Annotated in this window: 226 protein-coding genes, 6 tRNA genes, 1 other RNA gene and 5 pseudogenes (2 of these 238 running past the window's edge); 178 read left to right on the forward strand and 60 right to left on the reverse strand. The window is 70.7% G+C overall.

The window, feature by feature from the left end; all coding sequences use genetic code 11:
• From fabD to IE264_RS16725, 5 genes are all read left to right on the forward strand, one after another.
• Window positions 1-977 carry the 3' portion of an ACP S-malonyltransferase gene (fabD, locus tag IE264_RS16705; protein WP_032754948.1) on the forward strand. The gene continues 268 nt to the left of window position 1, outside the view, so only the last 977 of its 1,245 coding nucleotides appear in the window; its start codon lies off the left edge, out of view; its stop codon occupies window positions 975-977.
• A gap of 391 nt (window positions 978-1,368) precedes the next feature.
• The gene (locus tag IE264_RS16710; RefSeq protein WP_032754446.1) at window positions 1,369-3,936 is read left to right on the forward strand and encodes a hypothetical protein; all 2,568 of its coding nucleotides are present in this window, start codon (window positions 1,369-1,371) and stop codon (window positions 3,934-3,936) included.
• A gap of 33 nt (window positions 3,937-3,969) precedes the next feature.
• A complete protein-coding gene (locus tag IE264_RS16715) occupies window positions 3,970-4,395 on the forward strand; it encodes a helix-turn-helix transcriptional regulator (RefSeq protein ID WP_015606716.1) in 426 nt (141 codons plus the stop codon).
• A 5-nt stretch (window positions 4,396-4,400) separates the two neighbouring features.
• Window positions 4,401-4,817 (forward strand): VOC family protein, encoded by a 417-nt coding sequence (locus IE264_RS16720; protein ID WP_031126608.1) that lies wholly within the window; start codon window positions 4,401-4,403, stop codon window positions 4,815-4,817.
• Window positions 4,818-4,956: 139 nt separating this feature from the next.
• The gene (locus IE264_RS16725) at window positions 4,957-7,350 is read left to right on the forward strand and encodes an ATP-binding cassette domain-containing protein (RefSeq protein WP_032754448.1); all 2,394 of its coding nucleotides are present in this window, start codon (window positions 4,957-4,959) and stop codon (window positions 7,348-7,350) included.
• 144 nt (window positions 7,351-7,494) lie between these two features.
• Here the strand turns inward: IE264_RS16725 and IE264_RS16730 are convergent, their stop codons facing one another.
• Complete coding sequence (locus IE264_RS16730) at window positions 7,495-8,172, reverse strand: TetR/AcrR family transcriptional regulator (protein ID WP_032754449.1); 678 nt, start codon at window positions 8,170-8,172, stop codon at window positions 7,495-7,497.
• 119 nt (window positions 8,173-8,291) lie between these two features.
• Here IE264_RS16730 and IE264_RS16735 point away from each other — a divergent pair, with 119 nt between their 5' ends.
• On the forward strand, window positions 8,292-9,218 hold the full coding sequence (locus IE264_RS16735; RefSeq protein WP_032754451.1) for an SDR family oxidoreductase: 927 nt from the start codon (window positions 8,292-8,294) through the stop codon (window positions 9,216-9,218).
• A 22-nt stretch (window positions 9,219-9,240) separates the two neighbouring features.
• On the opposite strand, the gene IE264_RS16740 is transcribed toward IE264_RS16735, so the two are convergent.
• Entirely contained in the window at window positions 9,241-9,675 is a 435-nt protein-coding gene (locus IE264_RS16740) for a hypothetical protein (protein WP_015606711.1), read from the reverse strand.
• Window positions 9,676-9,878: 203 nt separating this feature from the next.
• On the opposite strand from IE264_RS16740, the gene IE264_RS16745 reads away from it, so the two are divergent.
• The 3 genes from IE264_RS16745 to IE264_RS16755 all read left to right on the forward strand — a co-directional run bounded on the left by IE264_RS16745 (window position 9,879) and on the right by IE264_RS16755 (window position 14,835).
• A complete protein-coding gene (locus IE264_RS16745; protein WP_032754454.1) occupies window positions 9,879-10,766 on the forward strand; it encodes an oxygenase MpaB family protein in 888 nt (295 codons plus the stop codon).
• Between the two features lie 31 nt (window positions 10,767-10,797).
• Window positions 10,798-13,167 (forward strand): serine/threonine-protein kinase, encoded by a 2,370-nt coding sequence (locus tag IE264_RS16750; RefSeq protein ID WP_032754457.1) that lies wholly within the window; start codon window positions 10,798-10,800, stop codon window positions 13,165-13,167.
• Window positions 13,168-13,242: 75 nt separating this feature from the next.
• Window positions 13,243-14,835, forward strand: a complete 1,593-nt coding sequence (locus IE264_RS16755) for a phytoene desaturase family protein (protein WP_032754459.1) — start codon at window positions 13,243-13,245, stop codon at window positions 14,833-14,835.
• A gap of 3 nt (window positions 14,836-14,838) precedes the next feature.
• Here IE264_RS16755 and IE264_RS16760 read toward each other — a convergent pair whose 3' ends face one another.
• Together IE264_RS16760 and IE264_RS16765 are read right to left on the reverse strand one after the other, a co-directional pair.
• Complete coding sequence (locus IE264_RS16760) at window positions 14,839-16,005, reverse strand: SGNH/GDSL hydrolase family protein (RefSeq protein ID WP_032754461.1); 1,167 nt, start codon at window positions 16,003-16,005, stop codon at window positions 14,839-14,841.
• A 233-nt stretch (window positions 16,006-16,238) separates the two neighbouring features.
• Window positions 16,239-18,140 (reverse strand): serine hydrolase domain-containing protein, encoded by a 1,902-nt coding sequence (locus IE264_RS16765; protein ID WP_051821697.1) that lies wholly within the window; start codon window positions 18,138-18,140, stop codon window positions 16,239-16,241.
• A gap of 224 nt (window positions 18,141-18,364) precedes the next feature.
• Between IE264_RS16765 and IE264_RS16770 the strand changes: the two genes are divergently transcribed.
• Both IE264_RS16770 and IE264_RS16775 read left to right on the forward strand, forming a co-directional pair.
• Window positions 18,365-19,474, forward strand: coding sequence for an NAD(P)H-dependent flavin oxidoreductase (locus IE264_RS16770; RefSeq protein ID WP_032754462.1), 1,110 nt, complete (start codon window positions 18,365-18,367; stop codon window positions 19,472-19,474).
• On the forward strand, window positions 19,471-21,021 hold the full coding sequence (locus IE264_RS16775; protein WP_032754463.1) for an acyl-CoA synthetase: 1,551 nt from the start codon (window positions 19,471-19,473) through the stop codon (window positions 21,019-21,021). Before IE264_RS16770 ends, IE264_RS16775 begins: the two co-directional genes overlap by 4 nt.
• A 63-nt stretch (window positions 21,022-21,084) precedes the next feature.
• Here IE264_RS16775 and IE264_RS16780 read toward each other — a convergent pair whose 3' ends face one another.
• Entirely contained in the window at window positions 21,085-23,505 is a 2,421-nt protein-coding gene (locus IE264_RS16780) for a penicillin acylase family protein (RefSeq protein WP_032754465.1), read from the reverse strand.
• Window positions 23,506-23,692: 187 nt separating this feature from the next.
• On the opposite strand from IE264_RS16780, the gene IE264_RS16785 reads away from it, so the two are divergent.
• Window positions 23,693-25,192 carry an acyl-CoA synthetase gene (locus IE264_RS16785; RefSeq protein WP_032754467.1) on the forward strand — a complete coding sequence of 500 codons (1,500 nt, stop codon included), beginning with the start codon at window positions 23,693-23,695 and terminating at the stop codon, window positions 25,190-25,192.
• A 58-nt stretch (window positions 25,193-25,250) separates the two neighbouring features.
• Here the strand turns inward: IE264_RS16785 and IE264_RS16790 are convergent, their stop codons facing one another.
• From IE264_RS16790 to paaK, 4 genes are all read right to left on the reverse strand, one after another.
• A complete protein-coding gene (locus IE264_RS16790) occupies window positions 25,251-26,024 on the reverse strand; it encodes an amino acid ABC transporter ATP-binding protein (RefSeq protein WP_032754469.1) in 774 nt (257 codons plus the stop codon).
• A complete protein-coding gene (locus IE264_RS16795) occupies window positions 26,021-26,899 on the reverse strand; it encodes an amino acid ABC transporter permease (RefSeq protein ID WP_032754470.1) in 879 nt (292 codons plus the stop codon). The genes IE264_RS16790 and IE264_RS16795 overlap by 4 nt, the downstream gene beginning before the upstream one ends.
• Entirely contained in the window at window positions 26,896-27,789 is an 894-nt protein-coding gene (locus tag IE264_RS16800; protein WP_032754472.1) for an ABC transporter substrate-binding protein, read from the reverse strand. The genes IE264_RS16795 and IE264_RS16800 overlap by 4 nt, the downstream gene beginning before the upstream one ends.
• 179 nt (window positions 27,790-27,968) lie before the next feature.
• Window positions 27,969-29,264, reverse strand: coding sequence for a phenylacetate--CoA ligase PaaK (gene paaK, locus IE264_RS16805; protein WP_032754475.1), 1,296 nt, complete (start codon window positions 29,262-29,264; stop codon window positions 27,969-27,971).
• A 170-nt stretch (window positions 29,265-29,434) separates the two neighbouring features.
• On the opposite strand from paaK, the gene IE264_RS16810 reads away from it, so the two are divergent.
• Window positions 29,435-30,958, forward strand: coding sequence for an alpha/beta fold hydrolase (locus IE264_RS16810; protein ID WP_032754953.1), 1,524 nt, complete (start codon window positions 29,435-29,437; stop codon window positions 30,956-30,958).
• Between the two features lie 54 nt (window positions 30,959-31,012).
• Here the strand turns inward: IE264_RS16810 and IE264_RS16815 are convergent, their stop codons facing one another.
• Window positions 31,013-32,644, reverse strand: a complete 1,632-nt coding sequence (locus IE264_RS16815; RefSeq protein WP_032754477.1) for an acyl-CoA synthetase — start codon at window positions 32,642-32,644, stop codon at window positions 31,013-31,015.
• Window positions 32,645-32,810: 166 nt separating this feature from the next.
• On the opposite strand from IE264_RS16815, the gene IE264_RS16820 reads away from it, so the two are divergent.
• The 4 genes from IE264_RS16820 to IE264_RS16835 are packed head-to-tail and all read left to right on the forward strand — an operon-like array spanning window position 32,811 to window position 36,818.
• Window positions 32,811-33,626: a crotonase/enoyl-CoA hydratase family protein gene (locus IE264_RS16820; protein ID WP_032754956.1), complete on the forward strand. Its 816-nt coding sequence runs from the start codon at window positions 32,811-32,813 to the stop codon at window positions 33,624-33,626.
• 23 nt (window positions 33,627-33,649) lie between these two features.
• Window positions 33,650-34,606: a Zn-ribbon domain-containing OB-fold protein gene (locus IE264_RS16825; RefSeq protein WP_032754478.1), complete on the forward strand. Its 957-nt coding sequence runs from the start codon at window positions 33,650-33,652 to the stop codon at window positions 34,604-34,606.
• Entirely contained in the window at window positions 34,607-35,659 is a 1,053-nt protein-coding gene (locus IE264_RS16830) for a thiolase family protein (protein WP_032754480.1), read from the forward strand.
• Window positions 35,652-36,818, forward strand: a complete 1,167-nt coding sequence (locus tag IE264_RS16835; RefSeq protein WP_032754481.1) for a thiolase family protein — start codon at window positions 35,652-35,654, stop codon at window positions 36,816-36,818. Before IE264_RS16830 ends, IE264_RS16835 begins: the two co-directional genes overlap by 8 nt.
• A gap of 49 nt (window positions 36,819-36,867) precedes the next feature.
• Here IE264_RS16835 and IE264_RS16840 read toward each other — a convergent pair whose 3' ends face one another.
• Complete coding sequence (locus IE264_RS16840; protein WP_032754483.1) at window positions 36,868-38,445, reverse strand: hypothetical protein; 1,578 nt, start codon at window positions 38,443-38,445, stop codon at window positions 36,868-36,870.
• 271 nt (window positions 38,446-38,716) lie between these two features.
• On the opposite strand from IE264_RS16840, the gene IE264_RS16845 reads away from it, so the two are divergent.
• Entirely contained in the window at window positions 38,717-39,217 is a 501-nt protein-coding gene (locus IE264_RS16845) for a hypothetical protein (protein ID WP_015606690.1), read from the forward strand.
• A gap of 179 nt (window positions 39,218-39,396) precedes the next feature.
• Here IE264_RS16845 and IE264_RS16850 read toward each other — a convergent pair whose 3' ends face one another.
• The 3 genes from IE264_RS16850 to IE264_RS16860 all read right to left on the reverse strand — a co-directional run bounded on the left by IE264_RS16850 (window position 39,397) and on the right by IE264_RS16860 (window position 44,205).
• Window positions 39,397-41,610: a terpene synthase family protein gene (locus IE264_RS16850; RefSeq protein WP_015606689.1), complete on the reverse strand. Its 2,214-nt coding sequence runs from the start codon at window positions 41,608-41,610 to the stop codon at window positions 39,397-39,399.
• A gap of 145 nt (window positions 41,611-41,755) precedes the next feature.
• Entirely contained in the window at window positions 41,756-42,472 is a 717-nt protein-coding gene (locus tag IE264_RS16855) for a transglycosylase SLT domain-containing protein (RefSeq protein ID WP_032754486.1), read from the reverse strand.
• Between the two features lie 596 nt (window positions 42,473-43,068).
• A complete protein-coding gene (locus IE264_RS16860) occupies window positions 43,069-44,205 on the reverse strand; it encodes an aminoglycoside phosphotransferase family protein (protein WP_015606687.1) in 1,137 nt (378 codons plus the stop codon).
• A gap of 231 nt (window positions 44,206-44,436) precedes the next feature.
• Between IE264_RS16860 and IE264_RS16865 the strand changes: the two genes are divergently transcribed.
• A complete protein-coding gene (locus tag IE264_RS16865) occupies window positions 44,437-45,933 on the forward strand; it encodes a DNA-binding protein NsdB (protein WP_015606686.1) in 1,497 nt (498 codons plus the stop codon).
• A gap of 103 nt (window positions 45,934-46,036) precedes the next feature.
• Here the strand turns inward: IE264_RS16865 and IE264_RS16870 are convergent, their stop codons facing one another.
• A complete protein-coding gene (locus IE264_RS16870; protein ID WP_015606685.1) occupies window positions 46,037-47,458 on the reverse strand; it encodes a PP2C family protein-serine/threonine phosphatase in 1,422 nt (473 codons plus the stop codon).
• 273 nt (window positions 47,459-47,731) lie between these two features.
• Between IE264_RS16870 and IE264_RS16875 the strand changes: the two genes are divergently transcribed.
• The 3 genes from IE264_RS16875 (at window position 47,732) to IE264_RS16885 (ending at window position 49,210) form a co-directional block, all read left to right on the forward strand.
• Complete coding sequence (locus IE264_RS16875) at window positions 47,732-48,580, forward strand: phosphotransferase (protein ID WP_032754488.1); 849 nt, start codon at window positions 47,732-47,734, stop codon at window positions 48,578-48,580.
• 127 nt (window positions 48,581-48,707) lie between these two features.
• Window positions 48,708-48,872: a 50S ribosomal protein L33 gene (rpmG, locus tag IE264_RS16880; protein ID WP_015606683.1), complete on the forward strand. Its 165-nt coding sequence runs from the start codon at window positions 48,708-48,710 to the stop codon at window positions 48,870-48,872.
• A 77-nt stretch (window positions 48,873-48,949) separates the two neighbouring features.
• Window positions 48,950-49,210, forward strand: coding sequence for a type B 50S ribosomal protein L31 (locus tag IE264_RS16885; protein WP_015606682.1), 261 nt, complete (start codon window positions 48,950-48,952; stop codon window positions 49,208-49,210).
• Between the two features lie 222 nt (window positions 49,211-49,432).
• Here IE264_RS16885 and IE264_RS16890 read toward each other — a convergent pair whose 3' ends face one another.
• Complete coding sequence (locus IE264_RS16890) at window positions 49,433-50,083, reverse strand: YoaK family protein (RefSeq protein WP_032754959.1); 651 nt, start codon at window positions 50,081-50,083, stop codon at window positions 49,433-49,435.
• 235 nt (window positions 50,084-50,318) lie between these two features.
• Window positions 50,319-50,819 carry a tetratricopeptide repeat protein gene (locus IE264_RS16895; protein ID WP_015606680.1) on the reverse strand — a complete coding sequence of 167 codons (501 nt, stop codon included), beginning with the start codon at window positions 50,817-50,819 and terminating at the stop codon, window positions 50,319-50,321.
• Between the two features lie 145 nt (window positions 50,820-50,964).
• On the opposite strand from IE264_RS16895, the gene IE264_RS16900 reads away from it, so the two are divergent.
• The 7 genes from IE264_RS16900 to IE264_RS16930 all read left to right on the forward strand — a co-directional run bounded on the left by IE264_RS16900 (window position 50,965) and on the right by IE264_RS16930 (window position 56,428).
• On the forward strand, window positions 50,965-51,666 hold the full coding sequence (locus IE264_RS16900) for a VanZ family protein (RefSeq protein WP_032754491.1): 702 nt from the start codon (window positions 50,965-50,967) through the stop codon (window positions 51,664-51,666).
• A 132-nt stretch (window positions 51,667-51,798) separates the two neighbouring features.
• Complete coding sequence (locus tag IE264_RS16905) at window positions 51,799-52,587, forward strand: DUF4389 domain-containing protein (protein ID WP_032754493.1); 789 nt, start codon at window positions 51,799-51,801, stop codon at window positions 52,585-52,587.
• A gap of 87 nt (window positions 52,588-52,674) precedes the next feature.
• The gene (locus IE264_RS16910) at window positions 52,675-53,379 is read left to right on the forward strand and encodes a DUF4230 domain-containing protein (RefSeq protein ID WP_031126561.1); all 705 of its coding nucleotides are present in this window, start codon (window positions 52,675-52,677) and stop codon (window positions 53,377-53,379) included.
• A gap of 276 nt (window positions 53,380-53,655) precedes the next feature.
• On the forward strand, window positions 53,656-54,171 hold the full coding sequence (locus IE264_RS16915) for a lytic polysaccharide monooxygenase auxiliary activity family 9 protein (protein WP_015606676.1): 516 nt from the start codon (window positions 53,656-53,658) through the stop codon (window positions 54,169-54,171).
• A gap of 194 nt (window positions 54,172-54,365) precedes the next feature.
• Window positions 54,366-55,037 carry a TNT domain-containing protein gene (locus IE264_RS16920; RefSeq protein WP_015606675.1) on the forward strand — a complete coding sequence of 224 codons (672 nt, stop codon included), beginning with the start codon at window positions 54,366-54,368 and terminating at the stop codon, window positions 55,035-55,037.
• A 6-nt stretch (window positions 55,038-55,043) separates the two neighbouring features.
• Window positions 55,044-55,277: a hypothetical protein gene (locus IE264_RS16925; protein ID WP_015606674.1), complete on the forward strand. Its 234-nt coding sequence runs from the start codon at window positions 55,044-55,046 to the stop codon at window positions 55,275-55,277.
• Between the two features lie 143 nt (window positions 55,278-55,420).
• Window positions 55,421-56,428: an alpha/beta fold hydrolase gene (locus IE264_RS16930; protein ID WP_032754495.1), complete on the forward strand. Its 1,008-nt coding sequence runs from the start codon at window positions 55,421-55,423 to the stop codon at window positions 56,426-56,428.
• A 6-nt stretch (window positions 56,429-56,434) separates the two neighbouring features.
• Here IE264_RS16930 and IE264_RS16935 read toward each other — a convergent pair whose 3' ends face one another.
• The gene (locus IE264_RS16935) at window positions 56,435-56,800 is read right to left on the reverse strand and encodes an iron chaperone (RefSeq protein WP_015606672.1); all 366 of its coding nucleotides are present in this window, start codon (window positions 56,798-56,800) and stop codon (window positions 56,435-56,437) included.
• A 73-nt stretch (window positions 56,801-56,873) separates the two neighbouring features.
• Here IE264_RS16935 and IE264_RS16940 point away from each other — a divergent pair, with 73 nt between their 5' ends.
• The 3 genes from IE264_RS16940 to lepB all read left to right on the forward strand — a co-directional run bounded on the left by IE264_RS16940 (window position 56,874) and on the right by lepB (window position 58,706).
• The gene (locus IE264_RS16940; protein WP_032754497.1) at window positions 56,874-57,383 is read left to right on the forward strand and encodes a mycothiol transferase; all 510 of its coding nucleotides are present in this window, start codon (window positions 56,874-56,876) and stop codon (window positions 57,381-57,383) included.
• 112 nt (window positions 57,384-57,495) lie between these two features.
• Window positions 57,496-57,810, forward strand: coding sequence for a hypothetical protein (locus IE264_RS16945; RefSeq protein WP_015606670.1), 315 nt, complete (start codon window positions 57,496-57,498; stop codon window positions 57,808-57,810).
• Window positions 57,811-57,911: 101 nt separating this feature from the next.
• Window positions 57,912-58,706, forward strand: coding sequence for a signal peptidase I (gene lepB, locus IE264_RS16950; RefSeq protein WP_032754499.1), 795 nt, complete (start codon window positions 57,912-57,914; stop codon window positions 58,704-58,706).
• On the opposite strand, the gene IE264_RS16955 is transcribed toward lepB, so the two are convergent.
• The 4 genes from IE264_RS16955 to IE264_RS16970 form a co-directional block, all read right to left on the reverse strand.
• Window positions 58,683-60,683, reverse strand: a complete 2,001-nt coding sequence (locus tag IE264_RS16955) for a PTS fructose transporter subunit IIABC (protein ID WP_032754501.1) — start codon at window positions 60,681-60,683, stop codon at window positions 58,683-58,685. The genes lepB and IE264_RS16955 overlap by 24 nt on opposite strands.
• Window positions 60,684-60,813: 130 nt before the next feature.
• Complete coding sequence (gene pfkB, locus IE264_RS16960; RefSeq protein WP_032754503.1) at window positions 60,814-61,761, reverse strand: 1-phosphofructokinase; 948 nt, start codon at window positions 61,759-61,761, stop codon at window positions 60,814-60,816.
• Entirely contained in the window at window positions 61,758-62,519 is a 762-nt protein-coding gene (locus IE264_RS16965; RefSeq protein ID WP_015606666.1) for a DeoR/GlpR family DNA-binding transcription regulator, read from the reverse strand. Before IE264_RS16965 ends, pfkB begins: the two co-directional genes overlap by 4 nt.
• A 180-nt stretch (window positions 62,520-62,699) precedes the next feature.
• Window positions 62,700-62,948, reverse strand: a complete 249-nt coding sequence (locus IE264_RS16970) for a DUF6296 family protein (RefSeq protein WP_099128232.1) — start codon at window positions 62,946-62,948, stop codon at window positions 62,700-62,702.
• Between the two features lie 192 nt (window positions 62,949-63,140).
• On the opposite strand from IE264_RS16970, the gene IE264_RS16975 reads away from it, so the two are divergent.
• On the forward strand, window positions 63,141-63,968 hold the full coding sequence (locus tag IE264_RS16975) for a PepSY domain-containing protein (RefSeq protein ID WP_032754963.1): 828 nt from the start codon (window positions 63,141-63,143) through the stop codon (window positions 63,966-63,968).
• A 107-nt stretch (window positions 63,969-64,075) separates the two neighbouring features.
• Here the strand turns inward: IE264_RS16975 and IE264_RS16980 are convergent, their stop codons facing one another.
• The 4 genes from IE264_RS16980 to IE264_RS16995 all read right to left on the reverse strand — a co-directional run bounded on the left by IE264_RS16980 (window position 64,076) and on the right by IE264_RS16995 (window position 69,120).
• On the reverse strand, window positions 64,076-65,212 hold the full coding sequence (locus tag IE264_RS16980) for a serine hydrolase domain-containing protein (protein ID WP_373301920.1): 1,137 nt from the start codon (window positions 65,210-65,212) through the stop codon (window positions 64,076-64,078).
• Between the two features lie 251 nt (window positions 65,213-65,463).
• A complete protein-coding gene (locus IE264_RS16985) occupies window positions 65,464-65,967 on the reverse strand; it encodes a GNAT family N-acetyltransferase (protein ID WP_032754967.1) in 504 nt (167 codons plus the stop codon).
• 23 nt (window positions 65,968-65,990) lie between these two features.
• Window positions 65,991-68,024, reverse strand: coding sequence for an ATP-binding protein (locus IE264_RS16990; protein ID WP_032754508.1), 2,034 nt, complete (start codon window positions 68,022-68,024; stop codon window positions 65,991-65,993).
• A gap of 127 nt (window positions 68,025-68,151) precedes the next feature.
• Window positions 68,152-69,120, reverse strand: a complete 969-nt coding sequence (locus tag IE264_RS16995) for an LLM class flavin-dependent oxidoreductase (RefSeq protein WP_032754511.1) — start codon at window positions 69,118-69,120, stop codon at window positions 68,152-68,154.
• A 101-nt stretch (window positions 69,121-69,221) separates the two neighbouring features.
• Here IE264_RS16995 and IE264_RS17000 point away from each other — a divergent pair, with 101 nt between their 5' ends.
• The 8 genes from IE264_RS17000 to IE264_RS17035 all read left to right on the forward strand — a co-directional run bounded on the left by IE264_RS17000 (window position 69,222) and on the right by IE264_RS17035 (window position 76,826).
• Complete coding sequence (locus tag IE264_RS17000) at window positions 69,222-69,926, forward strand: alpha/beta fold hydrolase (RefSeq protein WP_032754513.1); 705 nt, start codon at window positions 69,222-69,224, stop codon at window positions 69,924-69,926.
• 2 nt (window positions 69,927-69,928) lie between these two features.
• Window positions 69,929-70,198 carry a hypothetical protein gene (locus tag IE264_RS17005; RefSeq protein ID WP_373301921.1) on the forward strand — a complete coding sequence of 90 codons (270 nt, stop codon included), beginning with the start codon at window positions 69,929-69,931 and terminating at the stop codon, window positions 70,196-70,198.
• A gap of 74 nt (window positions 70,199-70,272) precedes the next feature.
• Entirely contained in the window at window positions 70,273-70,812 is a 540-nt protein-coding gene (locus tag IE264_RS17010; protein WP_032754516.1) for a DUF6630 family protein, read from the forward strand.
• Between the two features lie 172 nt (window positions 70,813-70,984).
• The gene (locus IE264_RS17015) at window positions 70,985-71,146 is read left to right on the forward strand and encodes a hypothetical protein (RefSeq protein WP_164711256.1); all 162 of its coding nucleotides are present in this window, start codon (window positions 70,985-70,987) and stop codon (window positions 71,144-71,146) included.
• A 603-nt stretch (window positions 71,147-71,749) separates the two neighbouring features.
• Window positions 71,750-73,102, forward strand: a complete 1,353-nt coding sequence (locus IE264_RS17020) for an ABC transporter substrate-binding protein (RefSeq protein WP_015606655.1) — start codon at window positions 71,750-71,752, stop codon at window positions 73,100-73,102.
• Window positions 73,103-73,104: 2 nt separating this feature from the next.
• Window positions 73,105-74,073 carry a carbohydrate ABC transporter permease gene (locus IE264_RS17025; RefSeq protein ID WP_032754518.1) on the forward strand — a complete coding sequence of 323 codons (969 nt, stop codon included), beginning with the start codon at window positions 73,105-73,107 and terminating at the stop codon, window positions 74,071-74,073.
• Between the two features lie 18 nt (window positions 74,074-74,091).
• Window positions 74,092-75,045 (forward strand): carbohydrate ABC transporter permease, encoded by a 954-nt coding sequence (locus tag IE264_RS17030; protein ID WP_190167655.1) that lies wholly within the window; start codon window positions 74,092-74,094, stop codon window positions 75,043-75,045.
• Between the two features lie 179 nt (window positions 75,046-75,224).
• Window positions 75,225-76,826 (forward strand): glycoside hydrolase family 13 protein, encoded by a 1,602-nt coding sequence (locus tag IE264_RS17035; protein WP_015606652.1) that lies wholly within the window; start codon window positions 75,225-75,227, stop codon window positions 76,824-76,826.
• 64 nt (window positions 76,827-76,890) lie between these two features.
• Here IE264_RS17035 and tsaD read toward each other — a convergent pair whose 3' ends face one another.
• Window positions 76,891-77,961, reverse strand: coding sequence for a tRNA (adenosine(37)-N6)-threonylcarbamoyltransferase complex transferase subunit TsaD (gene tsaD / locus IE264_RS17040; RefSeq protein WP_032754521.1), 1,071 nt, complete (start codon window positions 77,959-77,961; stop codon window positions 76,891-76,893).
• Window positions 77,962-78,061: 100 nt separating this feature from the next.
• A complete protein-coding gene (locus IE264_RS17045) occupies window positions 78,062-78,994 on the reverse strand; it encodes an aminoglycoside phosphotransferase family protein (RefSeq protein ID WP_032754523.1) in 933 nt (310 codons plus the stop codon).
• A gap of 242 nt (window positions 78,995-79,236) precedes the next feature.
• Here IE264_RS17045 and IE264_RS17050 point away from each other — a divergent pair, with 242 nt between their 5' ends.
• Both IE264_RS17050 and IE264_RS17055 read left to right on the forward strand, forming a co-directional pair.
• Window positions 79,237-79,905: a lysophospholipid acyltransferase family protein gene (locus tag IE264_RS17050; protein ID WP_032754525.1), complete on the forward strand. Its 669-nt coding sequence runs from the start codon at window positions 79,237-79,239 to the stop codon at window positions 79,903-79,905.
• Window positions 79,906-80,002: 97 nt separating this feature from the next.
• Window positions 80,003-80,806: a VOC family protein gene (locus IE264_RS17055; protein WP_015606648.1), complete on the forward strand. Its 804-nt coding sequence runs from the start codon at window positions 80,003-80,005 to the stop codon at window positions 80,804-80,806.
• A 15-nt stretch (window positions 80,807-80,821) separates the two neighbouring features.
• On the opposite strand, the gene IE264_RS17060 is transcribed toward IE264_RS17055, so the two are convergent.
• From IE264_RS17060 to IE264_RS17075, 4 genes are all read right to left on the reverse strand, one after another.
• Window positions 80,822-81,670 carry an endo alpha-1,4 polygalactosaminidase gene (locus IE264_RS17060; RefSeq protein WP_032754528.1) on the reverse strand — a complete coding sequence of 283 codons (849 nt, stop codon included), beginning with the start codon at window positions 81,668-81,670 and terminating at the stop codon, window positions 80,822-80,824.
• A 111-nt stretch (window positions 81,671-81,781) separates the two neighbouring features.
• Window positions 81,782-83,086: a sensor histidine kinase gene (locus IE264_RS17065; protein ID WP_032754531.1), complete on the reverse strand. Its 1,305-nt coding sequence runs from the start codon at window positions 83,084-83,086 to the stop codon at window positions 81,782-81,784.
• Window positions 83,086-83,760: a response regulator transcription factor gene (locus tag IE264_RS17070; RefSeq protein WP_032754533.1), complete on the reverse strand. Its 675-nt coding sequence runs from the start codon at window positions 83,758-83,760 to the stop codon at window positions 83,086-83,088. The genes IE264_RS17065 and IE264_RS17070 overlap by 1 nt, the downstream gene beginning before the upstream one ends.
• An 87-nt stretch (window positions 83,761-83,847) precedes the next feature.
• The gene (locus tag IE264_RS17075) at window positions 83,848-84,762 is read right to left on the reverse strand and encodes a LysR family transcriptional regulator ArgP (RefSeq protein WP_015606644.1); all 915 of its coding nucleotides are present in this window, start codon (window positions 84,760-84,762) and stop codon (window positions 83,848-83,850) included.
• Between the two features lie 66 nt (window positions 84,763-84,828).
• Between IE264_RS17075 and IE264_RS17080 the strand changes: the two genes are divergently transcribed.
• Window positions 84,829-85,440: a LysE/ArgO family amino acid transporter gene (locus tag IE264_RS17080; protein ID WP_032754535.1), complete on the forward strand. Its 612-nt coding sequence runs from the start codon at window positions 84,829-84,831 to the stop codon at window positions 85,438-85,440.
• A gap of 23 nt (window positions 85,441-85,463) precedes the next feature.
• Here IE264_RS17080 and IE264_RS17085 read toward each other — a convergent pair whose 3' ends face one another.
• Window positions 85,464-86,102, reverse strand: a complete 639-nt coding sequence (locus IE264_RS17085) for a ScbR family autoregulator-binding transcription factor (RefSeq protein WP_032754537.1) — start codon at window positions 86,100-86,102, stop codon at window positions 85,464-85,466.
• 145 nt (window positions 86,103-86,247) lie between these two features.
• On the opposite strand from IE264_RS17085, the gene afsA reads away from it, so the two are divergent.
• From afsA to IE264_RS17100, 3 genes are all read left to right on the forward strand, one after another.
• A complete protein-coding gene (gene afsA / locus IE264_RS17090; RefSeq protein ID WP_032754539.1) occupies window positions 86,248-87,198 on the forward strand; it encodes a 2-oxo-3-(phosphooxy)propyl 3-oxoalkanoate synthase in 951 nt (316 codons plus the stop codon).
• A 76-nt stretch (window positions 87,199-87,274) separates the two neighbouring features.
• On the forward strand, window positions 87,275-88,135 hold the full coding sequence (locus tag IE264_RS17095) for an NAD(P)H-binding protein (RefSeq protein ID WP_032754541.1): 861 nt from the start codon (window positions 87,275-87,277) through the stop codon (window positions 88,133-88,135).
• A gap of 196 nt (window positions 88,136-88,331) precedes the next feature.
• Entirely contained in the window at window positions 88,332-89,018 is a 687-nt protein-coding gene (locus IE264_RS17100; RefSeq protein ID WP_015606639.1) for a ScbR family autoregulator-binding transcription factor, read from the forward strand.
• Window positions 89,019-89,073: 55 nt separating this feature from the next.
• Here IE264_RS17100 and IE264_RS17105 read toward each other — a convergent pair whose 3' ends face one another.
• Window positions 89,074-89,976: a helix-turn-helix domain-containing protein gene (locus IE264_RS17105; protein WP_032754543.1), complete on the reverse strand. Its 903-nt coding sequence runs from the start codon at window positions 89,974-89,976 to the stop codon at window positions 89,074-89,076.
• Window positions 89,977-90,129: 153 nt separating this feature from the next.
• Between IE264_RS17105 and IE264_RS17110 the strand changes: the two genes are divergently transcribed.
• Window positions 90,130-91,170, forward strand: coding sequence for an NAD(P)-dependent alcohol dehydrogenase (locus IE264_RS17110; protein ID WP_015606637.1), 1,041 nt, complete (start codon window positions 90,130-90,132; stop codon window positions 91,168-91,170).
• Between the two features lie 73 nt (window positions 91,171-91,243).
• On the opposite strand, the gene IE264_RS17115 is transcribed toward IE264_RS17110, so the two are convergent.
• Complete coding sequence (locus tag IE264_RS17115; protein WP_032754545.1) at window positions 91,244-91,615, reverse strand: ArsR/SmtB family transcription factor; 372 nt, start codon at window positions 91,613-91,615, stop codon at window positions 91,244-91,246.
• 157 nt (window positions 91,616-91,772) lie between these two features.
• On the opposite strand from IE264_RS17115, the pseudogene IE264_RS17120 reads away from it, so the two are divergent.
• From IE264_RS17120 to IE264_RS17160, 9 genes and pseudogenes are all read left to right on the forward strand, one after another.
• Window positions 91,773-92,099 (forward strand): annotated as a pseudogene (locus IE264_RS17120) (oxidoreductase); the annotation flags it as partial.
• 22 nt (window positions 92,100-92,121) lie between these two features.
• Entirely contained in the window at window positions 92,122-93,729 is a 1,608-nt protein-coding gene (locus IE264_RS17125; RefSeq protein ID WP_078657352.1) for a recombinase family protein, read from the forward strand.
• A gap of 589 nt (window positions 93,730-94,318) precedes the next feature.
• Window positions 94,319-94,792 (forward strand): HNH endonuclease signature motif containing protein, encoded by a 474-nt coding sequence (locus tag IE264_RS38660; RefSeq protein ID WP_190167656.1) that lies wholly within the window; start codon window positions 94,319-94,321, stop codon window positions 94,790-94,792.
• A gap of 344 nt (window positions 94,793-95,136) precedes the next feature.
• Window positions 95,137-95,207: transfer RNA gene (locus tag IE264_RS17135), tRNA-His, on the forward strand.
• 90 nt (window positions 95,208-95,297) lie between these two features.
• Window positions 95,298-95,372 (forward strand) — tRNA-Arg (locus IE264_RS17140).
• A gap of 91 nt (window positions 95,373-95,463) precedes the next feature.
• A tRNA-Met gene (locus IE264_RS17145) sits at window positions 95,464-95,536 on the forward strand.
• A 158-nt stretch (window positions 95,537-95,694) separates the two neighbouring features.
• Window positions 95,695-95,767: transfer RNA gene (locus tag IE264_RS17150), tRNA-Trp, on the forward strand.
• A gap of 231 nt (window positions 95,768-95,998) precedes the next feature.
• Window positions 95,999-96,071 (forward strand) — tRNA-Thr (locus IE264_RS17155).
• 114 nt (window positions 96,072-96,185) lie between these two features.
• Window positions 96,186-96,260, forward strand: a tRNA-Pro gene (locus tag IE264_RS17160).
• Window positions 96,261-96,629: 369 nt separating this feature from the next.
• On the opposite strand, the gene IE264_RS17165 is transcribed toward IE264_RS17160, so the two are convergent.
• On the reverse strand, window positions 96,630-97,091 hold the full coding sequence (locus IE264_RS17165) for a DUF4352 domain-containing protein (RefSeq protein ID WP_032754553.1): 462 nt from the start codon (window positions 97,089-97,091) through the stop codon (window positions 96,630-96,632).
• Between the two features lie 745 nt (window positions 97,092-97,836).
• Here IE264_RS17165 and IE264_RS17170 point away from each other — a divergent pair.
• From IE264_RS17170 to IE264_RS17575, 85 genes are all read left to right on the forward strand, one after another.
• On the forward strand, window positions 97,837-98,094 hold the full coding sequence (locus IE264_RS17170; RefSeq protein WP_032754558.1) for a hypothetical protein: 258 nt from the start codon (window positions 97,837-97,839) through the stop codon (window positions 98,092-98,094).
• Window positions 98,095-98,559: 465 nt separating this feature from the next.
• The gene (locus tag IE264_RS17175; protein ID WP_229887567.1) at window positions 98,560-98,964 is read left to right on the forward strand and encodes a hypothetical protein; all 405 of its coding nucleotides are present in this window, start codon (window positions 98,560-98,562) and stop codon (window positions 98,962-98,964) included.
• 50 nt (window positions 98,965-99,014) lie between these two features.
• Window positions 99,015-99,170 (forward strand): hypothetical protein, encoded by a 156-nt coding sequence (locus IE264_RS17180; protein ID WP_158706490.1) that lies wholly within the window; start codon window positions 99,015-99,017, stop codon window positions 99,168-99,170.
• Window positions 99,170-99,637: a phage terminase small subunit gene (locus tag IE264_RS17185; RefSeq protein WP_032754562.1), complete on the forward strand. Its 468-nt coding sequence runs from the start codon at window positions 99,170-99,172 to the stop codon at window positions 99,635-99,637. The genes IE264_RS17180 and IE264_RS17185 overlap by 1 nt, the downstream gene beginning before the upstream one ends.
• 76 nt (window positions 99,638-99,713) lie before the next feature.
• Entirely contained in the window at window positions 99,714-101,372 is a 1,659-nt protein-coding gene (locus IE264_RS17190) for a terminase large subunit domain-containing protein (RefSeq protein ID WP_229887569.1), read from the forward strand.
• Between the two features lie 216 nt (window positions 101,373-101,588).
• The gene (locus IE264_RS17195) at window positions 101,589-102,890 is read left to right on the forward strand and encodes a phage portal protein (RefSeq protein ID WP_229887571.1); all 1,302 of its coding nucleotides are present in this window, start codon (window positions 101,589-101,591) and stop codon (window positions 102,888-102,890) included.
• Window positions 102,871-103,680 (forward strand): hypothetical protein, encoded by an 810-nt coding sequence (locus IE264_RS17200; RefSeq protein WP_032754978.1) that lies wholly within the window; start codon window positions 102,871-102,873, stop codon window positions 103,678-103,680. Before IE264_RS17195 ends, IE264_RS17200 begins: the two co-directional genes overlap by 20 nt.
• A gap of 41 nt (window positions 103,681-103,721) precedes the next feature.
• The gene (locus tag IE264_RS17205; protein WP_229887574.1) at window positions 103,722-104,354 is read left to right on the forward strand and encodes a hypothetical protein; all 633 of its coding nucleotides are present in this window, start codon (window positions 103,722-103,724) and stop codon (window positions 104,352-104,354) included.
• 29 nt (window positions 104,355-104,383) lie between these two features.
• Window positions 104,384-104,782 (forward strand): head decoration protein, encoded by a 399-nt coding sequence (locus IE264_RS17210; protein ID WP_032754570.1) that lies wholly within the window; start codon window positions 104,384-104,386, stop codon window positions 104,780-104,782.
• 18 nt (window positions 104,783-104,800) lie between these two features.
• On the forward strand, window positions 104,801-105,817 hold the full coding sequence (locus IE264_RS17215; protein ID WP_032754571.1) for a major capsid protein: 1,017 nt from the start codon (window positions 104,801-104,803) through the stop codon (window positions 105,815-105,817).
• Between the two features lie 23 nt (window positions 105,818-105,840).
• Window positions 105,841-106,092, forward strand: a complete 252-nt coding sequence (locus IE264_RS17220) for a hypothetical protein (RefSeq protein WP_032754574.1) — start codon at window positions 105,841-105,843, stop codon at window positions 106,090-106,092.
• A complete protein-coding gene (locus IE264_RS17225; RefSeq protein ID WP_032754981.1) occupies window positions 106,070-106,450 on the forward strand; it encodes a hypothetical protein in 381 nt (126 codons plus the stop codon). Before IE264_RS17220 ends, IE264_RS17225 begins: the two co-directional genes overlap by 23 nt.
• Entirely contained in the window at window positions 106,447-106,806 is a 360-nt protein-coding gene (locus IE264_RS17230; RefSeq protein WP_032754576.1) for a hypothetical protein, read from the forward strand. Before IE264_RS17225 ends, IE264_RS17230 begins: the two co-directional genes overlap by 4 nt.
• Window positions 106,806-107,165 (forward strand): hypothetical protein, encoded by a 360-nt coding sequence (locus tag IE264_RS17235; RefSeq protein ID WP_032754577.1) that lies wholly within the window; start codon window positions 106,806-106,808, stop codon window positions 107,163-107,165. The genes IE264_RS17230 and IE264_RS17235 overlap by 1 nt, the downstream gene beginning before the upstream one ends.
• Window position 107,166: 1 nt before the next feature.
• On the forward strand, window positions 107,167-107,523 hold the full coding sequence (locus tag IE264_RS17240) for a hypothetical protein (RefSeq protein WP_229887576.1): 357 nt from the start codon (window positions 107,167-107,169) through the stop codon (window positions 107,521-107,523).
• A gap of 62 nt (window positions 107,524-107,585) precedes the next feature.
• Window positions 107,586-108,176, forward strand: a complete 591-nt coding sequence (locus IE264_RS17245; protein ID WP_032754580.1) for a phage tail tube protein — start codon at window positions 107,586-107,588, stop codon at window positions 108,174-108,176.
• A 107-nt stretch (window positions 108,177-108,283) separates the two neighbouring features.
• Window positions 108,284-108,604, forward strand: coding sequence for a hypothetical protein (locus tag IE264_RS17250; RefSeq protein ID WP_032754583.1), 321 nt, complete (start codon window positions 108,284-108,286; stop codon window positions 108,602-108,604).
• A gap of 74 nt (window positions 108,605-108,678) precedes the next feature.
• The gene (locus IE264_RS17255) at window positions 108,679-109,005 is read left to right on the forward strand and encodes a hypothetical protein (RefSeq protein WP_229887578.1); all 327 of its coding nucleotides are present in this window, start codon (window positions 108,679-108,681) and stop codon (window positions 109,003-109,005) included.
• Entirely contained in the window at window positions 109,005-113,828 is a 4,824-nt protein-coding gene (locus tag IE264_RS17260; RefSeq protein WP_032754585.1) for a peptidoglycan DD-metalloendopeptidase family protein, read from the forward strand. The genes IE264_RS17255 and IE264_RS17260 overlap by 1 nt, the downstream gene beginning before the upstream one ends.
• Window positions 113,828-114,013, forward strand: coding sequence for a hypothetical protein (locus IE264_RS17265; protein ID WP_158706491.1), 186 nt, complete (start codon window positions 113,828-113,830; stop codon window positions 114,011-114,013). Before IE264_RS17260 ends, IE264_RS17265 begins: the two co-directional genes overlap by 1 nt.
• 17 nt (window positions 114,014-114,030) lie before the next feature.
• Window positions 114,031-116,247: a hypothetical protein gene (locus tag IE264_RS17270; RefSeq protein ID WP_229887579.1), complete on the forward strand. Its 2,217-nt coding sequence runs from the start codon at window positions 114,031-114,033 to the stop codon at window positions 116,245-116,247.
• A 71-nt stretch (window positions 116,248-116,318) separates the two neighbouring features.
• Window positions 116,319-117,356 (forward strand): DUF5047 domain-containing protein, encoded by a 1,038-nt coding sequence (locus IE264_RS17275; protein ID WP_229887616.1) that lies wholly within the window; start codon window positions 116,319-116,321, stop codon window positions 117,354-117,356.
• Complete coding sequence (locus tag IE264_RS17280) at window positions 117,353-117,610, forward strand: hypothetical protein (protein ID WP_229887580.1); 258 nt, start codon at window positions 117,353-117,355, stop codon at window positions 117,608-117,610. Before IE264_RS17275 ends, IE264_RS17280 begins: the two co-directional genes overlap by 4 nt.
• Window positions 117,611-117,621: 11 nt before the next feature.
• Entirely contained in the window at window positions 117,622-118,203 is a 582-nt protein-coding gene (locus IE264_RS17285) for a hypothetical protein (RefSeq protein WP_032754588.1), read from the forward strand.
• A 63-nt stretch (window positions 118,204-118,266) separates the two neighbouring features.
• On the forward strand, window positions 118,267-119,250 hold the full coding sequence (locus tag IE264_RS17290) for an N-acetylmuramoyl-L-alanine amidase (protein WP_032754590.1): 984 nt from the start codon (window positions 118,267-118,269) through the stop codon (window positions 119,248-119,250).
• A 3-nt stretch (window positions 119,251-119,253) separates the two neighbouring features.
• On the forward strand, window positions 119,254-119,610 hold the full coding sequence (locus IE264_RS17295) for a hypothetical protein (protein ID WP_032754591.1): 357 nt from the start codon (window positions 119,254-119,256) through the stop codon (window positions 119,608-119,610).
• Window positions 119,607-121,565 carry a glycerophosphodiester phosphodiesterase gene (locus IE264_RS17300; RefSeq protein ID WP_032754593.1) on the forward strand — a complete coding sequence of 653 codons (1,959 nt, stop codon included), beginning with the start codon at window positions 119,607-119,609 and terminating at the stop codon, window positions 121,563-121,565. Before IE264_RS17295 ends, IE264_RS17300 begins: the two co-directional genes overlap by 4 nt.
• A gap of 84 nt (window positions 121,566-121,649) precedes the next feature.
• Entirely contained in the window at window positions 121,650-122,258 is a 609-nt protein-coding gene (locus IE264_RS17305; protein WP_032754595.1) for a deoxynucleotide monophosphate kinase family protein, read from the forward strand.
• Window positions 122,259-122,271: 13 nt separating this feature from the next.
• Complete coding sequence (locus IE264_RS17310; RefSeq protein WP_032754598.1) at window positions 122,272-122,526, forward strand: hypothetical protein; 255 nt, start codon at window positions 122,272-122,274, stop codon at window positions 122,524-122,526.
• Window positions 122,527-122,577: 51 nt separating this feature from the next.
• Window positions 122,578-123,300 carry an HNH endonuclease gene (locus IE264_RS17315; RefSeq protein ID WP_078657356.1) on the forward strand — a complete coding sequence of 241 codons (723 nt, stop codon included), beginning with the start codon at window positions 122,578-122,580 and terminating at the stop codon, window positions 123,298-123,300.
• A 264-nt stretch (window positions 123,301-123,564) separates the two neighbouring features.
• Window positions 123,565-124,101, forward strand: coding sequence for a SprT family zinc-dependent metalloprotease (locus tag IE264_RS17320; protein WP_032754605.1), 537 nt, complete (start codon window positions 123,565-123,567; stop codon window positions 124,099-124,101).
• A 118-nt stretch (window positions 124,102-124,219) separates the two neighbouring features.
• Entirely contained in the window at window positions 124,220-124,909 is a 690-nt protein-coding gene (locus IE264_RS17325) for a hypothetical protein (protein WP_229887582.1), read from the forward strand.
• Between the two features lie 288 nt (window positions 124,910-125,197).
• Window positions 125,198-125,704, forward strand: a complete 507-nt coding sequence (locus IE264_RS38665; RefSeq protein ID WP_199814995.1) for an endonuclease domain-containing protein — start codon at window positions 125,198-125,200, stop codon at window positions 125,702-125,704.
• Window positions 125,701-126,504 (forward strand): PD-(D/E)XK nuclease family protein, encoded by an 804-nt coding sequence (locus tag IE264_RS17335; RefSeq protein WP_032754611.1) that lies wholly within the window; start codon window positions 125,701-125,703, stop codon window positions 126,502-126,504. Before IE264_RS38665 ends, IE264_RS17335 begins: the two co-directional genes overlap by 4 nt.
• A complete protein-coding gene (locus tag IE264_RS17340) occupies window positions 126,501-127,490 on the forward strand; it encodes a hypothetical protein (RefSeq protein WP_032754614.1) in 990 nt (329 codons plus the stop codon). Before IE264_RS17335 ends, IE264_RS17340 begins: the two co-directional genes overlap by 4 nt.
• Window positions 127,487-127,735 carry a hypothetical protein gene (locus IE264_RS17345; protein WP_032754617.1) on the forward strand — a complete coding sequence of 83 codons (249 nt, stop codon included), beginning with the start codon at window positions 127,487-127,489 and terminating at the stop codon, window positions 127,733-127,735. The genes IE264_RS17340 and IE264_RS17345 overlap by 4 nt, the downstream gene beginning before the upstream one ends.
• A gap of 65 nt (window positions 127,736-127,800) precedes the next feature.
• Window positions 127,801-128,112 carry a hypothetical protein gene (locus IE264_RS37940; protein ID WP_032754620.1) on the forward strand — a complete coding sequence of 104 codons (312 nt, stop codon included), beginning with the start codon at window positions 127,801-127,803 and terminating at the stop codon, window positions 128,110-128,112.
• Window positions 128,109-128,642, forward strand: coding sequence for an RNA ligase family protein (locus IE264_RS37945; RefSeq protein WP_032754623.1), 534 nt, complete (start codon window positions 128,109-128,111; stop codon window positions 128,640-128,642). Before IE264_RS37940 ends, IE264_RS37945 begins: the two co-directional genes overlap by 4 nt.
• 285 nt (window positions 128,643-128,927) lie before the next feature.
• A complete protein-coding gene (locus IE264_RS17355) occupies window positions 128,928-129,119 on the forward strand; it encodes a hypothetical protein (protein ID WP_032754625.1) in 192 nt (63 codons plus the stop codon).
• Entirely contained in the window at window positions 129,116-129,349 is a 234-nt protein-coding gene (locus tag IE264_RS17360) for a hypothetical protein (protein WP_032754629.1), read from the forward strand. Before IE264_RS17355 ends, IE264_RS17360 begins: the two co-directional genes overlap by 4 nt.
• Entirely contained in the window at window positions 129,349-129,789 is a 441-nt protein-coding gene (locus IE264_RS17365) for a hypothetical protein (RefSeq protein ID WP_032754632.1), read from the forward strand. The genes IE264_RS17360 and IE264_RS17365 overlap by 1 nt, the downstream gene beginning before the upstream one ends.
• Complete coding sequence (locus tag IE264_RS17370; RefSeq protein WP_032754635.1) at window positions 129,786-129,998, forward strand: hypothetical protein; 213 nt, start codon at window positions 129,786-129,788, stop codon at window positions 129,996-129,998. The genes IE264_RS17365 and IE264_RS17370 overlap by 4 nt, the downstream gene beginning before the upstream one ends.
• A complete protein-coding gene (locus IE264_RS17375) occupies window positions 129,995-130,288 on the forward strand; it encodes a hypothetical protein (protein ID WP_032754637.1) in 294 nt (97 codons plus the stop codon). The genes IE264_RS17370 and IE264_RS17375 overlap by 4 nt, the downstream gene beginning before the upstream one ends.
• Complete coding sequence (locus IE264_RS17380) at window positions 130,285-130,467, forward strand: hypothetical protein (RefSeq protein WP_032754641.1); 183 nt, start codon at window positions 130,285-130,287, stop codon at window positions 130,465-130,467. Before IE264_RS17375 ends, IE264_RS17380 begins: the two co-directional genes overlap by 4 nt.
• Window positions 130,467-130,964 carry a hypothetical protein gene (locus tag IE264_RS17385; RefSeq protein WP_158706492.1) on the forward strand — a complete coding sequence of 166 codons (498 nt, stop codon included), beginning with the start codon at window positions 130,467-130,469 and terminating at the stop codon, window positions 130,962-130,964. Before IE264_RS17380 ends, IE264_RS17385 begins: the two co-directional genes overlap by 1 nt.
• Complete coding sequence (locus IE264_RS17390; protein WP_032754644.1) at window positions 130,964-131,176, forward strand: hypothetical protein; 213 nt, start codon at window positions 130,964-130,966, stop codon at window positions 131,174-131,176. Before IE264_RS17385 ends, IE264_RS17390 begins: the two co-directional genes overlap by 1 nt.
• Window positions 131,173-131,475, forward strand: coding sequence for a hypothetical protein (locus IE264_RS17395; RefSeq protein ID WP_158706493.1), 303 nt, complete (start codon window positions 131,173-131,175; stop codon window positions 131,473-131,475). The genes IE264_RS17390 and IE264_RS17395 overlap by 4 nt, the downstream gene beginning before the upstream one ends.
• A complete protein-coding gene (locus tag IE264_RS17400; protein ID WP_158706494.1) occupies window positions 131,447-131,965 on the forward strand; it encodes a hypothetical protein in 519 nt (172 codons plus the stop codon). The genes IE264_RS17395 and IE264_RS17400 overlap by 29 nt, the downstream gene beginning before the upstream one ends.
• On the forward strand, window positions 131,944-132,171 hold the full coding sequence (locus IE264_RS17405) for a hypothetical protein (protein WP_032754652.1): 228 nt from the start codon (window positions 131,944-131,946) through the stop codon (window positions 132,169-132,171). The genes IE264_RS17400 and IE264_RS17405 overlap by 22 nt, the downstream gene beginning before the upstream one ends.
• Window positions 132,168-132,710: a C40 family peptidase gene (locus tag IE264_RS17410; protein WP_063605720.1), complete on the forward strand. Its 543-nt coding sequence runs from the start codon at window positions 132,168-132,170 to the stop codon at window positions 132,708-132,710. Before IE264_RS17405 ends, IE264_RS17410 begins: the two co-directional genes overlap by 4 nt.
• Complete coding sequence (locus tag IE264_RS17415) at window positions 132,703-133,233, forward strand: hypothetical protein (protein ID WP_032754655.1); 531 nt, start codon at window positions 132,703-132,705, stop codon at window positions 133,231-133,233. The genes IE264_RS17410 and IE264_RS17415 overlap by 8 nt, the downstream gene beginning before the upstream one ends.
• Before the next feature lie 90 nt (window positions 133,234-133,323).
• Entirely contained in the window at window positions 133,324-134,091 is a 768-nt protein-coding gene (locus IE264_RS17420; protein WP_032754656.1) for a recombination directionality factor, read from the forward strand.
• 90 nt (window positions 134,092-134,181) lie between these two features.
• Complete coding sequence (locus IE264_RS17425; RefSeq protein ID WP_032754659.1) at window positions 134,182-134,451, forward strand: hypothetical protein; 270 nt, start codon at window positions 134,182-134,184, stop codon at window positions 134,449-134,451.
• Window positions 134,452-134,523: 72 nt separating this feature from the next.
• On the forward strand, window positions 134,524-135,285 hold the full coding sequence (locus tag IE264_RS17430) for a phiSA1p31-related protein (RefSeq protein ID WP_032754662.1): 762 nt from the start codon (window positions 134,524-134,526) through the stop codon (window positions 135,283-135,285).
• Window positions 135,286-135,357: 72 nt separating this feature from the next.
• Entirely contained in the window at window positions 135,358-135,744 is a 387-nt protein-coding gene (locus tag IE264_RS17435) for a phiSA1p31-related protein (RefSeq protein ID WP_032754665.1), read from the forward strand.
• A complete protein-coding gene (locus IE264_RS17440) occupies window positions 135,741-135,935 on the forward strand; it encodes a hypothetical protein (protein ID WP_032754668.1) in 195 nt (64 codons plus the stop codon). The genes IE264_RS17435 and IE264_RS17440 overlap by 4 nt, the downstream gene beginning before the upstream one ends.
• Window positions 135,935-136,174 (forward strand): hypothetical protein, encoded by a 240-nt coding sequence (locus tag IE264_RS17445; RefSeq protein WP_032754670.1) that lies wholly within the window; start codon window positions 135,935-135,937, stop codon window positions 136,172-136,174. Before IE264_RS17440 ends, IE264_RS17445 begins: the two co-directional genes overlap by 1 nt.
• Entirely contained in the window at window positions 136,174-136,533 is a 360-nt protein-coding gene (locus IE264_RS17450; RefSeq protein WP_032754672.1) for a hypothetical protein, read from the forward strand. Before IE264_RS17445 ends, IE264_RS17450 begins: the two co-directional genes overlap by 1 nt.
• Window positions 136,530-136,667: a hypothetical protein gene (locus IE264_RS17455; RefSeq protein WP_190167664.1), complete on the forward strand. Its 138-nt coding sequence runs from the start codon at window positions 136,530-136,532 to the stop codon at window positions 136,665-136,667. The genes IE264_RS17450 and IE264_RS17455 overlap by 4 nt, the downstream gene beginning before the upstream one ends.
• A gap of 65 nt (window positions 136,668-136,732) precedes the next feature.
• On the forward strand, window positions 136,733-137,071 hold the full coding sequence (locus IE264_RS17460) for a hypothetical protein (RefSeq protein WP_190167657.1): 339 nt from the start codon (window positions 136,733-136,735) through the stop codon (window positions 137,069-137,071).
• The gene (locus IE264_RS17465) at window positions 137,068-137,331 is read left to right on the forward strand and encodes a hypothetical protein (protein ID WP_158706496.1); all 264 of its coding nucleotides are present in this window, start codon (window positions 137,068-137,070) and stop codon (window positions 137,329-137,331) included. The genes IE264_RS17460 and IE264_RS17465 overlap by 4 nt, the downstream gene beginning before the upstream one ends.
• A complete protein-coding gene (locus tag IE264_RS17470) occupies window positions 137,328-137,573 on the forward strand; it encodes a hypothetical protein (RefSeq protein WP_032754678.1) in 246 nt (81 codons plus the stop codon). The genes IE264_RS17465 and IE264_RS17470 overlap by 4 nt, the downstream gene beginning before the upstream one ends.
• A complete protein-coding gene (locus IE264_RS17475) occupies window positions 137,551-137,958 on the forward strand; it encodes a hypothetical protein (protein WP_032754680.1) in 408 nt (135 codons plus the stop codon). Before IE264_RS17470 ends, IE264_RS17475 begins: the two co-directional genes overlap by 23 nt.
• The gene (locus tag IE264_RS17480) at window positions 137,955-138,281 is read left to right on the forward strand and encodes a hypothetical protein (protein ID WP_032754681.1); all 327 of its coding nucleotides are present in this window, start codon (window positions 137,955-137,957) and stop codon (window positions 138,279-138,281) included. The genes IE264_RS17475 and IE264_RS17480 overlap by 4 nt, the downstream gene beginning before the upstream one ends.
• Window positions 138,282-138,379: 98 nt before the next feature.
• Window positions 138,380-138,694, forward strand: coding sequence for a hypothetical protein (locus tag IE264_RS17485; RefSeq protein ID WP_032754684.1), 315 nt, complete (start codon window positions 138,380-138,382; stop codon window positions 138,692-138,694).
• Window positions 138,685-141,168 carry a phage/plasmid primase, P4 family gene (locus IE264_RS17490; protein ID WP_032754686.1) on the forward strand — a complete coding sequence of 828 codons (2,484 nt, stop codon included), beginning with the start codon at window positions 138,685-138,687 and terminating at the stop codon, window positions 141,166-141,168. Before IE264_RS17485 ends, IE264_RS17490 begins: the two co-directional genes overlap by 10 nt.
• Window positions 141,165-141,656, forward strand: coding sequence for an HNH endonuclease (locus IE264_RS17495; protein WP_078657358.1), 492 nt, complete (start codon window positions 141,165-141,167; stop codon window positions 141,654-141,656). Before IE264_RS17490 ends, IE264_RS17495 begins: the two co-directional genes overlap by 4 nt.
• Window positions 141,653-143,584 carry a DNA polymerase gene (locus IE264_RS17500; protein ID WP_032754689.1) on the forward strand — a complete coding sequence of 644 codons (1,932 nt, stop codon included), beginning with the start codon at window positions 141,653-141,655 and terminating at the stop codon, window positions 143,582-143,584. Before IE264_RS17495 ends, IE264_RS17500 begins: the two co-directional genes overlap by 4 nt.
• Window positions 143,585-143,703: 119 nt before the next feature.
• Entirely contained in the window at window positions 143,704-144,024 is a 321-nt protein-coding gene (locus IE264_RS38670; protein ID WP_352396383.1) for an HNH endonuclease, read from the forward strand.
• 165 nt (window positions 144,025-144,189) lie between these two features.
• A complete protein-coding gene (locus IE264_RS38800) occupies window positions 144,190-144,627 on the forward strand; it encodes a DUF7169 domain-containing protein (RefSeq protein ID WP_418952697.1) in 438 nt (145 codons plus the stop codon).
• On the forward strand, window positions 144,576-144,794 hold the full coding sequence (locus tag IE264_RS17510; RefSeq protein WP_032754692.1) for a hypothetical protein: 219 nt from the start codon (window positions 144,576-144,578) through the stop codon (window positions 144,792-144,794). Before IE264_RS38800 ends, IE264_RS17510 begins: the two co-directional genes overlap by 52 nt.
• Window positions 144,795-144,961: 167 nt before the next feature.
• Entirely contained in the window at window positions 144,962-145,729 is a 768-nt protein-coding gene (locus IE264_RS17515) for a sigma factor (protein WP_032754695.1), read from the forward strand.
• A gap of 26 nt (window positions 145,730-145,755) precedes the next feature.
• The gene (locus IE264_RS38415) at window positions 145,756-145,890 is read left to right on the forward strand and encodes a hypothetical protein (protein ID WP_267884099.1); all 135 of its coding nucleotides are present in this window, start codon (window positions 145,756-145,758) and stop codon (window positions 145,888-145,890) included.
• A 49-nt stretch (window positions 145,891-145,939) separates the two neighbouring features.
• Window positions 145,940-146,644 carry a hypothetical protein gene (locus tag IE264_RS17520; protein WP_032754698.1) on the forward strand — a complete coding sequence of 235 codons (705 nt, stop codon included), beginning with the start codon at window positions 145,940-145,942 and terminating at the stop codon, window positions 146,642-146,644.
• Window positions 146,641-146,952, forward strand: coding sequence for an SH3 domain-containing protein (locus IE264_RS17525; protein WP_032754700.1), 312 nt, complete (start codon window positions 146,641-146,643; stop codon window positions 146,950-146,952). Before IE264_RS17520 ends, IE264_RS17525 begins: the two co-directional genes overlap by 4 nt.
• Before the next feature lie 262 nt (window positions 146,953-147,214).
• Window positions 147,215-147,278: hammerhead ribozyme type II (locus tag IE264_RS17530), an RNA gene on the forward strand.
• 12 nt (window positions 147,279-147,290) lie between these two features.
• Complete coding sequence (locus tag IE264_RS17535; protein WP_158706498.1) at window positions 147,291-147,458, forward strand: hypothetical protein; 168 nt, start codon at window positions 147,291-147,293, stop codon at window positions 147,456-147,458.
• A 75-nt stretch (window positions 147,459-147,533) separates the two neighbouring features.
• Complete coding sequence (locus tag IE264_RS17540; protein WP_032754703.1) at window positions 147,534-147,764, forward strand: hypothetical protein; 231 nt, start codon at window positions 147,534-147,536, stop codon at window positions 147,762-147,764.
• Between the two features lie 31 nt (window positions 147,765-147,795).
• Window positions 147,796-148,014, forward strand: coding sequence for a hypothetical protein (locus IE264_RS17545; protein WP_032754706.1), 219 nt, complete (start codon window positions 147,796-147,798; stop codon window positions 148,012-148,014).
• The gene (locus IE264_RS17550) at window positions 148,011-148,229 is read left to right on the forward strand and encodes a hypothetical protein (protein ID WP_032754709.1); all 219 of its coding nucleotides are present in this window, start codon (window positions 148,011-148,013) and stop codon (window positions 148,227-148,229) included. Before IE264_RS17545 ends, IE264_RS17550 begins: the two co-directional genes overlap by 4 nt.
• A gap of 246 nt (window positions 148,230-148,475) precedes the next feature.
• Window positions 148,476-148,805 carry a hypothetical protein gene (locus tag IE264_RS17555; protein ID WP_032754711.1) on the forward strand — a complete coding sequence of 110 codons (330 nt, stop codon included), beginning with the start codon at window positions 148,476-148,478 and terminating at the stop codon, window positions 148,803-148,805.
• A 77-nt stretch (window positions 148,806-148,882) separates the two neighbouring features.
• Entirely contained in the window at window positions 148,883-149,635 is a 753-nt protein-coding gene (locus IE264_RS17560; RefSeq protein WP_229887585.1) for a hypothetical protein, read from the forward strand.
• A gap of 9 nt (window positions 149,636-149,644) precedes the next feature.
• The gene (locus tag IE264_RS17565) at window positions 149,645-150,004 is read left to right on the forward strand and encodes a hypothetical protein (RefSeq protein ID WP_032754714.1); all 360 of its coding nucleotides are present in this window, start codon (window positions 149,645-149,647) and stop codon (window positions 150,002-150,004) included.
• Window positions 150,005-150,153: 149 nt separating this feature from the next.
• A complete protein-coding gene (locus IE264_RS17570) occupies window positions 150,154-150,516 on the forward strand; it encodes an MBT domain-containing protein (protein WP_158706499.1) in 363 nt (120 codons plus the stop codon).
• Complete coding sequence (locus IE264_RS17575) at window positions 150,513-150,800, forward strand: hypothetical protein (protein WP_032754720.1); 288 nt, start codon at window positions 150,513-150,515, stop codon at window positions 150,798-150,800. The genes IE264_RS17570 and IE264_RS17575 overlap by 4 nt, the downstream gene beginning before the upstream one ends.
• Window positions 150,801-151,012: 212 nt before the next feature.
• On the opposite strand, the gene IE264_RS17580 is transcribed toward IE264_RS17575, so the two are convergent.
• Together IE264_RS17580 and IE264_RS17585 are read right to left on the reverse strand one after the other, a co-directional pair.
• Window positions 151,013-151,576 carry a DUF5919 domain-containing protein gene (locus IE264_RS17580; RefSeq protein WP_051821701.1) on the reverse strand — a complete coding sequence of 188 codons (564 nt, stop codon included), beginning with the start codon at window positions 151,574-151,576 and terminating at the stop codon, window positions 151,013-151,015.
• Window positions 151,577-151,859: 283 nt separating this feature from the next.
• Window positions 151,860-152,114 (reverse strand): GntR family transcriptional regulator, encoded by a 255-nt coding sequence (locus tag IE264_RS17585; RefSeq protein WP_032754725.1) that lies wholly within the window; start codon window positions 152,112-152,114, stop codon window positions 151,860-151,862.
• 142 nt (window positions 152,115-152,256) lie between these two features.
• On the opposite strand from IE264_RS17585, the gene IE264_RS17590 reads away from it, so the two are divergent.
• From IE264_RS17590 to IE264_RS17605, 4 genes and pseudogenes are all read left to right on the forward strand, one after another.
• On the forward strand, window positions 152,257-152,457 hold the full coding sequence (locus tag IE264_RS17590; RefSeq protein ID WP_032754727.1) for a hypothetical protein: 201 nt from the start codon (window positions 152,257-152,259) through the stop codon (window positions 152,455-152,457).
• On the forward strand, window positions 152,454-152,702 hold the full coding sequence (locus IE264_RS17595; protein ID WP_032754729.1) for a DUF7848 domain-containing protein: 249 nt from the start codon (window positions 152,454-152,456) through the stop codon (window positions 152,700-152,702). Before IE264_RS17590 ends, IE264_RS17595 begins: the two co-directional genes overlap by 4 nt.
• A gap of 154 nt (window positions 152,703-152,856) precedes the next feature.
• Window positions 152,857-153,669: pseudogene (locus IE264_RS17600) on the forward strand (oxidoreductase); the annotation flags it as partial.
• 31 nt (window positions 153,670-153,700) lie between these two features.
• Window positions 153,701-155,814 (forward strand): annotated as a pseudogene (locus IE264_RS17605) (FUSC family protein).
• On the opposite strand, the gene IE264_RS17610 reads toward IE264_RS17605, so the two are convergent.
• Window positions 155,777-157,396 (reverse strand): FAD-binding oxidoreductase, encoded by a 1,620-nt coding sequence (locus IE264_RS17610; RefSeq protein WP_032754730.1) that lies wholly within the window; start codon window positions 157,394-157,396, stop codon window positions 155,777-155,779. The pseudogene IE264_RS17605 and the gene IE264_RS17610 overlap by 38 nt on opposite strands.
• Before the next feature lie 61 nt (window positions 157,397-157,457).
• Here IE264_RS17610 and IE264_RS17615 point away from each other — a divergent pair, with 61 nt between their 5' ends.
• The gene (locus tag IE264_RS17615) at window positions 157,458-158,102 is read left to right on the forward strand and encodes a TetR/AcrR family transcriptional regulator (RefSeq protein WP_032754732.1); all 645 of its coding nucleotides are present in this window, start codon (window positions 157,458-157,460) and stop codon (window positions 158,100-158,102) included.
• Between the two features lie 58 nt (window positions 158,103-158,160).
• Here the strand turns inward: IE264_RS17615 and IE264_RS17620 are convergent, their stop codons facing one another.
• The gene (locus IE264_RS17620; protein WP_032754734.1) at window positions 158,161-160,059 is read right to left on the reverse strand and encodes an RICIN domain-containing protein; all 1,899 of its coding nucleotides are present in this window, start codon (window positions 160,057-160,059) and stop codon (window positions 158,161-158,163) included.
• 306 nt (window positions 160,060-160,365) lie between these two features.
• Here IE264_RS17620 and IE264_RS17625 point away from each other — a divergent pair, with 306 nt between their 5' ends.
• On the forward strand, window positions 160,366-160,923 hold the full coding sequence (locus IE264_RS17625; protein ID WP_032754736.1) for a TetR/AcrR family transcriptional regulator: 558 nt from the start codon (window positions 160,366-160,368) through the stop codon (window positions 160,921-160,923).
• Window positions 160,924-161,283: 360 nt separating this feature from the next.
• Window positions 161,284-161,772, forward strand: a complete 489-nt coding sequence (locus IE264_RS17630) for a DUF4430 domain-containing protein (protein WP_015606629.1) — start codon at window positions 161,284-161,286, stop codon at window positions 161,770-161,772.
• Window positions 161,773-161,805: 33 nt separating this feature from the next.
• Here the strand turns inward: IE264_RS17630 and IE264_RS17635 are convergent, their stop codons facing one another.
• Window positions 161,806-162,420, reverse strand: coding sequence for a TetR/AcrR family transcriptional regulator (locus IE264_RS17635; protein ID WP_032754737.1), 615 nt, complete (start codon window positions 162,418-162,420; stop codon window positions 161,806-161,808).
• A gap of 196 nt (window positions 162,421-162,616) precedes the next feature.
• Here IE264_RS17635 and IE264_RS17640 point away from each other — a divergent pair, with 196 nt between their 5' ends.
• Complete coding sequence (locus tag IE264_RS17640) at window positions 162,617-163,384, forward strand: SDR family NAD(P)-dependent oxidoreductase (protein WP_015606627.1); 768 nt, start codon at window positions 162,617-162,619, stop codon at window positions 163,382-163,384.
• A 24-nt stretch (window positions 163,385-163,408) separates the two neighbouring features.
• On the opposite strand, the pseudogene IE264_RS17645 reads toward IE264_RS17640, so the two are convergent.
• Window positions 163,409-164,359 (reverse strand): annotated as a pseudogene (locus IE264_RS17645) (MerR family transcriptional regulator); the annotation flags it as partial.
• A 91-nt stretch (window positions 164,360-164,450) separates the two neighbouring features.
• Here IE264_RS17645 and IE264_RS17650 point away from each other — a divergent pair.
• Window positions 164,451-165,965: an alpha/beta hydrolase gene (locus IE264_RS17650; RefSeq protein ID WP_032754739.1), complete on the forward strand. Its 1,515-nt coding sequence runs from the start codon at window positions 164,451-164,453 to the stop codon at window positions 165,963-165,965.
• 87 nt (window positions 165,966-166,052) lie between these two features.
• Here the strand turns inward: IE264_RS17650 and IE264_RS17655 are convergent, their stop codons facing one another.
• A complete protein-coding gene (locus IE264_RS17655) occupies window positions 166,053-166,463 on the reverse strand; it encodes an Ohr family peroxiredoxin (RefSeq protein ID WP_015606625.1) in 411 nt (136 codons plus the stop codon).
• 115 nt (window positions 166,464-166,578) lie between these two features.
• On the opposite strand from IE264_RS17655, the gene IE264_RS17660 reads away from it, so the two are divergent.
• From IE264_RS17660 to IE264_RS17670, 3 genes are all read left to right on the forward strand, one after another.
• Window positions 166,579-167,067: a MarR family winged helix-turn-helix transcriptional regulator gene (locus IE264_RS17660; protein WP_032754741.1), complete on the forward strand. Its 489-nt coding sequence runs from the start codon at window positions 166,579-166,581 to the stop codon at window positions 167,065-167,067.
• Window positions 167,068-167,156: 89 nt separating this feature from the next.
• Window positions 167,157-167,783: a hypothetical protein gene (locus tag IE264_RS17665; RefSeq protein WP_032754743.1), complete on the forward strand. Its 627-nt coding sequence runs from the start codon at window positions 167,157-167,159 to the stop codon at window positions 167,781-167,783.
• Window positions 167,780-168,616 (forward strand): class I SAM-dependent methyltransferase, encoded by an 837-nt coding sequence (locus tag IE264_RS17670; protein WP_032754745.1) that lies wholly within the window; start codon window positions 167,780-167,782, stop codon window positions 168,614-168,616. Before IE264_RS17665 ends, IE264_RS17670 begins: the two co-directional genes overlap by 4 nt.
• On the opposite strand, the gene IE264_RS17675 is transcribed toward IE264_RS17670, so the two are convergent.
• The 4 genes from IE264_RS17675 to IE264_RS17695 all read right to left on the reverse strand — a co-directional run bounded on the left by IE264_RS17675 (window position 168,585) and on the right by IE264_RS17695 (window position 172,046).
• A complete protein-coding gene (locus IE264_RS17675) occupies window positions 168,585-169,511 on the reverse strand; it encodes an isocitrate lyase/PEP mutase family protein (RefSeq protein ID WP_015606621.1) in 927 nt (308 codons plus the stop codon). The two genes, IE264_RS17670 and IE264_RS17675, sit on opposite strands and share 32 nt — an antisense overlap.
• A 224-nt stretch (window positions 169,512-169,735) precedes the next feature.
• Window positions 169,736-170,356 (reverse strand): RNA 2',3'-cyclic phosphodiesterase, encoded by a 621-nt coding sequence (thpR, locus tag IE264_RS17680; RefSeq protein WP_032754747.1) that lies wholly within the window; start codon window positions 170,354-170,356, stop codon window positions 169,736-169,738.
• Window positions 170,357-170,441: 85 nt separating this feature from the next.
• The gene (locus IE264_RS37950) at window positions 170,442-171,461 is read right to left on the reverse strand and encodes a hypothetical protein (RefSeq protein ID WP_229887587.1); all 1,020 of its coding nucleotides are present in this window, start codon (window positions 171,459-171,461) and stop codon (window positions 170,442-170,444) included.
• A 108-nt stretch (window positions 171,462-171,569) separates the two neighbouring features.
• A complete protein-coding gene (locus IE264_RS17695; RefSeq protein WP_015606617.1) occupies window positions 171,570-172,046 on the reverse strand; it encodes an RrF2 family transcriptional regulator in 477 nt (158 codons plus the stop codon).
• 152 nt (window positions 172,047-172,198) lie between these two features.
• Here IE264_RS17695 and IE264_RS17700 point away from each other — a divergent pair, with 152 nt between their 5' ends.
• The 4 genes from IE264_RS17700 to IE264_RS17715 all read left to right on the forward strand — a co-directional run bounded on the left by IE264_RS17700 (window position 172,199) and on the right by IE264_RS17715 (window position 175,468).
• Complete coding sequence (locus IE264_RS17700) at window positions 172,199-172,939, forward strand: SDR family oxidoreductase (protein WP_032754749.1); 741 nt, start codon at window positions 172,199-172,201, stop codon at window positions 172,937-172,939.
• 370 nt (window positions 172,940-173,309) lie between these two features.
• Complete coding sequence (locus IE264_RS17705) at window positions 173,310-174,560, forward strand: cytochrome P450 (RefSeq protein ID WP_015606615.1); 1,251 nt, start codon at window positions 173,310-173,312, stop codon at window positions 174,558-174,560.
• Window positions 174,557-174,763, forward strand: a complete 207-nt coding sequence (locus IE264_RS17710; RefSeq protein ID WP_180288919.1) for a ferredoxin — start codon at window positions 174,557-174,559, stop codon at window positions 174,761-174,763. Before IE264_RS17705 ends, IE264_RS17710 begins: the two co-directional genes overlap by 4 nt.
• Before the next feature lie 93 nt (window positions 174,764-174,856).
• The gene (locus IE264_RS17715) at window positions 174,857-175,468 is read left to right on the forward strand and encodes a DUF998 domain-containing protein (protein WP_032754751.1); all 612 of its coding nucleotides are present in this window, start codon (window positions 174,857-174,859) and stop codon (window positions 175,466-175,468) included.
• A gap of 22 nt (window positions 175,469-175,490) precedes the next feature.
• Here IE264_RS17715 and IE264_RS17720 read toward each other — a convergent pair whose 3' ends face one another.
• Both IE264_RS17720 and IE264_RS17725 read right to left on the reverse strand, forming a co-directional pair.
• Window positions 175,491-176,675 (reverse strand): GDSL-type esterase/lipase family protein, encoded by a 1,185-nt coding sequence (locus tag IE264_RS17720; RefSeq protein ID WP_032754753.1) that lies wholly within the window; start codon window positions 176,673-176,675, stop codon window positions 175,491-175,493.
• A 49-nt stretch (window positions 176,676-176,724) separates the two neighbouring features.
• Window positions 176,725-177,297: a TetR/AcrR family transcriptional regulator gene (locus IE264_RS17725; protein WP_032754755.1), complete on the reverse strand. Its 573-nt coding sequence runs from the start codon at window positions 177,295-177,297 to the stop codon at window positions 176,725-176,727.
• 82 nt (window positions 177,298-177,379) lie between these two features.
• On the opposite strand from IE264_RS17725, the gene IE264_RS17730 reads away from it, so the two are divergent.
• Window positions 177,380-177,871 carry an FBP domain-containing protein gene (locus tag IE264_RS17730; RefSeq protein ID WP_032754757.1) on the forward strand — a complete coding sequence of 164 codons (492 nt, stop codon included), beginning with the start codon at window positions 177,380-177,382 and terminating at the stop codon, window positions 177,869-177,871.
• 51 nt (window positions 177,872-177,922) lie between these two features.
• On the opposite strand, the gene IE264_RS17735 is transcribed toward IE264_RS17730, so the two are convergent.
• Window positions 177,923-178,492, reverse strand: coding sequence for a DoxX family protein (locus IE264_RS17735; protein ID WP_032755006.1), 570 nt, complete (start codon window positions 178,490-178,492; stop codon window positions 177,923-177,925).
• 364 nt (window positions 178,493-178,856) lie between these two features.
• Here IE264_RS17735 and IE264_RS17740 point away from each other — a divergent pair, with 364 nt between their 5' ends.
• From IE264_RS17740 to IE264_RS17770, 7 genes are all read left to right on the forward strand, one after another.
• Window positions 178,857-179,390, forward strand: coding sequence for a toxin-antitoxin system HicB family antitoxin (locus tag IE264_RS17740; RefSeq protein ID WP_032754758.1), 534 nt, complete (start codon window positions 178,857-178,859; stop codon window positions 179,388-179,390).
• 82 nt (window positions 179,391-179,472) lie between these two features.
• Complete coding sequence (locus IE264_RS17745; RefSeq protein WP_015606607.1) at window positions 179,473-180,315, forward strand: DUF4097 family beta strand repeat-containing protein; 843 nt, start codon at window positions 179,473-179,475, stop codon at window positions 180,313-180,315.
• Between the two features lie 116 nt (window positions 180,316-180,431).
• Window positions 180,432-181,415 carry a daunorubicin resistance protein DrrA family ABC transporter ATP-binding protein gene (locus IE264_RS17750; protein ID WP_032754761.1) on the forward strand — a complete coding sequence of 328 codons (984 nt, stop codon included), beginning with the start codon at window positions 180,432-180,434 and terminating at the stop codon, window positions 181,413-181,415.
• Window positions 181,412-182,203: an ABC transporter permease gene (locus IE264_RS17755; protein ID WP_015606605.1), complete on the forward strand. Its 792-nt coding sequence runs from the start codon at window positions 181,412-181,414 to the stop codon at window positions 182,201-182,203. Before IE264_RS17750 ends, IE264_RS17755 begins: the two co-directional genes overlap by 4 nt.
• A gap of 324 nt (window positions 182,204-182,527) precedes the next feature.
• On the forward strand, window positions 182,528-183,211 hold the full coding sequence (locus IE264_RS17760; RefSeq protein ID WP_032754763.1) for a response regulator: 684 nt from the start codon (window positions 182,528-182,530) through the stop codon (window positions 183,209-183,211).
• A 2-nt stretch (window positions 183,212-183,213) separates the two neighbouring features.
• Window positions 183,214-184,731 carry an ATP-binding protein gene (locus IE264_RS17765; RefSeq protein WP_032754765.1) on the forward strand — a complete coding sequence of 506 codons (1,518 nt, stop codon included), beginning with the start codon at window positions 183,214-183,216 and terminating at the stop codon, window positions 184,729-184,731.
• Window positions 184,728-185,378, forward strand: a complete 651-nt coding sequence (locus IE264_RS17770) for a hypothetical protein (protein ID WP_032754767.1) — start codon at window positions 184,728-184,730, stop codon at window positions 185,376-185,378. Before IE264_RS17765 ends, IE264_RS17770 begins: the two co-directional genes overlap by 4 nt.
• Before the next feature lie 161 nt (window positions 185,379-185,539).
• Here the strand turns inward: IE264_RS17770 and IE264_RS17775 are convergent, their stop codons facing one another.
• Together IE264_RS17775 and IE264_RS17780 are read right to left on the reverse strand one after the other, a co-directional pair.
• Window positions 185,540-188,884 carry a S8 family peptidase gene (locus IE264_RS17775; RefSeq protein ID WP_032754769.1) on the reverse strand — a complete coding sequence of 1,115 codons (3,345 nt, stop codon included), beginning with the start codon at window positions 188,882-188,884 and terminating at the stop codon, window positions 185,540-185,542.
• Window positions 188,885-189,181: 297 nt separating this feature from the next.
• Window positions 189,182-190,450 (reverse strand): RICIN domain-containing protein, encoded by a 1,269-nt coding sequence (locus IE264_RS17780; RefSeq protein WP_015606600.1) that lies wholly within the window; start codon window positions 190,448-190,450, stop codon window positions 189,182-189,184.
• Between the two features lie 554 nt (window positions 190,451-191,004).
• Between IE264_RS17780 and IE264_RS17785 the strand changes: the two genes are divergently transcribed.
• Together IE264_RS17785 and IE264_RS17790 are read left to right on the forward strand one after the other, a co-directional pair.
• Complete coding sequence (locus tag IE264_RS17785; protein ID WP_032754771.1) at window positions 191,005-193,842, forward strand: PQQ-dependent sugar dehydrogenase; 2,838 nt, start codon at window positions 191,005-191,007, stop codon at window positions 193,840-193,842.
• A complete protein-coding gene (locus IE264_RS17790; RefSeq protein ID WP_015606598.1) occupies window positions 193,839-195,596 on the forward strand; it encodes a ThuA domain-containing protein in 1,758 nt (585 codons plus the stop codon). Before IE264_RS17785 ends, IE264_RS17790 begins: the two co-directional genes overlap by 4 nt.
• 152 nt (window positions 195,597-195,748) lie before the next feature.
• Here the strand turns inward: IE264_RS17790 and IE264_RS17795 are convergent, their stop codons facing one another.
• Entirely contained in the window at window positions 195,749-196,144 is a 396-nt protein-coding gene (locus IE264_RS17795) for a hypothetical protein (RefSeq protein ID WP_032754773.1), read from the reverse strand.
• Between the two features lie 195 nt (window positions 196,145-196,339).
• Here IE264_RS17795 and IE264_RS17800 point away from each other — a divergent pair, with 195 nt between their 5' ends.
• Together IE264_RS17800 and IE264_RS17805 are read left to right on the forward strand one after the other, a co-directional pair.
• Complete coding sequence (locus IE264_RS17800) at window positions 196,340-197,536, forward strand: glycoside hydrolase family 64 protein (RefSeq protein ID WP_015606596.1); 1,197 nt, start codon at window positions 196,340-196,342, stop codon at window positions 197,534-197,536.
• Between the two features lie 240 nt (window positions 197,537-197,776).
• Window positions 197,777-198,514 (forward strand): carbonic anhydrase, encoded by a 738-nt coding sequence (locus IE264_RS17805; RefSeq protein WP_015606595.1) that lies wholly within the window; start codon window positions 197,777-197,779, stop codon window positions 198,512-198,514.
• 115 nt (window positions 198,515-198,629) lie between these two features.
• Here the strand turns inward: IE264_RS17805 and IE264_RS17810 are convergent.
• From IE264_RS17810 to IE264_RS17820, 3 genes and pseudogenes are all read right to left on the reverse strand, one after another.
• A pseudogene (locus IE264_RS17810) lies at window positions 198,630-200,767 on the reverse strand (MMPL family transporter).
• 38 nt (window positions 200,768-200,805) lie between these two features.
• The gene (locus IE264_RS17815; RefSeq protein WP_015606593.1) at window positions 200,806-201,354 is read right to left on the reverse strand and encodes a TetR/AcrR family transcriptional regulator; all 549 of its coding nucleotides are present in this window, start codon (window positions 201,352-201,354) and stop codon (window positions 200,806-200,808) included.
• Between the two features lie 24 nt (window positions 201,355-201,378).
• Window positions 201,379-202,173: a M48 family metalloprotease gene (locus IE264_RS17820; RefSeq protein ID WP_158706500.1), complete on the reverse strand. Its 795-nt coding sequence runs from the start codon at window positions 202,171-202,173 to the stop codon at window positions 201,379-201,381.
• 285 nt (window positions 202,174-202,458) lie between these two features.
• Between IE264_RS17820 and IE264_RS17825 the strand changes: the two genes are divergently transcribed.
• Complete coding sequence (locus IE264_RS17825; protein WP_190167659.1) at window positions 202,459-203,922, forward strand: alpha/beta hydrolase family protein; 1,464 nt, start codon at window positions 202,459-202,461, stop codon at window positions 203,920-203,922.
• 75 nt (window positions 203,923-203,997) lie between these two features.
• Here IE264_RS17825 and IE264_RS17830 read toward each other — a convergent pair whose 3' ends face one another.
• Entirely contained in the window at window positions 203,998-204,855 is an 858-nt protein-coding gene (locus IE264_RS17830; protein ID WP_308428518.1) for a glycoside hydrolase family 19 protein, read from the reverse strand.
• 294 nt (window positions 204,856-205,149) lie between these two features.
• On the opposite strand from IE264_RS17830, the gene IE264_RS17835 reads away from it, so the two are divergent.
• Window positions 205,150-206,490, forward strand: coding sequence for a phytase (locus IE264_RS17835; RefSeq protein ID WP_032754783.1), 1,341 nt, complete (start codon window positions 205,150-205,152; stop codon window positions 206,488-206,490).
• 49 nt (window positions 206,491-206,539) lie between these two features.
• On the opposite strand, the gene IE264_RS17840 is transcribed toward IE264_RS17835, so the two are convergent.
• The 3 genes from IE264_RS17840 to IE264_RS17850 all read right to left on the reverse strand — a co-directional run bounded on the left by IE264_RS17840 (window position 206,540) and on the right by IE264_RS17850 (window position 210,929).
• A complete protein-coding gene (locus tag IE264_RS17840; protein WP_032754785.1) occupies window positions 206,540-207,763 on the reverse strand; it encodes an McrC family protein in 1,224 nt (407 codons plus the stop codon).
• Window positions 207,760-209,982 carry an AAA family ATPase gene (locus tag IE264_RS17845; protein WP_032754787.1) on the reverse strand — a complete coding sequence of 741 codons (2,223 nt, stop codon included), beginning with the start codon at window positions 209,980-209,982 and terminating at the stop codon, window positions 207,760-207,762. Before IE264_RS17845 ends, IE264_RS17840 begins: the two co-directional genes overlap by 4 nt.
• Window positions 209,983-210,095: 113 nt before the next feature.
• Window positions 210,096-210,929 (reverse strand): helix-turn-helix domain-containing protein, encoded by an 834-nt coding sequence (locus IE264_RS17850; protein WP_032754789.1) that lies wholly within the window; start codon window positions 210,927-210,929, stop codon window positions 210,096-210,098.
• A gap of 112 nt (window positions 210,930-211,041) precedes the next feature.
• Here IE264_RS17850 and IE264_RS17855 point away from each other — a divergent pair, with 112 nt between their 5' ends.
• From IE264_RS17855 to IE264_RS17880, 6 genes are all read left to right on the forward strand, one after another.
• Window positions 211,042-211,635 (forward strand): NADPH-dependent FMN reductase, encoded by a 594-nt coding sequence (locus IE264_RS17855; RefSeq protein WP_032754790.1) that lies wholly within the window; start codon window positions 211,042-211,044, stop codon window positions 211,633-211,635.
• Between the two features lie 203 nt (window positions 211,636-211,838).
• Complete coding sequence (locus IE264_RS17860; RefSeq protein WP_015606584.1) at window positions 211,839-212,600, forward strand: isocitrate lyase/PEP mutase family protein; 762 nt, start codon at window positions 211,839-211,841, stop codon at window positions 212,598-212,600.
• A 294-nt stretch (window positions 212,601-212,894) separates the two neighbouring features.
• Window positions 212,895-213,755, forward strand: coding sequence for a DUF4132 domain-containing protein (locus tag IE264_RS17865; protein ID WP_015606583.1), 861 nt, complete (start codon window positions 212,895-212,897; stop codon window positions 213,753-213,755).
• A complete protein-coding gene (locus IE264_RS17870) occupies window positions 213,752-218,944 on the forward strand; it encodes a hypothetical protein (RefSeq protein WP_032754792.1) in 5,193 nt (1,730 codons plus the stop codon). The genes IE264_RS17865 and IE264_RS17870 overlap by 4 nt, the downstream gene beginning before the upstream one ends.
• On the forward strand, window positions 218,941-220,164 hold the full coding sequence (locus IE264_RS17875; RefSeq protein ID WP_032754793.1) for an ATP-binding protein: 1,224 nt from the start codon (window positions 218,941-218,943) through the stop codon (window positions 220,162-220,164). The genes IE264_RS17870 and IE264_RS17875 overlap by 4 nt, the downstream gene beginning before the upstream one ends.
• Before the next feature lie 3 nt (window positions 220,165-220,167).
• On the forward strand, window positions 220,168-223,351 hold the 5' portion of the coding sequence (locus tag IE264_RS17880) for a vWA domain-containing protein (RefSeq protein WP_032754795.1). 617 nt of this gene lie beyond the right edge of the window; the window shows 3,184 of its 3,801 coding nt (coding positions 1-3,184); its start codon is at window positions 220,168-220,170; its stop codon lies beyond the right edge, outside the window.

The following is a 223,351-nucleotide window of genomic DNA, read 5'->3' on the forward strand; positions in this document are numbered from 1 at the left end:
ACAGCGCACTGTTCGCGGCCGGCGCCTTCGACTTCGAAACCGGCCTGACGCTGGTGCAACGCCGTGCGGAACTGATGGGCCAGGTCAGCGGCGGTGCGATGGCCGCGGTCATCGGTCTCTCCGAGCAGATCGTCGAGGAGACCCTGAAGCAGCACGATGCCACGGGCGTCGTCATCGCCAACTACAACGCGCCCGAACAGTTCGTACTCTCGGGCAGCCACGAGGAACTGGCCCGGATCAAGTCGGTCTTCGAGAAGGTGGAGGGTGTCCGAGGCTTCGTCCCGGTCAGAGTCAGCGGACCCTTCCACGCGCCGGCGATGGCCCCGGCCGCCGCGCGCTTCCGCACCCTGCTGGCCTCTGTCGACCTGGGCGAACTGCGGACACCGGTCATCTCCAACGTGACCGGCCGGCCGTTCGGCCCCGATGTGCAGGAAGTCCGCGCATTGCTCGCCGAGCAGATCGCCAAGCCCGTCCGCTGGACCGACTGCATCCGGTATCTGCGGGATGCGGGCGTGTCGGCCTTCACGGAACTGGGCGAATCGAAGGTGCTCACCTCGCTCATCGACCGGATCACCACGCAGGAGCCCGCGCCCGACCTACGCCGAGACCTGATCGAGCGCATCAAGCGCGAGATCCTCCAGCCGGAGATCGGCGACGAGGCGCTGGGCTTCGACGAGGACGCGTCGTTCCGGCAGCTCGGCCTGAACTCCATCATCTACGTGCGCCTGGCCCGCCGGGCCGGGACGGTCCTCGGCGTTCCGATCAAGCCGGACGTCATCTTCCAGCACCGTTCCTGCGCCGCCCTGGCGGACTACCTCCTGACCCGCGACGACGTCGCCGGGGCCGCAGCGCCCGAGGCCCGGCCCGCGCCTCTGCGTGAATACCAGGACGAACGGGTGACGGCCCTGCTGCGCGATTGCGCGAACGGGACCCTCGGCGTGGACCGGACCATCGAGGCGATCCGCGCCCTCGCTTGACGAGCGCCGAATGCGCCACCACTTCGTCCTGCCGTAGAGGAAGCGCACGAACCCGGCCTCGCCGCCCCGCCGTCCAACCTCGGTATCCAGCCGGCGGAGGCGGGCCGACGGGACGACGGGTGGAAGATCCGAACGATGGGACTGGGCCACCCCTGTGGTCTGGCTGTGGACCTGTCGCAGGTCGGCAATCTCCTTGCACCGCGAACTGATGGCCATGCGGCAGTCCGCAGACCTCCCACCGGGCTCGGGCACCCCTCGGGCCGGGTCGGTTTGCCGGGAGGTCAGAATGTAGAACACTTGGTGGTGAAGGCGATCGCGATCAGAGGCAGCCATGTTCTCTCGTTCCGAGCACCAGTCCCCTGCGGATGCGGCCTCGCTACGAGCGCCTCATGTGACGCGTTCGGCCGCGCTGACACTCGCCGTCCTCGCCGCCCTGGTCGCCGTGGTCCGCGCTGTCGGCGGCCAAGGGGAACCCTGGCAGGCGGAGGGTTGGACAACCGTCTTCGAGGGCCCCGCCGAGTGGTTCATGCAGTTCATCGAGGGCGCTTCTCGCCTGGTGAAGGGGGGCAGCGACGGCGCCTCGTTCAGCGCGAGGCTCGGTTGTCTGCTGCTTCTCATCCTCCTGTTCGTGGCGCTCCGGCGCTGGATGCTCATGTACTACGCCCACAAGCCGGGGGCCGTGGACGTGAAGAAGCTCGTCTCCTCCGCCCCGGGGATGGAGCAGCAACTGGAGGGGCTGAGCGCGCAGTTGCGCAAGCAGCTGTCGGAGACGAACCTCTACCCCCCGACCGCGCTGCCCGCGGAGGCACCGGCCGACAACTTCCTCGATCTGCTCGGGGACGTCGACCTCGAACCCAAGAAGCTGGGCACCAGCCTGCTCCGCCTCTTCAGCCGCCTGCGACCGAAGATCGCCTACACGGTTCGCGGAGTCCTCCGGCTCCGGGAGCAGGAGCCCGGTTTCGGCATCACCGTCACCGTCACCTCCTACGCGATCCGGGGCAGCCGCACGGAATCGATCTGGAGTCGGTCATGGGAGGACGCGATACAGGAGGCGGGATACTGGGTGATGGCAACGCTGGTGCCGGTCACCCGGGCCGGCCGGCGTCCCCCTTGGCAGGAGTGGTGCGGCCGGGACCTGCCGCCCGAGCTGTTCGCCGCCTGCCAGCAGGCCCGGGAGCTCAGCGGGCAGCGGAAGTTCGACGACGCGCTGGAGAGCTACTACGAGGCGTTGCGGTTCGACCCGACCAACCTCTACCTCCGCACGCAGATCGCCGGGATACAGGAGCAGCTCTGGCTCCACCTCGACGCCCTGGAGACCTACTACGGAGCCCTCCGCCTGGACGGCCGGAACAGCGCGCAGCGCAACGCGCGGACAGGGATGCGCTCCTGGGACCCGCGCCGGACCCTGCGTCATCGCTACGGCTGGTGGCGGGGCGGTGTCCTGGAAGCGCGCTTCCGCTACGCCGTCGTCCTCGGGGTGGCGGAGCGGACCGCCGATCAGTGGTGCAAGGGCGACGATCCGCCGTGCCCGCGGCGGACGCACGCCCGGAAGCAGATCCGGCAGGCCCTCGCCCCCGCCCTCGCCGCACGGCACTGGCGTGCCTTCACGGGGCTCAAGCCGCCCGGCCGGGCCGAGCCCTTCGGGCCGGACCAGGAAGGACCCGTCAGGGAGTGGCTGGAGACGGAACTCGGAGAGCGGCGACGGCGGTATCCGACCGTCCGTGAGATCTTTCAGCTCGCCTGCAAGGAGGAGATGCAGCAACTCGCCGCGGACTATCCCCGCATGATCCGCCTCCGGCACCCGTTCGTCCGGGCTCACGGAACACTCACCCGGACCTCCCTGCGGCTCAACCGGGATGTATGGGCGCCCCTGCGGCTGGCCTGGGCCCACGAGGACGCGGGGAGCGACCGCATGGAGCTTCTGGAGAACCCCCTGTCCTGGCCCTCCTCCGCGGACACGCTCGCGCGCGGGATCAGGAGCGCCAGGGGCGGCCTCCGCGGGGTGCACCGATGGCTGTCCCCGGGCTGGCGCCTGTGGCAGGACAACTACAACGCCGCGTGTGTGTACGCGGTGGCGATGAACGGAACCCGGGGGCAGTCGGGAAGCCAGGAACGCCGAGCCCTCGCCGACCTGGCAGTGGACGAACTCGAGGGCGTGGGGCACGCCGATGTGAGCGGCTTCCATCCGGTCACCCGGTCGTGGCTGCTCATCGAGGACCCGGACATGGAGAAACTGCGCCAGGAGAGCCGCTTCATCCGTTTCGAACGGGAGACCTACCCGCACGCCGCGCCGGACCGTCATCGGCCCGAACGCCCTCTGAGGCCGGAGATGAAGGCCTACGGCAGGCAGCTGCTGAGCGGATGCGCGGCGGTCATGGAACACACCTGGCGCCTGCGTCGCGGGCAGCTTCCCGCCGAGCCGTACGTGCTGAGCGAGTGGTTCGTCGGCGAGGCCGAGCTCTGGCGGTGCGTCGAACGCATCGCCTCGAACCAGGGACGCAACTGGCGCGACCGCGAGCGACTCCTGCAACGCGTCAGGGAGGTCGCCGACAGGAGGCTGCTGGTCAGGTGCGGGCTTCCGTCGAGGCTGCCCGAGATGGACGACCTGCTGGACGAAGCGGCCTGGGACACGGTCGACGGCGTGCAGGAGAGGATCAGAAGTTTCGAGGAGACTTTCGAGAAGCGCCTCTCGGCGTTGAGCCTTGCCGTGGCGGTGGGCGCGAACGGCTCGGCCAACCGCCTCTCCCCGATCCGCCTGAGCACCCAGTGGCTGGCCGCCGTGCGGCAGAACGGCGCTTCTGCGGCCGTCGTCAAGCAGGCCGCTGCCCAGCAGGCATGCTCGGACTACGAGACCGCCTGGCGGGCCGTACGCGATCTTCTCGACCCCGATCAGAGCGCCACGGCACTCTCCGACGCACTCCAGCGCTTCCACGTGCCACAGGGCATGTACTCGCTCTGAGACCGGAACGGGTACGCATGGGAGAATGACCCCGTGACGCTGGAGGACCTCGTCCGGCTGCGCCGGGCCCGTGACCGGATGGACCGCGACTACGCGGAGCCGCTGGACGTTCCGGCGCTGGCGCGCGGCGCTCTCATGTCGCCCGGCCACTTCTCCCGCAGCTTCCGTGCCGCGTACGGCGAGACACCGTACAGCTACCTCATGACCCGCCGCATCGAACGGGCCAAGGCGTTGCTGCGCCGCGGGGACCTGTCGGTGACGGAGGTCTGCTTCGCGGTCGGGTGTACGTCGCTGGGGTCGTTCAGCTCCCGCTTCACCGAGCTGGTCGGCGAGAGCCCCAGCGCCTACCGGGCGCGACCGCACGAGGAGGGCGCCGCCATCCCGGCCTGTGTCGCCAAGATCCACACGCGACCGGTCAGGAATGGAGAAGCAAAAGGGGCACCCCCGCCCGTAGCGTGAAGCACATGGAAATCAAGCTCGCACAGACCTTCATCGCCGTCGACGACCACGACAAGGCGCTCACCTTCTACCGGGACGTTCTCGGCCTGGAGGTACGCAACGACGTCGGGTTCGAGGGGATGCGCTGGGTGACGGTCGGCTCCCCGGCGCAGCCGGACGTGGAGATCGTCCTCGAACCGCCGCTCGCCGACCCGAACGCCCCGGCCGCCGACCGGCAGGCCATGGCCGAGCTGCTGGCCAAGGGCCTGCTGCGCGGCGTGATCTTCTCCACCGACGACGTCGACGCGACCTTCGAGCGCATCCGCGCCGCGGGCGGCGAGGTGCTCCAGGAGCCGATCGACCAGCCGTACGGCGTCCGTGACTGCGCCTTCCGCGACCCGGCCGGCAACATGCTGCGCTTCAACCAGCCGCGTAAGCACTGACCTCGCCGAAGGACCGGTTCCGCTGCCGGGCGGGACCGGGGCCACGAGAATGAGACCTGCTGTCCGAAGCCGGCGAGACCGAGCCGGGGCCGCCGCGGACGTGCGTGAGCGGCGGCCCCGCGCAACAGATGGAGAGACGATGAGCAAGGCCGAGAGAACCGGATCGCGGACGCCTGCGCCGCCGATCGCCGACAGCCACGAAGTCATCCGAGTGCACGGGGCGCGCGAGAACAACCTCAAGGATGTCGACATCGAGATCCCGAAGCGCCGGCTGACGGTGTTCACCGGGGTCTCCGGCTCGGGCAAGAGTTCTCTGGTGTTCAACACGATCGCCGCGGAGTCGCAGCGGCTGATCAACGAGACCTACAGCGCCTTCGTGCAGGGCTTCATGCCGACGCAGGCCCGGCCCGAGGTCGACGTACTCGAAGGGCTGACGACGGCGATCATCGTCGACCAGCAGCGGCTGGGCGCCGACCCCCGCTCCACGGTCGGCACCGCCACCGACGCCAACGCCATGCTGCGCATCCTCTTCAGCCGGCTCGGCAAGCCCCACATCGGCTCTCCGAACGCCTTCTCCTTCAACGTCGCCTCCATCAAGGCCAGCGGCGCGATCACCGTCGAGCGGGGCGCCGGGACGAAGACGGAGAAGCAGACCTACACCCGTACCGGCGGCATGTGCGTCCGCTGCGAAGGCCGGGGCACGGTCTCCGACATCGACCTCACCCAGCTGTACGACGACACCAAGTCGATCGCCGAGGGCGCGTTCACCATCCCCGGCTGGAAGTCGGACAGCTGGTGGACGGTACGGACCTACGCCGAGTCGGGCTTCCTCGACCCGGACAAGCCGATCCGCAAGTACACCAAGAAGGAGATGCAGGACTTCCTCTACCGGGAACCGACCAAGGTGAAGGTCGAGGGCGTCAACCTCACCTTCGAGGGGCTGATCCCCAAGATCCAGAAGTCGTTCCTCTCCAAGGACAAGGAGGCGATGCAGCCGCACATCCGCGCCTTCGTGGAGCGCGCGGTCACCTTCACCACCTGTCCCGAGTGCGAGGGCACCCGCCTCAGCGAGGGCGCCCGGTCCTCGAAGATCAAGAAGATCTCCATCGCCGACGCCTGCGCCATGCAGATCAGCGACCTGGCCGACTGGGTCCGCGAGCTGGACGAGCCCTCGGTGGCGCCCCTGCTCGGCGCACTGCTGGGCACCCTCGAATCGTTCGTGGAGATCGGCCTCGGCTACCTCTCCCTCGACCGGCCCTCGGGCACGCTGTCGGGCGGTGAGGCGCAGCGCGTCAAGATGATCCGCCACCTCGGGTCCAGCCTGACGGATGTGACGTACGTCTTCGACGAGCCCACCATCGGACTGCACCCGCACGACATCCAGCGGATGAACGACCTGCTCCTGCGGCTGCGGGACAAGGGCAACACCGTGCTCGTCGTCGAGCACAAGCCGGAGGCGATCGCCATCGCCGACCATGTCGTCGACCTCGGCCCCGGCGCCGGAAGCGCGGGCGGCACCGTCTGCTTCGAGGGCACGGTGGAAGGGCTGCGGGCCGGCGGCACCCTCACCGGCCGTCACCTGGATGACCGGGCCGTCCTGAAGGAGAAGGTCCGTACGCCCTCCGGCGCGCTGGAGATCCGCGGCGCGTCCGCGCACAACCTGAGGGACGTCGACGTCGACATCCCGCTCGGGGTGCTCTGTGTGGTCACCGGGGTCGCCGGCTCCGGCAAGAGCTCGCTCATCCACGGGTCGATCCCGGCGGGTGAGGACGTGGTCTCGATCGACCAGACCGCGATCCGCGGTTCGCGGCGCAGCAACCCGGCGACGTACACCGGGCTGCTCGAACCGATCCGCAAGGCGTTCGCCAAGGTCAACGGTGTGAAGCCGGCCCTGTTCAGCGCCAACTCCGAGGGCGCCTGCCCCACCTGCAAGGGCGCCGGTGTCATCTACACCGACCTGGCGATGATGGCGGGCATCGCCACCGTCTGCGAGGAGTGCGAGGGCAAGCGGTTCGAGGCCTCGGTGCTCGACCACCACCTCGGCGGCCGAGACATCAGCGAGGTGCTCGCGATGTCGGTGGACGAGGCCGAGAAGTTCTTCGCCGAGGGGGAGGCCCGCGTCCCCGCCGCGCACAGGATCCTCACCCGCCTCTCCGACGTCGGGCTCGGCTACCTCAGCCTCGGCCAGCCGCTCACCACGCTCTCCGGCGGCGAGCGGCAGCGGCTGAAGCTGGCCACCCACATGGGCGAGAAGGGCGGGGTGTACGTCCTCGACGAGCCGACCACCGGTCTGCACCTGGCCGACGTGCAGCAACTCCTCGGGCTGCTCGACCGGCTCGTCGAGTCCGGAAAGTCGGTGATCGTCATCGAGCACCACCAGGCGGTCATGGCGCACGCCGACTGGATCATCGACCTCGGCCCCGGCGCAGGTCACGACGGCGGCCGGATCGTCTTCGAGGGCACCCCGGCCGACCTGGTCGCCGACCGCACCACCCTCACGGGCGAGCACCTCGCGGCGTACGTCGGGGGCTGACGCGGGGGAGCAGCGTACGGGGCCGGGGGAGAGGTCTTCCCCCGGCCCCGGCTTCGTCGTGCTGCTGTCCGGTGTGCCCGCCCGAGGACCAGCCGCGCAGCCCCCGGCCCCGGTGCGTCGTCGGCGAGCCCTCGGCAGCCCGGGTCACCCCCGCGCCAGTGCCCCCGCCAGCAGCACCTGCAGCATCTCGCGCAGGGTGGCGGTGAAGTCCAGCCGCAGGGCCGCCAGTTGCGGGTCGGCCTCATAGGCGGCGAGCATTGCCGCCGACGGCTGCGCATGGGTCCAGATCGCCCCCGTCACCAGCAGGGTTCCAGCAGCCACACGACCCGCCCGGTGGGCGTCCAGCTCGGGTACGCGCTCCCCGATGAGGCGCCCCAGCTCCATCACGTTCGCGATGGCCGCGCGCTTGTACTCGGCCGCCACCTCCGCCGACACGTTCCGCTCCAGCACCGCGGCCTGGGCGCTGATCAGATCGCAGAGCACCGGCCGGGCGGCGAGGGAGTCGGCCAGTACGGCGGCGACCCGGTCGGCCCGTTCGGCGACCGGTGCCGCGTCGTCCACCGCCGCCGCGAACTCCTCCGCCAGGCCCGCCAGCCACTCGCGCTGCGCGCTGCCCAGCAGCTCCAGCAGGACGGCCTCGCGCGATTCGAAGTAGCGCAGCACGTTCGACTTCGCCAGCCCCACGCGGCGGCTCAGTTCGTTCAGGCTCACCTGTGCCACGGGCAGCTCGGTGAGCATCGCCGCCGCGGTGTCGAGGATCGCCTGTCGGCGTACGGCGCGCTGCTCCTCGCTGCGGGCGCGACGGAAAGGCGTCTCTGTCATGACACCACCCTACAGACCCTCGGTCTGTTGTTATCGGACCGGTGGTCTGCTAGCTTCGGAGGAGCAACAGACCGCCGGTCCTTTACGGGGGGTCCGGCCCGCCACCGAAGGAGCCCGCCATGTACGCCGTGCCCGACCTGACCGGAAAACTCGCCGTCGTCACCGGCGCCAACAGCGGCACCGGCAAGGAAGCCGCCCGCCGCCTCGCCGAGGCCGGTGCCCAGGTCGTCCTGGCCGTCCGCACCCCCGCCAAGGGCGAGCAGGCCCGCACCGAGATCCTGGCCGAGCACCCCGGGGCCCGGATCGAGGTCCGCCGCATCGACCTCGCGGACCTGGCCTCCGTCGAGGCGTTTGCGGACGGGCTCATCGCCGACGGCACCCCGCTCGACCTGCTGCTCAACAACGCGGGCGTGATGGCCCCGCCCGCCCGGATGACCACCACCGACGGCTTCGAGCTCCAGTTCGGCAGCAACTTCCTCGGGCCGTTCGCCCTCACCGTCCGTCTGCTCCCGCTGCTCCTGGCCGCCCCCGCACCCCGGGTCGCCACGATGAGCAGCGGAACCGCCACCTACGGCCGGATCCACTTCGACGACCTCCAGTGGGAGCGCCGCCGCTACAGCCCCAACCTGAGCTACGCGCAGTCCAAGCTCGCCGACCTCATGCTGACCCGGCAGCTGGCCGACATCGCCGCCGAGCGCGGCTGGAACCTGCTGAGCACCGGCGCCCACCCCGGCTACACCCGCACCAACCTGCAGACGGCGGGCGCGAGCCTGGGGCGGGACAAGCCCAAGCGCTCCCTGCTCAACTCGTTCACCGTGCTGCCCTCGCAACTCCCCGAGCAGGGCGCGGAACCGCTGCTGTACGCGGCGGCCGACCCCGGGGCCGTCCCCGGCGGCTACTACGGCCCCGGCGGCCGCTTCGGGCTCGTCGGCCCGACCGCCCCGGCGCGCATCACCCGCCGGGCTCTCGACCCCGCCGCCAACGCCCGGCTCTGGGCCACCGCCGAACAGCTGACGGGGGTCTCCCTGCCCGCCGCGGTGTCCTGATCACCGGCCCCGCATGCCCCCATCAGGACGGCCGGTCGCGGTCCAGCCACGACGGGACCTCGGGAACATCCGCGTCCCACGCCCGCGGCGGCTCCGGCGGTACCACCGGGCGGCGCCGCACCGGCGGAGGCGGCTGCACCGGTTCCGGTTCCGGGAGGGCCGGCGGCTCGGGCTCCGGCGCGGCGCTGTCGTAGAGCTGCTCGATCACCGTGAACCTGCAGTGGAAGCTCTGCCAGGCCCCGTCCAGGACCAGCACGAACCCGTCGCTCTCCCGGTAGAGCCTCCGGCGCTTCGGGCTCGTCGGATGCACCGGCCGGTACGTCTCGGCCCGCTGCCGCAGGACCTCCAGGGCCTCCTCGCGCGTGCCGTCCACATGCTCCATGACGCCGGCCGACCAGACCCGGCGCTGCCCGCCGAACCCGAGGTTCTGCTCCACGAGCAGTCCCCATCTGGGCATGATCCCCCCACTTGTCGCTCGTCACCCGAGGCGCTGTCCCGCCCGCGCCCCTGCCCGGCAGGAGCCCGGCGCCGTACCATTGTTCCTGATCTTGTTACGCGTCCTGGCACCGCCCGAGTGCACCGCCCCGGAATTGCACGCCCCCGAGTACACCGCCCGAGTGCACCGCCCCGAGTACACCGCCGAGCCGGAGGTACACGCGGATGAACGACGCCGACCCCGGCCTCTTCGGCCCCCGATCGGTCACCTGGCAGATGCACGGCGACCCGATGATGTGGATCGCGGGCATCCGCGCCCTCTACCTCCAGGCCCTGCACCCGCGCGCCGTGCGCGGCGTGACGCAGAACTCCGACTTCCGCCGCGACGCCTGGGGCCGGCTCCTGCGCACCGCCTCCTTCGTCGGCACCATCACCTACGGCACCACCGCCGCCGCCGAACAGGCGGGCGCCCGGGTCCGGAAGATCCACCGCACCCTCAAGGCCACCGACCCGGCGACCGGGGAGACGTACGGCATCGACGAACCGGCGCTCCTCCTCTGGGTGCACTGCGCCGAGGTCGACTCCTACCTCCAGGTCCAGCGCCGCTCCGGTTTCCCCCTCACCGACGCCCAGGCCGACCGTTACGTCGACGAACACCGCGCCGGAGCCCGTCTCGTCGGCCTCGACCCGGCGCAGGTGCCCGCCACGGCCGCCGCGCTCGCCGCCTACTTCGAGCGGGTGCGCCCCGAACTCGCCCTGGGGCCCGAGGCGGCCGACGTCGACGACTTCCTCCGCAACCCGCCCGTCCACCCCCTGCTCCGCCCGGCGCGCGCCCTCGTCTGGCGGCGCGTGGCAGCACTCGCCTACCAGTCACTGCCCCCGTACGCCCACGCGTTGTACGGCAGACCCGCACCGCCACCGGCCACCGTCGACCGGCGGCTGCGCGCCACCGGGGCCGTACTGCGCGCGATCCCGGACCGGCTGCGCTGGCAGCTGCCACCCGGGCACATTCTCAAGGCCATGGCCCGCCTCGGCCCCGGCAGCCGCCCCGCCGCGTACCGGCTCCGCCGGGAGGCCGCCATACTGGACGGGCCGGGGAGGGCGCAGCGGTAGCAGCGGGGACGACGGGGGCGGGAAGCGGCAGATGGCGGACACCAGGCTGATCCAGAGCCGGTACCGGCTGCTCGATCTGATCGGGCGCGGCGGCATGGGCGAGGTGTGGCGGGCCCGCGACGAGTCGCTGGGCCGCCTGGTCGCCGTCAAATGCCTCAAGCCCATGGGCCCCCAGCACGACCGGGCGTTCACCCGCGTCCTGCGCGAACGCTTCCGCCGCGAGGCCCGGGTCGCCGCCTCCCTCCAGCACCGGGGCATCACCGTCGTCCACGACTTCGGCGAGCACGAGGGCGTCCTCTACCTCGTCATGGAGCTGCTGGACGGGCACAACCTCAGCCAGCTGCTTGAGGGGAACCAGCAGCGTCCGCTCCCCGTCGAACAGGTCGTCGACATCGCCGAGCAGGTCGCCGACGCGCTCGGCTACACCCATCGGCAGGGCATCGTCCACCGGGATCTGAAGCCCGCCAACATCATGCGGCTCACCGACGGCACGGTGAAGATCTGTGACTTCGGCATAGCGCGCCTCGGCCACGACATCGGCGTCACCTCCCGCCTCACCACCACCGGCATCGCCATGGGCACCCCGCACTACATGTCGCCCGAGCAGATCGGCGGGAAGGAGGTCGACCACCGCAGCGACCTCTACTCGCTGGGCTGTGTGCTGTACGAGATCGCCACCGGCGTACCGCCGTTCGACCTGGACGACGCCTGGGCCGTACTCGTGGGACACCGCGACACCCAGCCCGAACCGCTGCGCACCCACCGCGCCGAACTCCCCGGCTTCTTCGACCGGGTCGTCCTGGACCTGCTGGCCAAGGCCCCCGACGAGCGGCCCGCCGACGCGGGCGATCTGCGCCGCCGCATCGTCCTCGGCCGCACCGGCGAGCAGCCGGTGACCGGCCTCGCGTACCCGTCGGCGGCCCTGACCGGCGGGCACCTCGCCCCTCCGCCCGCCGTCCTGCGCCCAACCCCTGAACGCCCGGCCCCTGAACGCCCAACCCCTGAACGCCAGGAGCCCGACCGCCGGGACCGCGAACGCCCGGCCCCCGACCGCCCGGACCCCGAACTGCCCGCCTGGGCAGGGAACATGACCACCGGGCACAAGGCGACCGGCTCCCTGAACCGGGGGATCCACCTCCCCGACCCCGCCGCAGGACTGACCGGCCGGTGGACCACCGCGACGAGCACCGCCACCGCCCCGCAGACCGGCGCCGACGGCTCCACCGGCCTCCCGCACGCCCGGCCCGCCGCCACGCCCGGCCTCCTCGCCGAGCTGGCCGGTCGCCACAGTTCGGGCATCGACCTGGGGCGGCTGGGCCGCTGGGAGGAAGCGGGCGACGTACACCGCGCGGTCGCCGCCCGGCGCGAGAGCGTCCTCGGCCCCGACCACCCCGACACCCTCGCCAGCCGCTACGAGGTCGGCTTCACCCTCAGCCGCACCGGCCGGGCCGCCGACGCGCTGCGCGAATTCGGCCAGGTCGCCGCGGGCCGCGAACGCACCCTGGGCCCCGACCACCCGCAGACACTCGCCGCTCGGCAGGAGACCGCCTACGTCCTCGGGCAGCTCGGCCGCCACTTCGAGGCGCACCAGGTGTACGCGGCGGTCCTCGCCGCCCGGGAACGTTCCATGGGCCCCGACCACCCGGACACCCTGCGCTGCCGCCACAACCTCGCGTTCAACCTCAGCCGGCTCGGGCGGCCCGAGGAGTCGTGGCAGCTGGCCCGCCAGGTCGCCGACGACCGGTCCCGGCTGCTCGGTGCGACCCACCCCGACACCCTCGCCACCCGGTACGAGGTCGCCTACACCCTGGGCCGGCTGGGGCGCTGGGCGGAAGCCCTGGAGACCTACCAGGACGTCGCCCGGGCCCGTGCCGCCACCCTCGGCGCCGACCACCCCGACACCCTCGCCGCCCGCTACGAGGCCGGCATCAGCCTCGGCCGGCTCGGCCGCAGCGCGGAGGCCCTGGAGCTGTACCGGGGCCTGGTCGCCGACCGTACGCGGGTGGGCGGCCCGTCCGACGCCGAGACCTTGCGCGCCCGCCACGGCCTGGGCGTCAACCTGGGGCGGATGGGCCACTGGGAGGAGGCGCTCATCGAGGCGCGCGAGGTGTGCGTGATCCGGGAGGGCACCCTCGGCCCCGACCACCCGGACACCGTGATCAGCCGCCGCGAGGTCGCGGTCGCCCTCGGCTGGCTCGGCCGGTGGCCCGACGCCCTCACCGCCTACCGGCAGGTCGCCGAGGCGCGCGGCCGGGTGCTGGGCCCCGACCACCCGGAGACCCTGGCCGCCCGCCACGACGAGGCGCACTGCCTGGACCGGCTCGGCCGCACCGAGGAGGCCGCCGGGCTGTACCGCACGCTCGCCGCCCACCGCGCTCAGAACGCGCTGCCGCCGCACTGACCACGGTCCCGGCCTGCGGTTACGGGCCCGGGGCCACCTCTGGCCGGGACGCGGCCCCGCATGTTACGAAGGTGCATGCCCGCACCCGAGCCGTCCGCAGCCCAGTCGCCCGCCCACCAGCCGCACGCCCCCACCCGGGGCCGCTACGACGCCGTGATCGTGGGCGGCGGCCACAACGGTCTGGTCGCCGCCGCCTACCTCGCCCGCGCCGGACAGTCCGTCCTCGTCCTGGAACGCCTGGACACCACCGGGGGAGCGGCGGTCTCGACCAGGCCCTTCGCCGGCGTCGACGCCCGCCTCTCGCGCTACTCCTATCTGGTCTCCCTGCTGCCGCGGAAGATCGTCCGCGATCTCGGGCTGGACTTCGCCGTCCGCAAGCGGACCGTCTCCTCCTACACCCCGGTCGTCCGCGAGGGGCGCCCCACCGGGCTGCTCGTCGGCGGCGACCGGACCCGGGAGTCCTTCGCCGCGCTGACCGGCGGAGAGGGGGAGTACGCGGCCTGGCAGCGCTTCTACGCCATGACGCAGCGGGTCGCCGAACGGGTCTTCCCGACCCTGACCGAGCCGCTCCCCGCCCGGGACGCGCTGCGGGCCCGGATCGACGACGCCGAGGCCTGGCGGACCCTGTTCGAGGAGCCCATCGGGGTGGCCGTCGAGCGGAACTTCACCGATGACCTGGTACGCGGCGTGGTGCTGACCGACGCCCTGATCGGCACCTTCGCCGACGCCCACGACACCTCGCTGCTCCAGAACCGGTGCTTCCTCTACCACGTGATCGGCGGCGGAACCGGTGACTGGGACGTCCCCATCGGCGGCATGGGCGCCCTCACCGACGCCCTCGCCCAGGCCGCCCGGTCGGCGGGCGCCGAGATCCGCGTACGGCACGAGGCGACCCGGATCGAGACCGACGGCACCCATGCCGAGGTCACCGTGCGCACACCGGACGGCGAACACGTCGTGGCCGCCCGCCGCGTGCTCGTCAACGCCTCCCCGCAGGCGCTCGCCACCCTCCTGGGTGACACCCCACCGCCGCCCGCCGAGGGCGCCCAGCTCAAGGTGAACATGCTGCTCACCCGGCTCCCTCGCCTCCGGGACCGGTCCGTCGACCCCCGGCAGGCCTTCGCCGGTACGTTCCACATCGCCGAGGGGTACGGGCAGCTGGCCGACGCCTACCGGGACGCGGCGGCCGGCCGGCTCCCCGCCGCCCCGCCGTCCGAGATCTACTGCCACTCGCTGACCGACCCCTCGATCCTCGGCCCCGACCTCGCCGCGCGCGGCTACCAGACCCTGACCCTCTTCGGCCTGCACACCCCGGCCCGGCTCTTCGCCGCCGACAACGACGCCACCCGCGCCGCCCTGCTCAAGGCCACCCTCGCCGAACTCGACGCCCACCTGGAGGAGCCGGTCACCGACTGCCTGGCCCTCGACGAGAACGGCGAACCCTGCATCGAGGCCAAGACCCCGCTCGACCTCGAACGCGATCTGCGCCTGCCCGGCGGCCACATCTTCCACCGCGACCTCTCCTTCCCGTACGAGAGCGACACCACCGGGCGGTGGGGCGTGGAGACCGCCCACGCCAACGTCCTGCTCTGCGGGGCGGGTGCGGTACGTGGCGGCGGGGTCAGCGGGGTGCCCGGCCACAACGCGGCGATGGCGGTTCTGGGTTAGCCATTACCGCAGGTACCGGCGTTCGACGGTGGCGGCGATGGCCGTGTGGCCCGCGGGCCCCGGGTGCAGCCCGTCGCCGCTGTCGTACGCGGGCAGCAGCCGGGAGGGACGGTCCGGGTCGCGCAGCGCCGCGTCGAAGTCGGCGACGGCATCGAAGATCCGCCCGGTGCGCACGGCCTCGTTGACCTGCCGGCGTACCGCGTCCTGCTCCGGTGTCCAGCGCGTCCACCCCTCGAAGGGCCCGATGGTGGCACCCACCACCCGCAGCCCGGCGGACCGGGCGCGCAGGGCGAGTTGGCGGTACGCGGCCACCATCCGCGACGGGTCGCGCTCGACCGGCACATGGTGCAGGTCATTGACGCCCAGGTGCACCAGGACCGTCCGCAGCCCCGGCAGCGACAGCACGTCCCGGTCGAAGCGGGCCTGCGCGCCCGGCCCGTTGCGGTCGCTGTCGAGCAGCAGCCGGTTGCCGCTGATGCCGAGGTTGGCGACGGCGGCCCCGGGCAGTCTGCGGGCCAGCTGGTCGGGCCAGCGGAGGTCCGCGTCGTCGGGCGTGCCGGTGCCCTCGGCGATGGAGTCGCCCAGCACGGCGAGGACCGGGCCGCGCGCCCCGGTCGTCTCGACCCCGGTGAGGAGGAGGACGGACCGGGTCCGGACCCCGTCGACCGTGTGCCAGGCATGGGTGTTGCGGTGGAAGGACAGCGGGCCGGTGGGGCCCGGCAGCCGCGTCTCGACGGTCAGCAGGGACCCGTCCTCCACCCGCAGCCCCTCCACCGGGTCGCTGGTCAGGGAGGCGCCCGCCGCCAGCCACTCCTGCGGCCGGCCGTCGAAGGTGACCGGGTGGCCGTCGGCGGTCACCGGACCCACCAGCACCGGCGCGGTCCCGAAGGCGTGCCCGTACCGCACTCTGACCTGCCCGCCCGCCGAGAGCCGCAGCCGCGCGGTGCAGAGCCCGCCGGTGAGACCGGCGGCCGCGACCGGGTCGGCCGCCGTGGGCGCGGTCTGCGCGGTGGCCCAGGAGGTGGCCCAGGGAGTGTCCGGGCGTGGGCGGTCCGGCGCGGTGTGCGGGGCCGCCGACGCGTCCGGGGCGGCGGTGAGGGCCGCCGTGATCCCGGCCGCCGCCGCGTACAGCAGACCTCGCCTCGCCGTTACGGGGACCCGGCCGGTCACCGGGAGAGCGCCGGGGCGGAGGGGGCGGTGCGCCGAACGCTGCTCATGGTGTGTGCCTCCTGGAATCGGCCACGGGGAACGGGCGGGCCGAGCGGCTCGCGTACGGCCCGTGCCATCCAACGGCCCCCGGATGAACCGGTGGTGACGTCGTCCCGCACCGGGCGCGACGCCATTGTGGAGGCAGCGTCCGGCGGGAGCCGGCCCACCACGCGCGGCGCCGCCCGCCCCGCCGCTCAGTCGGCCGACAGGACCCAGCCCGTCGCCCCGATCCGTCCCGCGTCCCGGGGCCTGGCGGAGTCGAAGACCGTGACCCCGCCGTCCCGCACCCGGAGGGAGTCCACGTACGCGCCACGCCCCACGTACAGCTGGTCCGTGGTGTACCGCCACCGCAGCTGGACGTTCCTGCCGCGCCAGGCCGACAGGTCCGCCTCCAGCCGGTGCCACACCCGCCCCGACCAGCCGGAGACCCAGCCCTCCGGGTGAGGTCGCGGGTCCGGGCGGTGGTGGCCCGAGTCGGCGCCCACGGTGGTGAAGGGCACCGGCTGCCACTCCTGGCCCGCCGACGCCTCCAGCACTAGCCGGTCGGAGCCGGGTTCGGTGTCCCACCACAGGGCGCACTCCAGCCGGGAGCGGTCGGACTTCAGGCGCAGGGCGGGCAGGGCCAGCGTGGCGCTCGACGCGCTCGCCATCCCGGAGAACCAGGCCGTACGGCCCCGCTCCGGCCGGACCGGGACGGCCCGGGCCAGCTGGTTGGCGGTCGCCACCCGGGGCGCGCTGCCCGAGCGCCAGCTCCGTACGGGATGGACGGAGTTGCCCAGCACGACGAGGAAGGTGTCGGTCGACGGGTCGAGCACCAGGCTGGTCCCGGTGAATCCGGTGTGGCCCGCCGTGCGCGGGGTGGCCATCGCGCCCATGTACCAGTGCTGGTAGAGCTCGAAGCCGAGGCCGTGCTCATCGCCCGGGAACGCGGTGTTGAAGTCCGTGAAGAGGAGGTCGACGGAGTCCTCGGAGAGGATGCGGGAGCGGCCGTAGACGCCCCCGTTGAGGAGGGTGCGGGCGAGGACCGCCAGGTCCCAGGCGCAGGAGAACACCCCGGCGTGGCCCGCCACCCCGTCGAAGCTGTAGGCGTTCTCGTCGTGCACCTCGCCCCGGACCAGGCCGCGTTCGAGTCCGGACCACGGCAGCCGGGCGTCCTCGGTGGCCGCGATCTTCGGTTTCCAGGAGGCCGGTGGGTTGTAGCGGGTGCGGTGCATCCCGAGCGGAGCAGTGATCTCGTCCCGGAGCAGGGCATCCAAGGTGCGACCGGTGATCCGTTCCAGGATCAGTTGCAGCGAGATCAGGTTGAGGTCGGAGTAGAGGTAGGCGCTGCCCGGGGTGGACGCCGGGACCTCGTTCCAGAGCATCCGGAGCTTCCCCTCCCGGGTCGGCTCCTTGTAGAGCGGGATCCAGGACCGGAAGCCGGAGGTGTGCGTGAGCAGCTGACGGACCGTGATGTCCTGCTTCCCGCCACCTGCGAAGTCCGGGAGGTACGAGGCCACGGCCGCCTCCAGCTCCAGCGCGCCGCGCTCGATCTGCTGGACCGCCAGGATCGAGGTGAACAGCTTGGAGATCGAGGCCAGGTCGAAGACGGTGTCCTCGGCCATCGCGATCTGCCGGTCCGCCGGGAGCTCCACCCCGGTGTCCGTCGTCTCGTCGTACGCCGAGTAGCGCACCGCCTTGCCGATCGCCCGGTGCAGCGCCACCGTCCCGCCCCGCCCGGCGAGCAGCACCGCGCCCGCGTACCAGGGGTGCTTGGGCGAGTCGGCGAGGTAGCCCTCCGCCTCCCGGACCAGCTGGTCCAGCGGCCCCTGGAGCAGCCCCGCGCGCACCGCACTGCCGCGCCGCAGCGTGGGCCGGTGCGTGGGCGGGTGGGCTCCTGATGCCATGCTCGCTCCCGTCTCCGCCGTCACCGGGCCCCTGCCCGGCCGGCCTTGTTCGGCGGCCCCGGCCAGGGGGATCGGCGCCAGGGCCAGTGCGCCGCCCAGCGCCAGTATCCCGCCGCCCAGCCTCCGGCGGCCGATGCCGCTCCCGGTGGCGTCGCCCTGAGTGGCCCCGCCCACTGCCGCGTCCTCGTTCTCCGCCGCGTACCCGGTCATCCGCAACTCCTTCCCGTGCCCGGAGCCGGCCCACCGGGACGGCCCCGCGTGAGCACCCCGGCGCGAAAGTAACTTCCGAAATATCGCCGAGCAGTGAAAGTTCCTGCCGCCGCCGAGGTTACTGTCGCCCCCGCCGTCCCGGATGCCTCCGGGGCCGCAAAGAATCTGACACTGCATCAGAAAATCTCTTCCCTCGGCTGTCCGGCTGCGGCATCCTGCCGCCCATGGAGACGGAGCTGAGCAGAGAACTGGGCATCGAGCACGCCATCTTCGGCTTCACGCCGTTCCCCGCCGTCGCGGCCGCCATCAGCAGAGCCGGTGGACTGGGGGTGCTCGGCGCGGTCCGCTACACCGACCCGCAGGAGCTGGCCCGCGACCTCGACCTGCTGGACGGGCTCGCCGACGGCAAGCCCTACGGCCTCGATGTCGTCATGCCGGCCAAGAAGGTCGAAGGGGTCACCGAGGCGGACGTCGAGGCGATGATCCCGGACGGCCACCGAGCCTTCGTCCAGGAGCTCCTCACCCGCCACGGCGTGCCCGAACTCGCCGAGGGGGAGGCGTCCGGCTGGCGCATCACCGGCTGGATGGAGGAGGTCGCCCGCAACCAGCTCGACGTCGCCTTCGACTACCCGATCAAGCTCCTCGCCAACGCCCTCGGCTCCCCGCCCGCCGACGTCATCGAGCGCGCCCACGCCCACGGGGTCCTCGTCGCCGCCCTCGCCGGAAGCGCCGAACACGCCCGCCGGCACGCTGCGGCGGGCATCGACGTCGTCGTCGCCCAGGGGTACGAGGCAGGAGGCCACACCGGCGAGATCGGCTCCATGGTGCTCGTCCCCGAAGTCGTCGAAGCCGTCGCCCCGCTGCCCGTGCTGGCCGCCGGAGGCATCGGCAGCGGCGAACAGGCCGCCGCCGGACTCGCCCTCGGCGCCCAGGGCGTCTGGCTCGGCTCCCTCTGGCTCACCACCGAGGAGGCCGACCTCCACTCCGAGGCCCTCACCCGCAAACTCCTCGCCGCAGGATCCGGCGACACCGTGCGCTCCCGCGCCCTCACCGGGAAACCCGCACGCCAGCTCCGTACCGCATGGACGGACGCGTGGGACGACCAGGCGGGGCCCGGCACCCTGCCCATGCCGCTCCAGGGCCTGCTGGTCGCCGAGGCGGTTTCCCGGATCCAGAAGTACGAGGTCGGGGAGCTGCTCGGCACCCCCGTCGGGCAGATCGTCGGCCGGATGACCAGCGAACGCAGCGTGCAGGCGGTCGTCGACGACCTGACGCGCGGCTTCGAACGGGCCGTCACCCGCATCAACCGCATCGCCGGAAGGAGCGCCACGTGAACCAGCCGCCCAACGGCTTCTGGGCCCAGGCCGCCGCCGACCCCGACCGCACTGTCCTCATCGCACCCGACGGCGAGGAGTGGAGCGCGGGCCGCCTGCACGCCGACGTCAACCGCATGGTCCACGGGCTGCGCGCGGCCGGGATGCGGGAGGGCGACGCGTTCGCCGTCGTCCTGCCCAACGGTACCGAGCTGCTCACCGCCCACCTCGCCGCCTCCCAGGCCGGCTTCTACCTCGTACCGGTCAACCACCACCTCGTCGGCCCCGAGATCGCCTGGATAGTCTCCGACTCGGGCGCACGGGTCCTCATCACCCACGAACGCTTCGCGGCCGCCGCGACCACGGCGGCCGACGAGGCCGGCCTCCCGGAGAGCCACCGCTACGCCGTGGGCACCGTCCCCGGCTGCCGCCCCTACGCCGACCTGCTCGACGGCCACCCCGCCGCCCCGCCCGGGAACCGCACCCTCGGCTGGGTCATGAACTACACCTCGGGCACCACCGGCCGCCCGCGCGGCATCCGCCGCCCCCTGCCCGGCAAGCTCCCGGAGGAGACGTACCTCGGCGGCTTCCTCGGCATCTTCGGCATCCGCCCGTTCGACGACAACGTCCACCTGGTCTGTTCACCGCTCTACCACACGGCCGTGCTCCAGTTCGCGAGCGCCGCCCTGCACATCGGCCACCCGCTCGTCCTGATGGACGGCTGGGCCCCCGAGGAGATGCTCCGGCTGATCGACACCCACCGCTGCACCCACACGCACATGGTCCCCACCCAGTTCCACCGGCTCCTCGCGCTGCCCGACGACGTGAAGGGCCGTTACGACGTCTCCTCCATGCGCCACGCCATCCACGGGGCCGCGCCCTGCCCCGACCATGTGAAACGCGCCATGATCGACTGGTGGGGGAGCTGCGTCGAGGAGTACTACGCGGCCAGCGAGGGCGGCGGCGCGTTCGCCACCGCCGAGGAGTGGCTGAAGAAGCCCGGCACCGTCGGCAAGGCCTGGCCGATCAGCGAACTCGCCGTCTTCGACGACGACGGAAACCGGCTGGCGGCAGGCCAACTCGGCACGGTCTACATGAAGATGAGCACCGGCGGCTTCAGCTACCACAAGGACGAGACCAAGACCCGCAAGAACCGCATCGGCGACTTCTTCACCGTCGGCGACCTCGGAGTCCTGGACGCGGACGGCTATCTCTTCCTCCGTGACCGCAAGATTGACATGATCATCGCGGGTGGCGTGAACATCTACCCCGCCGAGATCGAGTCCGCCCTGCTCACCCACCCCGCCGTCGCGGACGCCGCCGCCTTCGGCATCCCGCACGCCGACCGGGGCGAGGAGGTCAAGGCCGTCGTCGAACCGGCCGAGGGGCACGAGCCCGGCGACGAGCTCGCCGCCGCGATCCTCGCCCACTGCGAGGAGCGGCTCGCCGGCTACAAACGGCCCCGCTCCATCGACTTCATAGCCGCGATGCCCCGCGACCCCAACGGAAAGCTCTACAAGCGGCGGCTCCGCGAACCGTACTGGGAGGGGCACCGACGCCCCCTGTAGAAACGGACAAGGGTCCGGGAGAGGAGCTGCCCCCTCTCCCGGACCCTTGTCCGCCGGTCGGGGCTACCGCCGCTCGTGCACCCGCACCACCCGCAGGTGCGGCGAGCGGGCGATGTCCTTCTCGCAGAACCGGGACGTCACCCAGCGCTCACCCGAGAACAGCCGCGTCTGGTCGCTGTAGTGCGGCGAGTTCGGGTTCGACGACTGGGAGTACGTGAGCAGCGTCCGGGCCACCGGGCACCGGCTGCCGTCCCAGCCGACCGCCTGGATGTAGCTGGAACCGGCCGACACCTCGGCGTACCCGCCCGCCGCCGGGTTCCACACCGGCTCGATCTTGTTCCAGATGCCGAGCGACTCCGTACCGCCGCCGACGGGGATGCGCTTCCCGTTCCGTACGACGAACTGGTGCTGGTCCAACGGTGCGTCCAGCGCGATGCCTGCCGCCTTCAGCTCCGTCAGTGTGTCGGCCAGCGCCTTGCCCACACCGGGCGCGGCGGTGTTGAGGCCACGCGGTGTACGCACCGGATCGGCCGGGTCGAACGGCACCTTCCACAGCTCCGCCGCGGGCACCGCTGCCGCCCTGCGCCAGAACCGGTCGAAGAGCAGCGCGCCCCGGCTGTCGCTGTCCACGCTCCGGTCCCACCGCCGCAGCACCGGGCAGGCCGCCGACACGTCGACCGCCGTACCGCTGCTGCCCACGGCCGTCCCGCCCGGCAGAGCCGCACACCACTTCGCCACGTCGGCCGCGACCAGGTCCCCGGTCGGCGCCCGGTTCGCAAGCTGCTGGCGCTCCAGGTCCGAGACGCGCAGCCGCCCCCGCTCCGCCATCGCCGCGACATCCTCGATCGCACCCCGGGTCCGGATCGACCGCTGGGTGGCGGTCGTGCCGAAGACCCGCTCGTAGCCGGTCAGCGGCCGCTCGGCGTTGGTCAGCCAGGCGCTGTCGTTGGAGTTCTCGGCGTACGGGGCGTTCTTCAGCGTCGGCATCCGGCCCGGCCCGAAGATCCCGGGCTGCACCGCGTCCCGGTCCCTCCCCAGCGCGCACGCTGACTGCGACCCGTCGAGCACCGCGAGACCCGCCGAAGGGTAGGTTGCCCGGCCCAGCGGGGTCGAGCAGCGTGCCGCCAGCTCGTCCGTGATCCTCGGCAGCACCTGCGACTGGGAGAAGAAGGAATTGCCCGACCGGTCGGCGGCGATCGTGTTCACCCAGGGCAGCCCCTGGGAGCGGTGGAGCGCCCGCTCGATCCCGGCGGTGGAGCGCGCCCTGCTGAAGCCGAGCGAGGTGTCGGCGCTGCGCAGGTTCACCGCGTTCGGGTCGTTCAGCGCGTACGCGGTGGTCGCCGTCCAGGGCAGCGGCAGCGCCGCACCCAGCGAGGTGACCACCGGTCCGTACCGGGTCCACCACTGCGTCCGGGTCACCGGGGCGGCGCCCTTCACCAGCACGGTGACGGTGCGCTGCGTCATTCGCTGAGGCTTCCCGTCGACCAGATAGACCGTGGGATCGGCCGGATCCAGGGTCAGCTGATGCAGATTCAGCGTGACGCCGGTCGCCACCGTGTGGCTCCACGCCACGTCCGCGTTGTGCCCGATCGAGACCGTCGTCGAGCCGAGCAGGGAACCGCCCGCCACGTTCAGCTCGCCGGGGATCGTCTGCTGCGACTGCCAGAACCTGCGGCCGCCGTCCCACGGGTAGTGCGGGTTGCCCAGGAGCAGCCCGCGCCCGTTCGCCGTCGTGGAACCCCGGAAGGCGACCGCGTTGGAGCCCATGTCGGCGTTCTGCGTCGACAGGAGCCGCTGGGCCGCCGCTGCCGCCTCCTTCGGGGTGACCCCGGCGGCGGGCGGTGCGGCCGTCGGGGGCTGCGCGGCCGTGATGCCGTCGATGCCGCGCCCCTGGCCGCCGAGCACCGCGAGGGCGAAGCCCCGTACCGCCACGTCCAGGGTGGTGACCGGCCGCACCCAGGAGGCGCCCCGGCAGGCGGGGTCGGTGATGCGGTCGCGGTTCTTCCTGAGCCAGGCGTTGTACCCGGCGGCGAACCCGCGCATCGACTCCTTGGCGTCGCGGCTCGGACCCGCCGGAGCCGGGACCTTCAGCAGCTTCTCCACGGTGCCGCTGTCCCGGACGCCCCGGAAGTACAGATCGCTGGAGAGGTTCTTGGCCGCCGAGGAGAGGGAGAAGTCCGGGGCCGCGTCCGGGCCGAAGAACTTCGACCGCTCGCCGCGCACCGTGACGAACCCGTCCGCCAGCGTGCACACCTGGTCGGCGGCCTGCGCCCAGCCGGTGCCGAAGCCCAGGTTCGCGTAGTCCTTCGCCACGATGTGCGGAATGCCGTACTCCGTGTACCGGATGGTGGCGGACAGCCCGCCGCCCGACGGATGCCGGGCCTCCGAAGCTCCGGAAGCCGCGGCCGGCGGCAGCGAGGCCGACACGGTGAACAGGGCGAGACCGGAGACCGCGAACAGTCTGAGACGGTTACGGAAGGTCAAGGGTGTTCCTCCCAACAAGGCGGATGGCCAAGACGGTTCGCCCGGTCACCCCGGGCGGCCACGCGCCACTCAGCCAGGGCGCCACGCCCTCTGTCAACCGTCCGGTCGGTATCCGGCCGCCCGGCGGCTCCCCGACACTCCCCGCATGCCCCTTGACCCGCCGGGCCCGGCCGCACAGGATCACGCCATGACCGGTGTACGCAGCAGCACAGTCGACGGCGTCCTCACCCGCAGCGCCCGCCGCACCCCGGAACGGACCGCCGTACGGTACGGAGACCGGGCCTGGACCTACCGTTCGCTCGACGCCGCCGTTTCCACCGCGGCCGCCGTCCTGACCGGCGAACACGCGCTGCACCCCGGCGACCGGGTGGCCTCGTACGCCCACAACTCCGACGTCTATCTGATCGCCTTCCTCGCCTGTGCCCGGGCCGGGCTCGTCCACGTCCCCGTCAACCAGAACCTCACCGGCGACGACCTGGCCTACCTCCTGGACCAGTCCGGCTCCGCCCTCGTCCTGACCGACCCGGACCTCGCCGCACGGGTCCCCGCAGGCCGTCCCGTACGCGCCCTGCGCGACGCACCGGGCTCGCTCCTCGACGCCCTGCACACCGAGCGGCCCTTCACCCCGGAGCGCGCCCCCGGCTCCGGCGACCTGGTGCAACTGCTCTACACCTCCGGCACCACGGCCCTCCCCAAGGGCGCGATGATGACGCACGGGGCGCTGGTCCACGAGTACGTCAGCGCGATCACGGCCCTCGGCCTGGCCGCCGGCGACCGGCCCGTCCACTCGCTGCCGCTCTACCACTCCGCCCAGATGCATGTGTTCCTGCTGCCGTACCTGGCGGTCGGCGCGGAGAACACGATCCTGGACGCCCCCGACGCCGGCCGGATCTTCGACCTGGTCGAAGCGGGCCTGGCCGACAGCCTGTTCGCTCCGCCCACCGTCTGGATCGGCCTCTCCAACCACCCGGACTTCGCCACCCGCGACCTCACCGGCCTGCGCAAGGCGTACTACGGGGCGTCGATCATGCCCGTACCCGTCCTTGAACGGCTGCGCGCCCGCCTGCCTGACCTCGCCTTCTACAACTGCTTCGGCCAGAGCGAGATCGGCCCGCTCGCCACCGTCCTCGGCCCCGACGAGCACGAGGGCCGGATGGAGTCCTGCGGCCGCCCCGTCCTCTTCGTGGAGGCACGCGTGGTCGACGAGGAGGGCCGCGAGGTCCCGGACGGCACCCCGGGCGAGGTGGTCTACCGCTCACCCCAACTCTGCACCGGCTACTGGGACAAGCCCGAGGAGACGGCGGACGCCTTCCGCGACGGCTGGTTCCGCTCCGGCGACCTCGCGGTCCGCGACTCCGAGGGCTTCTTCACCGTGGTCGACCGGGTGAAGGACGTCATCAACTCCGGCGGCGTCCTGGTCGCCTCCCGGCAGGTGGAGGACGCCCTCTACACCCACCCCGCCGTCGCCGAGACAGCGGTCATCGGCTTGCCCGACGACCGCTGGATCGAAGCCGTCACCGCAGTCGTCGTCCTGCGCGGCGAGGTGAGCGACACCGAACTGATCGACCATGCCCGCGAGAAGCTCGCCCACTTCAAGGCGCCCAAGCGGGTCGTCTTCGTGGACGAACTCCCACGCAACGCGAGCGGGAAGATCCTCAAACGGGAGCTGCGGGACCGGCTGGCCTGAAGCCCAACTCCCGTGCAGCCGCCCGGCCCGTACGCCTACAGCCGCCCAGCCCGCCGGCCTACAGCCGCCCCGCCTCCACGATCCGCCGCAGGAACCTCTGCGTACGTTCCTCCCGGGGCGCGCCGAACACCTCGTCCGGAGTGCCGCGCTCCAGCACCACCCCCGCGTCCAGGAAGCAGACCTGGTCGGCGACCTCGCGGGCGAAAGCCATCTCGTGGGTGGCGATCACCATCGTCATGCCCTCGTCCTTCACCTCGCGGACCAGGCTCAGCACCTCGCCCACCAGCTCCGGGTCGAGGGCGGCGGTGATCTCGTCCAGGAGCAGCAGCCGCGGGCGTACCGCCAACGCCCTCACGATCGCGGTGCGTTGCTGCTGGCCGCCGCTGAGCCGGTCCGGGTACTCATCGGCCTTCCCGCCGAGCCCCAGCCGCTCCAGCAGCTCGCGCGCCTGCGATTCGGCGTCGGCGCGCGAAAGGCCGTGGACGCGCTGCGGGGCGAGAGTGATGTTCTGCAGGACGGTCAGATGCGGGAAGAGGTTGTACGCCTGGAACACCACCCCGATCCGGCGGCGCACCGCGTCCGCGTCGGTCCGGGGGTCGGTGATCTCCTCGCCCTCCAGCCAGATCGCCCCGTCGTCGATCTCCTCCAGCAGGTTGGCGCAGCGCAGCAGGGTCGACTTCCCGGACCCCGAGGCGCCGATCAGCGCGGTCACGGTGTGCGGGGCGACCTCCAGGTCCACGTCCCGCAGCACCAGCGACGTACCGAACGACTTGCGGACGGCCTCCATCCGCAGCACCGGGGATTCCGTGGCCGTCACCGGTGCTGTGCTCATACGAGTCCTCCCTGGGCCCGGCGCCGGTCCATCCGGGCCGTCACCCAGTCGGTGAGCCGGGTCATCGGGATGGTCAGCGCGACGAAGACCAGCCCCGCCACGACGTACGGGGTGTAGTTGAAGTCCTTGCTGGCGATGATCTGCGCCGCGTACACGGCGTCCACGGCCCCGGCGATCGAGACGAGACCGGTGTCCTTCTGGAGGGAGACCAGGTCGTTGAGGAGCGGCGGCACCACCCGGCGCACCGCCTGGGGCAGCACGACGAAACGCAGCGTCTTGCCGCTGCTGAGCCCCAGCGACCGGGCGGCGGCCCGCTGAGAGGGGTGCACGGACTCGATGCCCGCCCGGAAGACCTCCGCGACGTACGCCGAGTACGTCAGCACGAGCGCGGCGCCGCCCAGCAGCACCGGATCGTTGGTGACGCCCTCCAGGCGCAGCGCGGGCACCCCGAAGACCACCATCAACAGGCAGATGATGAGTGGCAGTCCGCGGAAGAAGTCCGTGTACGCGATGGCCAGCGCCCGGACCGGGAAGAAGACGGGCCCACGCAGGGTGCGGGCCACGGCCAGCAGCAGACCGAACGCGAGCACGGCAGTGCCGCACACCGCCAGCAGCCGCAGATTCAGCCACAGGCCCTCCAGGACCTGCGGCAGCGCCACGCGCGCGTAGTGCGGGCTGAAGAACGTCTCCTGCGTACGCTCCCAGCCGGGCGAGCCCGTGATCAGCAGGAACAACACCACACCCGTCACCAGCGTGCTGGTCGCGGCGATCGCCGTCGCCCGCCGGGTGCGGGCCCGCCGGTGGCGTTCGCGGGCGATCCGGCGCTCGGAGGGGACGTAGGTGTCCTCCCCGGGGAGGGACTTGTGCAGCGTCACTTGAGCACCGGCGCGTCGACGGCGTCGGAGAGCCACTCCTTCTCCAGGGCGGCGAGCGTGCCGTCCTTCCGCAGCGCGTCCACCGCACCGCTCACGCAGGAGGTGAGCGTGGACTCCTTGTCCAGGACCAGGCCGAACTGCTCCGGCTTCTCCGCGGAGTTCGGGAACTGGCCGACGACCTCAGCCTCCGGCACCTCGGCCCCGGTGATGTAGAAGGCGGTGGGCAGGTCCACCACGATCGCGTCCACCTGGCCCGTCTTGAGGGCCGACTTGGCGAAGTCGTTGCGCTGGTAGACGGCGGGCTTCGTATCGGGCTTCACCAGGTCGTTGATGAAGTCCAGGCTGGTGGTGCCCACTTGGGCCCCCAGCTTCACCTTCTTGAGGTCGGCCACGCTCTTCGCACCCGCCGCCTTCGACGACTTGAGCGCGACGACCGCCTGACGTACGTCGTAGTAGCCGGAGGAGAACGCCACGGCCTTCTTGCGGGACTCACTGATGGAGACCTGGTTGATGTCGAAGTCGAACTTCTTGGCGCCCGGCGCGAACGCGCTGTTGAACGGCGTGTGCTGCCAGACCACCGCATCGCGGCCGTAACCGAGCTGCTTCGCCACCGCGTACGCCACCGCCGACTCGAACCCCTTGCCGTTGGACGGCTCGTCGTCGGAGAACCAGGGGGCGTACGCGGGCTTGTCCGTGCCGACGGTCAGCTTCCCCTCGACCTCGGTGGCGAGCCCGCCCGGCGCGCACGCCCCGGTCTCCGCTCCGGCCTGGCCCGAGGCCTTCGTCTTCTCCTCCGATTGAGGGGCGCAGCCGGTCAGGGCGGCGCAGAGGGCGACGGTGGAGCAGACGGCGGTGACCGCGGTGACCAGGGAACGGTTGGCGAGATGCATAGCGGGAGACTGGCAGTGCCCGGGCCTCTCTGTCGAGATTTTCGAGCAGGTGTCCGCATAGTGGGAACGGGTGTTGCGGTGGTGTGAACACGCCGGTCACCGGGGCTGTTCACCTCGCCGTGAACACACCGGTCACCGGGGCCGGCCATCCCACGCGAACACCCGGTCACCGGGGCCGGTCACCCCGTACCGGACTCCCGCAGGTCCACGATCCGCCGGATCTTGCCCACCGAGCGCTCCAGCGACTCCGGGTCCACGATCTCGACCCCCACCGACACCCCGACCCCGTCCTTCACGGCCGCCGCGATCGCGAGGGCCGCCTTCTCCCGGTCGGCCGCCGTCGCGTCGGCCCGCGCCTCCGCCCGTACCGTCAGTGCGTCCAGGCGCCCCTGCCGGGTCAGCCGGAGCTGGAAGTGCGGGGCGACAGCGGGCGTACGCAGCACGATCTCCTCGATCTGGGTGGGGAACAGGTTCACCCCGCGCAGGATCACCATGTCGTCGCTGCGCCCGGTGACCTTCTCCATCCGGCGGAAGTTCCGGGCCGTCCCCGGCAGCAGCCGCGTCAGGTCCCGGGTGCGGTAGCGGATCACCGGCATCGCCTCCTTGGTGAGCGAGGTGAAGACCAGCTCGCCCTCCTCACCTTCGGGCAGCACCTCACCGGTGAACGGGTCCACGACCTCCGGATAGAAGTGGTCCTCCCAGATGTGCAGCCCGTCCTTCGTCTCCACGCACTCCTGCGCCACCCCGGGGCCCATCACCTCGGAGAGCCCGTATATGTCGACCGCGTCGATGGCGAACCGGTCCTCGATCTCCCGCCGCATCGCCTCGGTCCACGGCTCCGCGCCGAAGATCCCCACCTTGAGCGAGGTCGTGCGCGGGTCGACGCCCTGCCGTTCGAACTCGTCCAGCAGCGTCAGCATGTACGACGGCGTGATCATGATGATCTCGGGCCGGAAGTCCTGGATCAGCTGCACCTGGCGCGCGGTCATCCCGCCGGACGCGGGGATCACCGTGCAGCCGAGCCGCTCGGCCCCGTAGTGGGCGCCGAGTCCGCCGGTGAACAGCCCGTACCCGTAGGCCACATGCACCTTTTGGCCGGGCCTGCCGCCCGCCGCGCGGATCGACCGGGCGACCACGTCCGCCCAGGTGTCCAGGTCCCGTTCGGTGTAGCCCACGACGGTCGGACGCCCGGTCGTGCCGCTGGAGGCGTGGATGCGCCGGACGTCCCGCTCCGGCACGGCGAACATCCCGAAGGGGTAGTTGTCGCGCAGGTCGGCCTTGGCGGTGAACGGGAAGCGGGAGAGGTCGGCGAGCGTACGGCAGTCCTCGGGCCGGAGCCCGGCCCCGTCGAACGCCGCCCGGTAGAACGGCACGTTCTCGTAGGCGTGGCGCAGGGTCGTGCGGAGCCGTTCGAGCTGGAGGGTCTCCAGATCGGCGCGGCTCAGCTGTTCCGCCGCGTCCAGCATGGCTGTCATAAGGGCCCTTCCTCTCCCGAACCGGGCGACCGATCATTCGGTCGATCTTCCTGGGAGCAGTAATTCAGGAGGCCGGGGGTGCTGGCAAGAGGGGCGCACGGACCCGTTCCGGATCGGCTCGCAGCGAAGCCCGGTGCGTCCCTCCACCCGTTCCTGTTTGGATGGACGGCATGCCGACCTTCACCGCGTACGACACCACCCCGCTCGCCTACCACCTGGTGGGGGAGGGCGAGCCGCTGATCTGCCTGCCCGGCGGACCGATGCGGGCGAGCGCGTACCTCGGCGACCTCGGCGGGCTCTCCGCCGTACGGCAGCTGGTCCTCCTCGACCTGCGGGGTACGGGCGGTTCCGCCGTGCCGGACGACCCGTCGACCTACCGCTGCGACCGGCTCGTGGACGACGTGGAGGCGCTGCGCGAGCACCTCGGCCTGGACCGGATCGACCTGCTGGCCCACTCCGCCGGCGCGAACCTGGCCCAGCTGTACGCCGCCCGGTACCCGGAGCGGCTGCGCACCCTCACCCTGATCACCCCCTCCACCCGGGCCGCCGGCATCGAGGTGACCGACCAGGACCTCCGCGTGGCCGCCGCCCTGCGCAGCGGCGAACCCTGGTACGCCGAGGCCCGGGCCGCCCAGGAGGCGCTGCTCGCCGGAGGGCCCTTCGCCGAGCTGTGGCCCGCCGTCCGGCCGCTCACCTACGGCCGCTGGGACGCGGCCGCGCAGGCCCATGCCGCCGCCTCCGCCGGGCAGACCAACCCCGAGGCGCGCGGCCGCTACGAAGGCGACGGTGCGTACGACCCCGCCACCACCGTCCCCGCCCTCCGTGAGCTGGCGGCGCCGGTGCTCGTCCTCGCCGGGGAGTACGACGGGCATCCGAGCCCGGACCGGGCGACGGAGCTCGCCGCGCTCTTCCCGCACGGCGAGTTCACGGTCCAGCGGGGCGCGGGGCACTTCCCGTGGCTCGACGACCCGGGCGCCTTCTCCCGTACCGTGGCGGCCTTCCTCGATCCGGACGTCCTCACCGTGCAGGCGGGCGGTGTCCGGCTCGCGTACCGGGTGTGGGGCGAGCCCTCCGCGCCGCCCGTCGTCCTCCTCCACGGCCGGGCCGGATCCTCCCTCACCTGGAGCCGGATCGCCGAGGAGCTCGCCGCCGAACACCGCGTGTACGCACCCGACTTCCGGGGCCACGGGCTCAGCGACTGGCCCGGCCGCTACTCCTTCGAGCTGTTCCGCGACGACCTGCACGCGTTCCTGGAGGCGCGGAACCTGGCCGGCGCCACCGTCGTCGGGCACTCCATGGGCGGGGTGGCGGCCTATCTCCTGGCCCAGCGCGAGCCCGGCCTCATCGGGCGGCTGGTCATCGAGGACGCCCCGCCGCTCCTCCCGCTCGACCCGCCCCGCCCGACCGGCGTGCGCCCCGAAGGCGAGCCGGACTTCGACTGGGCCGTCGTACCGGACACCGACGCCCAGCTGAACGACCCGGATCCGACGGCCCGCGAACGGCTGGCGGAGATCACCGCCCCGACCCTGGTCATCGGCGGCGGCCCCACCAGCCACATCGACCAGAAGCAGCTCACCCACATGGCGGACACCATCCCCGGAGCCACGTTCGTCACCATCGAGGCGGGCCACCTCGTCCACACCACCCGGCCGGACGCGTTCCTCGCGGCGATCAGCGCGTTCGGCCTGGGATGACCTGCCGGTGGTCAGCCGTCAGCGAGCAGCGGTGAACCGCAAGGCCGTCGGCCGTCAGCCGCCGGCCCCGGTTCCGGCAGCCTTCGCCGCCACCGCCTTCGCCCAGCGGTAGTCCGCCTTGCCGCTCGGCGAACGCTGGATTCGCTCGGTGATGACCAGGGCGCGGGGGATCTTGTACCCGGCGAGCCGGGTCCGGCAGTGGGCCTGCACGACGTCGAGGTCCAACGCATCAGCCCCCTCCCGCAGTTCGAGGACGGCCGCGACCCTGCTTCCCCAGCGCTCGTCGGGGACGCCTGCGACGAGCGCGTCGTACACGTCCGGGTGGGACTTCAGCGCCTGCTCCACCTCCTCCGGATAGACCTTCTCCCCACCGGTGTTGATGCACTGCGAGCCCCGGCCGAGCACGGTGACGATGCCCTCCGCGTCCACGGTCGCCATGTCGCCCAGCAGCACCCACCGCTCCTCGCCCTTGCGGAAGAAGGTGTCGGCGGTCTTGGCCGGGTCGTTGTAGTAGCCGAGCGGCACATGGCCACGCTGGGCGATCCGGCCCACCTCGCCAGGGACCACCGGCTCGTACGTCGCCGGATCGACCACGGCCGTACGGGCGTTGACCTGGACCCGGAACCCCCGCTCGGGGCCCGAGTCGGCGGTGGCCGTGCCGTTGAAGCCGGATTCGGACGAGCCGAAGTTGTTGAGCAGCATCACGGTCGGCACGAGTGACTGGAACTCGGCCCGCACCGAATCCGACATGATCGCCCCCGAGCTGGAGACGGAGAACAGCGACGAGCAGTCGGTCCCGCGGAGCGGCCCGTTGAGAGCGTCGATCAGCGGACGCAGCATCGCGTCGCCCACCAGCGACACGCTGGTGACCTTCTCCTTCTCGATCGTCCGGAGAACTTCGTACGGGACGAACTTGCGGTGTATCACGACCCGTTGGCCGAAGTTGAACCCGATGAACGCGGTGAGCGTGGAGGTGCCGTGCATCAGCGGGGGAGTGGGGAAGAAGGTGATGCCCCCGCCGCCCGCCGCCACCCGCTCCGCCAGCTCCTGCGGACTCTTCACCGGATCGCCGGTCGGTGCGCCGCCGCCCAGACCGGAGAAGAACAGGTCCTCCTGACGCCACATCACCCCCTTCGGCATCCCGGTCGTGCCGCCGGTGTAGATGATGAACTGGTCGTCCGCGGAACGTGGTGCGAAGCCGCGCAGGGGCGAGCCGGAGGCCTCGGCCTCGGTGAAGGGGACGGCCCCCGGGCCCGGAGACACGGCGGCGGGTCCCACGCGGACCAGGTGGCGCAGGGCCGGCGCCTGTGCGGACGCCGCCGCCACCCGCTCGTCGAACTCGCCGTCGAAGACCAGCGCCGCCAGGTCCGCGTCCCGGTAGAGGTAGACCAGCTCCTCCTTCACGTACCGGTAGTTGACGTTGACCGGCACCAGCCGGGCCTTGAGCGCTCCCAGGACCGTCTGGAGGTACTCGATGCCGTTGTAGAGGTGCAGACCCAGGTGCTCGCCCGGGCGGAGGCCCGCGTCGACGAAGTGATGGGCGATCCGGTTGGCGGCGGCGTCCAGCTGGGCGTAGGTGAGGCGTCGCTCGGCTCCCGTACCGGGATGGTCGACGTACAGGAGCGCCTCGCGGTCGGGGACCACGTCGACGACCGACTCGAACAGGTCGGCAAGGTTGTACTCCACCGTTCCTCCTGACCCCGGGTGACTGGCGACTCGGCCGTCATTAGAGCGCCGGGCGGCACAAGTGGGAAGGGGTGGCGTCGAAAGAATCTGACGAGCTGTCAGAAAACTATTGAACTGCGACCCCGCCTACTGCAACCTGTTCCAGGTCTGGAGACGGGAGTTCGTCATGGGCGGTACGGAACACCTCGGTACGGAACACCTCACCGTGGAGCGCCAGGGCGCCACGATGGTGCTCACCTTGAACAGACCACAGGCCAGGAACGCGCTGTCGCTGCCGATGCTCGTCGGCCTGTACGACGGGTGGCTCGCGGCCGACGCGGACGACGGGGTCCGCTCCGTCGTCCTGACCGGGGCGGGCGGCGCGTTCTGCTCCGGCATGGACCTCAAGGCGCTGGCGGGCGACGGGATGGAGGGCGAGGAGTACCGGGAGCGGATGACCGCCGACCCGGACCTGCACTGGAAGGCGATGCTGCGCCACCACCGCCCGCGCAAACCGGTGATCGCCGCCGTGGAAGGCCCGTGCGTCGCCGGCGGCACCGAGATCCTCCAGGGAACGGACATCCGGATCGCCGGGGCGGGCGCCACCTTCGGCCTCTTCGAGGTCCGCCGCGGCCTCTTCCCGATCGGCGGCTCCACCGTCCGGCTGCCCCGCCAGATCCCCCGCACCCACGCCCTCGAAATGCTCCTCACCGGCCGCCCCTACACCGCCGGGGAGGCTTCCGCCATCGGGCTCATCGGCAGGGTCGTGCCCGACGGTACCGCCCTGGAGGAGGCCCTCGCCGTCGCCGAGCGGATCAACGCCTGCGGGCCGCTCGCCGTCGAGGCGGTCAAGGCCTCGGTCTACGAGGGCGCCGAGCTGACCGAGAGCGAGGCGCTGGCCGCCGAACTCAAGCGCGGCTGGCCGGTGTTCGCGACCGAGGACGCCAAGGAGGGCGCCCGCGCCTTCGCCGAGAAGCGCCCGCCCGTCTACCGGCGCGCCTGAGCCCCGAGCCCATGGAGAGAGCCATGCCCGAAGTCCTCAGCGCCCCGCTGGTGGTCGAATTCCCCTTCACCCGATCTCTCGGCCCCGTCCAGAGCGCCTTCCTCACCGGACTGCGCGAACGCACCGTCCTCGGGGTCCGCACGGACGACGGCACCGTGCTCGTACCACCCGTCGAGTACGACCCCGTCAACGCGAACGAACTCCGCGAGCTCGTCGAGGTCGCCGCCACCGGCACCGTCACCACCTGGGCCTGGAACCCGGCCCCGCGCCGCAACCAGCCGCTGGGAACCCCGTTCGCCTGGGTGCTCGTCCGCCTCGACGGCGCCGCCACCGCGCTGCTGCACGCCCTGGACGCCCCCGGACCCGACGCCGTGCACACCGGGATGCGGGTCCGGATCCGCTGGGCCGCCGAGCGCACCGGCGCCATCACCGACATCGCCTGCTTCGAGCCGTACGAGGGTGAGCCGGGCCCGGGCGAACCCGCGCCGCACAACGGGGAGTTCACCGACCCCGTCACCGGCATCGTCGCCCCCGCCCGCCTCGACTACGTCCACACCCCCGGCCGCGCCCAGACCGCCTACCTCAAGGCCCTCGAAGGGCACCGCACCGTCGGTGAACGCTGCCCCGCCTGCCGCAAGGTCTACGTACCGCCGCGCGGAGCATGCCCCACCTGCGGCATCGCCACCGAGGAAGAGGTCGAGGTCGGCCCGCGCGGCACGGTCACCACGTTCTGCATCGTCAACATCAAGGCGAAGAACCTCGACATCGAAGTCCCGTACGTCTACGCCCACATCGCCCTAGACGGCGCCGACCTCGCCCTCCACGGCCGCATCGCCGGCATCCCGTACGACCAGGTCCGCATGGGCCTGCGCGTCGAACCCGTCTGGGCCGGTGCCGGCCGGGGGTCCCACCACCCCGACCACTACCGGCCCACCGGCGAGCCCGATGCCGACTACGACACGTACAAGGAGCTGGTGTAGATGCGAGACGTGGCGATCGTCGCCTTCGCCCAGACCGCACACCGGCGGCGTACCGACGAACTCTCCGAGGTCGACCTGCTGATGCCCGTCCTCCACGAGGTCCTCGGGGTAACGGGGTTGAAGGCCAACGAGATCGGGTTCACCTGCTCAGGCTCCGCCGACTACCTCGCCGGACGCGCCTTCTCCTTCACCATGGCCCTCGACGGCGTCGGCGCCCACCCGCCCATCTCCGAGTCCCACGTCGAGATGGACGGGGCCTGGGCGCTGTACGAGGCCTGGGTGAAGATCATGACCGGCGAGGCGGACACCGCGCTCGTCTACTCCTACGGCAAGTCCTCGCCCGGCGAGGTCCGCGACGTCCTCACCCGCCAGCTCGACCCGTACTACCTCGCCCCGCTCTGGCCGGACTCCGTCGCGCTCGCCGCCCTCCAGGCCCAGGCCCTCATCGACGCGGGCGACACCGACGAGGCGGCCCTCGCGGACATCGCCGCCCGCAGCCGCACCGACGCCACCGCCAACCCGCACGCCCAGCTCACCGGGGACACCCCCGCCGGCGAATACCTCGTGCGCCCACTGCGCACCGGCGACTGCCCGCCCATCGGGGACGGCGCCGCCGCCGTCATCCTCGCCGCCGGGGACACTGCCCGCGCTCTTTGCGCACGGCCCGCCTGGATCCGGGGCATCGACCACCGCATCGAGGCCCACAGCCTCGGCGTCCGCGACCTGACCGACTCACCCTCCACCCGGCTCGCCGCCCAGCACGCCGGAGCCTTCGAACGGCCCGTCGACACCGTCGAGTTGCACGCCCCGTTCACCTCGCAGGAGGTCGTCCTGCGCAAGGCCCTCGGGCTCGGCGAAGACACCCGTATCAACCCGTCCGGTGGCGCGCTCGCCGCCAACCCGATCATGGCGGCGGGCCTCATCCGGCTCGGCGAGGCCGCCGCCCGCATCCACCGCGGCGAGTCCGACCGGGCCCTCGCCCACGCCACCTCCGGGCCCTGCCTGCAGCAGAACCTGGTCGCCGTCCTGGAAGGGGAGAGCGCGCATGCCTAAGGAGCCCGTCGCCGTCGTCGGCATCGGCCAGACCAAGCACGTCGCCGCCCGGCACGACGTCTCCATCGCCGGACTGGTCCGCGAGGCGGCGGTCCGTGCCCTGGAGGACGCCGGACTGACCTGGAGCGACATCGACGCCGTCGTCATCGGCAAGGCGCCCGACTTCTTCGAGGGCGTCATGATGCCGGAGCTGTATCTCGCGGACGCCCTCGGAGCCGTCGGCAAGCCGATGCTCCGCGTCCACACGGCGGGCTCGGTCGGCGGCTCGACCGCACTCGTCGCCGCCAACCTCGTCGCCGCCCGCGTCCACCGGACCGTCCTGACCCTCGCCTTCGAGAAACAGTCCGAGTCCAACGCCATGTGGGGGCTCTCCCTGCCCGTCCCCTTCCAGCAGCCCCTGCTGGCCGGAGCCGGCGGCTTCTTCGCCCCGCACGTGCGCGCGTACATGCGCCGTACGGGAGCCCCCGACACGGTCGGCTCCCTCGTCGCGTACAAGGACCGCCGCAACGCGCTCAAGAACCCCTACGCGCACATCCACGACCCCGGCATCACCCTGGAGAAGGTCCAGGCCGCCCCCATGCTCTGGGACCCGATCCGCTACTCCGAGACCTGCCCCTCGTCCGACGGGGCCTGCGCGATGATCCTCACCGACCGGGAGGGCGCCGCCCGGGCACCGCACCCGCCGGCCTGGGTGCACGGGGGCGCGATGCGCAGCGAGCCGACGCTCTTCGCGGGCAAGGACTTCGTCTCCCCGCAGGCGGGCAAGGACTGCGCCGCCGACGTCTACCGGCAGGCCGGGATCACCGACCCGCGCCGGGAGATCGACGCCGTCGAGATGTACGTCCCCTTCTCCTGGTACGAGCCGATGTGGCTGGAGAACCTCGGCTTCGCCGGTGAGGGCGAGGGCTGGAAGCTCACCGAGGCGGGCGTCACCGAACTCGACGGCGACCTCCCGGTCAACCCCTCGGGCGGTGTGCTGTCCACCAACCCCATCGGCGCGTCCGGCATGATCCGCTTCGCCGAGGCGGCCCTCCAGGTACGGGGGAGGGCCGGCGAGCACCAGATCGACGGGGCCACCAGGGCGGTCGGCCACGCCTACGGCGGCGGGGCGCAGTTCTTCGCCATGTGGCTCGTCGGATCGGAGCCCCCGCCGGGGTGAGACCCCGGGCCGCTGCCCGCTGCCCGCTGCCCGCTGCCCGCTGCCCGCCTCAGGGCAGGGGGCAGCTGACCTGCAGCACCCGTTCGGCCAGCCGGCCCGTGAGGCGGCCGTCGGTGACGGCGGCCTCGGCGAGCCAGTCCGCCGCGGTCAACTGCTCCACCAGAGGCTCCAGTTCGTCGGGCTCGACGGCACACCAGGAGGTGAGGGCCGCCACGTCGATGCCCTCGCCGTCGGCACCCAGCCGTCCGTCGGTACTGGTCCGGACCGCCAGGGCCAGGGCGAGGAGCCGGGTGGCGGCACCGGTCTTCTTCTTGCGCAGCTTCTTGTCACCGACGACCCGCTGGGCCCACCCGCTGAGCTTGGGACGCGTCTTCCGGCCGAAGTCGAACGGGCCCTGTCCGTCGTCGTCGGGCATCAGGGACGGGATGGTGATCGGGGTGGGGCTCTCGGGCCGGGACTCGAGCAGATCGTCGGCGGTGCCGGGGATGGACAGCCACCCGGAGTCGACGAGCCGCCCGATCAGCTCCTCGGGCTCCGTCAGGGGCAGCCCCCTGACGTCCTGCCCCACCAGGTTGCCGGTGCCGGTGAGCGCCGAGCGCAGGGTCAGCATCACCGCCATCAGACGGGCCTCCGGGCCGGGCAGCGGGGTGTGCTCGGCGACATGGGCGAGGACCGTGCGTGCGTGCTCCCACTGGGTGAGACCGGGCAGCAGACGGTTGGTGACCTCGCCCTCGCCGACCGGGCTCTGGCCGGTGCGCTGCTGGTGCTGGAGGAGAGCGGCGTCGGCCGCCTGCTCGGCGCGCCGGGCCTCCAGCACCAGCTCGGTCACCCCGGAGACCTCCGCCCAGATGCGGAAGGCCTTCGCCTTACGGGAGTGGAGATCGGCGAGCTCCGCCAGATCGGGTTCGGGGCGCTGCTGGTAGGCACGGAAGAGGTCGCCCAGCTCGATCAGTTCGTCACGCAGGGCGACCGGGTGCAGATCGTGCGGCACGATCCGCTGCGCGATCTTCCCGTACCGACGGCTGAGCCGGGGCTTCGGGGTGCGGGGGGCGGGCACCCCCTGCGTGGTGGGGGCCGCGGAGGACGGGGCGTGGGAGAAGTGCGGGCCGATCGCACCGGCCGGACGGTCGGCGCCGGCCCGGGCTCCTGCCGCGGGGTGCGGTCCGGTGACGGCCGGCCCGGCGGCGGCCGGGGCCGTGGCCGGGGCGGTGGCGACGATCTTCGCGGACGAGTGGGCGGCCGCGCAGCGCGCGCAGCACTCCAGCGCCCGCCACCAGCGGCCCTGCCGGTCGTTGATGACGGCCATGACGACCGGGCCCCCGCACCGCGACGGCACGGCACGCTCGCGCGGGCCCGCGTCCCGGACGTGCGTGTGGCACTCCTCGGCCCGGCAGGCGCAGTACGCCTCGGGACGGGGTCCCGAGGCGGCTCGCAGATGTGTCGCGAGGTGCGCGACGGCCGCCGTGCGGCCGGCGGCTGCGGTGGGAAGGACCTGGGGGGTGCAGGCCGGACGGCTGCACGAGACGCGCACTGTCGCACCGCCCCGGTCGGCCGCGTCCAGGCGCACCGTCCACGCGCGTCCCGCCACCCGTTCTTCCAGCCCGCTCACTGTGCCCTCCACCGTCATCCTGTCCTCTCTTCCGGCGCACCGCCGTTCCCGCACGCACCGCTGCCGCGACGGACGGGGCACGGCGGTGGATCCAACGCTATGCGGCACGGGGCCCCGAAGTGGGCGAACTTGCTCCGATTCCACGCGGAAGAGTCTCTGCCGGGCGCCCTGTGATGCCTGCGGACCTCCCCCGCGATGCCCGCCGGTGGGCGCGGGGCCGGTGTCGCAGGGCGGTGATCCGCCCCGGGCCCGGCTCCGCAACGTGAGCCGGGCCACGTAACATGTCAGCATGTCCTTCCTCCGCCGCCGTAGCGCCGCAACACCCGCGGGCCCGGACTTCGATGTCCTGGCCATGGACCCGGGGGACTGGCCCGGCAACCTCGGCGCCGGTCTGCTCCCCGCGCCCGACGGCAGCTGCCAGGGCGTCTTTCTCCGTTACGACCTGTACGGCGGCCGCGGCCCGGCCATGGTCATCGGCAATCTCCCGGCCGGTTCGCCCGCCCGCGAGACCGAGGACGGCCAGGTTCCGTTCGAGGTGGCGCAGCTGCTGCTGGCCCTGGAGAACGACGAGCCGATCGAGGTCGTCAGCAGCGAGGACGTCCCTGTGATGCAGGGCGACAACCTGCTGATCGTCCGCCGGGTGAAGCTCTCGGAGAGCCGTATCGCCTGCGTCCAGTTCGATCGCAGCGACGGGGTGCTCGTGACCATCGCCAGCTGGGACCGGCCCATCACCGACGATCTGTACACCCTCCTCAAGCCCCTTCCCGCAGAGCTGTTCCAGCAGGGCTGAAACGTCTCTGCATAGGCCGCCCGAATATGCCGGGCGGCCTATTTTCATGCTTGCGTGGGACTTCTTACGCCTGCCTGGGGCTCTTCATGCCTGCCTGGGGCCCGCCGGATGCCGACGGCCCGCCGTGAGGTGCTCACGGCGGGCCGTCGGCCGGGATCCGCAGGGACGCCGGACCAGGACTAACCCCTGCTGCCCGCCAGTTCTGCCATCAGCCGGGTCACCTGTGCCGCCGAGGTGCCGAGCCCCGTGGGGCCGCTGAGGTGCCAGGGGGCGGCGTGCCCGCCCCGCAGGTCCTCCTCGCGGTACCGGCGGCAGCCCCGGTGCCAGATCAGGATGCCCGCGATCCAGTGCTTGAGCTCCAGCACATAGCCCGCCAGCACTTCCCGCGCCCCGGCGTCCAGATCGAAGTCGTCGTACAGCACCGGGAGTTCGACTTCCGCCACATGGAGGAACTGACGCAGCCGGGAGTTCATCAGGTCGTGCACGATCGCCACGCCCGTCGGATAGTCGACCCCGAAGAAGTTCTGCACGACCAGGACGCCGTTGTGCACCTCACCCTCGTACTCGATCTCCTTCTGGTACGAGAACAGGTCGTTCATCAGGCACGCGTAGTCCGCCGCGGCGTTCTCCAGCGACCGCATCGGGCCGCTGCGGTAGACCGCTTCGGGAACCGTCTTGCCGTGTCCGAGCCGGCACAGGCTCATCGTCAGGTCCGAACCGAAGGTCGCCCGCCGCATCTCGACGTAGTCGACCGGATCGGGGATACGGTTCTGCGCCTGGTTGGCCAGCTCCCACAGCCAGCTCGCGGTCATCGACTCGATCGCGTCCCGGAAGGTGCGCCGCCCGCCCAGGTCCATCGGCGCCGCGGTCCGCTGCCACAGATCGCCCAGCGAGCGCTCCAGCGCGTTCACCGGCTCCGGGGTGGATTCGCCGTCCAGCGGCATGAAGAGCGAGAGCCGCTCATTGGCCAGCCGTGCCCCCGCCAGGTCCCTGGCCCGCCCGTGCACCACGGGGAACCAGTCGTCGCCGTACGTCCCCCAGGCCAGCCACCCCGAGGAGAGGTCCAGCTCGTCCGGGGTCGCGTCCGGGTGCAGCCCCGCCGCGCACAGGGGCAGGTCGATCGCGATGATCCGGTCCTCGTCCCAGATGTGCGAGCCCGGAACCCCCGGCTGCGCCTCCAGGATGCCCATCCGGCGCGCCCAGTCGACGAGCCGGAGCCGGGCACCCTCCAGGTGCGGGCTCAGCGTCGTCCCGAACGGCAGGTCGAGGTCGGGGATCAGGGAGGGGCCCACGTGCTGGTACGGCAGATGGCTGTGGCTGCGGGCCCGCGCCGTCTCCGAACGCGGTGTGAACTTGATCGAGGCGGCGGACATGCCGAAGCCCGCCACCGCCTCGCCGGCCCCGCCGCCGTTCATGTACCGGCTGGAGCGCATGTGCCATTCGTGGCCGCCGGACTGCCAGTCCTGGAGCCCCTTGACGTACGCGAGGACGGACGCGGTACGCGCCGGATCGAGGCCCCTCTCCGCGCAGAGCGGGCCCAGCTCGGTGAGGGCGGTGTTCTCGAACTGCTGGAGCCGTGAGGTGAGCAGGTCGTTGACGGCCTCGGCGGCCTCCTGAGTGGAGCAGCCGAGGAACTTCTCCAGGACCAGGACCCCGTTGCTGTTCTCGCCCTCGTCCTCGACCTCGCGCTGGTACGAGAACAGGTCGTTGCGCAGGTGCACCCCGTCGGAGAAGGCGTCGCGCAGGACCCGCAGCGGGCGGGAGTCGGCCACTTCGGCGGGTACCTCGGCGTCGGCCGCGTACTCCACGAGCCCGGCGGACCAGGGGGCGCCGCCGACCTTGCGGCGCATCTCGATGTACTCGACGGGGTTCGCGATGCGCCCCTCGTTGATGTTGGAGAGCTCCCACATCGACTCGTTGAGCAGGTTCTCCGTGGCCTCCGCGAACCGGGCCCGCCAGGCGTCCGACATCGCGGGGACCGTGCGCGTCCACAGATCGGCGAGGCCCGCCTCGACGGGGTTCTCCGGCTCAGGTGTCGCGGCCCCGCGCTCCATGGGCATGAAGGCGGGCAGCCGGTCCAGATACCGCTTGGCGCCCGCACGGTCGGGCGTGCGCTTGAACAGTTCCAGGAAGTGGTCGTCGAAGAAGAAGACCCACACGTACCAGTCGGTGACCAGGGACAGTGCCTCGGCCGAGCAGTCGGGGTGGGTGTAGGCGCAGAGCAGGGCGTAGTCGTGCGCCTCCAGGTCCTTCTCCTCCCAGATGCCGGATCCCTCCAGCATCCCCATGGAGCGTGCCCACTGACGGGTGTGCGCCCGTGCCGCCTCCACATGAGGGTTGAGCCGTGCCGGATACGGAACATAGAAGTCCGGCAGTGAGAAGGGCTGTGCCATGTGCGTCAGGCCTTTCCAGAAGCCTCCGCGCGGAGTGCGCGCGGACCAGTGGTGTCCGCGCCAGCACTACCCTTCGGCCATCCGGGGCACGCATAACAGCGATTAGTCACATAATCGCGGGGGCCCGCTCGGTGGCGGAGTCGACTCAGTAGGCGGAGTCGACGTTGTCGATCGAGCCGTACCGGTCCGCGGCGTAGTTCGCGGCGGCGGTGATGTTGGCGACCGGGTCGGTGAGCTTCTTCGGGGTGCCCTTGACGTGGTACGTGTCGAAGGTGGGCTGGATCACCTGGAGCAGGCCCTTGGAGGGAATGCCGTTCTGCGCGTTGATGTCCCAGTCGTTGACGGCGTTCGGGTTGCCGCTGGACTCGCGCATGATGTTGCGGTGCAGCCCCTCGTAGGAGCCGGGGATGTTCTTCTTCTTCATGATGTCGAGCGACTCGCGTATCCAGCCGTCGAGGTTGTTCTTGTACTGCTTGGGCGCGGCGACGGCCTTGCGCTCGGTGGAGCGGTTGGCGGCCTGCTTCTCGGAGCGCTCCTTCTCGGCGGTCTTCTTCGCCGCCGCCTTGCGCTCCGCCACAGCCTTCTCCGTGGCGGCCTTGCGGTCGGCCACGGCCTTCTTCGCCGCTGCCTCGTTCGCGGCCGCCCTCTTCGCGGCGGTCTCCGTGGCGGCCTTCTTTGCCGCGATCTCCTTCGCCGTGGGGACGCCTTCGGCGATCTTCTCGGCGGCGATGGAGGACTTGGCCGCGGTGGGCTGTGCCTCGCTCTGCCCGCCGGTCGCGGCGATGGCCGTGACGGAACCGGCCGCGACGAGCACGGCGGTGGCGAGCTTGTGGGAGCGGGTGATGCGGATGGTGCGGGGCATGCGTGAGCTCTTCCTGTTGGGGACGGGATCTGCGGCCCGTGGCCGCGTGAGCAGAGACCGAGGGGGATCGGCTGCCGACCGCCGGTGGGCGCTCGTCGCAGGCTCGGTCTCGGTGCTTGCCGGGATCCATGGTTAACGGCCACCGACACAGGAAGCAATGACCCCATTTACTACTACTGGTAGTAGATGGGGCGGAATACCGTTTTCGGGCGTTTCGTCGCGCCGCAGGGGAGGGGCCGCAGCCACTACCGGACGTCGTAGGTGACGTGGGTCTCGTGGCGCGCCTCACCCGGCGAGGGCTCCGGGATGCCGCTGAGTCAGCGCCCGGTCACACGGGGCCGCGCCTCACGCCGGGCGTCCGGGCCGCCGGAACGAGCCGTCGAGCGGCTGCCGGAAGCTCCCCTCGGCCGAAGTGACAGACGCAGAACAGCGCGCTGCGGGACCGGTGTGTCGGCACCGGCCCCGCAACGCGCTTCCTCTACACAGTGGCTTCTCAGTCGTGGGCCCTGGTCGTGGGTCTTAGGGGGAAGGCGGGCGTGCCGCCCTCCCCCTAAGACCCACGCGGCCGCGCCGTCGGCGCGGCGTCGCGCGCGGCCTCAGCGCGTCCCGACCGCCGCCCGCACCGCCCGCCGCGCCATCGCGCAGTCGTCGTGCAGCCTGCGCAGCAGCAGCCGCTGCTCCTCGCCCGAGGAGAGCGCACCGGGCCGGTCCTGGCCCGCGCCCGCCGCGGGCGCCTCGCGCATGGTGCGCTGCACAGCCGTCTCGTAATTACGGATCTCGCGGGTCAGGACGAGCATCAGGTTCACCAGGAACGCGTCCCGCGCGGCCGGCCCCCTGGCCTGGGCGAGCTGGCTGATCTGGCGCCGCGCCACCGGGGCGTCACCGAGCACCGCCCACAGGGTCGCCAGGTCGTAGCCCGGCAGGTACCAGCCCGCGTGCTCCCAGTCGACCAGCACAGGACCGGTCGGTGACAGCAGGATGTTGGAGAGCAGTGCGTCACCGTGGCAGAACTGCCCCATGCCCTGGCGCCCGCCCGCCTGGGCCAGACCGTGCAGCAGCTTCTGCAGATCGCCCAGGTCGCGATCGGTGAACAGCCCGAGCTCGTGATAGCGCGCGATCCGTGACGCGTAGTCGAGCGGCGCCTCGAACAGCCCGGGCGGCGGCCGCCAGGCGTTCACCCGGGCGATCGCACCGAGCGCGGCACGGATGTCGGCCCGTGGGGGCGCCTCCGCGGGGTGGCGGGTCAGCGCGGCCACCCGGCCGGGCATCCGCTCGATCACCAGCGTGCAGTTCTCCGGGTCCGCCGCGATCAGCCGGGGCACCCGAACCGGGGGGCGGTGCCGGACGAACGCGCGGTACGCCGCTATTTCGTGCTGGAACCGCTCCGTCCAGGCGGGGGAGTGGTCCAGTAAACACTTCGCCACGGCGGTGGCCCGCCCGGTCGTACCCACGATCAGGACCGAACGGCCGCTGCGCCGCAGGACCTGGACCGGGTTGAACTCGGGGCAGATGCGCTGCACGGAGGCGATGGCCATCCGCACCTGGGCGCCCTGCGGCCCGGAGAGGTCGATTCTTCCGCTGAGGGGTCCGGCACCCGGTCCCGCCGCCCGCCGGGTCCGGCCCAGACCCTGCGCCGGTGCGCCGGCGTGGGGGGCGAGATACGGCCCGCCGCCCGTCCCCATGGGACGGAGCGGCCGGGGCGGGGCGGACACGGAGGACGATGCTGTGTACATGGGCGAGACAGGTCCCTTCGTGCGCCGACAAGTTACGTGCGCCAACCCGGCCGACGGCCGTTCGGCACCCTGGGGAGTACCTAGGGCTGCCGGGCGGGGTGGCGCTTTCCTACCTGACACCGGGGCGCGGGTGGCAGACCATCTGGCGGACCCTGGCGAACCCTGGCGAATAGTCCCGGCGCATCTGACAGGGGGTTAGTGTCAAGTCAGCCGAGAACCTGGGGGCTTGACGTGACCGGAGAACCCAACACCCGCCTTTCTGACCTGTTCGGCCTGGCCGGCTGGTCCAAGGGCGAACTCGCGAGAATGGTGAACCGGCAGGCGGCGGCCATGGGCCACCCGCAGCTGGCCACCGACACCTCGCGGGTCAGGCGCTGGATCGACAGGGGGGAGTCCCCCCGTGATCCCGTGCCCGAAGTGCTGGCAGCCCTGTTCACCGAGCGGCTCGGCCGTGTCGTGACCATCGAGGACCTCGGGTTCGGCCGGCGCGGGCGTGTGGGGAAACGGCGTGACTCAGGGACGGAACACGATCCCGATCAACTGCCGTGGGCGCCCGAACGGACGGCAGCGGTCCTCACCGAATTCACGGGAATGGACCTCATGCTCAACCGACGCGGCTTGGTGGGTGCGGGCGCCGCGCTCGCCGCCGGCTCCACCATCGCCGGCCCCATGTACGAATGGCTGCACAGCAACCCCGCTCCGGCGGCCGATGCTCCACGCGCCAACGACCCCCAGCACGCCGACCCCGCCGGTTTCGACCGGTACGAGGCCGCGCCCGTGGGATCCGAGGAGATCGAGGCACTGGAGCACTCGGTCGAGGTGTTCCGCGCCTGGGACGCCTCCCGCGGCGGCGGACTCCAGCGCAAGGCCGTCGTGGGCCAGCTCAACGAGGTGGGCGGCATGCTCGCCTACCGCCACCCCGACCATCTCCAGCGCCGCCTCTGGGGCGTCGCCGCCAACCTCGCCGTACTCGCGGGCTGGATGTCCCACGACGTCGGCCTCGAACCCACCGCCCAGAAGTACTTCATCATCGCCGCCCACGCGGCCCGGGAAGGCGGCGACCGGCCGCGCGCCGGTGAGGCGCTCTCCCGCGCCGCCCGCCAGATGGTCCACCTGAACCGCCCCGACGACGCCCTCGACCTGATGAAGCTGGCCAAGTCCGGCTCGGGGGACGAGACCCTGCCCCGTACGCAGGCGATGCTGCGCACCATCGAGGCCTGGGCACAGGCGGCGATGGGCCGGGGCCAGGCCATGCGGCGCACCCTCGGTGAGGCGGAGGAGCTCTTCGTCTCGGACAGGGGAGACGTACCGCCGCCGAGCTGGATGCAGATGTTCGACGAGGCCGACATGCACGGCATGCAGGCCCTGGCGTTCCGCACCCTGGCCGAGCACGACCCGGCGGCCGCGCCCATCGCCCAGCGCCACGCCAAGCTGGCCCTGGAGCTGCGGGTCAACGGACGTCAGCGGTCCAAGCTCTTCGACCACATCTCGCTCGCCTCGGCCTGCTTCATCGCCAACGACCCCGAACAGGGCGACCGTTACGCCCGGCTCGCCCTGGTGTCGATGGGGGAGACCTCCTCGCACCGCACCTGGGACCGGCTGCGCGAAATGTACCGGCTCACCGGCCAGTTCGCGGGTTACGCCAAGATCCAGGACCTCCGCGAGCAGATCGAGCGCTCACTGCCGCAGAGCCCGGTCGCCAAGAAAGCCAGGGGTGCGCAGGCCTGACCTCCGTACGCGTCCGCCGACGGAGGCCGTAACCGCCGCGCGTACCCGACGTCATGACGCCCCGGCAGCACTCACCACCGGTCCTGCGCGCGCACGCGCCCCCTCACGCCCCGATCCGGGCGACCAGCACACACGCGTCGTCCAGGCGCTCGGTCCCGCCGAACTCCTCGACCACGCCCCGCACGCACTCCTGTGCCGTACGGGCCTGTGCGAACCGGGGGGCGAGGGCGAGCAGCTCCTCCGGGCCCGCACCCCGGTCGCTGCGCCGCGTCAGGCCGTCCGTGTGCAGCACCAGCACATCGCCGGGGAGCAGGCGCACCTCGTCCTGCTCGTAGGCGACCCGGGACGCGGCACCGAGCAGCACTCCGTCCGGGGGCGGCAGCTGCCGCCCCGTTCCGTCGCGGAAGAGCAGCGGCGCGGGGTGTCCCGCCTGCGCCCAGGAGAGGAGGCCGGTCGCCGGGTCGAAGCGGCAGCACAGGGCGCTGCCCAGGGCGGGCTGTACCGACGTTTCGAGGAGGTGGTTGAGGTGACCCATCAGGGCGCCGGGCTCGATACCGGCGACGGCCATACCGCGCAGCGCACCGAGCATCATGGCCATCGCCGACGTGGCGGGGATCCCGTGCCCGGTCAGATCGCCGACGGTCAGCAGGGTCCGGCCGTCCGGCAGCTCCATCGCGTCGTACCAGTCGCCGCCGATGAGGCCGCTGGACGCGGAAGGGAGGTAGTGGGCGGCGATGTCCAGGGCGCCGGGGCCCTGCTGCGGGAGGCGTAACGAACCGCGCCACGGCGGCAGGACGGTCTCCTGGAGCTCCACCGCCATCCGGTGCTCCGTGCGCTCGATGCGCTCGTCGGTCTGCGCCGAGTCCCGGGTCCGGCTGACGGTCTCCTCGCTGCGGCGCAGCTCGCTGACGTCCCGCAGCACGGCCCACATGGAGGCGGTGCAGCCCTCGGAGTCGAGGACCGGTTCGCCCGTCATGTGGAGCGTGCGCACCCGGCTGTCGGGGAGCACGATGCGGAACTCCCCGTCCATCGGCCGCCCGTCCACGAGGCAGCCCGTGACCATGGAGGTCAGCTTGGGCTGGTCGTCGGGGAGCAGTACGGACGGCAGGTCGTCCAGGGAGAGCGGTGGCGAACCGGGCGGCCGGCCGAAGATCTCGTACAACTCCTCCGACCAGCTGACCTCGTCGGTGAGGAGGTTCCACTCGGCGCTGCCCACCCGGTTCGGCGGGGAACCGGCCGGCGGGCCGTCCACCCGTGCGTCGCCGTCCCGGGGGGCGGAGCGCTGGGCCGGCAGACCGGCCTTGAGCTGACCGAGCTGTTCGCCGAGGTTGTCCAGGTGCTGGACGGCCAGGTCGCACAGGGCGCGCTGCCAGCGGGCCTGGGGGCCGTCCTCGTCGGTCACCGCGTTCCGTCCCACGGCGTCCACGTCTCCGCGCAGCCGGCGCGTGCGGTGGATCAAGGCGTCGACGGCATCGTGCGCGGGGGGCTGTGGTGCGGGGCGGTCCGCGAACAGATGGGACGGCATCTCGTACTCCGATACAGGCGCGGTGCGGCCGGGTCTCAGGGGTCGACCGCTATCGACTGTCGCACAGGCTGCGGCGGCCCGTAAGGGATTCTGCAACACTCGATGCGTTGTTGCTTCTGGCATATGCCACAGGCTGACCGGGCGGGGAGAACCTCCGAACGGGCGTACGGATAGGGGGTGTTGGCCTGCCCCAGTGGCATAGGCGCCCGCCGGTACAGCCGCTGGTCGCAAATGCGTGTGCGCATGGCGGAGCCGCCCGGCAGGATGCCTCGCATGTCCGAAGAGCCGAGTGTCATCCTTCCCCCGCGGTCCGTTCTCGACGCCTTCGGTGTCGGCGGCACCCCCGAGCCGCTGGCCGGCGGTCAGGGGCGCAGCGTGCGGGTCGGCGGGGCCGTCCTGAAGCCCGCCGAGGGGGCCGAGGAGGAGTGGGAGTGGGCCGCTTCCGTGTTCGAGCGGCTGCCCCGGGGCGCCGGCTTCCGCGTGCCGCGGCCGCTGCGGTCGGCGGACGGGCGCGGGGTCGTCGAGGGCTGGACGGCCGCCGAGTTCGTGGAGGGCCGCCCCGGCCCCCGGGGGCAGTGGCCCGGGGTCGTCGCCACCGGCCGCGCCCTTCACGCCGCCCTGCGGACGCAGCCCCGCCCCGGCTTCCTCGACCGCCGTACGCATCCCTGGGCGGTGGCCGACCGGGTCGCCTGGGGTGAGCAGAAGGCCGACGTGGTCGCGGAGCTCGCCGAGCCGCTGTCGGCCCTGCTGGCCCTGCGCAGGCCCGTGGAGGCGGCGGCGCAGCTCATCCACGGCGACCTGACCGGCAATGTGCTCTTCGCGCCCGGCCGGGACCCCGCCGTCATCGACTTCTCCCCCTACTGGCGGCCGTCCCTCTATGCGGAGGCCGTGGTGATCGGGGACGGCCTGCTCTGGTACACCCCCGCCCCCGCTCTCCAGGCCGGCGGGGGAGGCGATCCCCGCTGGCGCCAGATGCTGATCCGGGCCCTGATCTTCCGGCTGGTCGCGCTGAGCGGGCTGGTCGGCCCGTCCTGGCGCGCCGGAGAGAGGGAGGCCGCCCGGTTCCGGGCGGCGACGGAGGCCGTGGAGCGCGGACCCGACGGGGGCTGGGCGCATCCCTGACGGCTGCCGGACGGGGGCGATCCGGTCCGGGAATGCCGACGCGGTGCGCCGCGTTATGCCATCGGAACGAAAACGAATCCCATTCCCGTTACGGGGGTGGAGTCGTCGAGCACCACGGGAGGCGCCCATGGCGCGCAGCGAACTCAGGCCCGTCGTGACCCTCCGGTCCACCGCCGGAACGGGCAGCAGCTATGTGACCCGCAAGAACCGCCGCAACACCCCCGACCGGCTGGAACTGCGCAAGTTCGACTCGGCCGCCGGGCAGCACGTGCTTTTCCGCGAAGCCCGCTGACCGCAGCCTTCGGCAGCCCGGAAGAGGCCCGTCGCTCTGTACGTCACCGCCATCGGCGGTGAGGAAGGAACGCATCGATGAAGTCCCGTATCCATCCCGTCTCCCGCCCCGTGGTCTTCCGTGACCGCGCCGCGGACGTCGCCTTCCTGACCCGCTCGACCGCCGACTCGGGCGAGCGCGTGACATGGGAGGACGGCAACACCTACCCCGTCATCGACGTGGAGACCTCGTCGGCGAGCCACCCCTTCTACACCGGGGGCCGTCAGGTGCTCGACACGGCAGGCCGCGTCGAGCGGTTCCGCCGCCGCTACGGCACCGAGGACGCGTCCCGTAGCTGACGGGACCGGCTCCGTCGAAGGTGGAACCGGGAATTCCGTGCCATGGATCACATCCATGGGGGCGGGTTCCCGGGAACAGCCGTAGATGGTTTATCGTTCATCTATACGTGGGTGTGAGGGGGACAGTGTCCCCGGGCCTCACCAACAGCACATGGGGAAGATCGCACAGCCGAAGCCCCATGGAGCTCCTCGCCGAGAGGCGACCGCCCTTCATACCCGCACTCAAGCCGCCCCGGCTGGATTCCCCCGATCCGGCCGGGGCTTCCCCGTACCCGGCCGCCGCCCTCGGCCCGGCGCGGTTTCCAGGACCAGCGCTCCCACCGCCAGCACCACCGCCCCCAGCGCGGCCCCGGGGCTCCACCACCGCTCCGCCACGGCCGCGAGCGCCGCCCCGGCCACCACCGCCCCCAGCCGGCCCAGCACCCAGACGTCCGCCGGCTCCAGCTCCCGTACCGCCGCGCGGCCGGCCAGCGAGGTGAGGGTCCCGGTGAAATAGTTCGTCGGCGTCACCCGGATGCGCCCCTGGATCCCCATCGCCAGCGACACGAGGGCCAGCAGCCCGAGCCGGTCACCGTACGACGCCACCAGATCCAGCCCCCACAACGCGGCCGCCGCCCCGAGCAGAACGGTCTCGGCCAGCAGCATCACCCGGAGCCGCAGCCCCAGCCGCCCGGCCATCAGAGCGCCGGACGCGGCCCCGCAGGCGTACGCCGCCAAGGCGGTGACGACCCGCAGCGCCACACCGTCCTCGCCCGCTCCGGCGGCCGAGGCCCCGAGCAGGACCAGATTCCCGGTCATCACCCCCGCGAAGACCTGTCCCACACAGAGGAAGACGAACGCGTCGGCCGCCCCGGAAGCCGCGGACAGGAACAGCAGCGCCCACGCATCCCGTCGCGCAGGACCGTCGGCAAGCGGCGCGGCGGAGGAGGAGGACGCGGAGGGCGAGGGAGGCGAGGGCGGGGGAGCGGAGTGCACGCGAGCATTCTCGGTACGCGCGCGCTCCGGAACCGCTCCCGGCGCCAGGCGCGGCGCGCCGCGTGCCGGTGCCCGGGGCTACTGGATCCCGTACCCGGGGCGCGGGGTCCGGGTCACCGGGCCCGGAGCCCGGTCACATCGTCTCGTGGAGATCCTTCGCGTAGTGCTCGATGGCCGGCCGGTACGTCTGGACATGCCGGTCGTCACTGGTCGACGCCACCAGCCGCAGCAGCAGCTGCATCGCCTCGTGGTGCTCCTCCGTGTTGAACAGGGCCATCGCCAGGAAGGTCTGCAGCGCCCCGTCGTCCGGGAACTCCTCGACGCCCCGGCGGAGCGTCTCCACGGCCTGCCCGTACCGCCCGAGCACCCGGTAGGTACTGCCGAGCCCGAGCAGCGCCCCCCGCCGGTCCTCCGCCCCGAGCCCCGTCCCCGCCAGGCTGCGTTCGTAGTACGCCACCGCCTCGGTCTCCAGGCCCAGGACGTCGTGGACCCAGGCGGTCCGGTAGGCCACCTCCGCGTCGTCGGGGAACCGCGTGGTCAGCGCGAGCAGCCGCTCGCGCGCCTCCCCGGCCCGGCCCTCCTCGCGCAGCCGGTCGGTCTCGGCCAGCAGGTCCTTCTTCTCACGTGCGCTCATCCGCCCATCGTCGCAGGCGGCACCGGACAGCCGGGCGTTTTTCAGGCCCGGATGCCCGCCCGCGTGTTTTCCGCCCCGGCGGGGGCACCTGTCCGCCATGACTGCAGAGACGAAACCCCGTACGCGACAGGGGACATGGCTACGCGTGTTGCTGAGGGTGACCGTCCTGACGGTGGTGCTGCTGGGGCTGGTGGCGTTCTCCCTGTTCCTGGCCAAGGTGACGCTCACCCCGTCACCGGCCTCCGAGGACATCGTCACATCGAATCTGCAGCCGGGCCGGTCGCTGCGCCAGTACGCCGAGGACTACACCTTCCTCGCCGCGTGCAAGCAGGCGGGCGGAAACCTGCTGCTCGGTGTGCCCTTCGGGCTGCTGCTCCCGTTCATCGTGCCGCGCCGCCTGCGGATGATCAGCATGACGCTGCTGACCGGGGCCGTCATGGTCCTCGTGGAGCTGATCCAGGGTGCCCTGGTCGCCGGCCGCGCCTTCGACATCGACGACGTCATCCTCAACACGGCGGGGGCCCTGCTCGCCTACCTGCTGGTGGGCCGCCGGATCAGCCACCACTACCACGCGCACGCGCACACCCCCCTGGCCGAGCCGGAGAAGCCCGCCCCGCAGCCGAAGGGCGCGGCGAAGGCGACGGCCTCCCGGACCGGGACGAAGGCCCCGGCGAAGACCGGGACGAAGACCCGGGCCACGGCCAAGGCGAAGGAACCGTCCAAGGCCGGGGCGGGGACCGGTGGCACACGCCTGGGGAAGGCCAGGGGTTCGGGCGGGCGCCACAACGGCGACGGCGACCGGCCCGGCTCCGGCCGCGCCCTGCTGGACCGGCTCCGCAGGCGCTGACCACAGGGGCCGACACACGCTCCTCCCACCCGTTCGGGCCGCGGCCGTTTGCGGGCCGTCCCGGGCGGCCGCAGCGTGGGGGCACGTCCTGCGCGCGGATGCCGTACGGACCCCCTGCCGAGGAGGAGCGTCATGGCCGACGGCCGATGGAGCCCGGGCCGCAAGGAGGCCGACGCCGACGAGTTCAGGCCCGTCCTCGACATCGTCGAGCCCGGCCACCAGCGCCGGCTGACGGTCCTGCTGCGCCTGCTCCTGCTGATCCCCCACTTCGTCGTGCTCTTCGTCCTGCACATCGCGGCCTTCTTCACCGTCATCGTGGGCTGGTTCGCCGCCCTGGTGCTGGGGCGGCTGCCCGACCCCGTCTTCCGGTTCCTCGCCCGGTTCCTCGGGTACGACATGCGCGTGTCGGCGAGCCAGATGCTGCTGATCGACCGCTACCCGCCCTTCGCCCTGACGCCGCCGCCGGACTACCCGGTCCAGATCGACGTACGCCCCACCGCCCTCAACCGGCTCGCGGTCCTCTTCCGGATCTTCCTGATGATCCCGGCGGCGATCGTGCAGAGCCTCGCGGTCTACGGGTGGTGGGCGCTGTCCTTCGTCTGGTGGCTCATCACGCTCGTCCTCGGCCGGATGCCGCGCCCCCTGTTCGAAGCGACGGCTGCCACTCTGCGCTACCGGATGCGGTTCACCGCGTACGCCATGATGCTCACCCCGGCCTACCCCAAGGGCCTCTTCGGCGACGACGACCTCGCCGTATCGCAGGGGCACTCCCGCTCCGCCACCCGGCCGCTGGTGATGAGCAGCGCAGGCAAGTGGCTCGTGGTGCTCTTCCTGGTGCTCGGTATCGCGGGCAACGTCACCACATCGGTGACCACCTCCACCACCTCCGACGACACCACGGAGCTGTCTGGCCGCCCGTGAGGCCCCTCGTCTGCATCCGTCTACCCGAACTGGCCCATTTCGCAGGGGAGATGGGTTGAAAACGCGTCGGCGGGTCACATGCAGTCCATGACGTCCAGCGACGCAACCACGGATCCCGCCCCGCAGAGCGGGAAGAAGCGCACGCCCCGACCCGGGCGGGGAGTGCTGAAGATCGTCGGCATCGGCGCGGCGGTCCTGGCCCTGCTGTTCGCCGGCGGCAGGCTCAGTCTGCTGCCGAGCCTCGACGGCCTCTTCGGGGAGGAGACCCACGACCGGTCGGGCCCCGCGGTCCTCAAGTCGATCCAGGACATGAGCGCGTACGAGGCGGCCTCGGGCAACTTCCAGGTCGTCGTCGACCTGGAGAAGGACGCGAAGTTCCTGCCCGACGCGGTACGCGGCACCCGCACCCTGTTCGTCGGCGCGGGCACCGTCGACGCCTCCGTCGACCTGGGCAAGGTCGGCGAGGACGGCGTGGTCATCAACGAGGACCGCACCACCGCCGAGATCCGCCTGCCGCGCGCGGTGCTGGGCAAGCCGGCCCTGGACCCGGACCGCTCCTACGCCGTCTCCAAACAGCGCGGCCTCTTCGACCGGCTCGGCGACCTCTTCTCCGACAATCCGAGCAGTGAACAGGCGGTCAACCAGCTGGCCGTCCGGCACATCGGTGAGGCGGCGAAGGAGAGCGGGCTGACCGCCCGCGCCGAGAAGAACACCGCCGACATGCTGAAGGGGCTGCTCGGCTCCCTCGGCTTCGAGCGCGTCACGGTCCGCTACGGCGACGACCAGGGCTGATGGTGCCCCCACGGCCCGGCGCGGTGACCGTCCGTCGCGGACCGCGCCCGGCCGGCGTCCCTCCCGCCCCAGGCGCCCCACCCTTGACGCGTACGCGACGGTGAGTATGGTCTAGGCCAAGTGCAAGGCCTTTCCGGTACCGGTCATCAGGCCTGTCCGGCAAGGGACTTGCAGCCCTTCGCGCCTCGTTGGCCCCACACTCGCGAGGCCTCGCCGCCTAAGCCGGGCCCCCCACGGCCCGCCACCGCGCGGTGCGGTCTCATGTGAAGGAGAAGCATGCACGCGAAAAGGAAGACCGCACTCGCCGTCGGTGCCGTTCTCGCCCCGGTCCTCGCCCTGAGCCTCCCGGCGGGCTCCGCCAGCGCCCACGGCTACATCTCCAACCCGCCCAGCAGGCAGGCGCAGTGCGCCGCCGGCACGGTCAGCTGCGGCTCGATCAGCTACGAACCGCAGAGTGTCGAGGGCCCGAAGGGGCTCACCAGCTGCAGCGGCGGCAACAGCGGGTTCGCCGAACTCGACGACGACTCCAAGGGCTGGGCGGTCACCCCGGTGAACCGCTCGCAGCAGTTCGAGTGGAAGCTCACCGCCCGGCACTCGACCAGCACCTGGCAGTACTTCGTCGGCGGCGAGAAGATCGCCGAGTTCGACGACGGCGGCGCGCAGCCCGGCGCGACCGTCACCCATCAGGTCGACTTCGGCAACAAGACCGGTCAGCAGAAGGTCCTCGCGGTCTGGAACATCGCGGACACCGTCAACGCCTTCTACGCCTGCATCGACGTCAACGTCAGCTGACCGCAGGCCCTGTTCCATCCGTCGCGCCCCGGCCGGGCCCCAGCTCCACCCGGCCGGGGCGCGGTGCTGTTCCCCCAAGGACCGGCACGGTCCGTCATGGCCGGAAAGCGGCATGGCGCGGCTGCTCCAGGTAGCCGAGCGGTTACCCTTCGTCAGCTGTCTGATTGATCATCAGTGCTTGAGGGGATTCCTGAATGAACCGCATGCGTACCGTACTTGCCGCGCTCGGCATCACCGCCGGACTGATCACCGCCCCCGCCGCGAACGCCGCCCCGCAGCCCGACGCCCCGGTGGCCGCCGAGCGGCACGAACCCTGCACCGGCGAATACCGCGGCGACGCCCGGCTCGGCCCGAAGTGGCTGCCGAACAAGCGCCTGGCCCCGGTCGGCCCGCTCCTGAAGGGCTACCAGCGCACCGGAGAGCTGTCCCCGCAGGCCTTCCTCAAGAAGTACTGGGAGGGGCCCGCGGACACCGGAAGCTGGAAGTACCCGCCCAACGACGGCTTCGCCGAGGTCAACGGCGAGATCGACAAGGAGCCCTCCAAGCTCCGCCCAGGCCAGCGCCTGGACCGCTTCGGCTCCGAGTACGGCGGCTACCTGGCCCCGGCCGGCGACGCCTACGCCGAGCGCGCCCTGCCCCCGCAGAACCTCAACACCCGTGAAGCGGCGACCCCCTGCGACTACCGCGTCTACAAGGTGGCGAAGCCCTTCTGGGTCTGGCAGGGCAGCATCGCCCCGTGGTTCGAGCAGCCCGGCGGCGGCCAGCAGATCAAGCTCGACGCCGTCTTCCTGAACCCGGGCGAGGGCGAGCGGCTGAACGTGAAGTGGCTGCTGGACCACGGCTACCTCACGTCCGCGGGCGCGTAACCCCCGATGGACCGTCACGCGTTGCACGCCGCACTCGTGGAGGCCGGGATCCCCGGCGGCTACTACCGGATCGAAGGCGTCCACGAGCCGGTCCCCACCCCGCCCGACTTCCTCTTCGTGCGACGGGCGGCGGACGGCGGATGGGAGACCGGCGCGTACGAACGCGGCCGGGACGAAGTCCTCGCACACCACCCGGACGAGGCAGCCGCCTGCGCACACCTGCTGCGGCTGCTCGTCTGACCCCTTTGCCGGTCCGGCAAAGATCCTTGTGCGGGCGGCGGAGACCCCCGAATGATCGTGACCGGGCGGCCGGGCTCCGGCCCGGCCGCCCGACCGCACCCGTCACGACCGCCCCGCCCGCCCGGGGCGCCCGAGGAGGACCCATGCCGCAGCCCGCCCCCGTGCCCCCGGCGGACTCCACCACCCCGCCCGGCGCGGTCCACCGCCTGGTGAACACCCCCGGCGGCCGCATCCACCTGGTCGAGCAGGGCACCGGCCCCCTCGTCCTCCTCGTCCACGGCTTCCCCGAGTCCTGGTACTCCTGGCGTCACCAGCTCCCCGCGCTCGCCGCCGCCGGATACCGGGCCGTCGCCATCGACGTACGCGGCTACGGGCGTTCCGCCAAGCCCGCCGCCGCCGACGCGTACCGGATGCTCGCCCACGTCGCCGACAACACCGCCGTCGTCCACGCCCTGGGCGAGGAGACGGCCACCGTCATCGGCCACGACTGGGGCTCGCCCATCGCGGCCGACAGCGCCCTGCTCCGGCCGGACGTCTTCACCGCCGTCGGCCTCCTCAGCGTCCCGTACTCCCCGCGCGGGGAGCACCGCCCCACCGACGGCTTCGCCCGGATCGGCGGGGACGAGGAGTTCTACGTCAGCTACTTCCAGGCCCCCGGCAGGGCCGAGGCGGAGATCGAAGGGGACGTACGCGGCTGGCTCGCCGGCTTCTACACCGGGCTGACCGGCTCCACGCTCACCCCCGAGGAGCACGGCAGGCTCTTCTTCGTACCCCCGGGCGCGCGGCTCGCCGACCGCTTCCCCCTCGGCCCGCTGCCCGCCTGGCTCACCGAAACCGACCTCGACGTCTACAGCGGGGAGTTCGAACGCTCCGGCCTCACCGGCGCCCTCAACCGCTACCGCAACGTCGACCGGGACTGGGAGGACCTCGCCGCCTGGCACGGAGCGCCCATCACCCAGCCCTCCCTCTTCATCGGCGGCGCGCTCGACGCCTCCACCACATGGATGGCGGACGCCATCGACGCCTACCCGACCACTCTCCCCGGCCTGTCCGCCGCCCACATCCTCGAAGGCTGCGGCCACTGGATCCAGCAGGAACGCCCCGACGAGGTCAACCGGCTGCTGACCCGGTGGCTGAGCGGGCTGCGGTAGACCTGCTCAGCAGGCGGGGCCGCGGGTCGCCGCCGTCGCCCGCAGCAGATCCCGTACAAGCGTGAAGTCGATCTTCTCCGGGGTGCGGAAGCGAAGACACCCCTTGCCCATGTCGTGGCCGGCCAGCCGGTCCGCGAACGCGTCCCGGACATCCGTGCGCAGGAGATAGAGCGAGATGTACTGCTTCTGGCTCGCGAAGGCGACCTCGCCGGTCCCGTCCCGCTCGTAGGCGGGCATGCCGTACGCCATCACCTCCCGGAACCCCGTCAGCTCCGCGCGGCACAGCGCGCGCAGCTCGGTGAGCGCACCCCGGCGGGCGTCCGGCAGCTCGGCCAGGTACTGATCGACGTCTTCCGCACGGCTCTGGACCATGCGCCGATCCTAAGCGGGCGGCGCGCGTGTGTCGGAGCGCGGTTCGCACGGGCCAGGAGGCGAAGGTGAGCGGATGAACAGTGCGAACATGCTGGCCGAGGCGTTCGACCGGGTCGGGGAAGCGGTGCACGCGGCGGCCGAAGGGCTCTCGGCGGACGACCTCAACGCCCGGCTCGACGACGGGGCGAACTCGATCTCCTGGCTGATCTGGCACCTCACCCGGATCCAGGACGACCACATCGCCGGCGTCGCCGGCACCGGCCAGGTCTGGCTCACCAAGGGCTGGGCCGACCGCTTCGGGCTCCCGTTCGACGAGGCGGCGACCGGATACGGGCACAGCACCGACGAGGTCGCCGCCGTCCGCGTCGACTCCGCCGACCTGCTCCTCGGCTACTACGACGCGGTCCACGAGCAGACCCTCGACTTCGTCCGCGGACTCGACGGCCGCGCCCTCGACCGCATCGTCGACGAGGCGTGGTCACCCCCGGTGACCCTGGGCGTCCGGCTGATCAGCGTCATCGCCGAAGACCTCCAGCACGCGGGTCAGGCGGCATTCGTCCGGGGCGTACGGGAGCGCGCGTGAGACCGGCCCGCGGACGAACTGCCTCCGCACCCCGTGCACCCTCCCAACAGCGGTGCCATACTCGGAAGCAGTCCGCCGCAGAGGCTTGTCATCGTCCGAAAGGCGACACGTCATGAGCTGGGCATCGTGGACGACCAGCGGTGTCTTCGCGGGAACAGGCGGAGTCCGCACCGAAGAAGCCGGCATCCTGAGCGGAGACCTCACGGTGCACACGACCTGGTCCGACGGCCAGGCGTCGGTGGCCGTGCAGTACAGCGGCTCGTCGGACTGGTTCACCCTGGCGGGCAGCCCCGTGCCGTGCGCCTCCGAGGAGGAGAGCCGCGCTTTCCACCAGAGCGTGGTCGAGGCCGTACGCCGGGGCGACGGAGCCACGCTCCCGCCGGACGGCGCCGCCCCCGCCGCACCGCCCCCGGCGTCCGCGACCTGAGCGGCGACCCGCCGCGTCCGCCGCGCCCCATAGAGTGACCCGACAAGATCCGTTCCCCACCGGGGGCGGGTGCGCGGGGACACGGGGCGAGGAGCGGCGTAATGGTGCGTGCGGGTGCACGGCGGGCGGGAAAGGGCAGGCACCGGCCGTTCTGGGTGGAGCTTCCGCTCCTCATCGGGGTCGCCCTGGTGCTGGCCCTGCTCATCAAGACCTTCCTGGTGCAGGCCTTCTCCATCCCGTCGGAATCCATGCAGAACACCCTGCAGAAAGGCGACCGGGTCCTTGTCGACAAGCTGACCCCGTGGTTCGGATCCGAGCCGGAACGGGGCGAGGTGGTCGTCTTCCACGACCCGGACGACTGGCTGGACGGCGTGGCCGTCGACCCGCCCAACACCGTGCAGAAGGTGCTCAGTTTCATCGGCGTGATGCCGTCGGCCGAGGAGAAGGACCTCATCAAGCGGGTGATCGGCGTGGGCGGTGACACCGTGGAGTGCGACGGCGACGGACCGGTGAAGGTCAACGGGAAGGCGCTGGACGAGCCCTATGTGTTCCCCGGCAACACCCCGTGCAGCAACGACGGCAGGGGCACCTTCAAGGTCACCGTCCCGCAGGGCGAGCTGTGGGTGATGGGCGACCACCGCCAGGCGTCCGCGGACTCCCGCTACCACCGCGACGACCGCAACGACGGCATGGTCCCGGAGGACGAGGTCGTCGGCCGCGCCGTCGTCGTCGCCTGGCCGGTCGGCCGCTGGAGCACCCTGCCCGTCCCCGCCACCTTCTCCACCGCGGCCGGCGCTGCCCTGCTCCCCGGACCGGCGGCGGCCGTGGCCGCCGCCGTCCCGCTCGTCCTGCTGCGCCGCCGCCGGGCGACGTCAGGCGCTGACGCCCACCCGTGAGCCGATGACCTCGGCCCCCGCCTCCGGGGCCGCCACCGTCCGGCGGGCGCCCTTGAGCAGGACGACCAGTGCGGTCGCCACGAGGGTGCCGGCGGCGATCGCCAGCAGGTAGAGGAACGGTTCACCGATCAGCGGCACGACGAAGATGCCGCCGTGCGGAGCGCGCAGGGTGCACTCGAAGGCCATCGACAGCGCACCGGTGACCGCGCCGCCCGCCATCACCGACGGGATCACCCGCAGCGGGTCGGCGGCGGCGAACGGAATCGCGCCCTCGGTGATGAACGAGGCGCCCAGCACCCAGGCCGCCCGGCCGTTCTCCCGCTCGGTCTTCGTGAACAGCTTCTTGCGTACGGTGGTGGCCAGGGCCATCGCCAGCGGCGGGACCATACCGGCCGCCATGACCGCCGCCATCACCTTGAGGCTGCCGTCGGTCGGATCGGCGAGACCGCCGACCGCGAAGGCGTACGCCACCTTGTTCAGCGGGCCGCCCATGTCGAAGCACATCATCAGGCCGAGGACCACACCGAGGATGACCGCGTTGGAGCCCGACAGGCCGTTCAGCCAGTCCGTGAGGGCGCTCTGCAGCGCGGCGATCGGCTTGCCGACGACGATGAACATCAGGAACCCGACGACCGCCGAGGCGATCAGCGGGATCACCAGCACCGGCATGATCCCGCGCAGCGTCGCATGGACCGGGACCCGCTGGATGGCCATCACCACCGCACCGGCCAGCAGACCGGCGACGAGACCGCCGAGGAACCCCGCGTCGACGGTGAGCGCGATCGCTCCGCCGACGAAACCGGGCACCAGCGCGGGACGGTCCGCCATCCCGTACGCGATGTACCCGGCGAGCACCGGCACCAGGAAGCCGAAGGCGGCGGAACCGATCTGGTTGAGCAGCGCGGCCCAGCTGTCCAGCTGCCCCCAGACGAAGTGGTCGGCGACCGACTTGGCGTCCACGATCTCGTAGCCGCCGATGGCGAACGACAGGGCGATCAGCAGCCCGCCCGCCGCGACGAACGGCACCATGTAGCTCACGCCGGACATCAGATACGTACGCAGCCGGACCCCGAAGTGCGCACCTTCCGCACCGGACCCGCCGTCCGCACCGCTCTCCGGCCCGTCCCCGCCCTGCGGTACGGCGGCGATCTCACCGCGCTCCGCCTTGCGGCGGGCCTCGGCGATCAGCTCGGCGGGCCGGTTGATGCCCGCCTTCACCCCGACGTCCACGAGCGGCTTGCCCCCGAAGCGCGCCTTCTCCCGCACCTCGACGTCGTGCGCCCAGATGACCGCGTCGGCCCGGGCGATGACCGCGGGGTCCAGCTTGCTGAAACCGGCCGACCCCTGGGTCTCCACCGTCACTTCGACGCCCTCGGCGAGCCCTGCCGCCGTCAGCGACTCGGCGGCCATGTAGGTGTGCGCGATACCGGTGGGGCAGGAGGTGACGGCGACGATCCGGAAGGGGGCGTCGTCCCCGGCGGGGGCGGCCTCTCCGGCTGCCGGTATCGGCGTCGTGGCTTCGGGCTCCGGCACCGGCTCCTCGCCCCGGATCAGCGCGGCGACCGTGCCCGGGTCGTTCCCGGCGCGCAGGGCGGCGGTGAACTCCGGGTCCATCAGCCTGCGGGCCAGCCCCGACAGGATGGTCAGGTGGTCGTCGTCCGCCCCGGCCGGTGCCGCGATCAGGAAGATCAGGTCCGCGGGACCGTCGGCCGCGCCGAAGTCGATGCCCGAGGCGCTGCGCCCGAACGCCAGCGTCGGGGCGCTCACATGCTCGCTCCGGCAGTGCGGGATGCCGATCCCGCCGTCGAGGCCCGTCGGCATCTGCGCCTCGCGGGCGGCGACATCGGACAGGAAGCCGTCGAGATCGGTGACGCGGTGTGCGGCCACCATCCGCTCGGCGAGCGACCTCGCGGCGGCGTCCTTCGTTGCTGCGGACAGATCGAGGTCGACCAGTTCCGCGGTGATCAGCTCACTCATCGCGGTGCTCCTTGCTCGGGGACCGCCCTGCGGCGGTTGGGGGGACGGAAGGCGGTGGGCTCGTGCGGGGGGTGGGGATCGAGGTGGGGGACGCGCCGGTCATCGGGCGTGCACGGGTGTTCACGAGGGCTCATGGGGCGGGCTCCGTCAGCGGGCGGTCCAGGGGGACATCGGCGCTCACCACGACCGCCGACCGGTCGAGATCGGCCGGGGTGGGCATGAGGCTCCCCGCCAGCTGCACCGCCGCCGCCCCATGGGCGACGGCCGAGGCGAGCGCCTCGGGGCCCTGCCCGCCCGCCGTCAGGAAGCCGGCCAGGGACGCGTCCCCGGCGCCGACATTGCTGCGTACGGTCTCCACCCGGGCGGTCGCGAAGTACGCGCCCGACGCCTCCACCAGCAGCTGCCCGTCGGCCCCCAGGCTGGCCAGCACCGACCGGGCCCCCCGCGCACGCAGCTCCTCGGCGGCCTCCAGCGCGTCGCCGACCGTGGCGAGCGGGCGGCCGACGGCCTCGGCGAGCTCCTGGGAGTTGGGCTTGATCACATCGGGCCCCTCCCGCAGGGCCGCCGTCAGGGCCGGACCGGAGGTGTCCAGCGCGATCCGCGTACCGGCCCGGTGGCTCCGCGCGACCAGCTCCGCGTACCACTGCGGCGGCAGCCCGCGCGGCAGGCTCCCGCAGCACGCGATCCAGTCGGCGGCGGCGGCGCGGGTCCGCACCGCCTCCAGGACGTCCTCCGCCTCGGCGGCGCTGAGCTCGGGCCCGGCGGCGTTGATCTTGGTGAGGGTGGAGTCGGGTTCGACGAGCGTGATGTTGATCCGGGTGCTGCCGGTGACCGGCACCCCGGCGGCCTCGATGCCGTGCTCGCCGAGCAGCCGGGCGAGCAGTGCGCCCTCCGGGCCGCCCATCGGGGCGACGGCGACCGTGCGGTGGCCGGCCGCCGCGACCGCGCGGGAGACGTTGACGCCCTTGCCGCCCGGATCGACGCGGTCCGCCGTGGCCCGCAGGACGGTGCCGCGGACCAGCTCCGGCAGCTCATAGGTCCGGTCCAGGCTGGGGTTGGGGGTGACGGTGAGGATCATGCGCGTACTACTTCCGTGCCCCGGCTCTCGATGGAGCGGGCGTCGTCGGGGCTGAGGCCCGTGTCGGTGATGAGGAGATCCACATCGGTGAGGTCACCGAAGCGGGCGAAGTGCCGCTGCCCGAACTTGCCCGAGTCGGCGAGCAGGACGACCCGGCGGGCGGCCTTGATCACGGCCCGCTTCACGGCGGCCTCGGCGAGGTCGGGTGTGGTGAGGCCGCTGTCGGGCGCGAAGCCGTTGGTGGCGAGGAGGACGACGTCGGCGCTGATCTCTCCGTACGAGCTGAGCGCCCAGGCGTCGACCGCCGCCCGCGTCCGGTGCCGGACCCGGCCGCCGACCAGATGCAGCGCGATGCCCGGGTGGTCGGCGAGGCGCGCGGCCACCGGCAGCGCGTGCGTCACCACGGTCAGCGTGGCGTCGACGGGGACGGCCGCGGCGAGCCGGGCCGTCGTGGTCCCGGCGTCGATGATCACGTTCCCGTCCGCGGGGAGCTCGGCCAGCGCCGCCTGCGCGATGCGGTCCTTCTCGTCGGCGGCCACGGCGTCGCGCTCGGCGAGATCGGGCTCGAAGTCGAGCCGCCCGACCGGGATGGCGCCGCCGTGCACCCGGCGCAGCAGCCCGGCCCGGTCGAGCGCCTTGAGATCCCGCCGGACGGTCTCGGCGGTCACCTGGAACTCCTCGGCCAGGGAGAGCACATCGACCCGGCCGCTCTCCTGGGCGAGGCGGAGGATCTCCTGCTGACGCTCCGGTGCGTACATGTGGTTTCGTATCCGTTTCATGCCCGAGTCTGTGGTTTCGCGCTCAGGTTACGTCCGAGGTTCGGGAAAGTAAACACATTCGGGCGAGAAGTGGGCATGAGCGGGTGCGGACGAGTCTGGGGGCGCGCATACGCCGGCGGGGCGCACCGTCCACCGGTGCGCCCCGCCGTGTCCGTCTGCTCAGCGCCTCCCCGGAACGCCCTCGCCCAGCGGCCGGGCGAGCAGCGGGGTGCCGGGGACCTGATGTCCTCCGCTGGCGAGCATCCGCACCTCGCCCCGGTCGCTGATCTCGGCGCGGACGATCCCCGTCTCGTCCTCGTACACCGGAGATCCGCCCGCCCCGGTCCGGTCGGTCAGCCGGACGGCGACCACGTCGTCCTCGGCGCCGGACATCTGGAAGATGAGTTCGTAACGCTCCGTGTGCTCCATGAGGGCCTCCCGGCCGGGCCATGACGACATCCGGCCCTGACCCCATTGTTTCCCACCCGCGCGCGAGTCGCCCGGGGAGCGGAGGGGTGAGGGCCGTTCGCGACGGCCAACGGGCGGAGCCGTCCGGTCGATCGGGTGACTCCGGCCGGTAGGACAACATGACTGGTCCCGGCAAGGGCTAGGCATGTGTACATGAGACTTGAGCCCCGACGAAACAACCGTCTTTCCCTACGCTCCCGCAACCTCAGGGCGACCGGTGCCGCTGCCTGCCTGGCGGCCGCCGCTCTCCTGCTGACGGCCTGTGGTCAGAGCTCGGACAGTGCGACGTCCGCGGCCACCGAAGCCGCGAAGGTCCTTCCGCAGAAGACGACGGCCTCCCCGTCGGCCACCGCGGAGCTGACCGAGGACCAGCAGGAACGCAAGAGGGTGCTGGACGCCACCAAGGTCACCTTCGACGACGCGGCGACGACCGCGGTCGGCGAAGTGGCCAATGGCAAGCTCGTCGATCTGGATCTTGAGGGTGTGGACGACGACGACCGCGACGAGAGCCCGAGCCCGAGCCCGAGCGGCAGCGGGAGTCCGACCGGCAGCGCCAGCCCCACCGGCAGTGCCAGCCCGACGGGCAGCCCGGCCGCGACCGGTTCGCCGAGTGCCAGCCCCGGCGCCGACGGCCCCGTCTGGGTCGCGGAGGTCGCCGAGAAGGACGGCACGGTCCACACCGTGCGGATCAACGCGGTCGACGGCAAGGTGATCGAGGCCCGCGTCGACGCGGACCAGGACGCCGAGGACAAGAAGCAGACGGCCGACCGGCTCGCCCAGGCCACGCAGACGCCCGAGCAGGCGGCCAAGGTCGCCACGGAGAAGAAGAAGGGGACCGTCACCTCCGTCGGCCTCGACGACAACGACGGCAACGGTGTGGTCTGGTCGGTCGACGTGGTCGGCTCCGACTGGAAGAAGACCACGTTCGACGTGGACGCCAAGAACGACACCATCGTCCGCGAGGAGACCGACAACGACTGACCGTTCCCGGACGGTGCTGATCTCGGTGGTGTGCCCGCGCGGGCACACCACCGAGGTGCGTGAAGGGGTACGCCGCACACCCGGCGTACCCCTTCTCCTGTTCCCCGCTACGCCTTGTGCGCCTTGCGCGGCTCCAGCAGCCGGCAGACGAAGTCCTCCTGGAGGCCGCGCAGGGTGGCCAGCAGCCTCGGGTTCGTCGTGCTGTTGACCTGCGAGGTGAGCGAGACGGTCAGCGACCGCTTGCCGTCCTTGGTGGCCGCCGCCAGCTGGGTGTAGCCGGGGAAGTTGCCGGTGTGGCCGTACACGGTTCCGCACCGCGTCCTGTACGTGAAGAGGGCGAGCCCGGCCTCGTTGCGCCCGGGCCCGGCCGGTTCGGAAGCGCCCGCGACGAACGTGAGCTGCCGACGGCGGACCGCCGGACCCAGGTCACGGCCGCCGGCCCAGGCGCGGATGAAGGTGCCGAGGTTCTCGGGGGTGGAGACGATGCCGCCCGACGCCCACACCCCGGAGGCGCTGATCGCGGTGGAGAGGTCCTCCGGGGGATTCGGCGGGTCCACGTCATAGCCGTGCAGGTACGGCTCGGGGAGCCGGTAGCCCTGGGGGAGCGAGGTGGCGCGCAGCCCCAGCGGCCGGTACACGATCTCGGCCAGCAGCCGCTCGTAGGGGGTACCCGTCGCGGCCTCGGCGATCAGGGCCACGGCGATGTTGTCGGAGTTGGAGTAGCGGTACGCCGAACCCGGCCGGAACCGCAGCGGTTCCCCGGCGACGTACCGCAGCAGCTTGCGCGAGTCGAAGTGCCGGCGCGGATCGGCCGCGAACTCGGCGATGAACGTGGGGGACTCGGTGTAGTCCGGCAGCCCGCTGGTGTGGTTCAGGAGCTGGGCGACCGTCACCCGGTGCCAGGCGGCGGGGAGCCGGGGCAGCCACCGGCCGAGGGTGTCGTCGAGCGAGAGGCGGCCCCGGTCGGCCAGCTGCAGCGCGACCGCGCCGCTGAAGGCCTTCGCCACACTGGCGATCCGCATGTGGTCGGTGGGCTGCGGCGGCCGCCCGGTGCCGACCTCGGACGTACCGGCCCGGTACACCTCACTACGGCCGCCTGCCGTCAGCACGGCGATGGCCCCGGGCGGCCCGCCGGGGGTGTCGACGAGCGCCCGGAGCCTGCGCTGCAACTCCCGGTCGACCGGTCCGTGCGACCCGTGGGGGCCGTCGCCCCCGTCACCGCCCGCCCGGGCGGGACCGGTCATCAGCCCGGCGATCGAGGCGGCAGCCAGGGCGGCCACGACGGCTGTTCGCCGCAGCGGCCGGGACGGGGCGCGCAGAAGGGGACGTGTGGGCACGGGTGTACCTCCTGAAGGTGTGGGTCGGGCGGGCCGCCCCCCTGCCTCCGGCTGCCGCGAGCTCAGCATCGGGCGGCCGGCCCGAGCCCGCTCCCGAGGTGGACCATCCGGCCGATCACCGCCACCCGCCCGTCTCCCGTCTCCTTCGGAAGCGCCCCTCACGGGGCCGGGACGGTACCCCCGTGCAGATCGAGGACGTAGCGCCGCCCCGGGCGGTCGCCGAACATGACCTCCTCCACCGGCCGGAACCCGGTGCGGGCCAGCACCGCGCGGGAACCCGCGTTGTCGAGCGTCGTCTCCGCCCGCAGCACGGTCAGTCCGTACTCCTGGACCGCCGTGACACAGAGCCGCCGGACCGCCCAGGTCGCCAGCCCGCGCCCCGCGGCCTTCTCGCCGATCCGGTAGCCGAGCTCGGCCGAACCGTCCTGCACCCCGACGAGGTTGATCCGGCCAAGGAGCGTCCCGTCGGCGTCCTCGACGACATGGAAGTGGTGCAGCCCCGCCTCCTGCTCGGCGAGCAGCTCACTGTGGCGTGCGGCGAAGCCGGTGAAGTAGCCGTCGCCCCGGTCGGGCACCGAGGCGGAGAAGTACGCGCGGTTCTCCCGCTCGAACGCGAGCAGCGCCTCGGCATGGCCGACCGTGAGCCGGCTGATGATCGTCACACCGGGATGCTGGTAGGGCCTGTTCACGAGGGGAGTTGACTCTCCAGGGCATGGGCCAGGCCGCGCTCGGCGTCGTCGGCCGAGGCCCGGCGGTAGGCCCGTTCGTACGCCGTGTTCCCGGCCGCCTGCCGTGCCTGGAGCTCCCACTGCTCCCGGATCGCCCCGAGCTCGGGGGTGCCGCGGTGGGGGTGGCCGATGATCCGCCAGTACGTGTGTCCCGTGCCGGAGGTACGGGCCGCCGCGACCCCGTCCCCCCGGGCGGCGATGGCACCGGCGAGCAGGTCGAGGCCGAGGGCGATGCCGAGGCTGTCGTGGAGCTCGTGCTTGCTCGCGAGCATCGCGCGGGCGTGGCTCTCGGCGTGGCGGGGGCGGCCCTGCAGCAGATGGATGAGGGCGAGCTGGTGATCGGCGTAGGCCCGCCCCCAGTGCTCGCCGAAGCGCAGGCTTATCCGCTGGAGCCGGGTCGCCTCCTCGTACGCCTCGTCCAGCCGGCCGAGCGCCGACAGGGCGAAGAGGCGTATCACCCGGCAGCGCATCTGGGAGGGGGCGTCGGCGGGGTCCCCCGGGTGCAGCCGCAGGGCGTGGTCGCTGACCAGGTGCGCGGTCTGCGGCCTCCCCATCATCAGATAGGTGAAGCTCATGGAGTGGGCCGCCGAGAGGGCCGCCTCGGCGTCCTGGCCGAGGCGGGCCGCCTCCTCGCACTCCTTGCCGACCCGGCGGGCCGCCTCGTGGTCGCCCTGGAGGGTCAGAGTGATGCCGAGGGCCCAGAGCGCGCGGGTGCGGTGCGGGCCCGCCGAGAGGGGCAGGGCCAGCACCCGCTCCAGATAGGTCCGGGCCTGGTGCAGATGGCCGCAGCAGCTCCAGAACAGACCGGCGCACCCGGCCATCTCCATCGCCTTCTCGGGGTCCTCGGCCAGCAGGTGCTCCAGGGCGGCGCAGAGATCCGGGTGGGTGGAGGCGACCCTGCGGTACCACTCGACCTGTTGGGGGCCCAGCCAGCCCGCGTGCGCCTGCACGGCTGTCTGCGCGAAGTGGCGCGCGTGCCGGTCCGTGAAGAGCGCGTCCTCCGCCAGCTCGGCGAGCCACATCGCCCCGTACTCGCGCAGTGTGTCCAGCATCCGGTAGCCGTCACCGGTCCGCCGGAGCACGGACTGCTCGGCGAGGCTCTCCAGGGCGGGGGCGATGGCCTCGCCACCGAGGGGCCCGCCGGCGCACACCGCCTCGGCGTCTGCCGTCATGATGACGCCCCGGAAGACGGAGAGCCGGGCCCACAGGAGCCGTTCGAGCGGGGCGCAGAGCTCGTGGCTCCAGCCGATCGTGGTGCGCAGGGCACGGTGGCGGCGGGGCCAGAGCGTGTTGTCGCTGAGGGCGTCGAGCCGGGAGGCCAGCCGCCCGGTGATCTCCTGCGCGGTGCTGTCGCGGAGCTGGGCGCAGGCCAGTTCGACGGCGAGCGGTATCCCTTCGAGGCGGCGGCAGATCTCGGCCACGGCGGCCGTGTCGCCGGGGGAGTCGAACGCCAGGCCGGGGACGACGGCGGCGGCGCGGTCGTGGAAGAGCCGGACGGCCTCGTCGCCGTCCTCGCCCGCGGAGAGCGGGGAGACCTCCATGGCGTGCTCGCCCTCCGCTCCGAGCGGCTGTCTGCTGGTGGCCAGGACCGTCAGCCCCGGCGCGGCGGAGAGCAGTTCGGTGACGAGCTGCCGGCAGGAGTCGACGACCCGCTCGCAGCAGTCGAGGACGAGCAGCAGACGGCGGTCGGAGAGCCATTCGCAGAGCGCGGCCACCGGCCGGCGGGGGCTGTGGTCCAGCAGCCCGACACCGTCGCAGACCGTCGTGGTGAGCAATTGGTCGTCATCCAGGTGGGAGAGGTCGGCCCACCACACGCCGTCCGCGTACCGGTCCCGGACGCGCTCGGCGGTCTGCAGGGCCAGCCGGCTCTTGCCGACCCCGCCGCTCCCGCTGAGAGTGACCAGCCGGTGATCCTGAAGTGCCCGGTCGATGCGGTCCAGTTCGCTGTCGCGGCCGACGAAACTGGTCGTCACGACGGGGAGGTTGCCCATCACGCAGGCCATCCTGCCTCGCCTGGGCCCGCAGCCTCCGTCCATAGCGAAAAGCAGTCAAAAACGGCTGACAATGTCTCCTGTTCGATCGGAAGTCGACACAAACGAAAGGCGGGTTCGCCCGTCGTCAGACCACTCCGGCCAGCGCCTCCAGGGCCCCGAGCGGATCCGGTCCGACCGGGGCGAGGACGGCGTCCGTGACGCCCGCCGCACCGAGTCCGGCCAGCCGGGCGCGGGCCGCCTCCGGCGTGCCCGTCACGGCGAGCCGCGCGACCCAGGCATCGGGCAGCCGACGGACGAACTCCTCCCGGGTCGGGCACTCCGCCCGCAGCTCCACCAACTCCGCGGCGAACGGGAGCGGGGCGATGTGGGCGTGCCAGTCCGGCTCGCCGATCCACTCGAGACCGGGGCGCGCGGCGGCCAGAGCCGCCTCCGGATCGGCGCCCACCGAGCCGATGTTGTACGTGACCAGGCGGTGCGGGCGGGTGGCTCCGATGTGTCCGAGCGCCGCCCGGGCGTACTCGGGGGTGACGGGCTCGGCGAGGATCGTTCCGTCGGCCACCCGGCCGGAGACCGCGAGGGACTTGGGGCCCCGGACGCCCGCCAGGATGTCGGGCACCACGTCGGGCAGTGCGCTCTTCTCGAGCCGGACGCCGTCGAGGTGGACGTACCGCCCCCGGACCTCCGGTCCCTCGCCCCGCAGCAGCGCGCGCAGGGAGTCGATGTACTCCTCCAGGAAGGTGAGCGGGCTCCTGGGCCACTGCCCGACGCTCCGCATCCAGCCGGGCATGCCGTGCCCCACACCGACGTCGGTCCGGCCGGGGAAGAGCTGGGCGAGGGTCGCGATCTCCAGCGCCGCGAACGCCACGTTGCGGGCACCGGCGGGCAGCAGCCCGATGCCCACCCGGATCCGGGACGTGGAGGCCAGCACGCTGGCCGCCTGGGCGACCCCGCCGCGGAACCCGAGATCCTCCACCACCCACACCGACCCGAAGCCCAGCTCCTCGGCCCGGCGGGCGAACGGCAGGATCAGGTGCGTGGGCAGATCGCGCGGCAGCAGGACGCCCACGGCGGGGGAAAGGGTGGGGGAGGGCACAGGTGTTCTCCTCTGAGTCTCGGTACGGAGAACCTAGCGAACGCGGCCCTGGGGGCCCGGAGGCCGGGGGCACTGTCAGACCCCTGCGTTACGTTGCTGCCATGACGAACTTCGTACTGGTGGCAGGCGCCTGGCTCGGCTCGTGGGCATGGAACGACGTGCTGCCCGACCTCCGCGCCGACGGGCACGCGGTCCATCCGCTGACGCTCTCGGGCCTCGCCGACAAGCAGGGCGTGGCGGCCGGACAGCAGACCCATGTCGACGACATCGTCGATTACGTCGAGCGCCTCGATCTGCACGATGTCGTCCTGGTCGGGCACAGCTACTCGGGCATTCCGGCCGGTCAGGCGGCGGAACGCATCGGTGACCGGCTCGCCCGGGCGGTCTTCGTCGACTCCAACGTCCCGGCCGACGGCGAATCGTTCGTGTCGGGCTGGCCGGAGGGCCGGCCGCAGATCGAGGCGGCGATCGCCGCGAACGACGGCTTCTGGCCCCCGCTGACGGCGGCCGACTTCGACGGTCAGGGACTCGGCGACGAGGAGATCGCCCGGATCGTGGCGGGGGCGACCTCGCACCCGGGCGCCACGCTCACCGAGCCGGCCGTCCTGCGAGGACCGCTCGGCTCGCTGCCCGCGACGTACATCAAGTGCCTGCTCGACGGAGCCGAGCCGGGCGGTGACGTGGCCGCGCTCCTGAAGGGCGATCGGTGGGAGCTGGTCACGATGGAGACGGGCCACTGGCCGATGTTCTCCAGGCCGCGCGAGCTCGCCCGGGTCCTCCTGGACGCCGCCGGAACCGGGCGATGACGATGGGCACCACCCCGGACCCCGGCAAGCGGACCCGCACCGAACCCCGGTCCCGCACCGAACCGCGGTCGGCCCGTGCCGAACCGGTGGCCGAGCACCCGGAGATCACGTACATCGGATGCGCCCGGTGCGGTACCCAGATCGCCGGACTCGACGGCCGCTACGCCTGCTCGGGCTGCGGCTGGGTGAACGAGTGGACCGAGGGCCACCGTCCCCTGCCCGCTGCCGGGCGGCGGCGCCCGCAGGCCGCCCCGCGCCCGCAGCAGCCCTGAACAGGCAGAAACCGGACCCGACCCACCCGGCCGCCGGCCCATCCAGCCATCGGCCGCAGAAGGAGAGCACCGCCATGCCCGAACCACAGGCCCCCGACGACACCCGCGAGGCCCTCGCTGCGATCGCCTCGCTCCTCGCCCCGGCCCACCCCGACGTCGCCGAGCAGGTCCTGCACGCCCACGACCGTCCTCACGACTACGTGAGCGCCTTCGGGGACCGGCTGGCGGACCGGGGGATCGACGAGCCGGTCGGCAACCTCGCCTGGATCGCCCTCGTCGACGCGCTCGACGCCCACGGACTGCTCGCGGAGTTCGACTGGAAGGAGGACGCGCAGGAGATCCGGTCACAGCTGAGGAAGCTGGGGTCGCGGCCGTCCGTGGACCCCTGGGTGCTCCTCGGGGATGCGGAGATGCTCCTGCCGACGGAGAAGTTCCTGCACGCCTGCGGCCGCCGCTACCGGGAGATCGGCGCCGCCCTGGCCGTCCTCGACATCGAGTCCGACTGCTACCCGGTGGTGGGCCTGCGGGCGGCCCGGACGGAAGAGCTGACCGCCCTGGCCGCCCGTGCGGGCTTCCCCCTCCGGCACCTCGGCGCGGGCCGCTCCAGGCGGTGAGCGAGCCGCCGCCCGCAGCCGCCGGGGCGCGGCCCGGCCGCTGTTCCGGCAGGTCCGGGGGCGTCTCGGTCCCCGGACCGGGAATCGCGGGGTCCGCCACCCACCACGTACACTCGCCCCCGCTCCGCCGACCGGCGGGGCTTTTCGCACCAGACCTGACGGGAAAATGCGCATGAGTTCCGCAGACAGCACCGAAGCACCGATCTACGCCGGCCTCGTGGAGGAGCAGGGAGACGTGCTCGCCGAGGTACGACGCGTGGCCGAGGAGGTCCTGCGCGACGCGGACCGCGCGATCGACTTCGGCGGCGTACGGTCGTCCGCCGCGTACCGCTAGGACAGGCCGCCGAGGGCGGGCATGTCCATCACAAGACAATAAACGTCTTGCAACTATTGCCATATTCTTGCGTATCCGAGGCGACGGCTTACTGAAGAACCGTCGTCGGCGAGAGTGGGTGGGGCCGCGGTTCGGCCGAGTGCTCGACCGGGCACCGGTGCCACCGCGGCCACCCGGCGAACGGTCATGGAACATTCGCCTCCGCCCCGGTGAGCGGCCCGCGCGTCGGCGCGGAGAGCGCTCCCAGAGTGTCGCGGGCGAAGGGCGGGCGGCCGTGCCGACCCAGCCCCTCCGGTCGCCGCAACCTCGCCGCACCTTCATTTCCCCCGCGTTTCCCGAAGTGGCCCCTGGCGCGCCGTGGCTGCCGCCGCTTGCGGACGTTGCGGGGGTGGCGTGCCCGTAATAGCCGGATCCACCCCTCCGTGTACAGCCTTTCGCCCGTACTTCTGCGGGCGCTTGTCGCGCACGACGGGCAAGAGCTGTCAATGATTTACGAAATCAACGTGACATCTTGCGGACATTCGTCGGCGGTGGTTGAGTGTGGTCCGCCGCACAGCTCGTGGCTGTGGGCTTCCCGCACTCCTGCCCTAGAGGGGTCCACCGATGAGAAGTTCTGTTCTTCGTCGTACCTGTGCCACCGCCGTCGCCACCGCACTGGCCGTCACCGGCCTGGCCGCCTGCAACTCCGAGGGCGAGAGCGCCGCGGACGGCAAGACGCGCATCACCGTCAACTGCTGGCCCCAGCCGAGTGCGAAGATCGACCACAAGCGGTTCGACGAGGACGTCAAGACGTTCGAGAAGCAGAACCCGGACATCGACATCACCGCGCACGACGCCTTCCCGTGCCAGGACCCCAAGACGTTCGACGCGAAGCTGGCCGGAGGCCAGATGGAGGACGTGTTCTACACGTACTTCACCGACACCGAACGCGTCGTCTCCATCAACCAGGCCGCGGACATCACCGAGTACGTCAAGGACCTCAAGGCGTACAAGGACATAGCCCAGCCCCTGCGTGACGCCTACACGGTCGACGGGAAGATCTACGGCGTTCCGCGCACCAACTACTCCATGGGCCTGCTCTACAGCAAGGCGCTGTTCACCAAGGCCGGCCTCGACCCGGAGAAGCCCCCGGCCACCTGGCCGGAGGTCCAGGCCGCCGCCAAGAAGATCGCGGGCCTCGGCAACGGAACCGTCGGCTTCGCCGAGTACAGCGCCCAGAACCAGGGCGGCTGGCACTTCACCGCCTCGATCTACTCGCAGGGCGGCTCGGTCGTCAGCGAGGACGGCAAGAAGGCCGCGGTCGACACCCCCGAGGGCAAGGCGGTCCTGCAGAACCTCAAGGACATGCGCTGGCGCGACAACTCCATGGGCGCCAAGCAGCTCCTCATCATCAACGACACCCTCCAGATGATGGGCTCCGGCAAGCTCGGCATGTACCTCGCCGCCCCCGACAACGTGCCGCGCATCGTCAAGGAGGCCGGCGGGAAGTACGAGGACCTCGCGTTCGCCCCGATGCCCGGCGGCAAGGGCACCCTGATGGGCGGCGACGGCTACATGTTCAACAAGAAGGCCACCCCGGCCCAGATCAAGGCCGGGCTCAAGTGGCTGGAGTGGACCTTCCTCACCCCGGGCCAGGGCTACATGAACAACTACGCCCGCGCCGCCGAGGACCAGTCGCCGGTCGGCCTGCCCGAGCCGCGCCTGTTCACCGGCGCCACCGACGCCAAGGACCAGGAGCTGAAGAAGGCGTCCGCCAACGTGCCGGTGGAGAACTACCAGGCGTTCATCGACGGCGGCCAGAACCTGGACATGAAGCTGGAGCCCAAGCACGGCCAGCAGATCTACGCCGTCCTCGACGGCGCCGTCTCCGCGGTGCTCACCAAGAAGGACGCCGACATCGACCAGCTCCTCAAGGACGCCCAGTCGAAGATCGACGGAATCCTGACCCGGGGCTGAGCATGAAGACCACGTCCCAGCAGGCTCCACCCGCGGTGACGCGGCCCGCCGGCGCGACGCCCCCTTCGGGGGGCGCCCGCCCGGCGGGCCGCGGGCCCCTCTCCCCGCTCCGCCGGAAGATCGCCGACCAGGCCACCGCCTACGCGTTCCTGACCGGCGGTCTGCTCTGCTTCATCCTCTTCTCCTGGTACCCGGCCATCCGGTCGGTGATCATCGCGTTCCAGAAGTACACGCCCGGCTCCGACCCCCAGTGGGTGGGCACCGCCAACTTCACCCGGGTCTTCCAGGACCCCGAATTCGCGGCGGCCTGGCGCAACACGCTCACCTTCACCGTGCTCGCCCTGGTCATCGGGTTCGCGATCCCGTTCGTCATGGCCCTCGTCCTCAACGAACTCCGCCACGCCAAGGCGTTCTTCCGGGTCGTCGTCTACCTCCCGGTGATGATCCCGCCGGTGGTCAGCGCCCTGCTGTGGAAGTGGTTCTACGATCCGGGCGCGGGCCTCGCCAACGAGGTGCTCGGCTTTCTCCACCTGCCGACGTCGAACTGGACCAACGGCGCCGACACCGCCCTCGTCTCCCTCGTCATCGTCGCCACCTGGGCCAACATGGGCGGCACCGTCCTCATCTACCTCGCCGCGCTCCAGGGCATCCCCGGCGAGCTCTACGAGGCGGCCGAGCTGGACGGCGCGTCCGTCTGGCAGCGCATCCGGCACGTCACCATCCCGCAGACCCGCTTCATCATCCTGATGCTGATGCTCCTCCAGGTCATCGCGACGATGCAGGTGTTCACCGAACCCTTCGTCATCACCGGGGGCGGGCCGGAGAACTCCACCGTCACCGTGCTCTACCTGATCTACAAGTACGCCTTCCTCTACAACGACTTCGGCGGCGCGTCCGCCCTCAGCGTGATGCTCCTGCTGGTGCTGAGCGCCTTCTCCGCCCTGTACCTGCGACTCACCCGCACCGACTGAGAGGAGCGGCCGCCCACCATGACCCAGACAGCTCCGCCCCCGGTACAGCAGCCACCCGCCGCCCTCACCAAGCGGCCCGCGGACCCGCCCGCCGAGCGGTCCGTACGCACCATCGTCTCCCCGCTCGCGCTCGCCGGACGGCGCGGCAAGGTCACGTACTGGTCGGTGTTCGCCCTCGTCGTCCTCCTCTTCGCCTTCGCGTTCCTCTTCCCCGTCTACTGGATGGTCACGGGCGCGATGAAACCGCCCGAGGAAGTGGTGCGCACCCCGCCCACCCTCGTCCCCGACCGGTGGCAGGTGACCGGCTACACCGACGCCTGGGACCTGATGCGGCTGCCCACCCACCTGTGGAACACGGTGGTCCAGGCGACCGGGGCGTGGGTGCTGCAGATCATCTTCTGCACGGCCGCCGCCTACGCCCTGTCCAAACTCAAGCCCGCCTTCGGCAAGGTGATCCTCGGCGGCATCCTCGCCACCCTGATGGTCCCGGTCCAGGCCCTCGTCGTACCGAAGTACCTGACCATCGTGGACATGCCGCTGATCCACGTCAACCTGCTCAACGACCCGCTGGCCATCTGGCTGCCGGCCGTCGCGAACGCCTTCAACCTCTACCTGCTCAAACGGTTCTTCGACCAGATACCGCGCGATGTGCTGGAGGCGGCCGAGATCGACGGCGCGGGCAAGCTCCGTACGCTCTGGTCCATCGTGCTGCCCCTGTCGCGGCCGGTGCTCGGCGTCGTCTCGATCTTCGCGCTCGTCGCCGTGTGGCAGGACTTCCTCTGGCCCCTGATGGTCTTCTCCGACACCGACAAGCAGCCGATCAGCGTCGCCCTGGTCCAGCTCTCCCAGAACGTGCCCCTGACCGTGCTGATCGGCGCCATGGTCATCGCGAGCATTCCCATGGTCCTGATGTTCCTGGTCTTCCAGCGGCACATCATCGCCGGAATCAGCGCGGGGAGCACGAAGGGCTGACCGGCCGTCAGCACCGGGCGGGACCTCGGGCCGACCCGTACCGCCCACCCCGGACCCGTCGCCGCCCCCGGCATCCCGCCCCGCTCCGGGGCGGCGGCGCCAGAACCTCCAGCTCCTCCCTGTTGCGCGGACCGGCCCACCCCGTCGGCGACCGCGCCCGTCCGAAAGGAACCCGCCTTATGGAAGGCAGCCAGCTTGCCGCCGACGACTGGTGGCGCTCGGCCGTCATTTACCAGGTCTACGTCCGCAGCTTCGCCGACGGCGACGGCGACGGCACCGGCGATCTGACGGGTGTGCGGTCCCGGCTGCCCTACCTGGCCGAACTCGGGGTCGACGCCCTGTGGTTCACGCCCTGGTACCTCTCGCCGATGGCGGACGGCGGCTACGACGTCGCGGACTACCGGGTCATCGACCCCTCCTTCGGCAACCTCGCGGAGGCCGAGAAGCTCATCGCCGAGGCCCGGCAGGCAGGTATCCGGACCATCATCGACATCGTGCCCAACCACGTCTCCGACCAGCACGTCTGGTTCAAGGCGGCGCTCGCCGCGGGCCCCGGCAGCCCGGAGCGGGAACTCTTCCACTTCCGCCCCGGCCGCGGCGTCCACGGCGAACTGCCGCCCAACGACTGGGAGAGCGAGTTCGGGGGAGTGCCCTGGACCCGCGTCGAGGACGGCCAGTGGTACCTGCACCTCTTCGCCACCGAACAGCCCGACCTCAACTGGGCGCACCCGGCCGTACGCCAGGAGCACGAGGACGTCCTGCGATTCTGGTTCGAGCGGGGCGTCGCCGGTGTCCGCATCGACTCCGCCGCCCTCGTCGCCAAGGACCCCGCACTGCCGGACGTCGCCGGACACCCGGGACCGCACCCCTACGTCGACCGGGACGAGCTCCACGACATCTACCGCGGCTGGCGGGCCATCGCCGACGAGTTCGACGGCATCTTCGTCGGCGAGGTCTGGCTCCCCGACTCCGAGCGCTTCGCCCGCTACCTGCGCCCCGACGAACTGCACACCGCCTTCAACTTCAGCTTCCTCAGCTGCCCCTGGGACGGCGAGCGGCTGCGCCGGTCCATCGACGAGACCCTCGCCGAACACGCCCCGGTCGGCGCCCCCGCCACCTGGGTCCTCTGCAACCACGACATCACCCGGACCGTCACCCGCTACGGCCGCGAGGACACCAGCTTCGCCTTCACCAGCAAGGCGTTCGGCGTCCCCAGCGACCTGGAACTCGGCACCCGCCGCGCCCGCGCCGCCGCCCTGCTCTCCCTCGCCCTGCCCGGCTCCGTCTACCTCTACCAGGGCGAGGAACTGGGCCTCCCGGAGGCCGACGTACCGCTGGACCGCATCCAGGACCCGATGTACTTCCGGTCCCAGGGCCGGGCCCCCGGCCGCGACGGCTGCCGCACCCCGCTGCCCTGGGCGGCGGACGAACCGTACGCCGGCTTCGGCTCCACGGTGGAGCCCTGGCTGCCGCTCCCGGACGACTGGGCGGCCCACGCCGCCGACCTCCAGGCCACCGACCCCGCCTCCATGCTGGCCCTCTACCGGGAGGCCCTGCGGCAGCGGCGCAACCTGCCCGAGCTGCACACCGGGCAGCTGCGCTGGCTGAGCGAGGAGCGGGACGTCCTCGTCTTCGCGCGCGGCGCCACCCTGGTCTGCGTGGTCAACCTGGCCGAAGCCCCCGCGGAGCTCCCGGACCACACCGGCGTCCTGCTCGCCAGCAACCCCCTGGACGACCGGGGCCGGCTGCCGAAGGACACGGCGGTGTGGCTGGCGGTCTGATCCCCGTACGGCGAACCGTGCCGGCCCCGGACACCGCGACGGCGTCCGGGGCCGCGCGCACGGCTCAGGCGGCCCGGACCGCGCCCCGCGCCACCGGGTGCAGCGCCGCGTACTCCAGCGGCGCCGACGGATCGATCGACACGTCCATCGGAGCGGGCTCCGCCCCGGCCCGCACCAGCAGGTCACCGACCGCCGCGATCATCGCCCCGTTGTCCGTGCACAGCCGCAGCGGCGGCACCCGCAGCGTGATCCCGGCCGCCCGGCACCGCTCCTCCGCCAGCTCCCGCACCCGCGAGTTGGCGGCCACCCCGCCGACCACGACCAGCGTGGACACCCCGTGGTCGCGGCAGGCCGCCACCGCCTTGCGGGTCAGCACATCGGCCACGGCCTCCTGGAGCGACGCGGCACCGTCGGCCAGGGGCAGCTCCCCGCCCTCCACGCGCCGCTGCTCGGCCCACCGGGCGGCAGCGGTCTTCAGCCCGGAGAACGAGAAGGCGTACGGGGCGTCCCGCGCCCCGGTCATCGGGCGCGGGAACGCCACCGCGCGCGGATCGCCCTCCCGCGCCGCCCGGTCGATCGCCGGACCGCCCGGATAGGGCAGCCCGAACACCCGGGCCACCTTGTCGAAGCACTCACCGGCCGCGTCGTCCACGGTGTCCCCGAGATGGACGATCGGGTCACGGGCCAGATCCCGCACGAGCAGCAGCGAGGTGTGGCCGCCGGAGACGATCAGCACCACGCACGGATCGGGCAGCGGACCGTGCTCCAGGGTGTCCGCGGCCACGTGCCCCGCCAGGTGATGGACCCCGTACAGCGGCACGTCCAGCGCGTACGCCAGTCCCTTGGCCCCGGCCAGCCCCACCTGGAGCGCCCCGGAGAGGCCGGGCCCGGTGGTGACGGCGACCGCGCCGATGTCCGAAATCCGCAGTCCCGCGCTCTCCAGCGCCTGGCGCACGACGGGGCCGAAGGAGTGCACATGCGCCCGCGCGGCGATCTCGGGCACGACACCGCCGAAGCGGGCGTGCTCGTCCATGCTCGACGCCAGTGCGTGACCGAGCAGGCGTCCGTCCCGGACCAGACCGGCCCCGGTCTCGTCGCACGACGACTCGATCCCGAGCACCACGGGAGAGCCCACGGCCGCCTCCTTGCCGTAAATCGGTAATTGCAACCTATGTGCAACAAGGTAGCCGACGGTCCGCGCGGCCCGCGTACCGGATCGGCCGCGTACCGGATCATCAGGACCGGTGCTCCAGCAGGGTCGCGGCGAGGGCGACCTGAGCGGGTTCCAGCGCGGTCCTCCCGTCCTCGATGTCCCACAGCGCGTTCTGCAGCACCCGGCCCAGCGTCCAGCCGGCGGCCCGCCGCCGGTCCAGGCCGAGCGCCTCGGTGAGCAGGTCGAACCGGTACAGCACCGGGCCCGTCACCCCGCCCGCCACCACGTACTCCCACCGGATGTCCAGGGCGGGCCACAGCTCGAACCCGGGGTCACCGGCCAGCGGCTCCGGATCGATGGCGAGCCATGGCTCCCGCTCACCGGCCAGCACGTTGCCGTCGTGCAGATCCCAGTGGAGCAGCCGGTCACCCGCCTCACCGGTCAGTTCGGCCACGGCCGCCGCACAGGTCCGTACGAGCTCCCGCTCCGCCGGATCACCCAGCAGCAACAGCGCCTCGGGCGCCTGCTCGGTCATCGCCTCCGCGATGTCGGCGAGCCTCCGCATCCCCTGCGGCGCCGGCACCGCCGACAGCCGCGCCATCAGCCCGGCCAGCACGCCCACCGCCACCGTGCCGTCCGGCTCCGCCGACAGCGGACGCCCCGCGTCCAGCCGCTCCAGCAACTGCGCGCCCGCCACCGGATCACTGTCGAGGAGTCGCACCACCCCGTCGCCGTCCCAGGCCCGGAGCCCCGCGGCCACCCCGGAGTTCTCCGCACTCGGCGGCTGGAGCTTGAGCACGGCCGGCGTACCGTCCGTGCGGACCACCGGCAGCACCAGCCCGGCCATGCCGCTCCCGGCCGGCCCGTCCCGCCGAAGCCCCCAGCGGTCCAGGAAATCCGCGGCCTGCCGGGGCAGCGCGGCCAGCCACGCCCGGCCCCGGGGGTCACCGGGTGCGCCGTACGACGCGACCAGGGCGTCGGGGACAACGAAAGCGGGGGAGGGGACAGGACTCATCCGGGGCAGCTCCTCAAGGACGCCTTCAGCCGGGGAGGCGTCGTCGGCGATGCCCGTAGTCTGCGGCCGATCCGGTGCCGCACGCTCGCCCTTTACGCGCGCAAGCGCACCAGGAGCCGTACCCGCCCGAGCACCGCACCCCACCCCCGGCTGAGTATCCGAACTCAGGTCCGAAGGGCCGGCCGCCGCGACGATGAACACGACCGCGAAGGTCACCCGACCGACAGGACCCCAGGAGAGCCGTGCTCAGCAGCGTCGCAGCCGCCGTCATCCCTTGCCTCGGCCGTCTGACGGTCACGTCCGACGACGGCGGAGCCCCGGCCCCCGGCTCCATCATCGTCGCCAACCACACCTCCCTCGCCGACCCCGGCGTCGTCCTCGCCGCACTCCTGCGCCTCGATGTCGAACCGGTCGTCCTGGCCACCGCCTGCCTCTGGCGCATCCCGGTCCTCGGCCGGCTCCTGGAGCGCGGCGGCCATGTGCCCGTCCACCGCGCCACCCACCGGGCGGCCGACGCCCTCGGCACGGCCGCCGCCGCGATCGGGGCGGGGCGTCACGTCCTCATCTACGGGGAGGGCCGGCTGCCCCTGCGCACGGACGCCGCCGAGGCGCCGCCGGAGAGCTTCCGCAGCGGCATCGCCCGCCTGGCCCACGCATCGGGCGCGCCCGTCGTCCCGCTCGGCCAGGCCGGCGCCCGCCGGGTGACCTCCGGCTCGGGCGCCAAGCAGATCGCGGGGTTCCTCACCGCACCGGCCCGCCGCCCCCGGCTCCACGTCCACCTGGGCTCGCCCGTCCATCTGCCCCCCGGCGTCGAGGCCGCGACCGCCGCCGCCCGCGAAGCCGTCACCACCGCCTGGCGCACGGCGGCCCGGCACCTGGGCGAACCCGCGGCGGCGCTCGCCGCACGGTGAGAGTCACGGCGGTCGCGGGTACGCGCCCGGGTGGCGCCGCCGACCCGGGCAGCGTAGGTATGTAAGGCATGTTGTCCCGGCGAGGAGACGGATCCCGATGACGGCGGCAGAGCTGAGCACCCCGGCGCACGGCGTTCCCTGCTGGGTCAGTCTCATGGCCCGGGACCTGCACGCCGCACAGGACTTCTACACGGCCGTTCTCGGGTGGACGTTCCGCTCCGGCACCCTGGGCGAGGGTTTCACCATCGCGCACGCCGACGGCCTGCCGGTCGCCGGGATCGGCCGGATCGGGCCCGGCCTGCCCACCGCCACCTCCTGGACCCCGTACTTCGCCGTCGCCGACGTCGACGCCACCGCCGCCCGGGTACGGGAACGCGGCGGCACCATCGCAGTCGGGCCGATCCGGCTCGGCCCCGGCCGGGGAGCCGTGGCCGCGGACCGTGAAGGAGCCGGGTTCGGCTTCTGGGAGGGCCGCACCCCGCCCTGGTCGATCGGGCGGGGCAGCGCACCCGCCGCCCTCGAACTGCGCACGAGCCACGCCTTCGACGCCGCGATCTTCTACTCCGCGGTCTTCGGCTGGGACCCCCTCGAACCCGGCGGCTGCGAGGTCGGCTACGCGTACGAGCAGGACACCGTCGTCGTCCGCCAGGGCGGCCACACCGTGGCCACCCTGCGCGGCGGCGGCGACGGGGCGTCCCCCGACCCCCGGCTGCGCCCCCGGTGGCACGTCCGCTTCCAGGTCGACGACCTGGAAGCGGCCACCGAGGCCGCACGGAAGGCGGGCGGCGAGGTCTCCCCGCCGACGGGCTCCCCGGACGACGGGGCCGAATCGGTGATCGGCGACCCCGAAGGCGCCCTCTTCACGCTCTGTGCGCACCGGGCGCCGGCCTCCCCGGAGTGACGGCGCCGGGGCGCATCAGCAGGTGCGGAACACATACCCCGATCGCCCGGCGGGCCGGACATCGAGGTCCCGCTGCACCACGGAAAGCTTCGCGCCCACCGAGGAACAGGCCTTGGAGAAGTCGCGGGCGGTGTACTCGATGACGAAGACCCGGTTGCCGTACGCGGTGGCGTAGTCGGCGCACTCGTCGTAGCGGCCGCACTCCTCCGCGACCGCGAAGTCGAAGCCGATGCTCTTGCGCTGCCCCAGCAGATCGGTCGTGTTCTTCTGGCCGATCGCCAGGCCCGCCGCGTGCGCCCGGGTGGCCAGCAGCTTGGCGAACGCGGCGTTGTGCGCCTTGGTGAGCCGGCCCCCGGAGCGCTCGTACGAGTCGAGGTTGTCCGGCTCCACCGCCTGGAACCCGGACTTCGCGCAGCCGTCGACCCAGCCGCCGACGATGTTCGCGAGCCGGGTGCGCTTGGCGGCCGTCGAGGTGTCGAGCAGCGCCTCGCCCCAGGCCTCGTCGTTGACCGGCTCGCCGCTGCTGTCGCGCAGCAGCAGGTCCGGGTTCTTCTTCTGCCACCAGTCCATCGCGTCCGGCTGGGTCTGGAAGGCGTTGACGTAGCAGACGTTGTACAGGCCGCGTACGGGCTGGGCGCCCCGGTCGCGCGAGAGGGCCTTGACCCCGGCGGGCGGGGTGTAGGCCCCGCCGATCTGGTAGTCGAAGGTGGCGTTGGCCTGGGGGAGGACGACCTTCGGCGCAGCCTTGGCCGCGAAGGCGCTGGAGAACATGACCCCGGCGCCGGCCGCCACGGCGACCCCGCCGGCCAGGGCGGCGAGGGTGGACCTGCGGCGGAGGAAGGGGGTGACGGCGTGCTTGGACATGGGGACTCCCGTGCGTGGTCTTCGTACCTGCCCCCGCAGCATGACCGGCCGATCATGAGCGAATCGTGAGCGTCACCCTCACAACGCTCACCAAGCCCGCAGACGGCGGCCTCACCGTGCCCGGCGCCGTCGCGACCGGGCGGGCGCGAGCCGCAGCACGAACACCGCACCGCCGCCCGTCCGGGTCCGCACGGTCAGGCTGCCCCGATGGGCGAGGGCCACCCGGTGCACGAGCGAGAGGCCGATGCCCGTACCGCCGCCCGGCGAGCGGAAGCGCTCCATCAGCTCCGGCAGCCGCGCGGGCTCCACCCCCGGACCCCGGTCGGCGACCGTAACCTCAGGTCCGTGCACGGCCACGAGGAGGACGGCCGGGCCCTCCTCCCCGGGCGGACGACCGTGGCGTACGGCGTTGTCGAGCAGGTTCCGTACGGCGACCCGCACCAGCGCCGCGTCCGCTTCGACCACCGACTCCTCCAGCCGCAGCTCCAGGCGGTGCCCGCCCTCCGGCAGATCGGCGCAGACCTCCTCCACGAGCTGGTCCAGCCGCAGCGGCTCTGCCCGTACCGACTCCACGGCGGCCTCCAACCGCCCCCGGGTCAGCAGGTTCTCCACCACATGACCCATCCGGTCCGCCGCCCGGCGGATCCTCGGCAGATGGGCCTGCAGCCCGCCCGGACCGCGCTCGGCCACCTCCACCGAACCGCGCATCACCGCCACCGGGGTCCGCAGCTCGTGCGCCGCGTCGGCGAGCAGCCGCTCCTGCTGCTCCAGCGCCTGCCAGGCGGGCCGCATGGACCGCCCGGAGAGGACATGGCCGGTGAGCGCGGCCAGCGCGGTGAGGGCGGCGCACCCGATGACGAGGGAGAGGACCAGGCTGCGGTGCTCGGCCGCCCCGTACTCCGGATCCCCCACCGCGACGGCCGCGCCCGCCACCTCGTCGGTGGCGTCGTGGTAGAAGGGCACGGCCAGCAGCCGGACCGGCCCGCCCGAACGGTCGCGTGCCTCCTGCCGCACCGTTTCCTCCATGCGCATCGCCGAACGTGCCGCCCGCGCGACCGTCGCACCCGGCACGTCGAACTGCTGGGTGCGGCCCCGGAACACCACGGCGGGCCCGGAGCCCGGCCGGTCCTCCAGCACCAGGATCTGGGGGGTGCCCGCCGTCGCCTCGTCGTCGCTCAGGCCGTCGAGCCGGATCCGGTCGTCCTCGTAGTAGACGAGCGAGGCCGCGACGGAGGCCCGGCGGCGCATCTCGTCGTACTCGGCGGTCTGCCGGGACCGGTCGTCGGTGCGGATCACCAGCCAGGACAGACAGCTCAGCCCGACGACGGTGATCAGGGTGTACGCGACGGTCAGGCGCAGCTGCAGCAGGCGCAGCCGGCTCCGGGCGGGGGTGCGGCGCCGCGCGGACCTCGCCATCAGCAGGGCCCCGGGCCCGCACTCATCAGGAACCCCTGGCCGCGCACGGTGTGCACCAGGCCCGGCGCGCCCAGCTTGCGCCGTACGCCGGCGATGACGGCGTCCACCACGTTGGAGACCGGGTCGGCCATCTCGTCCCAGCAGTGCTCCAGCAGCGCCGTACGCGTCACGACGCTGTCCTGGTGGACCAGGAGCTGCTGGAGCACGGCGTACTCCTTCGGGCTCAACGAGAGCAGCACCCCGCCCCGCCGCACCTCGCGCCGCGCCAGGTCCATCACCACGTCCGCGCAGCTCAGGAAGGCGGGCAGCCGCTCGGCGGCCCGGCGGGTCAGGCTCCGCACCCGCAGGACGAGCTCGCGCATCGCGAACGGCTTGGCCAGGTAGTCGTCCGCCCCGCTCTCCAGCCCGTGCAGGCGGTCGTGGAGGGTGTCCAGGGCGGTGAGACAGAGCACGGGCGCCGACCAGCCCGCCCGGCGCCTGTACTCCAGCCGCGTGAGGGAGTCCCCGGAGGGCAGCATCCGGTCGAGGACCACACAGTCGTACGCCGTGACGTGCAGCATCACGTCCGCCTCCGGCCAGTCGCCCGCCCCGTCGACGGCGAAGCCCGCCTCGCGCAGCCCCGCCGCGATCACCGCCCGCAGGTCGTCGTCGTCCTCCACCAGCAGCACACGCAAGGAGACGCCTCCGGGTCTCTCGGGGATGGCCCCCGGCCGCTTCCCGGACCGAACCGGGAGCCTGACCTGGGGGAGAGACCCGTCATCCTAAGGGGCCCCGTCGAGCGCCTCGGCGGCCTCCGCCGCCACGGCCTCCGCCACGGTCGCCAGGGCCGGCGAGTCGAGCTTCCACTGCTGCCAGTACAGGGGGACATCGACGTGACGGTCCGGGGCGAGGGCGACCAGGCGGCCGGCGACCAGCAGCGGGCGTGCCTGGACGTCGGGCAGCATGCCCCAGCCCATCCCCGCCACCACGGCGTCCACGAACCCCTCCGACGTGGGCACGAAGTGGCGCCGCGCGCCCGCCCGCCGGCCGCAGCCGAGGGCACGGACGAAGGAGTCCTGGAGGTCGTCGCGCCGGTCGAAGTCCACCACCGGCGCGTCCGCGATCAGCTCACGCAACGCTGTTCCGGTCCCCCGCCCGAGCCACCGCCCGGCGAACGCGGCGGTCGCCACCGGCAGATAGCGCATCCGCCCCAGACTCCGCACCGAACACCCCGACACGGCCTCCGGCGACGAGGTCACCGCCGCCATCACCAGCCCCTCACGGAGCAGCGCGGCGGTATGGTCCTGGTCCTCCCGGCGCAGCTCGTAACAGATGCCCAGCTCCTCCGGGACGCGGCCGAGGGCGGGCAGGAACCAGGTCGCCAGGGAGTCGGAGTTCACCGCGACCGTCAGCCGCGTCGGCTCGCCCGGTCCGGACATCCCGAGGGCGGACTGCGCGTCCTGCTCCAGCCGGGCCAGCTGCCGGGCGAAGCGCACCACGACCTCCCCGGACTCGGTGGGCCGCACCGGCTTCGTCCGCATCAGCAGCACCCGCCCCGTCCGCTGCTCCAGGGCCTTCACGCGCTGGCTGACCGCCGACGGCGTCACGTGCAGGGCGTTCGCCGCGGCGTCGAAGGTGCCCTCGTCGACGACGGCCAGCAGGGTCCGTACCTGATCGAGGGGAAGCTCAGACATCACAGCGGCTAATGATACGTAAGAATCATTAGCTGTACATGCATGACGGGCCTCCCTAGCGTCGGCACCATGACCAACGCTCTGACCACCGCGGCCGCCGGGTTCGGTACCGGCCTCTCCCTCATCGTCGCCATCGGCGCCCAGAACGCCCTCGTCCTGCGCCAGGGCGTCCGCCGGGAGGCGGTGCTCGCCGTGGTCGTCATCTGTGCCCTGTCCGACGCGGTCCTCATCGCCCTCGGCGTCGCCGGTGTCGGGGCCGTCGTCGTGGCCTGGCCGTCCGCCCTGACCGCGGTCTCGCTGCTGGGCGGGGTGTTCCTGATCGGCTACGGCGTCCTGGCCGCGCGCCGGGTCTTCCGCCCGGCGGCCCTCCACGCGCAGGACGCGCCCGCCGGGGCGAAGCGGGGCGTCGTCCTCGCGTGCCTCGCGATGACCTGGCTCAACCCGCACGTCTACCTGGACACCGTGTTCCTGCTCGGCTCCGTCGCCGCCGACCGCGGCCCGCTGCGCTGGACCTTCGGGCTCGGCGCGATCCTCGCCAGCGTGTGCTGGTTCACCGCTCTCGGCTTCGGCGCCCGGCTGCTCAGCGGGGTCCTCGCCCGCCCGTCGTCGTGGCGCGTCCTGGACGGTCTCGTCGCCGCGATGATGATCGGCCTCGGCGCCCGGCTGGCCCTGGCCGCCTGACCGTCGGCCGGTGTCCGGCGGGCTCAGTACGCGGGGATGAGACGGGCGAGGCGGGTGGTGCGCTGGGGGGTGAGGTCCAGGGCGGTGAGGATCGAGGGGGTGGCGATGCTCGGGAGGACGTGGCGCTGGAGCGAGATGTAACGCTGTTCCAGATCGCGGTAGTTGCTGAGGGTCTGGGAGACCGCCTGGATGCCGGTGAAGGCCGCGACGTAGAGGTCGGCGGTCTCGGTGGGGTTGACGTGCGGCAGGAGTTCCCCGTTCTGTTTGGCTTGGGCCAGGAGGTCGTGGGTGGTCTGCTGCCACCGGAGGAAGGGGCCGGTGCGGTCCAAGCCCTGGGCCTGCTGGTCCATGGAGAGGCGGACGCCGGCACGGGCGAGGAGACTGGTGTGGAGGCGATGGCTGAACAGCATCCCCATGTCCACGAGCTCCTGGAGCTTGAGGGGCTGGTCGGGGGTGGGTGGCGGGGGCTCCTGGGCCTCCAGCACGCCGAGCGCGAGTTCTTCCTTGGAAGGGAAGTGGAAGTAGAGCGCACCTTTCGTGACCCCGGCGATCTTGAGTATTTCGGTAATGGTGGCCGCTTGGTAGCCATGCTTCTCGAAAGTCTCGGCCGCTGCCATCAGGATTGCCTGGCGGGTACGGATCGCCCGGTCCTGCTTGGCCATCCCTGTCTCCTTCGTCGGGCTGCGCCGGTCGTGCGGCCGTGTGGGGGGTGTGTGGGGATAGAAAAAAAACCGCTTAGTCTGTATCTTATCAGCGCGTGCGCACCGCAGGAACGGCTCGCCCATCACATGACCCCTGGGGGGAGTTATGCCCGAAGCAGCAGTGTTGACCGATCCTGTAGCGGCGTCGACCGTGGGTTCGGAGGCCCGAGTGGTGCATCCGGTGGGAATGGAACTGGTTCACAGGAGCAGGGCGGAGGACGCTTTTCCGCGCAGCTGGGAACGGCTGGGCCCGGACCGGTTCCATGTCGAGGCGGTGCTTCCGCACGATCATCCGTTCTTCGCCCCGGTGGGAGCGGACCGTCACGACCCGCTGCTGGTGACGGAGGCGATGCGGCAGGCGGCGATGCTGGCCTTCCACGCCGGTTACGGAGTCCCCGTCGGCTACCACTTCCTGATGGCGGATCTGGACTACGCGACCCACCCCGACCACCTCGTCGTGGGCGGCCTGCCCACCGTGATCGACGTGGAGGTGACCTGCTCCGAGCTCAAGTGGCGCGCCGGGCTGCCGGTTCAGGGCCGGGTGGACTGGGTGGTGCACCGCGCGGGGCAGTTGGTCGCGACCGGCATGGGCGCGACGAGGTTCACCAGCCCGCGGGTCTACGAGCGGATGCGCGGCGGATCGGCGGAGCCGGGCGTGGCGATACCGCGGACCGCACCGGTCGCCGCCGCCCGGGCCGGCCGTGGCCGGGCGGAGGACGTGGTGCTGTCGGAGAGTTCGCGCGAGGGCGTCTGGGAGCTGCGGGTGGACACCCGTCACCCGACGCTCTTCCAGCGGCCCAACGACCATGTGCCGGGGATGCTGTTGCTGGAGGCGGCACGGCAGGCCGCGTGCCTGGCCGCCGGGGACGGCGGGTTCGTCCCCGCCGAGGGGCGTACGCACTTCCACCGGTACGCGGAGTTCGGCAGCCCGTGCTCGATCGGCGCCGAGGTCCTGCCCTGCGCGGTGCCGGGCGAGGCGAGGGTCCGGGTGACCGGCCACCAGGACGGCGAGCCGGTCTTCGACACGGTCCTGTCGGGCCCACTGAGTACGGTCTGAACCGGGCCGCGGACCCGGCGAGCGGTGTATCGCGGGCGCATGGCAGGCTGATGACGGTGTGTGAGGAGTGCGTGGCGTGATTCTGGTGACGGGAGCGACCGGGGCGGTGGGCCGCGAGGTCGCCGGTCTGCTGGCGGCCCGGGGTCCGGTACGGATCCTGGCGCGACGCCCGGAGCGCGTGACGGTGCGGGGACCCGAAGTCGACGTCGTAGTGGGGGAGTACGGGGACCGGCGCTCGCTCGACAGGGCGCTGCGGGGGGTCGACGCGGTCTTCCTCGTGACGAACAGCCCCACGGAGCCCGATGACGAGAGGGTCGCTGCGGCGGCAGCTGCGGCGGACGTGCGCCACCTCGTGAAGCTCTCGATGATGGCGGTGGAGGAGCCGGGCGCCGACGACTTCATCACCCGGCTCCAGCGCGGCAACGAGCAGGCCGTCCGGGAGTCCGGAGTTCCCTGGACGTTCGTCCGCCCCAGGACGTTCATGTCCAACACGCTCTCCTGGGCCAGGGGCATCGCGTCGGACGGTGTGGTGCGCGCCCTGTACGGGGATTCGCCGGTCGCGTGCGTCGATCCGCGGGATGTCGCCGCGGTGGCTGTCGCCGCGCTCACCGGCAAGGGCCACGAGGGGCAGGCGTACGCGGTATCGGGCCCGGAGGCGATCACCGCGCGGGAGCAGACCGCTCAGCTCTCCGAACTGCTGGGCCGGCCGCTGCGCTTCGAGGAACTGCCCCTGGACCGGGCGCGCGAGGCGCTGCTCGCCAAGTATCCGCTCCCCGTCGCCGAGGCGTTCCTGGAGAGTGCGGAGCGCCAGCGCGCGGGAGCCAAGGCGGCCGTGGTGCCCACGGTCGAGGAGCTGACGGGCCGTCCCGCCAGGACGTTCCGTACCTGGGCCGCGGGCCACGCCGAGTCCTTCGGCGGGACCGGCCGCGCCGGATAGCGGCCGGCGCGCCGACGCGGAGGCCGACCGCGCATACGTTCCCCTGGAAATCAAACCGGTAAGTTGGTTTGATATTCCCCATGACGCTGCTTCACCGCTCCGGCGGAGAGCCTCCGGCCCTCGCCGCTCGCGGCCCCGGGCCCCTTCCCACCCCCCACTCCCACTCCCACTCCCTCATTCCCCGGCGGAGGCCCAGGTGACCAAGCAGGTGCGCGCCGCGCGCACCCGTCAGGCCCTGATCCGCTCCGCGGCCATCGTGTTCGAGCAGCACGGGTACGGACAGGCGCGCCTGGCGCTGATCAGCTCCGGCGCGGGTGTCAGCACGGGCGCGCTGCACTTCCACTTCGAGAACAAGGCCGCGGTCGCCCAGGCCGTGGTCGCGGAGGCCTCGCACGGTCTGCTGGAGGTGTCCGGCGCCATCCGCCGCCGGACGGACACGGCCCTGCAGACCCTGGTCGACACCTCGCACGCGCTGGTGGACCTGCTCGGCCGCGACCCGGTGACCCGGGCCGGATTCCGCCTCAGCTGCGACGGGGAGCGGGTCGGCGAACAGGGGCTGCCCGGACAGTGGCGGCGCTGCGTAAGGGAGTTGCTGGACGAGGCGGCCGGCGCGGGAACCCTCGCCGAGGGCGTTTCCCATGAGGACGCCACGGCGGCGACGGTGGCCGTGACCACCGGGTTCGAGGTGCTCGGACGGTACGACTCCGAGTGGCTCTCCGCGCGGACGCTCACCGGCTTCTGGCGGCTGCTGCTGCCCCGGCTCGCCACCCAGGAGACCCTGGCCCTCCTGGATCCGTCGGGGACCGCCGCAGCGACGGAGGTCGTCGCCGCGGGCCGGGCCGAACGTGGGACGTACGAGGTGGGGGTGGCCGCCCCGGGCTGACCGCCGGGCTGCCGCACGCCGTCCGGTCCGGTCGGCCGTAGGAGCGGTGCCGCTCCTACGCGCCGCCCACGTCCGCCCGGACCGCGTCCGCTCCCCAGCTCGCCAGCAGGTGCAGGGCCTGGGCCGACTCGGAGTCCGGTTCCGCGTGGTAGACGACCAGGCACTGCTCCTCGTCGTCCGGCAGATGCAGGGTCTCGTACGACAGGGCCATGTCCCCGACGAGCGGATGCCGGATCCGCTTGATGCCGTGCCCCTTCTCCTTCACGTTGTGCGTGGCCCACAGCCGCCGGAACTCGTCGTTCTTGACGGAGAGTTCACCCACCAGCGCGGAGAGCTGGGGGTCGTCCGGGTGGCAGCCCGCGTACAGCCGCAGATAGCTCACCATGTCCGAGGCCTTGGAGTCCCACTCCACGAACAGGTCCCGGTAGGCGGGGGAGAGGAACACCAGCCGCGCCCAGTTCCGCTCCTCGGGCGGCAGCGCGCCCCAGTCGCCGAAGACCGCCGCCGCCATCGGGTTCCAGGCGAGGATGTCGGAGCGGGCCCCGGAGACGTACGCGGGGATGCCGTCCAGGCTGTCGAGGAGGTGCAGCAGCCCGGTCCGCACCCGCTGCACCCGGGCGGGGCGGCGCTTCTTCTTGTGCTGGGCGGGCTTCGCCATATGCGTCAGATGCGCGTGCTCGGCGTCGCTGAGCCGCAGCGCGCGGGCGATCGCGTCGAGCACCTCGGCCGACACGTTGCGCCCGTTGCCCTGTTCCAGACGGGTGTAGTACGCCACGGAGACCCCGGCCAGCTGCGCCAGCTCCTCCCGCCGCAGCCCCGGCACCCGGCGGGCCCGGCCGAACTCCGGCAGCCCCACGTCCTGCGGCTGGAGGCGGGCCCGCCGGGTGCGCAGGAACTCGCTGAGTTCGGCGCGCCGGTCGAGCGGCTCGGGGGCGGAGGGGTCGGGCGAAACGTCCATGGCTCCCATTATTCCTGGTCGTACGCTCCGGAGCCTGTCCCCGCCAGTGGTAGGACCGCTGGTCGTAGGCAAAGCGGTGACCTGGGTAAACACAGTCGGACCCCTGATGCTGGATGACGTACTTACCGCATCACCCAGAGGAGAACCTCCGGCATGACCACCGTTGCCGCTTACGCCGCTCCCCGTGCCAAGGCCCCGCTGGAGCGCACCACGATCGAGCGCCGCCCGGTGGGCGAGTTCGACGTCCTGATCGACATCAAGTTCGCGGGCATCTGCCACTCCGACATCCACCAGGCCCGCGACGGCTGGGGCGAGGGCATCTTCCCGATGGTGCCCGGCCACGAGATCGCCGGCATCGTCACCGAGACCGGGCCCGGCGTCACCAGGTTCAAGGCCGGCGACCGCGTCGGCGTCGGCTGCATGGTCGACTCCTGCGGAAAGTGCGACGCCTGCCTGATGGGCCGCGAGCAGCACTGCGCCGAGGGGAACACCCAGACGTACAACGCCCTCGACCGCGGTGGCGAGCCCACGTACGGCGGCTACTCGACGCACATCGTCGTGACCGAGGGGTTCGTCGTCTCCATCCCCGAGGGCATCGCCCTCGACGAGGCCGCGCCCCTGCTGTGCGCGGGCATCACCACCTACTCCCCGCTCCGCCGCTGGGGCGCCGGCCCCGGCAAGAAGGTCGCGGTCATCGGTCTCGGCGGTCTCGGCCACATGGCCGTCAAGATCGCGCACACCCTCGGCGCCGAGGTCACGGTCCTCTCCCAGTCCCTGCGCAAGAAGGACGACGGGCTCAAGCTGGGCGCCGACCACTACTACGCGACCAGTGACCCGAAGACCTTCGAGGAGCTGGCCGGAACCTTCGACATCATCCTCTCCACGGTCTCGGCCCCGCTGGACTTCGGCTCCTACCTCGCCCTGCTGAGGACGGACGGCACGCTGGTCAACGTGGGCGCGCCCGAGGAGCCGGTCTCCCTGAACCTCTTCTCCCTGATCAGCGGCAACAAGGCGATCGCGGGCTCCGCGATCGGCGGGATCGCCGAGACCCAGGAGATGCTGGACTTCTGCGCCGTGCACGGTCTCGGTTCCGAGATCGAGGTGATCGGGGCGGATCGGATCAACGAGGCGTACGAGCGGGTCCTCGCGAGCGATGTCCGCTACCGCTTCGTGATCGACACCGCGACGATCTGAGCGGGCCGGTCAGCAGCTGTACGCCGTCCGCCCCGGGCCCTTTCACGGGCCCGGGGCGGACGGCGTACACGGTTCAGGCCGCAGGCTCGGGGGAGCGGGCCGAGCGCCGCGCCCCCTCCAGGACGGCCGCCAGGAGCCCGGGGAAGCGCGCCTCCAGGTCGTCCTCACGCAGCCTGCTCATCCGTGAGGTCCCCTCGTAGTGCTGGCGGATGACGCCCGCCTCGCGCAGCACCTTGAAGTGGTGGGTGGTGGTGGACTTGCTCACCGGAAGGTCGAACGCGATGCAGGCCATGTCGGCGTGCCCGTCCGCCAGCTCGCGCACGATGGTCAGCCGGACGGGGTCGGCCAGTGCGTGGAGCACGGTCTCCAGGCGGATCTCCGCCGCGGACGGGTGGGCGAGCCGGCGCCCGGACGTGACGGCGACGGTCTGCTCGGTCGTGGGCATGGGCGGCCTCCTTCAGGTCTCGCGCCTCTAAAGTACGAAGAACCTCGTAGTTTGACAACCGCCGTACTACGAGGTCTATCGTACTGGCCATGGCGCCGCTGCCCTTCCAGCCCGGCAGGACGCCCAGGCCGTGCCCCGATCCTGAGGAGACATACCGGTGAGTGCTCTGTTCACGCCCCTGAACCTGCGGTCCCTGGAGATCCCCAACCGTGTGTGGATGTCCCCGATGTGCATGTACTCCGCGGCCCCCCACGGGCCCGGGGCGGGCGTGCCGACGGACTTCCACCTCACCCACCTCGCGGGCCGCGCCGCCGGCGGCGCCGGGCTCGTGATGGCCGAGGCCACCGGCGTACGCCCGGACGGCCGGATCAGCCCGTGGGACCTGGGCCTGTGGAACGACCGCCAGCAGGAGGCCTTCACCCGGATCGCCGCGGCGATCGCCTCGCACGGATCGGTCCCGGGGATCCAGCTCGCCCACGCCGGGTGAAGTGACTATCGTGTAACGCATGACAGCCACAGGGCTCCGCATCGTAGGAGCCGTACGCATCAGCCGGTACACCGACGCATCGACGTCGCCAGAGGTGCAGGAGGAGACGGTCACCGCCACCGGGGCACGGGTGGGCGGTGAGTTCGTCGGGTGGGCGAGGGACCTGGACATCTCCGCACTCAAGACGACGCCATGGGAGCGCGAGGAGCTGCGCCACTGGCTGGACCGTCCCGACGAGTGGGACGTCATGATCTGGCAGCGGATGGACCGCGCTGTGCGGTCCATGGCCGACATGGCGGACCTGGGGCGGTACGCCAAGAAGCACGGGAAGCGATTGATCTTCGCCAGTGGGCCGGGCGGCGACAAGCTGGAGCTGGACTTCAGCTCGCCCATGTCGGAGCTGATCATGCTGATCCTCGCCTTCGCCGCTCAGCTCGAAGGCCAGACCATCATGGAGCGGAACCAGGGGGCAGCGGCACACCTCCAGTCTATGGGGCGCTGGGCCGGCGGAATGATCCCGTACGGGTACGCCCCGGGCCGGTACGTCTTCCCTGACGGCAACGAGGGATGGTGGCTGTTCGAGCACACGAGCAAGGAGCCCACACACTCCACGGCGAATATCCGACGCGCCATGGCCGCGCGCGCAATTGCCGGACGGAACTACAGCGAGATCCTCCGGTGGCTGGAGGAAATGGACGCCATCACGCCTGAAAACCATCGGGCCCTTCTCGCCACTCCGCCCCGCAAAATCGACCCTGACAGTAAATGGGGCCTTACCAGCGTCAGGGACATGCTCCTCTCGCCGGTCATGCGGGGGCACATCGTGAAGAAGGATGGCACGACCGTTCGCGACGCGGAGGGGGCTCCCGTTCTTCAGGGAGAGCCGCTTATCGACGACAACACCTGGCACTCGCTGCAAGAGGCTCTCAAGGTGTTGTCGACGGGACCCAAGGGCCCACGCCGAAAGGACGGACACCCGCTCCTCGGAATCCTCGTGTGCGGCGTATGTGACCAGAACATGTACGTCAACTGGTACTCGGAGCGACGAGGTGGGCGCGGGGCGAAGGGGCGTCCGACAGGCGTGAAGAAGGAGGTCTTCCGCTGCAGCGGGAAGGCGCACGCCAAGGGGACACCGTCGCTCAGCATCCAGTGCAAGGAGGTGCTGGAGTACGTCGAGGAGCAGTTCCTCGCGCACATGGGGCCCTTCAAGCGTACGCAGGTGATCCGCGTTGGAGGCGTCGACCATCGCGCGGAGATCGCAGACCTGACGGCCGACGTGGACGAGCTGTCAGTGCGGCTGGGGCAGTTGCGGGGGCCTGCCGCGGACGCCGTCATGACGCAGCTCCAGGCGCGCTCAGACCGGCTTGAGGCGCTTCGGGCCGAGCCTGTCCGGCCTCCCCGGGAGGATGTCGTCACGCTGGACAACACATGGGCCGACGACTGGGCCGCAGCGGACGACGCCCACGCCCGTCGACGGATGCTGGAAGAGGCCGGCGTCCGCGTCACCGTCCACCCTCCGGCCCGCTGGAGGCCACCGGCTGCGGAGCGGCTGACGTTCGAGGTGGGCACCCACGTGGATCCGGAGCAGGATGCGCTCGACGACATCGCGTATCAGGAGTCTCTCTAGGTAACGAGATGGTAAAGGATTTCAGCGGCCCCGGACGTCGATGAGCCTCCGCCTTTTCGTCGCCCACCGCCTCCGCCGTCCACAGGTGCCGGTGGATAACTGCGTAGCGTAGGCGTCATGGGTGAAATTGTCACGCATCGTGGATGCGGGCGGGTCAATCTGGCCAAAAAGACAAGATGGACCCCTATTTTCCTTTCTCCTTAACGCGCGTTAGAGAGAAGGAAAATAGGGGTCTAGTTTGCCTTTTTGTCCTCGGTTTGACCGGAGGGCGAGGACGGAGGAGTTCAAGATCAACAAAACCGTCACAGCGTCGACATACATAATGTAGGAAGAGTTTTACGGAGACCCTGACGAGTGGCGCGGGTCCTGTATCACCCTTCCCCCAAGCCGGTCGGCAGCGCTCCCCGCTCCGTGGAACTCTCCTCCCATGTTGCAGCGGGTTGAGCGCTGCCGACCGCTCACACCTTCGACGTCCCACACGCTAGGGCAGGGCGGCGGACAACTTCACAGACGGACTCGGGTAGCTCCCGGGCCCAGAGAGCCCCCGGCGTCCCTAGCGCTGGGGGCTCTCGTACATCTAGGGGTTGCGATGGAACAGGTTCCGACACTGAGCCGATCTCAGAAGGCGAGATTCTGGAGCAAAGTGAGCCGCGACGTAGACGTCTGCTGGCTGTGGGCTGGGACCGTGAACAACACGGGGTATGGGCGCTTCTGGCTGACTGGCAGGTACTGGCAAGCGCACCGGGTGGCATACACGCTTGCGTGCGGCCCGATTGCGGACGGCTTGATGGTGGATCACATCTGCCGTAACCGTCAGTGTGTCAAGCCCGCTCATCTAGAGGCCGTATCTCCGCGAACTAACACACTCCGGGGAGACTCACCGACTGCGCTGAACGCCCGCAAGGGTGTGTGTGTCAATGGGCACGTTCTCGCAGAAGAGAATCTTGTGCAGCCTGTGAGCGACACCCGACGATGCCTGGCCTGCCATCGCGCGCGAAGCCGAGAGGGGAACCGCCGATACCGCGCCCGCCGCAAGGCAGCGCGAGGCAGTGCGGGGCTGTAGGCGACGACTTTTAGACTTCAGGGTGGAGGCGACGATACCGGCGAGTGGCGCGGTATCTCCTCCGCCCTGATGAACCACCCTCTCGCCGGCAACGGGGACAGGGCGACGTCATGCACTCCGGGACCTCCCGGAGCCAGCCTCTGGCGTCAAGCTTGGCCGTGCGGTCTCCGCGCGGTGGGATTCGTCAGGGCCGCGCTATGGCGCCCTGGCTGACCGTGGGTTGGCGGGGACGCCACGGCGAAGGTAAGGGGCTGCTTCGGCAGGAAAATCCACCTCCCCGGATCGTCGGTGCCTTAAGCGGCTGGCCTAGAGCCAGAGGGGCGGAGGAGTGGCTCGACGACACACCTTTCGTAGCTCAATGGCAGAGCCCCGCGTTGTGGTCGCGGTGATTCCGGTTCAACTCCGGGCGGAGGGACGACGCACGGCAGGGCTCCGGCCGGAGTCTCCAGCGTGCTTAACCCGGGCAGTTGAGACGTGCTAGCCACACGCCGGCTTCCGGGGGATTGGTCTCGTAGCTCAGTCTGGATAGAGCACCGGATTACGGATCCGGGTGTCGGAGGTTCGAATCCTTCCGGGACCACGCAGCGCGCCTACAGGGCTTCCTGGGGCTACGGCGCGCTCTCCCTCGTCTAGGGCGGCTTCACACCCGTCCCTGCGATGACGAGGGGCTTGCCTAGCTAGCTCAGTTGGTAGAGCGCCGGTCTCATACGCCGGAGGTCGGTGGTTCGAGTCCATCGCTTGGCACTGACGACCCTGCACCGCCGCGGAGTGTGCTCCTCGCAGCCCTGGTACGCCAGGTGGGTCGTCACCGAGGTAGCTTCTCGGTACCCCGTCGTTCACGGACGGCGGGGAGGCGGACGGTCGTCTTCCTGGAGGCATCCAGCACAGCCGGTCGACGCCGAATGGGCGTAGCTCAACTGGAAGAGCAGCGGTCTCCAAAGCCGCGTGTTGGAGGTTCGAGTCCTCCCGCCTGTGCAAGGGCCGTCCCGTGCTGCGACTAGCTAGCGCGCGGCCGAACGTGGTGAGAGCCGGCAGGCTCGGAAGCCGCGAGTAGTGCACTGGCAGCGACACAGCGAGCGTGCACATGCTGTCCGACGGCGGGACCCGGACAGTACCCGTAGCGTGCCAGACGCATTGAAAGCCGGGACGCCTGAGCGTGGGCAGGTATGTAGTTGACGCCGCTGGCAGGCCGAGACACCCATGCACGCCCCTGTAGCTCAGTCGGTAGAGCGCCTCTCTCGTAAAGAGGATGTCGCGGGTTCGACTCCTGCCAGGGGCTCTTGCTCCACGTGCCACGGGACGTGGAGATGTGCGCGACCCGTAGGCGGTGGAACGCCGACGACGAGCGACGCCGGAGACCTGACGAGGGAGTTCGTCAGCGTGCGGACGGCCACGGGACATGGCGCAGCTTGGTCAGCGCATCCGCTTTGGGAGCGGAGGGCCGTCAGTTCGAATCTGACTGTCCCGACTCGGTTTCACCCGCTGCTACGGCTTCCCGGATCCGCGCTGCCACCTCCGGTGGCACCTGAGCGACGAGGGCCCGTGCCCCTGGCGTGCGCAGGGAGGACCGGTTGAGCAGTTCCTCGAAGTCTTCATCTGCGGACATGCACGCCATCCTACGGCGACAGCACAGGGTACGAGAAGACGCAGCCCCGCCACGGAGGATTGATCCCGTGAGCGGGGCTGAGCTATTTCAGGAGGACGCCTTGGCGCGCATGTTGAACGCCCACGCGGCCCGCTGGCAGCGTGAGACGGCCACCTACGGATACGAGGTCAAGGGCAACCTGCGAGCCCGCGAGGAGCGATCCTGGCGACGCGAGTGGGCGGAGGAGAACGCTTACGACTTCGGCAGCTCCACAGTGAACGCCGGCGTCTCGTCCATCAGCCCGCCCCAGTAGCTGACTGTCCCACCCTTGGCACCGACGTCCAGCACGAGCGACCCCGTGACGGCCTGCCCCGGCTTGTACGTCGCATCCAGATCCTGGCCCTCGCCGACCTCCTCCAGTGTGGCGGCGTCCTGAGCGGCGGTGTCGGCGTTCTCCCACTTCATCATCCCGTACGTGGCGATCTCGCCCGGCTTCTGCCCGACGTTCTTGATCGTCAGGGTGAGCCGGACGTACTGCCCGTTCTCGGGCTCGTTCGTCGTATCCACGTCGGCCGACGTCACGTACTCCGCACTCTTCGCGGTCACCTCGAACGTGGTGGCGACCTTCGCGTTCTCCCCGTACTCGTCCGCCTCCAGGAAGTCCCACGTGGCCGTCTGACCGACCTTCACGGGAGGGGCGGAGGAGGGCGCCACGGACGGCTCCGCAGGCTCCTCAGCGGCCTCCTGGGCGGCAGGAGCGGACACCTTGGCGGGCGCTGGTTCGTCAGCCGACGAGCACCCCGTGACAAGCGAAAGAACCACTGCACTCGCTGCTGCTGAGAACGCGGCATGCCGAATGAACGCCTTCACGGCGACCCCCGAATTTAGAGCGGCCTCCCCTGGCCGCGGATGTCCCGAGTGTAGGCACAAGTCCCGGACGGAGGTGGGCGAATGGCGTGGGATGGAAGCACCCGCAGAGCGCGCCTTCCGAAGAACTGGCCCGCCATTCGACGTCGCATCATCCGGCGTGATGGGGGGCAGTGTGTGGCCCTGTACAGCACAGGCGCGCGGTGCGAGCTACCCGGCACAGACGTGGACCATATAGAGCCAGGAGATGACCACAGAGAGAGCAACCTGCAGCTCCTGTGCACGTGGCACCACGCACACAAGTCCTCATCTGAGGGAGGCACAGCAGCCGCCCTCACGAGGGTGAGCGTGCACAGGCACCCTTCTACACACCCCGCCCTGGAGGACTGATGGTGGAGCGCATACGTACGCGCCTGCGTGGGTGGGCAAAGGGTGGAGGCAGCGTGCCACCACTGCCGCCTACCACGGTGGGTGCGGCGCTGAGCCCCGCACGAGTAGCCCTGTGGTGCGCATGCGCTGACGTACATAGCAGCGTGTGTGACATGCGTGCCACCACATACGCCCGCCTGCTGGCCCACCCACAGGACCGCCCATGAGCGGCGCCCATGTGGTGCTGGAGGAGGCAGAGGACACAGGCGAGGATGGCCTGAGCATCACACGCGTGATCGTCAACGGTGTTGATGTTGGTCGACTCGCGAAGCCGCCGAAGATCGCAGTCGGAACGAAGGATGAGAGATCGCTGACGACAGTGACGATCACGCTCGTGCCGTCTCGCCTGGAGATCAAGGGCGAGCGTGCTGACGGTGATCGTCGGGAGCCGCGGGCCGGCTTCACGGCGAAGATCAACTAGCCCGACCCCAGGGGGGTGATCCCCTCCGGGGGATTATGACGACCGTAAGAGTGCTGGTTCTCTCTGTCTGTACGGGTCTGGGGCTTCGGAATCGGCGCCCGCTGAACCGAACCGGCCGGGAGGCTGTCAGGCGTCCGCACAGGGCCTTGAAGGGGTATTCCTGATGGGCGGGAGGCGTTAAGCGTTACTCGCCGGCCTGCTGACGTCGTGCGGTTCTCGCAGGTCAGAAGCCTGTAAGTGTTACACGCCCCCTGCTACACTGGAGCCATGATGCGGACCGAGCGAACGTGCACCTGGTGCGAGGGCGACATGCCTTTGACTGCCCGTGCCGGCGCGAAGACGTGCTCCACGCGCTGCCGCGTAGCCCTTCACCGGGCGTCGAAGAACGTGCTCCCCATCGAGCTGACGACCCGCGACAGGTGGGTTCGACGCTCATTCACGAAGGTCCCGCTGACGATTGGCGACATGCCGGCCAGCAGCACGGACCCGCGGACGTGGAGCAGCTACAAGGGTGCCTCCGCCTCGTCGGCCGGCGTCGGTCTGGGCTTCGTGCTGAGCGACGTCGACGACATCGTGTGCATCGACCTAGACCACTGTCTCAACCCGCTCACGGGCCGTCTGGCGCCGTGGGCCGCAGCCATCGTGCGAGACGCGGGCACCACCTACGTAGAGGTGTCCCCGTCCGGCGATGGACTGCACATCTGGGGCCGCGCGGACGTCCGACAGGGGCGCCGCATCCGACGCCCCGACGGCACGGCTGTAGAGGTCTACGGAACCGGCCGGTACATCGCAATGACGGGCCGCCGACATGGCTCCTGCCCGTCGATCCTCGCGGACCTCTCCGCGGTGGTTTCGAAGTTCACGGCTTAGCCACTTCCCGGCATGGGACGGCACCGCCGTTCACTGACCGGGAGGTTCCCATGACGCATGATCCCGTGGATGAGCTGAGTCACTTCAACGATGATGAGCTGGTCACCGTCGACGAGGTGCACATCCTTACTGGGGCTGAGCTTGCGGAGATGGTGGCAGTCATGCTCCGTCGCGAGCCGTTGACATTCCTTGCCGGAGAAAACTGATGGCCGGCCGAGGACCCGCCCCCAAGGACCCCTCCAAGCGCCGCCGGCGCAACGCCGCGGACCCGGAGACGGTCATCACCCCTGACGACGAACTTCGCGGCCCGGAGCTGCCGGAGGGCGTCCTAGGCGTCAACACCAAGACCGGTGAACTCACCGAATGGCACCCCATGACGCTTGCGTGGTGGAACGAGTGGCGTACCTCCCCGCAGGCGCAGACTTTCACCGGAACTGACTGGTCATTCCTCGTCGACACGGCCCTGATGCACCACTCGATGTGGGACAAGGGTCAGTGGACGCTTGCCGCTGAAGTGCGCCTCAGAGCAGCCAAGTTCGGCGCTACGCCGGAGGACAGGGCCCGTCTCAAGCTCAAGGTCGACGAGCCCACCGCAGCCCCGCAGAGGCCCACTCAGGCCCCCGCCGGCAACGTCACTGACATCACTTCCCGCAAGGCGAGGCTGACCGGCTAACTACAGAGAGGGGGCGCCGATGCCGCATGAAATCGTACGCGCCCCCGGCCACGATCGGTCCCGCTCTCTTGGGTGGATGGCCGTGGCGTGGATGGAATACTTTGTGGTTCATGGCCCCGGTGATGTTCAGGGCGACCCCGTCCGCCACGGCGACGAGTACACCGGATTTGTTGTCGACTGCTACGCCGTCGATGACAACGAGGGGCGTCTCCTCTACGACTCCGCCTTCTTCTCCCGCCCGAAGGGCTGCGACAAGAGCGGACTGGGCGCCCGCATCGGCCTCTTCGAGGCTCTGGGACCCGCACGCTTCGCCGGATGGGCGGAGGGCGGCGAGGTTTACCGCGACCCGTGGGGGCTGGGCTTTGAGTACACCTACGAGCCGGGCGAGCCCATGGGGCAGCCGGTCAAGGTGCCAGTTATCCGGATCATGGCCACAGAGGAAGGCCAGACCGGGAACGTCTACGACACCATCCATTTCAATTGCACCGACGATGCGTCGCTGATTTCCGCAATTCCGGGACTTGACGCAGGCCTGACGAAGGTGAACCTTCCCTTCGGCGGCGAGATCGCAGCCTCCACGGCGTCTGCCGCCTCCAAGGACGGTGGCCGCGAAACGTGGGTCTGCTTCGACGAGACTCACCTCTACATCACGCCTGAACTTCGGCGGATGTACAAGACGATGACGCGAAACCTGAAAAAGCGAATGCTTATCAGTCAGACGTGGTATCTGGAAACGACCACGATGTTCGCGCCCGGTCAAGATTCTGTTGCTGAGCGGACCTACGAAGAGGCCAAGGCCATTCAAGAGGGACGCAAAAAACGCGGTCGCGCTCGCCTCATATACGACCACCGGTACGGCGTGTGTGCGGACTTGAAGAACGAAGAAGCGCTCCGGGCCGCCTTGATCGACGCCTACGGCGACGCGATGGCGTGGATGAATCTCGATGCACTGATCGACGACTTCTACGACTTGCGCAACGATTCCGCAGACGGAAAACGCTACTTCCTCAACTCGCAGACATCCTCCTCCGACGCGTGGATGGACGTCGACGCCTGGCAGCTATGTAGGCGCGACGAGGCACTAGCTGACGGCGAGTTGATTACCCTCGGATTCGACGGCTCGATTCGCGACGACGCAACCGCCCTTACCGCCTGCCGAGTTACAGACGGGCATATCCAGCTCCTCGGAGTCTGGGAGAAGCCGGAAGGGCCGGAGGGCGATGACTGGCAGGTTGACCGCGAGTCCGTGAACGCCGCCGTTGCTGACGCATTCGCCCGCTACGAGGTCTGCGGCTTCTACTGCGACCCGCCGCACTGGCAGGACTACGTGGACGCCTGGACCCGGGACTACGCGGAGGGGCTCCAGCTCAAAGCCGTTCTTTCCCGCCCTCTGGAGTGGTGGACGAAACGCCCGACGGCGATGGAACAGGCGCTCAACCGATTTGTTGAAGCCGTCGATGATCAGGGCCTCACGTGGGCTGGCGTCGACAAGGCGGACGACGTGGATACGCCGTTCGCCCGCAAGGGCCTCGCTCTCTCTCGCCACGTGCTGAACGCAAAGCGCCGGCCGATGGGCGGCAACCGCCACATCGGCATCGGCAAGGAACACCCCAAGTCCCCCAAGAAGATCGACGCTGCCATGTCCGCCACCCTCGCCTACGAGGCCCGCGCCGACGCCGTCGCAGCAGGAATCACCAAGCGCAAGAAGCGCTCTGGACGTCTCGTAGCCTTCTGAGGAGGTTCGTGAATGCCTATTGATGCTACGAGGGTTGAGTCTCCCGGATGGTGGCTTCAGCGGCTCGGGAAGAAGATGCTGGACGAGCGTGAGGACTCCCGCCCAGACGCTGACGGAGAGATCACCCCTGGCCTGAACACCTTGCGGCGATACGCCGAAGGGAAGGCCCCGCTACCTCACGTCCCTGGTGTCGACCCGCGGGAGGTCGCGGAGTGGATGAAGGACGCCCGGACCAACTGGACGTCGCTCGTCATCGACTCCCCGACCGAGCGCATGGGTGTCGACGGCTTTCGCTTCGGAGCCGCGAAGGGCAGCAAATCGGCGAAGGCTGCCGACGAGGACGCCAACCGCATCTGGCAGGAAAACCAGATGGACGCGGACAGCGATCTCGTCCACTACGGCGCCATGTCCCAGCGACGCTCCTTCGTCCTCGTAGAGAAGGGCGAGGATGGCCGACCGGTGCTCACCCACGAGACGCCCTACCAGGTGGCCGTGGAGTACGAGCCGGGCAACCGCCGCAAGATCCGCGCCGGCCTGAAGATGCGCCGTGACGACTGGACCGGCGGCACGTTGGCTACGCTCTGGACACCCGAGACGGTCTATGCCTTCTCCGCGAAGACTTCGGTCCCGAACTTCTCGGGCCGCGCGGCTGCGCTGAGGCAGTGGGATGCGCTGAACCTCCCCAACGTCACCGACGGGCAGTGGACGAACGAGCTGGGCTTGGTGCCTTTCGTACCGTTCGTGAACCGCCGGAACCGCAGCCTGGACGGCTTTGCGGAGCACGAGGACGTTCTCTCGATCCAGAACCGGATCAACCTCTCGCTGATCAACCTGATCGCCGCGATGAAGTACGGAGCCTTCCGCCAGCGGTACGCCGCCGGCCTGGAGATCGCAGAGGATCCGATCACTGGGAAGGCCCTGGAGCCATTCCAGCTCGACATTCGAAAGCTCTGGACCACCGACGACCCCGAAGTCCGCTTCGGAGAGTTCTCTGCCACCGACCTCATGCCGTACGTGCGGGCCGTGGAGGCCGCCGTGCAGGATCTGGCCGCCATCTCGCGGACGCCGCCTCACTACCTCATCGGCGCCGTGGTCAACGTCTCCGGCGACGCGCTGAAGGCCGCAGAGACCGGACTGATCTCCAAGGTCCGTGACCGTCAGCGCACCTTCGGCGACTCCTGGGAGTCCGTCATGCGCCTAGCTTTCAAGGTGCTGGGCGACGAGGAGAAGGCCGGCGCGTTCGACGCCGAGACCCTCTGGCGCGACCCGGAGTCCCGTTCCATCTCGGAGATGGCCGACGCAGCCGTGAAGAAGGCCAGCGCCGGCGTTCCGTGGCGTCAGCGCATGGAGGACATGGGCTACACGCCCGCGCAGATCGACCGCATGGAGATCGACCGCGCGGCCGATGCACTGAACGACGCTCCTGTGGAAGACCCGCAGCCCGCCTCGCTTCAGGCGAAGCGCGACTCCCGCACGCTTATCACGCGGAAGCCGGAAGATGTCCCTGACGCGGCTTGACCGGCAGTACGGCGCCGCTATCGCAACTGTGTGGCGGACGACCCTCGGGCGGACCTCGCACACCTGGGCAGGGCTTGGATCCTGGAGGGATCGGGACGTACGGCGCTTCGAGCGCACGGCACTTCCGGTCATTCTCGGAGGACAGCGCCAGGTAGCTGCCCTGACAGCGTCGTACCTGGAGCGTCTCTATCGGGACATCGACGGCCCGAGCCGTCGCGTAGACCTGGACCTCGACACAGTGACCGGACGTGCGCTTCGCGACGTCGACCCCGACGAGGTCTACCGGAGACCTTTCAAAGAGGTATGGGCCGCTCTCGGCAACGACGTCCCGTTCGACGAGGCGTTGAGCCGCGGAGCCCACCGCCTGGAGACGATCGCCAAGACCGATCTGCAGCTAGCCCGGACGCACACAGTGCGCGAGGTTGGTGACGACATGCCGCGATTCGAGTACACCGTTCGCGAGCTGCAGGGTGAGTACGACTGCGCCCTGTGCATGATCGCCTCCACCCAGCGCTACCGCAAAAGGGACTTGGCGCCGATCCACCCCGGCTGTGACTGCCTCGTCAAGCTGGTCACCGCCGACGAGGACCCCGGCCAGGTCATCGACGAAGAGAAGCTGGAGCGCATCCACGAACTCGTGGAGGAGGCGCTCGGCAAGAGCGACCGCGGAGGACGAGCGGTCGACTACCGAAAGATCGTCATCGCGAACGAGCACGGCGAAATCGGCCCGGTCCTGGGCTACGCCGGTCAGCGGTTCACAGGCCCTGACGACATCAACCTTCCGACCTGACGCCCGACACGGGCTGACGACTCCCGACAGGGGAAACCACCATGCCTCGTCGTACTCTCGCGCGACGCAACCTCCTCACCTTCTCCGCGCAGCCCTGGACCCTCATGGAGGGCGAACCGGGCGCCGGCGGTGCAGGTGTCACGCCGCCCGCCGTCAACGAGCACGGCTACCCGGACGACACTCCGACGGCCGACATGACACCTGAGCATCAGGCCGCGTACTGGAAGCACTACGCCCGCAAGCATGAGCAGCGAGCAAACGCGGCTCCCGACTCTGCGGAGCTGGAGCGCCTGCGGGCTGCGGAAGCTGAACTCGCCACCCGCAAGGCTGCCGAACTCACCGACGCTGAGCGCCTCCAGGCCGAGAAGGACGCCGCGGAGACTGCCCGCCTGACCGCTGAGCGCGAGCGGGACGAGGCACGCGCGGAGGCCCTCCGCATCACCGTGGCAGCGACGAAGGGGCTCACCCCCAAGCAGGCCGCGCGGCTCAAGGGCTCCACCAAGGAGGAGCTGGAGGCCGACGCGGACGAGCTGCTCAAGGACTTTGCTCCCTCGACCCTCGGCACTACGACACCTCCGCCGCAGGGCGGTAACCGTGGCGGCGACGTGGGCGGCAGCACCCGCACCACCGCTACCGGCGCGGAGCTGTACCGCGAGCGCCACGGCAAGAAGTAACCCCCGACCCCCTCACAGGAGGATCGTTCATGAACCTCGGACTCGTTACCGAGAGCTTCTCTCAGGACAAGCGCGACTGGCTCCAGGGCGCGCACGGCACGGACATCGTCCCGTCGGTGACGCTGGATGTCAGCAAGTTCACCGCCGGAACCCACTACCCGGACGGCTACGTCAAGTCGGGCATTCCGCTCGGCCGGATCACGACCGGGCAGAAGGTGGGCCCCTACGACGACACCGCCACCGACGGTCGTCAGACCTGCATCGGCTTCCTGTACACGGGCGTGGAGGTCGTGACGAAGCGCGGCGCGGTCCTGTCGTCCGCCGTCGGCTCGATGCTCGTGCACTGCGCGATCAAGGAGTCCAAGCTCCCCGTCACCATCGACGCCGCCGGCAAGACCGACCTTGGCGCTCGCGTCATTTTCGTCTGAGAGAGGTAACCCCCAACTATGCAGCTCATTGACGAGTTCGCGACCCCCGCGGAGCTGACCGGCTACGCGCGAGCGGCTCTCGCGGACCGGCCGGAGAACGACTTCGGTCTGGACCGGTGGCTCCCGAACCGCACCATCAACGATCTCTCCTACCGCTTCACCCGAGGAGGGGGCGGCCTCACGGAGGCGGCGACCTTCCGTGCGTACGACGCCAGCTCTGACGTCGGCGTCCGGCCCGGTGGCGCGCGAGTGTCCGGCGAACTGCCGCCCATCTCCCGCAAGATCCCCGTCGGCGAGTACGAGCGCATCAAGCGCCGGAACATCGACACGCAGAACGCGGAGATCCGCGACGCCATGCTGGACGACGGCGTGCGCCTGGCCCGCCAGATCGAGGCCCGCATGGAGCTGGCGCGTGGTGAGGCGATCTTCAACGCATCCGTCGTGCTGAACGAAAACGGTGTCCAGGCGTCGGTCGACTTCGGTCGCGCCGCAGGCCACACCGTGACCGCTGGTACCGTCTGGTCCAACGTGTCGGCCGACATCATCGGCGACTTCCAGACGTGGCTGGAGGTCTACAACGACGCTAACGGCGGTGACCCGGACTCGGTGCTCATCTCCCGCGCCATCTGGACCGCTCTGAAGCGGAACACGCAGCTTCGCGGACTCTCCACCACGGGCGCGACCGCCCCAACCGTCCTGACCGACAGTCTCCTGGCTGCGATCCTCGCGGACCACGGCATCCCGCCGCTGGTCCGATACGACGCCAAGGTGAACGTGGGCGGCGTTTCCACCCGCATCACCCCGAACGACAAGCTGGCCTTCCTGCCGGCACAGGGCGACGCCCTGGGTCAGACCCTGTGGGGCGTCCCCGTGGAAGCGGACGACGCGCGCTACGGACTGGCCGGTGACGAGGCAGGCATCGCGGTTGGCGCGTACAAAACTGAGGACCCGCAGACCGTGTGGACCCGTGCTACCGCCATCGCCCTGCCGGTCGTTGCGGCTCCGGACCTGTCCTTCGTCGCTGACGTCCTCTGACCTGAAACGCGAGGCACTCACACATGGCCAAGCTGAAAACGCACGTCCACGTGACGGACGACAACGGGGCGGTCCACGTGTTCGGCCCCGCGGACGAGGTCCCGGAGTGGGCACAGGCGCTCATTACCAACCCGAAGGCGTGGCTGGAGCCGCCCTCCGCGAGTCGACTCACGGAGCCCGCTCCCGAGCCGACAGTGAAGAAGGCGGCTCCCGCCAAGCGTGTGGCCCCACGCCGGAAGGCGGGCGGTGGCGATGCTCCTGTTTCTGGCGACTGAGCTGCGCGCTCTCCTCGGCACCGCCATCAGCGACGAGCGGGCCCAGCTCGCTCACGACCTGGCGGAGGACGCGATCATGGGGGAGGTGGGGGCTCGCGTCTCCACCCCGCCTCAGCGCGGCATCAAGACGGTGGCACTGAGCGTGGCCGCTCGCATCCTGACGAACCCGCAAGGGCTTCGCTCGGAGCAGGCGGGCGGCATGCTTCAGTCCTACGTCGACTCACAGACCGGCGTGGTCCTCTCTGACGACGAACTCCGGCGGCTCAAGCGTGCCGTCGGGATGGCGTCCGGGGCCGGCATGTTGAACATCGCCCCGGCAGAGACCCGGATTACGACGTACCCCTGGCGGCAGGCATGAGCCTGATCGCCAACGTCATGTCGCAGTCCTGGTTCATCGAGCGCCCCGGCGCGCGGGTCCGTGACTCGACAGGCTCATGGGTGGCAGGACCCCCGGTCCGCACGCGCGTCGACTACTGCGCCGTGATGAGCCCGTACGGCGTGACCGTTGGGTCCTCTACTGAGCAGCATGACGCCAGCGAGACCGTGACGACCCGACGCGTCTTCGCGGCCCCGCTCGGCACTGACGTCCGGCCCTCCGACCGCATCGTCAGCCTGGACGGCTCGGAGACGTGGGAGGTCGTCGGCCGACCGCTGATTCTTCCGCTGACGTCGCTGGCCCGCGTCGAAGCCGCCCTGAAGGAGGTGACCGGCTGATGGCCTACCGCTCGAAGTATGTCGGTAAGTACAGCGGACTCGGCCGGATGATCTCGCGGCCCATGTTCGCCAAGCCCTGCCGCAAAGCGGCTGTGGAGATCATGCACGCCGCACAAGGCTTCTCTCCGACGGGTGACCCGGCGGAGGACAGGCACCCGGGGCTCTACAAGAAGTCCTTCGACGTCGTACCGGCCTACAAGAACATCCCCTTCCGAGGGAAGCCCCGCATGCGTCACGGCGCAATGGTGGTCAACTCCGCCTGGCACGCCAAGGCCGTGGAGTACGGCGACTGGGACATCCCGCGGTACGCGCCCCTCACGAAGGCCTTCTTTGCCGTGAAGGCGGCGAACGGTGGCTGACGTGGAGGCTGTCATCGCCCCGTGGCTGGAGAACCGCTTCGAGGTGTCCGCAGCCGCTGAGACTCCTGTGGACCTGGAAAACAAGCTGCCGCTGATCCGGGTGCAGCGTATTGCGGGCGCCGATGACCGGTTCAGTCAGCACCCTGCGGTCGCCGTCGACGTGTTCGCCGCAACGGCTGACGAGGCCCGCACCCTATCCAACAGCGTGCGAGATGCCCTCGTCTTCCTGCGCGGCCCCGTTCCCGGCGCCGTGATCCGCGGAGTCCGCTGCATCTCCGGCCCGAGCCGGCAGCCCTGGGCGAACGAGGCGATCCACCGACGTGGCGCGACGTACACCGTGAGCCTCCGGCCCGCGTAACCCCGAACTTCCTAGCTCCGTGAGTCGACTCGCGGGGCCCCTACGTATGCCCTGGAGGCATCATGGCGGACACCCGCAATGCCGATCTCACGTTCGGCGCCAGTGACTTTCTCGTCCACGTCGCACCCCTGAACACCGCGTCTCCCCTCGCCTTTGCCGACCCCGCCACTCCGTGGGCGTGCATGGGCTGGGTGACGACCGAGGGCGGGACGTTCGGCATCGAGGACGAGTCCACCGACGTCCAGGCGGCCGGCTCCCTGGAGCCCATCCGCACCCTGATGACCCGGTCGACGAAGACGATGCAGGCGACTTTCCAGGAGGCCATCAACCCTCTGGTCCGCAGCCTGTACGACAACGTTCCGGTCATTTCGCTGGAGCCGACCGCGGGAGTCGTGACCTACGGCCTCCCCGACAAGCCCAACGACCTCAGGTACGCCTTCGTCTTCGACTCCGTCGACGGTGACAAGCGGAACCGGCTGTACATGCCGAACGGCAAGGTCACCGCGAGGGGCGAAGAGCAGGCGCAGACGACCGACGTGTGGCCGGTCCAGATGACCTTCACCTTCTACAAGGGCCTCACGCTCCCCGCCGTCACGCGCTCCATCGACTACGGCGAGGTCGACGTCTCGGGCTTCTTCCCCGAGGGCCCGTAACAGCCAGCGGGGCCCTGTACCGCGCGGGTCCGGGGCCCCGCTTCATCCCCAGCAGATCCACAAGACCCGCGCCAGAGCCACAAACCTGACTTAGGAGACCCGCGCCCATGACTGACATCACCCCCGCTGAGGCCCAGGAGATCGAGGCCACCGAGGAGTACGGCACGGCGACGCTGAGCGGCGTTGACCTGCGCGTCAAGCCCGTGACGGAGTGGCGCCCCAGCTACCTGCGAGCCCTCCGCCTGGCCGACTACGACGCGTGGGCGACCGGCGTGCTTCACGAGGACGACGTTCAGACCTTCATCGACCTGGACGCCACGATTGCGGAGATCACCGACTTCACCGCAGCCGCCATGGAGTCCGTCGGGGAGACCCCGGGAAAGTCCTCTGGACGTGCGAAGTCCTCGACTCGCACGCGGAAGCGCTAGAAGCCGACCTGGCGTTCCGCGGTATCGATGTCCTTGACGTCTACCGCGGACGCCTCTCCCTCCGCCGGCTGCGGGTGCTCATCGAGCATCTCCCGCAGGAGTCAGCGACGAAGACGGCGCTGAGGAACAGCATCCCTGACGACGTTATGGCGCAGGCCAGTGCCGACTACCGGCCTGACAAGGCGGCGTGGAGCCGTCTGGAGACGCAGATGGCGGAGCTGAAGGACGAGGTCATCCGCAGCCGGAACGCCGCGATTGCCATAGCCGGTGGCACTCCTCCGGAGTTCGTTCCCACGTCACGACCGGGGATCCCCCCGACGGCGGCATCCCGACAGGGCATGACCGACGAGCAGCGCCGCGCCATTGACCCGCGGCTGAGAAACCAGCCGAAGGAGGCGTAATGGCGGACCTTGACATCGTCGGCGGTGCGGCGGTTGACGTCGTCCCGATCATCCCGCAGTTCCACGCAAAGCTGAAGGCACTTGTCCTCCCCATTGCCGACCGTGTCGGCAGGGAGGCGGGGGAGCGTATGGGGGAGGCGATCAGCAACAACATTGTGATCGCCATCCCTAACGCGATAACGCGCGGTGGGCGGGCGGGTGTCCGCGCCGCTGGCCGCCAGGGTGACGATGCAGGTGGAGCGTTCGCTCGGTCCATCCGGCGCAAGCTGGAGGCGGCCTTCAAGGCGATGCCCAAGCTGCAAGTAGGGCTGGCGGACACAGGTGTCGACGCTGAGCTAGCTCGCATTCGCGCCCGCATGGAGACCCTCCGCAACAAGACGATCGGCGTCGACGTTTCAACCGCTGACGCGGAGCGCGAGATCGTCCGCATCGATGCAGAGCTGCGGCGACTCGGAGCCTCCCACGCTGACGTAGAGGTACGCGCCGACACGGCTACGGCTCGTGCGGCACTGGCGGAGATCCGCGCTGAGATTGCTGCGGTGGATGCCACCGACGTCGATCTGGACGTCCACGTCAACACTGCCGGAGCAACCGGCGCTCTCATGGCGCTGAGTATCCAGGCAGCCGCTCTTATGGCGATCCCCCTCGGCCCCGTCCTCGCGGCGGGCCTTGGCGCAGTGGTCTCCATGGCGAGCGCCGCCGCAATCGGCGTAGGCGCCGTGGGCCTGGCCGCCGTCCCCGCCATCAAGGGCGTCACGGAGGCCATCCAGGCGAAGACAGCGGCGGAGAAGGAGGCAGCCTCCGCCACCGACGACAGTGCGAAGAAGACTACCCAAGCCGCTCAGCGTGCCCTTCAGCTAGCCGGCGCACAGTCATCCCTCGCCTCCGCCCACCGCAACGCCGCGCGCTCCATCGCGCAGGCTGCCCGCGGAGTGGAGGACGCAGAGCGCTCCGTGGCTGACGCCATCCAGCGAGCTGCTGATCAGCGTCAGGCCTCCGCCGATGCCATCCGTCGCGCGCAGGAGGGCCTCTCCGACTCTCACCGTCGCCTCCGCGACGCTCAGGAGTCACTCACCGACGCCAACCGCACCGCCCAGAGCGCGCAGGAGGACCTCAGTCGAGCTCGCGTCGACGCCGCTCAGAAGCTCCGGGACCTCAACGACGAGTTGAGGAGCGGCGCCCTGGACCAGCGCGAGGCCACCCTCCGCGTCCAGCAGGCGCAGGAGGATCTCAACCGGACCAAGGCTGACGCTGCCGTCGGCAAGGCGACTCAGCTCGACCTGGACCAGGCACAGTTGGCCTACGACCGGGCCACTGAGCGCGCCAAGCAGCAGAAGCAGGACTACAAGGCTCTCCAGCGGTCCGCCGAAGAGCAGAAGAAGGCGGGGGTCGCCGGCAGTGAGGCCGTCCAGGACGCTACCGAGCGCCTTGCTGACGCTCAGCGAGCCGTAGCCGACCGCACGGAGGCGATCACCGACGCCCAGAAGGGCGTTCGCGATGCGGCCGTAGCCGTGGCCGACGCTCAGTCGAAGGCGGCCCGCGACCAGGTCGACGCTGCCCGCACGGTGGCCGACGCCCAGCGCGGTGTCTCCGACGCCGTCCAGGCCTCGGCCGAGGCTCAGGTGTCGGCCGCGGATCAGATCGCCTCTGCGGAGCGTGGGCTCGAATCGGCCCGCCTCTCCGGCATCGACACCACGACGAAGGCGGTCACGAAGGCTGACGAGTACCGCAAGGCATTGGCGAAGCTGACGCCTGAGGGACGCACCCTCTTCAAGGCCATTGCCGGCCCCGGCGGGCTGGTCGAAGGCTTCAAGGCGTGGTCCAAGGAACTCAGCCCGGACGTCGTGCCGCTGTTCACTCGTGCGGTTAACGGCTTGAAGAACTCCTTGCCCGGTCTGACGCCGCTGACCAAGGGTGCCGCGGACGGCATCGACACGCTGATGGATAAGGCATCGGCCCAGATGAAGACGCCCTTCTGGGAGTCCTTCAAGGCCGACCTTGCGGAGAATGTGAAGCCAGCCGTTGTCGGTTTCGGCGTCGCGTTCGGCAACGTCATCGTCGGCATCGTCGGCATCATCGACGCCTTCCTCCCGAAGATGGACGGCATCGCCGCTCACTCCGACCGCATCACCGAGCGATTCGCGAAGTGGGGGACGAGCCTCAAGGGCAGCCCTGACTTCGAGAAGTTCCTGACGTACGTCAAGGACACGAGCCCCGGACTCGCTGAATTCATCGGCGAGATCCTGTCGACGATCGTCGATCTCAGCAAGGCGCTGGCGCCGCTCTCGGAGCTGATGTTCGAGACCATCAAGCCACTGTTGGATGCTATCCAGTGGCTAGCTACGAACGTCCCCGAGTTGGTAATCACGCTCTGGCTGCTCTTCGCGGCACAGAAGGCGATCACCCTCGGAATGGCCGCTTTCGCAGGCGCCATGATCCTGTACCAGTCCGTGATGATCATCGCGACCATCGCGACGGCCGGATGGGCGGTGGCGCTGAATGCGACGGGTATCGTCCCGATAATCCGGGCCATCGTGCTCGTGGTCGGACTCCTTGTCGCAGCAGTGATCTACGCCTACAAGAACTGGGACTGGTTCCGTGTGACGGTCGATACCGTCGCACGAGCCATCAAGACCGCAGCTTTGTGGATCTGGGACAACGGCCTGAAGCCAGCGTTCAACGGCATCTGGACGGCCATGAAGGCCGTGGGTGCGGCTGCTGTCTGGCTGTGGGACGTCGTCCTAGAGCCTGTCTTCGGATTCATCTTCAAGTGGGGAAAGATCCTGGTCACGGCCCTCGTGGTCGCGTTCCTCCTGCCTGCATACCTGGCGTTCAAGGCGCTGGGAGCTATCGGGATGTGGCTCTGGGAGAAGGCGATCGGACCGGCGTTCGCGAAGATCGCTCGTGACGCGACGTGGTTGTGGGAAAAGGTACTCAGCCCTGTATTCGGATGGATCAGCTCCAAGGCCGTCTGGATCTACGAAAAGGGCATCAAGCCCGCTTTCAAATCGATTTGGGATCGCTTCAAGCTCGTCGGTGAAGGAGCCCAGTGGCTCTGGCGAGAAGTACTCCGGCCTGTCTTCGGATGGATCGGCGACAAGGCGTCCTGGCTCTACGAAAAGGGCATCAAGCCGCACTTCGACAACATCAAGTCCGCAATGTCTCTCGTCGCCGAGTCCTTCGATAAGGGCAAGGATGACATCAAGACTGCGTGGGACAAGATTTCGGGCATCGCCAAGAAGCCCGTCAAGTTCATCATCGACAAGGTCTACAACGAGGGCATCGTCCCGCTCTGGGACCGAGTTGCTGCTGTAACCGGCGCCGACAAGCTGAAGCCTTTCAAGGGCTTCCACACAGGCGGCGTGATGGACGGCTATTCGCCCGGTCGTGACGACCGCCTCATAGCCGTTTCGGGTGGTGAGGCGATCATGCGACCCGAGTGGACTCGCGCTATCGGCGAGGATCGCATCAACCAGTGGAATGCGGCTGCCCGTTCCGGTGGGATCAGCGGCGTTCAGCGAGCGATCTCCGCGGGCATGCCCGCGTACAAGGACGGCGGAATCGTCGGATGGCTGAAGGACAAGTCCGGCGACGCCGCGAAGTTCCTTTCGGGCATCACCGATTACACCGATCCCGCGAAGCTGTTCGCCAAGGCGGCAGGCTCCATCACCAACCAGATGAAGCCGCTCATGACCAACCGCTGGGCGAAGTCCGTCGGTCAGCTCCCCATCAAAATGATGGAGGGCCTGAAGGACACCGCCCTAGGCGTTTTCGGCATAGGCGACGGAGGGGGCGGTCAGTGGACCAAGCCCGTCGGCGCCCCGATGAGCACGCCCTTCGGCAAGAAGGGCCCCATGTGGTCGTCCGGGCAGCACACCGGTCTGGACTTCGCCGCAGCTCTCGGCACTGCAGTCAAGGCGGTTGCCGGCGGCAAGGTGGCCATGGCCAAGTCCGGCGGCCCGTACGGCAACCACATCATGCTGAACCACGGTGGTGGCCTGACGTCGCTGTACGCCCACCTCTCCAAGATGCTGACGTCCGTCGGCGACACGGTGAAGCAGGGCCAGAAGATCGGCGAGGTCGGCTCGACCGGCAACTCCAGCGGCCCTCACCTCCACCTGGAGGCCCGGGTCAACGGCAAGGCGGTCGACCCCATGCGCTACCTGACCGGTGGCGGTGGCAAGGGCGGCACGGGTGTCGAGCGCTGGCGCCACGTCGTAAAGGCGGCCCTGGCGGCGACGAACAACCCGTCCTCATACGCTGACCTGACGCTACGGCGCATGCAGCAGGAGTCAGGCGGCAACCCCGAGGCCGTCAACAACTGGGATGTCAACGCCAAGAACGGCACCCCGTCGGTTGGATTGATGCAAGTCATAAAGCCGACATTCGAGGCCTACGCGGGCATGCTCCGCAAGCAGGGTCCGTTCCGGCACGGGGTCTCGATTGACCCCATGGCGAACATCTTCGCCTCAATGCGCTACGCCAAGTCCGCGTACGGATCGCTCCCGACGGCCTACAACCGACCGGGCGGCTACGCCGAAGGCGGCTTCCCGCAGATCGGCGAAATGGCGTGGGTCGGCGAGAAGGGGCCGGAGCTGCTGGAGTTCCTCACCCCGACGCGGGTGCGCAGCAACAGCGACTCCATGGCGATGGCTCGTGCGACGCAGAGCATCCCCGGGCGAGGCTCCGGCTCGATCCCGGCCATCACGGCCGACGTCCATGTCTACGTCGGAGACCGCGAGATCACCGACATCGTGCGCGTGGAGGTCGACGCGCGGCAGGACGAAACCGCTATGGCACTAGGAACAGGACGGTACCTCTGATGAGCGAGACCCCACCTGAGGTCGGCCCGTACCCGGAGCCCGACCCTGACCCCGGACCACCTCCGGTCTACCCGGCACCCCCGCCGCTGGACGCTCCTCCTCGGGATCCCTCCGAGGAGTACAGCCCCGGCAGCAACGACGGTGCCAACGGCGGTGTCGGCGACGGCGGGGGTGACGGCGGATGAGCGTAGCGTCCAACCTGTTGCCCGCGAACACTAGCGGCATCGAGACGGACACCAGCGGGTGGACGACGGGAGCGAACACCACGCTCTCGAAGTCCACCCGCTTCTACGCGGGCGCCTCGTCGCTCGGCATGACCGCCACGGCAGCCGGATCCGTCACGGCCACCATCTCCGCTCGCGTGGCGGTGGTGGCCGGCCAGGAGTACACCGCGTACAGCTACTGGGCCAACGTGGTGGCTGCCGCGGGACGCTCTGCGACGGTCCGTGTCGACTGGTACGCCGCAGTGTCCGGCGGATCGGCACTTAGCTCCGTCACATCCGCCACCAGTGCGCTCCCCACCGCCACCACCTGGCAGACCCCGCCGCCCATCCTGATCGCCACGGCTCCCGTCGGCGCACAGTACGCGTCGGTGACCGTCTCGTGCACCGGCCTGAGCGCGGGGGCGACGGTCGTGACGGACGTCGTTAGCTTCGGACTTCCGTTCACTGTGCCTGGCAGCCTTTTCCCGTATGACAAGGCCTCTGCGGAGGTCAGCATCGCCGAATGGGGCGGATGGGCGAATGCCACGATCAGTCGGACGTCCACGGTGGCGTGGGAGGGCTGGTACAGCCTCCAGGCCGAGTCCCTGGCGTCAGGGGTCATGGAGGTCGGAGCCACTCGGCACGCTGTAGGTGCGGGCACAGAGTACGTGGCGCAGGCTCGCGTGCGCCCTGCCGTGGTCAGCAGCACGGTTCGCATAGAGATTCGCTGGTACGACGCGGACATCGTGTACTTGTCCCGGAGCGTCGTCGACCACCCGGCATTCGCAGGTCAGTGGACTGCGTGTGCGGTAACCGGAGTAGCACCTCCGGGGGCGGCCCACGCCCGCATGGTTCTAGTGCCGACAGCGATGTCCGCTGCGGAAATATGGGCGTTCGACCACATGGCTCTGCGTGCGTCTCCGATCCCCGCCGGCTCGCTGATCGGCTACAACACGCAGTCGATGGAGGTAGACGCCTCCGGATGGACAGCGGTCTCCGGCTGCACTATCGGCCGCACCACCGAGACGGCATGGGAAGGCGCCGCCTCCCTGCGTATCAACGAGACCGGCTCGACAGGCATGAATGCCACCGTGGCCCTGTCGACGCCCGTCCCCGTCACTCCCCGGCAGGCGTATCAGGTCACCCCCCGGCTCAAGCTGGGCGCAGGACCCGCGGGACGCCAGCTCGTCACGACGTACGCCTGGCTCAACTCGTCTGACGAGCTGATTCGATCGGCGACCGTCACGTGGTCACTGGGATCGTCGGCCGGCACGGGCTGGTACGCCCCTCCCACGAGTGCCGTCGCTCCGTCAGGCGCAGCCTCGCTTGTCGTGAGCTTCCACATCGTGTCGTCGATCGTCGGGCAGCCCGCCTTCCTCGACGACGTCCAGATCACCCCCGGGGGCCTGGCAGCCGTCGCTGACGCCGTCCCGGATAGCTACAGCGCGTCCGTCGCCCTACAGGGACTGACGAGCGGCGGCTACACCTACTGGGGTCTGTGGCGGCAGGGTGGAGACGGTGCACTCGTCCCCATACGCGGCCCGCTAGCGGACCTCACGCAGGTGACCATTGTCGGCGACACGGCGGTGGTGGAGGACTACGAGGCCCCGTTGGGCGTGGAGGTCCGCTACTACCTCAAGGTGTGGACCGGCAGCAGCTACCGGGCAGTGCTCTCTGACCCCGTCATGATCCCGGAGCCGGTTTCCACGGAGATCGTCCTCAAGGATCCGGGACTGCCCGCCAGGCAGACTACGGCCGTCGTCTCCAAGGGTGGCCAGCCGACGTGGACGAGGCGGGCCCGGCAGGGTGTTAACGCCGTCCGTGGCAGGTCCCGTCCGATCGTCATCTCCGACATGCGCACGTCGCGCGAGGGGACGATGACGCTGGTCACGGAGACCGCGGAGGATCTCGCCTCGATGTGGTGGCTTCTGGAGAGCGGCAACATCCTGCTCATTCAGTGGCCGTCCCTATGGGGCGAGCGCGACGTCTACGTGGCCGTGGGCGATGTGGCTGAGGCCCCGGTCGTGGAGTACGCGGAGTACACGGACCGCACGTGGACCGTGCCTCTGACGGAGGTGGACCGCCCCATCGGCGGAGCCACCGGGTCATCTGGCCGCACGTGGGCCACGGTCCTGTCGGACCACATCGACGGCATGGACCTGCTCACCTCGTACGCCTCATGGCTGGGCGTCTACACCGGACTGGAAGGGACTTGATGCAGACAGTCAGTAGTCAGTTCCTCACGGCCCTGACGACGTCCCACTCCATGACGGTCAGCGTGAGCGCCATGCTCGGCTCCCTCGTCACCATCCCCGCCGTGCCTGTCACGGACGGGGCGGTGACGGTGGACCGCGGGAGCAAGGTCCGGCGAACGCTCTCCCTGACGGTGGCGGACCCGGAGCTTCTCCCGTGGGGGGAGGCGGACCCGCTCGCCGTTTACGGCCAGAAGCTCATTGTCACCCGGGGAATCCGATTCGCCGGCGGGCAGATCGAGAGCGTTCCGCTGGGTACCTTTCGAATCAACGAGCCGGCGGGCGACACCCTTTACGGTCCCGTCACCCTGACCGGCCAGTCGTCGGAGTGCTACATCATCGACGACAAGTTTATGGCGCCCGCATCGACGCGCGGTTATGCGACGTGTGTCGACGCTATGGAATACCTCATCCGGCAAACGCTACCTGACGCCGTGATCGTCAACACCACCGCCGGATCACGCAATCCAGCCTGCGCCATCGCGACGTGGGATGCCGGTGCCGACCGATGGGACGCCGTTCAGCAGATCGCCCTTTCGATGCAGGCGGAGATATTCGTCGATGCCCTGGACCGATTCGTGATCGCTGATATTCCGGACGTCTCAACGGCAGCCGTTGTCTGGGACATCGCGGAGGGCGAGGGCGGAACGCTCATGTCCGCCGCCCGTGCGATGTCGCGAACGGCCGTTTTCAACGCCGTTGTGGCGAGCGGGGAAAACACGGCGACTGGAGGAGCGCCCGTCAGCGCCGTTGCGTATGACACGAACCCCTCCAGCCCGACACGATGGAGCGGCCCATTCGGACACGTGCCGCGATACATCTCGTCGGCGCTCTGGACAACTACCGGAGCGTGCCAGGCCGCCGCGGACTACGCCCTGTTCGACGCCGTGGCCCGGAATGTGCAGCTATCCATTGCCGCCATTCCGAACCCCGCACTGGAGGCCGGCGACTGCCTCCGCATCTCGCACACCGGCCGCAAGGAGCTGGCCATCGCCCAGTCCTTCAGCATCCCCCTGACGGCGGAGGGCTCGTCCTCGCTGACGCTCCGAGGCGGGAAGGAGGAGACGCCGTGACCCCACGTCAGAGCCTCTCAGAGGCCATCCAGCGGGCTGCCAGCCGTGCCGTGCAGCAGGAAGCCGGAGGCTGGCTCATCGCCACCGTGACAGCCGTCAACGCAGGCGGAACCGTCGACATCACCACTGCCCGCGGACCCGTCGCAGCAGTGCGCCGACTGAAGTCGTATTCCGCCCCAGTGGTGGGCGACAAGGTGAAGGTGGATTTCAAGCCCGACGGGAATTGGCTAGTGATTGACGCACTCGCGTCGTGAGGAGTAACTGAATGCCGACCACTGATGGGTATGGGCAGAAGGTCCCGTATCCGGTAATGAGCGACGCCCCGAACATCGAGCTGGCGTTCCAGGGTGCGGTAAACGCGCTCACCAAGCAGACGGTGCTGCGGTTCGCCAACGCCAACGAGCGTTCGGCGACGCTAATGGGCGCATTCGCCGCCGTTCCGGGGATGCTCAGCTACCTCATCGCTGAGGACCGCTGGGATCAGTTCGACGGTGACGGTGTTTGGCGGCCGTTGACCCCGGGAGCATGGAAGCCCATCACGTTCGCATCGGGTTACACCGCATTCGGCGGCAGCCCCGGATACCGCATTGTGAACGGGTGCGTTGAGATGCGGGGCGCGTTCCAGCGAACGAGCGGTGCCACCTTCACAACGAACACGGAGATCACGGCGTTCACGCTCCCAACGGAGGCCCGACCAGGAACCGCAAGGTCGTTTATCGCCGCCGCCACGTTCAACGTCGGCTTTTCTGCGCGACTGGTCACCCGAGTCGACGGAACGGTGACCTACAGCATCGCTCACGCCGCCACGTTCATTTACCTGGACAACGTTCGGTACTCGCTCGCCTGAGAGCCGCTGCACATCACTCGCCCCGCATCGACGGGGCTTTTTCTATGCCCGGGAGGGGATCTCATGGCTACACCGATGACCGCCGATCAGTTCGTCAAGGCGCTGGAGGACGAAGGCGTCGACGTCAAGGAGTACAAGAGCTGGCGGACGCACAACCGGAACCACAAGGGGGCGTGGGGCCCGGTGCACGGCGTCGTCATCCACCACACCGCCGGCTCGAACAGCCTCGCCCTCTGCTACGGCGGCATGATGGGGCTGCCCGGCCCGCTCTGCCACACGCACCTCGCGAAGAGCGGCGTTGCGTCCATGCTCAGCGCGGGTCGCGCGAACCACGCGGGCACCTTCGCTCAGAACGCGTACAGCGCGATGCTGAATGAGTCGTCCACCCACCCTCGTCCGTCCTCCTCGGAGCCTGTCGACGGCAACCGCTACACGTACGGCATCGAGATCGAGAACCTCGGCAACGGCAAGGACTTCTACACCAAGAAGCAGTACGACGCCGCTGTCCGCTGGGCTGCGGCCATCTGTCGTTTCCACGGCTGGGGCGCCGACTCCGTGATCGGACACAAGGAGGGGACGACTCGGAAGATCGACCCCAAGGGTCCGATTGGGAGCGCCGACGGTCCGCAGTTCGACATGGGTCAGTTCCGCAAGGACGTCACGGCCCGGCTGGCGGAGAAGGGCGAGAAGCCCAAGCCTCCGGCGCCCACGAAGCCTGCGACCCCGACCAAGCCGGCTCCGGCCAAGCCCGCCGTGCCGACGGTCGACCTCTCCAACCTGATCGCCGCAGCTCGTCGCGATCCGTCCCTCAAGCAGGGCGGCACCACGCACCCGGCTGACGTCAAGATCGTGGAGGCCGCACTCCAGAAGGAGGGCCTCCTCGGAGCCTCGTACGCGAAGGACGGCAGCTTCGGCAGCCTGACCAAGGCCGCGTACGCCGCCTGGCAGCGGAAGTTGGGCTACACCGGCTCCGCGGCCGACGGCATCCCGGGCAGGGCGTCGCTGGAGAAGCTGGGCGTCAAGCGCGGCTTCAAGGTCAAGGCGTGACCCATGGCGCCTGAGATCATCATCGCCGTCATCTCCTCCGTGGCCATTCTGGCTGCGGCGGTGGTGGCGGCCCTCCCGGCTCTTCTGACGGCCCTGCGCCGGACCAGGAGCGCCGTGGACGACGTAGAGACATCCGTCCAGGCCCAGGGTGCCGAGACCCGCGCGGCCACCGTGGACGCCATGACCTGCATAACCGCCCAGATCGAGGCGATGGGGTCCCGTCTGGACTCCCGCATCGACGACGTGCGCGACGACATCGACGACGTACGCGAGGACATCACGCGCGTCCGCGAGTGGCAGGCAGGCCACGACGCGGAGCACATCATCAGCCGCCCCCGTACTGGAGGAGACGCCGCATGAGCATGCCCGCAGGCATCGCTACCGTCACACTCACCGGCCGCTACCTCCGTCCCGACGGCACACCCCTGAAGGGGACGGTCACGATCGCCGCCCCATCGCTCGTCACGCTCCCCGGAGCCGACACCATCAGCGCCGGCGCTGCGACGGTCACCCTGGACACGACCGGCGCCTTCTCCGTCCTCCTGATCTCCACCGACCAGATGGACATGCAGCCGACGGACTGGGCGTACGTCGTCAGCGAGAAGTTCGCGGACATCGCAGCCCGGACGTACGCAATCCGGCTCCCTGCTGACGTCCCCGTGGTCTCCATCGCCGACATTGCGCCGTCCGATCCGAGCACGGGTCAGTACGTGCTCGTCCCTGGACCGACAGGGCCCGCGGGTGCGTCGATCCTGACGGGCACGGGCACCCCGAGCCCCATGCTGGGCGGCGACGGGGACATGTTCGTCGACAAGACCGTCGGCGCCGTCAAGCTGTACGGCCCGAAGGCATCCGGCGCCTGGCCCGCGGAAGGTGTGGCGCTGGGTGGCGGAGGCCTGATCGCCTCCGTCAACGGCCAGACCGGCACGGTCTCCCTGACCGCCTCTGACGTCGGCGCTCTGCCGCGAGCGATCAAGACCGTGTCAGCGCTGACGGCCCAGAGCCTCTTCTATATCGCTCACCGAGGATCCGGCGCGGAGCTGGGGGCGGAGCACACCCTCGATGCGTACGAAGCGGCGGTTGCTGCCGGCGCTCAGGCGATCGAGGTGTCCGTCCGCATGACTGCTGACGGCGTGCTCGTCTGCGGCCACGACGAGAGCCTGGAGCGGACGACGTACAGCACGGGGAACTTCGCCGACTGGAACTACACCGCCCTGAGGGCCAAGGTCCGCACGAACGGCAAGCTCCTCCTCGGCCAGGGCACCGTCGACGTACCGCCCCCGACGCTGCGAGAAGTGCTTGACAGGTTCCTGGGCAGAGTCGTGATCTTCCTGGAGCCTAAGAGCAACCCGAGTGTGCCCGCCGTTCAGCAGCTCCTGACGGACTTCTACCCGCACGCCAAGGACAGCGTCGTGTGGAAAAACTACTTTACGAACAACAGCTTCCCGTGGGCTAAGGCGAACGGCTTCACCACGTGGGGTTACGTCGACGCCGGGACGACGGATGAGCAGATGAACGCCGTCGCTTCGAACATCGACATGTGGGGCGTACCTGTCGGCATGAGCGACGCCCGGATCACAGCAGTCGTCGCCCGTGGCCTGCCCGTCATCTCCTGGGAGGTGCACAGACGCAGCGAGCGGAACCGCCTCGCAGCCCTGGGCGTGCGGGGCATGATGTGCGCCCAGATCGTCTACGTCCGCCGCACAGGTGCCTCCCGCACGTCCGACGACTGGGCGACGCAGGTCCGGGCCCCGGGCGACATGGGGACGATCAACTACGACCATGCGTCGGCGCTGAAGTTCGATGACGCAGGCGGCAGCGTCTTCATCAACGCTCTGCCGAACCGGTCTATCCTCCTCGGCTCGCTGAGCAACCCCACGCCGCCCACGACGTACACGATCCACTTCAGCATGATGTACGAGGGCGCTCCAGGATCGACGGAACACGCGGGCATCGCGTTCGGCAAGGACAGCGACGATTCGTATCGGTTCAACCAGGTCAACGCCTCCGGCGGCTACCACGTGGCGGTCCGCGGCAACGGTGATCTCCAGCTCTACACGCACGCCGCAGGAGTCACGTCCGGAACGCAGCTCGGCACCACGCCGTCAGCAGCTCCGACGGCCGGCGGCTGGATGACGTTCACGGTCCAGGTCACCCCGACGCAGATCATCCTGACGCGGACCGACCTGGAGACCCCGGTGGTGCTCACCGTGACGAACTCAACCCACCGTGGCGGGTACATGCACCTGTCCAACGGGTCCATCTCGTCGCTCGCGACCAAGCCGCACTGGAAGGCGTTCTCCGTCACCGCTTAAAAATCATGAAGCACTGGCGTCACATCTCCTCGTTCCGTCGACATACCTCATGTGTAAGGGCGGGATGAGGAGAGAGGGACGCACATGGGCAACGTGGGCATCATCGGACGGGCGCGCGTCGGCAAGGACACCGCCGGCCAGTGGCTCGTCGACAACCGCGGGTACCGGCGGATCGGGTTTGCCGACCCGCTCAAGGAAGCGGCGCTGAAGCTGGACCCGCTCATTGAGCAGATCGACATGGCGTACCTGGCCGTGGACGAGCGTCCTGACGTGCGCCTGTCCGATCTCGTCGGCTCGTACGGCTGGGAGGAGGCAAAGGAGGCTCCGGAAGTCCGCCGCATCCTCCAGGAACTCGGCGCCGCTGTCCGCGCCATCGACGAGGACTTCTGGCTCCGGGCCGCCATGGCGCGCGTCCAGGAGGCCAACGAGGCGGGCGTACCGGCCGTCATCACCGACGTCCGCTACCCCAACGAGGCGGCGTCCCTGCGGCGCGCCGGCTTCCACCTGGTCTACATCGAGCGGCCCGACGTGGAACAGCTCGTCCACGAGAGCGAAGGGGCGCTGGGGGCGGAGGACGCGGACGTCACGATTCATAACGGGGCCAGCCTGGACGCCTTCCTTTACGCCGTTGAGGGCTTCGCACGTCACGTCGAACGAGTCGAGTCCCGCCGTCACTACGCCCGCTCCCACTGACCGAAAGGCACTCATGAAGCGACTCCTGGACTACCTCAACACCCTCACCCTCCGCGCCTATGTCAAGCTCCAGATCCTCGCGGCCACCGAGCCCGTACGGCTCCGGTCCGTCCTCACGTCCGCCGCCCTGGCGCTCGCCTTCTTCGTCCCTTCGCTCGCCCAGCCCGACATCACGGATCACCTCGTGACCTTCGGAGCCGTCGCCCTGCCGATCCTGGTGGGGGAGAGCGCACGGAAGAAGGTCGCGCCGGTCGACGACGAGGAGTAGCACCCGCTGTACCCGCCCCCTGGTTCTCCGGAGCCAGGGGGCTTTCGGCGTATGGAGACCAAGGAGAGTCCGCTCGCGGACAAGAAGGCGCGCATGCGCTTCAACAAGGCCATGCGGGAGAAGGGCATCCCGGCGAAGGCATGCGGGAAGTGCTTCGTGGTGAAGGGGTACGATGCTTTCAACGTAGACAGGAGAAAGAAGGCGCACCCGGAGGTGCCTTCCTGCAAAGCTTGCAGTGCAGCCGCCATGCGCACACGTCGGAATGTCAGGATGGAAGACCCCACCGCCCGAGAAGCGGAAAGAATACGCAGTCTCGCCAAAGCCGCACGAGATCGGGAGGCGGTTAACGTACGTTCACGCACCTGGTACCGGGCCAACCGAGAACGACGCATGGAAGCCGACCGACGATGGAAGGCGGCGAACCCTGAAGCGTGGAGATCTATTACGCTGCACGCCCGCCAGCTTAGGCGTGCCCGCCAGAAGGACGCCACTGTCGTCCCCTTCACTCACGCCGAGATGCTCGCCGACTGGGAGGAGCGCGATCTCTACGGCTGCGCCTTCTGCGGCGGTCCTTACGACGACATCGAGCACCTCGTTCCGCTCTCCAAGGGCGGAGAGCACAGCCTCGACAACATCGTTCCGTCGTGCCGGGACTGCAACCGGGGCGTAGGCGGTAAGCACAGTCGCCTCCCGTGGGAATGGCTTGCCGAGCGCTTCCCGAACCTGGCCCCGATCCTCGTCCCGAGCGTCCTGCCCGACGTCGACACGCCTTAACCAACCCTTAGCTCTAGGTAAAGCTTTCTTAACGGCACTCAGCCCCGTACTTTGGGTAACTCCCAGGGTGCGGGGCTTTTGTCGTTTCAGTGGTCTATACATTCTCCGCGAGTCGACTCGCGCAAGGGGATCCCGACGTTGTGTCGGCCGACACATGGCTATACCGTTTCCGGTATGTCGACCTCACCCGGACCGCTCCTTCAGGCACTGGATGGCCTGTGGGACCAGCTACGGTCTGAGCATCCAGAGCTACCACCGGTACGGATGGCCGTCGTACCGACACCACCCCCCAGCAAGCACCTGGCCGAGCGCTGGCACAGGGATGGCGACGTCGTGACGGGACTCGTCATCAGTGCGGACACCATGCGAGAGGGCGCTGACGACGTCCTGGAAGTGGTACTCCACGAAGCAGCGCACATCCTGAACTGGATCCGCGGCAAGCCCGACACCAGCCGGCGGGGGACGTACCACAACAGGGAGTACCTGGCGGCTGCGGAGGAAGTGGGTCTCGAATGGCCCGCGGACCTCGTCGCCAATCCGAATGGGCGGGGGTACGAGCCGCCCATCGGGGACGCTGCCCGGACTCGCTACGCCGATCACATCGACGCTCTGTCGACGGCCATCCCGCACGTCCTCCCGCATCTGACGATCCCCGGCGCGTCGAAGAAGGTACGGACACCGAACCGCCTCATCCTGGAGTGCGGCTGCTCCACGCCGCGAAAGATCCAGGTGGCCCGCACCACGTCGGAGCTGGGAACCATCACGTGCGGCTTGTGCGGAAAGGATTTCGCAACCCCATGATCGACTGAGTGGGCAGCGTCGGGGTACGGTCTACCTAACCGCAGTGACTTGCGGTACGGTGTGCCCGCCCCCACGCTGCTGCTGAGAGGTACTGATGAGCCGAGAAGTCGCCGTCCCTGTGGACGCTGATACCCTCCCCGTTCTTGAGCTGGACGACCTGGCGCAGGAGGGGGAGGCGGCTCTCGTCGCCCGTGGAGCGGCGTACGCCAAGGAGTACGGTCGCATCCAGGGTGTCTCCACGACGCTGGCCAAGAACCTTGCGGTCGTCGTGGTCGCTCTCCGCGTCCAGCACGACGACATGCGGGGCTCCAGCCACGAGTACCGCCAGACCGTGTCGGACATGTACCGCCAAGCAGGCCTGCCAGCCGACAGTCAGGGCGCGCTACAGAACACCGTCAGGTGGCATGTCGGCAACCTGCTCCGTCGCACCATGACGCCACGGCAGCTTGAGGCGAACAACCTCCAGCCGACGTCGCCGCTGGAGCGGCTCCAGGACAGCCGTAAGACGAACAGCGCGATCATCAAGGCTGCCAAGGTTTCGCAGGCCGTCACGGAGTCGAAGCCCACACCCTCCCGTCGCAAGGCCGACGCCGATGAGCCGTCGACCGGCACGGAGATCAAGGCGACGGCCGACCACCTCCGCCTGGCGTCCGTGGTAGTGGACATCCTGGGGCAACTCGACAAGAACGTCATCAAGCGGCACATGACCGCCGGGCAGCGTGCTGCGCTCGACGCGGACCTGGCCAAGATGGAGCGGAAGATCGCCAGCCTGCGGACGGTCACGAAGAAGCCCAGGTCAGGGGCCTGATCGTCGCCCTACGTCGACCGGCGCCTCCTCGTCCCCAGGTCAATCTGGCCAAAAAGACAAGATGGACCCCTATTTTCCTTTCTCCTTAACGCGCGTTAGAGAGAAGGAAAATAGGGGTCCATCTTGTCAAATTGGCCGGAGTCTGTCCGGGGGAGGACGAGCCAAAAGAATCTTGGACCCGACCGTCACATCTCGCCTCGCCGTCGACATACCTAATGCGTAAGGGAGAACGCAGCGACGACGAGGAGGCCACATGGCCGGGGTCAGTACGGTCAAGCGCGGCGGGACGTGACTGTCAGCGCGGGAGGGTCCGCGTTCAAGCGGTGCACCAAGTGCGGAGAGACGAAGCTGACTGAGGGCTTCTATCGAAACCGGGCGCAGAAGGACGGCCTGACTGGCTGGTGCCGGTTATGTGTTCGGGCGTACCAGAAAGCCCATTACGCCGCGAATCCCGAACATCGCATACGTCAGGCTGCGGAGTGGAAGGCCGCCAACTCCGAGAGGGCACTAGACGCCGACTTGAAGCGGTTGTTCGGCATCACGCTGGGTGACTTCAACCGGATGGTCGCCGAGCAAGGCAACGTGTGTGCCATATGTGACAAGCCTCAAGCGGGCGACCGGAGGCTGTCCATCGACCACGACCGAGCATGCTGCCCAGGCTCACGAAGTTGCGGGATGTGTGTGCGGCAGTTGCTGTGCAACCTCTGCAACACGGGCCTCGGACTTTTCCGCGAGTCGCCCGATCTGATGGACCGGGCGAAGGCGTACATACTACGACACGAGGAGAGCAAGTGACTGGGGTATCCACAGTTCGCAGGGGTGGCTCACGCTTCTACATCAACCCCGACGACGCGCACATCAAGGTCCCGGGCGTGACGTCCGTCGTGGGGATGCTCCCCAAGGACTTCCTGACGTACTGGGCGGCGAAGCAGAGCGCGGAGGCGGCAGTCAACAACTGGGACATCGTCTCCCAGCTCTGCGAGCGTGACCCTGCCGGCGCCATCGACTACCTGAAGTCGGCACACCGCCGCACCTCGAAGGCAGCGAGCGACCTCGGGTCCGCGGCTCACGATCTGTTCGAGCGCATGGCGCGGGGCGACGAGGTCAGCCTCCGGCACGTCCACGCGGACATCAAGCCGCACGTCACGTACTTCAAGCAGTTCCTGGACGAGGTGCAGCCCGAGTTCCTCCACCTGGAGGAGACCGTCTGGTCGGACGAGCACCTCTACGCCGGCAGCTTCGACGCCATCGCCCGCATCGACGGGGAGGTGGTCGTCCTGGACTGGAAGACCTCCAAGGCCGTCTACGACTCGGTCGCTCTCCAGCTCGCCGCCTACCGCTACGCCAACCGCATCATCCTGGCGGAGAACGGGGAGTCGGTCGACGTTCCGCTAATGACTGGCGGGGCTGTCCTGCACGTCCGGCCGGAGGGCTGGCAGTTCGTTCCCGTGGAGTGCGGGGAGGACGTCTTCAAGGCCTTCCTGGCGCTGCGCAAGGTCTTCGACTGGGAGCGTGACGGCAAGAAGGGCGTCGTCGGCCGGCCGATCGCCAAGGGCGGCGAGGTCGCCACGGGCACGCAGAGGCGGGCGGCATGAGCGAGCGAGGAGCGGGGCCGCTGGAGTGGCGGACCGTGGGCGGCTATACGCCTGAGAGTGTGCGCCGTGCGAGCATCGTGCACGTCTTTCCCGCTGCTGCTGTGGCGGACATGCTGAAGGCCGCTGACGAGGCGCACATCAAGCGTCTCAACGAGGAGAACGAGCGTGGGGGTGAGGCTCGCGGGGTCGTCGCTGATGTTGCGTCGGTCCTTGACGTGGATATCGACCACGGTCCGGGGACTCGCTGGGATGCCGATCACATGCATCGCGTGGTGGTCGGTGCTCAGGCATTGCGCGACGATTTGGAGTCGATGAACTCCTACTCTGCGCGCATCGAGCGTGAGCGCGACGAGCTGAAAGCGAAGCAGGCCACCACGGCCGATCTACTGCGCGCAGAGTACGAGCGAGCCAACGCCGCCATCGAGCGGGAGGAGGCTGCGGACGAGGCAGCCGCGGAGATCGGGCAGTACGCCCGACGGATGGAGCGAGAGCGCGACGAGCATCGTAAGGCCGCGGAGGAGGCCGAGGCCAAGCTCCGTAAGCAGGAGCACGGCTGTGAGACTCCCGAGTCACACGCCTACGGATGCCCGTGCGACGAGCCGATCAAGTTCCGGGGCGGGAGCATCACGTTGCATCAGGACCCGGTGACCGCGGAGATCCGCTTCGAGGCGGGGCCGTGGGACCGGACGATGTGGTTCATCGAGGAGACCGATCCTGAGGTCTCCAGCCACGGAACGCTGAGCGTCCAGCGGGCGCACCGCACGGTCGGCGTCCGCATCGACGGCCGGGTGTGGATGGAGTTCCTTCGGGCCGCCTCCACGGTCGACCCGGGCAGCAAGGCGCTGCGCGAGCGCCTCGCAGAGTTGGATACATCCGCCGAATACTGGGGCGCCAATGCTCCCGGTGGATCGCTGATCGACGACCTGAAGAACACCATCGTCAGCCAGGCGCGGGAGATCGCGCGACTCAAGGGGGAGAGCGCATGACCAGTTTCATCAAGACGCCGGCACAGCGAGCAGAGGAAGCCCGCGAGGCGAAGGCAGGGGCGGCACTGGCAGCGTTCGCGACGGCGCTGCTTCTCCTGCCACTCCTGGCGTTCATCCTGATGCTCGTCTTCGGAGCCATCCACGGAGCGTTCACGGTATGGCCGGCCATCGGGTACGGGACTTCGGTGCTGTACATCCTGGGCATCGACCTCGTGGCCTTCCTGAGCAAGCGGTTCCGCAAGTAGCGCAAGGCACACACGGGGGCGTCCACACCGGACGCCCCCGCTTCGGCATGGGATGAGGAGAGAGCATGGTTCTGGAAAACCTGATCGAGATGCTGGAAGCCGCCGACCCCGACACCGTGGTCAAGCACGGCTTTACCAATCCGCATTCCTACCGGGGCTACTACCACGATCTGGCCTTCGAGCCGGCGAGCAACGTACGTGTCGGCGACATGCTGGCCGACGCTCGGGGCGCTCTCGGGGAGACCTTCGAGGGCTGGAAGGGCGGCGACTTCGAAATGGGCCGTTACACCGACTGCTGGCTGTCCTTCGAGGGGCAGTCCGGCGGGGAGACCATCGGCCGCCTGCTCGTGACGTACATGCTGGGGGACGTGGCATGAGTGACTTCACCCCCGACTTCCGCGAGTGGCCCAAGACGCCGCGCCTCTTCCGGGAGATCGTGATCACGGAGAAGCTCGACGGCACGAACGCCGGCCTTCACATCAGCGAGGACGGCCAGGTCGTCGCGCAGTCCCGGAAGCGGATCATCACGCCGGACAGTGACAACTACGGCTTCGCCCGGTGGGGGCAGGGGATCCAGCGGCGGTACGGGATGGACCGGAAGATGTTCAGCATCTTCAACGTGGTCCGCTGGGGAACGCAGGCGGACGAGGACGGCACGACGATGAAGTCCCGGGCGGGACAGTCCGACTTGATCGACCAGGTCGACGCCGTTCCGATCCTGTACCGGGGCGTCTTCGATCAGGACGTGATCGACGACCTGATGAAGGAGCTGCGGGAGCACGGCTCCTACGCCGCCCCTGGCTTCATGAACCCCGAAGGCATCTGCGTGTACCACTCGCAGACCCGCAGCGCCTTCAAGGTGACGCTGGACGCGAACGACGCCGGCAAGTGGGAGGTAACTGCCTGATGCCCACAGAAGAGGAGATGCGCAGCCCGGATTTCTGCTGGACGCACGGGTGCCATCGATCCGCCTGCCCGACCCCGCACTAGGGGCTGACATCTAGCTCCGCGAGTCGACTCGCGGAGGGGGTGAACCATGCTCGAACTGCTTCTGATCTGCGTCGTTGGATTCCTCGTCGGCTACGCACTAGGGACGATCTTCTTCGGATAGCCACTCACGCACTATCCAGCCCCCGGTTGCTTCGGCGCCGGGGGCTTTCGGCGTGTAACCACCGAGCAGAGGAGAGCGCAAGTGATCAACACGCCTACCACCATCCACACCGCCGACGGCTCGTCGGTGACCATCACCCGGCGCGGGCTGGAGTTCGATCTCGAAACCCGCAACGCCCGGGGCGAGACGATCAGCACCGTCGTGATGAACGAGGCGGACGTGAGGGCGCTGCTGGACAGCGCGGACGACGAGCTGTACGGGAGGGCCGCGTGAACGCCCTGGAGAAGCTCAAGGCGTACGTCCTGGCCCACTACGAGGACTTCCCTCCGGCCTACATGGCGGCTCTCATGCCGCAGATCGAGGCGGAGGTGAAGGAGCTGTACGACGTGGTAGCTCACGAACTGGCGGAACGCGTCCGCGCGGACGTCGGGCACATCAGCTACGGATCCGCCACGGACTACGCCAACCGGCACGCCGACCTCATCGACCCGGAGGTGCCCTGATGGGAACCCACATCGGCCGCTCCTGGGAGGGCCCGAGCGACATCGAAGCCCTCTGCCCATGCCCCAAGGCGCCCTGCGGTCTCGTCGACATGGGCAACATGAGTGACGAGTGCAAGCAGCACCCGCCGGAGAACACGAAGACGATCCGAACGAGTCACCGACCGGAGGACTGCCCGGAGATCGGACGGGACGTGGTCGTTGCGATGGGCCGGACCATCAAGGCGCGGGAGGCGGTCGTCAAGGCGGCCGACGAGTGGGATGGCGTCTACTTCTCCTTCGAGCTGGACGACGCCATCGACGACTACCGGGCCGCCGTGGAGCACGAGGCCGCGGAACGGATCCGCAACTCGGAGCGCCTTCGAGACTTCACCGACGACCATATGGGCGACTGCAACGCGGCTGCCGACGAGATCGATCCCGACGTGGAGGAGACCACATGAGCGCATGGGCTGAACTGATCAACGCCGACGGCTCCGACGAGTGGCTGGAGCTGTGTGGCCGTGCGCTGAAAGAGGTGCAGGAGGAGACGCTCCGCCGGGCAGCATGGAAGATCCGCGGCATGGAGGACGGCGTGATCCGCATGGCCGGTCGACGAGTGTCGGACATCGACGTCGTGGCCGACCTGATCGACCCGGAGGCGACGCGATGACCTTCCCCACCATCACCATCTACTCCCGAGACGTGCGCAAGCTCCGGGAGTTCATCAAGCGCCCCAACGGCTCCATGATCGGCGAAGACCTGACCGTCGACGCCGTGGAGGGCGACGGCTTGATGTTCAAGCTGCGTCCCCGGTGGATGTGCGAGCCGGCGCGAGTGAAGGAGGCGGAGCGCATGCGGTACCTCGTGCTGAGCAGGGCGTACCGGGCCCTTCGCGACCTGGGCGACGACGAGGGTGCCGCGCTGCTGAACGAGATCGCGAACAAGGAGTGGACGGTATGAGCACCATCGACGCCGGCGAGCCGTCGCCCGAACTGGCGGCCGTCGAAGCCGACATGCAGCGCGTGGACCTGTTCCGACGGGCCCACGCGCTCGTGAACGACCTGGAGTGGGGCGACACCGTGGGCGTCTACGACGTGCTCCAGGTGGCGCGGTTTCTTGAGGAGAAGGAGGAGAGCTGATGAAGGACGCACTTTGGGATGGAGTGCTGAGCGTCGTCGACGGGCTGACGAAGAACGAGCCTGGCCACTTCAGCTCGCGTGACGTCGCCAACTACAGCGACGACGAACAGGCCGTCACCTGCCAGATGAAGATGGGCCAGGACGACGGGACGTCGCAGGTGTACGACATCACGGTGTCCGTCAAGGTTCGCGAGGACAGCGCCGATTGGTACTGGGCCGGGAACGGAGCTGCGCTCCCGGGCAGCGTCGAAGAGTCGCGACGGGTCGTCGTCGAGGGGAACCACTACGTCATCGGGAGCGGTGGCAACGGCGGGTTCGGTGGGCGCCGGTTCGACATCGAGTTTTTCGACGGGCGCCGGGTCACGACCCACGATCTGTGGTCACAGGGCACCATCCCGCCGAAGCACCGCGAGCGGTACCCGGACAACGCGCGATTTGCCCCGCAGCCGGAGCGGTCGCGGTTCACGGCGTTCGATCTGCTGATGGAGGAGGACTGATGTGCAGCAACCGTGACTCACGAACTGGCGGCTGGGCCGTCACTTCGGACTACGCGAACCCCGGGACGCTTTGCCTGGAGGTTGACGAGGGCGGCTACATCGTCGTCCACAACGAGAGCCCGCTTACCGTGGCGCAGCTCCGTGCGCTGTCGAACGTGCTGGACGAGGCAGCCGCCAACCTGGCTGCGGAGATGCTGGAGGAGACCCCATGAGTATGGCCGAACTCGTAGCCGCCGGCGCCCCTGAGCTGCCGGAGGGCTACTTCTACCGGATCCGCGAGACGTCGATTTCCAACCTGAAGGTGGAGATTCGACAGCAGAAGGGCCGCTGGCGGTCGAAGCTCATCGCCGACACCTACGTCGTCCACAAGCCCGACGTGCCGGCGGAGGAGTCCGTCGTCAGGGCTTGCGAGCGAGTGTTCGAGACGTGGCAAGGCGCCGCCGCGGAGCGAGCCGCGTACCGCTCGTCGCTGCCATTCCTCGGTGACCACGACCCGCGGGGAGGCCGCTGACATGGGTTACACCCTCGCCGATGCCATCCGCGCTGGCTTCGAGCGCGACCACCCGAACGGTAAGAACACCCTGCTCTGCGTTGGCCTGTGCCGGCGCCGCAAGGACCGGGAGGAGTTCCGCAAGCTGCCGACCCACGGCCGTGCCGCTGCCTGCCTGGACTGCGAGGGCTACGGCATCGGCATCGGCGGCAACCGGCTGTGGGACCGGACCTACGCCGACCGGATGGCGTGGAACCTGGAACAGGCCCGGGAGAAGCTCCGCATGTACCAGCGGTACGCCGCCAAGCTCCGGGCGGAGCGGTACGACGGCCACTGGGTCAAGGCTCTCGCCGTCAGTGGCGTCGTGGCGCAGATGGCTGAAGCCCGTGAGAAGCACCTCTGGCGCGCCGTGGAGGCCCGTCGGCAGAAGTGGGCGCCGCTCATCACAGAGGCCCTCAGCAAGGCACACACGCTCAAAGAGGAGGAAGCGTGGCAGACCCCGACGACCTGACGGCAGATGTTCAGGACTACGCCCTGGGAACCCTGGCGGAGTGGATCAAGGGCTACACCGTTCCGGAGGAGGGACCGCAGCAGAAGTGCACCCTCCTGGCTGCGGCGGAGGACGGACGCTCGATCGACGTTCAGATGGAGACCTGCGACCCCTTCCCGTCCGATCCAAAGGTCTTCCGCATCTGGCTGGAGGTGGAGGCGCTGTGACCACCCCTCTTCCGGGAGATTTCGCCCTGACCCGCATCGAAGGCATCACCGGCCGCTTCGTCGCTGCCGGCCAGGCCCTCGTCGGCGACGCTGCACCGGTCCAGCACGCGTTTCTGTACGTCGGCAACGGCATGGTCGTCCAGGCGATGCCCTCCGGAGCGGAGCTGATCCCGATCGAGGAGGCAAGCTCCGTGGTCCAGTGGTCGACGGGACACTTCGACCTCACCGAGGAGCAGCGCGACGCCATGGTGGTGGAGGCCGTCGCTCTCGTCGGTACTCCGTACAGCTTCCTGGATTACGGCTCGATCGCCCTCGCCCACTACCGCATTCGCCCGGCGTGGGTGAGGGACTACGTGGCGTCGACGGGCCATCTGATCTGCTCCCAGCTCGTCGACGAGGTCTACCTCCGCGCCGGCGTGCATCTCTTCGACGACGGACGGTTGCCCGGGGACGTGACGCCGGGGGATCTCTGGAAGCTGCTGCATCCGCGGCGTGTGACATCGACGGACCGAGACTTGAGGAGGCTGGCCCATGGGTGAGCGATGCGGGACCGAACCGACCGTCGAAGAGCTGGAGGCGGAGTACGAGCACAGCCAAGACGAACGCATCGAGCGCTACTACCAGGTCTGGGATGCTCGCGAGATGGCCGGGCGCATCGTCGACCTGGAGGACGAACTCGGTGGAGTCACCGAGGAGGGCCTCTGCACCGGTATGCACGCCGATGTGGCGGAGGCTCAGGCGGAGATCGAGCGACTGAACGGTGAGGTCGCGCAGCTCCGCAGTGCGTGGAAGGTGTCGACCGCAACACGAGAGTCGTACCGGCGGATCACCCGGGACCTGAACGGGGCGGTTCGGGAGCTTCTCAGCGCGTGTGCGGAACGCATGCACGAGCGCGACCGTTACCGCCTCGCCTGGCTCTCCGCCCGTCGACGTGCCGCGGACGAGGCCAACCTCGGCATGGAGGCCGTGGAGCATCTCCAGGCGGAGGTGACCCGGCTTCGCGCGCGGCTCGACTTCCGCGAGTCGACTCGCGGAGCATCGGAGTCCACCGAAAGTTCCTGACCTTCGACCGTCACATCCGGCGCTTCCGTCGACATACCTAATACAGCGGGAAACGCCGCTCACCACGCCACTGACGAGAGGCACTCACACATGGCCAACAACCTCGTGTCCATCTTCCAGACCGACCCCGACGCCAAGCCCCGCCCGAAGCAGAACTTCTCCAACGACACTGTCGGCCGCTTCCGCGCCGGCCGCCTCGTCGGGAAGACGCCGGAGAGCCTGAACGAATGGCGGGTGACGACCGGTGACCCGGAGGTCGCCGACGTGATCGCCGGCCTCATGGGCGGCGAAGTCGAGGAGTGGGACACCGAGAAGGAAGACAACCTCCAGATCCTCACCATGTCGAAGTCGGTGGAGATCATCATCGACAACTCCGACGCGATCGACGCCTCCATGAAGAAGTTCGGCTTCTCCGGCCTGGAGCACCACTGCGACGGGGTCAAGTTCCTGTCCGACGACGACCCGACGCTGGTCGGCACCGCCTGCGGCTGCCCCCCGATGCTGGAGGACCGCAAGGCACGCGCGAAGAGCGGCAAGGGGCCGAAGCCGTCGATCGACCTGACGTTCGCCCTGGCCGCCCACCCGGAGGTCGGCCGCTTCCGCTTCAACAGCGGCGGCTGGAGCCTCGTCAACGTCCTCCACGAGGTCATCGAGTCGATCGACACCGTCGGCGGGCGCAAGGAGGACGCGGACGGCAAGGTCACCGACATCGGCCAGCCGGTCCGGGCGACGCTGACCATCGAGCACGTGGCCTACACGACGAAAAGCGGGCGCGACGTCTCATACAACATGCCCGTCATCAAGGTGCTGGGTGTCGCTGAGGTCGCCCAGCCAGCGGACCTGGCGAAGGCTGCCTGACCTACCGCACACCACGTACGGCGCCCCTTCCGAATAGAGGTTGGAGGGGGCGCCGTGGTCACGAGAATACACAGCGAAGAGGAGAGAGACATGGCACGCACACCCCTGACCGACTTCACGGGCGCGGAGATTCGCCCCGGGCTGCTCGTCGTCTACGCCACCCGACGAGGCAACCGAGTCCGGCAGACTGAAGCAACCGTCGTCGAGACCAAGACGAACCGCGCAGCCGGCCGAGTCGTCCCGGTCCTCACCGTCCGCCCCACGGGCCGCGAGTCCGGCATTAGCGCCCGCAAGACGCTCGACCTGCGCACCATCGGCGCGGAACACGTGGTCGTCATCGGCGACGCCCCGACCGCCTGACCGACGCACCACCTGGCCCCCGCGCAGCGACGATGCGGGGGCCTTCCGCTTGGCATTCATGGAGGAGAGAGCATGACGGAGCAGACGTTCAAGGTCGGCGACAAGGCCACGCACCGATACCACGGGACGGTGGAGGTCACGTACGGCCCGTACAAGGACTCGATGGGCGAGACCCTCTACATGATGCGCTTCTCCGGCGAGGCGGAGCAGGCGGTGTCTCCGAGCATGCTGACGCCGCTCCCTGCCTTCGCCGTCGGAGACGTTGTCACCCTGTCGACCACCGGGAGCCGCGCCACGGTGGAGTACGGCCCGTTCGATGACAGGGACGTCTACCTCGTCAAGCTCGTGGAGCCGCCGGCCGACGTCGACGGTGCGTGGACGTTCACCGCCCTGGCGCACATCATGACGAAGGTGGTGGAGCCGGAGCCCGTCAAGGTCGGCGACCGAGTGAAGGTGCTAGTCGCGGACCCGGGAAATTCTCTGTCGGTTCGCTTCGTGGACCGAGTCGGCGTCCTGGACCGTGTGGGGGCCGGCCGCACGAGTACCCCGTATCTCGTCAAGTTCGGCGACGGTCCGCACGGAGCGGCAGACGGCACGTGGTACTGCGATTCGGTGGAAAAGGTCGGCGATGAGACGTCGGCCGACACGTTCGAGTACGACGGCGTGACGTACGAGTACGGCGTCCGCTACACCGACAACGACGGCGACCCGTGGACGTTCAAGCGCTCCACTGTTCACGGTCAGCCCGTGTCCGACAACAGTTCGTGCTTCATCGGTGACTCGATCGCCTCCGCCGTCCGCGACTACGGCCCCCTGACCAAGCACACCGCCTGACCTCTCGCCCCCTGCGCCCACGTGGCCAGGGGGCTGAGTGCGTAGGAGCACGGCCGAGACGAGGAGAAGAACATGGCATCGGCACAGTACGAGACCCGCACGGAGACGGTGGAGAAGACGGTCGTCGTCCTCACGCTGACGGAGGGCGAGGCAGACGCACTCCGGGACATCGTCGGGGCCTCCGACGGTACCCGGACGATGGCCCGCATCTACGAGGCGCTGTCAAATCCGACATCGCCCGCGCAGCCCGCTCCGGCGGCCGAGACGTTCGAGTACGACGGCGTGACGTACGACCTGAACGCGAAGTACAGGGACCGAGACGGGGACGTCTGGTCCTTCACAGGGAAGCTCAGCGGCAGCGGTGTTCCGCGCGTGACGCACACCGGCTACGCCGACAACTACGACACCATCGCAGAGATCGCCGACAACTACGGCCCCCTCACCAAGGTCACCCCGTGACCGCCATCCACACCGTCGACGCCGCCAACGCCCCGGCCCTGGGCGACATCAGGGCCGCCGGCGATGAGGCCGTGATCCGGGTGCGGAGGAACGCGACGGAGCGCGAGGACTTCGTGAAGTACTGGGAGGCCGTCGGGGTCGCGTTCATGCGCGGGGCCGTGGTCGAAGTGATCAACAGAGGGGAGAACTGATGGAAGACAGCTTCGGAACGCCGATCGAAGAAGGGGACTACGTCCTCTCCGCCGCATCGTCGTCCAGCTACTTCAAGCTAGGCGTCGTCTACTTCGCGGCATCCGGCCGCCCGATGATGGAGGTCACGCGCTCCAACTGGTACCGCGGAGCGAAGCGCAGTGAGGTCGGGTCCAACGTCCTCGTGCTCCGCAAGGCGGACGGCACCGTGCCGGCGTACGTGACGGGTGAGGCGGGCTGATGGCGACGAACGGAAGCCTCAGCGACATGGAGCAGTGGAGATCCGTCGTGGAGTACCGGACTCGGAAGTCGAACCCGGAGAGCACCTTCCAGAACCGATTCGACGTCCCTGCGTACCTCGAAGAGTGGGACGAGGAGATCCACATTGACACCCGCGGGCCGTACCAGTCGGCGGGTAACGCGCGGAGCCAGGCGTCCCGAGATGCTGCGAGCCGACCCAAGCAGGTGCACGGCGGTTGGGGGCCGAACCCGCGCATGAGCACAGCGCGCGTGGTCCGTGTGTACGTCGAACGAGCCGCACTTGCGTGGGAGCCGTTCGACGAGCGCGACCCGGAGACGAAAAAGTGGGGCGGCCGATGAACCACGACCCCACCCTCCGCATCGTCCGGGCCGTACCCGACGAGGGGCCTGTCACCTTCAGCCAACCGCGCAGCGTGTATGCCTCGTGGCCGTGGCTGACCGAGGAGTTCATGAGGGAGATGGAGAGCCAGTGAGCGAGCGACCAGTAACCCCCGGCGGCCCGTGGGTGAACGCCGGAGCCTTCGAGGTGCGCACCTTGATGGCCGACCCGATCGGAACCATCCGCGTCCGGCCGGTGTCGTCGGACGTACCGCGCCGATTCAAGGACTGCGACGGCGACACGTGGTCGGAGTACGAGCCGGGCATGTTGCGGCTGACGGAGTGCGCGGGCGACAGGAACCAGTACACCGGGATCGAAGACTCGATTGAGGACGTACAGGCCGACCACGGCCCCCTCACCGAGATCCGCCCCGACGTCGACGTCCGTGCGCTCCTGGCCGACGTGCTGGAGGAGCTGGCAGAGAAGTCGTGGGACGCGCGAAGCCTGTACGACCTATTCCGCGACAAGGCGCGGGAGCTGCGGGAGGAAAGCGCATGAGCATGAACGACCAGTGCGCCCCGTACCGCGCCAAGCTCAAGGCCGAGCCCTTCGCCTCCATCGTTCCGGACCGTCGGCCGGTGGTGAAGGTCCACGCCGGCATCGGACTGGCGAAGCTGGCCGTCGGCTACGAGGAGTTCAAGGGCGCGCGCGGGGGCGAGATTTACGGCCGGACCGCTGACGGCTGGGAGCTGCTGTACCGCGTGGAGTCGGGAACGCAGTTCGAAGACCTGCCGTGGAGAAAGGAAGAGACCACATGAACGATCGCGAGATCACCGACCTGTGGGTGGAGATCGTTCGGGACATCGGACCGTCCTCCGCCACCGCCGTGCAGCGCCTCATGACCGGCATGGCAGAGCGGCAGGAGACCCGCATCCGGGCGCAGGTAGCCGACGACCTCCGCACCAAGGCCGCCCGCGACTGGCCAGCAATCGGCCGACTCCTGGAGCGCATCATCGCCGTGGTGGAGAGGGGGCCGAATGGCGAACCCGTCGAAGGCTAAGGGCACCGCGTGGGAGTCCGCCTGGACCGCCTACATCCGGGAGCACCACACTCCGACCGCCCATCGCAACGTGCAGATGGGCGCGAAGGACATCGGCGACGTCTCGGGCTACTTCCTCCACGCCGCGGAACTGAAGGCGGAGAAGACCATCACCCTCTCCTCCTACATCGCGCAGGCCAACAAGGAGGCCGTCAATGCCGGCCAGCCCTATGGCTGCGCAGTGATCAAGAGGCGCATGAAGGGAACCGCCGACGGCTACGTGGTGCGCGATGTGGCGACGGATGTTCGGCTGATGAACCGCATGCAGGAGATGGAGGGCGCGCTCCAGGACGTCGCCTTCGACCGCTGGTACGCACTCGACAAGCAGCACAGGGAGGCGGCGTGAGCGACGCACCGCCGTTCGTCGGGAAGAACGGCGACACGAGTTACGACGGTGTTCCGGAGTTCCACTTCGTGGGCGGCGTGCTTCACCTCTGCCATGAGGACGATCACTACTGCCCGACGGGCGCTTCCGAGGGAGGAGGCATCGTGAAGACCCGCATCGAGTTCACGGCGTTCGTGGACGTCGACACCGACGAACCCATGACGGACACCCTGGTGCGTACGTGGGTGCGGTCCGCTCTACACCTGGGCGACAAGCAGGCTGACCGATTCACATCCACGCTGGACGACGTCACGCGCGTCTCGCTCGTCAGCGACAACGAGTAGCCCGCGCAAGTCGACTCACGCAAGGCCCTAGCCCCCGGCGACTTCGGTCCCGGGGGCTGAGTGCGTAGCGAGACCGCCCACCACGAGAGGAGAGGCCGATGGCGAGCAGGTTCGACCCGTACAACGACGAGCTGTGGAACTGCTGGTGCCCGCTCTGCATGGACCTTGCCAGCGCTCACGCACGGCACACCCCTAGCGCCCTGGACGCCGCTTCCGAGGAGCTATTCGAGGCACTGGAGGCGGGGATCCACGCACACCAGAAGCCGCGCGTATCTCTGACGAAGTGGGAGCCGCTGAAGTACCGCGATGACGGCTGGAAGATGCGCGAAGGAGTCGGGATGGGCGTCACGCCGGGTGGAGTGACTGGTAGTGGGCGGCGAGCGAACGCACGGAGGGAGAAGCAGTGCGACTGACCGAGATCCTGGGGCGCCTGAGCGGCGTAGAGGAGGACCACGACGGATACCTGGCCTTCTGCCCCGCACACAACGACCGTCGCCACCCGTCGCTCAAGTTCACGCTCAAAAACGACGGCATGCTTCTCATGGTCTGCCGGACAGGCTGCGAGAAGGCAGACATCCTGAAGGCGGCCAACCTCACGGCCGCGGACCTGTACAACGTCGATGGCCAGGGAGCCCGCACCATCTCCGCCAAGCTGCCGGAGACCGTCGGCCCCGGAGAGACCGCCGGACTCCGCATGTTCGTCGACGAGACGTCGGCCGCACTGGCAACGTCGGACGAAGCGATGACCTACCTGGCCGACCGCTTTGGCCTCACCGTGGACCAGGCGGAAGACCTGGGCGTCGGTTACGCGGTACCCGGTGACCGCCCGCAGCCGTGGCTCTCCCGTGGCTTCACGAGGCATCCTCGCATCACTGTCCCACTGTACGGCTTCGACGGCGTCGCTCGTGGACTCCAAGGCCGCGACATCGGCGGCAAGTGCCCCGCGCGCTGGGTGTCGCTGACGAACCCCGACGGGCGGACGTGGGCAAAGTGGGGGCTGCTCCGTGGCGGCGCCGGCTTCGACACGGTCCTCATCACCGAGGGCCCCGGCGACGCACTGACAGCTGTCGGGGCGGGCTATGACGCCGTGGCTGTCCGCGGTGCCGGGCTCGCTCGGAACGCCGCCCTGGTATCCGAACTGGCCGCAGGGCTGCGGGACCTGGACGTCATCATCTGCGGCGACCGGGACCGGGCGGGAGCGGGCTTCACCGACTCCTTGGCGGAGGCCCTCATCAAGGCGGGCGTCATGGTACGGCGACTGGAGATCCCGCACGAGGGCGACGACCTGACCGACTGGCGGAAGCGGGACGCGGAGGCGTTCCCCGCTGCGCTGCACACCGCTGTCCGCTCCGCCCCGGTCGTCGACCTGACACCGGAGCCCACTCCCGAACCGCCGAAGAAGGAGGTAGACATGCCCGCGACCGACGCCGCCCTGGCGGAGATGGACCTCAGCTCCCGCCAGCTCTTCGACAACTCCGACGTCGGTGTGGCCGTCCGCCTCCGCGACTTCATGGCGCGCGACGGGGGAGGAGTGCGGTACGCCGGCGGTCTCGGTTTCCTCGTCTGGGATGGAACGGTCTGGGTGCCGGGGGCTGAGCGGGTGCGTAGCTCCCTTCACCTCCTGGGCGCGGAGCTGCTGGCATCGGGCGAGGACGCTGACCGTCGCCTGGCGCTCAAGGCGCTGACCAACCGCAGCATCGACGCCGTTATGAAGGAGCTGCCCTCCGTGCCGGGCGTGCCGGTGGAGGCGAGCGACTTCGACGCCCGTCACGATCTGCTCTCGGTAGCGAACGGCACCATCGATCTCCGCACAGGCAAGCTCCACCCGCACACTCCTGACGACATGATCACGAAGCGTCTCGCCGTCGCATACCGTCCCGACGCCCCGACGGAGAGGTGGAACCAGTTCCTGACGGAGGTGTTCCCCGGCCACCCGGACCTGCCGGCGTACATGCAACGCCTCGTTGGCTACGGCTGCACCGGGTCGACGTCGGAGCATTGCTTCGCCTTCATGCACGGGCAGGGGAGCAACGGGAAGAGCGTCTTTCTGGACGCCCTGATCTACGTCTTCAAGGGGGTCACGCAGGCGACGCAGTTCTCTACCTTCGAGAAGTCGGTGAGCGTCGGCCAGGCGTCACCGGAGCTGGCCTCTCTCCGCGGTGCGCGGCTCGTGACGGCGTCGGAGACCGAGAAGTACAGCCGCCTGGCGGAGGCTCTCGTGAAGCAGTTGACCGGCGGCGACCCGATCACGTGCCGCTTCCTGAACCAGAACCCGTTCACCTACGTGCCGTCGTTCCTGCTCATGGTCGCCGGGAACTTCAAGCCGGCCATCCTGAGCCAGGACGAAGGGACGTGGCGCCGGGTCAAGCTGATCCCGTTCGATGCCACGTTCTCCTACGCGCTGGGCAACAAGGACACCACGCTCCCCGCCAAACTCCGCGAGGAGGCGGAGGGCATCCTCGCGTGGGCTGTGGCCGGCGCCGTGGAGTGGTACGCGAACGGGCTCGGTGAGCCCTCCTCCGTCGCCACGGCCACGCAGGCGTACCGGGAGTCGGAGGACCGGCTCCAGGAGTTCCTGAATGCATGCTGCGTCCGTGGGGACGGCGCGCGAGTGGCTCCCATGGCGATCCGACGCACCTACGCGGAGTGGGCTGAGGACGCCGGGCTTGACCGGAAGGAGCGGCTGAGCGGCTGGGCTCTCGCGGTCGAGCTTGAGTCCCGCGGATTCACCAAGGACAAGCGCAAGGGTTCCTGGGGCTTCAACGGGCTGCGGCTCATGACGGACGAAGAGCGCAGCATCGCGAGTCGACTCGCGGAGGACGTCGAAGAGACGCCCGAGGACACCGGTTCGACCGACATCTTCAACCAGCCGAAGGAGGCAGCGTGACCGAGGAATGGCGGTCTGCTCCTGGGTGGCCGAAGTATCGGGTGAGCGACGGCGGGAGGGTGATTGGGCCGGCGGGCCGTGTCTTGAAGCCCGACACCATCAAAGGCGGCTACCAGCGTGTATCCCTGTGCGCCACGCCGCGCGTGTGGCGAATCTCGGTGCACCGCCTGGTGCTGCTCACATTCCGCGGCCCCGCCCCGAGTAGCACCTGTGTGGCCCGCCACCTAGACGACAACAGCCAGAACAACGCGCTCGTCAATCTCCGGTGGGGGTCGCGCAGCGAGAACGAGGGCGACAAGGTGCAGCACGGTACATCGAACCGTGGCGCTGGCAACGGTCGGGCAAAGCTGAGCGACGACGATGTGCGGGAGATCCGACGACGCATTGGAGCCGGCGCGACACAGGTTGCCGTGGCCCACGCCCCGGGCATTCCCGCAGTCACGGTCAACCACATCCATACCGGACGGACTTGGGGGCACGTCGCATGAAGTACTTCCCGTACACCATTGCCGGCGACGAGACCATGACCCGCGTCCCGGAGACGGCCGCAGACTTGGACGAGTTCCGTCGCTGGGTGGAGCGTAAGGCCCGCGCGGGGGAGATGGTCGGGGCGGACACAGAGACGACCGGACTCGACACCTTCAGCCCGACGTACCGCCTTCGCACGGTACAACTGGGCGACGCCCGAGACGCGTTCGTACTTCAGGTGGAGGACCGCCCGCTGATGCAGGAGGCCGCCCGTTGGGCGCTCCTGGCGCTTCCGCGGCTGGTGTTCCATAACGCCACCTTCGACCTGCTGGTCCTGGACCGGCACCTTGGCACTCCACTGGAGGTGCTGGGGCCGAAGGCGACGGACTCCAAGATCGTCGCCCACCTGTACGACTCGCGCCCGTCCCACGAAGGCGGGTACGGCCTACGGCTGAAGGAACTGTGCGCCAAGGACGTCGATCCGTCGGCGCCGGATACACAAGAAGACCTGACGAAGGTGTTCCACTCCATCGGCGAGACGAAGGCCAGCGGATGGGCCGCAATCGACATCAACCACCCGACATACCTGGCGTACGCGGGACTGGACGCGATCCTCGTCTCTCGCCTCCTGCCGGTCCTGGAGGAGCGTCTCCGCTCAGTCGGCGTGGCACAGCGCCTCGTAGACTTCGAGCACCGCGTGATGCTCGTCTGCGCCAAAATGGAGCGGCGCGGGATGCTCGTGGACCAGCCGTACGTAGCCGACCTCGTGGGCCGGCTGGAGGAGGAGGCCAAGCTCCACGCGGGCAAGGCGACGAAGTACGGCGTGACGTCGGTGAACTCTCCGAAGCAGGTGGCGACGGCTCTTGTCGGCATGGGGGAGACGCTAACGGAGACCACTGACAGCGGCGCTCTGAAGGTGGATAAGTCCATCCTGCTGGACCTGGCGGACCTGGACGAGCAGTGGCAGCCGCGCGGGGCCCGGAAGGCGAACCCGCTAGCTGACGCCGTGCTCCGCAGCAAGCGCGCGGGTAAGTGGTCGACGTCGTACGGCATCGCCATGCGCGACGGCCTGGACGTCAACGGGCGCATCCACCCGAAGATCAACAGCCTCCAGGCCCGAACCGCCCGCATGTCCATCTCCGGTCCCCCGCTGCAACAGCTGCCGTCAGGGGACTGGACGATTCGCCGCGCACTCCTGGCCGACCCGGGGATGCGGATATTCAGCATCGACTACAGCGCCGTGGAGATGCGCGTTCTGGCTGCCCTGGCCAACGAGACCACCATGAAGCGCGCGATCACGGAGGGGAGAGACCTCCACGACTTCACCGCGGAACTCATCTGGGGCCCGAACTTCACCAAGCGGCACCGCAAGATGGGCAAGGGCGTGGGGTTCGGCAAGGTCTACGGGGGAGGCGCGACGACCCTCAGTAGGCAGACCGGCGCCCCGCTGGCGGAAGTGAAGACCGCCGTCGCCGCGTACGACCGGGTGTACCCCGGCGTCAAGCGCTACTCGCAGAAGCTCCAGCGCGAGGCACGCCGAGACGGCTACATCGTCTGGACTCCCGTCGGCCGGCGACTCCCGCTGGACCGGGACCGTGTGTACGCGGCCACCAACTACGCGGTGCAGTCGACCGCGCGGGACGTCCTGTGCCAGGCGGTGTTGGACATGGACGACAAGGGCCTGACGGACTACCTCCTCCTGTTGGTGCACGACGAGGCTCTTGGGTGTGCTCCCGAGGACATCGCTCAGGACGTCGCCCGCGAGGTGGCGGAGACAATGACGATGGACTTCTTCGGGGTTCCGCTGGACGCGGATCTGAACGACGCCGTATGGGGCCGCTCGTGGGGCGGCGGTTACATGAAGAAGGCCTCCACCATGATCGCCAATGACTCCTGGTACGCGGCCAACCCTGACGAGGCTCGGGCGGCAGAACGGGCCCGGAAGTGACGCCCCGTCGACTACCTGCCCCAACCGCACGGCGCATGAACGCAGTTGACCGACGGGTGGCGGAAATGCGTCCCTCCGCCATCCGGCTTACGCGACGACACTGTCCCATTACGCCCCCTATGCGCAGTGTGGAGCCCTCTCCGGCCCTCTCCCGTCGTGACGTACTGCGACGGTGGGAGGAGCTGGAGTGGTGGGCCTGTGTCTACTGTGACGCCTCATTCGACCGGATGGTTGTAGCAGAGGTGGACCACGTTGTTCCGCTTGCGAAGGGCGGCGTGCACGAGTGGGCCAACCTCGCGCCGGCGTGCGCTACTTGCAACCGGTTGAAGTCCGATCGGGACATGTCCGACTGGCTGGCACTAAGTGCAGGTCAGCCGTGCACGGAGGGCCATGTGGCGATCACGCGCAGTGCCCAGGACGCGGACACAGAAACTCCATGAGATTACGAAATGGTCACGAAGACGTGGAGGCCCGTGTCTTGTGTCGGCCGACAAAGCCGCAGGTCGGATGGGTCGGCCGACACAAGTATGACTAACTCTGCGTACCGGATGACCCGTCAAACCGGTACATACCCCTAGTAACACCCGTCGGTAACCGGCCGCATGATGATTGCCCGTGGAGGGTCAGTGACCTACAGTCTCGAACACGTCAAGGAAGTACAGCATTTGACCACCTTGGTCGACGCGATCAGTCGTGATCTGACCGAGATCCGCCACTTGCTGAACGTCTACGACGACGCAGTGACCATGCCGGGACGGACGCCCGACGTGGACGCGGACGGCACTGGCCGGAAAGCAGATTCCGGTCCCTCTCGCCCGACGGAGCGCACGGCGCTAGATGAGGCCCGTGTAGCTCTACAGCAAGAACTGGATACCGGTGTCGCGCACCTCACCCGAGCGAGGGCCTACGTGCTCGGCACCACCGCAGCTATGGACCGGGCCCTTGCCCTCTGGGAGGGGGAGGAGCCGGACCTCAGTACGGGGGAGAGCCCATGCTCGTCATCACTGGACCGCAGCGTACGCCCGACGAACGGGGCGACCTGATCGAGATGTCCGCCTTCCTGGGGGCGGCCCTCATGACGGACCGCCCCACCTTCGCCGACGTCACTGGCCTTCTCCGGATGGCCGGCTGGGACTGCTGCGCGCAGGCCCTGGCCGACGTCGGCATGGCCTCCGCTTTCGGATGGCCGATCAAGGATCTGCCGGCCTGACCTCCGCGAGTCGACTCACGGATCTACCCATCTGACGAACCCCGCACAAGGGGCCGGCTCGGTGCGCCCTGATGCCCGGCCCCTTGTGTGGCGCAGGTCACAAAAGTCGACCGTCACATTCTCGGCCTCCGTCGACATACCTAATGCACACGACCCAAGGAGCACTCATGGCAACGCCCGTCGACACCTCCACCATCCTCGCCGCTCAGGCCGGCGACTCGGACGCCATGTGGACCGTCCTGGAAGCGCACGAGCCCCTCCTCAAGAGCCTCGTCCGTACCGTGGCGCCGACCGCGAACGCGGAGGACGCGGAGGATCTGCTCCAGGAGGCCCGTGTGGCACTCATGGAAAAGCTGCGCGACTACTCCACGGATGCGACGGCCTCCCTGGCGACGTACGCCCGCAGCGCCGTACAGCGGGCGGTGTCGGCCTACCACCTGAAGTCGTCGCACCCGCTCTCCATTGAGCCGTCGACGGCCATCACCGTGAAGCATGCGTTGTGGTTGGCGGAGGGCAACGTTGACCGCGCCTGGACCATCGTAGAGGCAACGGGCGAGATGCCGCGTGAGCGCTTCGTGAGCATGTGTGAAGCCTTCATGGAGAGCGTGGGCTTTGACCAGCCCTCTTACCGGGGCGTGCCGGGCACCAACCAGGAGCTGACGGTGGGCGACGTCCTTGTGGATACCTCGCTGGACCCCCTGGAGCCCTCGCAGCGTCGCGACACGGCCCGTCGCCTTCTCTCCGTCATCAACCCCCGCCAGTCATTCGCGCTACGCGCCTTCTACGGCATCAACATGCTGACGTTGACGGACGAGCAGACGAGCGACGAGCTGGGGCTGTCCGGCCGCGGAAAGTGCGCGGCCCTGCGCCAGCTCCGCAAGCGGGGCGTCGAAAGCGCCCGCACGCAGGCAGAGCGCTTCGGCATCGTTGCATGAAGCACTAACTCACCTAGGAGACCGACATGTACCCATCCCTTGACGACTACGACCTCCAGGGCGTCCGCCCCGAGGAAGCCGCCCTCTGGGGCGGAGACATCCTCCTGGCCGTCGAAGCCCGATCCGACGGAGAACCGCTGGACGGCCTGACCTTCGACTGACCTCCGTGAGTCGACTCGCGGAGCTAGCTGAACCGACAGAGGAGAGAGCATGACCGAGTACAAGATCAGGTGCGAAAACTACACGGGCGACACCCTCATCGTTCGCCGGCGAGGCGAAGAGATCGAGTTCGTGGCCCGTACGGGCAGCAACGACGTGCACAGCGTCTACCCCTCGCCCGACGCCGCCCGTACCTTCGCCCGCAGCATCCTGGCCCTTGCCGACGAGGTGGACGGGGGAGAGGTGAAGGCGGAGCCGGCGTCTGACAGCCGTCCGAAGATGGGCGACCGTGTCATCGTGATCGAGGACGACCCGTACACGCCCTACCTCGTGAAGTTCGGGGAGGAGGGGCACGGGGACGTCGGCGGCACCTGGTATTGCCAGCGTGTCGAGAAGTTGGCCGACGAGCCCGAGCCGCTCGCGTACTGGGAGAAGGATCTCCTGGAGTCCAAGCCGAAGGTCGGTGACCGAGTTCGCATCCTTCGTCCGGAAGACTGCTACCGCCCCGGGAAGACGGGCAGTCTCGGACTGTTGACGGAGATCGACTCCACTAGCTGCCCCTACAGGGTGCGCACCGACGACAGGGAGATCGTCTGGGCATACGAGGTCGAGACCGTCTCCCCGTCGGCCGTCGCCATTACCACTCCCACCCGCGAGGCATACCTCCACCGGGCCGCCGAACTTCTGGGCGCCAACCCGTACTCCGCACATGACCTGATGCGGCTGGCCGACTACCTGGCGGGAGAGAGCGCATGAGCGACATCAAGGTGGGCGACCGGGTTCGCGTGGTTTCCGAATACACAGACGGCACCGGCAGCATCAACGGCAGGGTAGGGGCGATCACTCGAATTGACTCTGGCGATGTCGTCTTCCCATACAGGGTGCTCCTTGACGGAGACTCCGAGTACGACGCCACATGGGTGTACGAGGTGCGGCCCCTGGAGCACACTCCGGCACATGCTGACCGTGAGTCCCTCGTGACCCTCGCCAAGACCCTCCTGGCCGGCACCCCGCACACCGTCGCCGACATCATCGCGATGGCCAACTTCCTGGCCGGCGAGTAGCAGCCCATCAAGGGCCCGGGGCTTCGGCTCCGGGCCTTTTCGCGTAGCTCCGTGAGTCGACTCACGGAGGAGCTTGTGTCGGCCGACACAAGTGTGTCATAGTGAGGTCACGCCAGGGACTCACGGAGGGTCCGGCGGGAGGAGAGCGCTATGGACACGCTTGTGTGCAAGTGCGGAGCGCGCACCCATGAAGAGCACCTGAATGCCGCTGGCGCGGGTCATGTCTATAAGCCCAATAAGGCAGCGAGTCAGGTCCGGAAGTAGCCGAAACGCCCTCCGGGGCGTCCGCGGGGACTGGCCTACCCGCGCTGATGAGGCAGGCCGTAGGAGGAGAAACCATGAACTCAGAAACGCGCCGTACCTTCCGCATGGCCGCCGTGGTGTTCGCACTGTGTGGGGTGTCCATGCTGCTGACCTCGTCCGCCATCGCTGCCGGAGCGCTGTGGCTCTCCGCAGCCATCATCTTCATCGTGACGTGCGTGAGTAGCCGGACGGCTCCGAAGTAGCACCTCCGCCCCGGATAGGTAGTCAGGCGAGTGCGAGTCTCGCCCGGGGCACTCACCGAATCACCGGAGGAACCCATGCCCAACATCGTCACGACCATCGACGTCACCCCCGCCCGCTCCATCGATCAGATCGTGAACGACTCGCGCTTCGCCACGGAGATCACGACCCTCCACGTCGCCCCGGACAGCGACAGCACCGTGCTGGTCTACGCCTCCAACGGCGTCGGCGTCCAGAAGGTCTACAGCGCCGCCAACCTGGACCGCTGGCCGGCGTGGCTGAAGGGCTTGGTCCCCGCGGGTGTCTGAGGGCACCTCGGCTTCGACGTCAGGAGAACCGATGTTCAAGGCACGCAAGATCAGAAGAGCAGCCGCCCACCTCACCGCCACCTTCCCGGAGATCACCGCGGAGCAGGCCCACGACCGGGCCCGCCGGATGGCCTCGCAGTACCCGCGAGCCCGCGCCGCCGTGATCGGTGACTACCTCGTCCACGGTGAGCGCGTGGGCCGCGTGCTTGACGGTCTCATTCGCCCCTGGATTCCGGAGGGACTTCGATGACACACACCGCCATTCTCATCCCCGCCCGCGACATCCGCCGTGGCGACGAGTTTGACCTCCACCGCCACACCCGGACGGCCTTCCGCGACGCCGTAAAGACCACCCACGGCAGCATCCGTGTGGCCCTCACGAACGGCGGCGAGGCGTACCTCCCCGCGGACCGCGAGATCCGCGTCAGTCGGCCGGTGACGGAGGCACTGTACGCTACCGGGTGACGCTGGAGTCCGGCCCGTCGGCCATCGTCGACGACGTGGCGCAACGCCACTTCCTCCGCCAGGCTGCACGGCGGGGCGACGAGCGGACCCGGGTATGCGGCGGATGGGTCGTCACGCTGCCCGGGGGAGCGCTGGTTGCGGTGCTCCGCGAGTCGACTCGCGGAGGTGCGCCGCTGGGGGTTGTGTCGGCCGACACAAGTGTGCCATGATGGTGGAACACCGCAAGGGACTCACGAAGGAGACAGCATGAGCCTGAACCAGTTCGAGACGGTCACCCCTGAAGGCTTCTCCCTCCCCAAGGCTGCGGTGAAGCTGGTCAACACTGCGGCTCTGGCCGGCTGGTCCACCGGGTGGCAGTGGGACGAGGACAGCGGCGGTAGCCCCTTCGTCACGGTGCACGTCGCGGACCGCGACACCCGCGAATACTTCAAGTACACGTGGCACTCGCGGGACACGGGGACTCTCCGTCTTCGGTCGAAGCTCCACCAGGCTCAGGCCGGAGCGCCGTGGACGGACGGGCCGAGCGTGCAGGCGGCGATGTTCCGCACGCGGGAGGTTGCTGACCAGCGCAGTTAGCCGCCCACCCCCGGAGCCACTGCCAGTAGAGACGGCAGTGGCTCCACCCGTATCACGAACCATTCACGAGCGAGGACATGATGACCTTCACCCCCGTCCCCTGGCACGTCAGAGCCGCCCGAAAGTACGGTCAGACCGCCGTTCTCTACGCCGCCCTGGCGCTCTCCGCCCCCGGGGAGTACAAGCTCGCCCTCATGGCGGGCTGGGACCCGTCCGTTGCCTGGCTCATGCCGGCCGTTCTCTCGCTCTACGCGGCGATCAGCGCAAGCATCGCGAAGGCGTACAAGACAACGGCACGCGAGGCCGCAGGTACGCCGCACGAGGCAGAGGCCAAACGCCGTTCCAAGAACGCAACGGTCGGTGCCCTCCTCGCTCTCCTCATGGCAACGGCTGCTCAGATCACGGAACACGTGATCACCGCGACGGTCTTCGGCCCAACGCTCTGGGTCATCGTCGTTGTCTCCGCCGTTCCGCCGTTGGTCGCCGCGCATGTGCTTCACATCGACCCGCCGTTGGAGCTGAACGGGTCGGAGGGTGTCAACGAGGAGCACGAGACACCCGCGGAGGAGCCGCAGGAGGCCGCTGAGGAGCCTGAGGCGGACCCGGAGGCCCAACTCCCCGACCCGCCCGCGGAAGTGCCTTACGAGCCCGTTCTCGTGACGTACGCGGAGGCTGCGGAGGCGGTCGGGCTGAGTGAGATCAGCGTCCGCGGCGCCGCCAACGACGGACGGCTGACAAAGTACGAAGGCGACGTTCCCCGCCGGGTGTACGTCGACATGCGTGAGTGCCACACTGTGTTCGCCAAGAGCCGGCAGCGCGCCGGGGTTTGAGGAGAGATCATGCGAGCGGTTTTCAACGCAGACCAGACGCCGGAGCGGGAGCCGTACGCCTGGACCATCGAGGTGTCAACGGAGAGTGGGGAGGTCTACGTCTCCACCGATCGCAACGACGAAGGTCCCGGTTCGAGCGCGCACATGCCGCCCGCTCAGGCCCGCAAGCTGGCCGCTGCGCTGCACCGGGCGGCGGACGAGGCGGAGGGCGTGAAGCCCGTCGACGTGGAGCAGGCTGTCCGTGACAAGGTCGCCGCGGAGCTGGAGTCGCTGCCCCGCTACAACGACATCGCCGACTGGTGTGCGCACATCGGATACCGACAGGCCATCAGCACCGCACGCAACGGACTGCGGAAGGGGCAGCGATGAGACTCCGTCGCTACGTTGTGAAGCCGGCGAACATGCCCCTCTCCAGGTTCGAACTGCGCCGCACGGGGAGTCCGTTCGTCGCTGCTGCTGACATGGGGGACGGCCACGGTCGCCGGTACCTGTTCTTCGCAACCGAAGAGGTAGCCCTCATGGCCGCCCGCAAGCTGAACGGTGACCCGCCTCCGCGTGAGGAGCGTCTTCTCCAGCTCTCCCGCGACATCGAAGCCCTGGAAGCCTGGCACCACGCCTGGCGCCTGGAGCACGACGTGGACTACCGGGAGCTGCACCCGGGGGAGTGGTGCGAGCGTCACGGAAAGCTGCTGAAGTCGTGCTACTGCCGCAGCAACTACCGTCGGTTTACGGAGCTGCTCTACACCGAGCCCTACGAGATCCGCACGGGCGACGGGACCATCATCCGCAGGCGTCCCGCTCAGCGCGCGGCCCCGGAGCTGACGCTCGAAGTCCGTCGCGCGGCAACCCGGACGATGGCGAAGTGGGGGAGCGGCCGATGAAGCGCATGCAGTGCAAGGACATCCCGGACCAGACATTCATCGATGCCGTCCGCCGAACCACGCCCGTCGGAACGAGCTGGCGCATGCGCTGGGACGTCGCCACGGAACTGGAGAGCGTCTTCGGCCCCGTTCCGGAGAACCTCTTCATGGCGAAGGCCCGGCGCCTCGTCGACCGGGGCCTGATCGGTGGTTGCCCGTGCGGGTGCCGCGGAGACTTCCACCCGGTGGACGAGTGCCTCTCGCCCGGGTACTGCTGCCGGCCCAAGACGGAGGAGCGCAAGTGAGCACCCGTACAGCGTGGTTCGTCATCGCCCCTGGCGTAAGTGCTGAGTACGAATTCGATGACTTCGAGTTTCGCGAGGCGTCGGAGACGCAAGGCCGAGTGACGGGGAAGGCCACAGGCCGGGTGCGCGTTGACCTGGAGCATGCAGAGCGAGACTGGTAGAGCACCACCCGAGAGCCCTCGTCGCACGCCGGCGGGGGCTCTCTTGCGTTGTCAGCCCACCGGACGCCCCTCCGCCCATAGCGCCGTCACGTGCCCCGCGAACCGGTCGAACAGCCCGTCGTCCCCGAGCCGGCGCAGGTGCAACATCGGCGACTCGTGACCGAGGAGCGAAGAGAGGTGCGGGGTCACCAGCATCTCGTCGTCGAAGGAGAAGACGCTCAGCGCGATGTGGTCGTCACTGAACCGCGCCTCCAGGCCCTCCACGGCGCCCATGCGCCGGAGGGCGTCCAGAGTGATCCGGATGCGCGTACCGACCGTCAGGGGGACGCCTTCGATCTCCTCCCGGCGCCGCGTGACGTCGCTCGCGGGGTCGCCGATGAGGAAGCGGACCTTGCAGCCGGCCGACGCCTTGGCCCGCAGCCGATCGGACAGGCGGCTCTGCTCCTGCCACAGGAAGTAGTTGGTGTAGCCGGCGAAGGTGATCTCCCGCTCCGCGCCGTCGATCAGCCTGGACCACACGCTCGTCGGACACGCGTTCCGGTAGGGGTAGGCGTCGACGATCTCCCGCTCCGGGCCCGTCTTGATAACGTCCCGCACGGCTCGCGGCCACAACATGTCGGCTCCCACTCCCAGGGCGGCTGATACGTCCTCCCGCGTGCCCGGATGAGGAGCGCGGGATGCGTCCGCCACCCATCTTTCCACCGTCTTGGGCGTAACGCCGACGGTACGGGCGAGCGCGGATTGACTCATCTTCGCGGCTGACAATGCATCACGGAGCGCTGTATTCAAGGGGACCCCCGGGGACGGTTAGGACGCTTAGGACGGTAACAGCGTCCGTCCAAGGTGTCCCCGGAATGTCTGCAACCTCGTCCCCGCGGGTGGTGGACGATATCCGTACTCAGTCCGACGAGGCGCGAGGAGGGCGGCCCGTGACGTACGAACCCATACCGACCTCGGTCCGGATGAGTCCTTCCTCGCGGAGTGCCCGATTCACTTTCTGGGCCGTCGCAAGGGCGATACCGAATTCCTCCGTGAGCGCTACGACGGCGGGCATCCGGGATCCGATCGGGTAGCTTCCGTCGGCAATCCGGGCGCGCAGAATGGCGGCCACCTGCCGCCACTTGGGCCGCGTCTCATCCAGCTCGATGCTCACACGCTGGACCGTAGATGATCATGGTACGTCAGTGCGAGCGATAGACTGCCATAGTGTTCTATAGCATGCTAGGGGCAGGAAAAACCCCGGCGACCGCGTGAACGGCCCCGGGCTTGGGACAACGCTTTCGAGGAGCGTCGACATGACAGAGCTTACCGAAGCTGTGCATCTCAGCGACCCGCTCGGTGCCTTAGAGCCGGTCCCCAACTACGCCTGCGACGTCTGTGCGTCGCTCGGCCGGCAGCGAGAAGAGGCGCGTGCACGCCGGGACATGACCGTGGTCTCCGACTGCAACGTGGAGATCCGGCGCCACCCGCACACGGGGCGGGGGCGGTCCGTATGAGCCCCCGGACGATACTCCGCAGCCTGGTCCACAAGATCGTCACCCACCCCGACGTCCCGTCGACCTATACGGCCCGCTGCGTCTCCTGCGGCTGGACCGCGGAGGCGTCGACCGACGGAGAGGCCGTCGATGTGGAGTGCTTGACGCACACCGGCCGCAGCAACCACCGTCAGTTCGCCCGCACAGTAGTGGGCCGAGCGTTCGTCGTCCGTGAGGGCGAGGAGGGCAAGCCGCCCACCCCCTAGACCGTGCGTCCGCTGCTCGTCACAGCCGGCGCGCGAGGAGCGGCGGGGGCCCGGTCGACATACCGCCCCTGCCGCTCCGACCGAGCCCCGTCTCCCGCCCCCAAGGGAGGCGGGGCTTTGTGCTGCTCAGGCGCCTTCTGTTACCTGACACTTGCTGCGACTTGCCCACGCCGGCCGCAAGGCCTCCACCGAGCGGCCCTGGATGGGCGGCGGTCCCGTCCCCGAGGGCGAGGGCGGCTGGCAGCCCGTGGCCCCCAGCCCCGTCGCGTTCGACGGCCTGCCCGTCCCGCACGAGCTGACCGAGGACGAGATCCAGCAGCTGGTGCGCGACTTCGCCGCGGCGGCCGAGCGGGCCCTGGCCGCCGGATTCCGGGTCGTCGAGATCCACGGCGCCCACGGCTACCTCATCAACTCCTTCCTCTCCCCGGCCGCCAACCACCGCACCGACTCCTACGGCGGCAGCTGGGAGAACCGCCTGCGCTTCCCGCTCCAGGTGGTCGACGCCGTCCGCGCGGTCTGGCCCGACGACCTGCCCGTCCTCTTCCGCACCTCGGCCACCGACTGGCTGACCGAGAACCCCGAGGACCCGCGCGAGGGCTGGACCGGCGACGACACCGTCCGCCTCGCCAAGGAGCTCACCGCCCACGGAGTCGACCTGCTCGACGTCTCCACCGGCGGCCTGGTCCGCGACGCCCGGATCTCCGTCGGCCCCGGCTACCAGGTGCCCTTCGCCGAACAGGTCCGCCGGGCCACCGGCATACCCACCTCCGCGGTCGGCCTGATCCTGGAGCCCGCCCAGGCCGAGGAGATCGTCGCCTCCGGACAGGCCGACGCCGTCATGCTCGGCCGGGAGCTGCTGCGCGACCCGCACTGGGCCCACCACGCCGCCGAGGCCCTCGGCGCGGAGCCCCGCTGGCCCGACCCGTACGGATACGCCGTGGTGCGCCGCCGCACCGCCAAGGCCTGACGACGGGCGGGCGGCCCGGCACGGGCCGACAATGGCGGATGTGATCCCCACCGGACAGGAGAGGGCGAACATCGTCCGCCGGGCCGTCCGGGTCACCGTCGCGGTGAGCGCCGGGTTCTACCCGCTGCTGTACGGTGCCGGGCTCCCGGTCATGGCGCTGTACGCCCTCTTCGCCCCCATCGCCGTCGGCCTGCTCTCGCCCGTCCCCGGCTCCGGCCCCCAGCGCGCCTCCGTCATGCTGCGGGCGCTGCCCCCGGCCCTGGTCCTGGCGACCCTGGGCACCCTGCTCGCGGTGGAGACCTGGGCGGCCGTCGCCGGCATGCTCGTCGTCGGCTTCCTGCTGGCGTTCGCAGCCGTGGGCGGCCCGCGCCCCATGGGCGTCGCGCCGGGCCTCCAGCTCTTCTACATCCTCGCCTGCTTCCCGCCGTACGCCCCCGGGACGCTCGGCGAGCGGCTGGCGGGGCTGACCATCGGCGTGCTCCTCCTGGCCGCCTGCGAGCTCCTGCTGCCCGATCCGCCGGCCGCGTCCTACCGGGAACGCCTCGCCCGAACCCTCGCAGAAGCGGCCCGAGGGGCCGCCCCCGGCGGCGTACCGCCCGAGAGGCTGCGCGAGGCCGGGGCGCGCCTGCGGCTGGCGTCCGTACCGTCGGCGGAACGCCCGGCCGGTGCGGGGCGGACCGACCGGGCGCTGGAACAGGGGGGCCGCGCGGTACGCAGACTGCTGGACCAGCTGGCCACGCTCGCCGAGGCGCCACCGGTGGCCGCCGACCCCGCGTCGGCCGCCCTTCTGGAGCGTGTCGCCGGACTCTGCACCACCTGCTCCCGGTTCCTGCGCACCGGAAACGGTCCGCCGGCGGCCGGGGCCCTGGAAGCGGCGATGCGGGACTTCCAGGCGGAGCGCGTACGGCTGGCGTCACTGCCGCCCGGCGAGCGGCCGCCGGTCGAGGTGGAGCGACGGCAGTCCCGGGTTCTGGCGCTGGCCGAATCGGCGCGCATGGTGGAGATCACCGCCGACATCGCCACCCACGGCAGACCCACGGAGCCCGCCGCCCCGCGCGAGCTGTTCTGGTACGCGGACCTGTCCACACCGAGGCTCTGGGCCCGGCGCGTCGTCGGCAACGTGACGTTCCGGTCGGTGCTGTTCCAGAACGCCCTGCGGACCGCGCTCGGACTTGCGGCGGCCCGCGCGGTGGCCGGCTCCCTCGACCTGGCCCACGGCTTCTGGGTGCTGCTGGCCGTCCTGACCCTCGGCCGCACGACGGCGGGCGCGACCTGGCAGGCGGTCCGCCGGGCGGTGGCCGGCAACGCGGCCGGGGCGCTCGTGGCGGGGCCCTCCTGATCGGCCTGGGCACGCACACCGACGTGTACGCGGCCCTGCTCGCCCCGGTGATGCTGGCGGCGTTCGCCCTGGGACCGCTGCTGGGCGTCGCGTACGCGCAGGGGCTGTTCACACTCGTCGTCGCCACCGCGTTCGCCCAGATCGAACCGGTCACCTGGCGGCTCTCCGAGGCGCGGATGATCGATGTCGTCACCGGCAGTCTGATCGGTCTGCTGTGCGGCCTCCTGGCCTGGCCGGCCGGCGCGCGCCGCGAGGTCCACCGGGCCATGGCGGGGCTGCTGCGCACGTGCGCCGAGCTGGTGCCGGTGACGGCCGAGGCGCTGCTGGCACCGACGGGCGGTTCGCGGGCCTCGCCGCACACCCTCCCGGGCGTCCACCGGCTGCGCCTCGCCGAGGCGGCGTACGCGCAGTACCGCACCGAGGCCCCCGGGGAGGACACCCGTGCCGACTGGCACGCGATGCTCATCGCCGCGAACCACATCCTCCTCGGCGCCCACTGGCTGCCCCGCTTCGGCCTCCGCCCCGAGTCCGGCGCGACGGCCCCCTCCGCCGCCCGGGCCCGGACCACGGCCCGGGAGCTGGTCGCGGAGACGGACCGGATCGCCTCCCTGCTCACCGGTGACCGCCCGGGGCCCGCACGGCGACGGACCGCACCGGACAGCGACCCGCCGACGCCGCTCTCGGTCGACCTGGAGGTGTGGATGACGAGCCTCGCCCATCAGCTCACCCGGATCGAGGCCTCGCTGACGCCGCCGCCCGGCCCGCCGGTCATGTCGTCGCAGCGTCGAACAGCACCCCCGGGTTGAGGATCCCGGCGGGGTCGAGGGCCCGCTTGGCGGCCCGCAGCGCCAGCGCGAACGGCTCCGGGCGCTGCCGGTCGTACCCGGGCCGGTGATCGCGGCCGACGGCGTGGTGATGGGTGACGGTGGCCCCGTGCTCACCGAGGGTCTCCATGGCCGCCGCCTTGATCTCGTCCCACATCGCCACCTCCGACCCGCGCCGGCCGGGGGCGATCACCGTGAAATAGGGCGCGGGGCCGTCCGGGTAGACGTGCGTGAAACGGCAGTTGACCAGGGCGGAGGCGCCGGTCACTTTCTGTACGGCCGCTCCGACATCCCGGTGCACCGCCTCGTACAGCTCCGGGAACCGGTCCCAGGTGCAGGCCGTCTCGAACGTCTCGCTGATCACGCCCATCCGGGCCAGCCCGTCGCGGAGGTACGGCATGCGCAGGAACGCCGAACGCCAGGCGCCCACGGCGGATCCGCCCGCCGCCGGTGGCTCCTCCGCCGGGGAGCCGCCGTGATCCCGGGCCAGGGCGACGAGTTCGGCGAGCCGGCTCTCCACCGGGCCGTGCGCCGACTCCACCCCCAGCACCAGCACGCTCCCGCCCCCTGCGGCCACGCCCGAGAGCGCCGCCTCACCCGGGTCGAGCAGACGGCAGTTGGCCGGGTGCAGACCCGACTGCGCGATGGTGCGGACGGCCTCCACCGCGTCGGGGAAGCGCTCGAACACCACCGACGCCGACGCCCTGTGCGCGGGGCGGTCCTGGAGCCGCATCCACGCCTCCGTGATGATCCCGAGGGTGCCCTCCGAACCGAGGAACAACCGGTCGGGGGAGGGCCCCGCCCCCGAACCCGGCACCCTCAGCGACTGGCTCACCCCCGAGGGCGTGACGACGCGCAGGGATTCGACCAGGTCGTCGATGTGCGTGTGGAGGGTGGCGTAGTGCCCGCCGGCGCGGGTGGCGAGCCAGCCGCCGAGGGTCGAGAACGCGAAGCTCTGCGGGAAGTGGCGCAGCGTCAGCCCGTGCGGCCGCAGCTGCGACTCCAGGCCCGGGCCCAGGGCACCCGCCTGGATCCGCGCGGCGCGGCTGACCCGGTCGGTCTCCAGGACCCGGTCCAGCCCCGACAGGTCCAGCGAGAGGACACCGGAGTGGACCCCGGCGCGGTACTCGACCCCGCCGACGACCGAACTGCCCGCCCCGTACGGGACCACGGCGACATCCGCCCCGGCGGCCCAGTCGAGGAGGTCCACCACGTCCCGCTCGTCCCTGGGGAAGCCCACCAGGTCCGGAGCGGCCGCCATATCGCCGTACAGCGCGCGGACCACGTCCCGGAAGGCCTTGCCGTAGGTGTGGGACGCGCGGTCGGCCGGGGCGGAGGACAGGAGGTGGGCGAGGGGAGCGGGCGCGCCCACCCGGACCCGTGGCAGGTCCAGCGAGGCGATGGACGGCACGGGGAGCGGCGTTCCGGCCGCGCCCGGGACCAGTGCGGCGAGCGAGGCGCACTCCGCGTCGGACAGGGCCTGGTCGAGGGCGCCCCAGCCCCACCAGGAGCGGGCGGGGGAGCTGTCGGGCCGGGGAGGGAGTGAGGAGGTACGGTCCGCCATGAACGTATGACCTTCCGGTAATTTACCTCTGGGTAATTTACTGCAACGTATAGTCCCAGGCATGAACACGGCAAGAGGTTCGTCGTCCGCCACCCCGCCCGCGAACGGGCTCCGGGGCGCCGGGACCAAGGGGATCCCCCGTGCGCGGCGTGAGGAGCAGATCCTCGCCGCCGCCATGGACGAGTTCGGCCGCCACGGCCACGCCTCGGCGTCGATGGCGGCGATCGCCGGCCGGGTCGGGGTGACCAAGCCGATGCTCTACACGTACTTCGGCTCCAAGGACGGGCTCTACCTCGCCTGTCTGGAACGCGTCGCTGCCCGGCTCGTCACCGCGATCGAGGAGGCGATGACGTACGAGGGGCCTGCGGCGGAGACGCCCCACCGCGTTCTGAGCGCCGTCTTCGGCGTCCTGGAGGAGCAGCGAGGTGCCTGGTTCGTGCTGTACGACAGGACGCTGAGGCCCGGAACCGACCTGCATGCCGCCGCACAACGGCACCGGCGGACCATCGACGACCTCGCCGCGTCCGGGACGGCGGACCTCCTGCGCGGGCACGGCAACGAGGACCCGCTGGACGCCGACGCGCTCAAGCACGTGTGGACCGGCACGGTCGGCGCGCTGGTCGGCTGGTGGACCTCGCACCCGGACCAGTCGGCGCAGGACATGGCGGCGCGCTGCGCCAGGCTGCTGACGGCGATCCGGGGCTGAGCCGATACGCAGTCGGGCCCCGCCGTGTACGGCGGGGCCCGACGTGAGCGATGCGCGGTCAGCCGGTCAGAGCGAACGACTGGGCGGGGGAGTTGTTGCACGGCTGCTGGGACAGCTTCGCCCCGTTCGCCGTGGAGGAGCCGTCGACGGTGAGGCACTTGCCGCTGTGGCGGGCGACGAAGCGGTACCGGCCGCCGGCGGCCAGGGGCTCGGGCCGCCACTGCTGGTTGGTGGAGCCCACGGAGGACCAGAGGTGGACCTTGGTGCCGTCGGCGGTCGCCCCGGCGCCGCCGTCCACGTCCCAGACCTTCGCGTTGTGCCGGTTCACCACCTGGTAGTGGCCACCGTCGGCCGGCCGGAACTGCCAGCCCTGGTTGGCCCCGGTCCCGCAGGCCCACTGCTGGAGCGCGGTGCCGTCACCGGTGCCCCAGTCGGCGGCGTCCAGGCAGGCCCCGCTGTTGGTGTTCTGCACCCGGTACCAGGCGGCGGGGTCGATCGAACCCACGGGAGGCTCGGTCGTCCCACCGCTCCCGTCCCAGGTGAACGTGGCGACCGCACCGGCCGGCAGGGTGAAGGCGAGGGACTTCCCGTTGTCGGTCAGCGAGAACCGCTGGGAGTTCGATGCGGTGTTGACGACGACGGCGGCCCGGCTGCCGTCGGTGTTCTGGAAGGCGACGTTCTGCACGCCCCCGGCGCCCTGGCTCGTGGAGCCGATACGGGTCGCGCCGGGCCTGATGAACTTGGTGACGTGCCCGAGGACGTAGTACTCCGCGTTCCGGGTGACCTGGCCGCCGTCGATCTCGACGATGCCGTTGCAGCGGTTGGTGCAGTGCCCCTGGTGAGGGCCGCCGTTCCGGTCCAGGGCCAGGTTCCAGTTGACGACCGTCTCGCCGCCGTTGCGCATGTTCTGCACGACGAGGTTCTCGGTGTGCCACTTGAGGGTGTCGCCGAACGTCGTGGCGGGGTTCGTGCTGTCGGTGCCGGAGCACTCGGTGAAGAAGACCCGCTTCCCGGCGTTGACGATCTGCTGCTGCGCCCCCACGGCTCCGCCGTAGCAGTGGAAGGCCGCGCCGATGATCCGCTGGATGCCACCCGTCCTGGCGAAGACGTCCAGCGGGTAGTTGGGGTGGTCCCAGTTGTGGTCGTAGGCCAGGAGGTTGGTGGGCAGGTTCGCGGCGGTCAGCGTGCGGTCGAGGACCTGGAAGAAGTCCGCCTGCTGGGCCGCGGTCATGCTCATGGAGGGGTAACTGGTGGCGAACTCGGGCTCGTTCTGCGCGGTGAGGTCCGTGAGGGTGATGCCCTCCTGCCCGTACGCCCTGATCGCCTTGACCAGATAGTCGGCGTACGCCTGGTAGTGCTCGGTCCTGAGGCTGCCCCCGTTGAGGGAGTTGTTGGTCTTCATCCAGGCCGGGGGAGACCACGGGGAGCCCATGAAGCGGATCGCGGGGTTGATCGCGGTGGCCTGCTTCAGGACCGGGATGATCTGGCCCCGGTCCCGGTCGATGGAGAAGGAGCCCCGGGTGTCCTCGTAGGTGTACGCGTTCGCGTTGGCGTCGAAGTCGGTGCTGCCCAGGGGCTGGCGCAGGTAGTTGAGCCCGATGCCGTCCCCCTCCGCGGAGAACAGCGACCTCAGCAGCGAGGTGCGCCGGTCCTGGGGGAGGCCCTGGACGAGTTGGGCGGAGGCGCCGGTGACGGAGGCGCCCGCACCGGTGAACTTCTGGCCCTTGCTGTTGGCGTCGATACGGATGTCGACGCCCTGCGGGGCGCCGGTGAACGGGACGCTTCCCTCGGCGGTGAGCTTCTTGCTGCCGTCGGCGGTGGTGACCCAGACCTGGGCGACCGGGTCGGCGGCCCGGGCGGTGGTGACGGTGGCGTTGACGCCGAGTCCGGCGACGGTCACGACGAGCGCGGCGCCTGCCGCGCGTGCTCTGAGACGCAGGGGACGGGTGTGGGGCATGCGGCTCTCCTCGGTCGGTACGTGAAGGCATCGGGGGGGGGCAACGACATGAATCGGAGGGGCAACGGCATGAAACCACACCCACTAAGTGGTTAGTAAGTACTCTGCTCCGGTGTTCTGCCGCTCCCCGGAGGTCTCCGAAGATCCCTGCCGGAGCGCCGTGCCGGGCAGGCTTAAGCTGGGCCGGTGAGCAACCAGTCAGTGGGCAATCAGCCGGTGGGCAGGCCGGCGCGCCGTCCGGCGAAGCCCCGTACGCCGCGCAGTCCGGAAGCCCAGCAGCGACAGCAGGACATCCTGTCCATCGCCATGGACACCTTCGCCGCCCGCGGCTACAACAACGCCTCGCTCGCGGAGATCGCCGACCGGGTCGGCCTCACACAGGCGGGCGTCCTGCACTACTTCCGCTCCAAGGCGCTGCTCCTCACCAGCGTTCTGGAACTGCGCGACCGGGCCGACATCGAACAGCTCGGCCCGGACCGCCCCCAGGGGCTGGACTTCCTCCGCCACCTGGTGAACACCGCGCTCCGCAACGCCGAGCGCGAAGGGATCGTCAGGCTCTACGCGGTCCTCTCGGCCGAGTCCGTCACCGACGACCACCCGGCCCAGGAGTACTTCCGCGACCGCTACGACGGACTGCGGGTCTTCGTCGCCGACGCCCTGCGGGAGGCGTGCGAACTCCCCGCCGACCGCGCGGACATCACGGAGAACGCGGCCAACGCCATCATCGCGGTCATGGACGGCCTCCAGGTCCAGTGGCTGCTGGCGCCGGACTCCGTGGACATGGCCGCCTCGACGGACCTCGTGGTCACCTCCCTGCTCGCCACCCTGGCGCCCGACCGCTTCGGCCCGTCCGCCCGCCACTGACCGCCGCGTACGGAAAGGCCTCCGCCCGCAGGCGTGTTGGCCCGTTCCCCGGCCGTGCGCGACCGACCGGCCTTACCATGCGAGGGCTCCGGTGGATCCGGAGCGACAACTGAATGCGTGCGCGACTGGGGGAAGCCGGTGGGAATCCGGCGCTGACCTGCAACCGTGTGCGGCCGCTTCGGCCGCGAGTCGGACAGCCCGGCGCGTGACGTGTACCGCTTCCCCTGTCATGGTCTGCAGTGCGAAGCCCCGCAGTCGCGATCCGCTGCGCGTACGCCGCGAGATGTGCGGCCGGACGCGGGGCGGGCGGTCGGCTCCGGTGCGGCACGGCAGGCCGCCCCGCACCGGAAAGGCACGCTCGTGCATCTGACATCCGCCCGCCGCACCCTCGTCGTCACGGCCGCCCTCGGCCTCGCTCTCGCCTCCGCCCCCGCCGTGGCCCAGCCGCAGGCCACGGCCTCCACCAACGCCCCGGTAAAGGTCTCCCTCACCGTGAAGGGGCCGGACGGGCGCCTCTTCAAGGGAAAGATCAAGACCAAGGGGCACGACGTGACCACTGCCACCGGCGGTACGCACCGCTGCGACGGCACCAACGCAGGAGCGAACCCGAGCGCCGTTCCCACCCCGACCGCGGCCCTCGACGACGCCGCCCGGAAGAGACACTTCACCTGGGACGGGACCTGGTACGCGTCGTTCGACGACTTCTCGGTCGACACGATAAAGAACGTCAGCGGCGGTGGTGTCGCCTACTGGAACATCGCCGTCAACGGCACCTCGATTCCGGTCGGAGGCTGCCAGTTCAAGCTGAGCGCCGGGGACAAGGTCGCCTTCACCTGGACCGCGTTCTAGCGGTACCGGGCGTCAGCTCACCTGCACGTGAACTCAGCTCCGCTCCGCGACGGCCTTCGCGGAGCGGAGCTGCTCGATCCCGGTGTCGAGCGCGGCCTTGAGGTGGGCCGAGCTGCCGGTGGACATCATGATCGACACTCCGCCCTGGACCCCGGCCAGCAGGGCGGCGGCGCTCCGGTCGACGTCCACGGACGCCGGGATCAGCTCGCGGGCCCGGAGCGTACGGATGCCGTCGGCGATGCGCTCCTGCCACTGGCGCATCAGCTCGGCCACGATCGCCCGCGCCCCCGGCTCCGACCGGCCCACCTGGAGGAAGAGGGAGCCCAGCGGGCACTGGTCGTTCTGCAGCTCGTACCGCTCCACCACGGCGTCCCGCCACCGGTACCAGGACTCCCAGGAGTCCAGGCAGTCCAGGTGCGGCTGCTGGTCCTCCAGCACCCGGCCCGCCTCGAACTCGGCCACCGCCAGGAGCAGTTCGTCCTTGCCGCCCGGGAAGTAGTGGAACAGCTGGCTCTTGCTCGTACGGGTGCGGTCGCGGATGTCGTCGAGCGTGGTGAAGGCGACGCCCTGCTCCCGGAGCACCTCGGCGGCGCCCTCGACGATGCGGGCCCGCGTGGCGCGCCCCTTCGCTGTCGACGCCTCGGGCATCCGGCGCTCCCCTCGAAGACTGGACCGACGGGTCCAGTGTACGTGCGCTCCGGGCGACCGCCAGGACTGGACTTGCCGGTCCACTTTCATCGGAGCACAGTCGGCCGCACGGCCCGGAGAGCCGGGCCGCCCGCAGAACCGGACGGGTGAATTCCCCGGTCGCGGGCGTGCGTACGAGGAGAAGAGGAGACGCGCCATGGGCGGACGACTTCAGGGAAAGACCGCGCTCGTCACGGGCTCGACGAGCAACATCGGGCGGGCCATCGCCACCGCGTTCGCCGCCGAAGGGGCGCACGTGGTCGTGTCGGGCCGCAACGGGGAACGAGGGAGTGCGGTCGTGGGGGAGATCCGCGCGGCCAACGGGCGCGCCGACTTCGTGGAGGCGGACCTCGACGGCACCACCGCCGCGTCGGACCGGCTCGCCGAGGAGGCCTCCCGGGTCCTGGGCGGCCGCATCGACATCCTGGTCAACAACGCCGGGATCTTCCCGGGCTCCACCACCACCGACACGGACGAGGAGACCTTCGACCGCGTCTACGCCGTGAACGTCAAGGCCCCCTACTTCCTGACCGCCGCCGTCGCCCCGGCCATGGTGCGGGCGGGCGGCGGGGCCATCATCAACCTCGGCTCCTGGGTCGCCCGCCTCGGCATCCCGGTCGGCACCCTCTACAGCTCGACCAAAGGTGCGGTGGAGACCCTGACGCGGGCCTGGGCCGCGGAGTTCGGCCCGCGGGGGGTGCGGGTGAACGCCATTTCACCCGGCGTGATCGTCCCGCCCGTCGCCGAAGGGGCGGCCCACCCCGGCGAGATCATGATGAAGGGCACCCCCGCCGGTGGCATCGGCACCCCGGACGCCATCGCCCACGCCGCCGTCTGGCTGGCGAGCGACGAGGCCGCTTTCGTGCACGGGACGGTGGTCGACGTCGACGGAGGCCGTGTGGGGGCCGCCGTCATCGCCGCCTGAGACCCTGCGGCCGCTCTCCTCGGGGCCCGCACCCGTCGACAGGTCCGCGTCGAGCGCCTCCAGGAGCCAGTCGTGGGCCGTCCCGGGCGTCGGTTCCGGGGCGCTGCCGGGAGCGCCGAGCACCTGGGCCGTCAGCTCCCAGTACCGGTCGATACGGGGATCGGCGGCGAGCCGGCCCGCGAGCAGGCGGCGGAATCCGGGAGTGTCACGGGTGCCGTACGTGTTCGCGTACGCGTCCACGAACCCGTCCAGGGCCTCCCCGGGGCGGGGCTCCCTGCCCCGCCGCATCTCGCGGCCCGCCAGGTCGTACGCCGTCGCCAGCCCCGCGTACAGCACAGCCGATTCACGGGCCCCCGCGGCGTCGTGCGCGCCCGGCTGACACGGGCCGCTCCCGGTGCACGGCCGGGTCACGAAGGCGTACAGCCGGGCGAAGGCGAGCACCTGGGACGGCCGGGGGTTCTCGGGCGGCTGCGCCACCGCCACCTCCAGGAACGCGCCGACGGACCGCGCGGGCATCCGGGCCGGCAGCCAGCCGCGCCAGAACCGGACCAGGGCGGCGGTGCTCGGCGGAGCGGACACCGCACCGAGCAGGCGCAGCCGGTCCGGGCGCTCGTCCGGCGGGCAGTCGAGCACCAGTTGGAGCGCCGCCTCCCGCCAGCGCAGGGCCCTGAGCTCGGATCCGAGTGTGCTCAGGCGGCCCTCGACGGCCGCCTCCAGCGCATCGGCCGTGTCCCCGGCGTCCTGCTCGTCGAGGATGCGGCGCACTTCGGGCACGGGCAGGTCGAGACCGCGCAGCGAGCGGATCAGGTTCAGCCGCTCCACGGCGTCCGGGCCGTACCTGCGGTGCCCGCCCGCACTGCGGGACGCCTCCGGCAGCAGCCCCCGGTCCGAGTAGAAGCGGACGGCCTTGACGCTGACGCCCGCCCGCTCGGCCAGCTCACCGATGGTGCACAGACCGTCGTGCGACGAGAACACTTGAACCTCCCCCAAGAGGAGTTCCTACGGTACCGGCGGGCGCTGCCGGCGGACCGGGCCGGTGCGCCGGAGCGCGTGACGAGGAGGAACCATGACCGTATTCATCCTGGTGGCGGGGGCGTTCACCGGCCCGTACGTATGGCGGGACACGGCCGCACGGCTGACCGCCGAAGGCGCCGAGGTGCATACGGTGGCGCTCACCGGACTCGGCAAGGGCCCCGCAGACCCCGGCGCGGCGATCGACCTGGAGACACACATCGCGGACGTACTCGCGGTGATCGACGCGGTGGTGGCGGGGGACGGCCGTGACATCGTGCTCGTCGGCCACGACTACGGCATCCACCCGGTACTGGGCGCCACCGACCGGCGGGCGCGGTCGATCGCGCGGATCGTCCACCTGGACTCGGGGATGCCGCAGCACGGCGTCCCCGCCCTGGCCGCCGTGCCCGACCAGCGCCTGCGCGAGGAGCTGTCCGACAGCGAGTGGCAAGGGGGCGGTGAGGTGCCGCCTCCGTCCCGGGACGGATGGCCCCGCTGGGGGAGCACCGCCGGGCTCTCCGAGGCGGCGCTCGACGGGCTCACCGCCCTCGCGGCACCGCAGCCGCTGGGCACCCTGCTCCAGCCGCTGCGGCTCACCGGCGCCGTCGCGGCGGTCCCCGTGACCGGGGTGCTGTGCACCGGAAACGGGCCCGGCATCGAGATGGTCCAGCTCATGGTGGAGATGGGCGAGTCCGCCCTCCAGCCCCTGGCCGATCCCCGGGTGACCTTCTTCGAACTGCCCACGGGCCACTGGCCGATGCTCTCCTGCCCCCACGAACTGGCGGATGTCCTGACCGAGTCGGCGGCCGGTGGTGGTCACCGGCTGAAGCCCGCCGACGCGGACCACCGGCCGGGACACCTGCGCCCGTTCCTCCTCGACCTGCCCGAACGGCCCCGCGAACGGACCGGGAACACCGACCTGTACCTGCCCGGGGGAACGGGGCCGCACCCGGCCGTGGTGTTCGTCCACGGCGGCCCCGTACCCGCCGGGGCACGGCCGACACCCCGGGACTGGCCGACCCTCAAGGGGTACGCCCGTTACGTCGCCGGGCGCGGAGCCGTGGGCGTGACCGTCGACCACCGCCTGCACGCCGTGACCGACTACGAGCGGGCCGCCGAGGACGTGACCGCCGCGGTGGAGCGGGTGCGTGCTGATCCGCGGGTCGACGGGGACCGGATCGCGCTGTGGTTCTTCTCGGGCGGCGGCCCGCTCACCGCCGACTGGCTGGCCGCGCCCCCGGCGTGGCTGCGCTGCCTGGCGGCCGACTACCCGATCATGGCCCCGCTGCCGAGCTGGGGGATGACCGGCGCCCGGTTCCACCCGGTGCGGGCGGTCGCCCGTGCGGGCGGGCTCCCGATCGTGCTGGTCCGGGCGGGGCGTGAGATGGCGGAGATCGCCGCGACCGTCGAGGAGTTCCTGACCGAGGCCGAGCGCTGCGGGGCGAACGTCGAGGTGGTCGACGTACCGGACGGCCGCCACGGCTTCGAGACGCTCGACCCCACCGACGACTCACGTGCGGCCGTACACCGGGCGGTCGGCGCGGTGCTGGCCCACCTGACGGCCTGAGCGCCCTGCGCCGGAAAGGCCCGCGGCCCTGTCCTCCCGGCGGAATCCGGGAGGACAGGGCCGCCGAAGAGGCAGGACCGCGGTCGGTTACTCGATGACCAGCTCGACGTCGATGTTGCCCCGGGTCGCCTTGGAGTAGGGGCAGTAGGCGTGGGTGGCCTCGACCAGCTGCTGCCCGATCTCACCGGTGAGGGAGTCCGGCAGCTCCACACGCATGACGACCGCGAGACCGAAGCCGTCGCCGTCCTTGCCGATGGAGACCTCGGCGGTCACGGAGACGTCCTTGGTGTCGAGCTTCATCTCGCGGGAGACCGCCGCCATCGCGCTGGCGAAACAGGCCGCGTACCCGGCCGCGAAGAGCTGCTCGGGGTTGGTGCCCTTGCCGTTGCCGCCGAGCGCCGGGGGCAGCGCGAGCGCCAGGTCGATCTGACCGTCCGAGCTCACGGCACGGCCCTCGCGGCCGTTGGCGGTTGCGGCGGCGGTGTACAGCGCGTCCATGGGATGACCCTCCTTGTCGGAACCGCGAACGGATCGGTCGCGGTCACTGACATAAAGATTGCACATGATTGAGTTGTGCACAACTCAATCGCGCCGTCGGCGGTACGCTGGATCCATGACGCCTGCCCCGAACGCCTCGCCCGACCTCCCCGCCGTGCCTGACGCGGAGCTGCTGCGACTCGACCACCAGGTCTGCTTCTCACTGCACGCCGCGTCGCGCGCGTTCGGCGGCTTCTACCGGCGGGCGCTCAAGGACCTCGGCCTCACCTACCCCCAGTACCTGGTCATGCTGGTCCTGTGGGAGGACGGCCCCCTTCCCGTCAAGGCCATCGGGGAGCGTCTCCACCTGGATTCCGGCACGCTTTCGCCGTTGCTGAAGCGGCTGGAGGCCGCAGGGATGGTCCGGCGTGAACGCAGCCGCGAGGACGAGCGCTCCGTCGTCGTCGAGCTGACCGGTGACGGCGAACGGCTGCGCGAACGCGCGCTGTCCGTCCCCCGGGGTGTACTCGCCGCGACCGGCCTGTCCGTGGAGGAAGTGCTCGGACTGCAGGAGACGCTCAGCCGCCTCACCGCCGCCCTGGGGGAAGCTGTCGACGCCCAGTGACGACGTGAGGGGCTTCGCCGGTCGGACGCCTGGAGCAGTCGTGACAGTTTTCCTTGTCATCTACGCTTGATGACAGCTAAGTTTGTCGCATGGATGAATTGAGAGCCATCCCCACCCCTGCCGAGCACGACGAGAACTTCTGGACCGTGGTCATGACACAGGTGGAGCCCGCCTGGACCGAGCCCGGCTACGACGACACGATCCTCATGGACGAGAAGGTGCTCGACGCGGTCCGCGTACTGGCCGAGCGGATCTCGACGCGTGCGCTGGCCTACCGCACCGCGGGCAAGCCCTTCGGCGCCGCGCTCGCGGCCGCCCCCGATGTGCAGCTGGCGACGCTGCGTGCCCTGTACGAGGCCAAGCAGTCCGTCGACCGGCTGGCCGAGAGCGCGGCCACCGTCGCAGGCCGCGGCGGAGCCAGCTACTCCCAGCTGGGCGCGGCCTGGGGCGGCATCAAGCGCCAGTCCGCCCGCCTCAAGTGGCCCCACGCGGTGGTCAAGCGGTCGGCCGGCGAGTCCGTCCCGCTCCACTACGCCGGTGGCTCGGCCGTCATCCACCATGACCCGGGCGTGGACGCCTGGTGGTTCACCGCCACGGGGGCGGACCGGCAGGAGGAGGAGTCCGAGGCCGTTCACAGCACTTCGGCCGAGGCCATCGCGCGGGCGACCGAGTTCCTCCTGACGCACACCGGGCCCGCCGGCCGGGAGTCCGCATGACCCGCGGGGCGGACGCCCGGCGCGACGACAGCCCCGAGGAGTCCCGGCGGGCGCTTCTGGCCCGCATCTTCGACGAGGACGCGGAGCTGTACGACCGGGCCAGGCCCGGATACCCGCCGGGGCTGTACGACGACCTCGCGGAGCTCGCGGGCGCCGGCCCCGGCAGCCGCGTACTGGAGGTGGGGTGCGGGACCGGCCAGGCCACGGTGGAGCTGGCCGCACGGGGCTGCCGGATCACGGCCGTCGAGGCGGGACCGCGCATGGCCGCGGTCGCCCGCCGCAACCTGGCCGGTGGAGCGGAGGCAGAGGTGGTGACGGCACGGTTCGAGAGCTGGCCGCTGCCGCCGGAACCGTACGACGCGGTGGTCTCGGCTACGGCGTTCCACTGGATCGACCCGGCGGTGCGGATGACCAGGGCCGCCGATGCCCTGCGGCCGGGCGGGGCGCTCGCCGTGGTGCGCAGCCAGCATGTGCGGGGCGGTACCGAGGAGTTCTTCGTCGAGGTCCAGCGCTGCTACGAGCGCTTCGACCCGCAGACGCCTCCCGGGCTGCGGCCTCCCGCAGCGGCCGACGTCGACGGATCGGACCATGTGGAGGAGGTGGCGCGAAGCGGCCGGTTCGGCCCCACGGTCCTGCGCCGCCACGAGCAGGACCTCACCTGCACCACGTCCGCTTATCTGGACCTGCTGCGGACGTACTCCGGCCACCGGGCACTTCCGGAACCCGCAAGGAACGGACTGCTGGGGTGCGTCGAGGCCCTGATCGAGGGGCGGTACGGCGGCCGGGTGACCAAGCGCTGTCTCATCGAGCTGGCGGTGTCGCACCGGCGCTGACGCCCTCACCGCCCCGGACGGAGGCGCTCCGGACGGAGGCGCTGCGCGGGCCGGGTGCGTGGTGCCGGCTGATGTTCTTCTCCAGCAGGGCGGTCGAGGCCCGCACCCCGACCGATGTGCCGGGCGAGAACTCCGGGAGCCGGCCGTCGGCCTGCTTCAGCTCGCTGAGCGCGGTGTCGATGGCGGCGTGCGCGGCGAAGAGGCAGGGGGTGCTGTAGATGGCCACCTGGCACTCCAGGTCGGTGAGTTCGGAGAGCGAGAGCCTCGGCGACTTGCCGCCCGCGATCTGGTTGAAGAGCAGCGGTTTGTCGTCGATGACCTTGCGGATGCGGCGGATCCACTCGACGTCCCGCACTCCGTCGACCAGCACCACATCGGCATCGGTCTCCGCGAGCGCCTGGGCGCGGCGCAGGATGTCCTCCTCCTCGGTGGCGTCGGTACGGGCCACGACCACCAGGTCCTGCCGGCTCTCCAGGACGAGGTTCAGTTTCTCCAGGTACTCCTCCAGGGGCAGCACCCTCTTCCCGTCCGCGTGGCCGCACCGGCGCGGGCGCTGCTGGTCCTCCAGGATGATGCCGGAGGCCCCGATCCGCTCCAGCCGCTGCACCACGTGGCAGGCCACCTCCGGGTCGACGTAGCCGTCGTCGATGTCGACCAGCAGATGGTGGGAGGGGAAGGCGAGCCGCAGACGTTCGACGAACGCGACCATGTCCGGCCATGCGATGAAGCCGATGTCCGGCAGCCCGTAGTGGGAGGCGGCGAAACCGAAGCCGGAGACGAAGAAGCCGTCGTAGTGCCGGGCGGCGACCGATGCCGAGTACATGTCGTAGATGCCGACGAGCGGGGTGGTTCCGGGCGTGTGGATCTGCTCGCGCAGCGCGCTTCCGTAGCGCATGTCTCTCTCCTTGCGTGCGGCCGTGAACCGCGGGTGGTGAAGGGGCGGTTCGCGCACGGTAGGGAGGCGAGGGCCGCACCCGGCGACGGCGTGCGCGCTCGACGGCAACCATGATCTCTTTGCGGGCGCTCGCATACATATACCGGCCCGTGCCGGGGCGGGGCGCGGCGACACGCGGCCCCCCGGAGACGGCGCCACTCCAACTCGCCGGGGGTGGGCGCGCTTCAGGCTCCGTGGCCGAAACTCCAGGCCTCGACGTCCCGGTAGTGGATCGGTCCCGGGCCGCGGCCGATGTTGCTGCCGACCAGATGGAGCCGTTCGGCCTCCCACTCACGACCGGAGAACGCGGCGAGGCCCGCGGCGATCTCCACCGCGGCGGAGTGGTCGCCCCGGCGGGAGCGGGCCAGCGTCAGATGGGGCCGCAGCGGCCGCTCCGGGAAGGGGACACCGCATGCCCTGACGACGGCGCGTACGTCGGTGGCGAGCTGGTGCAGTCCTTCGAGGTCGCCCTCGATCCCGCTCCACAGGACCCGCTCGTCGAAGTGCCCGCCCCCGTGCAGCGCCAGCCGCAGGGGTCGCCGCCGCGCCGAGAGTTCGGCGAGCGGGGGCATCAGGAGCGGGACGGTGGTGACCGGGAGCTCGCCGAGGAACGCCAGGGTGATGTGCCAGTCCTCGATCCGGTTCCACCGCAGGCGCGGGTACGCCTCGTAGGCCGGACGCAGCGCCCGCGCCAGTTCGTCCTTGGCGTCGTCGGGCGGGGCGAGTGCCAGGAACACGCGGATCGTCGTGGCCTGCTCACGCTCGTCCGCAGCGGGCTCGGTAACGGCTTCGGGCGGTTCGTTCACCTGCCGTACCGTACGTGCCCGCCCTGCCCCCGCCACAACGCGGGGCCGACGACGCCCGGGCCGCCGGCAGCCGTCCGGGCCGGGCTCACGGCAGATCTTCGCCGATGTCCTCGAAGTCCGTCGCCTGCCCCTCGGGGCGCAGGGGGTCCGCGCCGACCCTGGCGAGGAGGAGATACGCCCCGTGCGGTGCGTCGCCGCTGACGACCGGTTCACCCTCGGCGCTCAATACGCCACCGGTGCCCTCCTCGTCGACCTCGAACCCCGCCGGGTCCAACCCGAGCCGCTCCGCGAGCGGTGTCACGGCGGAGAGCAGCCGGTCCCGCGCGGTTCCGTCGCCGACGGCCGCGGCGCTCGTGAGAGGGGACACGACAAGGAGATCGGCGAGGAACCCCCGGCGTACGCCGTCCGGGTGCGCGGCCTCGAACTCCATCGCCACCGGCCGGATTTGGGACACCAGGGGCAGCCAGGAGCGCAGCGCCTCGGCGGCGCAGCTCACCTGCTGGAGGTTGAGCTGGACACGGAAGACGACGTCGTCCGGGGAGAACCGCATCAGGGGGGCGCATGCCCCTTCGGAGAGTTGCGCGCCTGGGGCAGGCCCTGCCGGTACGGCGTTGACGACCGCGATACCGGCCTCGCCGTCCTCGAACAGGCGGACCAGCTCCGCCGGGTGGACCGGCCCCCCGGCGTGCTCGATCAGCAGAACGGGCTGCGGCTGCCCGTCCTGCTCGGCGGGAACGAAGTCGGTGACGGTCTCCCGGCGCAGGAGAACGACGTGCTCGCCGTCGTGAGGAGCGCGGAGGAACTCGTCGACGGCTGGGCGCAACTCGTCTCCGTACGCGTCCAGATCGCGCGTGAGGACGTCACGGTGCGTCGAAACGGTGACGGTGAGCCGGTCACCGGTCCGTCCATAAGAGGCGGCCAGGTCGTCCGGCAGCAGGTAGAAGACCCCGGCTTCCCCCTCGTGACCCCGGTCCAGCAACCGATGGACCAGGCGCTCGGCCGGGTCGGTGGACGTCCGGTCGAGATCGAGGATCACTTCCCTGGTGTCCGGATCGAGCGCGGGGACGGTGTCGATCCACATGCGGGTGCGGGTGAGGTCGTCCATGGGCAGTATCCAAGCACCATGGGCAGCATCCAAGCACGTGGGCCCGGAAGGGGATGGGGAGGATGCCTCCCGGCCCCCGCGAGCCCGGCATGATCCAAACGAGAGGCCCTAGGTGTCGGCCGGGGCCAGCCATGTGCCGATGCGGGCCAGGGCGCCGGGCCCGTAGTCGGCGGTGACATCGTCGGCGAGGTCCGCGACGGTGATCGAGCGCAGGGCTTCGCGCCAGGCGGCCTCTGCCCGGCCCATGGCGCGGTTGATGGCGCAGGGTGTGGTGCACGCCTCCGGGGGAGTGGCCATGGGCCCGCGTTGGCGGATCTCGGTGCAGACGAAAGCGGGCCCCGGGCCGTCGACCGCTTCGACGACGTCGAGCACGGTGATGAGGGAGGGCGAGCGGGTGAGGACGTATCCGCCCGCCTTGCCCTGTACCGACTGGACGAGTCCCGCCCGCGAGAGTGCCTGCAGTTGCTTGGCGAGGTAGCTGGGCGACACGTCGTGCAACTCCGCCAGCCGTGCGGCGGGGGCGGGTTCTTCGGCCGAGGTCAGCACGACGCAGCAGTGCAGTGCCCACTCGACCCCACCAGACATTTTCACTTCTTCACTCTAATCCACCGCCCCGAATACCCGGACATCAAATATCCGGGTAGCATCTCGGACAGAAGATGTCCGCGTTTGGTGGACGGGTGGCGGTGACGTACCCGGAAGCCGGACGGGGCTGGTGATCGAGGAAGGGCAGAGCCATGCACATTGCTGTCATCGGCGGAACCGGGCTGATCGGATCCCAGGTGGTACGGGATCTCGACGCGGCCGGTCACCGCGCGGTACCCCACTCCCAGTCCACCGGCGTGGACGTGATCACCGGCGAAGGCCTGGACGCCGCCCTCGTCGGTGCGGACGTGGTGGTCAACCTCACCAACTCGCCGACGTTCGACGACGCTTCGCCCGCGTTCTTCCGGACCTCGATGGACAACCTCGTCACCGCCGCCCGGAAGGCGTCCGTCGGGCACTTCGTCGTCCTGTCGATCGTCGGGGTCGACCAGGTGCCCGAACTGGACTACTACCGGGCCAAGACGCTCCAGGAGGACATCCTCAAGGCCGGCCCCGTGCCTTACTCCATCGTCCGCGCCACACAGTTCATGGAGTTCATCGACGCCGTCCTGTCCTGGACCGCCGACGACGAGACCGTCCGCCTTCCGCGTACCCGGCTCCAGCCGGTCGCCGCCGCGGACGTCGCCGCCACCGTCGCCGAGATCGCCTCCGGTGCTCCCCTGCAGCACACGCTCGACCTCGCCGGTCCCGACGCCTATCCCCTGGACGAACTGGGCCGCATCACCCTTCGGGCCAAGGGGGACGGCCGCTCCGTGACCACCGACGACACCGCGGGGATGTTCGCCGCCGTCGACGGTGACGTCCTCACTCCCAAGAGCGGCGCCCGTATCGCCCACACGCGCTACACCGACTGGCTGGCGCAGCGCTCCTGACCTGACCGGCCGCCCCGGGATCTTCTCCGGGGCGGCCGGCGGCCCGGCGCCGTACCGGACGGCCGGAGGTGTGCCGTGACGGCATGATTCCGGCCGTGCTCCCGCGAACGGTTCCGGCCGTCGGCAGCCCGGCCGGCATGCCCGCTGCGGACCGTCGGCCCCACCGTGACCGAGCGGACGCCGCGGGCTTCGAACGCGTACGAAAGACACCGGCCAGATCCATGGCCCCTGTGAGCTGGCCGGTCTACCCGTCGACCAGATAGGTGCCTGAGGCATCCAATGGTGGGAGGGCGCGGAACGACCGGCTCCGCGCACACGACCGCGTACTGCGAGGCGACCCGATCCCATGACGGAACCCATGACGGAACCCATGACGGAACCCATGACGGACCCGGCCCGACAGGACCTCGACCCCATCGCCCACGCCACCGCACCGACCCCCGCGACGCCCTTCCCCCAGGACCGCGGCTGCCCCTACCACCCGCCCGCCGGGTACGAACCCCTGCGCGCCGCCCGCCCGCTGAGCCGGGTCACCCTCTTCGACGGACGCTCGGTCTGGGCGGTCACCGGGCATGCCCTGGCCCGCCGGCTGCTGGCCGATCCCCGGCTGTCCACCGACCGTACCCACCCCGACTTCCCCGTCCCGGCCGAGCGGTTCGCGAATGTGGAGCAGCGCCGCGTCGCTCTTCTCGGCGTCGACGATCCCGAGCACAACGTCCAGCGCAGGATGCTCATCCCGAGCTTCTCCGTGAAGCGGATCGGCGCGCTGCGCCCCCGTATCCAGGAGACCGTGGACCGGCTGCTCGACGCGATGGAGCGGCAGGGGCCGCCCGCGGAGCTGGTCAGCGCCTACGCCCTGCCGGTGCCGTCGATGGTGATCTGCGCGCTGCTCGGCGTGCCGTACGCCGACCACGAATTCTTCGAGGAGTGCTCGCAACGGCTCCTGCGCGGCCCCGGCGCCGCCGACGTCAACAGGGCCCGCGACGAACTGGAGGAGTACCTGGGCGCGCTGATCGACCGCAAGCGTACGGAACCGGGGGAGGGGCTCCTCGACGAGCTGATCCACCGCGACCACCCGGACGGACCCGTCGACCGGGAGGAGCTGATCTCGTTCGCCGTGATCCTGCTCATCGCCGGACACGAGACGACGGCGAACATGATCTCGCTCGGCACGTTCACTCTGCTGCGCCACCCCGAACAGCTCGCGGCGCTGCGGGCCGGAGAGACGACGACGGCCGTGGTGGTCGAGGAACTGCTGCGGTTCCTGTCCATCGCCGAGGGCCTGCAGCGGCTGGCGACCGAGGACATGGAGGTCGCCGGGACGACGATCCGCAAGGGTGAGGGCGTGGTCTTCTCGACCTCGCTCATCAACCGCGACGCAGACGTGTTCCCCCGGGCCGAGACCCTCGACTGGGACCGCCCGGCCCGCCACCATCTCGCCTTCGGCTTCGGCGTCCACCAGTGCCTGGGCCAGAACCTGGCCCGCGCCGAGCTCGACATCGCGATGCGCTCCCTCTTCGAGCGGCTGCCGAACCTCAGGCTCGCCGTGCCCGCGCAGGAGATCCCCCACAAACCGGGGGACACGATCCAGGGCATGCTCGAACTGCCCGTGGCCTGGTGAGCGGCGTGGGCATCCAGGTCGACAAGGAACGCTGCGTGGGGGCCGGCATGTGCGCCCTGACCGCACCGGACGTGTTCACACAGGACGACGACGGCCTCAGCGAGGTGCTCCCGGGCCGGGCGGAGACGACCGGAGGACATCCGCTGGTGGCGGAGGCGATGAGGGCCTGTCCGGTGGGGGCGGTGGCGCTGGCCGCCGACTGACGGGGCAGGACGGGGGAGGGTGGGGGAGGAGCCGGGGACCGAGGCGGCAGTGAGGTCGATGGCATACCGCTTTGCGGCATTTATGATGTCTTGATGCGATCTGCTCCTTGGTGGGCTCTGCTCTCCTCCGGGTGTGCGCCCGTGCTGCTGGTCGGTTCCTGGACGATCGCGCAGCTGCGACAGGGCCAGGCGTACGACCCCGCGAAGCAGACCCTGAGTGTGCTGGCGTCCTACGGGGCCACCAGCTACTGGCTGATGACGGGGATGCTGTTGATGCTGGGGGCGTGCTACGTGGTCACGGCGCACGCGCTCCGGGCGGCGGCCTTCGCCGGGCGGGTCGCCCTGGCCGGCGGTGGACTGTGCGCCCTGGCACTGACGTTGGTGCCGGTCCCGAGGGGCGGTGGGGCCCTGGAGCACGGGGCCGTGGCCACCCTCGGCCTCGTACTGCTGGCGGTATGGCCTTGCCTGGCCGCCGTTCGCGGAGCGGGACCGGTTCCGTGGGGGCTGCGGCTGGATGTGTCGCTCACCGTGAGCGCGTTGATGGGCGCGTCCGCGTTGTGGTTCCTGGCCGAACTGCAGAGCGCGGGGGCGCCCGGCATCGCCGAGCGGGTGGTGACGTTCTGTCAGGCGCTGTGGCCCTTCCTGGTGGTCGTCTCCTGTCGGCGGGTCGCCGGCCGGCAGGAGACGACGCGGCCGCAGGGCTGAACGCCGGGCCGGTGCCCCCGGCTCAGCGGTTCTTCATGGCGAAGGGGCCCTTGTCGCCGAAGACGAGGCCGGCGAAGCGCTCGGCGATCCGCCGGTGGGTGGCGGGATCCGGGTGCAGATCGTCGGGCAGCGGCAGCTCGGCGTGGTCGGTCCCGTTGTAGAGGTCGAGGCCGTCGAGGTGGTGCAGATGGGGGTCGGTGGCGGCGCGTTCTCCGACGAGCCGGGCCAGTTCGTCCCGGATGACGGTGAGGGTCAGCTTCCCGGCGGCGGTCTCCGAGGGATCGCCGGTGGCGATGAACCGCAGCCGGCCTTCGCCCATCGCGCTGTAGTCGGTGGCGCTGGGGCCGGGGGTGTGCTCGTGGATGGGGCAGTGGATCGGCGAGACCACCAGCAGGGGAGTGGTGGGGTGCCCTTCGCGGATGGTGTCGAGGAAGCCATGGACGGCGGGGCCGAACGCACGCAGTCGCATGGCGTCGTGGTTGACGAGGTTGATGCCGATCTTGACGCTGATCAGGTCGGCGGGCGTGTCCCGCATGGCGCGGGCGGTGAAGGGGTCGAGCAGGGCGCTGCCGCTGAAACCCAGGTTGATCAGGTCGGCCCCGCCACGAGCCGCGGCCAGAGCGGGCCAGGTGCCGGTCGGGGTGGCGGCGTTGGAGCCGTGGCTGATGGAACTGCCGTGGTGCAGCCAGACCGGCCGGCCGCTGGGCCGGGGGGTGAGGAGCGGCGCGTCGGTGCGCAGGGCGACCAGCTCGGTGGTCTCGTCGTGGGGCAGCCAGATCTCGATGTCCTTCTCGCCGTCCGCCAGACCGGTGAACCGGAGGGTCTCCACGGGGCCGGGGCGGGCCCGCACGGTTCCTGACGCCAGGTCGATCGTGAGCGTGTCGCCGTCCGGCGCACTGGCCCGGCCCGCGAGGTGACCGTCGACGAGGAGCTCGTACACCCCGTCGGGACGCCGTGGAGCTCCGGGGTAGACCCTCTTGGTGGCCACCACGTCCAGCTCGACGGCGGTGGCCCGGGTACGGAAGGCCAGCCGGACCCCGGAGGGCTGCGACTCGGCCATGGCCAGCTGCCCGTCGGGTATCTGCTCCCGGGCATGGGCGGGCAACCGGTGGGGCAGTACGCCGCGTTCGGTCCGTTCCAGGTCGAGGGCGCCGCGCAGGACGTCGGGGCTGATGGGAGTGGTGGTCCAGTCGGGCAGGGCGTTCATCGTCTCGTTCTCTTCGCCGGGAAAGGGGTGGGTGGGCGGGAGGTTCGGGTCAGGCGGCGGCGGGCCAGTTGCGCAGCAGGGAGTCGAGGGCGCCAAGGATCTCGGTCCAGCTCTCCTGGGACGCGGGGGAGCTGTGGCTGAAGCCGCCGGCCGCCTCCAGCCCGACGTACCCGCTGAAGACACTGCCCAGCAGCCGCACCGCATGCGTCTGCTGGAGCTCGTCCAGGTCGTAGCCGCGCAGGATGGCCCGCATCATCTGCGAGTGCCGTACGCCGGCACTCGCGGCGGCTGCCTCCGCGTCGAGCCGGAACTGGGCTGCGGCGAACCGCCCCGGGTGCTGGACGGCGTAATCGCGGTACGCGTCGGCGAAGGCCATGAGCGCGTCCTTGCCGGCCCGCCCCGCCAGAGCAGCGGATGCCTGGTCGGCGAGCTCCTCCAGGGCGAGCAACGCGATCTTCGTCTTGAGATCGTGGGCGTTCTTGACGTGCGAGTACAGGCTCGCGGTCCTGACGCCCAGCTGCCGGGCGAGTGCCGAGGGCGTCACCTGCTCGAAGCCGATCTCGTCCGCCAGCTCGGCCCCTGCCCTCACCACGCGCTCCGCAGCCGGTCCTGCCTTGGCCATGACACCCTCCGAACACATCCCTGTGATTGCCTAAGGGAATATACATTTGCCTAATGGCTTTAGGCAAATTAGCGTGGCTGTTATGAATCCGCTGACCGAGCAAGAGATCCGCACCGCGTTCGTGAACTGCACCAAGGGCGAGGCCAAGCGCCTGAACATCCCCCGCGACCTGGCCGAGCGGCCCTGGGACGACATGGACTTCCTGGGCTGGCGTGACCCGCAGGCCCCCGACCGCGCGTACATCGTGGCCGCCTGGGACGGCCGCCCGGTCGGCGTCCAGCTGCGCTCATCGGACGCCGGTTCCTGGCAGACCCGCCGCAGCATGTGCTCGATGTGTGTGACCGTCCATACCGGAGGCGTCTCCCTGCTGGTGGCCCCCAGGTCCGGGAAGGCCGGCCAGCAGGGCAACTCCGTCGGCGCCTACATGTGCAGCGACCTCGCCTGCTCGCTCTACGTGCGCGGGAAGAAGGACGCGGGCGTCGGCGCGCGGCTCCATGAGTCGCTCACCCTGGAGGAGAAGATCCAGCGGACCGTGGCGAATCTCGCCGCGTTCATCGCCAAGGTGACCGAGTGACGTTGCCGCGATCCATCCGTGTGTATCACCTTCGGGCCTGTCGGCCCGGGGTCACCGCAGCTGCTTGAGGGCCGCTTCGACGGCGTCCGTGACGCTGTCCACGGCGCTGCCTGTCGCGTCGCCGACCCGGCCCGCGGCCGCGTGCGCCTGGTGGGTGACCGCGTCCGAGGCGTGGCCGACGGTGTGGCGGGTGCGGTAGGCGAGCGAGGGCTTGCCGTGGGTGTCGGCGGCGGCGATGAGCAGTCCGCCGAGCATGGACGCGTTCTTGAGGAACTGGATCCGCTGGGTCGCGCGCTCCTCCGGGTCCTCGATCGTCCAGAAGCGGTGGGCCGCCAGGGTCGTCGGCACCAGGGTCGCGGCGAGAGCCGCCGAGGCCAGCCGCGGCGCCCGCCCCAGGGCGAGCAGGACGCCGGCGCCGAGCTGGACCGCGCCGTTGAGGCGTACGAGGCGCTCGGGATCCTCCGGCAGCAGGGAGGTCCGCGGGGCGATCCTCGTGGAGACCGGATCGGTCACGGACTCGGCGGCGGGGACCAGGCGCGCGGGATCGCGCACCGCGCTGTATCCGCCGCTGACGAACATCGAAGCCAGCAGGGGTCGGGCGACTCTACGCAGAACTGTCATGACGGTCAGCTGCCCCGCCCGCGCGGGGGGCACACGCGCCCATGCGGGGGGTATGCCCGCCCGTGCGGGGAACGTGCGCGCTTGCGCCAGGCTTCCAGGGTCGGTCCGGTGGAGCTTTTCGCGGATGACGCCGTTCGGTGTCACGTGGTGCCAGCTTTCGCCAGACGTGGCGCCACATGGTGTCGCCCGGTGCCAATCGGTGCCAGCTAACGCCGCACGGGGCGTGCGAGCGCGCCGGGAGCCCTCGTGGCTCAGGGCTCGCTCCCCACGTTTCCCCAGCTCAACCGGGTCGGCCGAGTCGGCTCCCCGCCCTGAGCGCCATAAGGCCTTGCGTGTGGCGCCACTGTGGTGCCATCATGGCGTCATGGACCTCACCCCCTACGTTGACTCCCTCCGCCGCGAGCTCGCGGTGGCCGCCGAAGCCGGCGGCGACGAAGCCCGTGCGCTGGCGGACAGGCTCACCGCTCCTCTGGAGTCCGCGACCCGGCTGACCATGCTGCATGTCCTCTCCGCCGCGATGGACGAGGTGACGCGCGAGCTCGCCCCCGGTTCCGTCGATGTACGGCTGCGCGGACTGGACCCCGACTTCGTGGTGACCCTGCCGCATGCCGGGGACGGCGTACCCGCGGAACCGGCCGGAGTCGCCGGGCCCGCCGAGCCCGCCGAGCCCTCCAGGGGGCCGGCCGACGGTGACGAAGGCGGCACCGCCCGGGTCAATCTGCGTCTGCCGGCGCACCTCAAGGCGCGCGCCGAGGAGGCCGCGGCCGGTGAGGGGCTGTCGGTCAACGCCTGGCTGGTGCGGGCGGTGTCGGCTGCGGTGGACGGCGGCGGCGCCCGGCCCCGTACGGCGGAGAAGGCCCGGGCCGTCGGGCAGAGCTTCACCGGCTGGGTGCGCTAGCCGCGCCCTGCCCCGTACCACTTCACCCACATCACGTCCCACCAGCGGGGACGTCCCCAAGACCCACGAGGACGGGACAGCCATGCCTTCTTTCGACACTCCTGAGCCGATCTCGGTCACCGCGCATGTGGAGGCCGGTTCCGTTCAGTTCACCGCGGGCGAGGGTCCCAGCACCGTCGTGGACGTGCGGCCCCGGGACCCCGAGCGGGACCAGGACGTGCGGACGGCCGGTCAGACCGGGGTCACGTACGCGGGCGGCGTACTCGCCGTCAGGACGCCCAAGCCCGGCCTGCTCGGCCGCACCGGCACCGTCGACGTGACGGTCGAACTGCCCGCGGGCTCGCGCATCGAGGTGACCGGCGCCTGGGTCCAGGTGCTCGGCGAGGGCCGGCTCGGCGAGGTCCGTGTGAAGACCTCGTCCGGCGATGTCCGTCTCGACACGACCGGCCCGCTGAAGCTGACCGCGTCGCACGGCTCGATCACCGTGGACCGGGCCGAGGGCGCGGCCGAGATCACCACCAGCTCCGGGAGCCTGCGCGTCGGCTTCGTCGAGGGCCCCGCCGTCCTGAAGAACTCGCACGGCACCACCACGGTCGGCGTCGCACTGGGTGACTTGCGGGTGAGCGGGGCCAACGGCGACATCGACATCACACGCTCCGAGGGATCGGTCACCGCCACCACCGCCCACGGCACCCTGCGCGTCGCCGAAGTGGCCCGTGGAACCGTCCAGTTGGAGACCTCCTACGGAGCCATCGAGGTCGGCGTCCGCGAGGGCACCGCCGCCTGGCTCGACGTCAGCTCCGGCTCCGGCCAGGTGCGCAACACGCTCACCTCGTCCAAGGCCCCGGAGGAGAGCGAGGACAACGTCAGGATCCGCGCCCGCACCCGGTTCGGCAACATCGACATCCGCCGCGCCCGACCCTGACCCGGCGGGAGCCGCCCCAGGCGTACCGGCTCCCGCCACTCACCCGCTACCGACTCCGTCCGAACTCGTCCGCATCCGTCCGCACTCCTCAGGGGGGACTCATGCCCACTTCTGTCATGCCCACATCCATTCGAGGCGGCGGTCAGCTGCCGCCGGCCGCGGTCTCCGCCGTCGGTCTGCGCAAGGCGTACGGTGACCACACCGTCCTCGACGGCATCGATCTGCACATCCCGGCCGGATCGGTGTTCGCCCTGCTCGGGCCGAACGGCGCCGGCAAGACCACCGCCGTCAAGATCCTCTCCACGCTCATCACCGCCGACGGCGGCCAGGCCCAGGTCGCGGGCCACTCCATCGCCACCTCCCCGGACAGCGTGCGTGCCGCGATCGGCGTCACCGGGCAGTTCTCCGCCGTCGACGGGCTGATCACCGGCGAGGAGAACATGCTCCTCATGGCGGACCTGCACCACCTGCCCAGACGCGAAGGGCGCCGGGTCGCCGCGGAACTCCTGGAACGCTTCGGCCTCACCGACGCCGCGAGGAAGCCCGCCCAGAGCTACTCCGGCGGTATGAAGCGCCGCCTCGACATCGCCATGACCCTCGTCGGCGGTCCCAGGATCATCTTCCTCGACGAGCCGACCACCGGCCTCGACCCGCGCTCCCGGCACACCATGTGGCAGATCATCCGCGAGCTCGTCGCGGTGGGCGTCACCGTCTTCCTCACCACCCAGTACCTGGAGGAGGCCGACCAGCTCGCCGACCGCATCGCGGTGCTCGACGGCGGCAGGATCGCCGCCGAAGGCACCGCGGAGGAGCTCAAGCGGCTCATCCCCGGCGGCCACGTCCGGCTGCGCTTCTCCGACCCGGCCGCCTACCGGAGCGCCGCCGCCGCGCTCCGCGGCACCACCCGGGACGAGGAGGCGCTCGCCCTGCGGATCCCCAGCGACGGCAGCCAGCACGAGCTGTACGCCATCCTCGGCCGGCTGGACTCCGCCGGCGTCGAGGCGGACGAACTGACCGTGCACACCCCCGACCTCGACGACGTGTTCTTCGCCCTGACCGGCGCCACCGTCCCCGACCAGCCCAAGGAGACCGCCCGATGAGCTCCCTCTCCCTCGCCGTGCGCGACTCGTCCACGATGCTGCGACGCAACCTCCTGCACGCGCGGCGCTATCCGTCCCTCACCCTGAACCTGCTGCTCACGCCGATCGTGCTGCTCCTGCTCTTCGTCTACATCTTCGGCGACGCGATGAGCTCGGTCATCGGCGGCGGGGGCCCGGACCGCTCCGCGTACATCGCCTACGTCGTCCCGGGCCTGCTGCTGATGACGATCGGCAGCACCGTGGTCGGAACCGCCGTGTCCGTCTCCAACGACATGACCGAGGGCATCATCGCCCGCTTCCGTACGATGGCGATCCACCGCCCTTCGGTCCTCGTCGGGCACGTCGTCGGCAGCGTGCTCCAGTCGGTCATGAGCGTGGTCCTCGTCGGTGTCGTCGCCGTGGCCATCGGTTTCCGGTCCACGGACGCGACCGCCCTGGAGTGGCTGGCGGCCTTCGGACTCCTCGTGCTCTTCGCCACGGCGCTCACCTGGATCGCCGTCGGCATGGGCCTGGTCAGCCCGAACGCCGAGGCCGCGAGCAACAACGCGACGCCGCTGATCCTGCTGCCGCTCCTCTCCAGCGCCTTCACCCCGGTCGACTCCATGCCCGGCTGGTTCCGGCCGATCGCCGAGTACCAGCCGTTCACGCCCGCCATCGAGACCCTGCGGGGCCTGCTGCTCGGGACCGAGATCGGTCACTCCGGGTGGCTCGCCGTCGCCTGGTGCGTGGGGCTCGCGGTGGTCGGCTACCTCTGGTCGACCGCGAAGTTCGGCCGCGAAGCGAAGTGACCGCCACGGCGGCGCGGGTCGCGGGAACCGCCCTCCCTCAGGAGCGGGTGGCGGTCCCGCACCCCGCGTCGCCCTTCCGCAACGGGCCGCGCCGCGGCCCCTGTTGCCATAACACGCCGCCACAGCCAGGGAGTTCTCGAACCGGCCGGCGTCCCGTCCCACCGGCACCGGCTCCGGCCCGCTCGCACTCCCGGCGCCGACACGGGCGGGCCACGCGGGGTAACCTCCTTCCTCGGCCTCTTACGAAACGCAGGTGAGGACGGTCGCACCGGAAGCCGGGGCCCTCCACGACTTCCCACTCCCCACGACCCCGGAGACACCGCCATGCCACGCGTCCTCCTCGTCGAAGACGACCCCTCCGTACGCGAGGGCGTCGAGCTCGGGCTGCGGCGCTGCGGGCACGACGTCCTCGCCGCCGCGACCGGTGAAGCCGGTCTGGAGGCACTGTGTGCGTTCCGCCCCGACCTCCTGCTGCTCGACCTGATGCTGCCCGCCATGGACGGCGTCCAGGTGTGCTGCCGGGTACGCGAGAACAGCCAGCTGCCGATCATCATGCTGACCGCGCTCGGCGACGACGTGGACATCGTCGTCGGCCTCGACGCCGGCGCGGACGACTACATCGTCAAACCCGCCCGTACCGAGGTCATCGAGGCCCGCATACGTGCCGTGCTGCGCGGCATCGAAGCCCCGAACGACGCGAGGCCCGCCGTCGAGCACCACGGTGGACTCGACATCGACCGTGCCGGCCACACCGTCAGCAGGTCGGGCGACCCGGTCGCCCTCGCCCCCTCCGAACTGAAGCTGTTGCTGCACCTGTCCGCCGCGCCGGAACAGGTCTTCAGCCGGCAGCGGCTCCTGGCCGATGTCTGGGACCACAGCTACTACAGTGACGTCCGCCTGGTGGACGCCTGCGTGCGGCGGCTGCGCATCAAGATCGAGGACCCGTCCCGCAGCCCTCGGTACATCCAGACCGTCCGCGGCCTCGGCTACCGCTTCGGCCCGCTGTGAGGATGCCGACAGCGGCCTCGGCGTTCGGTCTGCGCACCCGCCTGGTGCTCGCGTTCCTGCTGGTGGCCGCGGTCAGCGCCGTCACGACCGCCGCGCTGACCTATCGGGAGGCACGCAGCGCGGTCCTCGTACGCGCGCAGGACACCGCCGTCGCCTCCTTCCGCGAGGAGGCCGAACGGTTCGTCCCCAGCCTGCCCCTGGACCCCGAATCCCTCCGGTGGAACCTCTACGACATCGCGGCGCGCGCCAAACCCCACCCATGGATCGTCTTCGCCGAGTACGGCTCGCTGCGCGCCTCCTCGGGCGACCGGCCCGTCTCCGGCGTACTCACCGCGGAGCTGCGCCGCACCGCGCACACCTCGCCGCACGGCACCTTCGAGCGGGTCGTCAAGGACGGGAAGGCGTATCTGACCATCGGGATGCCCGTGATGACCCGGGTCGTCGCCGGCGGCCGCGCGGTACCCAGCGGCCTGGTCCTCTTCGCCGTGATGCCCATGACGAACGAGGAGGTGGACATCGACGCCCTGGTGACCGCCGCCCGCGACGGCGCACTGCCCGGACTCGCCGTCGCCCTGGTGCCCGCACTGCTCGCGGCCCGCAGCGTCCTGCGCCCCGTCCGTGAACTGCGGCGTGCCGCGCACTCCATGGGCGGCGGGCAGCTCGACACCCGGATCGCCGTACGCGGCCGCGACGAAATGGCCGCCCTGGCCAGCACGTTCAACGAGTCGGCGGCCCGCCTCGAACACTCCGTACAGGAGCTGCAGGACGCCGGGACGCGGGCACGCCGCTTCGCCTCGGACGTCTCGCACGAGTTGCGCACCCCGCTCGCCGGCATGCTCGCCGTCACGGACGTCCTGGACGAGGACGCCGGGACCCTCGACCCGGACACCGCACGGGCGGTGCGCCTGATCAGCGCCGAGACCGGCAAACTCGCCATGCTGGTGGAGGACCTGATGGAGATATCCCGCTTCGACGCCCGGGCGGTGTCTCTCGTCACCGACGAGGTCGACGCGGCCGAGGCCGTGCGCAGCACCCTCTCCGGCAGACAGTGGCTCGACCGGATCCGTACGGAGCTGCCCGAGGGCTTCCGTATCCGCCTCGACCCGCGCCGCTTCGACGTCATCGTGGCCAACCTGGTCGGCAACGCCCTGCGGCACGGTGCCGAACCGGTCACCGTACGGCTGTCGAAACGCGGCGGTGCGCTGATCGTCGAGGTGCACGACAACGGCCCCGGGATCGCACCGGACGCGCTGCCGCACATCTTCGACCGCTTCTACAAGGCGGACGCCGCACGTGCCCGCTCGTCGGGCAGCGGCCTCGGGCTCGCGATCACCGAGGAGAACGTACGGCTGCACGGCGGCACGATCCACGCGCGGAACGCCCCCGGAGGCGGCGCGCTGTTCACGGTGGAGCTGCCCTTCGAAGGGCCCGCGTCGGCGTCCGGCGCGCCGGACGGCCCGTTGCCCGCGCAAGCCTCGGAACCGCCGGACAGCCGCGACGGAAATGGGGCCACGGCATGAGGGAGCTGACGTTCCGTCCCCGCAGGACGGCCCGGCTCGCCGCGCTGCTGGCGCTCGCCGGAGCCCCGCTCACCGGCTGCGGTATCCAGGAGACAGCCGTGGTCGAGGCCGGCCGCCCGGTCGTCGCCGATCTGCTTCCGCCGCGTGAGGGACGTGTGCTGCTCTTCTTCATCTCCCCGGATGGCGAACTGCTGCCTGTGCCACGGATCGTTGAACGACCGTGGCTCAGCGGCACCGCCGGACCTGACGGCTCGTCCGCCGGCTCCGACGTGGTGCGCGGAGAGGACGGACGCGGCGGTACGCCCCTGACGGGGGAGGAGATGAGCGAGCCCCTGCCACCCCTCGCGGCCGTCACCGCTCTGCTCGCCGGGCCGGACAAGGCCGAACGGCGGGCCGGGTTCCGTAACGCCCCCTCGCTGCCCCGTACGGCATCCGCCGACCGGATCGTGACGGGTGGCCCCACCGTCGAGGTGAACCTCAAGCTGAGGGTGACACGGCTGACCGCGCGCGCCCGCGACCAGCTCGTCTGCACGGCCGCGTACGCGGCACATGCGCAGGGGGCCGTGTCCGTGAGCCTGGTGGGGCAGGACGGACGTCTCGCCCCGGCGGAGTGCCCCGTTCGAGCGGTCCGGGTGCCGGCCCGCTGAGCCGTTGTCCGGATGCCGGCCCGCCGAGCCGTGGCGGAGGGCGCGCGCACGGCCGAGCGGCGGCCGGGGAGACCGGCCGCCGCCACGGCCCGCCGGAACGTCCGTTCCGGCGGGCCGCTCTCCTTGAACTCACCCGGGCGGGAGACCCGCCCGGGTGAGCCTCACCTGCCGAAGAAGGCGTTGTGGACCGTGACCGCCGACTCGTTGCCGCTCTTGTCGGTGACGACGGCCTTCAGAGAGACCGCCCTGCCCTTCTCCGGTCCGCGCACCGTGATCTTCCCGGCCACGACCGGGGCGGGCAGCCACTGCGCGTCGTCGTACGACACCAGCACCCGCAGCGTCTTGAGATTGGCGCCGGCCGCCGCACCCTGCACCTCGACGGGAACGGTCTGCTTGCCGCCCGCCGGGACGGTGGAGTCCAGCGCGAGCTGCGGCAGGAAACGGACCGTGGAGACCGGGAGCATCGCCGGGCTCTCGGTGCGGGCCGAGGTGAAGGTCCACGAGGCGTCGATCCGGGTCCCGGCGCGGTTGACCGCGGGGTTCCGCTCGATCGTGGTCTCCACCTTGTACGCGGCGGATTTGGCCGGCAGCGCGAAGGGCTGCTGGTCGATGGCGGCGTCCTCCCGCAGATACAGCTGCCCGTTGCGGTGGATGGTGGTGCTCGCCTTCGTGTACTCGGCGAATCCGGAGTGCCCTGCCCCGTCACTGACCAGCGGGAACGCGCCGTAGATGTCGTCCCCGTCGCGTACGATCCCGTCGTCCGCCTTCATCCGCGGGCCCAGCACACCGACGTTGAAGGTCTCGGTGTACGTCGCCCCCGCCGAGAACTGCCGGTACCCGCCGAGCTCGTACGCCGAGTCGAGGCCCCGGTAGCCCGTCGGGTCCGCCTCGCCCAGGAGACCCGCGACGATGTTCCAGGTGGCCCCGCCCGCCGTGGACAGGTACACATTCCGCGTCTCCGGCGCCGGGCGTACGGTGTAGAGCGCGTCGACGCCGCCTCCGTGCTCCAGCATGCCGTGCGCCGCGAGGACACCGTCGGCACCGGGCACGGACGAGCCGATCCTCGCCTTCACCAGGGCCATGTTCTTCGTCGTGTAGGTCCGGCTGAAGCCGGTGGCCAGCTCCCGCACCGGGCCGCCGGTGAGCATGTTGTACTCGTTGCCGTTCCGCTCCCAGTGGGCGGACCACTGCTGGGCGAGGACACCCTCGGCCATCCGCGAACCCTGGTACGCGGTACGGAGGTTGTCGAAGCTGCTGTACTCGCGCCCCTCGATGATGAACGTCTCGGGTGTGCTCAGCGTGTACATCATTCCGGCGCGCGTGGAGCGTGCGGCCGCGTCCGGCACCTTGACCGTCACGGGCCGGGTGGTCCGGGCGTCGAGGGTGACCGTGGTGGGCCCGGTGACCGAGAGCTCGGGATTGTTGATCAGATCGGCGCCCTTGCGCGGGTCCGCCGGGTCGACCAGCATGTCGGCGGCGAGGCTGTACGTACCGCGCGGCAGCCGGACCGTGGTGGTGCCCGACGACAGATCGGGGAAGAACCGCAGGCCCGAGGCGGACTCGCGGTAGCCCTTCAGGTCGGCCTCCCAGGCGGTGCTGGGAGCACCGTCCCGTCCCAGGGTCTTGAAGGTGACGTCGTACGACTCGCTCTCACGCTCCACCGCAGCCGGGGTGCGCACGCTCACACCGTCTCCGGACGCGACGACCGTGGCCGAGTACGAACCGTCGACCGTCCCGCCGAGCCGGGTGTCGGCCGTCAGGTTCACGGCAGCGGTGCCGCCCGCCGGGACCGTGACCCGCTGCGCGTCGAGGGTGAAGAACCCGGCCGGCGCGGGCTGCCCGTCGCCGCCGGTGGGCGCCGCGAGCGACAGGTCCAGCGTCACGTCGGCGGTGCCGCTGTTGCGGTACGTCACCTTCTTGGTGACGGGTGTGTCGTCGGTGTGGGGCCACTGCTGGGTGGCCAGACCGACCGAGACCGGTTCGGAGACCAGTGTCCGGTCGATCGCCTTGTCGACGGCGAGCCGCCCCGCGCCCTGCTGGAAGACCGAGTGGGAACCGCCCTCGGCCGAGCCGGTCAGGACGGCCTTGATCTGGGCGCCCGTCCAGGCGGGGTTCTTCTGCTTGAGGATCGCCGCCGCGCCCGCGACGTGCGGGGTGGCCATCGAGGTGCCGTCCTTGGTGGTGTACCCGGGCGGGTTCTGCCCCCCGGTGCCCACCGCCGCGGCCGCCGTGATCGCCACGCCCGGCGCGGTGATGTCGGGCTTGACGGCACCGTCCCCGGTGCGGGGCCCGACGCCGGAGAAGTCGGCGATCAGGTCGTCGTCGTCGACGGCGCCGACCGTCAGGGCCGCGTCGGCGCTGCCCGGTGATGCGACCGTGCCCCGCCCGGGCCCGCTGTTGCCCGCGGCTATCGCGAACAGGACGCCCTTCTCCGCGGAGACCTTGTTGACCTGGGCCTCCATCGGGTCGATCCCCGGGGTGTCGGGGCCGCCCAGACTCATGTTGATGACGTCGGCGCCCTGGGCGACAGCCCAGTCGACCCCCGCGATGATGCCGGAGTCGTCACCCACCCCACGGTCGTCCAGAACCTTGGCGCTGATCAGCTGGGCCCCGGGCGCCACGCCCTTGAACCGGGCGTCCTTCGCCCCGGTGCCGGCCGCGATGGAGGCCACGTGGGTGCCGTGCCCGACCCGGTCCAGGGCGTCGGGGGAGCCGCTGAAGTTCCGCTCGGCCACCACCCGGCCCGTCAGATCCGGGTGGGTGGCGTCGATCCCGGTGTCCACGACGGCGATCTTCGTACCGGTGCCGTCGTACGAGCGGGCCCAGGCGGCCGGGGCGCCGATCTGCCCGGTGCTGCGGTCGAGCGACGCCTTACGGGTGCCGTCCAGCCAGATGTGCGCGATGCCGGAGGTCGTGGCCGCCGACCCGTCACCCCGCTGACGGGTCAGCGCATCCCACAGCGACCCCGTGCTGTCCGTGGCTGCGGCGCTGGTGACCGCATCGGCGTCGAGCGCCGACAGGGTCCGGCGTACGGTGGTGCCGTCGGAGGCCCGTACCTCGGCGCGGGCGGACCCGGCCGCCGATCCCCGGTAGCCGACGATCACCTTGAGCCCGGCCCGGTGGGCCTTGCGGCTCTCCGCCGCGGCGAGTCCGGTGATGTCGAACAGCCGCTGGTCCAGCTTTCCGTCGGCGATGAGCCGTCTGGCGTCCCGCGGCACCACATACGTACGGCCGTTCTGGGTGTGCGTGAAGAAGGGCATGTCCTCCCGGCCCTTCGCCCGCTCGATACCGCCGGCCCGGCCGCGGGAGTCCACGAGGACCCGGTCACCGGTGATCAGGGTGACGGTGTGCACGGTCCTGCCGGCCGCCCCCAGGCCCTTGGTGGTGACGGGGAGAGCCGTGTCCGGGCCGCTGGTGTCCGCCGCTGCCGGACCTGTTATGCACGCCGTCAGCACGACGGCGGCCGCAGCGACGACGGCGTACGCCTTCTTTGATCGTTTACGCAAGATTGCCCCTGCTCAGGAGTGGATCGGGCGGGCGAAGGCCCAGCCCGCGCGGGGCCTGTTCGATTGCGCCCGGCCCCGGGGCTCTGAAGTATGCCGAGGTCGTTCGAACCCACTCAATGATCGTTGTGTAACAGCCGATCGGAGCGATGGGGCTTACGGGAGGGGCGACGGAAAGGCCCGTGCACGCACCCGTACATGGACGCGCCCGGGACCGTGTTCGCGGTCCCGGGCGCGTATGCGGTGCGTCCCGCGGTCAGCCCGTGCGGGGGCCGTTCACCGTGGGGGCGGTGGGGCTGTTCAGGCGAGCGTCCACTTCTGGTTGGCGGCCCCGGTGCAGGTCCACAGCTGGGCGCGGGTGCCGTTGGCCGAGGAGCTGCCGGTGGCGTCCACGCACTTGTCCGCCTGTGGGTTGACGATGTCGCGGGCGCCGGTGACGGTCCATCGCTGGTTCGGGCCGGCACTGCAGTCCCAGAGCTGGAGCTGTGCCCCGTTCGCGGTGCTGTTGCCGGTCACGTCGAGGCACTTGCCGAGGGCCCGGACGGTGCCGTCGGAGCGTACGTCCCACTGCTGGGCCGCGGTGCCGTTGCAGTCGTAGAGCTGCACGGCGGTGCCGTTGGCGGAGCTGGCGCCCGCCACGTCGAGGCACTTCCCGCCGATGCCCCGGATGGTCCGGCCGGCCGGCGGGTTGGTGCCGCCGTCGGTGCTCACGCGCACGTAGTCCACGACGAGCTGCTGCGGGAAACGGGTGGAACCGTCGGGGTCGCCGGGCCAGTAGCCGCCGACCGCGAGGTTCAGGATCATGAAGAAGGGCTTGTTGAAGACCCACTGCCGGCCGCCGAGGTCGGCGGGGGTGCGGGTCTGGTAGACGTTCCCGTCCACCGACCATCTGATGGAGTTGGGGCTCCAGTCGATGGCGAAGGTGTGGAAGTTGTCCGCGAAGGCCGCGCCGCCCGGCAGGGTGTATCCCGCGCCGATACCGCCGGAGCCGGAGTAGCCCGGCCCGTGGAGCGTGCCGTGCACGGTGCCCGGTTCGAAGCCGACGTTCTCCATGATGTCGATCTCGCCCGCGGCGGGCCAGCCGATGTTGCCCATGTCGTTGCCGAGCATCCAGAAGGCGGGCCAGATGCCCTGGCCGCGCGGGAGCTTCATGCGGGCCTCGACGCGCCCGTACTGGGTGGTGAACTTCCCGGCCGTGTTGAGCCGGGCCGAGGTGTACTCGCACCGGCCGTACCAGCAGTTGTAGTTGGCCGGGTTCTCCCTCTTCGCCGTGATGACGAGATTGCCCTGACCGTCGAGCGCGGCGTTGTTCGTGCCCGAGGTGTAGTACTGCCGCTCGTGGTTGTTGACGTTGTCGCCGGTCTCCAGCTGCCACCTGGAGCCGTTGACGCCGGAACCGGCGGGTCCGTCGAAGTTCTCGTCGAAGGTCACTGCGAGGGGGGTGGCATCGGCGGAGACCGGGGCCGGGGCGGGGGCGGCCTGCACGGCGGTCGGGCTGAGGGAGGCGAGGCCGAGAACGGCGGCTGCCGCCAGCCAGGTCAGGGATCTGTGGCGCCAAGGCGTGCGCACGGGGCATCACATCGCTTTCGTGGGGGTGTGGGGAGAAGAGCGGGGGCCAGACGGACTGACGCGTGCATGACATGGCGGAGTGCGCCAACAGTCACGTACGAACACGAAATGAAGTGATCCGGGGGTCCCGGGGGGAAGCGGTGTTCAACAGTTGGCGATAACGATTTAAGGAGCGCGCCGGAGGTCCGTCAAGGTGTTCGTCTGGACCAATTCCCTTCACCGCAGGTCAGGTTGGCGTTCCACCGGACGGTACGGGGGCGGCTCCACGGCCGACGGTCGTGCCGGAGCCATGGCTTCGGGAGCAGCCGCACCGGCCCCGTCTGCGGAGCTCGACCTGAAGCCCAACCAGCAACTTTGTCCCCCCAGTAGAGAAAGATGAGGCCAGGTACGTCAAAGGGCTTTCTGGTCCGCGAAAAAGCCATTACCTTCCTGCTCTGTACCGAACGGCAAAGGACCGGGTGCCCCTCCCTCCCCCCCGGGGACACCCATGTCCGCGGCGCGACGGCGCGCGCCTGTGCTCCAGACCTCACCCCGTCATCACACGGAGGATGCGCGTGCACAGGAGACTCACCAGACCCCTCGCGGCGCTCGCCTGCACCTTGCTCGCCGCCGCGGGCGCCCTGACCGCCCAGCAGAGACCCGCCGCAGCGGCCCCCGAACCCGTGGCAAGCGCCGCGGCCGACGAGTTCCAGCAGGTCACCCTCGCCAAGGGGGTGGCCGAGACCGGCGAGCCCATGACCCTCGCCGTCCTGCCCGACCGCTCCGTCCTGCACACCTCACGGGACGGCACCCTCCGCCTCACCGACGCCGCCGGCACCACCAAGGTCGCCGGGAAACTCGACGTCTACTCGCACGACGAAGAGGGCCTCCAAGGCGTGGGCGTGGACCCCGGCTTCACCACCAACCGCTTCGTCTACCTCTACTACGCACCGAAGCTGACCACCCCCGCCGGCGACGCACCCGCCACCGGCTCCGCGACGGACTTCGCCCCCTTCGACGGAGTCAACCGGCTGTCGCGGTTCTCCCTCAGGACCGACGGCACACTCGACACCGCCAGCGAGAAGAAGGTCCTCGACGTCCCCGCGAGCCGCGGACTGTGCTGCCACGTCGGCGGTGACATCGACTTCGACGCCCAGGGCAACCTGTACCTCTCCACCGGAGACGACAGCAACCCCTTCGCGTCCGACGGCTACACCCCCATCGACGAGCGCGCCGACCGCAACCCCGCGTACGACGCCCAGCGCTCCTCCGGCAACACCAACGACCTGCGCGGCAAGGTGCTGCGGATCAAGGTCGGCGCCGACGGAAGCTACACCATCCCCTCCGGCAACCTCTTCGCGCCCGGAACCGCGAGGACCAGGCCGGAGATCTACGCCATGGGCTTCCGCAACCCCTTCCGGATGAGCGTCGACAAGCCCACCGGCACCGTCTACCTCGGCGACTACGGCCCCGACGCGGGCACGGCCAACGCCGGACGCGGACCCGCCGGACAGGTCGAGTTCAACCGGATCACCAAGGCCGGCAACTACGGGTGGCCCTACTGCGTCGGCAACAACACCCCCTACGTGGACTACAACTTCGCCACCTCCACATCGGGCGCCGCCTTCTCCTGCACCGCACCGAAGAACACCTCGCCGAACAACACCGGCCTGACCGACCTGCCCCCGGCCCAGCCCGCCTGGATACCGTACGACGGGGGTTCCGTCCCCGAATTCGGCGGCGGCTCCGAGTCACCCATGGGCGGGCCCGTCTACCGCTACGACGCGGCCTCGGCCTCCACGGTCAAGTTCCCGCAGAGCTTCGACGGCGACTACTTCGCCGGCGAGTTCGGCCGCCGGTGGATCAAGCGCATCGAGCAGGGCTCCGACGGCGCCGTGCAGTCGATCAACGCGTTCCCCTGGCAGGGCACCCAGGTCATGGACATGGCCTTCGGCCCGGACGGCGCGCTGTACGTCCTCGACTACGGCACCGGCTACTTCAACGGGGACGCCAACAGTGCGGTCTACCGCATGGAGTACGTCACAGACGGCCGCGCCCCGCTCGCCAAGGCCACCGCCAACCGCACCTCGGGCCAGGCGCCCCTCGCGGTGGCGTTCTCCTCGGCCGGGACCTCCGACCCCGACGGCGACCCGCTCACGTACGCCTGGAAGTTCGGTGACGGGGCCACCTCCACCGCCGCGAACCCCTCGCACACCTACACCGCCAACGGCCGCTACACCGCCGAACTGACCGTCTCCGACGGCACCGGCAACACCGCCACCGCCTCCGTCGTCATCACCGTCGGCAACACCGCGCCCACCGTCACCCTCAACCTGCCCGCCGACGGCTCCATCATCGACCCGGGCGCCGCCGTACCCTTCACGGTCACCGTCACCGACCCCGAGGACGGCACGATCGACTGCTCGAAGGTGAAGGTCACCTTCATCATCGGCCACGACAGCCACGGCCACCCGCAGACCTCCGCCACCGGCTGCTCCGGCACCGTGCAGACCATCGCCGACGGAGAGCACGACCCCAACGCGAACATCTTCGGCGTCTGGGACGCCGAGTACACCGACAAGGGCGCCAATGGGCAGCCCGCCCTGACCACGCACGACCAGAACGTCAGCCAGGGCAGCAAGCGGCAGGCCGAGCACTTCGGCGGCTCCGCCGGCATCCAGATCGTCGACAAGGCCACGGCGAACGGCGGCAAGACCGTCGGCTACATCGACAACAACGACTGGATCTCCTTCACCCCGTACATGCTCGGCAACGCCACCAAGCTGACCGCCCGGGTCTCCTCCGGCGGCGCCGGAGGCACGCTGGAGGCACGGGCCGGCTCGCCCACCGGCACCCTGCTCGGCTCGGCCGCGGTCCCCGTCACCGGCGGCTGGGACACCTTCCGGGACGTGAGCGCGGACCTGACCAACCGCCCGGCAGGCACCACCACCCTGTACCTGGTCTTCAAGGGCGGCAGCGGCTCCCTCTTCGACCTCGACGACTTCACCTTCACCACCGGCGGGGCCACCGCGCCCGGTGGTGAGCTCAAGGGCATCGGCGGCAAGTGCGCGGAGGCCGCGGGCGGAGCGAGCGCCGACGGGACACAGATCCAGCTGTGGACCTGCAACCAGAGCGCCGCGCAGAAGTGGACGGCGGGCACCGACGACACGCTGCGGGCGCTCGGCAAGTGCCTGGACATCAGCGGTGCCGGTACGGCCGACGGTACGAAGATCCAGCTGTACGGGTGCAACGGCACGGGCGCCCAGAAGTGGGTGGCACAGGCCGACGGAACGTTGAAGAACCCGGTGTCCGGCAAGTGCCTGGACGCTTCCGGAGCCGCCTCGGCGGACGGCACCAAGCTCCACCTGTGGACCTGCCACACCGGCGCCAACCAGAAGTGGACCCTGACATGAGCCGACGACTCACCCGTCTCGCCAGCTGGGCCGCCTGCGGCCTGCTCGGCGCCGCCGTCCTGCCCACGGCGGTCTCCACCGCCTCCGAACCGGCCCCGGCCGCCCCCGTCCGTGCGGCGGCGGTCGCCGCCGACCCCGCGTACGACGTGCTGGTCTTCTCCAAGACCGCCGGCTTCCGCCACTCCTCCATCGACGAAGGCATCACCGCCCTGCGCCAACTGGGCACCGCCAACAACTTCACCGTCACCGCCACCGAGGACGCCGCCGCCTTCACCCCCGCCAACCTCAGCGGCTACGAGGCCGTCGTCTTCCTCTCCACCACCGGAGACGTTCTCAACTCCGCCCAGCAGACCGCCTTCGAGGGGTACATCCAGTCGGGCGGCGGTTACGTCGGCATCCACGCGGCGGCCGACACCGAGTACGACTGGACCTGGTACAGCGGCCTGGCCGGTGCCCTGTTCAAGTCCCACCCGCACATCCAGCCGGCCACCGTGAAGGTGGAGGACCGCGCCCACGACGCCACCGCCCACCTCGGCTCCACCTGGCAGCGGACCGACGAGTGGTACGACTACCGCACCAACCCCCGCACGTCGGCCCACGTCCTGGCCTCGCTCGACGAGTCCACCTACACCGGCGGCACCATGGGCGGCGACCACCCCATCGCCTGGTGCAAGGACTACGAAGGAGGGCGCGCCTTCTACACCGGCGGCGGCCACACCGAGGACTCCTACGCCGACCCCGTCTTCCGCCGTCATCTGCTCGGCGGCATCCGCTGGGCCGCGGAGATGACGGAGGCCGACTGCCGCCCGGAGACCGGCTACACCACCCTGTTCGGCACCTCCGGGACCACCGGCTGGAAGCAGGCCGGTCCGGGCTCCTTCGCCAACGCCGACAACACCCTGACCTCCCGGGGCGGCCTCGGCCTGTTCTGGTACCAGGCGAAGGAGTACAAGTCCTACTCCCTGAAGCTCGACTGGCGCCAGGCCGGTGACGACAACTCCGGTGTCTTCGTGGGCTTCCCGGCCTCCGACGACCCGTGGTCGGCCGTCAACAACGGGTACGAGATCCAGATCGACGCCACCGACACCCCCGACCGCACCACCGGCTCCGTCTACGGGTTCAAGTCCGCCGACCTCGCCGCCCGGGACGCGGCCCTCAACCCGCCGGGGGAGTGGAACACGTACGAGATCCGGGTCGAGGGCGAGCGCCTGCAACTCTTCCTCAACGGCCGCAGGATCAACGACTTCACCAACACCGACCCCGCCCGCAGCCTCCAGCAGGGGCACATCGGCCTGCAGAACCACGGCGAGGGCGACGACGTGTCCTTCCGCAACATCCGCATCAAGGAGCTCGGCGGCGCGACCGGACCCCGGGAAGGCGCTGTCACCGGCATCGGCGGCAAGTGCGTCGACGTCGCAGGCGGGTCGAGCGCCGACGGCACACAGATCCAGTTGTGGACGTGCAACCAGTCGGCCGGCCAGAAGTGGACGGTCGGCACGGACGACACGCTGCGGGCGCTCGGCAAGTGCCTGGACATCAGCGGCGCGGGCACGGCCGACGGCACGAAGATCCAGCTGTACGGGTGCAACGGCACGGGCGCCCAGAAGTGGGCGCCGCAGGCCGACGGAACGTTGAAGAACCCGGCGTCGGGCAAGTGCCTGGACGCCTCCGGGGTCTCCTCGGCGGACGGCACCAAGCTCCACCTGTGGACCTGCCACACCGGTGCCAACCAGAAGTGGGCGCTCCCCGGCTGAGCGGCCCTCCCGACTCCGGGGCCGCCGCGGGAGGCGGTGACCCCGGGACCGGCCGCCACACGGGGCCGGTGACGGCGGCGGGGCGCAACGCCGAAACGCACCGCCGCCGTTCTTCGACCGCCGGGCCCGGCTCCCTGCCGTGCACGCGCTCGTCAGACGCCGACGGGCACTTCGATCACGAAGTGGCCGTCGGCGTCCGGCTGCGCGGCGGCGTACGCACCCATCCGGGTGGCCAGGCAGCCCACCACACGTCTGGTGAGGGGTTCGTCCGGATCTGCCGTCCCCTCCGGAGGCAGCAGGGTTTCGGCCTCGGACGGCGGACTGCCACCGAGATAACGGGCAGTGTCCCTGTTGACGACCCAACAGGCCACCGAGACCCTCGCCACTCCCGGCCGGGTGCGCTTGGCCCGGATGTGGGCGTACATGCTGAAGTCGTCCCCACCGAGAGAGACGGTGGTGCTGAACTCGCCGCCACGGGGAAACCTGCCCAGCAACTCGGCCACGGCGGGTTCCACCACCGCTCGCGCCATGGGCTCCGCGTACACCATGATGCCTTCCCTTCAAGAGATGAGCCCAGGGCGGAACGCCCGGCCCGCCTCCATGTTCCTCCCATCTCCCTTGTGAATTAAATGAGTTGAGCCACGCTCGTTGACAGCTCCCCCTCCCGGCAGGACTCTTGAGAGCGCTCTCAAGAGTGATGTGCACACCGTTCCACCCCCGGATCCGACCGAAGGAGGACGAGCATGCCCGCTCCATGGAAAGGCCTCGCTTCACTGACCGCCGCGCTGGCTCTGGCGGCAGGTCTGACCACCGCCGTAGCCCCGACCGCAGCCGAGGCCGCGGTGCCCGCGACCATCCCGCTGACCATCAAGAACGACTCGGCCCGCGGCGACCAGATCTACATCTACAACCTGGGAACGGAGCTCTCCACCGGCCGGCAGGGCTGGGCCGACGCGAACGGCACGTTCCACCCCTGGCCGGCCGGAGGCAACCCCCCGACCCCGGCGCCGGACGCGTCGATCGCCGGGCCGCGCAACGGACAGTCCCTGACGATCCGGATGCCGAAATTCTCCGGCCGCGTCTACTTCTCGTACGGCCAGAAGCTCGTCTTCAAGGTCACCACCGGTGGACTCGTCCAGCCCGCCGTCCAGAACCCGAGCGACCCGAACAGGAACATCCTGTTCAACTGGACCGAGTACACCCTCAACGACGCCGGCCTGTGGATCAACAGCACCCAGGTCGACATGTTCTCCGCCCCGTACTCCGTCGGAGTCAAGACCCCCGGCGGAAGCGTCAAGAACACCGGCCGGCTCAAGGCGGGCGGCTACAACGCCGTCCTCAACTCCCTCAGGAACCAGCCCGGCGGCTGGTCCGGCCTCCTCCAGACCCGGTCCGACGGAACCGTCCTGCGCGCTCTCTCGCCCGGCCACGGCGTCGGTGCCGGCACCCTCCCGGCCGGCATCCTGAACGACTACGTCAACCGGGTCTGGAGCCGCTACAGCAGCTCCGTCCTGACGGTGACCCCGTTCGCGCACGAGCCGAACACCAAGTACTTCGGCCGGGTCTCCGGGAACACCATGAACTTCACCAACAGCGCGGGCGCGTTCGTCACCTCGTTCCAGAAGCCGGACTCGGACAGCATCTTCGGCTGCTACAAGCACCTCGACGCCCCCAACGACCTGGTACGTGGCCCGATCTCCCGCACGCTGTGCGCGGGCTTCAACCGCTCCACCCTGCTGACCAGCGCGAACCAGCCGGACAACAACGCGGCGAACTTCTACCGGGACGCCGTGACCAACCACTACTCCCGCCTCATCCACGCACAGATGGTGGACGGCAAGGCGTACGGCTTCGCCTTCGACGACGTGGGCGCCCATGAGTCGCTCGTCCACGACGGCAACCCGCAGGAAGCGTTCATCACGCTCGACCGGTTCAGCTGACCGTCTGCTCCTCCCCGGCCGCAGGGGCCCACGGCCGTGATCCCGTACGCACCGGCCGTCGGCTCCTGAGGCATTCCCCGCCCTTTTGCCCTCCGCTCCCTCCGTTCCCCGGCACGGACCGCTGCGAAAGGGCGGTCGACGGTCACGCTCCGCTGGTGTCCGGCCAAGAGATGATCAAGGCGTGACCAAGTCTTGTCATGTATGAAGCTCCGTCAGTCATGTGGGAGTTAGCGTCCGGGCGTGAAGACGACCCGACATGCCCAGACGTCGACGGCGCCCACCCGCCGCACGCTGCTCCGCGCCTCCGCCGCCACCGCGGCAGGCGGTGTACTCGTAGCCGGTGCTTCGCCCGTGGGAGCCGTCACCCGGACCCGGGCAGTACCTTCGACGCGACCAGGCACTCCCGCAGCCGCCCTGGCCGCGCTCTCCACGGGCAACCGCCGGTGGCGTACCTTCCATCAGCAGCACCCCCACGAGTCCTCCTCGGTGCGCCACTCGCTGGTGTCCGGACAGACGCCCTTCGCCCTGATACTCGGCTGCATCGACTCCCGTGTGCCGCCGGAGCTGGTCTTCGACCAGGGGCTGGGCGACCTCATGACCGTGCGCTCGGCCGGTGAGGTGCTGGACGAGGCGGTGCTCGGAAGCATCGCCTACGGCGTGCTGGAGCTGGGCATCCCGCTGGTCGTGGTCCTGGGCCACCAGGCGTGCGGTGCGGTCGCCGCGGCCGTGCACGCGGAGGAGACCGGGGAGCACCTGCCCGCTCACATCCAGTACGTGGCCGACCAGATCAAGCCCGCGATCGTCCACTCGCAGCACGGCGACGCACGTGTGGACGCCACCGTCAGCGCACAGGTCCGGCTGGTCAGGTCCCGGCTGGCCCGCGAGAGAGACCTCGCGGCCAAGGTGGCCGCCGGAGAGCTGGAGATCGTGGGCGCGCGCTACGAACTGAGCACCCAGCTGGTCCACCGCATCAGCTGACCGCCGCAGGGGGGCGAGCCCTTCGGCGTCGCGTGGCGGGCGACGCAGAAGGGCTCATCTCAGGACTTCACGAGCTTTGCCCTGGGCTCAGGACTTCGCGAGCTCTGCCCCGGGCTCAGGACTTCACCAGCTCTGCTTCCGGCCGCTGTTCGGGGATCGCCTGGTTCAGCCGCTCGCCCTCGATGTCGAGGTCGGGCAGGACCCGGTCGACGGGGCGGGGCAGCCACCAGGCGGCGCGGCCCAGAAGATGCATGACCGCGGGCACCAGGGCCATACGGACGACGAAGGCGTCGATGAGTACGCCGATGGCGAGGGCGAACCCGATGGACTTGATGACGGGGTCGTGCATGAACACGAATCCGCCGAAGACGGCGGTCATGATGATCGCCGCGGCGGTGACCACCCGGGCGTTGTGGCCGACGCCGCTGATGACGGCCTGGCGCGCCTCGGTCCCGTGGACGAAGTCCTCCCGCATCCGCGAGACGAGGAAGACCTCGTAGTCCATGGCCAGACCGAAGAGGATCCCGATCAGGAGGATGGGCAGGAAGCTCACCAGCGGCCCGGGGGTGTCGAGGCCGACCAGCTGCGACAGATGCCCTTCCTGGAAGATCGCGACGGTGATGCCGAACGTGGCACCGATGGTGAGCAGGAATCCCAGGGCGGCCTTCAGCGGCACCAGGACCGACCGGAAGACGAGCATCAGCAGCAGCACCGACAGTCCCACGACGAGCAGGAGATACACCGGCAGGGCGGCGGCAAGCTTCTCCGACACGTCGATGCCGACCGCGGTCACCCCGGTCAGCGCGATGTCGGCGCCCTGCACGCCCGCCACCCGGTCGCTGCGGCGGTGGGCCCCGTCTTGGGGATCACGGCCAGCAGGGCGGTCGTGCCCCGCTCGTTGAGCTGCGGGGCGGCGACGGCCAGGACGCCGTCGGTGTCCGAGATCAGCGCGGTGGCCTCCTTGGCCGCCTGTGCGGTCGCCTGTGCGTCGGCCGCCGAGACGACGGCGACGAGACGGCCGTTGAAGCCCTCGCCGAACCCCTCGGTCGTCAGGTCGTAGGCCTCGCGGTTGGGTGAACCGGCCGCCTCGGTGCTCGCGTCGGGCAGGGCCAGACGCATGTCCTGTACGGGGAGGGCGAGTGCGCCGAGGCCCACGACGCCCACGAGGAGGACGGGGACGCGCAACCGTGCCACGATCCGGCCCCAGCGGAAGCCGAAGGCCGTCCCGGTACCGGCGGACGAGGGTGCGCTGTCCTGCGTGCGGCGCGCGCGGGGCAGGACACGGACGCCCGCGAATCCGAGGACGGCCGGCAGCAGGGTCAGGGAGACCAGCACCGCGAGGGCGACCGTGGCGGCTGCGGCGAGACCCATGACCGTAAGGAAGGGGACACCGGCGACCGCGAGTCCCGCGAGCGCGATGACGACCGTGGCACCGGCGAAGACGACGGCGGAACCGGCCGTACCGGCGGCCCGGCCGGCGGCCTCCTCCCCGTCCATGCCGTCCGCGAGGTACTGCCGGTAGCGGGAGGTGATGAAGAGCGCGTAGTCGATGCCCACGGCCAGGCCCAGCATGAGCGCCAGAATGGGCGCCGTGCTGGTCAGTTCGACGATGCTGCTGAGGGAGAAGAGACCGGCCATGCCGGCGGCCACCCCGACGAGGGCGTTGAGCAGGGTCATCCCGGCCGCCACGAGGGAGCCGAACGTGAGGACCAGCACGAGCGCCGCGACACCGACGCCGATGATCTCGGTCGAGCCGATCTCGGGGGCGCCCCGCATGATCTCGCCCCCGTGTTCCACCCGGAGCCCCTCGGCGGACGCGCCTGCCGCGGTGAACGACTTCCGCTGCGCGTCGGTGACGCTGTCGGCCACCGAGTCGAACTGCACCTGGACCAGGGCGTAACGCCCGTCCGGCGAAAGGGCCCGGGCCTGGAACGGGTCGATGGCCGCGAGGACACCGGGCACCTCGGCCGCTTCCTCGACCACCGGGGCCACGGCGGCGGGAGTGAGCTTCTCACCCTCGGGGGCGGCCACGATGATCGTGCCTGTCGCACCTCCCGCCTGCGGGAACTCCCGGGCGAGCGAGTCCAGGGCCTGCTGCGACTCGGTCCCGGGTATGGAGAACTCGCTGGTGGCCGGCGCGCTGAAGGCGATCGCGCCGCCACCGAGCAGGGCGAGCAGCAGCAGCCACAGGGCGAGTACCCGGCCTCGACGGCGGAAGGACAGCCGGCCGAGCCGGTACAGGAGAACAGCCATGCGAAGCGGCGCCTTTCTCTTCGGTTGCACAGCCTGTCTCAGCTGTGCGGATGCCCGAGGGTTCTGAGTGCCCCTCGGATCAGTTCGTCGCGCATCACGTCGGGCGGGACATCGACGCCGCCGGCGACCGCGACCGCCACCCCGCCGATCACCATGCGGGCCGAGACGAGTGCGCCGGGCTCCCGCGAGCGGCCGGCCAGCGCGTCGGCGAGCCGGTCGACGGCAGGAGGGATGACCGCCAGAGCGGGATGCCCGAGCATCTGCGGCAGCTCCGCGAAGATGATTTTGAGTTCCAGGTGGAACAGCATCGCGAGGCCGACATATCCCGTCACGGCCGGTTCCACGGCTCGCGAGCCTTCCAGAGCGGCCAGTTCGCCGTTGAGTGCGCAGAGCCCCTCGGCCGGCGGCGTCAGCAGTTCGGTGAGGATCGCTTCCTTCTCGGCGAAGTGGTAGAGCAGGGAGGCCTTCGAGCACGGCACCTCGGCCGCGATGTCCTGCAAGGAAGCCCCCTTGAAGCCGTGGTGGGCGAACAGGCGCAGGGCGGCATCCAGAATGTGACGGCGCATCTCGGAACGCGGACGAGGCATGCGTCATGGTAGCTGACCGATCGGTCAGGGTCGTGCGAGGTACCGCAGCCCCTGTCTCAGCGCGGCCCGGGCGCCGGGTTCCAGCAGGCGGGACCAGGGCGGATCTGTTTCGCCCCGGAGCAGGCAGTAGCACGCCAGGGCGTAGCCGAACTGGCGCTCGGTGAGGTAGCCGAGGTGGTGGGTGGGGTCCAGGGCGGTTCCGGTGAGCATCCGTTCGGTGAGGTCGCCCAGCGGGAGGACGGAGAACCCCTGTACCGACTTGGTGAAGCGATAGGCGGCGTTGGCGGTGAAGAAGCCCATGCCGAGGAAGACCGTCACCAGGTCGGTCAGTCTCTCGTGGTCGACGTCGAGGCCCTGGATACGGTCCTCGCCGAGCAGACGGACATGGCCGAGCTCGTGGGCGATGATGGCCGTGAGCACAGCCGGATCCCCGGCCTCGCGGAGGTCGAGCTCGATCACGGCGTGACCGTCGGCCTTGTGGTACCTGCCGACCGCCCGGTGCCTGCGGCCGCCGCTCCGCAGGGCGTCGGGCGCCTCGTCGGCGCTGTCGAAATACCGCACGCGTACGTCACCGGGGTCGACCCCCATCACCATGCAGACCCGCCCGACCAGCTCCTCGATCTGGGCCGGGGTGCCGACGAAGTCCGCAGGGAAGAGGCCCGAGGACGGGAGCGCCGTCTCACGCTTCACGGCCTCGGGCCCGAACTCCTTCACGCACCAGGTCATCCATCTCTCGACCCACTCCTGGTCCTTGGGCGGCACCGGGCACCGGTCGAGCTCGTCGGAGCGGGCCCAGGGCTTCACGCTCGGGGGCACCACGGCCCGGTTCGGAGTGCGGCGCCGCCGGCCGCGCCAGATCCGTGCCCATCGGGATGGTGTCCGGCTCATCCTTGGTGCCCCCGCCCCCAGGTCGCTGCGACTGCTCCGATTCTAGGAGCCCGGAGGGTTCTTGGGCCGGCCATGTGAGGGGGACCATCGCAGGGTGACGCCGGTCGGCGTACCCGTACAGGCTGATCCTTCGCACCGCCGTATGCGTCTCAGGTCGCACCGGGCCGCGACGTCAGGCCGATGCGGCGGGATGCCGGCCGCCCGGACGATGACCCCATGCCCTCAACGATCACCGGTCTCCCGCTGTCCGGCCCGGAAGCCCTCACCGTGTTCGGCGCCATCACCCTCGTACTGGCCCGCTGGCTTCCCGACCGCTTCCGCGGCCCGGCCACGCTCGCCGCCGGCGCCCTGCTCGTGGGGTCGGTGACCGTCCTCGTCGTCGGGGGGCTGCGATGGCAGCTGGTTCCGGTGGTGGCCGCGGCGGCCGTCGCGGCGCCGTTCGCGCTCGTACCCATGGTCCGGCGGCGCACCGGGCGCACTCCGTGGCGTGCCCGGTGGTGGCTGGCTCTGCCGGGGTCCGCGGTGTGCGCCGCCCTGATCGCGTCGGGCCCGGTCTCCGCGTGGGCCCTGCCCGTACCCGAGTTCCCCGAGCCCTCAGGACGCTTCCCGGTCGGCACCCAGGTCCTGGAGTTCTCCACGCGCCCCGAAGGGGACGGCCGGGACGAGGAGAGTCGCACGCTGGTGACACAGCTCTGGTATCCCGCCGGGCGGAGCGCCCCGGACGCGCCGCGGATGCCGTACCTCGGGCGTACCGAGGCCGAGTCGCGCACGGTGTCCTCGGCGCTGGCCGGCTACGCGGGGGTCCCCGGCTTCCTGCTCGACGGTCTGCCGCGCGCCCGGAGCCACGCGGTGCCCGGCGCGCCCGCCGCCCGGGAGGGCGGACGCCTCCCGGTGGTGCTGTTCTCCCCCGGACTGGGCGGAGTGCGTACGCAGAACACCGCCTGGGCGGAGGAACTGGCGAGCCACGGCTATGTGGTGGCGGCGGTCGACCACCCGTACGACTCCGCTGCCGTGGTCCTCGCGGACGGCCGGACGCTGCGTACGCGGGTCTCGGCGACCGGCGACCGGGAGGAGGACGCGGCACGGGCGGAAGGCTGGACACGCACCCGCGCCGCGGACCTACGTGCCGTGCTCAACAGGCTGACGCGCATGGACCGGGAGGAGGCCGACGGAACCCTGGCCGGACGCCTCGACACCGGCCGGGTGGCGGTGGCCGGTCACTCCATCGGGGGCGCGGCCGCTCTGCAGGCGGCCCGCCAGGACCGCCGGTTCGACGCGGTCATCGACCTGGACGGCTTCCCGCACGGCCCCACCGGGGGACACCTCGGGCAACCGGTACTGGCGCTGACCCAGGAGATCGGCCCCGGGACCGACCCGGACTACCTGCCCCGGCTCACCCGCGTGCTGGAGCTCGGCGCCGCGACCAACTACCGGCTGACCGTGCCGGGCACCGCGCATCTCACCTTCACCGACGCCCCGCTCTACCTGCCGCCGGTACCCGGGGTGGTCGGCTCCCTGGGCCGCACGGAGGGCCACCGCATCACCGCCGCCGCCTCGCTCTCGTTCCTCGACGCCACGCTCCGGGGCGCCCCGACCGACCTGCCCACCGCCCTCGCGGCCCACGGGGAGGTGACCGTCCACCGGCCGAAGCCGCACGCCGTCCCCCAGGGAACTCGCTGATCTCCGGCATACCGCTGCGCCGGCAGGTCGTCGGAGCGTGCGCCTTCGCCCAGGGGCGGAGCGGCCTCCGGCTCCTCAGCAGGTGAGCCCGGACCCCGGCGCCACGTCGAGGATGCCGGTGATGCGTTCGTACCGCTGCACGCGCGCGGCCACGGACTGCGGGTTGCCGCCGTCGCACTCCAGGGCTCCGTTGAGCGAACGGATCGTCTCACCGAACCCGGCGCCGCCGACCATCGCCTCGTGCGAGGTCATGGTGCCGGGGCCGTTCTGGGTGTTCCAGTACCAGAGCGCGGTCCGCCAGGCGACGGACGGATCCCGCTCGACCAGCCACGGATCGTTCAGCAGGTCGAGCCCGAGGGCGTCACCGGCGGCCTTGTAGTTGAAGTTCCAGCTGAACATGATCGGGCCCCGCCCGTAGTACGCCTCCCGCCCCGCCGGGCAGCCGAAGGGCTGGGTGTCGTCGCACTTGCGCCAGTAGTTGGCCTCGTTGATCTCCTTGACGTACTTCAGCCCCACCGACTCGAAGTCCGCGTGCGTCAGGAAGGCGGCCGCCTCCCTGGCCCGGGTCTGCGGCGTTCCGGTGTTGGCGAAGCGCGGGTAGGCGTGCAGCGCGTCGATCAGGCCCTGGTAGGTGTAGAAGGGGTGGCGGTCCGGGAAGATCTCGTCGAACCGCTCCGGGCTGATGACGAAGTCGGAGACCCTTCCGGTGCAGGCGCCCCGGTCGGACCAGGCGGACCCGGCACCCGGATTCTCGTTGCGTGACCACCACTTCGCGGTCCAGTTGCGTCCGTGGTGCGAAACGGTGTCCCCGGCGCGGTAGTCGACCGAGGCGCTGTGGAGCGGGGCGCACGGCTCGGCGCCGGGTGAGGCGGCCGACGCGGCGGGGGTCGCTGTCAAGAAGCCGGCGGCGAGCGCGGCCAGGGCCGCCGGTATGGTCAGGAACCTCTTGATGCGATGCAGGGCTGCTCACTCCTTCGGCGCGGCGCACCGGGTACCCGGCGGGCCGAGAGGGCGGACCACCACCCAAGCGTGATTGGTCTGGACCTGTCAAGGTGCCCCCCTGTGTGTCTCGTCAGGAGTTCTCCGTACCTGTCCGTCCCGTGCCGAAGGTGTTCATCGCCCGTGCACGTGAACTCGGGGCTGTCGGCCGCCCAGTGGCTGCCGGGCGGACACATACGCGGACCACGCTCACCCAGGACCTGCCAGCCGCTCGAAGAGGAGACTTGCGTGACTCGCTCCACCATCGTCCGGGCGCTTGCGCTGACCGTGACGTCGGCCCTCGCGACTGCGACTCTGGCAGCGCCTGCCCATGCCCATGCCCACGCCGATGCCAACGCCAATGCCCATGGTCGTGCCGTCAGCGATCTTCCGGCCGTCACGCCTCGCGCGGAGACGCAGGTGCTGCACGACGACGAAGCGGGCGGCAACGCCGACGCGGACGACCCCGCCATCTGGCGGAACACCGCCGCACCCGGTCGCAGCCTCGTCATCGCGACCGCCAAGGAGGGCGGTCTGCGCGTCTACGACCTGAAGGCCCGGACACTCCAGTCCCTGTCCGCGCCGCCGGCCGCCGGACCCGACGATGCCCCTGGCCGCTTCAACAATGTGGACCTCGTACACGGCCTGAGGCTCGCCTCGGTCCGGGCCGACCTGGCCGTCGTCAGCGACCGGGGCCACGACCGGCTGCGCTTCTACCGCATCGACCGTGACCGCGTCGGCGGCCCGCTGACCGATGTGACCGATCCCGCCGCGCCGCCCGTGTTCTCGAAGAACCAGGCCGAGATCAACGACCAGCGGACCGCATACGGTCTCGCGACCTGGACGGATCCCACGTCCGGCAAGTCCTTCGCCCTGGTCAGCCGTCGCGAGCGAACCAGCATCACGCTGCTGGAACTGCGGCCGACGAGGGCCGGAAAGGTCACCTACCGCACGGTGCGGACCCTGAACCTTCCCTCCACGTTCCGGCTGCCCAACGGCACCTCGTGGTCTCCCTGCGGCGAGCCCGGCGAACTCCCGCAGGTCGAAGGCATGGTCGTCGACCCCGTCAACGGCACCCTCTACGCCGGTCAGGAGAACGTCGGGATCTGGCGCCTGCGCGCCGACCTGACCGGCGGCCGGCCGAAACTGATCGACAAGGTACGTGAGTACGGTGTCCCGGGGGTCTACGACGAGGAGACCGAGGAGTGCACGCCGGGAGACGACCCCGGCTACGGCGGGTCCAAGCTCTCAGCGGACGTCGAGGGCCTGACGCTGGTCACCGAGTCCGACGGCGGCGGTTACCTGCTCGCCTCCAGCCAGGGCGACAACACCTTCGCCGCGTACGACCGGCAGGTGAAGGACGACAACGCGTACGAGGGCGGGTTCCGTGTCGCGCCCGCGAACAGCAGGCTCGACGGCTCCGAGGAGTGCGACGGCGCCGCCGCGCTCAACGCCCCCCTCGGTTCGCAGTATCCGAACGGTCTGCTCGTCGTGCAGGACGGCCACGACGCACCGGGCGAGGGCGACCGCCCCGCGACCAACTTCAAGTTCGTCGACCTCGGCACGGTCATGGACGCACTGAACGACTGACGGTGCCGGAATCCGGGCTCCCCCGGCAGCCATCAACACGCTCACCTCCTCACCCGGCAGGCCGTCGGGCTTGGCCGTGTGCCCCTGTTACGGCGGCCAGGGCCGCGATCTGCGCCAGGACTCCGGCGGGGGGTTCGCCGAGGTTCAGGGCGTGGGCGGTGATCGTGACGGGGGAGCGGAGGATCACGTGGTCGGTCGAGGACGTGCCCGGGGCGGTGGCCGCGTAGACGAGGTGACCGTGGGAGAGGCCCAGTGCGGTGCAGTAGGCGAGGAGCTGGTGGAGGTGGTCCGCGGGAGGGGCCGTGGCCCTGAGGAACACGTACTTCGTGTCGATCACCGAGACCGGGCGGCCCTCGCGGTACAGGACCAGGTCCGGGCGCAAGGGGGACCGGCCGGCCTCGTCCAGGCGGTGGACGTCCTGCTGAGCGCAGCGGATGCCGTGGCGGGCCAGGGCCTCTCCCAGCGTCACTGCCACGAAGCGTTCGAAGACCCGCGGCAGATCCAGCAGGAACCCGTCCGCCGGGACCGGCGCGCCCCCCTCCGGCTGTATCGAGCGGCCGGACAGCAGCAGCTCGGCCAGCCGGACGGCCGGGGCGTAACGGGCGTTGAGGCGTGTCGGGGTCCAGGGAGGGAGCGGCAGGCCGGGGTGGGGGCGCTGAACGCCATGGAGGCGGTCGGCGAGGTGACGGAGGGTGAGGCGGGTCGGGTGGGGGACGCCCGGCAGGTGGGCGGCCAGGTGCAGGGCGGCCAGCAGGATGCGGTTCTCGGGGATGTCGGGGGTGTGGTCGTCGTACCGGACCGCTATCGGCAGCGGCAGGCCGGTACGGCGGAGCTGGGCCGTCGTGCGTATACGGCCCCTGATCAGGGGGAGTTCCTCCTCCACCTCGCGGTAGCCGTGCAGGACGCCTGCCTCCAGGGTGCGGCGGGCGGTGCGGGCCAGCAGGTCGGCGAGGGCGGGGAGGAGGTCGTCGGCCGTGGCCGCGGTGACCGGTTCCGGGTGCCAGGGATCGGTGGGGGAGTAGGAGAGGAGGAAGAGGAGGTCCCTGATGCCGAGCTTCGGACGCAGCCGGAGGTGGATCGCCCCGCCGGACCGCGTACGCAGATGGACCAGGCCGGCCTTCTGGTTGCCGCGCACACTCCAGCGCCCTCCCGGCGCCGGAGTCAGCCGCACCAGGTCGGGCACGGCGACCAGGGCCGCCACCTGGTCCCCGGTCAGGTCGTACGGGGTGCCCGGGCCGGTCTCCTGGACGGTGAGGGTGAGGTCGGGGGTCACGGTTGGACGGCCGGCGGCGGGGAGCCGGCTGCCGGGTCCGACGGCCCGAGGGCTGCGCGCAGGGAGTCCAGGCCGTACTCCACCTCGACGTCGATGCCCGTGCCATGGAGCTGGTCCTCCAGGAGCGGCAGGATCTGGGTGCGCCAGATGAGGTCCAGGCCCTCGGGGCGGGCAGCGCCGGGTTTCATCAGGTACGACGGGCCGATGGCACGGTCGGGTTCGCCGAGGCGGGAGTTGAGCTCGTCCAGCAGCCGAGCGGCGGTGTCCGGGAGGCCGCGGGCATGGAGCCAGCGGGTCAGCAGACCGCGCACCGGCGGCCTCTCGGGGGAGAGCCGGCGGAAGGCGAAGCGGCGGCGCATCGCCGCGTCGACCAGGGCGATGGCGCGGTCGGCGGTGTTCATCGTGCCGATGAGGAAGAGATTGCCGGGCAGGTGGAACGGATCGTGCGGGCTGTACTGGACGGTGATGGGCTCTTCGCGGTACTCGAGCAGGAAGTACAGCTCGCCGAATACCTTCGCCAGATTGGCCCGGTTGATCTCGTCGATGATCAGGACGTACGGGTTCGCCGGATCGTTCCGCGCCCGCTCGGCCAGCAGTTTGAACGGGCCGGGCACCACGTCGAACACGACCGAGCCGCCGTCGCCGCGCACGGGACGGAAGCCCTCGAAGAAGTCCTCGTAGGTGTAGGAGGGGTGGAACTGGATCAGCTCCACCCGGTCAGGGCCCGCCAGATGTCTGGCGAGCGCACGGGCGAGGTGGGTCTTCCCCGTGCCGGGCGGTCCGTGCAGCACCAGCTGCCGCTGGTCCTGGAGCTGCTCGGCGGTTTCCCGCAGCCATTCCAGCGGCATGAGCAGTCCGTCCGCCAGCTCCTGGGTGACCGGCGGGAATTCGAGGGGCTTTGTGACATCGACGTCCGCGAGTTCCTCGGCGACCACGGACTCCAGGCCCGCCCGTTCGGCCAGCTCGGCGGCCACGCTGCTGATGTCGTACACCGCCGGCGGCAGTGGCAGCCGCGCCTGGACCTTCTCGGGGAGATCGGCCCGGACGAGGGGGCGTTCTGCGGTGGCCCAGCGCACCGGGCGGCGGCGGGCGGTGTCGACCCCGTCGGAGGGGTCGTACGTCGGTGGGCCCTGGACGGTGCCGACGTGCACCTCGTCCGGGGTGACGGTGACGACCAGGTCGCCCGGTTGCATTTCGGTCAGGAAGACATGGAGCTGGTAGGCGGCCGCGCCGCGCAGCTGGGCGGTGGCCTCGGGCATGGCCTCGGCGACCGCCTGCCGGATCTGCTGCTTGGTGGCGCCGCCGGGGATCTCCGGCACCTCCCGCCACGAGAGCGAGCAGTAACCCCGGCCGAGCCAGTCCGGGATGACGTCGTGCCCGCCCACATTGTGCCCGCGGACCAGCCAGCCGCGCTGCTCGTGCTGGACCGCGCCCTCACGCCAGCGGCCGACCCAGGGCTCGTCGTAGAAGTCGACGGGCCGCCCGATCTGGACCTCCAGCGTTCTGCTGAGCTCCAGGAGGTCCTTGTCGTCGTTGCCGGAGGGGTCGGGGAGCTCCTCCGCGAACGCCTTGAGGATCTCGTGTTTGTGGTGAGCACTCGCGATCGGCTGGAAGGTGTCCGGGAAGAGGGCGAAGAGCAGGACATGGATCTGGGCCCGGCCCTTCTTGTGGCCGACCGAGTCCTGGATGGCGAAGCAGAGGTCCCGGAAGCGCCAGGGGTCCTCGAGAAGCGCCTTCCGCTCCGGTTGCCGCGTCCCGGCCAGCCGCTCCACCAGGAGCACCAGGATCTGGAACTGCGCCCAGCGGTAGTTGAGGAACCCCTGCCCACCGTGGAGGAAGCCCTTGAGGGCGGGTTCCAGGCCCGGGGGCACATCAAGGGGACGGCCGCCGGCCCAGGACAGCACTTCGCGGAGGATCTCCAGCTTCTTCGGAAGGCCGATCTGCTCGGGTACCAGCGGGGCCATGTTCACGAAGAGCAGTTCGGCGGCGAGGACGATCGTCTCGTCCGGGGCGTCGGCGAGCTGCCGGCGGAGCTTGACGAGAAAGGTGTCCGTCGATGTGTCGGGCCGGTCGACGAAGCGGGCGCGCAGATCGGACGCGGTCGCGTCGGTCCAGGCGGCCACTTCCGGCTGGAACGCGGACTTCCCGCCGAGCAGACCGTCGCGGAAGACACGTTGCACCACCGCCGCGACCTCGGCACCGTCAGGCCGTCTCGCCACAGCTCCCCCTCTGTTCCGAAGCGCCCACCCTAGTAAGGGGGCAGGCCCTGCGTCACCACGGTGCACGCGGCGGCACTGTACGAAGCACTGCCTCCCAGCGCCCGTACGGTGATTCAGACGGCTCGCAGCCGGCCCGGGGCCCGGTCGCCGAGCCGGTCGACAGCCCGGGCCGTTTCCCTGTCCGCGGGGAGGAGAACGACCAGTTGCTGCGCGTCCGAGGGCAGTTCGAGGGTCTCGCGGTCCAGCAGCAGTTCGCACCCCGACGGATGACGCAGGCGCAGAGGCCCCCGCCGCGGCACCACATGCCGGTTCAGGCGGTGCGTGAAGTCGGGCCCCGCGACAGGGGCCAGTTCCGAGGCGAACCACTCGAAGCTCGCCGCCGAAGGGCCCCGCCACAGCTCGAAGACCTGCTCGTCCGCGACCTCGCCCCAGTCCGCGAAGAACGTCCGGGCCCGGGGATCGGTGAAAACGTACCGGGTGAGATTCGGCGCGGGGGCGTCGAGCAGTCCGGTCCCCCTCGTCACCGACTCGAAGCCCCGGGTCCGGGCGAGGACGTCGCCCAGCCGGTTCGTCACCATCGCGATACCCGGCTCAAGGAGGCCCAGGGTCCGCAGGACGGACGGGCGGACATCACGCTCCGGCCCGGCGGCCCGGGTCTGCGCGACACACTCGCCGCCGGTGATCTTCGTCAGATAGCGCAGGTGATCGCGTTCCGGCGGGCTCAGGCCGAGCGCATCGGCGATGGCGTTCACCACGGCCACCGAGGGGTTGCGGTCACGGCCCTGCTCCAGGCGGGTCAGATACTCGACGCTGACGCCCGCCAGCGCGGCGAGATCGGAGCGCCGCAGCCCCGGTGCCCTGCGGCGTCCCCGGACCGGCAGCCCCAGCGACTCCGGCTGGACGCTGTCACGCCTGCCCCGGATGAAATCCCCCAACGGCGAACCCATGCACCGAGAGTACGACGCCACCCTCCGTCGCGGGACCGCGCTGAGTAGCCCTGCGGGGGCCAGCCTGAGCACGGTCTGGCGGGAGCCGCGCCGCCGCCGGATCGTGGTGGCCATGGACAACAAGCCCAAGCTGGTCATCATCGTCGGAAGCGTCCGAGAGGGGCGGTTCGGCCCGACCGTGGCCTCGTGGGTCGCCGAACAGGCGCTCACGCACGGTGCCTTCGACGTGGCCGTCGTCGATCTGGCCGACATCGACGTCCCGTCGGTGCTGCCCGCCGCGTCACCGAAGCACGCCGGTGACAACTACCCCCGCCCCGCCGGAATGGCGCCACTCACGGCACACCTGGACGACGCCGACGCATTCATCATCGTTACGCCGGAGTACAACCACAGTTACCCCGCCTCGCTCAAAGCGGCCATCGACTGGCACTTCACCCAGTGGGCGGCCAAGGCCGTCGCCTTCGTCAGCTACGGCGGCGCGGCGGGCGGAAGGCACGCGGTCCTGCACCTGGAGAACGTCCTGACCGAGTTGCACGCGGTGACCATCCGGGACGGCCTCGCCTTCCCGGACTACTTCACCACCTGGCAGGACGGCCGCCCTCTCGCACCCGATTCCTCCGACTACGCCGGGACACTTCTCGACCTGCTGGCCTGGTGGGCGACCGCACTCCGTTCGGCACGTCACGCGGCCCCCTTCCCGGCCTGAACGCGTCGCCACGGGCCGGCCCCGGCACCATGTCCCGTACGAGGCGGAGCGCGAGGAAGGCCATGGGCCGGAAGCCGATTACCCGCTGGAGGAGACAACCGCCCCACCTGACCCATCCGACGCCGGGCCCCCGGCCACTGCCGCCACCGGTCGGTGCCCCGTCGGCACGTTGTCCGCGGCGATCGGGGGGTAGCGTCCTCGGCATGGACTCTCGTAACACCGTTGAGCGCGCTCAACGCCTCAAGCAGCTGCACGCCGACTTCAAGCCGCTCGTGCTTCCGACCGTCTGGGACGTCTGGTCCGCGCGGACGGCAGCCGGCGCGGGCTTCCCCGCGCTGACCATCGGCAGTCATCCCCTCGCCGACTCCCGTGGGGCCGAGGACCAGGAGGGGCAGACCTTCGAAGAGGTACTCGCCGCCGTCAGGCCGATCATCGCGGCGGTCGACGTCCCCGTGTCCGTGGACCTGGAGGCCGGGTACGGACAGAAGCCCGCGGATCTCATCGCCGGACTCACCGAGGTCGGCGGCGTCGGTCTCAACATCGAGGACACCGTCCACTCGGAAGGCGGACGCGTGCGCACCACGCAGGAGCACGCGAGCTACATCGCCGGCCTGCGCGCGGCGGCCGACGACGCGGGGATCCCGGTCTGGATCAACGGGCGCACCGACCTCTTCCTCCACGCGGAAAATGCCTCCGACGTCCTCGACGAGGCGATCGAGCGGCTGCGGGCCATGGAGGAGGCAGGCGCCGACAGCGTCTACCCGGTGCGTATCCAGGACAACGATGAGCTGCTCACGGCGGTGACCGGCGCGGTCGGCGTTCCCGTGAACTCCACTGCCCATCCCGTCAAGCACGATCTTGAGCGCTTCCGCCGCCTCGGCGTCGGCCGGATCACCTACGGCCCGCTCCTGCAACTCGCGCTGACGGATGCGATGAAGGACATGCTCCGGCCCTGGGCCCCCTAGGGCCTCTCGCATCACCGGGCGGCCATGCCCCGCCACTGCTTGAGGCGGTTCCGCCGCCGACGGCCCTCACCTCGACGAACGTCGGCGCGCTGACGGGAGCGGACAGGGACTGCCTGCGTGAGCGGAGGCAGTCCCTGGTCCGCAGGGATCAGCGACGACGCCGAGGGGGCCCGGACGCGTTGTCAGTGGGGCCGCCTAGAGTCTCTCCCAATCGTCACGGTGCGTTGCCGTCGACGGGTTTCATCAGCGTGCCGCCGGTTCGGCGGCCGTCCGGAACGACGGGGAGAACAGCGCATGGGGTGGGTTCCGGCGGGCGACTACGAAGTCGCCCTGGAAGCGGGCAAGGTGGTCTGCCGCAACGGCACGGGACGGCGGCTGAAAACCGTACCGGCCAAGTTGAAGGACGATCCGGCGGTCGTCGGGCTCCGGCAGCTGACCGAGTGGCTGGAGCGGCACGAGCGCCAGTGCCTGACCGACGTCGAACAGTGGATGGTGCGTTCGCTGCCGGTCCCCACCGCTGTGCTCGCCAGGGTCTGGCCCGACCCGGCGTGGCAGGCGGCCCTGCGTGACGTGGTGGTCACCGGCGTGGACGGTGGCGTGGCCGGGTTCCTGCGCGATGTCGACTCCGAACGCGGTCTCGGCCTCGTCGACCTGGACGGCGACACGGTCCGCATCACCCCGGACGTCGTCAGCGTGCCCCACCCCGTCCTCCTCGACGACCTCGACGAGCTGCGGGAGTTCGCGGTCGAACTGGGGGTGCGCCAGAACGTGGAGCAGCTGTTCCGCGAGGTGTGGCGCCGCCCGGCCGGCCTCGCCCCGGACGCCACGTCCGTCGACACCTATGCCGGCGGTGTGTTCAAGGAACTGCGCTTCCTGCACGGTCGCGTCACCCAGCTCGGGTACCGGTCGCGCGGCGGCTACGCGGTCTGCCCGGTCGTCGAGGACGGGGTCACGGCCGAGGCGCGGATCTGGATCGGCGAGCACGACGGTTACGACGAGTACGGCACCGAGACGGGCCCCCTGGGCTGGACCGACCCTTCGGGGCGCGCGCTGACGGCCGCCGAGGTCGGCCCCGTCGCGTGGTCCGAGGGCATGCGCATGGCGGCGGCGCTCTACGCCGGCCGGGACGTGGCGGACGAGGAGCAGGCGGCATGAGCACCACGACGACGAACACCAGGACCAGCACGACGGCAGCGGATGCGGCGGCCCTGCCCGCCCAGGCCCGGGGCGGTAACACCTCCACCCCCGCCGCCGAGGCCCGCGCGGCGGGACTGCTGGAGTCGGGCGCGATTCTCCCGGCCGGCACCACCGAGCGGGAGGACGCCGACGCGCTGACCGCCCGCACCTACACGCACACCGCCCTCGGCGACCGCCCCGTGGTCCGGCTCGTGACCGGCACTCTCGGCGAAGCCGAGGACCTGGCCCTGGAGTTCCTCGGGCTGTCCCGCACCGCCGAGGCCCCCGTCGTGGGCCAGGTGCGCCGCGAGACGCTGGGCTTCCCGGCCTGGGCGCTGGTCAACGACCCGGCCAACGGGCACCACGCCCTGGCCCTGGTCAAGGACATCGAGCGGCTGGGCCGCCAGGCCAAGACCCGTGCCGGAGCTGCCAAGGAGGGGTTCGACGCACTCGGCACCCGGCTGGGCCGTGCCGTGCCGCACTTCCTCCCCACCTACTACGAGCAGGTGGCACGCCTTTTCCTCCAGGCCGAGAACACCGTCTACGCGGCCTCCTTCTTCGGCAAGGCCCGCGAGGCCGAGCGGGTGCACGGGCTGGTCGTGGACGAGGACCGGCAGCGGGCCGTCTTCCTGGAGTTCGCCTTCGCCGGCGCACTGACCGTGAAGGCGCTGCGGCAGTACGTACGGGACTTGGTGGCCCGGCTCGCACCGGCGGACGCCTGGGCGCAGTTCCGCCGTCTGCTGGTCGAGCGCTGCGCGGCCGGCATGCCGCCGTACGCGGCGCTGCCGCAGGACGTGCGCGCCCTGGTCAAGGCCGCCGGACTGGACCGCGAGACCGCCGAACGTGACCTGGTGGCCGATCTGATCGGCTCCCCGGGAGTCGTCCGGGCCCCCGCCTCGTTCTGGGCGGCCTATCACTCCTCGCTCATCGCCCTCGCCCGCCGGGACGCGGCCGTGCGGGCCCGGCTCCTCGGCTTCTTCCCGGAGACCTTCAGCGAGAGCGGCCGGGACGTGGACGGCGAATCCGGCTGGCTCGCGCTGCTGGCCGAGTCCGGTGCCGAGGACCTGTTGACCGCCCTCCCGGACACCTCCGGCAACGCCGCCTCCGGCTCCACGGCCCCCTCCGATCCGTACGTCTCCCCGGCGGACTGGCTCGCCCGCTGGGAGGCACACCGCCGGCGCAACCGGGCCACTTCGGGCCGCAGCCCGCAGACCCTCGACCTGGCCGCCCGGATGGCGGACCGGCTGCGCGCCGACGACCGCCCCGTCGAACTGTTCCAGGGCCGCTGGCAGCGCACCGCCGATCTGGACCTCCTCGACCTCTGTCTGGCTTCCGGCGTCCGCGTCGCCGAGCCGGACGACCAGGACAAGGGCACCGCACACTCCTCCGGTGTCCCGTTGGTCCCGTGGCTCTCCGACACCGCGCCCGGCGCCCGGGATCTCACCGCCGTCGCCGAACAGCCGGTCTTCCGCGCACTGCTGAGCCGGAGCGTCGGCGGTATCGGCGACGCACGCGGTCAGCGGCTGGGCGACTCCGGCCTGGCGAGGCTGGCAGCGCACCCGGTGCTCTCCGTCATCCTGCGCGAGTGGCTGACCGCCCGCGCCGAGGAGTACATGGCCGCGCGAGGGCTCCCCGGGCTGCGAACCGCTCTCAACAGGCTCTTGGCGTTCCGCACCGTGGTCGCGGACGTGGCCCCGGAAGCCGTGCGGCTCCTCGAGAGCCATGACATCGTGCCGTTGCTCGCCTCCACCCTGCGTACCGGCGTCCTCGACGAACTGGGCTGGCCCGCCCTCGACGAGACCTACGCCGAACTGGCCGCCGAGGCCGCCACGCGTCAGCAGGGTCACCGGTCGGAGGGCGTCGGCGTCACCGGCGCCTGGCCCGCCCTGGTTCTCAACACGCTCGAACGGGCCGTCGTCATCGGCCCGGAGGGCGTTCTGCTGCGGCACACCCTGCGGCTCCCCGCCTCCGTCGACCGCTGGCGGACGCCCGCCTTCCGTTACGTCGACGGTGAGTTGCTGGTCATCTGGTGGGAGGACGGCAAGCAGCTCGGCTACTGGTCGCACCGCCCCGCCGAGGTGTTCACCGTCGGCGGCGAGCAGACACCCCGCTGGGGCGGCTCCGGCCCCTCGGACGAGGTCTGTCTGCCGCTGCCCGACGGCGGCCGCGCCACCGGCGGCAAGGCCCTGCACGCGGGCGACACCTCCCTCCCGCCCCAGCGCGCCGTCATCTCCGACGGCACAGGTCACTGGCGGGAAGGCCACCAGGGCACGCAGCGGGTGTGGCTGGAGTACGACCCCGTCGGCGGTACGCACGGCCGCGCATCCCTCCCCGCCTTCCTCCGCTCCGGGGTGCAGGACGGCACCCGGCTGCTCACCGAGCACTGCCAGGTGCTGCCGCTCCAGCCCGGTCTGGAGACCACCCCGTTCGGCACGGACGGCACGGTCCTCGGCCGCTGGGTACGCCGCACGGCCACCGAGCCCGGCACGGCCGCCCCCGCCGACGGGCACCGGACCGTCGCCGGCACCCCCGACGGCCACACGGTCACCCTGCCCCACCCGCTGCCCGACGGCAGCCCCGTGGTGCCGCTCGGCGCCCTCACCCTGCCCGGCGGGTCACGGCCCGTCGTGGTCCTGCGCCACCGCTCCGTCGAAGCGCACCCTGCGGACACCGACGGCACCGGCGGCGGCCTGTGGTCCGTCGGCACCGGCACCTCCGGCGGGAACGACGCGGCAGGCACCCCCTACGTCCCTCCCGTCGCCTACTGGCACGCCCTGCGCCCGAGGGACGAGCAGGGCTCCACCGCCCTGCGGAACCTGACGGACGACCGGGCGGAGGAGCTGATCAAGGAGGTCGCCGTCGTCGTCGCCCGGCACCTGGAGGCGTTCCGCGCCGTCGAGGAGTACACCGGGCCCTCGGCGCAGGAGCTGAGCCAGGAGGTCGTCGCCCGGGTGCTGCCCGAGGTGTCCGACGTACGGCTCCTCGCCGGTGTCACCGCGCTCGTCCGGAGCGCGGTGGACCGGGCTGTCGCGGCCGTCCAGTACCTGGAACCGCCCAAGCCCGCGCAGCCGGCCACTCCCCGGAACACCGCACGCACCCAGGGCATGTTCTTCGACCAGGAGCCAGAGCACGGCGACGACACGACCCTGCGGAACGCCTCCGCCTGGGGCTCCGAGCGGATGCACGGCAGCTGGTGGGGGAGCGGAACCCGGTGGACCGTGATCCGGCAGATCCTCGCCGTCAACCATGTCCTCGGCGGCGAGCCGGCCTTCGGCCCGCCCACGCCGTCGAAGGTCCCCTTCACCCCCGTGGACGGCTGGCAGCGGGACGAGTTCACCGTGCCCGGTGAATCCCTCACCTGGGCCTCCCTCCTCGACAAGCTGCCCGAGCTGGCCTACCGGGCCGCATCGGCGACCACCTCCCCCGAGCACCGCACCGGTCTCCTCGTACTGCTGGAAACCCTCGCCGCAGGCCCGCTGGCCGACCCGGCGGGCACCGTCCGGCAGGTGGAGCTCGTCGAGCCGCTGGGCGCGGGAGGGACCCGGTCGGGCCGCCCCGAGGCCGTACACCGCCTCGGCCAGGTGCTGCGCAAGGGAGCCCGCACCGTCGTGGTCGTCGCCAACCGCGGCCGGAACTCCCGGGACGACGCGGCACGCTGGCTCGCCCTGGACCACGACCCGACCGGAGCCTTCGGCCCCGTCCCCGGCTTCACCCTGGACCGCGAGCACGTCCACCGGCAGGGCATCGCCCGCGACCGGCTCACCCGGCTCACCGCCCTGGTACGGGAGAAGGGCCCGGCACCCTGGCGTCCGGAGGCCGCCGAGGCCTTCCACACGGCCACCGGAATCGGCCCCCTCCAGTCGACCGCCCTGCTGTCGGCAGCGGTCGAGGAGCCCGGCGCCGAGGCGCTCGCGCTGCTCGGGACGAAGACACGCGCCTTCGAGACGGCCCAAGCCAGGCTGGACACCCTGCCCCACGACGACCGGCACGCCCTGCTCCGGGCACTGCTGCCCCAGGACCCGGCCGAGCTGTGGTCCACGGGACCCGACGTCCGGGCCGCCGCCGAGGTCTGGCACGAGCGCCTGGCCTCCCTCGTCCGCGTCCCCGAGGAACTGGACCTCGACCTCTCGGGCACCACGGCGGGCGCGGTCGACCTGATCCTCAACGCGGGCTCCCGGACCTGGCTCACCCACGGCACCGATGTCCAGGACGGCACCGGCCGCCCGGGCCTGCGCCGAGTGGGCGCACGCGGCGCGGTCTCCGGGGCCCTGACCGCCCTGCGCACCCTCGCCTACACCCTGCCGCACGGGCACCCCCTGCGGGCGCACCTGCCCGTCGGGCTCGCGGCCCTGCGCAGCCGCCTCGCCGACCCGCACCTGGTGCTGGACCTCGGTATGGACTGGAGCGAGTCGGGGGGCTGGATCGCCCCGGTGATCCGCGCCGCCCATGGGCTCCCCGAGTCCGGCGGCGCCGACGCCGACGGTCTGGTCCGGGCCGGCACGGCGCTGCTCCTCGCCCCCGGCCACGGCAACAACGAGAAGCTGCTGATCCGCCCGGCCGGCCTGGCCGGCCCCGACGACCCGGCGTTCGGCCTTGTCGAGGGCACCGCCGGCCGTCACGGCACCGGCGACCTGCTCGCCCTGCGCGCACTGCTGAGCGAGGAGACCGACGAGTTGGTCTCGGCAGGCGCCCCCGACGGGTCCCCGCACCACCCGGCCCAGGACCCGACGCGTGCGGTGCCGGACCTGGTCGCCGAGGCGGCCGACGCCCTCGGCCTGAGCACGGACACTGCCGCCCTCTACCTGATGCTGCTCGCCCTGCCCGACCCGACGGACCGCAACTGCGTCCGCTGGACCGAGTGGAAGCCGGCCCGGGTCAAGAAGGCGCGGGCGGAACTCGCCGCCACCGGCCTCGTCGTGGAGGCGAAGCGCGCCCGCGCCGGCCGCGCTCTGTTCCTCCCCTGCGGCTGGCTCGAACGCGGCGCCCCCGGGCTGCCGCTGGAGACCTGGAAGGAAGGCCTGTACCCCGTGGCAGGTTCCGCCCGGACCCTGCCCCACCTCCCCGTGCCCGCGCTGTTCGCAGCCGCCTGGGCACGGGTCCGCGGCGGCGACGCCCCCGCCTTCGAAGAACTCGACACCCGCGCCACCCGGAAGGGCCGCCGCCGATGACCGACGACACCACGACCACCATGGACAGCACCACCACGGACGGCATCCCCGGCCAGGCGACGGCGCCCGGCCGGGAGCACCGCCAGGTCACGCCGCCCGAGGACCGGTACGCCACCGAGCTGGCCTTCCTCGCCGCCCACGACCCCGGGCCCCGCCCACCCGGCTGGCTGCTCACCCCGCGCGCCGTCGTCACCTTCGTGATGGGCAGCGCGGGCGAGGCACTGAGCCTGCCGAAGGGCGCCCGGCCCGGAGCCGGGGTGCCGCTCCGCCTGGTGATCGAGCAGAAGTTCGTCGGCGAGCGCGCCCTCGTCGAACGGTGCGTGGTCACCCTCGCCGGAGAGCGCGGACTCCTCCTCGTGGGCGAACCCGGAACCGCCAAGTCCATGCTCTCCGAGCTGCTGTCGGCGGCCGTCTGCGGGACCAGCGCGCTCACCGTGCAGGGCACCGCGGGCACCACCGAGGACCAGCTCAAGTACGGCTGGAACTACGCGCTGCTGCTCGCCCAGGGCCCCACCGAGCAGGCCCTGGTGCCCTCCCCGGTGTTCGCCGCCATGACCAGGGGTGCCGTCGCCCGTGTCGAGGAGGTCACCCGCTGCCTGCCGGAGGTCCAGGACGCTCTGGTGTCCCTGCTCTCCGAGCGGCGGATCGCGATCCCCGAACTCGCGGGCGGCGAGAGCGCCCAGATGCACGCGGCTCCCGGATTCACCCTCATCGCCACCGCCAACCTGCGGGACAAGGGCGTCTCGGAGATGTCCGCCGCGCTGAAGCGGCGCTTCAACTTCGAGACCGTCGGCCCCATCGGGGACGTGGACGCCGAGACCGCGCTCGTCCGACGCCAGTCGCGGGCAGCCGTCGAACGCGTGGGCGCCGCCTACCAGGTGGACGACGCGGTCCTCGAAGCCCTCGTCACCGCCTTCCGGGACCTGCGCGAGGGCCGCTCCGTCGAGGGCTGGGAGGTCGAGCGCCCCTCCACCGTGATGAGCACCGCGGAGGCCGTCTCCGTCGCGGGCTCCCTGGCCCTGACCGCCGCCTACTTCCCCGGCGACCGGGACGTGCTCTCCCTCCTCCCCGGCCATCTCCTCGGCGTCGTCCGAAAGGACGACCCCGCCGACGCGGCACGGCTGCTGGGGTACTGGGACGGGCCGGTGCGCAGGCGCGCCGAGCAGGGGTCGGCCACCTGGCGTGCCCTGTGGGACCTGCGCGCGGTGCTGGAGAACTGACGGATGAGCGAGTCGACCGACCTCACGACGGGGTCCACCGCCGAGGTGCCGCCCGCCTCCGGCGCGCCGGCCGCTCCGCCGGTACGGGGCCCCGGGGCCGGGCCCGTCACCCCGGAAGCCGCGGAGGCGGCCCTCGCGGCGACCGGACCCGGGTTGCCGTTCCTGATCGGGGTGCGCCACCACGCGCCCTCGCTGGCGGCCGCCCTCCCGGCACTGCTGGACGCGGCGGCCCCCGACGTCCTCCTCGTCGAACTGCCCGCCGAGTTCCAGCCCTGGCTGGGCTGGCTCGCCCACGAGGAGACCGAGGCCCCGGTGGCGCTGGCCGCCGTGCCCGCCGACAGGCCCGGCGCCGGCTCGGCGGGCGAACGGGGGCCGGCCTTCTACCCGTTCGCCGACTTCTCGCCCGAACTGGTCGCCCTGCGCTGGGCGGCGAGAAACGGGGTACCGGCCGTGGCCTGCGATCTGCCGCTGGCCGACCGGGCATGGGCGGCAGGCGGCCCGGACACCCCCGCCCACCCCCCTGCCCCGGGCGCCGACTCCGCCCCCGTGCCGGGGGAGGGGCACGGGCTGTCCGCCGCGCTCCGGTCCCGGCTCACGGGCCGGGACGGCGACGACCTCTGGGACCGGCTGGTGGAGGCCTTCGCACCCGGTTCGACACCCGAGGCGCTCCGCCGCGCCGCCCTGCTCACCGGCTGGGCGCTGCGCCACGAGGCCGAGGCGCGGGGCGGGGTGGAGCGCACGGACCTGGCACGCGAGGCATGTATGCGCGGCCATGTCGCCGAGGCCCTGGCGAGCGGGCGGCGGCCCGCCGTGGTGGTGGGAGCCTTCCACACCCCGGCGCTGCTGCCGTCCACCGCGGGGGCCGCCGGGGGCCCAGCACCGGACGCGGCGGACGAGTCCGCCGCCACCCCCGAGCCGGACGCGGACGCCCGTGCGAGCGGCGGTGCCGGGGCGCGGGCGTGCACGGTCTCCCTGGTCCCGTACACGTACCCGCTGCTCGACTCACGGTCCGGCTACCCGGCCGGAATCCGGGACCCGGAGTGGCAGCACACCGTCCTGGACGCCGCCGGAGACCCGGACGCGCTCCACGAGGCGGTGATCCGCACCGCGGTCCGTGTCTGCGCCGCCCTGCGCGAACAGGGCCACCCCTACGGCCCGGCGGACGGCCGGGAAGTCGTCCGGGTGGCCGGTGACCTGGCCCGCCTGCGCGACCTGCCCGCCCCCGGTCGCGGCGAACTCCTGGAAGCCGTACAGACGGTGCTGGGGCGCGGCGAGACCTACGGTACGGGCCGCGCCGTCGCCCGGGCACTCGAACAGGTACTCGTCGGAACCCGCACCGGACGGCCCACGCCCGCCGCTCCGCGCAGCGGACTGGGCCCGGCCATCGAGGCCGAGACCGCGGCGCTCTCCCTCCCCGGCCCGGACGACGCCCACGAGAAGACACCGCGCGACCTCCGGCTCGACCCTGCCCGCTCCACCCTCGACCAGCGCCGCGAACTGCTGCTGCGCAGGCTGACGGTGTGCGGCATCCCCTACGCACAGGAGCAGGGGGTGACCGGCGCGGCGGGCTCCGAAGGACTCACGACGCGCTGGCAGGTGCGGTGGACCCCGGCGACGGCCGCGATGCTCACGGCAGCCGGGGCGCGCGGCGTCACCCCGGCCCAGGCGGCCGAGGGCGTGCTGCGGCAGCGGCGCGCGGCCGAGCGCGCGGAGGGCGGCCCGACAGCCGCCCAGGTCGTCCGCGGCCTCACGGAAGCCGCCGAGTGCGGGCTCCCCGCCCTGGCCGACGAACGGCTGACGGAACTGGCGGACGTACTCCCCGCGAGCGGCACCCTTCCCGAACTCCTCACCGGGCTCGACCTGCTGGACCGCATCGACGCCGGCCACCTGCCGGGCCTGGCCGCGACCGACGGCCCCTCGGCCCCGGACGCCATCGCCTCTGCCTCAGCCCGTGCCGCCCGCACCGCAGGCGCTGCCGAACTCCTGACCTCGGCAGCGGTCCGCCAGGTCGACGGCCTGACCGGCTCCGAGGAGCCCGAGGACGCCCGGGCGCTGCTCGAACTGGCCCAGCGGGCCGACCGGGTGGGCGGTATCCGGCTCACCGACGCCCTCGCCCGGCTGGCCGCCGACGGCACCCCGCTGATCGCCGCGGCCGCCGGAGCGGTCAGGGTGCTCACGGGCCACCAAGAGGCCGAGAGCTTCGGGGCGCGCGTCGCCTCCTGGGTGGACGGAGCCGTGGACTTCACTTCCCGGGCCGCGCTCACCGCCCGCCTCACCGGCGTCCTGACGGTGGCGGGCCCGCTCCTGACCGTCGGTATCGGCGCCCTGGACCCATTGCTGCACCGGGTCGTCGAGCTGGACGACACCGCCTTCCTGGCCCGGCTCCCCGCCCTGCGCGGTGGCTTCGACACCCTGAGCCCGGCCGCCCGTGACCGGCTGCTGGACACCGTCGAGGAGCGGCTGGGCGAGCGGGTGGGCACCCTCGACGCGGACGATCCGGCCGAGCTGGCCCGCCGTACGGCCGCCGACCTCGCGGCCCGCGAGCTCCTGGCCGGTCTCGGCCTGCCCGTACCGCCACCCGCGTCGCACGACGACCGGTTGCCGCCGCCGTCCGGCCACCCCGCCGCAGCACGCCCCACTGGCACCTCCGCGAGCGCACCCGTCACCGAGGCCACCCCGGCGCGGACCCTCGCGCCCGGCGACCGGTGGCGTCTCGTCCTCGGCCGGCGCCCCGACCAACTGCCGTCCGGCGCCGCCCGCCTGGCGACCGCGCTGGACGAGCTCTACGGATCGGGACACGGCGAGGGGTCCCGCGGCGGCCTGCCCGGTCCCGGTGGCAGCTCCGGACCGCGCGGCGGCCGGGAACCGTCGTTCCCCGGCGTCCGCGAGTGGTCCGAGGAACTGGCCGCACTGTTCGGCCCCGGCGTCCGCGACGAAGTCCTCGCCGCGGCAGCCGTGACAGGTCGGCAGGACGTTCTCACCGAACTCGACCCGGCGTCCGCCACCCCCTCCGTGGAACTGCTCCGGACGATCCTGCGGTACGCCGGTGGCCTCCCCGAAGCCCGCCTCGCGGCGCTCCGGCCCCTGGTCCGCCGCCTCGTCGACGAACTGACCCGGCAGCTCACCACCCGGCTGCGCCCCGCCCTCACCGGTGCGATGGCGGCCCGGCCCACCCGCCGCCCCGGCG

Source organism: Streptomyces microflavus (assembly GCF_014650075.1).
Lineage (GTDB): Bacteria > Actinomycetota > Actinomycetes > Streptomycetales > Streptomycetaceae > Streptomyces > Streptomyces microflavus.

Excerpts from the sequence above, each read along its gene's own strand:
- IE264_RS16720 (WP_031126608.1), top strand. The coding sequence starts at position 4,401 with ATGGAAATCAAGCTCGCACAGACCTTCATCGCCGTCGACGACCACGAC.
- IE264_RS16725 (WP_032754448.1), top strand. The coding sequence starts at position 4,957 with ATGAGCAAGGCCGAGAGAACCGGATCGCGGACGCCTGCGCCGCCGATC.
- IE264_RS16730 (WP_032754449.1), bottom strand. The coding sequence starts at position 8,172 with ATGACAGAGACGCCTTTCCGTCGCGCCCGCAGCGAGGAGCAGCGCGCC.
- IE264_RS16735 (WP_032754451.1), top strand. The coding sequence starts at position 8,292 with ATGTACGCCGTGCCCGACCTGACCGGAAAACTCGCCGTCGTCACCGGC.
- IE264_RS16740 (WP_015606711.1), bottom strand. The coding sequence starts at position 9,675 with ATGCCCAGATGGGGACTGCTCGTGGAGCAGAACCTCGGGTTCGGCGGG.
- IE264_RS16745 (WP_032754454.1), top strand. The coding sequence starts at position 9,879 with ATGAACGACGCCGACCCCGGCCTCTTCGGCCCCCGATCGGTCACCTGG.
- IE264_RS16750 (WP_032754457.1), top strand. The coding sequence starts at position 10,798 with ATGGCGGACACCAGGCTGATCCAGAGCCGGTACCGGCTGCTCGATCTG.
- IE264_RS16755 (WP_032754459.1), top strand. The coding sequence starts at position 13,243 with ATGCCCGCACCCGAGCCGTCCGCAGCCCAGTCGCCCGCCCACCAGCCG.
- IE264_RS16765 (WP_051821697.1), bottom strand. The coding sequence starts at position 18,140 with ATGACCGGGTACGCGGCGGAGAACGAGGACGCGGCAGTGGGCGGGGCC.
- IE264_RS16770 (WP_032754462.1), top strand. The coding sequence starts at position 18,365 with ATGGAGACGGAGCTGAGCAGAGAACTGGGCATCGAGCACGCCATCTTC.
- IE264_RS16785 (WP_032754467.1), top strand. The coding sequence starts at position 23,693 with ATGACCGGTGTACGCAGCAGCACAGTCGACGGCGTCCTCACCCGCAGC.
- IE264_RS16790 (WP_032754469.1), bottom strand. The coding sequence starts at position 26,024 with ATGAGCACAGCACCGGTGACGGCCACGGAATCCCCGGTGCTGCGGATG.
- IE264_RS16800 (WP_032754472.1), bottom strand. The coding sequence starts at position 27,789 with ATGCATCTCGCCAACCGTTCCCTGGTCACCGCGGTCACCGCCGTCTGC.
- paaK (WP_032754475.1), bottom strand. The coding sequence starts at position 29,264 with ATGACAGCCATGCTGGACGCGGCGGAACAGCTGAGCCGCGCCGATCTG.
- IE264_RS16810 (WP_032754953.1), top strand. The coding sequence starts at position 29,435 with ATGCCGACCTTCACCGCGTACGACACCACCCCGCTCGCCTACCACCTG.
- IE264_RS16820 (WP_032754956.1), top strand. The coding sequence starts at position 32,811 with ATGGGCGGTACGGAACACCTCGGTACGGAACACCTCACCGTGGAGCGC.
- IE264_RS16825 (WP_032754478.1), top strand. The coding sequence starts at position 33,650 with ATGCCCGAAGTCCTCAGCGCCCCGCTGGTGGTCGAATTCCCCTTCACC.
- IE264_RS16830 (WP_032754480.1), top strand. The coding sequence starts at position 34,607 with ATGCGAGACGTGGCGATCGTCGCCTTCGCCCAGACCGCACACCGGCGG.
- IE264_RS16835 (WP_032754481.1), top strand. The coding sequence starts at position 35,652 with ATGCCTAAGGAGCCCGTCGCCGTCGTCGGCATCGGCCAGACCAAGCAC.
- IE264_RS16840 (WP_032754483.1), bottom strand. The coding sequence starts at position 38,445 with ATGACGGTGGAGGGCACAGTGAGCGGGCTGGAAGAACGGGTGGCGGGA.
- IE264_RS16845 (WP_015606690.1), top strand. The coding sequence starts at position 38,717 with ATGTCCTTCCTCCGCCGCCGTAGCGCCGCAACACCCGCGGGCCCGGAC.
- IE264_RS16850 (WP_015606689.1), bottom strand. The coding sequence starts at position 41,610 with ATGGCACAGCCCTTCTCACTGCCGGACTTCTATGTTCCGTATCCGGCA.
- IE264_RS16855 (WP_032754486.1), bottom strand. The coding sequence starts at position 42,472 with ATGCCCCGCACCATCCGCATCACCCGCTCCCACAAGCTCGCCACCGCC.
- IE264_RS16860 (WP_015606687.1), bottom strand. The coding sequence starts at position 44,205 with ATGTACACAGCATCGTCCTCCGTGTCCGCCCCGCCCCGGCCGCTCCGT.
- IE264_RS16870 (WP_015606685.1), bottom strand. The coding sequence starts at position 47,458 with ATGCCGTCCCATCTGTTCGCGGACCGCCCCGCACCACAGCCCCCCGCG.
- IE264_RS16875 (WP_032754488.1), top strand. The coding sequence starts at position 47,732 with ATGTCCGAAGAGCCGAGTGTCATCCTTCCCCCGCGGTCCGTTCTCGAC.
- rpmG (WP_015606683.1), top strand. The coding sequence starts at position 48,708 with ATGGCGCGCAGCGAACTCAGGCCCGTCGTGACCCTCCGGTCCACCGCC.
- IE264_RS16885 (WP_015606682.1), top strand. The coding sequence starts at position 48,950 with ATGAAGTCCCGTATCCATCCCGTCTCCCGCCCCGTGGTCTTCCGTGAC.
- IE264_RS16895 (WP_015606680.1), bottom strand. The coding sequence starts at position 50,819 with ATGAGCGCACGTGAGAAGAAGGACCTGCTGGCCGAGACCGACCGGCTG.
- IE264_RS16905 (WP_032754493.1), top strand. The coding sequence starts at position 51,799 with ATGGCCGACGGCCGATGGAGCCCGGGCCGCAAGGAGGCCGACGCCGAC.
- IE264_RS16910 (WP_031126561.1), top strand. The coding sequence starts at position 52,675 with ATGACGTCCAGCGACGCAACCACGGATCCCGCCCCGCAGAGCGGGAAG.
- IE264_RS16915 (WP_015606676.1), top strand. The coding sequence starts at position 53,656 with ATGCACGCGAAAAGGAAGACCGCACTCGCCGTCGGTGCCGTTCTCGCC.
- IE264_RS16920 (WP_015606675.1), top strand. The coding sequence starts at position 54,366 with ATGAACCGCATGCGTACCGTACTTGCCGCGCTCGGCATCACCGCCGGA.
- IE264_RS16925 (WP_015606674.1), top strand. The coding sequence starts at position 55,044 with ATGGACCGTCACGCGTTGCACGCCGCACTCGTGGAGGCCGGGATCCCC.
- IE264_RS16930 (WP_032754495.1), top strand. The coding sequence starts at position 55,421 with ATGCCGCAGCCCGCCCCCGTGCCCCCGGCGGACTCCACCACCCCGCCC.
- IE264_RS16935 (WP_015606672.1), bottom strand. The coding sequence starts at position 56,800 with ATGGTCCAGAGCCGTGCGGAAGACGTCGATCAGTACCTGGCCGAGCTG.
- IE264_RS16940 (WP_032754497.1), top strand. The coding sequence starts at position 56,874 with ATGAACAGTGCGAACATGCTGGCCGAGGCGTTCGACCGGGTCGGGGAA.
- IE264_RS16945 (WP_015606670.1), top strand. The coding sequence starts at position 57,496 with ATGAGCTGGGCATCGTGGACGACCAGCGGTGTCTTCGCGGGAACAGGC.
- lepB (WP_032754499.1), top strand. The coding sequence starts at position 57,912 with ATGGTGCGTGCGGGTGCACGGCGGGCGGGAAAGGGCAGGCACCGGCCG.
- IE264_RS16955 (WP_032754501.1), bottom strand. The coding sequence starts at position 60,683 with ATGAGTGAGCTGATCACCGCGGAACTGGTCGACCTCGATCTGTCCGCA.
- pfkB (WP_032754503.1), bottom strand. The coding sequence starts at position 61,761 with ATGATCCTCACCGTCACCCCCAACCCCAGCCTGGACCGGACCTATGAG.
- IE264_RS16965 (WP_015606666.1), bottom strand. The coding sequence starts at position 62,519 with ATGTACGCACCGGAGCGTCAGCAGGAGATCCTCCGCCTCGCCCAGGAG.
- IE264_RS16970 (WP_099128232.1), bottom strand. The coding sequence starts at position 62,948 with ATGGAGCACACGGAGCGTTACGAACTCATCTTCCAGATGTCCGGCGCC.
- IE264_RS16975 (WP_032754963.1), top strand. The coding sequence starts at position 63,141 with ATGAGACTTGAGCCCCGACGAAACAACCGTCTTTCCCTACGCTCCCGC.
- IE264_RS16980 (WP_373301920.1), bottom strand. The coding sequence starts at position 65,212 with ATGACCGGTCCCGCCCGGGCGGGCGGTGACGGGGGCGACGGCCCCCAC.
- IE264_RS16990 (WP_032754508.1), bottom strand. The coding sequence starts at position 68,024 with ATGGGCAACCTCCCCGTCGTGACGACCAGTTTCGTCGGCCGCGACAGC.
- IE264_RS17000 (WP_032754513.1), top strand. The coding sequence starts at position 69,222 with ATGACGAACTTCGTACTGGTGGCAGGCGCCTGGCTCGGCTCGTGGGCA.
- IE264_RS17005 (WP_373301921.1), top strand. The coding sequence starts at position 69,929 with ATGGGCACCACCCCGGACCCCGGCAAGCGGACCCGCACCGAACCCCGG.
- IE264_RS17010 (WP_032754516.1), top strand. The coding sequence starts at position 70,273 with ATGCCCGAACCACAGGCCCCCGACGACACCCGCGAGGCCCTCGCTGCG.
- IE264_RS17015 (WP_164711256.1), top strand. The coding sequence starts at position 70,985 with ATGAGTTCCGCAGACAGCACCGAAGCACCGATCTACGCCGGCCTCGTG.
- IE264_RS17020 (WP_015606655.1), top strand. The coding sequence starts at position 71,750 with ATGAGAAGTTCTGTTCTTCGTCGTACCTGTGCCACCGCCGTCGCCACC.
- IE264_RS17025 (WP_032754518.1), top strand. The coding sequence starts at position 73,105 with ATGAAGACCACGTCCCAGCAGGCTCCACCCGCGGTGACGCGGCCCGCC.
- IE264_RS17030 (WP_190167655.1), top strand. The coding sequence starts at position 74,092 with ATGACCCAGACAGCTCCGCCCCCGGTACAGCAGCCACCCGCCGCCCTC.
- IE264_RS17035 (WP_015606652.1), top strand. The coding sequence starts at position 75,225 with ATGGAAGGCAGCCAGCTTGCCGCCGACGACTGGTGGCGCTCGGCCGTC.
- IE264_RS17045 (WP_032754523.1), bottom strand. The coding sequence starts at position 78,994 with ATGAGTCCTGTCCCCTCCCCCGCTTTCGTTGTCCCCGACGCCCTGGTC.
- IE264_RS17055 (WP_015606648.1), top strand. The coding sequence starts at position 80,003 with ATGACGGCGGCAGAGCTGAGCACCCCGGCGCACGGCGTTCCCTGCTGG.
- IE264_RS17060 (WP_032754528.1), bottom strand. The coding sequence starts at position 81,670 with ATGTCCAAGCACGCCGTCACCCCCTTCCTCCGCCGCAGGTCCACCCTC.
- IE264_RS17065 (WP_032754531.1), bottom strand. The coding sequence starts at position 83,086 with ATGGCGAGGTCCGCGCGGCGCCGCACCCCCGCCCGGAGCCGGCTGCGC.
- IE264_RS17080 (WP_032754535.1), top strand. The coding sequence starts at position 84,829 with ATGACCAACGCTCTGACCACCGCGGCCGCCGGGTTCGGTACCGGCCTC.
- IE264_RS17085 (WP_032754537.1), bottom strand. The coding sequence starts at position 86,102 with ATGGCCAAGCAGGACCGGGCGATCCGTACCCGCCAGGCAATCCTGATG.
- afsA (WP_032754539.1), top strand. The coding sequence starts at position 86,248 with ATGCCCGAAGCAGCAGTGTTGACCGATCCTGTAGCGGCGTCGACCGTG.
- IE264_RS17105 (WP_032754543.1), bottom strand. The coding sequence starts at position 89,976 with ATGGACGTTTCGCCCGACCCCTCCGCCCCCGAGCCGCTCGACCGGCGC.
- IE264_RS17110 (WP_015606637.1), top strand. The coding sequence starts at position 90,130 with ATGACCACCGTTGCCGCTTACGCCGCTCCCCGTGCCAAGGCCCCGCTG.
- IE264_RS17115 (WP_032754545.1), bottom strand. The coding sequence starts at position 91,615 with ATGCCCACGACCGAGCAGACCGTCGCCGTCACGTCCGGGCGCCGGCTC.
- IE264_RS17125 (WP_078657352.1), top strand. The coding sequence starts at position 92,122 with ATGACAGCCACAGGGCTCCGCATCGTAGGAGCCGTACGCATCAGCCGG.
- IE264_RS38660 (WP_190167656.1), top strand. The coding sequence starts at position 94,319 with ATGGAACAGGTTCCGACACTGAGCCGATCTCAGAAGGCGAGATTCTGG.
- IE264_RS17170 (WP_032754558.1), top strand. The coding sequence starts at position 97,837 with ATGAGCGGCGCCCATGTGGTGCTGGAGGAGGCAGAGGACACAGGCGAG.
- IE264_RS17175 (WP_229887567.1), top strand. The coding sequence starts at position 98,560 with ATGCCGGCCAGCAGCACGGACCCGCGGACGTGGAGCAGCTACAAGGGT.
- IE264_RS17180 (WP_158706490.1), top strand. The coding sequence starts at position 99,015 with ATGACGCATGATCCCGTGGATGAGCTGAGTCACTTCAACGATGATGAG.
- IE264_RS17185 (WP_032754562.1), top strand. The coding sequence starts at position 99,170 with ATGGCCGGCCGAGGACCCGCCCCCAAGGACCCCTCCAAGCGCCGCCGG.
- IE264_RS17190 (WP_229887569.1), top strand. The coding sequence starts at position 99,714 with ATGGCCGTGGCGTGGATGGAATACTTTGTGGTTCATGGCCCCGGTGAT.
- IE264_RS17195 (WP_229887571.1), top strand. The coding sequence starts at position 101,589 with ATGAAGGACGCCCGGACCAACTGGACGTCGCTCGTCATCGACTCCCCG.
- IE264_RS17200 (WP_032754978.1), top strand. The coding sequence starts at position 102,871 with ATGTCCCTGACGCGGCTTGACCGGCAGTACGGCGCCGCTATCGCAACT.
- IE264_RS17205 (WP_229887574.1), top strand. The coding sequence starts at position 103,722 with ATGCCTCGTCGTACTCTCGCGCGACGCAACCTCCTCACCTTCTCCGCG.
- IE264_RS17210 (WP_032754570.1), top strand. The coding sequence starts at position 104,384 with ATGAACCTCGGACTCGTTACCGAGAGCTTCTCTCAGGACAAGCGCGAC.
- IE264_RS17215 (WP_032754571.1), top strand. The coding sequence starts at position 104,801 with ATGCAGCTCATTGACGAGTTCGCGACCCCCGCGGAGCTGACCGGCTAC.
- IE264_RS17220 (WP_032754574.1), top strand. The coding sequence starts at position 105,841 with ATGGCCAAGCTGAAAACGCACGTCCACGTGACGGACGACAACGGGGCG.
- IE264_RS17225 (WP_032754981.1), top strand. The coding sequence starts at position 106,070 with ATGCTCCTGTTTCTGGCGACTGAGCTGCGCGCTCTCCTCGGCACCGCC.
- IE264_RS17230 (WP_032754576.1), top strand. The coding sequence starts at position 106,447 with ATGAGCCTGATCGCCAACGTCATGTCGCAGTCCTGGTTCATCGAGCGC.
- IE264_RS17235 (WP_032754577.1), top strand. The coding sequence starts at position 106,806 with ATGGCCTACCGCTCGAAGTATGTCGGTAAGTACAGCGGACTCGGCCGG.
- IE264_RS17245 (WP_032754580.1), top strand. The coding sequence starts at position 107,586 with ATGGCGGACACCCGCAATGCCGATCTCACGTTCGGCGCCAGTGACTTT.
- IE264_RS17250 (WP_032754583.1), top strand. The coding sequence starts at position 108,284 with ATGACTGACATCACCCCCGCTGAGGCCCAGGAGATCGAGGCCACCGAG.
- IE264_RS17260 (WP_032754585.1), top strand. The coding sequence starts at position 109,005 with ATGGCGGACCTTGACATCGTCGGCGGTGCGGCGGTTGACGTCGTCCCG.
- IE264_RS17265 (WP_158706491.1), top strand. The coding sequence starts at position 113,828 with ATGAGCGAGACCCCACCTGAGGTCGGCCCGTACCCGGAGCCCGACCCT.
- IE264_RS17275 (WP_229887616.1), top strand. The coding sequence starts at position 116,319 with ATGCTCGGCTCCCTCGTCACCATCCCCGCCGTGCCTGTCACGGACGGG.
- IE264_RS17285 (WP_032754588.1), top strand. The coding sequence starts at position 117,622 with ATGCCGACCACTGATGGGTATGGGCAGAAGGTCCCGTATCCGGTAATG.
- IE264_RS17290 (WP_032754590.1), top strand. The coding sequence starts at position 118,267 with ATGGCTACACCGATGACCGCCGATCAGTTCGTCAAGGCGCTGGAGGAC.
- IE264_RS17295 (WP_032754591.1), top strand. The coding sequence starts at position 119,254 with ATGGCGCCTGAGATCATCATCGCCGTCATCTCCTCCGTGGCCATTCTG.
- IE264_RS17300 (WP_032754593.1), top strand. The coding sequence starts at position 119,607 with ATGAGCATGCCCGCAGGCATCGCTACCGTCACACTCACCGGCCGCTAC.
- IE264_RS17305 (WP_032754595.1), top strand. The coding sequence starts at position 121,650 with ATGGGCAACGTGGGCATCATCGGACGGGCGCGCGTCGGCAAGGACACC.
- IE264_RS17310 (WP_032754598.1), top strand. The coding sequence starts at position 122,272 with ATGAAGCGACTCCTGGACTACCTCAACACCCTCACCCTCCGCGCCTAT.
- IE264_RS17315 (WP_078657356.1), top strand. The coding sequence starts at position 122,578 with ATGGAGACCAAGGAGAGTCCGCTCGCGGACAAGAAGGCGCGCATGCGC.
- IE264_RS17320 (WP_032754605.1), top strand. The coding sequence starts at position 123,565 with ATGGCCGTCGTACCGACACCACCCCCCAGCAAGCACCTGGCCGAGCGC.
- IE264_RS17340 (WP_032754614.1), top strand. The coding sequence starts at position 126,501 with ATGAGCGAGCGAGGAGCGGGGCCGCTGGAGTGGCGGACCGTGGGCGGC.
- IE264_RS17345 (WP_032754617.1), top strand. The coding sequence starts at position 127,487 with ATGACCAGTTTCATCAAGACGCCGGCACAGCGAGCAGAGGAAGCCCGC.
- IE264_RS37940 (WP_032754620.1), top strand. The coding sequence starts at position 127,801 with ATGGTTCTGGAAAACCTGATCGAGATGCTGGAAGCCGCCGACCCCGAC.
- IE264_RS37945 (WP_032754623.1), top strand. The coding sequence starts at position 128,109 with ATGAGTGACTTCACCCCCGACTTCCGCGAGTGGCCCAAGACGCCGCGC.
- IE264_RS17365 (WP_032754632.1), top strand. The coding sequence starts at position 129,349 with ATGGGAACCCACATCGGCCGCTCCTGGGAGGGCCCGAGCGACATCGAA.
- IE264_RS17370 (WP_032754635.1), top strand. The coding sequence starts at position 129,786 with ATGAGCGCATGGGCTGAACTGATCAACGCCGACGGCTCCGACGAGTGG.
- IE264_RS17375 (WP_032754637.1), top strand. The coding sequence starts at position 129,995 with ATGACCTTCCCCACCATCACCATCTACTCCCGAGACGTGCGCAAGCTC.
- IE264_RS17380 (WP_032754641.1), top strand. The coding sequence starts at position 130,285 with ATGAGCACCATCGACGCCGGCGAGCCGTCGCCCGAACTGGCGGCCGTC.
- IE264_RS17385 (WP_158706492.1), top strand. The coding sequence starts at position 130,467 with ATGAAGGACGCACTTTGGGATGGAGTGCTGAGCGTCGTCGACGGGCTG.
- IE264_RS17390 (WP_032754644.1), top strand. The coding sequence starts at position 130,964 with ATGTGCAGCAACCGTGACTCACGAACTGGCGGCTGGGCCGTCACTTCG.
- IE264_RS17395 (WP_158706493.1), top strand. The coding sequence starts at position 131,173 with ATGAGTATGGCCGAACTCGTAGCCGCCGGCGCCCCTGAGCTGCCGGAG.
- IE264_RS17415 (WP_032754655.1), top strand. The coding sequence starts at position 132,703 with ATGGGTGAGCGATGCGGGACCGAACCGACCGTCGAAGAGCTGGAGGCG.
- IE264_RS17420 (WP_032754656.1), top strand. The coding sequence starts at position 133,324 with ATGGCCAACAACCTCGTGTCCATCTTCCAGACCGACCCCGACGCCAAG.
- IE264_RS17425 (WP_032754659.1), top strand. The coding sequence starts at position 134,182 with ATGGCACGCACACCCCTGACCGACTTCACGGGCGCGGAGATTCGCCCC.
- IE264_RS17430 (WP_032754662.1), top strand. The coding sequence starts at position 134,524 with ATGACGGAGCAGACGTTCAAGGTCGGCGACAAGGCCACGCACCGATAC.
- IE264_RS17435 (WP_032754665.1), top strand. The coding sequence starts at position 135,358 with ATGGCATCGGCACAGTACGAGACCCGCACGGAGACGGTGGAGAAGACG.
- IE264_RS17445 (WP_032754670.1), top strand. The coding sequence starts at position 135,935 with ATGGAAGACAGCTTCGGAACGCCGATCGAAGAAGGGGACTACGTCCTC.
- IE264_RS17450 (WP_032754672.1), top strand. The coding sequence starts at position 136,174 with ATGGCGACGAACGGAAGCCTCAGCGACATGGAGCAGTGGAGATCCGTC.
- IE264_RS17455 (WP_190167664.1), top strand. The coding sequence starts at position 136,530 with ATGAACCACGACCCCACCCTCCGCATCGTCCGGGCCGTACCCGACGAG.
- IE264_RS17460 (WP_190167657.1), top strand. The coding sequence starts at position 136,733 with ATGGCCGACCCGATCGGAACCATCCGCGTCCGGCCGGTGTCGTCGGAC.
- IE264_RS17465 (WP_158706496.1), top strand. The coding sequence starts at position 137,068 with ATGAGCATGAACGACCAGTGCGCCCCGTACCGCGCCAAGCTCAAGGCC.
- IE264_RS17470 (WP_032754678.1), top strand. The coding sequence starts at position 137,328 with ATGAACGATCGCGAGATCACCGACCTGTGGGTGGAGATCGTTCGGGAC.
- IE264_RS17475 (WP_032754680.1), top strand. The coding sequence starts at position 137,551 with ATGGCGAACCCGTCGAAGGCTAAGGGCACCGCGTGGGAGTCCGCCTGG.
- IE264_RS17485 (WP_032754684.1), top strand. The coding sequence starts at position 138,380 with ATGGCGAGCAGGTTCGACCCGTACAACGACGAGCTGTGGAACTGCTGG.
- IE264_RS17500 (WP_032754689.1), top strand. The coding sequence starts at position 141,653 with ATGAAGTACTTCCCGTACACCATTGCCGGCGACGAGACCATGACCCGC.
- IE264_RS38670 (WP_352396383.1), top strand. The coding sequence starts at position 143,704 with ATGCGCAGTGTGGAGCCCTCTCCGGCCCTCTCCCGTCGTGACGTACTG.
- IE264_RS38800 (WP_418952697.1), top strand. The coding sequence starts at position 144,190 with ATGATTGCCCGTGGAGGGTCAGTGACCTACAGTCTCGAACACGTCAAG.
- IE264_RS17510 (WP_032754692.1), top strand. The coding sequence starts at position 144,576 with ATGCTCGTCATCACTGGACCGCAGCGTACGCCCGACGAACGGGGCGAC.
- IE264_RS17515 (WP_032754695.1), top strand. The coding sequence starts at position 144,962 with ATGGCAACGCCCGTCGACACCTCCACCATCCTCGCCGCTCAGGCCGGC.
- IE264_RS38415 (WP_267884099.1), top strand. The coding sequence starts at position 145,756 with ATGTACCCATCCCTTGACGACTACGACCTCCAGGGCGTCCGCCCCGAG.
- IE264_RS17520 (WP_032754698.1), top strand. The coding sequence starts at position 145,940 with ATGACCGAGTACAAGATCAGGTGCGAAAACTACACGGGCGACACCCTC.
- IE264_RS17525 (WP_032754700.1), top strand. The coding sequence starts at position 146,641 with ATGAGCGACATCAAGGTGGGCGACCGGGTTCGCGTGGTTTCCGAATAC.
- IE264_RS17535 (WP_158706498.1), top strand. The coding sequence starts at position 147,291 with ATGAACTCAGAAACGCGCCGTACCTTCCGCATGGCCGCCGTGGTGTTC.
- IE264_RS17540 (WP_032754703.1), top strand. The coding sequence starts at position 147,534 with ATGCCCAACATCGTCACGACCATCGACGTCACCCCCGCCCGCTCCATC.
- IE264_RS17545 (WP_032754706.1), top strand. The coding sequence starts at position 147,796 with ATGTTCAAGGCACGCAAGATCAGAAGAGCAGCCGCCCACCTCACCGCC.
- IE264_RS17550 (WP_032754709.1), top strand. The coding sequence starts at position 148,011 with ATGACACACACCGCCATTCTCATCCCCGCCCGCGACATCCGCCGTGGC.
- IE264_RS17555 (WP_032754711.1), top strand. The coding sequence starts at position 148,476 with ATGAGCCTGAACCAGTTCGAGACGGTCACCCCTGAAGGCTTCTCCCTC.
- IE264_RS17560 (WP_229887585.1), top strand. The coding sequence starts at position 148,883 with ATGATGACCTTCACCCCCGTCCCCTGGCACGTCAGAGCCGCCCGAAAG.
- IE264_RS17565 (WP_032754714.1), top strand. The coding sequence starts at position 149,645 with ATGCGAGCGGTTTTCAACGCAGACCAGACGCCGGAGCGGGAGCCGTAC.
- IE264_RS17570 (WP_158706499.1), top strand. The coding sequence starts at position 150,154 with ATGGCCGCCCGCAAGCTGAACGGTGACCCGCCTCCGCGTGAGGAGCGT.
- IE264_RS17575 (WP_032754720.1), top strand. The coding sequence starts at position 150,513 with ATGAAGCGCATGCAGTGCAAGGACATCCCGGACCAGACATTCATCGAT.
- IE264_RS17580 (WP_051821701.1), bottom strand. The coding sequence starts at position 151,576 with ATGTTGTGGCCGCGAGCCGTGCGGGACGTTATCAAGACGGGCCCGGAG.
- IE264_RS17590 (WP_032754727.1), top strand. The coding sequence starts at position 152,257 with ATGACAGAGCTTACCGAAGCTGTGCATCTCAGCGACCCGCTCGGTGCC.
- IE264_RS17595 (WP_032754729.1), top strand. The coding sequence starts at position 152,454 with ATGAGCCCCCGGACGATACTCCGCAGCCTGGTCCACAAGATCGTCACC.
- IE264_RS17610 (WP_032754730.1), bottom strand. The coding sequence starts at position 157,396 with ATGGCGGACCGTACCTCCTCACTCCCTCCCCGGCCCGACAGCTCCCCC.
- IE264_RS17615 (WP_032754732.1), top strand. The coding sequence starts at position 157,458 with ATGAACACGGCAAGAGGTTCGTCGTCCGCCACCCCGCCCGCGAACGGG.
- IE264_RS17620 (WP_032754734.1), bottom strand. The coding sequence starts at position 160,059 with ATGCCCCACACCCGTCCCCTGCGTCTCAGAGCACGCGCGGCAGGCGCC.
- IE264_RS17625 (WP_032754736.1), top strand. The coding sequence starts at position 160,366 with ATGGACACCTTCGCCGCCCGCGGCTACAACAACGCCTCGCTCGCGGAG.
- IE264_RS17635 (WP_032754737.1), bottom strand. The coding sequence starts at position 162,420 with ATGCCCGAGGCGTCGACAGCGAAGGGGCGCGCCACGCGGGCCCGCATC.
- IE264_RS17640 (WP_015606627.1), top strand. The coding sequence starts at position 162,617 with ATGGGCGGACGACTTCAGGGAAAGACCGCGCTCGTCACGGGCTCGACG.
- IE264_RS17650 (WP_032754739.1), top strand. The coding sequence starts at position 164,451 with ATGACCGTATTCATCCTGGTGGCGGGGGCGTTCACCGGCCCGTACGTA.
- IE264_RS17655 (WP_015606625.1), bottom strand. The coding sequence starts at position 166,463 with ATGGACGCGCTGTACACCGCCGCCGCAACCGCCAACGGCCGCGAGGGC.
- IE264_RS17660 (WP_032754741.1), top strand. The coding sequence starts at position 166,579 with ATGACGCCTGCCCCGAACGCCTCGCCCGACCTCCCCGCCGTGCCTGAC.
- IE264_RS17665 (WP_032754743.1), top strand. The coding sequence starts at position 167,157 with ATGGATGAATTGAGAGCCATCCCCACCCCTGCCGAGCACGACGAGAAC.
- IE264_RS17670 (WP_032754745.1), top strand. The coding sequence starts at position 167,780 with ATGACCCGCGGGGCGGACGCCCGGCGCGACGACAGCCCCGAGGAGTCC.
- IE264_RS17675 (WP_015606621.1), bottom strand. The coding sequence starts at position 169,511 with ATGCGCTACGGAAGCGCGCTGCGCGAGCAGATCCACACGCCCGGAACC.
- IE264_RS37950 (WP_229887587.1), bottom strand. The coding sequence starts at position 171,461 with ATGGACGACCTCACCCGCACCCGCATGTGGATCGACACCGTCCCCGCG.
- IE264_RS17695 (WP_015606617.1), bottom strand. The coding sequence starts at position 172,046 with ATGTCTGGTGGGGTCGAGTGGGCACTGCACTGCTGCGTCGTGCTGACC.
- IE264_RS17700 (WP_032754749.1), top strand. The coding sequence starts at position 172,199 with ATGCACATTGCTGTCATCGGCGGAACCGGGCTGATCGGATCCCAGGTG.
- IE264_RS17705 (WP_015606615.1), top strand. The coding sequence starts at position 173,310 with ATGACGGAACCCATGACGGACCCGGCCCGACAGGACCTCGACCCCATC.
- IE264_RS17715 (WP_032754751.1), top strand. The coding sequence starts at position 174,857 with ATGCGATCTGCTCCTTGGTGGGCTCTGCTCTCCTCCGGGTGTGCGCCC.
- IE264_RS17720 (WP_032754753.1), bottom strand. The coding sequence starts at position 176,675 with ATGAACGCCCTGCCCGACTGGACCACCACTCCCATCAGCCCCGACGTC.
- IE264_RS17725 (WP_032754755.1), bottom strand. The coding sequence starts at position 177,297 with ATGGCCAAGGCAGGACCGGCTGCGGAGCGCGTGGTGAGGGCAGGGGCC.
- IE264_RS17730 (WP_032754757.1), top strand. The coding sequence starts at position 177,380 with ATGAATCCGCTGACCGAGCAAGAGATCCGCACCGCGTTCGTGAACTGC.
- IE264_RS17735 (WP_032755006.1), bottom strand. The coding sequence starts at position 178,492 with ATGACAGTTCTGCGTAGAGTCGCCCGACCCCTGCTGGCTTCGATGTTC.
- IE264_RS17740 (WP_032754758.1), top strand. The coding sequence starts at position 178,857 with ATGGACCTCACCCCCTACGTTGACTCCCTCCGCCGCGAGCTCGCGGTG.
- IE264_RS17745 (WP_015606607.1), top strand. The coding sequence starts at position 179,473 with ATGCCTTCTTTCGACACTCCTGAGCCGATCTCGGTCACCGCGCATGTG.
- IE264_RS17750 (WP_032754761.1), top strand. The coding sequence starts at position 180,432 with ATGCCCACATCCATTCGAGGCGGCGGTCAGCTGCCGCCGGCCGCGGTC.
- IE264_RS17755 (WP_015606605.1), top strand. The coding sequence starts at position 181,412 with ATGAGCTCCCTCTCCCTCGCCGTGCGCGACTCGTCCACGATGCTGCGA.
- IE264_RS17760 (WP_032754763.1), top strand. The coding sequence starts at position 182,528 with ATGCCACGCGTCCTCCTCGTCGAAGACGACCCCTCCGTACGCGAGGGC.
- IE264_RS17765 (WP_032754765.1), top strand. The coding sequence starts at position 183,214 with ATGCCGACAGCGGCCTCGGCGTTCGGTCTGCGCACCCGCCTGGTGCTC.
- IE264_RS17770 (WP_032754767.1), top strand. The coding sequence starts at position 184,728 with ATGAGGGAGCTGACGTTCCGTCCCCGCAGGACGGCCCGGCTCGCCGCG.
- IE264_RS17790 (WP_015606598.1), top strand. The coding sequence starts at position 193,839 with ATGAGCCGACGACTCACCCGTCTCGCCAGCTGGGCCGCCTGCGGCCTG.
- IE264_RS17795 (WP_032754773.1), bottom strand. The coding sequence starts at position 196,144 with ATGGTGTACGCGGAGCCCATGGCGCGAGCGGTGGTGGAACCCGCCGTG.
- IE264_RS17800 (WP_015606596.1), top strand. The coding sequence starts at position 196,340 with ATGCCCGCTCCATGGAAAGGCCTCGCTTCACTGACCGCCGCGCTGGCT.
- IE264_RS17815 (WP_015606593.1), bottom strand. The coding sequence starts at position 201,354 with ATGCCTCGTCCGCGTTCCGAGATGCGCCGTCACATTCTGGATGCCGCC.
- IE264_RS17825 (WP_190167659.1), top strand. The coding sequence starts at position 202,459 with ATGCCCTCAACGATCACCGGTCTCCCGCTGTCCGGCCCGGAAGCCCTC.
- IE264_RS17850 (WP_032754789.1), bottom strand. The coding sequence starts at position 210,929 with ATGGGTTCGCCGTTGGGGGATTTCATCCGGGGCAGGCGTGACAGCGTC.
- IE264_RS17855 (WP_032754790.1), top strand. The coding sequence starts at position 211,042 with ATGGACAACAAGCCCAAGCTGGTCATCATCGTCGGAAGCGTCCGAGAG.
- IE264_RS17860 (WP_015606584.1), top strand. The coding sequence starts at position 211,839 with ATGGACTCTCGTAACACCGTTGAGCGCGCTCAACGCCTCAAGCAGCTG.
- IE264_RS17865 (WP_015606583.1), top strand. The coding sequence starts at position 212,895 with ATGGGGTGGGTTCCGGCGGGCGACTACGAAGTCGCCCTGGAAGCGGGC.
- IE264_RS17870 (WP_032754792.1), top strand. The coding sequence starts at position 213,752 with ATGAGCACCACGACGACGAACACCAGGACCAGCACGACGGCAGCGGAT.
- IE264_RS17875 (WP_032754793.1), top strand. The coding sequence starts at position 218,941 with ATGACCGACGACACCACGACCACCATGGACAGCACCACCACGGACGGC.